This window comes from Ponticoccus sp. (in: a-proteobacteria), assembly GCF_048381735.1.
Map to the genome: position 1 here is coordinate 335,769 of NZ_JBLXGL010000002.1, position 229,163 is coordinate 564,931.

Genomic DNA, 229,163 nt, shown 5'->3' on the forward strand with positions numbered 1-229,163 from the left:
AAGCAGCCCGCCACGAATTTGCGGAAGGCATCCGCGCGATGGCTGATGCGGTTCTTTTCCCAGCGATCCATCTCGCCGAAGGTCACGTCGTAGCCCTGGGGCTGGAAGATCGGGTCGTAGCCGTGGCCCTGATCGCCGCGCATGGGCCAGACCACCTGCCCTTCCATCACGCCCGGAAAGACCTCGTCGTGGCCGTCGGGCCATGCCAGCACCAGCGTACAGCAGAACCGCGCCGTCCAGGGCTGCGGTGCGCCGCTTTGCACCAGCTTGTCGTGCGACTTGGTCATGGCCATCACGAAGTCCCGGCCATTGGGCGTTTCCGCCCAATCCGCCGTGTAGACGCCCGGCGCCTTGTCCAGCGCGTCGATCTCGATGCCGGAATCGTCCGACAGCGCGGGAAGGCCGGTGGCCCGGGCCGCCGCATGGGCCTTGGTCCGGGCGTTCTCGACAAAGGTGGTGCCGTCTTCGACCGGCTCGGGCAGGTTCATCTCTGCCGCGCCCACCACCGAAACCCCGTAGGGTTTCAGCAGGTCGGCGATCTCTTCCAGCTTGCCCTTGTTGTGGGTGGCGACCAGAAGCCGGTCGCCCTGAAACCGCCGTGTCATGCGGTCGCCGCCAGCTGTGCCTGAACCAGCTCCTGCACGCCCTTCTCGGCCAGATCCATCAGCTGGCCCATCTGGTCGCGGCTGAAGACAGAGCCCTCGGCGCTCATCTGCACCTCGATCAGGGACCCGTCACCGCGCAGGATGAAGTTGCCGTCGACGCCCGCCTCGCTGTCCTCGGGGTAGTCGAGGTCCAGCACCGGCTGCCCGGCATAGATGCCGCAGCTGACCGCCGCGACCGGAGAGATCAGCGGATCGGTCACGATGTCACGCGCCTTCAGCAGCTTGTTCACCGCCAGCCGCAGGGCCACCCAGCCGCCGGTGATCGCGGCGCAGCGGGTGCCGCCATCGGCCTGGATCACGTCGCAGTCGACGGTGATCTGGCGTTCGCCAAGCGCATTGCGGTCGACACCGGCGCGCAGCGCGCGGCCGATCAGGCGCTGGATCTCCACCGTGCGCCCGCCCTGCTTGCCCGATGCGGCCTCGCGCCGCATCCGCGACGAGGTCGAACGCGGCAGCATGCCGTATTCCGCCGTCACCCAGCCCTGGCCAGAGCCCTTGATAAACGGGGGAACCCGCTCTTCCAGAGAGGCGGTGCACAGCACATGGGTGTCGCCCATCTTGATCAGGCACGACCCTTCGGCGTGCTTGGTCACGTTGGTCTCGATTGAAACCGCGCGCATTTCGCTTAAATCTCGTCCTGACGGCCGCATGTCATGTCCTTCCTTGAGCTAACTCGGGATAATCCCGGCCCTGCCCCCGGTGCAACCCCGATTGACGCGGCCCATGACCCGTCTTTAATGACAGCAAGACGAGGCGAGCGATGAAAGAAAGAGCGGAAATCCTGTCCCAGATGAACGACCGTTCGCGCGAGGTGTTTCGCCGCGTGGTCGAGGGCTATCTGGAAAACGGCGAGCCGGTGGGCTCGCGGACCCTGACGCGCAGCCTGTCGGAAAAGGTCTCTGCCGCGACCATCCGCAATGTCATGCAGGACCTCGAATTCCTTGGCCTGCTCGACAGCCCGCATGTCTCCGCCGGGCGTGTGCCGACGCATCTGGGCCTGCGCATGTTCGTCGACAGCCTGCTGGAAGTGCGCGACCTCGATGACGAGGATCGGGTCAAGCTGGACGCCACCGCCGGGACCAATCTGGGCGACGTGGGCGGGCTGCTGGATCAGGTCGGCTCTGCCCTGTCGGGGGTCACGCAGGGCGCGTCGCTGGTGCTGACGCCGAAACACGAGGCGCCGCTGAAGCATATCGAGTTCGTCAGCCTTGCGCAGGACCGCGCGCTGGTGGTGATCGTCTTTGCCGACGGCCATGTGGAAAACCGCGTCTTCACGCCGCCGCCCGGGCAGACGCCGTCCTCGATGCGCGAGGCGGCGAATTTCGTGAACGCCCTGCTGGAGGGCCGGACCCTGTCGGACCTGCGCCGGGTCATGGCCTCGGAAATTGCCCGCCGCCGTCAGGAGCTGGACACGCTGGCCGCCGACCTGATCGACGCGGGCATCGCCGTCTGGGACCAGCCGGGCCACAGCACCGAACGGCTGATCGTGCGGGGCCGGGCGAATCTGCTGGGCGACGAATCCGCCGAGGAAGAGCTGGACCGCATCCGCAGCCTGTTTGACGACCTCGAGCGCAAGCGCGATATCGCCGAGTTTCTGGAACTGACCGACGAGGGCGAAGGGGTCCGCATTTTTATCGGGTCCGAGAACAAACTTTTCTCACTTTCGGGTTCCTCTTTGGTGGTCTCTCCATATATGAACGCGGACCGAAAGATCATCGGCGCGGTTGGGGTCATCGGACCCACGCGCCTCAACTACGGGCGCATCGTTCCCATCGTGGATTACACGGCCCAACTGGTCGGACGCCTGCTGTCCGGGCAGAGTCAGAGGTGAAGCATGGCAGACGCGAACAAAGACGATTTTCTGGATGACATCGACACGGCAGAGGCCGAGGAATCGGCGGGTCTGACGGAAGAGATCGACGAAGAGGCGCTGGAACTGGATACGCTCCGGGCCGAGCGCGACGATTACAAGGACCGCTTCATGCGGGCGCTGGCCGATGCCGAAAACGCGCGCAAGCGGGCCGACAAGGACCGCCGCGAGGCGCAGGCCTATGGCGGCAGCCGCATTGCGCGGGATCTGCTGCCGGTCTACGACAACCTCAACCGCGCGCTGGTGGCCGCGAAAGAGGATGAAAGCGGCGCCTCGGCGGCGCTGGTCGAGGGCGTGGAACTGACGCTGAAAGAGCTGCTGAAGGTCTTTGACCGCCACGGCGTCACCCGCATTGCCCCCGAGGTCGGCGACCGCTTCGACCCGAAAGAGCACGAGGCCATGTTCGAGGCCCCGGTGCCGGGCACCAAGGCGGGCGAGATCATCCAGGTCTCTGCCGAAGGCTTCCTGCTGTATGACCGCCTGCTGCGCCCCGCGCAGGTCGGCGTCAGCTCGATGCCCGCCAGCTAAGCCGGGCCAGATCGCACAGAACCGAAAGCCGGGCTGACGCCCGGCTTTTTCATTTCAGAAGACCCTTCAGCGCGTAAAGCGCGTCCATCGCCTCGCGCGGGGTCATCTCGTCCGGCTGCAACTGCGCCAGACGCTCTTCGACTTCGGATGTTTCACGGGAAACGCTCTTCGGCGCCTCGCGCTGCGACGCCGCGCTGAACAGCGGCAGCTCGTCGATCAGCGCCATGGGCGAGGCGCTGTCGCGTTCGCCCTTTTCCAGCGCCTCCAGCACGTCCCGCGCGCGCGCGATCACCGGCTTGGGCAGACCCGCCAGCTGCGCCACCTGCACGCCGTAGGACCGGTCCGCCGCGCCCTCGCGCACCTCGTGCAGGAAGATCACCTCGCCCTCCCATTCCTTGACGGCGACGGTGGCGTTCTTCACGCCCTTCAGCCTGCCCGCCAGCACGGTCATCTCGTGGTAATGCGTCGCGAAGAGCCCGCGCACGCGGTTGACCTCGTGCAGATGTTCCAGCGTGGCCCAGGCGATCGACAGTCCGTCATAGGTCGCCGTGCCGCGCCCGATCTCGTCGAGGATCACCAGCGCCCGTGCATCGGCCTGATTGAGGATCGCCGCCGTTTCGACCATCTCGACCATGAAGGTCGAGCGCCCGCGCGCCAGATCGTCCGAGGCGCCGACGCGGCTGAAGATCTGGCTGACGATGCCGATATGCGCGGCGCGCGCCGGGACAAAGGAGCCCATCTGCGCCAGCAGCGCGATCAGCGCGTTCTGCCGCAGGTAGGTCGACTTACCGGCCATGTTGGGACCGGTCAGCAGGGTCACGGCGGCGGCCTCGCCCTCGGCGCTCAGCCCGCAATCATTGGCGATGAAGGGTGTGCCGCTGGCCTGAAGCGCGGCCTCGACCACCGGGTGGCGCCCGGCGTCGATGGCAAAGGCGCGGCTGTCGTCCACCTGCGGCGCGCACCAGTCACGCTGCCGCGCCAGTTCGGCAAGGCCCAGCGTCAGGTCGAATTCCGACAGCGCCAGCGCCAGCGTCGACAGTGCGGGCGCCTGTTCGAGGATCGCGGCCTTCAGCACCTCGTACAGCCGCTTTTCGATCTCCAGCGCCTCGTTCCCGGCATTCAGGATCCGCGTTTCCAGATCCGACAGTTCCACCGTCGTGAACCGCACCTGGTTGGCGGTGGTCTGGCGGTGGATGAAGCGTTCGGACAGGGCGTGCATCTTCTCGGCATGGGTGGCTGTGACCTCGATGAAGTAGCCCAGCACGTTGTTGTGCTTGATCTTCAGCGAGCCAATGCCCGTCTCGGCGCTGTATTCACCTTGCATACGAGCGATGACGCCCCTGCCCTCGTCCCGCAGCGTGCGCGCCTGATCCAGCGCCGCGTCGTAGCCCGGCGCGACAAAGCCGCCGTCGCGCACCATCAGGGGCGGCTCGGCGATCAGGGCGGCGTCCAGCAGGCCCAGCAGGTCGTCGAAACCGGCCAGTTCCGCCTTGCTGCGCTCCAGCAGCGGCGGCAGGCTTTCACCGGTCAGCCGGTCGGACAGCGCCTCTGCCTGCGCCAGCGCGTTGCGCACGGCGGCAAGGTCGCGGGGGCCGCCCCGGTCCAGCCCCAGCCGCGACAGCGCGCGGTCGACGTCGGGCACGCGGCGCAGCGCGTCGCGTAGCCCGTCAGAGCCGGAGGATTCCACGCCCCATTGCACCGCCTCCAGCCGCTCGCGGATGACGGCCAACTCGCGCGAGGGCGAGGACACCCGCCGCTCCAGCAGGCGGGCGCCACCGGCGGTCACGGTGCGGTCGATCACCGACAGCAAAGACCCGGCCCGCCCGCCCTGAAGGCTGGCGGTCAGTTCCAGGTTGCGCCGGGTCGCCGCGTCGATCTGCATCAGGCGCGAAACCGCTTCCGAGCGCGGCGGCTGCAACAGAGGCAGCCGCCCCTTCTGCGTGATGTGCAGGTAATCCACCAGCGCACCCATGGCCGACAGATCGGCCCGCCCGAAATCGCCGAAGGCCGTCAGCTCCTGCACGCCGAACAGCCCGCAAAGCCGCCCTTCCGCCGCGCCGGAATCGAAAGAGGCGGCGCCCAGGACGGTGGCCTCCAGCCCCAGATCTTCCAGCACCTCGCGCAGCGCCTCTTCGATCTTCTCCGACAGCAGCAGTTCCGACGGCGCCAGACGCGCCAGTTCCGCGCCGATGCGGGCGCGCGACAGCGGCATGACGTGGAAGGCCCCGGTCGAGATGTCGCACCAGGCCAGCGCGAAATCGTCGCGCACCGCGCCCAGGGCGGCAAGGTAGTTGTGCCGCCGCGCCTCCAGCAGCGAATCCTCGGTCAGCGTGCCGGGCGTCACCAGCCGCACCACGTCGCGCTTCACCACCGACTTCGAGCCGCGCTTCTTCGCCTCTTCGGGGCTTTCCAGCTGCTCGCCCACGGCGACGCGAAAGCCCTTGCGGATCAGCGTCAGCAAGTACCCCTCGGCCGCGTGCACCGGCACGCCGCACATGGGAATGTCGTCGCCGTCGTGCTTGCCGCGCTTGGTCAGCGCGATGTCCAGCGCTTCGGATGCGGCCACGGCGTCGTCGAAGAACATCTCGTAGAAATCGCCCATGCGGTAGAACAGCAGGGCGTCCGGATACTGTGCCTTGATCTCGAGATATTGCGCCATCATCGGCGTCACGGTTGTCATGCAGTCCCCCGTCGCGAATTGGCGCGACCCTACAAATGCGGCGCCCGGCCCGAAAGCCGAAAAACCCCTGCAACCCCGGATTCAGTTGTACCCGAAGACCCCTTGGGCTAAGGCAAAATCCGCCGCGACGAAGAGGAGAGAGCATGGCCAAGGTAAAGCTGACACGCGAAGAGGCGCTGGCCTTTCACCTTGAACCGACCCCGGGCAAGTGGGAGGTGCAGGCCACCGTTCCCATGACCACGCAACGGGATCTGAGCCTTGCCTATTCTCCCGGCGTCGCCGTCCCCTGCGAGGACATCGCCGAGAACCCCGAGCTGGCCTATGACTACACCAACAAGGGCAACCTCGTTGCCGTGATCTCGAACGGCACGGCGGTGCTGGGTCTTGGCAACCTCGGCGCGCTCGGCGGCAAGCCGGTGATGGAGGGCAAGGCGGTGCTGTTCAAGCGCTTCGCCGATGTGAACTCGATCGATATCGAGCTGGACACCGAGGACCCCGAGGAATTCATCAAGGCGGTAAAGTTGATGGGGCCGACCTTCGGCGGCATCAACCTTGAAGACATCAAGGCGCCGGAATGCTTCATCATCGAGCAGGCGCTCAAGGAGCAGATGGACATCCCCGTCTTCCACGACGACCAGCACGGCACGGCGGTGATCTGCGCGGCGGGGCTGATCAACGCGCTGCACCTGTCGGATAAGAAGATCGAGGACGTGAAGATCGTCCTGAACGGCGCCGGCGCGGCGGGGATCGCCTGCCTGGAACTGCTGAAGTCCATGGGCGCGCGGCACGAAAACTGCATCATGTGCGACACCAAGGGCGTGATCTACCAGGGCCGCACCGAGGGCATGAACCAGTGGAAATCGGCCCATGCGGTCGCCACCGATCTGCGCACGCTGGAAGAGGCGATGAAGGGCGCGGACGTCTTCCTTGGCGTCTCGGCCAAGGGCGCGGTCACGCAGGACATGGTGGCCAGCATGGCCGACAACCCGGTGATCTTCGCCATGGCCAACCCCGACCCGGAAATCACGCCCGAAGAGGCGCATGAGGTCCGCGTCGACGCCATTGTCGCCACCGGGCGCTCGGACTACCCGAACCAGGTCAACAACGTGCTGGGCTTCCCCTATCTCTTCCGGGGTGCGCTGGACATCCACGCCCGCGCCATCAACGACGAGATGAAGATCGCCTGCGCGCAGGCGCTGGCCGATCTGGCGCGCGAGGACGTACCGGACGAGGTGGCGCTGGCCTATGGCAAATCGCTGAGCTTCGGGCGCGATTACATCATCCCCACGCCCTTCGACCCGCGCCTGATCCACCGCATCCCGCCCGCCGTGGCGCGCGCGGGCATGGCGACCGGCGCCGCGCGCCGTCCCATCGTGGACATGGACAGCTATGAGCTGGGGCTGAAGTCGCGGATGGATCCGACCGCCTCGATCCTGCGGTCGATCAACAGTCGCGCCCGGGCCGCGCAGGCCCGGATTATCTTCGCCGAGGGCGACGACCCCCGCGTGCTGCGGGCGGCGGTGACCTACCAGCGGTCCGGTTTCGGCAAGGCGCTGGTCGTGGGCCGCGAAAGCGACGTGAAGGCCAAGCTGGAGGCCGCGGGCCTTGGCGATGCGGTGCGCGAGCTCGAGGTGGTGAACGCCGCCAATTCGCGCCACTTCGACACCTACAAGGACTTCCTTTACACCCGGCTTCAGCGCAAGGGCATGGACCGGCAGGACATCCACCGCCTTGCGGCGCGCGACCGCCATGTCTTCGCCGCGCTGATGCTGGCGCATGGCCATGGCGACGGGTTGATCACCGGCGCCACGCGCAAGTCGGCCCATGCGATGGAGCTGATCAACCACGTCTTCGACGCCGATGCGAAACACGGCGCGGCGGGGATCACGGCACTGCTGCACAAGGGGCGGATCGTGCTGATTGCCGATACGCTGGTGCATGAATGGCCGGACGAGAACGACCTTGCCAATATCGCGGAAAGCGCCGCGGGCGTGGCCCGGCACCTGGGGCTGGAGCCGCGCGTCGCCTTCGTGTCCTTCTCGACCTTCGGCTACCCGGTGTCCGAGCGGGCCGAGAAGATGCACCTCGCGCCCCGCGTGCTGGACCGGCGCGGCGTCTCCTTCGAATACGAGGGCGAGATGACCGTGGACGTGGCCCTGAACACCCGCGCGCAGGAAAGCTATCCCTTCCAGCGCCTGTCCGGCCCGGCGAACATCCTCGTGGTTCCGGCGCGGCACTCGGCCTCGATCTCGGTCAAGCTGATGCAGGAGATGGCGGGCGCCACGGTGATCGGACCGATCCTTGCGGGCATCGACAAGTCGATCCAGATATGTTCGACCAACTCGACCGCGAACGACATCCTGAACATGGCCGTTCTTGCCGCCTGCAAGGTCGGCTGAACTGTCGTAGGGTGGGTTTCCAACCCACCCGCCGCACAGGAGTATACGCCATGGCCATCTTCAACCTCGGGTCCATCAACGCGGATCTCGTCTACCGCGTGCCGCACCTGCCCGGCGCCGGGGAAACGCTGGCGGCGCGCTCTTTCAGCCGCGGCCTTGGCGGCAAGGGCGCCAACATGTCCGTTGCCGCGGCCCGGGCGGGCGCCCGCTGCCTGCATATCGGCGCGGTAGGGGCCGACGGACGCTGGGCGGTCGAGCGGCTGATGGAATACGGCGTCGACACCCGCCCCGTTGCCACGGTGGACGATGTCACCGGCAACGCGGTGATCGCCGTCGACGACGCGGGCGAGAACAATATCATCATCCTGCCCGGCGCCAATCGCGCCCTGACCGAGGACCACATCGCCCGCGCCCTGACAGAGGCGACAGAGGCCGACAGCTTCCTGTTCCAGAACGAGACCAACGCCCTGCGGATCGGCGCCGAACGCGCCTCGGCGCGGGGGATGCGCGTGGCCCATGCCGCCGCCCCCTTTGACGCGGCCTCGGTCCAGCAGGTGCTGCCGCTGCTCGACCTGCTGTTCCTGAACGAGGTCGAAGCCGCGCAGCTGGCCGAGGCCACGGGGACAGAAGCGGCCTCACTGCCGGTGCGCGACATCATCGTGACGCTGGGATCGAAGGGCTGCCGCTGGCACAACACCGATAGCGGCGAGACCCGGAGCTTTCCGGCCTTCAAGGTGTCCCCGGTCGATTCCACGGGCGCGGGCGACACCTTTACCGGCTATGTCATGGCCGGGCTGGATCGCGGCATGCCGATGGAACAGGCCATCCGGCTGGCGTCCAAGGCCGGGGCGCTGATGGTCACGCGCATGGGTGCGGCGGATGTGATCCCGGACCTCAAGGAGGTTCAGGCCTTCAACCCGCCCGCCTGAGGCCCCTACTCGGGCCGTGACGGGGGCGCTCTGCAGGCCGCGAACCTGCCGCCCGGGCGCCTTAGTTGATGAAGGGCGCGCCACTGCCCCAAAGCGCCCTGATCCGCTGATCCCGCCCGCAGCCGGTGCGATAGCGCTTGTAGGCATCGCTTTGCTTGATGATGCCGAAGCGGGTCACCACGGTATTGGTGCCCTTGTAGTAGTCCTGATGATAGTCCTCGGCCTCGTAAAAGGGCGCCCTGTCCAGAACCGGGGTCACCACCTGCCTGCCAAGCGCCTTGCTGGCCGCGGCCTTGGCTGCCTGAGCGGCCTGCCGGTCGGCGCCATCGGCGAAGATCGCGGTCCGGTAGCTGTCGCCCCGGTCGCAGAACTGCCCACCCGCGTCCAGCGGATCGACGGAGCGGAAGAACAGATCATACAGCTGCCGGGCAGAGACCTGCGCCGGATCGTAGTCGATGCGCACCGCCTCGTAATGGCCGGTGCCACCGCGCGTCACCTGCTTGTAGGTCGGATTGGCCAGCGACCCGCCCATGTAGCCGGACACGACCTCGGACACGCCTTTGACCTTCTCGAAATCCGCCTCGACACACCAGAAACAGCCGCCGGCGACGTAAAGCTCTGCCGCCTCCACGGCTTTGGGCTGGGCCGAAATCGCCAGCGCCGAAAGGCACAGGCCGGTCAGGCCCCGGATGATACGGGTTCGCATGACAGTCCTCCTTTGCCCCGATGGTGTGATGCAGCGGGGCGGTTTGGCAACGGATGCAACGCGGTTTCACCGCAAGGTGACCGGGCTGTGAGGGGGGTAAGGCGCGTGAAACGGCTGCTGTCAGGGGGACAGCGCCCGGGTGGTCACCGGGCAGCGGGCGCCGCCATACATCCGGTCGAGAACGGTGGAAAACGCCGCTGGCGCCTTCGGGACCGCCTCGAACAGGGTCATGCAAGAGCGGACTTTCAGCGCATCGACAGGGCCAAGGATGCGCTCGGGGTCGGTGCCGTCATGGGTCAGCAACAGCGCGGTACAATCCTGCAAGCGCGGGCCGAGGGTCGGATGGGAAAGATAGGCTGCGGCCTCGTCCAGACCGGCCAGCCCGAAATGCAGGGCGCGCGGGCTGCGGCCCAAAGCGCGCAATTGCGGGAAGATCCACCAGATCCAGTGCGAGGTCTTCTGTCCCGCGCGCAGCTCGCGCAGGACGTCGGTCCAGACGGCATCCTGCGCGTCGACGAATTCCTGAAACTCAGCCATGGCGACACCGTAGCATGGCGGCCAGCCCGGTGTCGCGCTGGCCGAAGTAACAGGCTGGGCGTCAGGAGCCCAACCGCCGCTTGCGCGCGGCCAGAAGGCGCAGGCGCAGGGCGTTCAGCTGGATGAAGCCCGCCGCGTCCTTCTGATCGTAGGCGCCGGCGTCGTCCTCGAAGGTCACATGCGCCTCGGAGTAGAGCGAGGCGTCGGACCAGCGGCCGACGCAGGTCGCAGACCCCTTGTACAGCTTCAGCCGGACGGTGCCCGAGACCAGTTCCTGCGACTTGTCGATTGCGGCCTGCAGCATCTCGCGCTCGGGCGAGAACCAGAAGCCGTTGTAGATCAGTTCGGCATAGCGCGGCATCAGGCTGTCCTTCAGGTGGCCCGCGCCGCTGTCCAGCGTGATCTGCTCGATGCCGCGATGGGCCTCCAGCAGGACGGTGCCGCCGGGGGTCTCGTAGATGCCGCGGGACTTCATGCCGACGAAGCGGTTCTCGACGAAGTCGAGGCGGCCGCAGCCGTGCTTGCCGCCCAGTTCGTTGAGCCTGGTGAGGATCGTGGCGGGCGACATGGCCTCGCCGTTGATCGCCACGGCGTCACCCTTTTCAAAGGTGATCTCGATGAATTCCGGCGTCTCGGGCGCGTCTTCCGGGGCGACGGTGCGCTGGAAGACATAGTCGGGCGCCATGACGGCGGGATCTTCCAGAACCTTGCCCTCGGAGGAGGTGTGCAGCAGGTTCGCGTCGACGCTGAACGGCGCCTCGCCGCGCTTGTCCTTGGCGATCGGGATCTGGTTCTGCTCGGCGAATTCCAGCAGCTTGGTGCGCGAGGACAGGTCCCATTCGCGCCACGGCGCGATGCATTTCACGTCGGGGTTCAGCGCGGCGGCGCTGAGCTCGAAACGCACCTGGTCGTTGCCCTTGCCGGTTGCGCCGTGCGCGATAGCATCGGCGCCGACTTCTTCGGCGATCTCGACCAGCCGCTTGGAAATCAGCGGGCGGGCAATCGAGGTGCCCAGCAGGTAAAGCCCTTCGTAGACCGCATTGGCGCGGAACATCGGGAAGACGAAATCGCGGACGAATTCCTCGCGCACGTCCTCGATGTAGATGTTCTCGGGCTTGATCCCCAGCAGCTCGGCCTTCTTGCGCGCCGGTTCCAGCTCTTCGCCCTGGCCGAGATCGGCGGTGAAGGTCACCACCTCGCAGCCGTATTCGGTCTGAAGCCATTTCAGGATGATCGAGGTGTCGAGGCCACCGGAATAGGCCAGGACAACTTTCTTGGGCGCGCTCATGTCGGGGATCCTCTTTCTATACGGCGCGCGGATTACCGGGTTTTGAAGGGCTGGGCAAGGCTGGGCCGTTGACGCCCGCGCCCGACGTGGTAGCCATCCCCGGCACGGCAGGGAGGTCGAACATGCGCGGCTGGCATATCTTTACCCATTCGGCGGGGCTGGTTTTCCGCAACCTCGACGCGGCCTTCCGGATCTCTGCGGTGCCCTATTGCGCCCACATCGCGGCGCAGATCTTCCTGCTTCTGAACCCCGCGCTTCTGGCCACGACGGAGGTCGGGACGGATATCGACGCCACCATGGGTGGCGCGCTGCCCCAGGTCGACCCGCTGGCCTATGCCCTTTTCTTCTGCCTGCAATTCGCGGCTGCCATCGCCAGCCTGTGGATCGCGGTGAACTGGCACCGCTACGTGCTGCTGGAAGAGATCCCCGCCGGCCCGGTGCCGCCGTTCCGGGGCGACCTCGTGCTGGGGTACTTCGGGCGGTCGGTGCTGATCGCGCTCTTGCTGGTGATTGCGCTGTTCACGCTGGCCATTCCGGCGGGGCTGCTGATGACCTCGATGCCCGGCGCGACGCTGCCGCTGGTGCTGGCGACGGTGGCGGGTGTGCTTTACGTCTTTCTCAGGCTGGGCGTGATCCTGCCCGCCGGGACCCTGGGACGCAAGCTGACGCTGCACAACGCGTGGCAGGCGACCGGCGCCGAAAGCGGCGCGATCTTCGCGCTGGCGGTGATCTCGGTGCTGGGCATGACCCTTGTGATGATCCCCAATATCGTCGCGGGGGACAGCCTGTCCCTGCTGTCGACGGTCTACGGTCTTGCCGTGGGCTGGGTGGTGACCATGGTCGGTGCCTCGCTTCTGACCTCGCTCTACGGTATCTGCGTCGAAGGGCGCACGATCGCCTGAACAAAACCATGATCTGGGGAAGGCTTTTGCCATGACCGAATTTCAGTCCCGCGCCCGCGCCGCCGAAGAGGCGATGCGCGCGGCCTTCCCCGAAACCCCGCTGCTGCGCAACGACCACCTGTCGCAGCTTTACGGCGCCGACATCTGGCTGAAGCGCGAAGATCTGTCGCCGGTGCGCAGCTACAAGCTGCGCGGTGCCTTCAACGCCATGCGCAAGCAGACCGGAGAGGCGCTGTTCGTGGCCGCGAGTGCCGGCAACCACGCGCAGGGCGTGGCCTGGATGTGCCGCCAGTTCGACGTGAAGGGCGTGATCTTCATGCCGGTCACGACGCCGCAGCAGAAGATCCGGAAGACAGAGATGTTCGGCGGCGCCAATGTCGAGATCCGCCTGATCGGTGACTATTTCGACGACTGCCTGCATGCGGCGCAGGCCTTCGTGGCGGCAGAGGGCGGGCATTTCCTGTCGCCCTTCGACGACGACGACGTGATCGAGGGGCAGGCCTCTGTTGCGGTCGAGGTCGAGCGCCAGCTGGGCCGCCTGCCGGACCTGATGGTGGTGCCCGTGGGCGGCGGCGGGCTGGCCTCGGGGCTGTTTTCCTATTTCGGGACCTCTGTGCAGTACACCTTTGTGGAACCCCTGGGCGGCGCCTGCCTGCGCGCGGCGCTGGAAGCCGGAGAGCCTGTCGCCCTGCCCCAGGTCAACACCTTTGCCGATGGCGCCGCCGTGGCGAAGATCGGCGAGAAGACCTTTGCCTGCCTGAGGGACGTCGGCGTCGCCAATACCCTGACGATCAACGAAGACCGGCTGTGCACGACGATGCTGGACATGCTGAACGTCGAGGGGATCGTTCTGGAACCGGCGGGGGCGCTGTCGGTGGATGCGCTGAAGGATCTCGGCTTGTCGATCCGGGGCCGGACGGTGGTCTGCATCACCTCTGGCGGCAACTTCGACTTCGAGCGGCTGCCCGAGGTGAAGGAGCGTGCGCAACGCTATTCCGGCGTGAAGAAATACTTCATCCTGCGCCTGCCCCAGCGGCCCGGCGCGCTGAGGGATTTCCTGAACTTCCTCGGACCGGAAGACGATATCGCCCGCTTCGAGTATCTGAAGAAGTCGGCCCGCAACTTCGGCTCTGTCCTGATCGGGATAGAGACGTCGCGACCGCAGAACTTTCAGACGCTTCTGGCGAAGCTGGATGCCCATGGCTTCACCTACCAGGACATCACCGAAAACGAGACGGTCGCGCAGTTCGTGATCTAGCGCGTTCCGGGTCTTGCCTGTCGTATCCCTGATACGACTGTGCCGCGAAGGGCGTGGGGGGTTATGTCTGTCGCGGGTTTGCACCGGGGCGCCTCAGGCGGCCAGCTTGCCGGGAAGATCGCGTTCGAACACCCCCCGGGACTGGTTGTAGATCTCTTGCAGCTCGGCGGCGGTGACCGCTTGCGGGGCGTTCATGGCGGCGGCGGTTTCGCCCTTCTGGCAGGCCCGGGCCAGCGCGTCGAAGCCAAGGTTCAGCGCCGCGCCTTTCAGGAAATGCATGTGTTCCGCCAGCAGCACGGGGTTGTCACCGGCGGCTTCAAGCCTGGCCACCGCGGTGTCCACCTCCGTCAGGAACAGGTCGACGATTTCGCCGAAATCCTCGGCCCCGACCTCGTCCACCAGGGCTTCGACACGCGCCCAGTCAATCATGATGCACCTCCATCGTGTCGTCAGGCTGGGGGTAAAGCATGAACAAATGGTTTCGACCGGGCGGCGGGCTTGGGCCGGGAAGGCAAAATTTTACGTTTCAGATACCGTTAAGATCTCTGCGTTAGGCACCTTGGCTGTATGCACTTTGTCCGGTGAGGGACGGTCTTGTCGAACTCGGAACGCCTCGAATGCCCATCGGGCCAGACCGGTGCAATCAGCCGCGTGCTGGTGGTCGACGACAGCAACCTGCAATTGCGCATCGTCTCTGCCATGCTGAAACGCTGGGGGTTCGAGGTCGATGTCGCCACATCCGGGCCAGAGGCCTTGCAGCTTTGCCTTCGCAGCCCGCCGGACCTTGTGCTTTCGGACTGGATGATGCCCGGCATGACCGGGCTGGAGTTCTGCCGCCGGTTCCGGGCCCTTGACCGGGACGGCTATGGCTACTTCATCCTTCTGACCTCCAAGAGCGACAAGGCCGACGTGGCGCAGGGGCTGGATGCCGGGGCCGACGATTTCCTGACCAAGCCGGTCAACGCCCACGAATTGCGGGCGCGCATCAAGGCCGGTGAGCGCATCGTTTCTATGGAACGGCAGCTGACCGAGACCAACCGGCAGGTGTCGGACGCGCTAAGGGAGCTGCGCGACATCCACGAGGCCATCGAGAACGACCTGCGGCAGGCGCGCACGATCCAGCAGTCGCTGGTGCCGGAGCGGGTGCGGATCTTCGGCAGCTCGCGGGTCAGCCTGCTGTTGCAGCCCTGCGGCCATGTCGGCGGCGATCTGGTCGGCATGTTCAGCCCCGGCCCGGATCAGCTGGGCCTCTACAGCATCGATGTCTCGGGGCACGGCATCACCTCTGCCATGGTGACGGCCCGGGTGGCCGGGTATCTGTCCAGCACCTTTCCGGAGCAGAACGTGGCGCTCGATCGGCAAAGCGACCGCCCTTTCGCGCTGCGCGAACCCGGGGACACCGCGCGGCGCCTGAACCAGCGTTTCGCCGCCGATCCCGGGGTCGAGGAATATCTGACCATGGCCTATGTCGCCGCCGACCTGTCGACCGGCGTGATGCGCCTGGTGCAGGCCGGGCATTCGCCGCCGATCCTGCTGCGCCGCGACGGGCCCGTGCAGTTCATCGGAGACGGCGGCCTGCCCATCGGCCTCGTGGATGACGTCACATACGACCAGCACAGCTTTCGGATGCAACGCGGCGACCTGCTGCTGCTTTATTCCGACGGCTTCACCGAGGCGGTGACGAAAGACGGCAGCATGCTGGGCGAGGACGGGCTGGCACAGCTGTTGTGCGACAGCGCGCAGGCCGGGACGGGGCCGGACCTGCTAAGCGACATGTTCTGGCGGCTGACCACCGAGATGGCCGACCCGGACCGGCTGGGCGACGATGTCTCTGCCGCGCTGCTGGAATACGACGTGCTGCGCTGACCCGGTCAAAGGCAAAGGCGCCGCACGAAGTCGCGCTCGCCGGGGTTGCCCAGCATCTCGGCGGCCAGATCGGCGGGCATCCACAGCGCGGTATGGCCGGGCTCTGACGGGGCTTCGCGGCCAAGGACAGGCTCTGCAGCGTAAAGGATGCACATCTTCTCGGCCCAGATCTCGTATTCGGGCATGAAGGTGAACCGCCGGAAGGCCCCCAGCCGCCGGGGATTGGCGATGGTCCAGCCGGTCTCTTCGCGGATCTCGCGGTGCAGTGCCGCAAGGGGCTGTTCGCCCGGGTCGATGCCGCCGCCGGGCAGCTGGTATTCGGGATAGGGCTCTGACTGGTGGGTCAGCAGCAGCGCCCCGTCGCGCGGCAGGATCGCGTAGACTCCGGGCCGAAAGATGTATCTGCGGCCCGTTTCGGGGGCCTCTCCGTATCGCGGCGCCATGGGGACCCCTTTGCGTTTGCGTCAGCTTTCCCTATATGACCGCCTATTGCCACTCACCGGCAGACAAGGAAACCCCATGAGCTTCGGCACCAAACTCGCCTGGGACGATACCGTCCTTCCTTTCCAGCTTGACCGCTCCGACATGCGTGGACGCGTGGCGCGTCTGGATGGCGTGTTGTCCGGCGTCCTGAAGCAGCACAACTATCCCGCCCCGGTCGAGGCGCTGGTGGCCGAGATGGCCCTGCTGACCGCGCTGATCGGCCAGACGATCAAGCTGCGGTGGAAGCTGTCGCTGCAGGTCCAGACCAATGGCCCGGTGCGGATGATCGCCACCGATTATTACGGCCCCGAGGAAGAGGGCCAGCCGGCGCGCATCCGCGCCTATGCCAGCTTCGACGCGGACCGGATCACCGAGGCCGCGCCCTTCGATCAGCTTGGGCAGGGCTATTTCGCCATCCTGATCGATCAGGGCGAGGGGATGCAGCCCTATCAGGGTATCACCCCCGTCGCGGGTACGTCTCTGTCCGACTGCGCCGCCGCCTATTTCGCCCAGTCCGAGCAGCTGCCCACCACCTTCGCGCTGGCCTATGGCCGCTCGACAGAGCCGGGCGTGCCAGAGCACTGGCGCGCCGGTGGCATCATGCTGCAGCACATGCCCAAGGCCTCGCCCTTCGCCTCGGGCGAGGCGACCGGCGACGCGGGCCTGCTGGCGGCCGAGGACCTGGTCGAGGGCGACGAGAAAGAGAACTGGAACCGGGTCAACGCGCATGTCGCGACATTGGAAGAGCTGGAGCTGATCGGCCCCAGCGTGCCGCCGACCGACCTGCTGGTGCGGCTGTTTCACGAGGAACAGCCGCGGGTCTACGACAGCCAGACGATCCGCTTCGGCTGCACCTGTTCCGAAGATCGCGTGCGGCAGTCGCTGTCGATCTACTCGGCCCGGGACATCGAGAAGATGACCACCGACGAGGGTCTCGTGACCGCCGACTGCCAGTTCTGCGGCGCGCATTACGAACTGGACCCGGCATCGGTGGGGTTCGAAAGCGATGACAAGGCATGATCAGGAACGGGCGCTGCGCCGCGCGCTGACCCGCGCGGCGGGCGCCTCGTCCGACTTCGACCTGAACCGCGACGTTGCGCTGCCGCCGGACCGCAAGCTGCGGGCGGCGGGGGTGCTTGTCGCCTTTCAGGAGGGGGCCGAGGGCCTTGACCTGATCCTGACCAAGCGCTCGTCGCGGCTGAAGCACCACCCGGGCCAGATCGCCTTTCCCGGCGGCAAGGTCGATCCCGGCGACGCCGACGAGACCGCCGCCGCCCTGCGCGAGGCACAGGAAGAGGTCGGGCTGGACCCGGCGGCTGTCGAGGTGCTGGGCACCCTGCCCCCACATGAAACGGTCACCGGCTTCACCGTGACCCCGGTGCTGGCGATGATCCGCGCGCCCTTCACCCCGGTGCCGGAACCGGGCGAGGTCGACGAGGTCTTCAGCGTGCCGCTGGCCCATGTCACCGACCCGGCGCGCTTTTCGGTGCAGTGGCGGCGCTGGCGCGGGCAGCGGCGGCTGTATTACACGGTGCCCTTTGGTCCCTATTACATCTGGGGCGCGACGGCGCGGATGCTGCGGGGGCTGGCGGAGCGGATGACATGACGCAGGTGACCGGCGACTGGCTGACCGCACCCGGCACGCAGGCGGTCATGGGCATGCTCGAAGACGCTGGCTATCAGGCCCATGCGGTCGGCGGCTGCGTGCGCAACGCGCTTCTGGGCGCGCCGGTGGCCGATGTGGACATCTCCACCGACGCCCGACCCGAAACCGTCATCGCGCTGGCCAGGGCGGCGGGGCTGAAGCCCGTGCCTACCGGCATCGAACACGGCACCGTCACCGTCGTCGCCAGGGGCGAGCCCTTCGAGGTCACCACCTACCGCGCCGACGTGGAAACCGACGGGCGCCGCGCCGTGGTGCGCTTTGCCGACACGATGGCAGAGGACGCGGTGCGCCGCGACTTCACCATGAACGCGCTTTATGCCGACCGGCGCGGCACGGTGGTCGATCCGCTTGGCGGGCTGCCCGACCTCCGCGCGCGGCATCTGCGCTTCATTCAGGACGCCGCGCAGCGCATCCGCGAGGACTACCTGCGCACGCTGCGCTATTTCCGCTTTCACGCCTGGTACGGCGACCCGGCGCAGGGCATGGATGCCGAGGCGCTGGCCGCCATCGCCGACAACCTCGACGGTCTCGACCGCCTGTCCGCCGAGCGCGTGGGCGCCGAACTGCTGAAGCTGCTGGCGGCGCCCGATCCGGTGCAGGCCGTCGCGGTGATGGCGCAGACCGGCGTCCTGCCGCGCATCCTGCCCGGCGCCAGCCCGCGCGCGCTTGGGCCGCTGCTGATGGCCGAAGAGGCGCTGGGCCTCGCCCCTGACCCGCTGCGCCGCCTTGCCGCCACGGGCTTTGCCGATGGCGCCGCGCTGCGTCTGTCGAAACCGGACCAGAAGCGCCTGACGTTGCTGCGAGAGCTGACCGAAGGCACGGCGGGCCTGCCCGAAGTGGCCTGGCGCCATGGTGCGGAGACCGCCAGCGACACCGCCGCGCTGCGCGCCGCCATGCTGGAACAGCCGGTCGATCCCGCCGCCCTGCCCGACCTTGCCGCAGCGGCGCAGGCGCGCTTTCCGGTGACGGCGCAGGATCTCATGCCCGCGCTTTCGGGCAAGGCGCTGGGCGATCGGCTGCGGGCGCTGGAAGCGCAATGGATTGCCTCGGGTTTCGCGCTCGACCGTGAAGATTTGCTGACAGCGCCCCCTGAAGCGTGACAAACGCATCCTTTTCGGGTAAGAGGACTTCCGAACCCGACCGGAGGACACTTGATGGTGCATGACAGGATCCAGCCCAGCCTCGCCTGAGCCGCCTTGTTTTGCACGGGTGGCCCATGGCCCCCGCTTCCCATCTCGTGTTTCGCTTTTGCTTTTGCTCTGTGAGGAGCCTCCGGAATGTTCCGTTTCTTTGAAAATCTTGTCGATCCCTATGCCAAGTACCGGCAGACCGACACGCCGCCGCGCCGGCTGTTGCCCTTCATGCTGGACTATGCGCAGCCCTTTCGGGGGGTCTTTGTCTGGGCCACCCTGCTGTCCATCGTCGTCGCGGCGGTGGAAATCTGGCTGATCTGGGTCATGGGCTGGGTGGTCGACATCCTGTCGGGCGACCCGCAACAGGTCTGGCAGGATCACGGCTGGGCGCTGATCGGCATCGGCGCCTTCATCCTGGTTCTGCGGCCGCTGATCCAGGCGGCGGACGTGCTGCTTCTGAACAACACGATCCTGCCGAACTTCGGCACGCTGATCCGCTGGCGCGCGCATGGCCATGTGCTGCGCCAGTCGGTCGGCTGGTTCGAGAACGACTTTGCGGGCCGCATCGCCAACCGCATCATGCAGACGCCCCCCGCGGCGGGCGAAGCGGTGTTCCAGATCTTCGACGCGATCACCTTTTCCATCGCCTATGTGGTGGGCGCCATGGTGCTTCTGGGCGATGCCGACCCGCGCCTGATGATCCCCATGGCGCTGTGGCTGGTGCTCTACGGCGCGTTGATGCGCTGGACCGTCGTGCGCGTCGGCCCGGCCTCGAAAGCGGCCAGCGACGCGCGCAGCCTTGTGACGGGGCGCGTGGTGGACAGCTACACCAACATCCACTCGGTCAAGATGTTCGCCCACACCGGGTCGGAACTGGACTACGCGAAAGAGGCCATCGAGACCTCGCGCAAGACTTTCCAGGACGAGATGCGGATCTACACCATCATGGACGTCACCCTGATGGTGCTGAACGGCTTGCTGATCGTCGGCGTCGTCGGCTGGGCGCTGGCGCTGTGGATGCAGGGCGCGGCCTCGACCGGGGCCGTGGCGGCGGCCACCGCGCTGACCCTGCGGCTGAACGCCATGACCGGCTGGATCATGTGGGCGCTGACCTCGTTCTTCCGCCAGCTTGGCGTCGTGGCCGAGGGGATGGAAACGATTGCCCAGCCGATTGCGCTGACCGACTCCGGTGACGCGCAGCCGCTGCGGCTGACCGACGGGCGGATCGAGATCAAGGGGCTGAGCCACCACTACGGGCGCGAGGCCGGCGGTCTGGACAACATCGACATCGTGATCGAACCGGGCGAGAAGGTCGGGCTGATCGGCCGCTCCGGCGCGGGCAAGTCGACGCTGGTAAAGCTGCTCTTGCGCTTCTACGACGCCGAGAAGGGCGCGATCCGCATCGACGGGCAGGACATTTCCGAGGTCACGCAGGACAGCCTGCGGCTGGCCATCGGCATGGTGCAGCAGGACAGCAGCCTTCTGCACCGCTCGGTCCGGGACAATATCCTCTACGGGCGTCCCGATGCCTCGGAAGACGACATGATCCGCGCTGCCCGGCAGGCACAGGCACATGACTTCATCCTCGACCTGACCGATCCCAAGGGGCGGCCCGGCTACGACGCCCATGTGGGCGAGCGCGGCGTCAAGCTGTCCGGCGGCCAGCGGCAGCGGGTGACGCTGGCGCGGGTGATCCTGAAGGACGCGCCGATCCTCCTGCTGGACGAGGCGACCAGCGCGCTGGACTCCGAGGTCGAGGCGGTGATCCAGGACACGCTGTACGGCATGATGGAGGGCAAGACCGTCATCGCGATTGCACACAGGTTGTCTACAATCGCGCAGATGGACCGCATCCTGGTGATGGACGCGGGCCGGATCGTCGAAGAGGGCACCCACGACGCGCTTTTGGCGCGGGGCGGGCTATATGCCGGGTTCTGGGCGCGCCAGTCCGGCGGGTTCATCGACGCGGATTCAGAGGCGGCAGAGTGATGCAGCAGTGGTTTCAAAGGTTTGTCCGCCGTGCGGGCGACATGATCGACGCCGAGGCCCCCGCCGAGGGGCCGCCGCCACGCAGGCTGCGCCCCTTCGTCTTCTGGGCGCTCAAGGGAGGCTGGACCGTGATCTGGCTGGGCGTGGCGATTTCCGTGCTTGCGGGCATCACCGAGGTCGCCTCGATGTGGCTCTTGGGCCTGGTCGTCGATGCGGTCGCGGCGCCCGCCGATGCGGTGGTCCCCGTGGGCTGGCTGATTGCCGCCGCCGTCGGGCTGCTGCTGGTGGCGCGCCCGCTGCTGTTCGGCGGGCTGGCCCTGACGCAGGCGGTCATGATCGGGCCGAACATCCTGAAGCTGGTGCTGGCGCGGCTGTATCGCTGGACCATCGACCAGCCGGTCAGCTTCTTCGACAACGACTTTGCCGGTCGCGTGGCGCAGAAAAAGATGCAGGCCGCGCGGTCCCTGACAGAGATCGTGGTCGAGACGGTGAACGCCGTGACCTTCGGGCTGGCGACCGTCATGGCCACCGCCGTCCTGCTGGGCGGTATCAGCGGCTGGCTGCTGGGGGTCCTGGCGTTGTGGCTGGTGGCCTATGCCGGGTTCCTGAAGCTGATGCTGCCGACGGTCCGCGCGCGCTCTGCCAAACGCGCCGAGGCGCAGGCCATGGTCACCGGGCAGGTCGTCGATACGATCAGCAATATCAAGACGGTCAAGCTGTTCGCGGGCGGCGCGCAAGAGGACCGGATGGCGCTGGGGGCGATGTCGGACCTGCGCGACAAGACGCTGCATTACGGCGAGGCGCAGACCGCCTTCCGCCTTGGGCTGATCTTCATCGCCGGGCTGCTGCCGATCCTCATGGTCGGCGCGGCCATCGCGCTACGCGCCGGTGGCGTCAGCCCCGGTGACATCGCCGCGGTCGGCGCCGTGACGATCCGGCTGGCGCAGATGACTGGCTGGATCAGCTTCACCCTGATGGTGATCTATTCCCACCTCGGAGAGGTCGAGGACGGCATGAACACGCTGTCGGTGCCTCACACGCTGACCGATGCAAGTGACGCGGCAGAGCTGGTGGTTCCGGCGGCAGAAATCCGCTTTGACGATGTGACCTTCACCTATGGCGGCGAAAGCGGCGGGGTCGAGGGCATCGACCTGACCATTGCCCCGGGCGAAAAGCTGGCGATTGTCGGCGCTTCGGGGGCGGGCAAGTCGACGCTGCTGGCGCTTCTGCTGCGGCTATACGACAGCGAGGGCGGCGTGGTGCGGATCGACGGGCAGGATGTCTCTGGTGTCACGCAGGAAAGCCTGCGCCGCAAGATCGGCATGGTCACGCAGGAAACCGCCATGTTCAACCGCTCGGCCATGGACAATATCCGCTATGGCCGCCCCGAGGCCTCTGACGCCGAGGTCATCGCCGCCGCCCGCGCCGCGGAGGCGCATGAGTTCATCGGCGCGCTGCGCGATCACCGGGGCCGTCAGGGCTATGCGGCGCATCTGGGCGAACGCGGCGTGAAACTGTCTGGCGGCCAGCGGCAGCGGATTGCGCTGGCCCGCGCGATCCTCAAGGACGCGCCGATCCTCGTCCTGGACGAGGCGACAAGCGCGCTGGATTCCGAGGTCGAGGCCGCGATCCAGGAGGCCCTGGGCCGGGTGATGCAGGGCAAGACGGTTCTGGCCATTGCACACAGGTTGTCCACAATCTCCAGCATGGACCGGATCATCGTTCTGGACGGGGGCCGCATCGTCGAGGAAGGCACCCACGACACGCTTCTGGAAAACGGCGGGCTTTACGCGCGCTACTGGGAACGGCAGTCCGGCGGTTTCCTTGGCAGCGACGGCCTGCCCGAGGCGGCGGAATGATCCACCGCCTGCTGTCCTTCGTCGATGCCTTCGCCCCGGCAGAGGGCACCCCGCCCCGCGATGTCTGGCCCTTTTCACGCTGGGCGCTGCAGGGCGCCTGGCCCGCGATCTGGACCGCCTGTTTCGTGACGCTGCTAACCGGCGTGGCGGAACTGGTCTCGGCCCGGTTCACCGGCTGGGTGGTGGATGCCGCCGCCGCCGAGGGCCCCGGCGCCTACTGGGGGCCCTACACGCTGCTGATCGGCTTCGGCCTGATGTTCTTCCTGCTGATCCGCCCGCTGATCGTGCTGGCCGATGCGGCGGTGTCCTCGGTCAGCCTTGGGCCGAACCTCTACCCCTTGGTGCTCAGCCGGGTGAACCGCTACACGCTGGGGCATTCGCTGTCCTATTTCGACAACGACTTCGCCGGGCGCATCAGCCAGAAGGCGACGCAGGTCGCGCGCGGGCTGAACGACCTCGTGAACGAGATGACCGACGTGCTGGTCTATGCCGTCGCCATGTTCCTCGGCACCTTCGTGCTGCTGGCGGGGATCGACCCGCGGCTGCTGCTGATCTTCACCGGCTGGTTCGTGGTCTACGCGCTGTTCCTGCGGCTGATGATCCCCAGGATGCGGCGGCTGGCGCGCGAGCGCGCCGATGCCAATACGCTGGTCACCGGGCAGATCGTCGACACGCTGTCCAATATCGCGACGGTCAAGCTGTTCGCGCATGACCTGCGCGAGGACGAGGCGACGCGCGCCACGCTGGTGCGCTGGCGCGGCAAGGCGCGCGACTTCGGCGTGGTCTCGGCGCTGTTCCGGCTGGGGCTGATGACGCTGGGCGGGCTGCTGCCGCTGATGGCGATCCTGTCCTCGCTCTACCTCTTTTCCATCGGCTCGGCCTCTTCGGGCGATATTGCCATGACGGCGATGTTGACGACGCGGCTGGCGATGCTGACCAACCGGCTGGGCCGCGCGGCCATGTCGATCTTTACCAATATCGGTGTGGTGGCCGACGGCATCGGCACGCTGACCCCGCCGCATGCGATCACCGACCGCCCCGGTGCGCGGGACGAGGCCCGCCCCGGCCCGCTGCATTTCGATCACCTGACCTTCCGCTACGGGGGCAAGCAGGCGGCGCTGAACGATTTCGACCTGACCGTGCAGCAGGGCGAGAAGATCGCGCTCGTTGGCGCCTCGGGCGCGGGGAAATCCACGGTGATCGGCCTTCTGCTGCGGCTTTACGACGTCGAAGAGGGCCGCATCCTGCTGGGCGGTGACGACATTCGCGACCTGACTCAGGCGGCGCTGCGGCGGGCGGTCTCGGTGGTGCGGCAGGAAACCTCGATGTTCAACCGTTCGGCGCTGGAGAACATCCGCTACGGGCGCCCCGATGCCAGCGACGAAGAGGTTTTCGAGGCCGCCCGGCGTGCCTCTGCCCATGACTTCATCCTCGCCCTGCGCGATCATCGCGGGCGCGAGGGCTACGAGGCGCGGCTGGGCGAGCGCGGCGTCAAGCTGTCCGGCGGGCAGCGGCAGCGCATCGCGCTGGCCCGGGCGATCCTGAAGGACGCGCCGGTGCTGGTGCTGGACGAGGCGACAAGCGCGCTGGACTCCGAGGTCGAGGCAGAGATCCAGGAGGCGCTGGACCGGGTGATGCAGGGCAAGACCGTCATCGCCATTGCACACAGGTTGTCCACAATCGCCCGGATGGACCGGATCATCGTGATGGAACAGGGCCGCATCGTCGAACAGGGCACCCACGACGCCCTTCTGGCCAAGCGCGGCGTCTATGCCCGCTACTGGTCGCGACAGTCGGGCGGGTTCCTTGGGGTGCAGGACGCGGCGGAATGAAACGGGTGATGATCGTGGGCCAGCCCGGCGCGGGCAAGTCCACGCTGGCCCGGGCGCTGGGGCAGCGGACCGGTCTGCCGGTCGTGCATATCGATTGTATACACTGGCAGCCGGGCTGGGTGGAGCGGGACAGGGCCAGCAAGATCGCCCTGATGCGCGCCGAGGAAGAGCGCGACGCCTGGATCATCGAGGGTGGGCTGTCCGCCACCTGGGACACCCGGCTGGCGCGCGCCGATACAGTGATCGTCCTGGAGTTCCCGACCTGGTTGCGGCTTTGGCGGGTGGTCAAGCGGCGGATCGAATATGCGGGCGGGCAGACCCGGCCCGACCTGCCGCCGGATTGCCCGGAACGCTTCGATGCCGCGTTCCTGCGCTGGATCTGGGACACGCGGCACAGCAACCGCCTGCGAAACCGCGCCCTGATCGCCCGGGCCGCGCCCAGGCGGACCCACCTGCTGACCGGCCCCCGCGCCGTGCGGCGCTTTCTGCGGGATCTCGACAGCGGCGGTTTTGCGGGGCAATAGGGCCGCATGGAACAAGGCAGCACCCACGCAACCCGTGTCACCATTGAACGTCTGGGCCACCGCGGCGACGGGATCGCGGCGGGGCCGGTCTATGTGCCGGACGCCCTGCCCGGCGAAGTGGTCGAGGGTGCGGTGCAAAGCGGCGTGATCGCGGCACCGCGCATCGTCACGCCCTCGACCGACCGGGTCGCGGCGCCCTGCCGCCATGCCAAGGCCTGCGGCGGCTGCCAGTTGCAGCACGCCTCGGACGATTTCGTCGCCGGGTGGAAGGTGGACGTGATCCGCCGTGCCCTGAGCGCGCAGGGGCTGGAGACAGAGCTTCGCCCCATCGCGACCTCGCCGCGCCAGTCGCGCCGCCGCGCCGCCTTTTCCGCGCGGCGCACCAAGAAGGGCGCGCTGGCGGGGTTTCACCGCAAGGCGTCGGACGTGGTGGTCGCGGTGCCCGATTGCATCCTCGTGACCCCTGCCCTTGCCGCCGCCCTGCCCCTGGTCGAGGCGCTGGCGGTGCTGGGCGCCTCGCGCAAGGGCGAGCTGTCGGTGCTGGTGACGGACTGCGCCTCGGGGCTGGACGTGGCCGTGAGCGGCGGCAAGCCGCTGGACACGGCCCTGCGCGCCGATCTGGCGGCATTGGCGCAGGACCACGGGCTGTCCCGCCTGACCTGGGACGACGAGACGCTGGCCTTCAAACCCGCCTTCCAGAGCTTCGACGGCATCGACGTGGTCCCGCCCCCGGGCGCCTTCTTGCAGGCCACCGAGGCCGGGGAACAGACCTTGCGCGCCGGGGTGAACGCGGCGCTCGAGGGTTGTACACATCTTGTCGACCTCTTCGCGGGCTGCGGCACCTTTGCCCTGCCACTGGCAAAGCGCGCCCGGGTGCACGCGGTCGAGGGTGAGGCGGCGATGGTCCGGGCGCTGGATCAGGGCTGGCGGCAGGCGCAGGGTCTGCGCCATGTCACCCACGAGGCCCGCGACCTGTTCCGCAACCCGCTGCTGCCGGACGAGCTGAAACGCTTCGACGGGGTGGTGATCGACCCGCCCCGCGCCGGGGCCGAGGCGCAGATCGCCGAGATCGCCAGCGCCCGGGTGCCGAAGATCGCCCATGTCTCGTGCAACCCCGTGACCTTCGCCCGGGACTGCGCAACCCTTGTCGCGGCGGGCTATCGCCTTGACTGGGTGATGCCGGTTGACCAGTTCCGCTGGTCTACCCATGTGGAAGTCGTTTCCGCCCTTTCGCTTCAGGACTGACCATGACCCTTCGCCAACGGATCGGCGCCTTCGTCGATCGACCCGCCGTTCAGAACTTCATCATCGGCGTGATCGTCGTGAACGCCGTCCTGCTGGGGATGGAGACTTCGGACCACCTGATGGCGACAGCAGGCGGGCTGATCCGCACGCTGGATCTGGTCTGCCTTGGCATCTTCCTTGTCGAAATCGGGCTGAAGCTGGTGGCCCGCGGCCCGGCCTTCTTCCGCAACGGCTGGAACGTCTTCGACTTTGTCGTGGTGGGCATCGCGCTGGTCCCCTCGACCCAGGGGCTGTCGGTGCTGCGGGCGCTGCGCATCCTGCGGGTGCTGCGGGTGATTTCGGTCGCGCCGCGCCTGCGCCGCGTGGTCGAAGGCTTCATCACCGCCCTGCCCGGCATGGCCTCGGTCTTCCTGCTGATGGCGATCATCTTCTACATCGGCTCGGTGATCTCGACCAAGCTTTTCGGGGACGCCTTCCCCGACTGGTTCGGCAACCTGCCCCTGTCGGCCTATTCGCTGTTCCAGATCATGACGCTGGAATCCTGGTCCATGGGAATCGTCCGCCCGGTGATGGAGGTCTACCCCTATGCCTGGGCCTTCTTCGTGCCCTTCATCATGATCACGACCTTCGCGGTGGTGAACCTGCTGGTGGGCCTGATCGTGAACTCGATGCAGGACGCCCATGCCGAGGAAACCAACGCCGCGACCGGCAGCTATCGCGACGAGGTGCTGGCGCGCCTGGTGGCCATCGAAGAGCGCCTTGCGGCACAGTCTGGCGATAATGTGATGTTAACCAAGCCGCGCGAATAGTGTAGGATGCAAGAAAACAATCCATGGGGCAGTGGACATGCGGTTCATCAAGGTTTTCTTGATATTGGCGGTGATGCTTGGCGTCTCGGCCTGTAGCAGTAAATTCAAATCCTATCACGGGCCGGAGGTCACGCAGGTCGTCGTCAACAAGAGCGACCGCAAGATGTACCTCCTGCATCACAACAAGGTCCTGAAGGCCTACGACGTAGGCCTGGGCTTCGCGCCCGCCGGTCACAAGGCCTTCGAGGGCGACGGGCGCACGCCCGAAGGCGACTACACGATCGACCGCCGCAACCCGGACAGCAAGTTCTACCTGTCCATCGGGATCAACTACCCGAACGAAGAGGATGCGGCGCTGGCCAAGGCGCTGAACAAGCAGCCCGGCGGCGACATCTTCATTCACGGGCAGGGGCCGACCTACCCGCGTGGCGCGCCGCGCGACTGGACGGCGGGCTGCATCGCCATCACCGACAAGCAGATGCGCGACGTCTACGCCATGGTGAAGGACGGCACGCCGATCCGCATCAATCCCTAGCGCCATGGGGCCCGGCAGGGCGCCTTGCCTTGCGCCCCAGGTCGCAGACGAAAAAAGCCGCCCCCTGGGGCGGCTTTTCCATGTGCGGTGATGGCCTGCGGTGCTGGCGATCAGCCGAAGTTCGCGGCGACGGCGGCGGCCTGCGGGGTCACACCGGCGCCGGGCGCGGCGATGATCATCGTCCACCAGATCTTGCCGTTGTTCTCCTGGTGCCAGGAAAAGCCCAGCTCTTGCGCCGTCTTGTCGAGGATCACGTCGCGGGTGTGCGGCTCTTCCATCCAGGCGGCGAGGGTTTCCAGTTCCGTCTCGTAGGTCTCCGAGATGTTCTCGCCCACGAGGCGGCCGTTGTACCCGGCGCGGTTGATGCGGTCGATCGGCGACGACCCGTCAGAGCCGAAGTGCCAGGGCCGGTTCTGCATCGCCATGTCGCGGGCGTGGGTCGCGGCAGCGGCATTCAGCGAAGAGTTCAGGGTCAGCGCCGGGGCGCCCGCGCTTTGCCGCAGGGCGTTCACCGCGTCCAGCATCCGGTACTGGATGCGCCCGGTGTCGCCGGACCCGATACGGTAGACCTTGGGCAGGGGCTTGCCATCGGGGCCCAGCTGGGGCGGGCCGGAAGGCGTCGTCGTACAGGCGGCAAGGGCATAGGCAGAGGCTAGGGCGATGAAGGCGCGGCGTTTCATGATCAACTTTCGGCTATTTTCCGGGGTCAACTTCCGCCTTACCCAAGCAGCGTTGCCATTCAAACCCACATCGGCGTGAGCTTGCCCGATCAAGCGCCTTTGAATTGCGACTGAGGCATTCAGGCCATATTATCCCGGGGTCAAGTATGAATCCCCGAGAGGACACCGCCATGAAGGACGAGGCTCAGAAGGCTTTGGGTCGCCGCGCGTTTCTGGCCGGCACCGCTGCGATGATCGGCGCACCGGCGCTGGCCCAGGACATCAATACCGGCACCACAGAGATTGAACGCAATGTCACCGATGCCGTGCGCCGCAATATCTCCAGCTTCCGCACGCTGGACTGGCGGCCCTATTTCAACAACCTGAACAAGGGCGCGATCCTTGTCGATATCAGCTCTCGGGCGCTGCACTTCTGGCAGGAAAGCGGGCAGTATTACCTGTATCCGTCCTCGGTGCCGCTGACCGAGGATCTGACGCGCCGGGGCCGCACCTCGGTCACGCTGAAGGATCCCTCGCCGGACTGGCGCCCGACGCCCTCGATGAAAAAGCGCAACCCCGACTGGCCGGATTACGTCGCCCCGGGCCCGGACAACCCGCTGGGCACCCGCGCCCTGCACCTGAGCTGGACCTACTATCGCATCCACGGCACGCATGACACGCGCAAGATCGGACGCCGGTCGTCGAATGGCTGCATCGGCCTCTATAATGAGCATATCGAGCAGCTTTACGACATGGCGCGGGTCGGCACGCAGGTGTTGCTGATTTGACGACAGCATGGCGGACATGAATTTCCGGGGCTGATTCACCAATTGCAAAGCCCCGGAAATGCTGCTTAGAGAGAGATACGAGGTAAGTCTTGGGTGCCTGTCGTGTGGGCAATTGTGTCCCGCGCCAGGCGAATATCTGGAGGATATAATGAAGAAACTCGCTCTCGCCGCCGTGCTGACCGGTGCCGCTTCGACCGCAATGGCCGGCTCCTACGCAAAAGACGACGTGGTCATGGAACCCGTTGTCGTTGTGGAAGAAACCCAGCAGTCGTCTTCTTCGGCCGGGCTTCTGATCCCGCTGCTGCTGATCGCGATCGTGGCTGCTGCTGCTGCCGACTGATCGGTTCAGACGGTTCTGAAATGGAAAAGGCGGGGTGACGACCCCGCCTTTTTCTTTTGTCGGCCCCCGGCCCGGCGGCCCCTTGGCGGCCCGCTGTCCGCAGGCCGCGCGACCGGGTCAGACCCAGCCGCCAAGGTTCTCGTCGATCACCGCGCAGAGCGCATCGACATGCGCCGGGTCGTCGTTCAGGCAGGGAATATAGGTGAACGACTCACCGCCTGCGTGTTCAAAGCTTTCGCGGATCTCTTCGTTGATCTCTTCCAGCGTCTCGATGCAATCCGCCGAAAAGGCCGGCGCGATCACGGCGATCTTCTTCTTTCCCTGCTTCGCCAGCTCGGCCACATGCTCGACCGTGTAGGGCTTCAGCCATTCCTCGGGGCCAAAGACCGACTGGAAGGTCGTGGTGATCCGGCTTTCGTCCCAGCCCAGCCGCTCGCGCAGCAGGCGCGTCGTCTTCTGGCACTGGCAATGGTAGGGGTCGCCCTGCATCAGGTAGCGTTTCGGCATGCCGTGGTAGCTGACCACGAGGATGTCGGGTTCCTGCTCGGCCGCCGCATAGCCGCGCTCGACCGACTGGGCCAGCGCCTCGATATACTGCGGGTGCTCGAAGTAGGGATCGACGACGCGGGCCGTGGGCTGCCATGTCTCGGCCATCAGCGCGCGAAAGAACTGGTCGTTCGCGGTGGCAGAGGTGGCGCCCGCGTAATGCGGATAAAGCGGGAAGAACAGGATCTTGTGGCAGCCCGCCTCGACCATCTCGCGCACCTTCGAGGTGGTCGAGGGGTTGCCGTAGCGCATGCAGAAATCGACCATGACGCGGTCGCCGTATTGCCCCTGCATCTTCGCCGCGATGGCCGCGGTCTGGTCGCGGGTGATGGTCATCAGCGGGCTTTCACCCTTGTCCTCGTTCCAGATCGAGCGATAGGCCGCGCCCGAGGTAAAGGGCCGTTTCGACAGGATGATCAGCTGTAGCAGCGGCTGCCACTTCCAGCGCGGATAGTCGATCACCCGGCGGTCCGAGAGGAACTCGTTCAGGTAGCGCCGCATCGACCAGTAGTCGTGCCCGTCCGGGGTGCCGAGGTTGGCCAGAAGCACGCCGACCTTGCCCGAGGTCACCTTCGGGTGGTCGGACGGCGCATGGGCGGGACGGGCGGCAGAGGGGGTGATGGCGTCCGGCAAGGGCGTGGCTCCTGTCTGTCTGATGTCGCGGGCAGAAGTATCGCACGCAGCCGATAGGTCAATCTTTCAACGGCTGCTCGGGCGTGCCCAGGGCGTCCGCCAAGCGGGCCGAGGCAGAGCCCGGGCGCAGCGGTTGCGGCTGGCTGGCGTCCGGGGCCCAGCCGGTCAGGGTGATGATCTCGAAGGTTGCGGGCACGCGCCCGTCCGGCAGGGCGAAGGCCTGCGCATAAAGCGCCGCGGCCCTTGGAAACAGGGCCCGGGGCGGGATTCGGCGGTGGCGGGCGGCCAGCGCGTTGCCTTCGCCCATCGCGCGCAGGTCGCGCATCAGGTGCAGGGCGCTTTCGTAACTGGCGGTCAGGGTGGCGGCATCGGCCACCGGCAGGGCCAGCCCGGCGCGCTGCATCAGGGCGCCAAGGTCGCGGATTTCGGCCATCGGCGCGACCCGGGGGGACAATCCGCCGCAGACCTCGGTCTCTGCCTGCGACAGCGCGGCGCGCAATTCGTGCAGCGTGCGGCCCGCGAAGGTCAGGCCAAGGAACAGCCCGTCGGGCCGCAGCGCGCGGCGGCACTGGATCATCTGGCCCACCGGATCGTCGGCCCAATGCAGCGCCAGCGCGTGGATCACCAGATCGGCAGAGCCTTCGGCCAGGTCCAGCGTCTCGGCGTCCGGCACGATGCGCGCCGCAGGGAAGTGCGGCGCCCAGACCTGCGGCCAGGGTGTCACGATGACCACATCCGTAAAGGCCCTGTTAACCATGGCCAGCCGATCCTGAGCCTCGTCGCAGGCCGAGTCGTGCAGGAACAGGGCCGGGGCCCTGGCCGCCCGGGCGCGGTGCCGGGTCAGGGCGGGATGGTCTGTCAGTCGGGGAGTCGTGGACATATGCGGGCAGATAGGGCGATCCGCGCGGGCATGCAAACGTTGGTGCAGATGGTCTACCCGCCGCGCTGCCTGTCCTGCGGCGGGCTGGTGGACAGCGACTTCGGGCTGTGCGGCGCCTGCTGGCGGGACACGCCCTTCGTGGCAGGGCTGGCCTGCGACCTCTGCGGGGTGCCGCTGCCGGGGCTGTCGGACCGGGCGGAGCATTGCGACGACTGCCTGCGCATCGGCAGGCCCTGGGCGCAGGGGCGGGCGGCGCTGCTGTACCGGGGCATCGGGCGGCGGCTGGTGCTGGCGCTGAAGCACGGCGACCGCCACGACATCGCGCGCCCCGCCGCGCGCTGGATGGCACGGGCGGCGCGCGACCTGCACCGCGGCGACCTGCTGCTTTTGCCGGTCCCGCTGCACCATCACCGCCATATCGCGCGGCGCTACAACCAGTCGGCGCTGCTGGCCGGGGCCATGGCCGAGGAAATGGGCATTGTCTTCTGCCCCGACGCGCTGGAGCGCAGGCAGCCCACGCCAAGCCTTGACGGGCGCAGCCGCGACGAACGCTTTGCGGTGCTGGAGGGGGTGATCGGGGTCCGGCCCGCCCGCCGCGCCCTGCTGGCCGACCGCCCGGTGATGGTCATCGACGACGTCATGACCTCTGGCGCCACGCTGGCCGCCGCGACAGAGGCCTGCCATGCTGCGGGCGCAAAAGAAGTTTTCACCTGCGTTCTGGCGCGTGTTGCAAAAGAGCCTTAAGTCTGTCGGGACCACCACGATCCCGGAGAACCCGATGCAGGACGTCGAAATCTATACCTCGCCGCTGTGCGGCTTCTGCCACGCGGCGAAGCGGCTGTTGACCAAGAAGGGCGTCACCTTCACCGAGGTCGACGTGCTGCGCCACCCGGCCCGCAAGCCCGAGATGATGGACCGCGCGCATGGCCGGCACACGGTGCCGCAGATCTTCATCGGCGGCACCCATGTCGGCGGCTGCGACGAGCTTTACGAGCTTGAGCGCGCCGGCAAGCTTGACCCGATGCTCGCGGGCTGATGCGCGCGGCGCTGTTGCAGCTGACGTCTTCGGACGATCCCGCCGCCAACCTTGTGACGGTGCGCGCCATGCTGCGCGAGGCGGCGGGGCAGGGGGCCGGTTTCGTGCTGACCCCCGAGGTGAGCAACTGCGTCTCCATGGACCGCGCGCGGCAGACCGCCGTGCTGCGCCCCGAGGCCGAGGATGCCTTCATCGCGGGCTGCCGGGAAGAGGCGGCGGCGCTGGGGATCTGGCTGCTGCTGGGCTCTGTCGCGGTGAAGTCCGACCCGCCCGAGCCGCGCTTTGCCAACCGCTCGCTGCTGATCGCGCCCGATGGCGGCATCGTCGCGCGCTACGACAAGATGCACATGTTCGACGTGCAGGTCTGCGAGACGGAAACTTACCGCGAATCGGCGGGGTTCGCGCCCGGCGACCGCGCGGTTCTGGCGCAGACACCCTTTGGCGCCGTGGGCCTGACGGTCTGCTACGACCTGCGCTTTGCCTACCTGTACCGCGCGCTGGCGCAGGCCGGGGCGGTCGTGCTGACCGTGCCCTCGGCCTTTTCGCCCGGCACCGGGCCGGACCACTGGCAGCCCTTGTTGCAGGCGCGCGCCATCGAAACCGGCTGCTACGTGCTGGCCCCGGCCCAGACCGGCAGCCATGCCGCGCAGGCGGGCAGGACGCGCCGCACCTACGGGCACAGCATGGCGATCGACCCATGGGGCCGCGTCCTGCTGGATGCGGGGACCGAACCGGGGGTGTTCTGCCTCGATCTCGACCCCGGAGCGGTGACAGAGGCCCGGCGCCGCCTGCCCTCTCTGACCCATGACAGGGTCGTCAGGGGGCTGGCATGAGCGACACGAGCGGGCTGGCGATCTCGCTTTTCTCAGAGCTTCTGACGGCGGATCAGCTGTTGCGGTCGCGCCTGACCCGGGTGCTGCCGAACCGGATGGAAATCTCGCATTTCTCGGTGCTGAACCAGCTTGCGCGCGGCGGCGAGAAGACCCCGGCGCAACTGGCGAAATCCTTCCACGTCACGCGCGGCGCCATGACCAACACCCTGTCGAAGCTGGAGATTGCCGGATACGTCCACATCCGCCCCGACTGGGACGATGCGCGGCGCAAGCTAGTCTCGATCTCGCCCGCCGGGCGGGCGGCGCGCGATGCCGCGCTGGCGGCGATCACCCCGCTGATCGACGAGATGCTGGGCGATCTGGGAGAGGCCAAGGTCAAGGCCGCCCTGCCGGTCCTGCGCGAGCTGCGGCTGCGGCTGGAGGCCTAGGTTCGTCCTACCGTCGATTGCTAGCGTCGGTCCGAGGGGTGGCGCATCGCGCCGCCCCGTGGGGGCGGCCCGGCGCGGCCCGACGTTGCCGTCGGGCGAAACAATTCAGCAAAGGTGGGTCATTCAGGCGCCACTTGGCCCATGAGGCGCCAGCGCCGCCGTGACGTAGTTCACCGACAGGTCGCGGTCCGAGATCGACCATTTCCACGACACCGGGTTGAAGACATAGCCCTTGCGGTCCACCGGCTTCAGGCCCGCGCGTTCCATCAGGTCGTAAAGCTCGTCCGGGGTGATGAACTTCGACCATTCATGCGTGCCCTTGGGCAGCCAGCGCATGACATATTCGGCGCCAAGGATGGCCACGGCAAAGCTCTTCGGATTGCGGTTGATCGTCGAACACAGGTGCAGACCGCCCGGTTTCAGCAGCTGCCGGCAGGCGGTCAGATAGGCCAGCGGGTCGGCCACATGCTCGACCACCTCCATGTTCATCACCACGTCGAAACGCTCGCCCGCCGCGGCCATGGCCTCGGCGGTGGTATGGCGGTAGTCGATGGCCAGACCCGACTGGCGGGCATGCGCCTCGGCCACGGGGATGTTGCGTTCCGCCGCGTCGACGCCCACCACCTCGGCGCCCAGCCGCGCCATGGGTTCCGACAGAAGGCCGCCGCCGCAACCGATATCCAGCACCCGCAGCCCGGCAAAGGGGCGGTCGGTGCCAAGGCTGCGGTCGAATTCTCCGGCGATCTGGGTGCAGATGTAATCCAGCCGCACCGGGTTCATCATGTGCAGCGGCTTGAACTTGCCATTGGGGTCCCACCACTCGGCGGCCATGGCCTCGAACTTGGCAATTTCACCGGCGTCCACCGTGACGGTCATGACATTCCCCATGGTCTTTTGGTCTTCGATGCCAATATAGGTGAGACATGGATAAAATCCCGGGCCAAAAGCGCGCAGTGCAGTACCTTTACCCGCCGATCGACCCCTTCGCCCAGCATAGGCTGGAGGTCTCGGGCGGGCACAGTCTTTATGTCGAGGAATGCGGCAATCCCGACGGGGTTCCGGTCATCGTCCTGCACGGCGGCCCGGGCGGCGGGTGCAGCCCGGCGATGCGGCGCTACTTCGACCCGGAGGTCTACCGCGTGGTGCTGTTCGACCAGCGCGGTTGCGGGCGCTCGCGGCCCTTCGCCTCGGTCAGGGACAACACGACCTGGGATCTGGTCAGCGACATCGAGACCATCCGCGAGACGCTGGGCATCGACCGTTTCATCGTCTTCGGCGGCAGCTGGGGCGCGACGCTGTCGCTGATCTACGCGATCACCCACCCCGAACGCGCAAGGGCGCTGGTGCTGCGCGGCGTCTTCCTGATGACCGAGGCAGAGCTTGACTGGTTCTACGGCGGCGGCGCCGGGCAGTTCTGGCCCGAGACATGGGCGCGCTTCGTGGAGCTGATCCCCGAGGATGAGCGTGACGACCTGATCGCCGCCTATCACAGGCGGCTGTTTTCCGGCGACATGCGGCTTGAAACGAAATACGCCCGCGCGTGGTCGTCGTGGGAAAACGCCCTGGCCTCGGTCTATTCGAACGGGCAGGGCGGCGAGGCGCCCGGCGACTACGCCCGCGCCTTCTCGCGGCTGGAGAACCATTATTTCACCAATCGCGGCTTTCTCGAACAGGACGGCTGGATCCTGAAAAACGCCCACCGGATCGCGGATATTCCCGGCGTGATCGTGCAGGGCCGCTACGACATGATCTGCCCGCCGCGCCGCGCGTGGGAGCTGTCGCGCGCATGGCCCGCCGGAGAGCTTCGGATGATCCGCAACGCCGGGCACGCGCTCAGCGAACCGGGCATCAGCGCAGAGCTTGTCCGCGTCATGGATGATCTTTCGACAGGCTAATTTTCAAGGCTTCGAAACAAAAGGTTTACTTGGAAGCGGTTTTTGTTAACTTGTCAGTCAACAAAAACCATACACCAACAGGTATCGTGAACCCGGTTCTCCGAATCATACTCCAGCGTCTTGCGCTGGGTGTCCTGACGCTGTTCATCGTCTCGATCGTCATTTTCACCGCGGTGAACATGTTGCCCGGCGACTTTGCCGAGGCCATCCTCGGGCAGGGCGCCACCCCCGAAGCCGTCGCCTCGATCCGCCGCGATCTGGGGCTGGATCAGAACCCGGTGCTTCGCTATTTTGACTGGCTTGGCGGTGTGCTGACCGGCGATCTTGGAAATTCCTTCGCACAGGCGAACTTTGCCAGTTTCGTGGGCGAAGGCAGCGGCAACAGCACCACCGTGGCGCAGCAGATCGCGCCGCGCTTTGCCAATACCATGTTCCTTGCGGGCGTCACGGCGGCCATCGCGGTGCCCTTCGCGGTCACGCTGGGGGTGCTGGCGGCGCTCTATCGCAACTCGGTCTTCGACAAGGCGGCCAACGTGGCGACGCTGACCTCTATCTCCAGCCCCGAGTTCTTTCTGGCCTACATCCTGATCCTCTTCCTCGCGGTGCTGAACCCGGTGCTGCCCTCGCTGTCGAACATCTACGAGGGGATTTCCTTCTCCGAACGGCTGACCAAGACGCTGCTGCCGGCGCTGACGCTGACGCTGGTGGTCACCGCGCATATGATGCGGATGACGCGGGCCGCGATCATCAACCTGCTGGCCTCGCCCTATATCGAGATGGCGCGGCTGAAGGGGATGAAGCCGATGCGGGTGATCGTGCACCACGCGCTGCCGAACGCGCTGGCGCCGATCATCAACGTGATCGCGCTGAACCTCGCGTATCTGATCACCGGCGTCGTCGTGGTCGAGGTGGTCTTTGTCTACCCGGGCATCGGGCAGTTGTTCGTGGACAGCGTGAAGATCCGCGACATCCCGGTGGTGCAGGCCTGCTGCCTGATCTTTGCCGCTGCCTACATCCTGCTGAACCTGATCGCCGACATCCTGTCGATCCTGACCAACCCGCGCCTGAGGCATCCGAAATGAGCGGCTGGACCTTCTTTCTGACCGCCCTTGCGGGGGTCGCCGTGGCAGGCTGGCTGATCCGCTTCGCCGGGCAGCAGGCGACGGGCAACAAGCCCTATTTCCGCGACATGCCCTATGCCGTGGCTTTCGGCTATGCGCTGGCGGCGGCCCTGATGCTGGGGGGTGTCTGGCTGTACCTGCAACCGGCGGTGACAGAGGCGGGCACGCCAAGCGCCTCTGTCCTCTACTTCCGCTGGGCGGTGCATGGCATCGCCGTGGGCGCCGCCGCGGCCTTCCTCTTTCGCCTGCTGGGGCGGTCGGTGGGCACCGGCGCGACCCGCAAGGCCTTTCGCGGCATGCCGCTGACGGCCTCTTTCGGGATCCTCGTCATCCTCGTCTACGCGGTGCTGGCGATCTTCGCCGGGCTGATCGCGCCGCACGGGCAGGAACAGGTCTTTGCGCAGGCCAACGTGGTGCCGGGCGGCAATCCGGCCACGGGCGGCAACCCGGATTTCCCGCTGGGCACCGACCAGATCGGCCGGGACATCCTGTCCCGCCTGATCTACGGCGCGCAGAACACCGTCGGCATCGCCTTTGCCACGACGGTGCTGGCCTTCGTCCTGGGCGGCTCTCTGGGGTTCCTTGCCGCGACGCTTCAGGGCTGGACCGACCAGATCCTGTCCCGCGCGGTCGACGTGCTGATGGCGATCCCCTCGCTGATCTTCTCGCTTCTGCTGATCACCGTGGCCTCGGCCTGGGTGTCCGGCGCGGGGCTGACCGTGGCCATGGTGGTGATCATCGCGGTGATCGATTCGACGCGGGTCTTCCGGCTGGCGCGGGCGGTGGGCATGAACATCGTGGTGATGGACTATATCGAGGCCGCCAAGCTGCGCGGCGAGGGGCTGCCCTACCTGATCTTCAAGGAGATCCTGCCCAACGCGACCGCACCCCTGCTGGCGGAATTCGGGCTGCGCTTCTGCTTTGTCTTCCTGACCATCTCGGCGCTCAGCTTCCTCGGCCTTGGTATCCAGCCGCCGCTGGCGGACTGGGGGACCATGGTCAAGGACCTCGCGGCCTTCATCAACTACGCCGCCTTCGCGCCGCAGATTGCCGCCGCGCCGCTACTGGCCGCCGGGGCCATCGCGCTGCTGACCGTGGCGGTGAACTTCGTGGTGGACTGGATGCTGCACCGCTCGTCGGGGCTGAAGGAATGAGCGGGGGTCGCGCCATGCAAGAGCCCGCGCCATACCGGACCTGCGCCCCGACAGGGCATCCTGCCCACATTGGCTTTAGAGGGCAGCCCGCGACCGCGGGTGGGGGCCAAGCCCCCGCCCGGGGGGGCGGTCGGGGGCTGCCCGGCGGTGCCGCCGGGCGGGCGCTTGACCTTCGACCGCTGCAAGACCGGAAATGGCGCAGGCGCCCCGGCTGCGTTTTAAGGCGGGTCCCTTCGACCGGCGGCACGGCTGGAGAAAGACCATGACCACACCCCTCCTGACCATGCGCGACGTGCAGATCGAGGGCCGCTCGGACGAGACATGGACCCCGATCATCAAGGGCGTGGACCTGACGCTGAACAAGGGCGAGGTGCTGGGCCTGATCGGTGAATCCGGCGCGGGCAAGTCGACGCTGGGCCTTGCCGCCATGGGTTTCACCCGCGACGGGGTGCGGATCTCGGGCGGGTCGGTGGAGTTCGACGGCATCGACCTGCTTTCTGCCAGTGCCGATGACAAGCGCCGCCTGCTGGGCAAGCGCATCGCCTATGTCGCGCAATCCGCCGCCGCCAGCTTCAACCCCGCGCACCGGCTGATCGACCAGCACACCGAGGCGCCCGTGCAGCACGGGGTCGAGGGCCGCACCGCCTCTGCCGAGGACGGCATCGAGCTGTACCGCAAGCTGCGCCTGCCCAACCCGGACGAGATCGGCTTTCGCTATCCGCATCAGGTGTCCGGCGGGCAGTTGCAGCGCGCCATGACCGCCATGGCCATGTCCTGCCGCCCCGACCTGATCATCTTCGACGAACCCACCACCGCGCTGGACGTGACCACGCAGATCGAGGTTCTGGCCAGCATCCGTGACATCGTCGAGCAATTCGGCACGGCGGCGATCTACATCACCCACGACCTTGCGGTGGTGGCGCAGATGGCCGACCGCATCAAGGTGCTGCTGAAAGGCGACGAGGTCGAAGAGGCCGAGACGCGCAAGATGCTGTCCGACCCGCAGGAGGACTATACCAAAAGCCTCTGGGCGGTGCGCGAATTCCAGCGCCCGGCCAAACCGGCGCCCCGGGTCGATGCGACGCCGGTGATCTCTGTCCAGAACGTCACTGCCGCCTATGGCACCGTCGATGTGCTGCGCGGCGTCAGTTTCGACATCCATGCCGGGCGCACCGTTGCCGTCGTGGGCGAAAGCGGGTCCGGCAAATCGACCACGGCGCGCTGCATCACCGGCCTTCTGCCGCCGCGCATCGGCCAGATCGAGCTGGATGGCGTGCCGCTGCCCGCCGACTATCGCAAACGCACCAAAGAGCAGCTGCGGCAGGTCCAGATGATCTACCAGATGGCCGATACCGCGCTGAACCCGCGCAAGACCATCGGCGAGATCATCGGCCGCCCGATCGAGTTCTACATGGGCCTCAGGGGGCGCGAGAAACGCGCCCGGGTCGAGCAGCTGATGGAAGAGATCGAGCTGCCCGCCGCGCAATACTTCCACCGCCTGCCGTCGGAACTGTCGGGCGGGCAGAAGCAGCGCGTCGGTATCGCCCGGGCGCTGGCCGCCGAACCCCGCTTCATCATCTGCGACGAGGTCACCAGCGCGCTCGACCAGCTTGTGGCCGAGGGCATCCTGCGCCTTCTGGCGCGGCTTCAGGACGAGCGTCACCTCAGTTACATGTTCATCACCCATGACCTTGCCACGGTGCGCAGCATTGCGGACGAGGTGGTGGTGATGAAGGACGGCGCAGTGGTGGAACAGGGCCCCAAGGCAGAGATGTTCCAGCCGCCGCATCACCCCTACACCGACCTGCTGCTGTCCTCGGTCCCCGAGATGGACCCGGACTGGCTGAACACGCTGCTTCGTGAACGCGGCGCGGAGAACCTCGGCGATGCCGCCGTTGATAAGATGGCCCGCGACCCTTAGAATTAAGGGCAAGATCGGGACACCGGGACAAAAACAGGGAGACCTCACGATGACACGCATTTCCAGACGCGGACTTCTGACCACCGGTGCCGCCGCCGGTGTGCTGGCGGCCTCCGGCCTGCCGTTGCGCGCTCAGGCCAAACGGGGCGGGCGCCTGCGCTGCGGCCTGAACGGGGCCAACTCTTCCGACTCCTGGGACGGGCGGACCCATTCCGACCTCTTCATGATCGCCTCGTCGCAGGGCGCGGTCTTCGACACGCTGACCGAGAACGCCGCCGACGGCTCGCTGAAGGGTGAACTGGCGGAAAGCTGGGATGCCTCGGCGGATGCCAAGACCTGGACCTTCACCCTGCGTCAGGGCGTGACCTTCCACAACGGCAAGAGCTTCGGCGCCGACGACGTGATCGAATCCCTGCAACTGCACATCGCAGAGGATTCCAAATCCGCCGCCAAGCCCATCGTCAGCGCCATCACCGAAATGAAGAAGCTGGGCGAGCATCAGGTCCAGTTCACGCTGGAGGCGGGCAACGCCGACTTCCCCTACCTGCTGTCCGACTATCACCTGCTGATGTATCCGGCGGGCCAGATCGAGGAAGCCATCGCCAAGGGCATCGGCACCGGCCTTTACCAGGTGCAGTCCTTCGAACCCGGCGCGCGCATGGTGGCGACCCGCTACCCGGATCACTACAAGGGCGACACCGCGGGCTTCTTCGACGAGATCGAGTATATCGCGATCAACGACAACACCGCCCGGATGAACGCGCTGATGACCGGGCAGGTGGATGCGATCAACCGCATCGACTTCAAGACAGAGGCCCTGCTGAAGGCAAACCCGATGATCCGCATCCACGAGGTGACGGGCAACCAGCAGTTCACCTTCCCGATGCTGACCGATATCGCGCCCTTCAACGACGTGAACGTGCGCCGCGCGCTGAAGCATTCGATCAACCGGCAAGAGATGGTCGACAAGATCCTGCTGGGCCACGGTCGCGTCGGCAACGACAGCCCCATCGGCCCGGCCAACCAGTACTTCAACGCCGAGATGGAGCAGACGACCTACGATCCCGACAAGGCGAAGTTCTACCTGAAAGAGGCCGGGATGACGTCGCTCGACATCGACCTTTCCGCCTCTTCGGCGGCCTTCGACGGCGCGGTGGATGCGGCGCAGCTGTATCAGGCCTCGGCCAAGGCGGCGGGCATCAACATCAACGTCGTGCAGGAACCGGCGGATGGCTACTGGTCCAACGTCTGGATCAAGAAGCCCTTCTGCGCCTGCTACTGGTCGGGCCGCGCCACCGAGGACTGGATGTTCTCCTCCGCCTACGAAGAAGGTGTGCCGTGGAACGACACCCAGTGGGGCCGCGAGGACAGCGAGAGGTTCCAGGACCTGCTGCTGGAGGCGCGCGCCGAACTGGACAGCGCCAAGCGTCGCGAGATGTATTTCGAGATGCAGCAGATCCTGAACACGGACGGCGGGTTGGTCCTGCCGATGTTCGCGAACTTCGTCGAGGCGATTTCCAACAAGATCGCCACGCCGGAAACCGTCGGCAACCTCTGGCAGATGGACAACGCCCGCATGGCGGAACGGTGGTGGATGGCCTAAGCGCCCACGACTGACCAAGGATTGCAACGCCCCGCCGATCTCCGGCGGGGCGTTTTGCTTTGGCCCGAGGGCGCCGCCGGTTGACGGGTCGTGGCCTGCCTGTGGCGCGGGATTGTTTCCAAAACCGGGGCGCGGGCCCACCACTCCTGAGCGAGATTCAACCAGAGGCTGCACGGTTGTCGCGATGATTCGTGGAAATCGTGCGCAAAGGTGAACCTGCACACCTTCAGGTTGTCGAAATCGGGCGCCGACGGGCGCAATTAAGGCGAGATTGCGGCGCAATCCTTGTTTGCCGGATCCGGTCAGGGGGCAGGAATGGGGCAATTCTGTGTCGGTACGGACCCGTTAAACGGGAGTGGAATAGCCTTCATCGGCACATGTCTGCCAGAAGCAGCTATTTTGCGGGGGTTAAGGCGTTGAAAACACGAAAGTGACGTGAGTCCAGGATACGTAAACGAATAGTTAACGCGACTGTTCTTTTCATCTTAAAGACGAGTAGATTCCGGGTTTCCATCCAGATTTCGCCTCAATTCCCCGGATAATCATTGTTGCGAGATGCAGGAGAAACGCATGTTAACAATCACCATAATGGGCGTGTTCGCCGCCGCCAGCATGGCCATCGTTGGCAGCGCGATCACCGAAGAAGCAGAGGAAGCCGCCGCCGAGGAACCGGTGGACGGGTCTTCGACAACCTTCGACCTCGACGTGGCCTCTGACCAACCGGGGTTCTTCGACCTCGAAGGCCGCGCCGACCCCGAAGAAGGCGACCTGCTGCTGGAAGCCTACAAGAGCTATCAGATGGGCCTTGGCGAGGCCGAGCATCTTGCCGAGATCGACGACCGTCTGGCCGCGGAAGCCCTTGCGCAGGATGAGGACTTGGCAGAGGGGCAGGCCGCGCCGCGTGAGATCTGGGACGACCGGACCGCCGACCTCTATTCCAGCGCCCCGGACAGCTACGCCGAGATGCTGACGGGCGGCGACAGCGCCGAACTGCTGGACGATGACCGCCGCTTCATCGAGATGCTGGACCAGAGCGAACCGCTGGGGCCGGACAGTGTGCGCATCATCGCGGAGTTCGACGAGGCCGAGGACGTCATCCTCTATGTCACCGCCGACGGGACGGCCGATGGCCTGTCGGTCCACCACGTCGACCCCGAGAACGTCAATACCGACGTGCAGATCATGGATCGGGGCATCCATGTCATGACGGTGATCGCCGCCGGACTGAACTTCGGCCTGAGAAACATCATTCCGCTGCACGACGACACGGCCTGATCCCCCAAGGCTCTTTTCAAAAGATCGCATAATCGGTTCAGGCGCCATTTCGGCGCCCGAACTGCTTTCAGGGGGGCGGAACCCGGCCCTACAAGACGTAGCGGCTGAGGTCGGTCGACCGGGTCAGTTCGCCCAGGTGTTGCTCGACAAAGCCCGCATCGACGGTGACGCTTTGCCCGCCCTTGTCCGGCGCGTCAAAGCTGAGATCCTCGAAGACCCGCTCGATCACCGTGTACAGCCGCCGCGCGCCGATGTTCTCGACCGAGCCGTTCACCTCGGCGGCGATGCGCGCCAGCGCGGCGATGCCGTCGTCGGTGAAACTGACCGTGACCTCTTCGGTGGCCATCAGCGCGGTGTACTGGCGCGTCAGGGCGTTGTCGGTCTCGGTCAGGATGCGGACGAAATCCGCCTCTGTCAGGTCGCGCAGGGTGACGCGGATCGGCAGGCGGCCCTGAAGCTCGGGCAGCAGGTCCGAGGGTTTGGCGATGTGGAAGGCGCCCGAGGCGATGAAGAGAATATGATCGGTCTTCACCGCGCCATGCTTGGTCGACACGGTCGTGCCCTCGATCAGCGGCAGCAGGTCGCGCTGCACACCCTCGCGGCTGACATCGCCGCCGCGCGCGTCGGAGCGGGCGCAGACCTTGTCGATCTCGTCGAGGAAGACGATGCCGTTCTGCTCGACCGCTTCCAGCGCGGCGGCCTTGACCACCTCGTCGTCCAGCAGCTTGTCGGCCTCCTGCTCGATCAGCACGTCGTAGCTTTCCGCCACGCTCATGCGCTTCTTCACGGTGCGCTGGCCGAAGGCCTTCCCGAAGATATCGCCGAGGTTCATCATGCCCATCTGGCCGCCGGGCTGGCCGGGCAGGTCCATCATCGGCATGGGATTGGCGCTTTCGCTGACCTCGATCTCGATCTCGGTGTCGTCGAGCTCTCCGGCCTTCAGCTTCTTGCGGAACATCTCGCGCGTGCCCTCGCGGGCGCCTTCGCCGGCGATGGCGGCAATCACGCGGTCCTCGGCGGCCTGATGGGCGCGGGCCTTAACGTCCTCGCGCATCCACTCGCGGGTCTGCACGATGGCGGTGTCGACAAGGTCACGGACGATCTGTTCCACGTCCCGGCCGACATAGCCGACCTCGGTGAACTTGGTCGCCTCGACCTTGATGAAGGGCGCACGCGCCAGTTTCGCCAGGCGGCGGCTGATCTCGGTCTTGCCGACCCCGGTGGGGCCGATCATCAGGATGTTCTTGGGATAGACCTCGTCACGAAGGTCGTCGCCCAGCTGCTTGCGCCTCCAGCGGTTGCGCAGGGCCACGGCGACGGCGCGCTTGGCCTCGGCCTGCCCGATGATGAAACGGTCGAGTTCCGAGACGATTTCCCGGGGGGTGAGATCTGTCATGAGGGTTGGTCCTGGTGCCAAAATTCTTCGAAGAATTATGCCAAGAGTTTTTGCAAAACTCTTAGCCGCCGATCGTTTCCACGGTCAGCTTTCCATTGGTGTAGACGCAGATGTCAGCCGCGATGGCCATGGCGTCGCGGGCCACGGTCTCGGCGTCCTTGTCGCTGTCCATCATTCCGCGCGCCGCGGCGAGGGCGAAGTTTCCGCCCGATCCGATGGCGGCGACGTCATGCTCGGGTTCCAGCACGTCGCCCGCGCCGGTGATGACCAGAAGATCCTTGCCGTCGGTGACGATCAGCATGGCCTCCAGCTTTTGCAGGTACTTGTCGGTGCGCCAGTCCTTGGCCAGCTCGACACAGGCGCGCTGAAGCTGGCCGGGGGTGGCCTCCAGCTTGGTTTCCAGCCGCTCCAGCAGGGTGAAGGCGTCGGCGGTCGAACCCGCAAACCCGCACACCACGTCGAAGCCGCCGGGCGAGAGGCGGCGCACCTTGCGCGCGGTGCCCTTGATCACGGTCTGGCCCAGGCTGACCTGTCCGTCGCCCGCGACGACAACCTTGCCGCCCTTGCGCACGCCGATGATCGTGGTGCCGTGCCAGCCGGGGAAATCGCTATCTTGCATCTGCATCCCTTCCTTTCAGACCTATATCTGTGCAATGGTTTGCCATTGCAACCGGGGTGGGCCAAGGCACTGATCTGAATGGAGATTCCAACCGATCACACGGTGTGGGAGCGGCTGGCCCGGGATGCGGGGCTTGATCCGGGGGGCTACGCTGTCACCCGCACATGGCGCAAGGACACCGCCACGCACCGGCATGTGGTGATGCGATACGAGGGGCCCGCGGGCGCGGTGATCCTCAAGCGCATCTTCCACCCGGTCGCAGAGAAACCCTTCGTCACGCTGGTGCAGGCGCAGGCCCGCGCGGCCGAAGCCATGGCGACCGGCGCCGAGGCTGTGCCCGCGCTGCTGGCCTTCGACACCGGCGCGCGCGCCGTGCTGATGCAGGCTGCGCCGGGGCGGACGGTCTATGACCTGCTCGACCATGGCGCCGAGGCGGCGGATGTCCTGCGCCGCGCCGGGCGCTGGCTGGCGGCCTTTCACCGCGCCAGCGGGACCGAGGCGCGGGTCTTTCAGCCACGCTTCATGCGCGACCATGTGGGGCATTTGATGCGCCAGCAGGAGGCCGGAGAGATCGCGCTGGCCCGCCCCGCTGAGTTCGCCCGCCACGGTGCGGCGGTGATCGCGCTGGCCGGGGTGCATGAGGGGCGGCAGACGGTATCCTCGGCCACCCATGGCGACATGCACCTGCGCAACATCCTGCTGGACGGCGCGCACAGCTGGGGCATCGACTTCTCGGCGCTGCATACGGCGCCGGTGGGCTTCGACATCGCGCGGCTGCTGCTGCATTACACCGGGGTCTTCGCCGATCTGGACGCGCTGCCGCCGGGGGCGGTGGTGCAGCCCGACCTGCTGGCCGCCTTCTTCGAGGGATACGATCTTGTCGGCCCCGAGGATCCTTCGGTGCAGTACCTGCTGCATGTGCGCCTCCTGATGGACTGGGCTGCGATCCCGGCGCGGCGCATGGCGCGCTCGGCGGGGCAGACGCGGCGCCTGCAGCGGCTGGGCAGGCTGGCGGAGCGGGTGTTTGGGGAGGGGTGACGCGAGGGGGTTGGCCTTATTGATCGGGCCGGTTCAATTCGCGGGCGGTTGCCCAAGGACTTGTCGGCCGCGATCGACCAAACGGCGCTTCTACAAGGAGCGATAGGCACCGATCGACCAGCAGGCGCGGAATCAAGGCGAAGCCGCCGCGCCATCGACGGGCCGTCCCGGGGCCCGTCGATTGCGCGACCTGAGTGAGGTCGTACGGGTTTGGCCGGGATAAAGTGCCATCCTGAAACGGCGGATTGCCGGACCACGGCCTGCCGATGGCGCGGTTTCCGTCTGTCGGCCAATAAAAAAGCCCCGGGCGATGCCGGGGCCTTTCATTATTCGTCAGGCGAAAGCTCAGATGCTTTCGGTGATCCAGCTTTGCAGCGCGGCCTTGGGGGCGGCACCGGCGCGGTTCGACACCGGCTGGCCGTCCTTGAAGATGAACAGCGCGGGGATGCCGCGCACGCCCATGGCGGCGGCGGTGTTGGGGTTGCTGTCGACGTCGATCTTCACGATCTTCACCTTGCCGTCCATCTCTTCGGACAGCTCTTCCAGGGCGGGGCCGATCTGCTTGCAGGGGCCGCACCACTCGGCCCAGAAGTCGACGACCACGGGCAGGTCGGAATTCCTCACTTCGCTCTCGAAGGTATCGTCGGTGACGGCAACGGTGGCCATGGGATCTCTCCTATCAGGTTGGGCGTTGGGCGGCGTGTCCGGAGGCGGAAGGTATGGACGCACCGGGTGAAGGTCAAGGCAGCGCGGCCCTTTGCAAGGCCGCCGTCACAAGATCGTGCGGCAGGGGCATGAGCTGCCCACTGCATGTCCACAGGATCGCCGTTTCGACGCGCCGGTCGGGGTACAGCTGCCCCAGCGCGGCGGCATAGGCACCCATCTGCCGCAGCAGGCCTTCCGGCGTATCCCCGGCGCTGTCCGGCGTCGTGCGGTTGGTCTTGAAGTCGACCGCCAGCACGCGGTCGGGCGCGACCACCAGCCGGTCGATGACACCATGCACGCGGCCCAGGGGGCCGAGGTCGGCGGTCACCGGCACCTCGGCCAGCGCGTCGGCGGCGAAGATCCCTGCCAGCGCGGGGGCGGAAAGCAGCGTCAGGGCCTCGTCGCGCAGGGCGCGCAAGTCCTCTGCCGGGAAGGTCGCCGCGTGCTGGTCCGACAGCGACGACACCAGCGGCTCGGAGGCCGCACCGCGCGCCTCGGCCCCCAGCGGCGCGAGATGTTCGAGGAAAAGATGCACCAGCGTCCCGCGCAGCTTGGCGCGGTCCTCGGTATCGCCCGAGGCGCCGGGCAGGGCCTTGGCGCCGCCAAGGTCCGAGGGGCTGCGCGTGCCGACGCGCCTTTCCGGCGTGGGGGCCGGGGTCATCAGCTGCGGCGGCAGGACGACGCTTTCGGGCGCGGGCCGGTCGTGGGTCACCAGCGGCAGGGCGGCGAAATCCGCCTCTCCCAGCCGCAAGCCGGTCTCGGTGCCGGTCTCTCCGAAGTCGAAGACCTGCTCGACCGCGCCCGAGGCCTGCATCCCGCGGCGCACCTTCTCGTGCCAGGACAGGCCCTCCTTGCCCAGTTCCCCGGCAGCGGCCACCACCAGCCATTTCTCGGCCCGGGTCAGGGCGACATAGAGCAGGCGGTCGCGCTCTTGCGCCTCTTTCAGCTTGGCGGCCTCGACGGCGGCGGTCTGGCGGGCGGGCTGCTCTTTCGCGCCGGCTTTCCACAGCGGGCCGTCCGCGTCGGTCAGGAAGGTGCCGCGCAGGGCGGTGTCGGGCTGGGCGCAGTCGGGCAGGATGACGATGGGCGCCTCCAGCCCCTTGGCGCCATGCACGGTCATGACGCGCAGCACCTCTCCGGCGCTGTCGGGCGCGCGCTTGATCTGCAGGTCGTCCGCCTGCGCCCATTCAAGGAAGCCGGTCAGCGAGGGCACGGCGCTTTGTTCATAGGCCAGCGCCTGTTGCAGCAGCGCGTTGACGCCGTCCTCGGCCTCTGGCCCCAGCCGCCCGATCAGCAGGCGCCGCCCCCTGTGGCGCGTCAGCAGACGTTCGATCAGGTCGTAGGGGCGCAGGAAGTCGGTCTGCCCCAGCATGTCGTCCAGCACCGCAAGCGTTTCGGGGTGGGCCTCGCGCCGCGCCCGCAGTGTTTCCCACAGATAGCCCTTGCGGCCATGCGACAGGGTAAACAACGCCTGCTCGGACCAGCCGAACAGGGGCGAGCGCAAGAGCGTGGCCAGCGACAGGTCGTCCTCGGGCGTGGCGAGAAAGCGCAAGAGCGCGATGATGTCGCGCACCGCCAGTTCCGCCATGACCTTCAGCCGGTCGGCGCCCGCGATGGGAATGCCCTCCTGCTTGCAGGCGCGAATGATCTCCTTGAAAAGCCGCGCGCGCGACCGCACGAGGATCAGGAAATCGCCCGCATGCACGGGCCGCGCCTGATATTCCCCGCTGTGGCCCCGTTCGACCGGCAGCGGCGTGCCCGCGTCGAGGGTGCGGCGGACGAACTGAGCCACCCGGCGGGCCAGGATCACCGTGGCATGGGTCTGGCCGACGCGGTCGACGGGTTCGAACCAGGGGCCGGGCTTCTCTTCCTTGATGGTCTCGACCACCGGCCACAAATCGACGCGGCCCGGCATCGCCGCCTTGAAGGCGCGGTGCTTCTGGTCGGCGGCAAAGCCCGAGGCCTCGGCGTCCATGAAGGTATTGTCCACCAGCCGCAGGATCGGTTCCGCCGAGCGGAAGGAGAATTCCAGCGTCATCGGCACCAGCGGCGCATCGGTGCGGCGCAGGCGGTCGGCGAAATCCTCGCGCATGCGGTCGAATTCGGACGGGTCGGCGCCCTGAAAGCTGTAGATCGACTGTTTCTTGTCACCGACGACGAAGATCGTGCGGCGGACCTCGGCCCGCGCGCCCTCGCCCGAGGTGAACTCATGCGCCAGCCGCTCGATCACCTGCCATTGCACGGGGGACGTGTCCTGTGCCTCGTCCACAAGGATATGGTCGATGCCGCCGTCCAGCCGGTAAAGCACCCAGTCCGCGACCTTGGGATCGGACAGCAGGTCGCGGGCGCGGGTGATCAGGTCGTCGAAATCCAGCCAGCCGCGCCGCTCTTTCTCGGCGGCATAGGCGGGCAGGAAGGCCTGCGCAAAGGCGTGCAGGGCGATGTCCCGCGCGGCACAGGCCAGCGCGCGCTCGGCCTCCAGCGCGCCCTCGACGCGGGCGGCCAGCTGGTCGAGCTTTTCGAACAGCGTGCCATGCGCGGTGCGCACGCCCTTGGTGCCCAGCGTCTTGCGGATCGTGCCCGCGTCGGTCAGCAGCGCGGACTTCAGCGCCGCGAAGCCCGCCAAATCCGGCGCGGTGCAGGCGGCCAGCCCCTCGGCCAGCGTCTGGTCGGTCTTGCCGCCCGCCTTCAGTGGCTCTTGCAGGGCGGCGCAGAGGTCGGTTTCGGACCCGAGGAAGACCTGCCCCAGCATCGCGGCGTGGTCCTGATCCGCGCCAAGCCCATAGGCGGCGCGGATGTCCCGCGGCGTGCGGGGCGTGGCGAAATCTTCTGCCATGCCCGCGATCTGCGCCAGCAGCTTGTGCGTGTCGTCGTCCATGCTGATGAAGGGCGCGATGCCGTGCACCAACCCGGCCTGCGGCCCGTCGGCCATGCGGTCCAGCAGCTCGGCGCGCATCAGCTGGGCGGCGCGGTCCTCCATCTCCTGGAACTGCGGGCTGACGCCGGCCTCCAGCGGGAAGCGCCGCAACAGCGCCGCGCAGAACGAGTGAATCGTCTGGATGCGCAGCCCGCCCGGTGTCTCGATGGCGCGGGCAAACAGCGTCCGCGCCTGTTGCAGCGCCTCGGTGTCCAGCTGGTCGTCGGCCCCCAGGGCGCGCAATTCGTCCCGCAGCAGCGGCTCTGCCAGCATCGCCCAGCCGCCCAGCCGCCGGAACAGGCGGTTCTGCATCTCGGTCGCGGCGGCCTTGGTGTAGGTCAGGCAAAGGATGTGGCTGGGGTCGACGCCCTCCAGCAGCAGCCGCGCCACCCGGTCGGTCAGCACGCGGGTCTTGCCCGAGCCGGCATTGGCGGCCAGCCAGGTCGAATTGCCCGGTTCGGCAGCGTCCACCTGCCGCTGGGTGGCCTCGTCGCGGATCATTCCAGCACCTCGGTTTCGGGCAGGTCGGTCACGTCCCATTCGCCGAAGCGGGCAAGGTGGTCGTAGTCCGACACGTCATTGTCCTTCTGCAGGGCCCGGCGCGCCGAATAGCCCTTTTCGCGGTCCGCATAGGCGGTCAGCAGGGCGATGAACTCCTCCCAGACCTTTTCGGGCGGGGCCACGTCCAAGGGTGCGGGGACCTCTTTCGGGTCGCCCGGTTTCAGCGAGACGAAGACGGCGCCCGCCACGTCGCGCGGCGCGAGGCCGGGGAAGGCGCGGCGCTGCACCATCGCGGCCTCCAGCAGCAGTTGCTTGTCGAAATGCTCCTGTTCGGATTTCGAGGGCGCGGCGCCGGTCTTGTAGTCGTAGATCACCGCAAGGCCGCGGTCGTCGATGTCGATGCGGTCGGCCTTGCCGGTCAGGGTGACGCCCTGCGCCACGATCTCGCCGGTCTTCTCGAAATTCGCGACAGAGGGCGTGGCGCGGTCCTGCCGGGCGCGTTCGGTGCTGACGAACCACGCCGCCACCCGGGCGATGCGCGCCTGCCACAGCGCGCGGGTCGTCGGAAAGGGCACCTCGGCCAGCTTGTCGCGGGCGATCTGCGTCAGGGTCGCGGCATCGAGGCGGGCGGGGTCCTCCAGCGCGGCGGTCAGGAAGGTTTCGAGGATGTCGTGCAGCAGGATGCCGCGCAACAGCGCATCGGGCGCCTGCATCAGCGGGTCCATCGGCTTCAGCCCCAGCGTGCGGCGGGCATAGACCGCATAGGGGTCGCGGATCAGGCGCTTGATCTCGGTCACCGACAGCTTTTTCGGGCGCGCCTCCAGCGGCGGCGCGGGCGAGGGCCGGTGCGCGGGCGCGGCCGCAATCGGCGCCTCGGCGGCGCGGGCCAGCGCCAGCCAGTGCGCGCCGCGCGCCCGCATCGCGGCCAGCGCCTGCGGGCCGTTCCGTTGCGGCAGGCCGGTCATCAGGTTCACCAGACGGTTCACCCAGCGCGAGGGCACGGTTTCCGCGTCGTCGGATTTCAGCGACCGGGTCAGCCAGACCTCGGGCGCGGCGACCGCCTGCTGGAAGTCATGCGCCGAGAGGCCGATGCGCCGTTCCGGCAGCAACAGCCCCGCCTGCGCCCGCATCTGCCGGTTCAGCCAGGGGTCGGCGCCGGGGCTTTCGGGCCAGCTGCCCTCGTTCAGGCCCGCAAGGATCAAGAGGTCGGCGCCCATGACGCGCGCCTCGAGCGTGCCCCAGATCAGCACCAGCGGATGCGCGGCGTCGCGGTCGCGCACCTCGGCGCGGGACAGCACCGCGTCGAAGAGGTCGGCATAGTCGCGCGCGGTCAGGTCGGCGGCGCGATGCGCCTCGGCGCGCAGGGCCTCGACGGCGTCGCGCACGGTGCGGCCCGCGTTCTCGTCCCAGAGTGCCGAGGCATCCTCGCTGTCGGACCCCCGCGCAAGGCGCTCCGCCAGGGCGATGTGATCGGCCAGCCAGTCCGCCAGGGACCGCTTGCCCGTCCGGTCCTGCCCGCACAGGCCGGTGACCCACGCGGTCCATGGGGCGACTTCGGTGCCCCAGTCCAGCAGCGCGGCGGGGTCGGGGAAGGGCATGCCGGTGCGGCGAATGTGCAGTTCCAGCTCGCGGGTGTTGCGCAGGTGCGGGCCGCGCCCGGCGCCGCGATGCACCAGCGGGTGCTTGAGCAGCGTCAGCAGGGCCTCGGCGGTCAGCGGTGCCTCGAACAGCCTTGCCACATGCCGCAACAGCCGCCCCGGGGGCGACAGCTGGGCGGGCGTTCCGGCGCTGTCGTCGGGCGTGATGTCCCAACGGTCCAGCGCCGAGGTGACCTGCCGCGTCAGCATCCGGTCCGGCGTGATCAGCGCGGCGGTCTGGCCGTCCAGCACCGCCTGCCGCAGGCGCAGCGCGATGGCCAGCGCCTCGTCGCGCGTGCTGGGCGCCTCGGTCAGGGTCACGCCCTCCATGGCTCCGGGCAGATCCGGCAGAGCCGGGCCTTCCGCCAGCCACTGGTGCGTCACCGGCGCGGGCCGCAGCGCCAGCGACACGGTGCGGTTGCGCGCGGGGGCGGGGGCCGGGTCCTCGGTCCAGGGCAGCACATCGCCGGGCGCCAGATCCAGCGCCTGCATCAGCTTGGCAAAGCGGAACTGCGGGTGGTCCTCTCCGGTCAGCGGCTCGTTCAGCCTGTCCCAGACCGCGCGCGGCTGGTCGAAGTCGAAGCCGGGCAGCAGCACCGCGCCCTGCGGCAGGCGGGCGACGGCGCACATCAGCTCGTGCGTGGTGCCGCGCGACCCGGTCGAGCCCGCGACCAGCACGGGATGCTGCGGCGGATCGGCCTGCCAGGCGGCCAGCCGCATCCGCAGGGCAAGGCGGGCAAAGGCCTGCGCGTCGGGGGCGGTGTCGTCGCCAAAGTAGTCCTGCACGATATTGAGGAACTGAAGGCTGCGCTGCCAGTGGCCCGACTGGTCGGTGACGTCCAGAGCCGCGATCTTTTCCGGCGGGACATCCTCGCCCTGCATTTCCTCCATCAGGGTCGCAAGGCTGTCGGCAAGATCGAACAGCGCGGCGCGCGGCGCAAGGTCTGGCTGCGCGTCCAGCAGGCGGGATACCAGGTTGGTCAGCTCCAGCCGGCGCCGCAGCGGCGGCACGGGGTCCGGCAGCTCGGCGGCGCTGAGCGGATCGGCGAGGTCGGTCACAAGCCGCACGCGGGGCAGAAGCGCGGCGGGGCCGGCGTCGAAGACCTCGCGCAGGCGCCGCGCCATCCGGGTTGTGTTCACGTATAGCTCGACCCGGGCCATGGCCTCGGGTGGGCCCTGCACGCGGTCGCGCAGGCCCCGGACCAGCGCGCGGGGGAAGTCGACGCCGGGCGCGGTGCCGAAGAGACGGGGGCCGGGGGCGTCAAACATCGGCCAGCATCTCTTCTGCCAGCCTGATGCCCTCGGGGTGGCCGACATCGCACCAACGGCCCGGATAGGCGGTGCCGAAAAGCCTTCCTTCCTGTGCCATCTGGTTCCACAGGACATTGAGGGAAAAGGCTTTTTCCCCGATCCCGGCCAAGGCGTCGGTCTTGACGATCTGGGCGCCGGTATAGACGAAGTCGCCGCCGCGCATCAGGGCGCCGTCCGGCCCCAGCGCAAAGTCCCCGCCGCCGCTGCGCCCCACCGCGCGGTCCAGCGGGATGCACAGCAGCAGCGCATCCATGCGATCCGGCTGCCATGCCGCGGCCAGCCGGTCCAGCGGGTTCGGGCCGCTCCAGACGGCATCGGTGTTCAGCGTGTATACAGGCTGTGTGCCAAGCAGGGGCAGCGCATGGCGCAGGCCCCCGCCGGTGTCGAGGATCTCCGGCGTCTCGACGGAGACGGCGATGTTGGTGTCCTTCAGATGCGCGATGACCTGTTCGGCGCGGTAATGGGCGTTCACGACGCGGGTCGGGACCCCTGCGGTCAGGGCAAGGGCATGGTCCAGCAGCGGACGGCCCGCGACCGCGATCAGCGGCTTGGGCCGCTCTGCGGTCAGGGCGCCCATGCGCGTGCCGAATCCGGCGGCGAAAAGCATCACGGCATCGGGCATCACGGTTTCAGGCTTTCCAGATGGGTTTCGGTCGGTGCCGGCAGGGCGGCGATCACCGGCCTCAGCGGCGCAAGCACCGGGTGCGACAGGTCGCGGGCCAGATGCCCCCAGACCCGCGGGATCAGGTCGATGTAATGCGGTTTGGCCCGTTCGCGGGCCAGCCGGGCAAAGATGCCGAGGATCCGCAGGTTGCGCTGGAACCCCAGAACCGCGAAGGCGGCGGCGAAGGTCTCGGGCGCCTCACCCGTTGCATGCAAGTAGTGTGCAATGCAGGCGGCGCGGGTTTCCTCGGCCACGTCGCGGCGGGCATCCTCCAGCAGAGAGACAAGGTCGTAGGCCCGGTGCCCGACCAGCGCGTCTTGGAAATCGAGCAGCCCCGCCGCCGCCGCGCCGGGCCGGTCCGGCAGGTGAAGGATGTTCTCTGCATGGTAGTCGCGCAGGATCATCACCTCGGCGGGCCGGGCGTATTGCTCCAGCAGGGGGTGCAGCGCCGCCTGTGCCTGCGCCAGCAGCTCCGGGGCCTTGGTGTAGTGCCGGAAGGCGAGGTCGATCATGCCGGTCAGGTGGTCCGGCGTGGCCATGGTCAGGCCGTCGGGCGGCGGCGCGCGGTGCAGCGTCACCAGCGCCTCTGTCGCCACAAGGTACAGCGCGCGCTCTGTCCGGGCGTCGGTGGCCAGCCGCGCCAGCAAGCCGTCGCCAAGATCCTCGATCAGAAGCAGCCCTGCCGCGCCGTCTTCGGACAGGATGCGCGGTGCCGACAGGCCCAGCCCCGAAAGATGCCGCGCCAGCCGGGCGAAAAGCGTCACGTCGCCCTCGGGGTCCTCCATCAGGATCGCCGTTTCGCCGTCGCGGACCAGCCGCGTGTAGCGCCGGGACGAGGCATCGCCCGCCAGTGGCACATGCCGGGCCCCGCCCCAGCCGCAATCGGTCAGAAAGCGCATGCCGCCCCCGTGTCCAGTGTGTCCCAGCGCGGCGCGGTCCAGCTGAGGGTCAGCGCCCGGGCGTCTTCTTCGGCGAGGGTCTCGAAGGACAGCGACAGCGCCTGCGGCGGGGTGAGATCGCCCAGCCGGTCGGGCCACTCCACGATGCAGATCGCGCTGTCGAAGGCCTCCGGCAGGCCCAGCTCCTCGATCTCGCCGGGGCCGGTCAGCCGGTAGAGGTCGGCGTGCCAGAGCTCTCCGGCGGTGGTGTCGTAGGTCTGGACCAGCGTGAAGGTCGGCGAGGGCACGTCCTCGGGCGGGTCTTGCAGCGCATGGATCAGCGCGCGCGCGAAATGCGTCTTCCCGGCGCCGATGCCCCCGGACAGCAGCAGCACGTCGCCCGCCGTCAGGGCCTGCCCGATGCGTCTGGCGACGGCGGCTGTTTCCTCGGGCGAGCGCAGCGTAAGGGTCCGGCGTCGGGGTGTCGTCATGGCGGCGAAAATACCCGGGCGTGCGGGCCGCGCAAGCCCGTTCGTCCGGTCAGCCGCCAGAGCTGCTCCGCAGCAGCGGCAGCGCCTCGGCGGGCCGGGCCGGATGGGTGAAACGGACCATCGTGGCCCCCGCCGCGACCGGTTCGACCGTGCAGACCAGCCGGTCGCCGTCCGTCAGGGTGATATCGCTGTCCCATGCGCTGCGGTCGCGCAGCACCAGCACGAACTCGCGGATCTCCTGCCAGATCGGGCTTGGCTGGCATTTTGCCTGCCAGTCCCGCGTCGCATCGACGATGGTGACCTCGGCAAAGGCGCTGTCGGGGTCGCATTTCCATTGCGCGCGGTAGGCCGCATTCGAGAAGGTCAGGACGCCCAGCCGCGAGAAGACCGCCACGCCTTCGGGAAAGCAGTCGAGCACCGATTGCGTCAGCTCCAGCTCTGACCGGAAGCGGCGGGTCAGCGAGATCTCGGCGCTGATGTCCTCGATCAGGAAGGCCACGGCGCCGTCGGGATGCGGGCGGCCGGTGATCTTGTAGGTCAGCCCCGACGGCAGGTTCCAGGTTTCGCAATAGCGGTCTTCGCGCGCGGCAGAGACCACGTCATACAGCTTGCCCCGCCAGCTGGTATAATTCTTCGGCTCGGGCATCATGCGGCTTTCGCGCATGTGGTCGAAGAAGGACAGCAGGTTGGGCTTGGCCGACAGGAAATCCACCGGCAGATGCGTCAGGTCCAGCAGTGCCGGGTTGAACAGCACCAGCTGGCGGTCCCTGTCGAAGACGGCCAGCCCGATGGGCAGATGGGCGAAGGTCTTCGTCAGGGTCTGCACGAAGTTGCGCTGCGCCATCTCGGCGTTCACGAGGCTGTCGATGCTCTTGGCGTAATGCATCCAGCCGCAAGAGATCGGCCGCGACGAGATTTCGAACCAGCTGACCTGCGTCCCGGCCTGCCTGCGCAGGCTGACGCGGGTGCTGCGGGCGGTGCCATGTTCTGGCAGCGGCAGTGCGAAGGGGCAGACCTCGGGGCGGTCGTGCCCGGCGTCACGGCACAGCTCTGCGTAGGCCTCGTTGTGCCAGATCACGGCGCCGTCCTCGTCCATCTCCCAGACCGGTTCCGGCGCGCGCAGCGCAATGTCGGACAGCCGGTCGAATTCCGGCAGCAGGGCGGCGGCGCGAAAGACGGCGGCGGCGCCGTCGGGCAGGCAGGACAGCGTCAGCCGCAGCCCGTCGGCCAGCGGCTCTGCGGTCAGGGTGCATTCGTCCAGCAGGGCGCAGTGCCAGACCCGGTGGCTGTCCGGTGCCCGTGCGGGCAGGTCGGGAAAGCCGGCAGAGAAGGCCTCGCGCAGCGGCTCCCAGTCCAGCCCGGTCAATGCGGGACGGTCAAGCAGGGTGACGAGGTCCGGGCTGTGATCGACGACACGGCCATTGCGCATCAGCAGGACAGAGGTCAGCCGGCCCGCGTCGGGCGCCTGCCGCCCGCGCGTCTGCCTGCCGACCGCCAGCAACAGACCCAGTGCCAGAAGAACGGCAATGCCGACCCCGGCACCGATCGCCAGAAAGAGTATATCCTCCAAATCCCGGTTCCTTCCCCAACCGCCCCCGCCAACCTGTGTAGAATTCCTTGGTTAACAGGACGTTAAGGTCTCCCTGGTCGGACTATATCTCTATAAGGCGATTCTCTCCCATAGGTTTCCCGGGGGGATGGCTTTCCGCCACGACCTTCGACCGGGGCCAGGCGACCTCGACGATGGCGCCACGGCGCTCTCCGGCGTTGTGCATGGGCGAGAAGGGGTCGGACCCGTTGGCAAAGCCCAGTTCCGCGCCGCTGCGCTCCAGCAGGGTCTTGGCGATGAACAGGCCAAGGCCCATGCCCTCGTATTCGGGGCGCTGCCTGCGGTCGGCATCGGACCGGCGGCGGCGCATGAAGGGATCGCCCATGCGGCCCAGCAGGTGGGGCGGGAAGCCGCGCCCGTCGTCGAGGATGCGGATCGAGACAAGGTCGTCGGTCCACATCGCTTCGATCCAGACGGTCGTGCGGGCAAAGTCCACCGCGTTCTGCACGAGGTTGCGCAGCCCGTGGATGATCTCGGGGCGGCGCAGGATCAGCGGCTGGTTGTAGCCGCCGCCCGGTCCGGGGCCGCTTTCGATGACGATCTCCTTGCCGCGGTCCTGATGCGGTTCCGCGGCCTCGCGGATGACCTCGATCAGCGGCGCCTGGCGCATGTGCAGGTCGTCTTTTCCGGCCCGTCCCATGCCGCGCAGGATGTCGCGGCAGCGGTCCGCCTGTTCGCGGATCAGCAGCGCGTCCTCGCGCTGGTCGCCCTCCAGCTCTTCTGCCAGTTCCGACGAGGTCAGCTTTATCGTCGCCAGCGGCGTGCCCAGTTCATGGGCCGCCGCCGCGACGACGCCGCCGAGGTCGTTCAGCTTCTGCGCACGGGCCAGCGCCATCTGCGTCGCGGCCAGCGCATCGGACATGGAATGCATCTCGCGGGTGATCCGGCGCGAATAGACAGAGATGAAGACCACCGCGATGACGATGGCAACCCATTGCCCGTAAACGAAGATATCCGGTATCCGCAGGACAAAGCCCTCGTCCGTGCGCAGCGGCATATGGTATTCCACCATGGCCGAGACAAGGAACAGCGCGGTGGCGCCAAGGATCACCGTCGAGCGCAGCGACAGCACCGCCGCCGAGACGGTGACCGGCCCCAGAACCAGCAGCGAGAAGGGATTGTGCAGCCCGCCGGTCAGGAACAGCAGGAAACACAGCTGCAAGAGGTCGAACATCACCATCAGGAAGTTCTCGCCCTCGCTCAGGCGCTTGTTTTCCGGAAAGATGAAGATCGCGACGAGGTTGCCGACCACCGAGATCCCGACGGCCAGGTAGCACAGCCCCAGTTCCAGTTGCAGGTTGTAGAGCCGCTGCGCGATCACGATCGCGGATAATTGACCGATCACCGCGAACCAGCGCAGAAGGATCATGGTGCGCAGGCGAATCCAGTTGCCGCGCTGGCGCGCGCCCAGCAAACCCAGTTCGGTATCGGCCATCTGCGCCCTTTTGCCCCTCTTGCACCTGCGGCTTGGTCCTGTAACTCCCACTCTGTAACCGCTTGAGAGGCCCGAGTCATGCAGCGTCTTGCCGCAATCGCCGCTTCCGTCGCCGTTGTCGCCCTTGTGGGTGGCGGCTGGCTTTACACGATGCAGTCCTCGGGATCGGACGCCTTCGCCCAGTGCCGCAACGGCACCGCGGCGGGCGAGATCGGTGGCCCCTTCGAACTGCTGAACGCGCAGGGCGAGACGGTGACCGACACCGACGTCATAACGGAGCCGACGCTGGTCTACTTCGGCTATACCTTCTGCCCGGACATCTGCCCCTTCGACATGGCGCGCAACGCCGAGGCGGTGGATGTGCTGGCAGAGCGCGGCTACAGCGCGACGCCGGTCTTCATCAGCATCGACCCGGCCCGCGACACGCCCGAGGCGGTCGGTGACTTTGCCTCGAACCTGCACGACAAGGCGATTGGCCTGACCGGCTCGCCCGAGCAGGTGAAGGCGGCCGCCGCCGCCTATCGCACCTACTACAAGGCGCAGGACAGTGGCGACGAGTTCTATCTGGTCGACCACATGACCTTTACCTACCTCGTCCTGCCCGACGAGGGCTTTGTCGACTTCTTCCGGCGCGAGGCGACGCCGGAGCAGATGGCCGATACGGTTGCCTGCTACATTGACGCTTCCTGACAGGCACTTAGGTTGCGTTTGACCATAAGTTGAGGCGCGGGTAAGACTTTCTCCCAGGGCTGGGAAACGTTGGAGGACCATCAGTGGCGGATCGCGATCAGGACGACCTTGGCCCGGACAAGTCCCTTCTTCTTGTGGACGACGACGAGCCGTTCCTGAGACGCCTCGCCAAGGCGATGGAAAAGCGCGGCTTCGACGTCGAGATGGCGGGATCGGTTGCCGCCGGGACGGCCATCGCCACGGCCCGGCCCCCGGCCTATGCCGTGGTTGACCTTCGGCTGGAAGACGGCAACGGGCTGGACGTGGTCGAGGTGCTGCGCGAGAAACGGCCCGACAGCCGGATCGTCGTGCTGACCGGCTACGGCGCCATTGCCACCGCCGTCGCCGCGGTCAAGATCGGTGCCACCGACTACTTGTCGAAACCCGCCGATGCGACCGACATCACCAATGCGCTGCTGGCGCGCGGCGACGACCTGCCTCCGCCGCCGGAAAACCCCATGAGCGCCGACCGCGTGCGGTGGGAACACATCCAGCGCGTCTACGAGCTGTGCGACCGCAACGTGTCGGAAACCGCGCGGCGGCTGAACATGCACCGGCGCACGCTGCAACGCATCCTCGCCAAACGCTCGCCGCGCTGATCCCGGCAGCGACAGGGCAAGGCGCGCGGTCTCTGCGCGGCCTTTCCATTCGGTGATAGCCTTCAGCGCCCGGCGCTGACGCCCTGTGCTCCGGGCGCCGTTCCGCCGATCGGGTCGCCGTGTCCCAAAGCCGGGTCAAATGCCGGTCAGCGGATAGCGGGCCCGCTCTTCGTGCCGGGCGCCGTCCGGGTGCAGGACCGAGGAAAACAGGCCGAAACTGTCGCAGGCAAAGGGCCCCAGCGCCCCGGGCGGGATCGCCGCAAGGCCCAGCGTGGCGGCCCGCTTGTCGCGCGTGCGCAGCAGGGTCACATGCGGGCGGAAACGCCGTCGGGGCAGGGCCATGCCGATGCCGTGCAGGCGCGAGCGGATGCGGTCGTGCAGGTCCGTCAGCGCCGCGCCGCCCTCGGCCTGTACGGCGACCACGCGGTTCAGCCGACCCCCGAAGACCGCGCCGCCGTGAAAATGCAGCGCGATGGCCGGGGCGCGGATGCTGCGCAGCGCGGTGTCGATTTCGGGCAGCGCCTCGGCGGGGGTCTCGCCAAGGAAAGCCAGCGTCAGGTGCAGCGTGTCCAGATCCACGGCGCGGCCTTCCGGCATGCCGTCCTGAAGGTCCGACAGCAGGTCCAGCGCCTCTTCCGGCAGGCTCAGCGCAAGGAAAAGCCGCATCAGAGCCGGTCCAGCTCCGTCAGGTCCAGCATCCGGGCGTAGTCGTCGGGCAGGCACAGCTGCGTGCCCGCGCTTTGCACGGCGGCAGAGGCGGCGGCGGCCCCGCGCCGCAGCGCCTCGGGGGCACCGAGACCCTCGGCCAGCGTCATGACGAAGGCCCCGACAAAGCTGTCGCCCGCGCCGATGGCGCTGACCACGGTCTCGTTCTCCGCCGTGACGCGCCACAGCCCGTCGCCATCCGCCATGACCGACCCGTCCTTGCCGCGCGCGATGATGACGATCCGCGCCGCACCGCGCTGGCGCAGGGTCTCGGCAAAGCGGGCGCTGTCCTCGCGGGTCGCCAGCGGGTCACCCGCCAGCTCCATCGCCTCGTGGCTGTCCAGGCGCAGCACATAGGGCGCGGGCTGCGGGCCGACCGCCTGCGCCGCAAGATGCGGGCCAGAGGTGTCGACGACCACGCGCCGCTGCCCCAGACGGTTGCAGGCGCGGGTGATCCAGCCGGGCTGTGCCCCCTGCGGCATGGACCCCGACAGGACGACAAAGGCATCCCCGGCGGCGCTGTCGTCAATCCGGTCGAGCACCGCGTCGAGGTCGGCGTCGCCCCATGTCGGGCCGGTCAGGACAAAGCGGTACTGCTCGCCGGTGCCCTCGTCGGTGACGGAAAAGCTGTGCCGGGTCTGGCCGGGCGCGGGCACCTCCAGCAGGTCGAGGCCCTGCGCCTGCAACAGCGCCCGCAGCGCCTCGCCGTTCGGGCCGCCCAAAGCCACCAGTGCCCGGGCCTGCCCGCCAAGCTGGGTGATGGCGCGGGCCACGTTGACGCCACCGCCGCCGGGTTCCGCCGTTTCCGGCGCGCAGCGCAGCTTCGGCCCGGGCCGCACGAAGGGCGCCGAAGTCGCGAGGTCCAGCGCGGGGTTCAGGGTGACGGTGAGGATCTCTGTCATCGTGGTCTCCTTCGGGCGCAGGAAAGGCCATCCGCCTCGCCGGTGCAAACCGGAATCTGGACAAATCCCCGCCCATGTGAAAACACCGCCCCCTGTCAGGAGGCCCTTGTCATGACCGTCACCCGCTTTGCACCCTCGCCCACCGGTTACATCCACGTCGGTAACCTGCGGACCGCGCTGTTCAACCATCTGATCGCCCGCAAGACCGGCGGCACCTTCGTGCTGCGGATCGACGACACCGATCCCGAGCGCTCGAAAGAGGCCTATGTCGACGCGATCAAGCAGGATCTGGAATGGCTGGGCCTGACCTGGGACCGGGTCGAGCGGCAGTCGCAGCGGCTGGACCGTTACCACGAGGCCGCCGACCGGCTGCGCGAGATGGGCCGCTTCTACGAGGCCTGGGAAACGCCGACGGAACTGGACCTGAAGCGCAAGAAGCAGCTGAACATGGGCAAGCCGCCGGTCTATGACCGCGCCGCGCTGGCGCTGTCCGAGGACGAGAAGGCCAAGATGCGCGACGAGCGGGGGCCGGGTGTCTGGCGCTTCAAGCTGGATCAGGAGCGGATTGCCTGGGAAGACGGCATCCTCGGCGAGGTGTCGATCGACGCGGCCAGCCTGTCGGACCCGGTGCTGATCCGCGCCGACGGGCAGTTCCTGTATACGCTGGCCTCGGTCTGCGACGACATCGACATGGGCATCACCCATGTCGTGCGCGGCAACGACCACGTGACCAATACCGCGACGCAGATCCAGATGATCCGCGCGCTGGGCGGCGAGCCGCCCGCCTTCGCCCACCATTCGCTGCTGACCGGCGCGCAGGGCGAGTCGCTGTCCAAGCGCCTTGGCACCCTGTCGCTGCGCGACCTGCGCGAAAGCGGGATCGAACCCGAGGCGCTCTTGTCGCTGATGGCGCGGCTGGGGTCGAGCCAGCCGGTCGAGCTGCGGATGTCTCTGGACGAGATCGCCGAGGGCTTCGAGCTGTCGCAGTTCGGATCGGCGCCGACGAAGTTCGACGTGCAGGACCTGTACCCGCTGACCGCGCGCAAGCTGCACGGCCTGCCGCTGGAGGCGGTGGCCGAAGAGATCGCCGCGCTGGGCGTGCCCGAGGACAGGGCCGGGGCCTTCTGGTCGGTGGTGCGCGAGAACATCACCATCCGCAAGGACATGGCCGACTGGTGGATGCTGTTCCGCGACGGCGCCGCGCCTATGGTGGCCGAAGAGGACCGCGATTTCGTCGCCGAGGCGCTGGCGATGCTGGGCGAGCCGCCCTATGACGCCGCGACCTGGGGCACCTGGACCGCCGCGGTGAAAGAGGCGACGGGCCGCAAGGGCAAGGGGCTGTTCATGCCGCTGCGCAAGGCGGTCACCGGCCGCGCCAAGGGGCCCGAGATGGCGGATGTGATGCCGCTGTTGCAGAAGAAGCCGGGCTGAGGCGCGGCGGAAGGGGGCTCTGCCCCCCGCGCGCTGCGCGCGCCCCCCGAGGGTATTTGGACCAAGAAGAAGCGCAGGGCTCACCCGGATGTGCGGGCCGGGGTGCCAAGCCGTGACAGGTGATGGTCGACAATGGCGGTTTCCTCGGGCGTGAGGATCTGCGCGCGCGGGTAGAGCGGCGCGGCGCGGTCGTCGTGGATCGGGGCGTTCCAGCCGGTTGTGCTGTCGAAGAAATGCGCCACGCCCTCGGGGCCGAAATGGTGCAGGTAGCCCTGGATGACGACGTCGAGGTAGCTGAGCAGGATGCCGTTGCCGGGGCCGGGATCGGTGCTGCGGTCCTCGGCGATGGCGTAGAGCGCGATCTCGGTGGCCTCGCTGGCGTGGTCGATCTGGTCCGTGCCGTCGCGGCGCAGGTAGGCTTCCTCGCGCAGGTCGAGCGTGGCCCAGCCCTCTGGCGGGACCGGGGCGATGAGCCCGTCGATGCGGGCGGAGGCATCGGGCACGGCGGTCAGGAAGCAGAGGTCGCGGTCGGGGACCGCGCGCCAGGCCCGGCGCCAGCCGCGGGCGCTGGCCTTGTGGACCGGGGCGAAGCCATGAGTGGCGTGGTTCACGAGAGAGCCGTAGCCGAAGAAATAGGCGTGTTTCGTGCCGCCACTAACCCTGTGCATTGATGCAAGTCAAATGCGGCTTTGCCGGGCTGGTGTAGGGTGCCTGCGCCATTTGTGTCCCGGAGGAGTCCTACGTGCGCGTCACCAAGAGAACCAATATCGCCATGCGTGTCCTGATGTTCTGCGCCGGGAATCCCGGGCGGCTGGTGACGAAACACGAGATCGCCGGGCGCTGCAATGCCTCGGAAAACCACCTGGCGCAGGTCATCAACCAATTGGCGCAACTGGGCTTCCTGAGCACGCAGCGCGGTCGCAACGGCGGGCTGACGCTGGCCCGGCCGGCGGGGGAGGTCGTCATCGGCGATGTGTTCCGGGCGCTCGAGGCGCCGGTGCCGCTGGCCGAGTGCTTTGCCGATGTGGACAACACCTGCCCGCTGACCCGGGCCTGCCGGTTGCGGGATGCGCTGGCGCAGGCGGCGCAGGCCTTCTACGCCACGCTCGACCCGATCACGCTGGAGGATCTGGTCTGCGACAATGCCGACCTGATGACCATTCTCGCCCCAAAGGGCCCGTGTCGTGCGAAAAGCGGCGCGGGTGTCCTTGTCAATGCCGGTGACCTGCACTAGCCTCTGGAACGATCACGACGGGAGAACCGGCCTTGCCGGTGCCGAAGGCGCAACCGCCCCGGAAACGCTCAGGCCCCATGGACCGTCGCGATTCACGAACTCTGGAGAGATCCCGGCAGGACCGGGGCGCCGAAGGGATAACGATCTCAGGCGAAGGGACAGAGGGGGCATGGACGGTCTGGGATGGTCCCGGGCCAGAGATGCCCCGTCGCGCTGCGCTCGGGGACCGGGAAGGCGCATGGCGGACGACGATCTGAAAACGACCGAACTGAACGGGCTGCATCACGCGCTTGGCGCGAAGATGGTGCCCTTTGCCGGCTACGAGATGCCGGTGCAGTACAAGCTTGGCGTGATGCAGGAGCATCTGCACACGCGCTCTGCCGCAGGGCTCTTCGATGTCAGCCACATGGGGCAGGTGATCCTGCGCGGCGAGGCCGTGGCCGCGGCGCTGGAGACGCTGGTGCCGGTGGATGTCGCGGGCATCGGCGCGGGGCGGCAGCGCTACGGCTTCTTCACCAACCGCGACGGCGGGATCGAGGACGACCTGATGATCGCCAACCGGGGCGACCACCTGTTCGTGGTGGTCAATGCCGCCCGCAAGGGGCCGGACCTGGAGCGGATGCGCGCCCATCTGGAGCCGCGTGGCGTGACGGTCGAGCTGGTCGAGGGCCGGTCGCTGCTGGCATTGCAGGGCCCGCAGGCCGAGGCGGTGCTGGCGGGGCTTGCGCCCGAGGTGGCGGAGATGGCCTTCATGGATGTGGCCACCGTGACGCTGAACGGGGCCGAGTGCTGGGTCTCGCGGTCGGGGTATACCGGCGAGGACGGCTTCGAGATCTCCGTGCCGGATGCGGCGGCAGAGGCGCTGGCGAAGACCCTGCTGGAGGACGCGCGGGTGGAGGCCATCGGCCTTGGCGCGCGCGACAGCCTGCGTCTGGAGGCGGGGCTGTGCCTTTACGGCCATGACATCGACGACAGGACAACCCCTGTCGAGGCGGGGCTGACCTGGGCGATCCAGAAGGTGCGCCGCATCGAGGGCGACCGCGCGGGCGGCTTTCCCGGCGAAGAGGTGATCCTTGGCCAGATGTCCGGCGGTGCGCCGCGCCGCCGTGTCGGGCTGAAGCCCGAGGGCCGGGCGCCGATGCGCGAGGGCACCGTGCTTTACGACAGCGCAGAGGGCGGGGTCGAGATCGGCCGGGTGACCTCTGGCGGCTTCGGCCCCACCCTGGGTGGGCCGGTGGCCATGGGATACGTCCCGACCGCAAAGGCAGAGCCGGGCACCCGGCTTTACGGCGCGGTCCGGGGCAAGAGAATGCCGGTCGAGGTGGTGAAACTGCCCTTCGTCCCGGCGGGATTCAAACGGTGAACGACAGGAGACCGGTATGAAATTCACCGAAGAGCACGAATGGCTTGAAACCGAGGGCGACCTTGTCGTCGTGGGCATTACCGCACATGCGGCGGAGCAGCTGGGGGACGTCGTCTTTGTCGAACTGCCCGAGACCGGCACCGAGGTCAGCAAGGACGACGAGGTCGTGGTGATCGAGAGCGTCAAGGCCGCCTCGGACATCCTCGCGCCCATCGACGGCGAGATCGTCGAGGTCAACGAGGCCATCGTCGCGGATCCGGGCAAGGTCAACGAGGACCCCGAGGGCGACGCCTGGTTCTTCAAGATCCGGCCCGCCGATCCCGCGCAGATGGACGATTACATGGACGACGCGGCCTACAAGGCGTTCATCTCCTGACGACGCGGCCGGGGGCGACCCCGGCCCCGGGGGCCTTTGCCGGGGCCCGCGCCCTGCCTTGCCGCTTGTGGCGGTTGAGAGGGCAGGAGCCTCCGGCGGAGGGTATTTTTGCCAAGAAGAAGCCAGGGGTTCGTCCCCCGGATGGAGAGGCTGTGCAATGACCTATGATCCCATCGACTATCTTCCCTATGATTTCGCCAACCGCCGCCATATCGGGCCTTCGCCCGAAGAGATGGCGCGCATGTTCGAGGTGCTGGGGGTCTCGGACCTCGACGCGCTGATCGAAGAGACCGTGCCGGCGGCGATCCGGCAGGCCGAGCCGCTGGATTTCGGCAAGCCGCTGTCCGAGCGGGAATTGCTGTACCGGATGAAGCAGGTGGCGGGCAAGAACACCGTGATGACCTCGCTGATCGGGCAGGGCTATCACGGCACGGTCACGCCGCCCGCGATCCTGCGCAATATCTTCGAGAACCCGGCCTGGTACACGGCCTATACACCCTACCAGCCCGAGATATCGCAGGGGCGGCTGGAGGCCCTGCTGAACTACCAGACCATGATCTGCGACCTGACAGGGCTGGAGGTGGCGAATGCCTCGCTGCTGGACGAGGCGACGGCCTGCGCCGAGGCGATGACCATGGCGGGGCGCGTGGCGAAGTCGAAGGCCAAGGCTTTCTTCGTGGACGAGAACTGCCACCCGCAGAACATCGCCGTGATGAAGACGCGGGCCGAGCCCCTGGGCATCGAGGTGGTCGTGGGCGATCCCGAGGCGCTGGACGCCGCGTCCGTCTTTGGCGCGATCTTCCAGTATCCCGGCACCTTCGGCCATGTGCGCGACCTGACGGCGCAGATGGAGGCCCTGCACGCGGCGGGCGCCGTGGGGATCGTTTCCGCCGATCCGATGGCGCTGTGTCTGCTGAAGGAGCCTGCGGCCATGGGGGCCGACATTGCCGTGGGGTCGACCCAGCGCTTTGGCGTGCCGCTGGGCTATGGCGGCCCGCATGCCGCCTACATGGCCTGCCGCGAGGACTGCAAGCGCGCCATGCCGGGGCGGATCGTGGGTGTCTCGATCGACAGCCACGGCAACAAGGCCTACCGGCTGGCGCTGCAAACGCGCGAGCAGCACATCCGGCGCGAGAAGGCCACCTCGAACGTCTGCACCGCGCAGGCGCTGCTGGCGGTCATGGCGGGGTTCTACGCCGTCTTCCACGGGCCCAAGGGGCTGCGCGCCATCGCTCAGCGCATCCACCGCAAGACCGTGCGGCTGGCCAACGGGCTGGAGGCGGCGGGCTTTGCCGTCGAGCCGAAGCATTTCTTCGACACCATCACCGTGGACGTGGGCCTGTTGCAGCGCGGCGTCCTGCAGGCCGCCGTGCAGCAGGGGCTGAACCTGCGCCGTGTCGGCAAGACCAGGGTGGGCATCACGCTGGACGAGCGCACCCGCCCCGCCACCATCGAGGCGGTCTGGCGTGCCTTCGGCCTGGTCCGCAAGGATGAGGATTTCGACGCGGGCTATCGCCTGCCCGAAGGGCTGGTGCGGCAGACGGACTATCTGCAGCACGACGTCTTCCACATGAACCGGGCCGAGACCGAGATGATGCGCTACATGCGCCGTCTCGCGGACCGCGACCTTGCGCTGGACCGTGCCATGATCCCGCTGGGGTCCTGCACGATGAAGCTGAACTCTGCCGCCGAGATGATGCCGGTGTCCTGGGATGAGTTTTCCAAGATCCACCCCTATGCGCCCAAGGATCAGGCGGCGGGCTATGCCGAGATGATCCACGACCTCTCGGCCAAGCTGTGCACGATCACCGGCTACGACGCCTTTTCCATGCAGCCGAATTCCGGCGCGCAGGGGGAATACGCGGGCCTGCTGACGATCCGCGACTGGCAGGCGGCGCGCGGCGAGGGGCAGCGCAATGTCTGCCTGATCCCGACCAACGCCCATGGCACCAACCCGGCCTCGGCCCAGATGGTCGGCTGGAAGGTGGTGGCGGTGAAATGCGACGCGCAGGGCAGCATCGATCTGGATGACTTCCGCGCCAAGGCCGCGAAGCATTCGGACGCGCTGGCCGCCTGCATGATCACCTATCCCTCGACCCACGGGGTCTTCGAGGAGACGGTGAAGGAGGTCTGCGCGATCACCCACGAACACGGCGGGCAGGTCTATATCGACGGGGCCAACATGAACGCCATGGTGGGTCTGTCGCGGCCCGGCGATCTGGGCGGCGACGTCAGCCACCTGAACCTGCACAAGACCTTCTGCATTCCGCATGGCGGTGGCGGTCCCGGCATGGGCCCCATCGGCGTGAAGGAACACCTTGCCCCGCATCTGCCCGGCGACCCGCTGTCGGGCAAGGTCGGGCCGGTTTCGGCGTCGGCCTTCGGCTCGCCCTCGCTGCTGCCGATCTCCTGGGCCTATATCCTGATGATGGGCGGCGAGGGGCTGACGCAGGCGACCCGCGTGGCGATCCTGAACGCCAATTACATCGCGAAGCGGCTGGAGGGCGCCTATGACGTGCTTTACCGCGGCGGCAAGGGGCGCGTGGCGCATGAATGCATCCTCGACACCCGGCCCTTCGAGAAATCGGCGGGCGTCACGGTCGAGGACATCGCCAAGCGGCTGGTCGATTGCGGCTTCCATGCGCCGACGATGAGCTGGCCGGTGGCGGGCACGCTGATGGTCGAACCGACCGAGTCCGAGACCAAGGCCGAACTCGACCGCTTCTGCGATGCCATGCTGGCGATCCGCGAGGAGATCCGCGCCATCGAGGACGGCAAGATCGACGCCGAGAAGAACCCGCTGAAGCTGGCGCCGCACACGATGGAAGACCTCGTGAAGGAATGGGATCGGCCTTATTCGCGCGAGCAGGGCTGTTTCCCGCCGGGCGCCTTCCGGGTCGACAAGTACTGGCCGCCGGTGAACCGTGTCGACAACGTCTTTGGCGACCGGAACCTTGTCTGCACCTGTCCGCCGATGTCGGACTATGCCGAGGCAGCCGAGTAAACGCTGTGCGGGGCCGTGAAGGCCCCGCATTTCCCCGCCGACCCCGCTGCGGCGGCTGAAATCAGCGGTGGATCAAAGCAGCCTGTAGACGTCCCGCCGGGGCGCGGTCAGCTTTCGCCGGCCGTGACCGAGCGATACCAGGTCACGATCTGCTGCCGCGCCTCGGGCGTCATCTGGATCGCGTTGGGCGGTGGCATGGCATGTGAGCGCCCCGCCTGCAGGTAGATCTGGTCCGCGTGGCGCGCCACGTCGGCCTCTGTTTCCAGAACCACGCCCTTGGGCGGCCAGTGCATCCCCTCCCACGAGGGTTCGCGTCCGTGGCACATGGAACAATTGCCGACCACGGTGAAATAGGCATCCTCGAAACTCTCGGCAGAGGCGAATTTCTCCTCGTAGGGGGTCAGGGCGCGGGCCTCGCTTTCCTCGTAGCTATCCATGCCGGACTGCGTCGACAGCCAGGCGATCAGCACCATGATCACCACCGTCACCGGCCAGGTCCAGTGCGGGCCCTTGCCGGTCTTGTGCATGGTGTTGAAGTAGTGCCGGATCGTGACCCCGGTCAGGAAGATCAGCGCCGCGATGATCCAGGCATACTGCGTGCCGAAGGCCAGCGGGTAGTGGTTCGCCAGCATCAGGAAGACCACCGGCAGCGTCAGGTAGTTGTTGTGAGTCGAGCGCACCTTCGCGATCTTGCCGTATTTGGCATCCGGCGTGCGCCCGGCCTTCAGGTCGGCCACGACAATGCGCTGGTTCGGCATGATCTGGAAGAAGACGTTGCCGGTCATGATCGTCGCGGTGAAGGCACCGAGGTGCAGCAGGGCCGCGCGCCCGGTGAAGATCTGGTGATAGCCCCAGGACATGACCACGAGGATCACAAACAGCAGCAGCATCAGCAGCGTCGGGGTGTCCGCCAGCTTGGACTTGCACATGGCGTCATAGGCCAGCCAGCCGATGGTCAGCGAACCGCCCGAAAGCAGGATGCCCTGCCACAGGGCCAGGTCGGCCTTGGTCGGGTCCAGCAGGAAAAGCTCTCCGCCGACCCAGTAGATGATCATCAGAAGCGCCGCGCCGGACAGCCATGTCGCGTAGCTTTGCCACTTGTGCCATGTCAGGTGCTCGGGCATCGACGCGGGCGCCACGAGGTACTTGACCGTGTGGTAGAAGCCGCCGCCGTGGACCTCCCATTCCTCGCCATAGGCGCCTTCGGGCAGGTCGCCGTTGGGTTTCAGCATCAGGTCGAGCGCGATGAAGTAGAAGGACGCGCCGATCCAGGCCATCGCGGTGATGACATGCAGCCAGCGGACGCTGAAGGCGATCCAGTCCCAGATGATGGCGAAGTCGTACATGGTGTCCTCCGGGGTCGATGAGTGTCGCGACAGTAGCGGAACGAAATTTTCTCTGCTATTTGCAGGAAAGACCAAGCAGCATCAAAAAAAACCGAAGAATGCAGGGTCGGATTGTTCGGGTTCCCATGTCGGCTGCCTTCGTTTCGGTCGCGGGACCGTCTGTGCCGATCATGAAACCGGAACCAGAGCCATGTCCTACTTCGACAATATCCGCACCTTCGTCCGTGTCTACGAATTGGGCAGCATGTCGGCGGCGGGGCGCGATCTTCGCATTTCCTCGGCGGTGACCTCTTCGCGGATCTCTCAGCTGGAAGAGCATCTTGGCGTGCGGCTGTTCCAGCGCACCACCCGCAGCCTGACGCCGACGGAACACGGCAAGAGCTTCTATCGCGGCGCGACAGAGATCCTGGAGGCGGTGGACAGCGCCGAGGCGCAGATCGTCAACGTGACCGAGAACCTGAAGGGTGCGCTCTACGTGGCGGCGCCGCTGGGCGTGGGGCGGCGGCTGATCGCGCCGCAGGTGCCGGGGTTCCTGGCGGAATACCCCGAGGTTTCGGTGCGGCTGCGCCTGACCGACCGCAAGGTGGACCTGACGACCGAGGGGCTGGACCTTGCCTTCTTCCTTGGCCAGCCCGAGGACAGCAACCTGCGCATCCGCAAGATCGCCGACGTGCCCCGGGTTCTCTGTGCCTCGCCGGACTATATCACGCGGCGCGGGATGCCCGCCGATGGCGATGCGCTGCTGGCGGAGAAGCACGAGTGCATCAACCTGCGCTTCCCCGGCGCGGCAGAGTTCCAGTGGCGGCTGGAGACGCCCGAGGGGCCACGCCGCTTCGCCGTGGCGGGGCGCTATGAATCGGACGACGGCGACGTGCTGACCGACTGGGCGCTGGGGGGGCACGGCATCGTGCTGAAGCCGGTCTTCGAGGTGGCCGAGCATCTGAAATCCGGCGCGCTGGTGCCGGTGGCGGAAAAGACCCCGCCCGAGGCGATCCAGATGGCCTGCCTGTTCACGCACCGGCGGCGGCAGGATCCCAAGACCCGGATCTTCATGGAATACATGATCGACCGGATCGGCGCGGTCTTTCAGCCGGCCGGGTAGGGCGGCCCGGGTTCTGGCCACCGGATAGGGCCGACCGGCGAAAGCGGTTGCGAAACTGGCAACAAGCGCAGCCCGGACGGCGCTGACCGCTCAGCTGCCCCGGTAGGTGCTCATCCCGTAGGCCGACAGCAGCAGCGGCACATGGTAATGCGCCGCGGCATCCGCCATGCCGAACCGGATCGGCACCTCGTCGAGAAACAGCACATCGCCCTCGGCCTGACCCGTCGCGCGCAGGTAGTCGCCCGCGAAGAACACCAGCTCGTAGGTCCCGGTGGCAAAGCGCTCCGCCGGCAGGATCGGCGCATCGGTCCGCCCGTCGTCATTCGTCACCGTCTCTGCCAGTTTCTCGCGCGTGTCGCCCGCGAGGCGATACAACACGATCCGGATGCCTTCCGCAGGGCAGCCGCGCGCCGTATCAAGGACGTGTGTCGTCAGATATCCGCTCATGTCTCGATCTCCTGCAAGGTTTGTCCCGTCATACCCGTCGCGCCGCCCCGGGCAAAGATGCCGTGGTTTGAGGCTCCTTCGCATATTTTTTGATAATGAGCGGCAATTTCTTGGATTATGACGTAAGGAAATCGGAGGTACAGACGTGCAGCGTTATCCCAGAGACATGGCGGGCTATGGCCCCCGCATCCCGCAGGCGAACTGGCCCGGCGGCGCGAAGATCGCCGTGCAGATCGTGCTGAACTACGAAGAGGGCGGTGAAAACAACATCCTGCACGGGGATGCCGCGTCCGAAGGGTTCCTGTCCGAGATCACCGGCGCCGCGCCCTGGCCGGGGCAGCGGCACTGGAACATGGAAACGATCTATGAATACGGCAGCCGCGCCGGGTTCTGGCGCGTGCATGACCTGCTGAAGGATACGCCCATCACCGTCTATGGCGTCGCCACCGCGCTGGCCCGCGCGCCCGAGCAGGTGAAGGCGATGAAGGATGCGGGCTGGGAGATCGCCAGCCACGGCCTGAAATGGGTCGAACACAAAGACATGCCCGCCGAAGAGGAACGCGCGCAGATCCGCGAGGCGATCCGCCTGCACACCGAGGTTACGGGCACGCCGCCGCGCGGCTGGTACACCGGGCGCTGTTCGATGAACACGATCCCTCTGGCGGCGGAAGAGGCTGAGCTTGCCTATATCGCCGACAGCTATTCCGACGACCTGCCCTACTGGACCCGCGCGGGCGGCAAGGACCAGCTGATCGTGCCCTACACGATGGATTGCAACGACATGCGCTTCGCGATCCAGGCGGGCTACACGCAGGGCGCCGATTTCGAGGCCATGGTCCGCGATGCCTTTGACGTGCTTTACGCCGAGGGGCAGGCGGGCGCGCCCAAGATGATGTCGATCGGTCTGCACTGCCGCCTGATCGGGCGCCCCAGCCGGATGGCGGCGCTTCGCCGTGTCATGGAATACATGCAGGGCCACGAGGGCGTCTGGTTCGCCACGCGCGAACAGATCGCCGACCACTGGGCCGCCGAACATCCGGCGCCCACCGGCGTGACCCCCTCGCAGATGGACCGCGAGACCTTCGTGGCGCAGTTCGGCGGCATCTTCGAGCACAGCCCTTGGATCGCCGAGGGCGCGCATGCGCTGGAACTGGGCACCTACAGCGACAGCGCGGCGGGGGTGCACAATGCACTTGCCCGGGTCTTCCGTTCGGCCACGGAGGAGCAGCGGCTGGGCGTGCTGACTGCGCACCCGGACCTTGCGGGCAAGCTTGCCGCCGCCGGGCGGCTGACCGCCGAATCCACCGCCGAACAGGCGGGCGCGGGGCTGGACTTGCTGACCGACGCGGAACGCGAGACCTTCCAGAAGCTCAACGCCGACTATGTCGAGCGCCACGGTTTCCCCTTCATCATCGCGGTGAAGGACAACACCAAGGCCTCGATCCTTGAGGCCTTCCACCGCCGCATCGGCAACGACCGCGCGACCGAATTCGCCGAGGCCTGCCGACAGGTCGAACGCATCGCCGAATTGCGCCTGATCGAGAAGCTGGGCGCATGAGTACAATCCGTATACAACCGCTGACGCCCGAGGCCTTCGCCCCTTTCGGCGAGATCCTCGACACCGCGGGCGCGCCCGACAAGCTGATCAATCAGGGCCTCTGCGGGCGCTACCACGACCGCGCCACGCTGGATTTTACCGAAGCGGGCCGGGCGGGCATCAGCCTGTTCAGGTCAGAGCTGTGCAGCCTGCCCGTCACGCTGAAGCTGATGGAGCGGCACCCGCTGGGGTCGCAGGCTTTCCTGCCGATGTCGATGGACGGCTTTCTGGTCGTCGTCGCGCCCGACGATGCCGGAAAACCGGGCACGCCGCTCGCCTTCCGCACCGCGCCCGGGCAGGGGATCAATTTCCATCGCAACACGTGGCACGGGGTTTTGACCCCGCTCTCCGGTTCCGGCCTCTTTGCCGTGGTCGACCGGATCGGCGGGGGGGAGAACCTGCAGGAGCACCGCTTCGAGGACGCTTACATCGTAGAAGACTGAATGGGCAGCCGGAGGAGGAGCCGGCACCCACATCCAGAGGGAGACGACAAGAATGGCAGACACATCCATCGGAACACCCGAGCAGCTAAGGGATCCGAATTACACGCCGCCGATGATCAAGGCGGTGCCGCTGGGCATCCAGCACGTCCTGGCCATGTTCGTCTCGAACGTGACGCCCGCGATCATCGTCTGCGGGGCGGCGGGTTTCGGCTTTGGCTCGAACTCTCCCGACTTTCCGCAAATGATCTACATGATCCAGATGTCGATGTTCTTTGCGGGCATCGCCACGCTGTTCCAGACCATCGGCTTCGGCCCGGTCGGCGCGCGCCTGCCCATCGTGCAGGGCACCAGCTTTGCCTTTATCCCGATCATGATCCCGCTGGTCTCGGGCAAGGGGGTCGACGCCATCGCGGTGCTGATGGGCGGGGTCTTCGTGGGCGGGTTGTTCCACGCCGTCCTCGGCTTATTCATCGGCAAGATCCGCTTTGCCCTGCCGCCGCTGGTGACCGGCCTGGTGGTGACGATGATCGGCCTCGCGCTGGTCAAGGTGGGTGTCCAATACGCCGCCGGGGGTGTGCCCGCCATCGGCACGCCGGAATACGGGTCGGGCCTGAACTGGTTCATGGCGGGCACGGTGATCGTCGTGACGCTGGGGCTGAAGTTCTACGCCCGAGGCATGCTGTCGGTCTCTGCGGTGCTCATCGGTCTTCTGGTGGGCTACGTTCTGGCCTTTGCGCTGGGGCAGGTGAACCTTGGCAATGTCGGCACCGCCGCGCCCTTCGCCCTGCCCAACCCGCTGCACTTCGGGCTGGAGTTCTCGGTCGCCGCCGTCGTCGGTTTCTGCCTCATGAGCTTCGTCTCGGCGGTCGAAACCGTGGGGGATGTCAGCGGCATCACCAAGGGCGGCGCGGGCCGCGAGGCCACCGACCACGAGATCCAGGGCGCGACCTTCGCCGACGGGATCGGCACGGCGATCTCGGGTCTCTTCGGGGCACTGCCCAACACCTCGTTCAGCCAGAACGTCGGCCTGATCGCCATGACCGGCGTCATGAGCCGCACGGTTGTCACCATCGGCGGCATCTTCCTGATCCTCTGCGGCCTGGTGCCCAAGATCGGCGCAATCATCTCTTCGGTGCCGATCGAGGTTCTGGGCGGCGGCGTGATCGTGATGTTCGGCATGGTGGTCGCGGCGGGCGTCTCGATGCTGTCGGACGTGCACTGGAACCGCCGCAACATGGTGATCTTCGCCATCGCCCTGTCGCTGGGTCTGGGCCTGCAACTGGAACCGGACGCGCTGCAGTACCTGCCCGGCACGATGCAGGTTCTGGCGACAAGCGGCATCCTGCCCGCGGCGGTCATCGCCATCGTGCTGAACCTCGTCCTGCCGGAAGAGCTGGCGGACGAGGCCACCGAAGAGGTCTCGGGCGGCATGGCGGGCCACGGACAGGGCTCTTACGCCAAGGACGACCACGTCTGAGAGGCACGCCCCCCGGCGCCGGGGGGCAACCCGCCTTGCTTCGGCCCCGCGTGATCGCGGGGCCTTTTTTGTGCCACGCGTGACCTTGGCCCGGGTTCCGCGACCGGCTGCGCCGCCGCCCGCCCGGCCCGACCCGCAGGCGCCTGTCGCTGGCCTCGGCAGGCAGGGGCTTGGGGCGCCGCGCAGAGTACCGCGCCATGGAAAAAGGCCGGGTGCATCGCTGCACCCGGCCTTTCGTGGTCTTGCCGGTGATGGCCGCTGCGGGACCTAGAGGAAGGTCAGGCCGACCGCGATGATGATGCCCGACAGGATCAGGTGCACGACGCAGAACCCCATGATGTCCTTGGCCCGCAGCCCGGCGATGCCGAGGATCGGCAGCGCCCAGAAGGGCTGCACCATGTTGGTCCAGGCGTCGCCCCAGGCCACGGCCATCGAGGTGCGCGCCAGATCGGCGCCAAGGGCCTCTGCCGCCGGAAGGATGACCGGCGCCTGAACCGCCCATTGCCCGCCGCCCGAGGGCACGAAGAAGTTCACGATCCCCGCCGAGAGGAAGGACCAGAAGGGCAGGGTGCTGGCCGAGGCAAGGCCGACCAGCCCTTCAGAGATGCTGGCGGCAAGGCCGGACTGCACCATGATCGCCATGATGCCCGCGTAGAAGGGGAACTGGATCACGATGCCCGCGCCGCCCTTCACCGCGTCGCTGAGCGCGTTCAGCAGGTTCTTCGGCGTGCCGTGCAGCAGGATCGCCAGCGTCAGGAACAGGAAGTTGATGACGTTCAGCGACAGCCCGCCGCCGGTGGCGAAATACTGGATCAGCCAGGCCACACCGGCGGCGCCGACCAGAACCGACAGCGCAAGGCTGTTTTCCAGCCGATCTGCCGGGGTGGGGCTGTCGGGCCGGGTGTAGGGGTCGTCGGTCAGCAATGCGGGATCGACATAGACGGACTCTTTCTCAGAGGGCATCATCGCGCGGTTGACCAGCGGCACCGCGATGAACAGCGCCACGACGATACACAGGTTGTATACGCTGAAGATGGTCTCGGAGGTCGGCACGACGCCGGTGATTTCGGCGAAGGGATGGCCCTCGGTCGCGATCGACAGCGGAATGGACCCGGCCAGACCGCCGTGCCAGACGATGAACCCGGAATAGGCCGAGGCGACGAGCAGGCGGTAATCCACCTTGACGATGCGCGCGAGTTCCTTGGCAAAGAGCGCGCCGACCACAAGGCCGAAGCCCCAGTTGATCCACGACGCGGCAAGCGACACAAGGCTGACCAGCACGATGGCGCCCCCGGCGCTGCTGGCAAGGCCCGCCAGCGCCGCAAGGCCGCGCCGCACCAGCGGCGTCGAGGCCATCAGGTAGCCGGTCACCAGCACCAGAAGCATCTGCATCGAGAAGGTCAGCAGCGACCAGAAGCCATCGCCCCAGAAGGTCACGATTTCCAGCGGACCCGCGTCCTGCGTCAGCGCCGCCGCGATCCCGGCGACAAGGGTCAGGATCAGCACGAAGACAAAGGGATCGGGGAGGTAGCGGTCAACGATGCGCACCATCGGGCGCGAGAGGAAGCCGAGCATGCTGTGCTCCTTGTTCTGGCATTCGGGAATTCTGTCGGTTCAATTGCCGCCTGTGACCTTGGGGAGGGCGCCGGTAGCGCGGCTATCCTGTATAGCCCGAAGACCGGATTTCAAGGGTGACCTATGCTTGGTGACCCGTGGTCAACGCCCTGCGGATTCGGCCCCTTTGTCACGGCTGCGCAGGCGGGTGCGGCCGACCCCGCGGGACGGCCGGGTGGCGATCAGGGCGCGCCCCCGCGCGGGCAGGGGGCCTGACCGGGACCGGGGGTCTTCCGGCGCCGCAGGCGCGCCGCCCGTGGTCCGGCCCGGACAGGAGCCAGCGGGGTCATATCTCGATCAGCATCAGTTCGAAGGTGACGCAGGCCGGGCCTTTGCCCCGCACCATGGCGCCCCGGAACTGCGCGTCGTCGGGATCGACGCAGTGCATGGGCAGATGTGTCTCCGCCCCGGTGGTGGCGCCGGGCAGGATCAGCACCTCGGAGATCGGCGAGGCCATGGGCGTGCCCTGATGGAAGACCGCGCCGATCAGGCTGCCGATGCCCAGCACCCGGGCGCGCGCGAAACCGGCGGCGGCGGCGATTTCCTCGACCGCCTCGGTGATGTCCTTGTGCGGCGCCAGCTTGGCCAGCACGGCATTGCCCGTGTCGCGGCCCCGCGTCGGGTGGAAGATCGGAAAGCGCGTTTCCTCGTTCATCGAGACGTCGAAGACCGCGCCGGTGATCATGTGCAGAGTCACGGTGGCCTCTTCGGCCAGCGTCACCTCGTCCGGCAGCAGGTGGCCGCACCATGCGGTGTCGCCATCCTGCCACACGGCGTGGCAATGCAGCCACCACGCGCCGTCGCGCCGCCCGACGATGGCGGTGCCGTCGGTGATCCTGGCCCGGTCGCCGCCGCGCGGCGGGCTGTACCATGCCGCGTGCAGCCCGTCCGAGGACGGGCCCGGCCCGACAAAGCGGTAGGGGCCGATCACCAGGCCTTCGACCTCGATCACACCCGACTCGGCGCCCGCCGCGTCCATGGCTTCGGCGACCGCCTGCATCAGCACCGCGCCCTTGGGCAGAGTCACCTGCAGCGTCTTCGCGGTGCCGCGCGCCATGGTCCAGGGCTGCGGCGCGGGGGTGCCGGGGTGGCGGATGATCTCGCGGCTGTCGAGGGTGACGTTCATGACACCGCCTCCGGTTCCGGCCAGAGGCCGCGCGCTTCCAGTTCCTCGCGCACCAGCTTCTTGGTGATCTTGCCGTAGCCGGTCTTGGGCATCTCATCGAGGAAGACGTAGCGCTGCGGCAGCTTATACTTGGCCAGCTTCGGTTCCAGCATCGCGGCCAGCTCCTCTGCCGTGACGTTCTGGCCCGGTTCGCAGGTGCAGACCGCCAGCCCGACCTCGCCCCAGCGCGGATGCGGCGCGCCGAGGATCGCGACCTCTGACAGCGCCGGGTGGGTCAGCATGATCTCTTCGATCTCGCGCGGGTAGACGTTCGACCCGCCCGAGATGTACATGTCCGAGCTTCGGCCGGTGATATACAGATACCGCTCTGCATCCATGTGGCCGAGGTCGCCGGTGCGGAACCAGCCGTCGCGGAAGGATTTCTCGTTCGCGGCGTCGTCCATGTAGTAGCCCGCCGCGACGGCGGGACCGGCGACGCAGATCTCTCCGGTCTCTCCGGGCGCGCATTCGCGACCATCGTCGTCCTGAATCGAGACATGCAGCCCGGTGCGCTCGATCCCGCAGGAACCGATGCGCGCCTCGGGCCCGTCCTCGATGTGGTGGTCGTGCGGCGGCAGCACGGTGATGCAGCCGGTCACTTCGCCAAGGCCGAAGTATTGCACCAGCACCTTGCCCAGCTTGCGCAGCGCGTGCTTCTGGTCCTCGCGGTACATGGGCGCGCCCGCGTAGATCACGTAGCGCAGGCTGGAATGGTCGTGTTCGTCGACCGAGGGATGTTCGGTCAGCATCTTCACGATGGTCGGCACGGTGAAGATATTGGTCACCTTGTAGCGTTCGACCAGTTCCCATGCGGCGGCGACGTCGAAGCGCCCCGGCGGCACCAGCACCGAACAGACGCCGCCCGCGATCATCATCAGCTGGTGCATCCCGGCGCCATGGCTGAGCGGCGCGACCACGAGGCTCATGTCCTCGGGTGTGGTGCCGGGCACGAGGTCGTGCAGGTGGTTCAGCGCGGTGAAGGTCAGCTGCCCGTGGGTCAGCACCACCGCCTTGGGGCGGCCGGTCGAGCCGGAGGTGAAGAACAGCCAGCAGGGCGCGTCGCGGTCCACGGCGGCGTTCGGCATATGGGAGCCGAGGTGCCTGGAGATGACCGTATCATAGGGCGTGCCGAAGCCCTCGCCGATGCAGATGACCTCAGACAGCCTGGGCGCGGCCTCGACGCAGGCGCTCGCATGGTCGGGAAAGGCCGCCTCGCAGACCATCAGCGAGACATCGGCCTTCTGCGCCAGATAGGCGACCTCGTCCGGGCGCTGGCGGAAGTTCGACGGCACCCAGACCACGCCCGCGCGCCAGCAGGCCAGCATGACCTCGGTGATCTGGTTGTTGTTGGCGCTTTGCACCATCACGCGGTCGCCCGGTTGCAGTCCGAAGTCCTGCACGAAGGCCGTGGCCAGCGCCGAGACACGGGCGTCGAGTTCGGCCCATGTGATCGTCAGATCCTGCCAGATGATCGCCGGACGGTCGCCGAGACGGGCGGCGTTCTTGGTCAGGAAATGCGAAAGGTTGTGCGAGCGGGTCGACCAGGGAAGACGCGGATCGCGGTTCATTTCACGCGCTCCAGGATCGAGACGTAAGAGGCCACCGCCGCGCCGCCCATGTTGAAGACGCCCGCCATGCGCACGTCACCCAGCTGCATGTCACCGGCAGAGCCGTCGAGCTGCATCGCCGCCATGACGTGCTGGCTGACGCCGGTGGCGCCGATGGGGTGGCCGCGCGATTTCAGCCCGCCCGAGGGGTTCACCGGCAGCTTGCCGTCGCGGGTGGTGATGCCCTCGCGGATGACCCGACCGCCCTGACCGCGCTCTGCCAGGCCCATGGCCTCGTATTCCAGCAGTTCGGCGATGGTGAAGCAGTCATGCGTCTCGACCATGTTCAGGTCGTCCAGCGTCACGCCCGCCGTCTCCAGCGCCTGCGCCCATGCGCGGCGGGGACCGGCGAATTCGCAGGGGTCGCGGCGCGACAGCGCCAGCACGTCGTTGGCCTGCGCGCGGGCCTTGAAGGCGATGCCCCGCGCGAGGTCCTTGGCGACGTCCGGATGCGCCACGACCAGAACCGCCGCGCCGTCCGACACCAGCGAGCAGTCGGTGCGCCGCAGCGGACCCGCCACGCGGGGGTTCTTGTCGCTGACCGTGTTGCAGAATTCGGCGGTGAAGGGCTTCTGCATGTGCGCGTAGGGGTTCAGCATCCCGTTGGCGTGGTTCTTGGCGGCGATCATCGCCAGTTCCATCGAATTGTCGCCGTAGCGCTGGAAATAGCCGTCGGCGATCTGGCCGAAGACACCGGCAAAGCCCGCGTCGCTGCTTTCCTCTTCGCCCCATGCGGCGGTCATCAGGATCTCGCCGATCTGCGCGCCGGGGGTGGCGGTCATCTTCTCGGCGCCCACCACCAGCGCCACCTTGCCGCGCCCGGCGGCGATGAAGTCGAGCGCCCCGTACAGCGCCGCCGACCCGGTGGCACAGGCGTTTTCCATGTGGACGGCGGGCACGACTGCCAGTTCAGGCACCGCCATGCCGACCAGTGCGCCCTCGAAGGCCTGCTTGGAAAAGCCGTTGTTGTAGGTGCCGACGAAGATGCCGTCGACGTCCTGCGCGCCGATCCCGGCATGGGCCAGCGCGTCCGGCACCACCGATTGCATCAGCGCGACAAGGGTTTCCTCGGGCGCCTTGCCGAATTTCGAATGCGCCCAGCCGACGATCTGCGGTTGCTCTGTCATGGTCTTCCTCCCAAGGGGCGGGCCGTGCCCGTCATCTGATGTGTCAGTCTTTGTTCGATGCGTGTGACCTCGCGGCGCAGCAACGCGGCCAGCGCCTCTTGCCGGTCGGGTTTCAGCCGTGTGTCGATGGCGGCGATGGAAACGGCGCCCAGCACCTCGCCGGGGCGGTCGTCGAAGCCCGGCGCGCGCACCGCCATGCCGATGGCCCATGAATTCGACAGGTAGAGGCCGGGGTTCAGCGCCCAGCCGCGCGCCTGCGCGTCCGCGATGCACCCCGCCACGACCTCGGGTGTGTAGCCGGGGTAACCCTCGGCCAGCATGGGGGTGATGACTTCGAGCACCTCGGCGCGCTCGCAGTCGGGCAGGGCGGCAAGGATCGCCATGGCGCCCGCGCCGACGCCCAGCGGATGGCGGTCGCCGGTCTTCAGCGCCTGCGTGCGGATCGGGTAACTGCCTTCCTCGCGGTGGGCGCAGACCGAATAGGTGCCCCGGCGCAGCGAGAGATAGGTGTTTTCCTCGCTCTCGTCCGCCAGCCGCACAAGGCTGTCCATCGCGACCTTCAGCACGTCCAGCCGCCGCCGCGCCATCACCCCCAGCAGGTAGCTTTCCGGCCCCAGCGCATAGGCGCGGCTGCCCGCGTCCTGCACGATCAGCCCCGAGCGCATCAGCGCCAGCATCAGGCGCCGCACGGTAGGGCGGCTGAGGCCCGTGGCCTCTGTCAGCCGCGCCATCGGCACCGGGGCGCCGCCGCCCTGACCCACCAGAGACAGCAGCGCAAGGGCGCGGTCGACGCTTTGCGCGCCGCCAGCCTCTTTGCCGGGGGTCTCATACATGTCCATCATGTGGATGGGTCTCTCCTCGCTCCGGCCAATCGTGCGCGATCATCCCAAGCTTGGCAAGAGGCCGGCACTTTTCTGTTTACACTCCCCCGCAGGCCCGCTTAGGCTGCCGGCCAACAGAAGACGTCCACCATATGGACGCGAAAACATAGTCTGGAGGAGACCCCATGAAGACCCTGACCTCTGCCGTGGCATTGTCCATGGCGCTGACCGGCGCGGCCCATGCGCAGGACCTGGTGATGCAGTCGATCTACCCGTCCTCGCTGCCGCTTCTGGGCAGCAGCGGTGTCACCCTGACCGAGCAGGTGTCCAAGCTGACCGGCGGCGAGCTGAACATCGAGTTCAACGAACCGGGCGCCATCGTCGGCGGCAACGAGATGTGGGACGCGATCTCCACCGGCGCGGTCGACGCGGGCTGGTACTCTCCGGGCTTCGCGCAGGGCATCATCCCCTCTGCCGCGATCTTCACCGCCGTGCCCTTCGGTCCGGACGTGCGTGAATACACCGCCTGGTGGTATGAGGGCGGCGGCAAGGAACTGTGGGCCGAGATCACCGAGCCCTACAACATCCACACCGAACTTTGCACCATCCTCGTCCCCGAGGCTTCGGGCTGGTTCGCCAACGAGATCAACAAGCCCGAAGACCTTCAGGGCGTGAAGATGCGGATCTTCGGCCTTGGCGCCAACGTCATGCAGAAGCTGGGCGTCGAAGCGCAGTCGATGCCGGTGGCCGATACGCTGACCGGCCTGCGTCTGGGCACCATCGACGCCGCCGAGGTCAGCTTCCCGCTGATCGACAAGTCCGTGTCGATGAACGACTACGCCGGCAACTACTATTTCCCCGGCTGGCACCAGCAGACCTCGCTGATCACCTTCATCATCAACCAGGACGTCTGGGACGGTCTGGACGAGCAGAAGCAGTTCGCGATCCAGACTGCCTGCGCGGCCAATGTCGCCCTGACCTCTGCCGAGGGCGAGGCCAAGCAGCTTGAGCCGCTGGCCCAGCTGGAAGAGGCGGGCGTCACGGTCCACCAGTGGAACGACGAGATGATGGACGCCTTCCGCGGCGCTTGGGACGAAGTCGTGGCCGAGCAGTCCGAAGCCGACGCCGACTTCAAGCGCGCGTGGGAAAGCCTGTCGCAGTTCCGCCAGGACTTCGCGAAGTGGGCTGACCTCGCCTACATCAAGTAACACTCCCGCCGGGCGGCTGATGTGCCGCCCGGCCCTTCCCCTACAGGTTTCCCATGGATTTGCTGACGTTGTCCGAACGGCTGGCGCTGCCCTGCCGGGCGGTGGCCAAACTCTGCGGCTGGCTGCTGCTGGTGCTGATGGCCGTCATCCTCTACGACGTGATCGGGCGGCGGTTCTTCTCCACCGGCTCGTTCAAGCTGCAGGAACTGGAATGGCATCTGCACGGCGCCATCGCGGTTCTGTGCTTCGGCTATGCCTACGTCGAGAACGCCCACGTCCGCATCGACCTGATCAGCCAGCACATGCGCCGCAACACCCGGCTGTGGTTCGAGATCGTGGCCATCGTGGCCTTCCTGATCCCCTTCATGGCCCTGCTGACATGGTACGGCTACGATTTCACCCTGCGCAGCTTCCAGCGCGGTGAGGGATCGCCGGGCGGGGTCGGCCTGCCGAACCGCTGGATCGTGAAATCCGCCATTCCCATTGGCGCCGTGCTGACCATCTTCGGCGGGCTTTCGGTGCTGTTCCGCTGCCTTGCCGCGCTGAAGAATCCCGACCTGGAGCCGCGGATATGATCGAGCTGGTTTCCGCCGCGCTGCCCGGCGCGATGTTCCTGTCGCTGGTGGTGGCGCTGTTCTCGGGCGCCCCCGTCGCGATCATGCTGATGGGCATCTCGCTGGTCTTCGGCCTGCTTGCGGTCTGGACCGGCGACATGCGGCTGGTTCACGCGACGCTGCTGCCGAACCGGATCTTTTCCGGCACCATCGAGAACGCGGTGCTGGTGGCCGCGCCGATGTTCATCTTCATGGGCCTGATCATGGAGAAGACGCGCATCGCCGAGGATCTCTTGCTGACGCTGCAACGGCTGATGCGCGTGGTGCCCGGCGGTCTTGCGCTGGCGGTGGTGCTGATGGGCACGATCCTTGCCGCCGCGACCGGCATCATCGGCGCCTCTGTCGTCATGCTGACCGCGCTGGCGATCCCCACGATGGTCGAGCGCGGCTATGACAAGGGTCTCGCCGCCGGGACCGTGGCCAGCGCCGGGACGCTGGGCATCCTGATCCCGCCCTCGGTCATGCTGGTCTTCATGGGCGATCTTCTGTCGATCTCGCTGGGCCGCCTGTTCGTCGCCGCGTTGATGCCCGGTCTGCTGCTGTCGGGCGCCTATGTGATCTACATCGTCCTGCGGTCTTTCCTGCAACCCTCGCTTGCGCCGCGCCAGCCCGCCTCGGACGAGGATCGCGCGGGGCTCTGGCTGGAATCGCTGAAATCGGTGCTGGCGCCGCTGGTGATGATCGTTGCCGTGCTGGGCTCGATCCTCGGCGGCATCGCCACGCCCACCGAGGCCTCGGGTGTGGGCGTCTGCGCGGCGCTGCTGCTGGGGGCGCTGCGCGGCCGCCTGAACCGCGCCACCCTGTCGGACAGCATGGATGGCTCTATCCGGTCGCTGGGGATGCTGTTCTTCATCTTCGTCGGCGCCACCGCCTTCAGCTATATCTTCCGCAAGGTCGGCGGAGAGCACTTCATCGTCGAAAGCGCCAATGCGCTGCCCTTCGGTGACTGGGGCCTGCTGATGGCGATGATGGCGATGATCTTCGTCATGGGCTTTTTCTTCGACTGGATCGAGATCACGCTGATCATGCTGCCGATCTTCGCGCCCATCGTGCAGGTCATGGACCTGGGCGAGCACGTGGCGCGGGGCGACATGATCTACTGGTTCGCGATCCTCGTCTCGCTGAACCTGCAGACCTCCTTCCTGACGCCACCCTTCGGCTTTGCGCTGTTCTACCTGAAGGGCGCGGCGGGCAACCTGCTGTCGATGCGCGACATCTACCGGGGCATCATCCCCTTCGTGCTGATCCAGCTGGTGATCCTTGGCGTCGCCATCGCATGGCCGGATCTGGCGATGTGGCTGCCGAACAAGGTGTTCGACTGATGGGCCGGGTCGCGGGCAAATACGCCGTGGTGATCGGCGCCGGATCGGTCGGCGAGGGCTGGGGCAACGGCAAGGCGGCGGCGGTGCTTTACGCCCGCGAGGGCGCCACGGTGCTCTGCGTCGACCGCAATGCCCAGGCCGCCGAGGCGACGGCGGCGCTGATCCGCGACGAGGGCGGCGCGGCAGAGGTCTTTGCCGGGGACATGACGGACGCCGGGGCCGCGCAGGGCATGGCAGAGGCGGCGCGCGCCATGGGCGGCCTCGACATCCTGCATTTCAACATCGGCATCAGCACGCCGGGCGGCGTCGAACAGACCGGTTTCGCGGACTGGCAGAAGGTCTTCGCGGTGAACCTCGACGCGGCCTTCCATTGCACGCAGGCGGCCCTGCCGCTGCTCGAGCAGGGCGGCGGCGCCATCGTCTATATCTCCAGCCTGGCGGGGGAATCGAACGGGCCGTATCGCTACGTGGGCTACGAGGCGTCGAAGGCGGCGCTGCAGCGGCTGTCGAAGTCGGTGGCCATCGAATACGCGCATCGCGGCGTGCGGGCCAACTGCGTGCTGCCGGGCATGATCGACACGCCGCACGCGGCCAGCTTCATCGGCCCGGGCACCGACCCCGAGTCGCTGGCCAGGGCGCGCGCCGCCAAGGTGCCGATGGGCCGTCAGGGCACGGCCTGGGACGTGGCAGAAGCGGCGCTGTTCCTTGCCTCGGACGCGGCGGGCTTCGTCACCGGGGTGGACCTGCGCGTCGACGGCGGGATGGGCACGCTCTTCGGTTCGGCAGGCGGGTAGGGCGCGCGGGCTTCCTGCCGGGACGCCAGCGCTGTCGCGCTGCCGTCGCCGCCGGGGGGAAAGCCCTTTTCGGCCACGGGGATCAACCCGACCGCTGCGCTGCGAAGGGCTTTCCGCCCGCCCGCGACCGGCGCGAGACCGGCGGCGGGGCGGGGGATCGCGCCTGCCGCCATGCCGGGTGACCGGGCCGACAAGCCCGGCCCCTGCGGTCAGCGCCGCGAAACGGCCTTCGTTGCCGAAGGCCCGCAGCCTCCCCGCGCTGTCGCCCTGGGCGACGATCATCGGCCCCCGGTCGCCCGGCATCGGCGCGCGGATGGCCGGGCCCGGCGGGACGACGCTGGTCAGCGGCCTGCGGCGCCCGATCTGGCGGGGCGCGGGAAAGATCGCGGCCCCGGTCAGGCCGACACGGGCCGGAAAGGCCGCAAACCGGCTTTCATCGCAAGCGCCCCGGAAAACACGGCGCGGGCATCGCCGGACCGGCGCGGATTGACGCCCGTTTCCGGCTTTTCTTGGCCCGGCCCGGCAGGTATGCAACCCGGGTCAAGGAGAACGGCATGGCACAGATCGAACCCAAGCCCGGGATCATGGAAATTGCGCTCTACGAAGGCGGCAAGGCCACCGTCGAGGGCGTCAGCAACGTGGTCAAGCTCAGCTCGAACGAGAACCCCTACGGCCCCAGCCCGGCGGCGCAGGAGGCGGTTCGGCGGACCGTGCATGAGCTGCACCGCTATCCTTCGACCGATCATGCCGCGCTGCGGCAGGCGATTGCCGAGATGCACGGGCTGGATGCGGCGCGGATCATCTGCGGCGTCGGCTCGGACGAGGTCATCCATTTTCTCTGCCAGGCCTATGCCGGGCCGGGTACCGAGGTGATCCACACCGAACACGGTTTTGCCATGTACCGCATCAGCACGCTGGCGGCGGGCGGCACGCCGGTCGAGGTGCCCGAGCGTGAGCGGGTGACGGATGTGGATTCGATCCTGAATGCCTGCAACGAGAACACGCGGCTGGTCTTCATCGCCAACCCCAACAACCCGACCGGCACGATGATCGGTCTGGCCGAGATCGAGCGGCTGGCCGAGGGGCTGCCGCCGCAGTGCCTGCTGGTGCTCGACGGCGCCTATGCCGAATATGTCGAGGGCTACGACGGCGGCGCGCGGCTGGTCGAGATGCGCGACAACGTGGTGATGACGCGGACCTTCTCGAAGCTCTACGGGCTGGGCGGGCTGCGCGTCGGCTGGGGCTATGCGCCGAAGCACGTCATTGACGTGCTGAACCGCGTGCGCGGGCCGTTCAACCTGTCGAGCACCGCGCTGGCCGCCGCCGAGGCCGCCGTGCGCGACACCGCCTATGTCGAGAAGTGCCGTGACGACAACACCCGCCTGCGGGCCTGGCTGTCCGAGGCGCTGGCCGAGCACGGCGTGCCCTGCGACACCTCGACGGCGAATTTCGTGCTGGCCCGTTTCGGCAGCCGCGAAGAGGCCGAGGCCTGCGACGCCTACCTGCAGACGCAGGGGCTGATCGTGCGGCGCGTGGCGGGCTACAACCTGCCCAACTGCCTGCGGATCACCGTGGGGGACGAGGCCTCGTGCCGTCGCGTGGCCTATTGCGTGGGGCAGTTCAAGGCCGGCGCGCGATGAGCACGCCGGTCTACGAAAAGGTTGCGCTGCTGGGGCTGGGCCTGATCGCCGGGTCGATTGCCTGGGCCTGCCGCCGCGACGATGTGGCGGGCGAGATCCGCGGCTATGCGCGCTCTGCCGAAAGCCGGGACAAGACGCGCAAGCTGGGGTTCTGCGACGTGGTCTGCGACAGCGCGGTCGAGGCGGTGCAGGACGCCGACCTTGTCGTGCTGGCCGTGCCGGTGGGCGCGATGGGCCCGCTGGCCCGCGAGATCGCGCCGCACCTGAAGCCCGGCTGCACGGTGACCGACGTGGGGTCCGTCAAGCGCACGGTGATCGAAGAGGTCGCGCCGCACATCCCCGAGGGTGTCCATTTCGTACCCGCGCACCCCATGGCCGGGACAGAGCATTCCGGGCCGGACGCGGGCTTTGCCTCGCTCTATGACAACCGCTGGTGCCTGATCGTGCCGACCCCCGGCACGCCAGAGGCGGATGTCGCGCGGCTGGAGGCGTTCTGGCACCGGCTGGGCGCCAATACCGAGCGGATGGAGGCCGACCACCACGACCTCGTCTGCGCCGTGGTCAGCCATATCCCGCACCTCATCGCCTACACCATGGTGGGCGTGGCCGACGACCTGTCGAAGGTCTCCGAGAAAGAGGTCATCAAGTTCTCTGCCGCCGGGTTTCGCGACTTCACCCGCATCGCGGCGAGCGATCCGACCATGTGGCGCGATGTCTTCCTGACCAACAAGGAAGCCACCATCGAGATGCTGGGCCGCTTCACCGAAGAGCTTTTCGCCCTGCAACGCGCCATCCGGACGGGCGACGGTGAGCAGCTTCACGCCTATTTCACCCGCACCCGGGCCATCCGCCGTGGCATTCTGCAGGCCGGACAGGATACGGATAAACCGGACTTTGGCCGTGCGAAGGTAGACCCGTGAAACCGATTGCCCTGACCCTGATGCTTGCCCTGATGCTATCCGGCTGCGGGGGCGCGAAGGACCGGGCCAAGGAGGGGGTCGCGGGCATGAAGGCCCTCTTCGCCGCCGCCTTCGGCAAGGACGGCTCTGTCGAGGGCGGGGGGCTCTGTGGCGACCCGCTGCTGGTGGGCGAGGCCATCGGCGACATTCCCGGACCGGGCGGCTGCGGCGTCGAGAACGCGGTGCGGCTGCGGGCGGTGGGGCACATCGGCCTGAGCCAGTCGGCCACCATCGAATGCGGCACCGCCAAGGCGCTGAAGCAATGGTTGCAGGTGGCGGCGGTGCCGGCGGTGGGCGCCAAGGGCGGCGGCATCGGAGAGCTGCGGGTCGCGGCGCATTACGCCTGCCGGACGCGCAACCACAAGCGGGGCGCGCGCCTGTCCGAACATGCCAAGGGCCGGGCCATCGACATCTCTGCGATCCACCTGCGCGACGGCACGCAGTTCACGGTGCTGAACGACTGGCGCTCCAAGACCTACGGGCCGGACCTCAAGACCATGCACAGCCGGGCCTGCGGAATCTTCGGCACGGTGCTGGGGCCGGGATCCGACGGCCACCACGAAGACCACTTCCACTTCGACATCGCGCAACACGGAAACGGTGCCTATTGCCGGTGATCCGGCGGCGGGCTTTCGCAGGAGTGTGATTCGCCCCCCCTGGCCAGGCGGCTGCTGCCAACCACACATGCATGCGCAACGGTCCGCGCCCTGGGGGCGGATTGTTTCCGGCGCGGCGCGCTATCGGCGGTTTGTGGCGAAACCCTGTTGCCCGCTGCCGTAATTCCGCCCAGTTTGCCCCTGTCGGTGGGGGCCGACGACCCGGAGCGACAAGACGACATGCGCACCCTGTTCCTGGCCCTTGCCTTGGCCATCCCGGCATCGCTGGCTTACACGATGAGCCCCTTTCGGGGGGATGCGTCAGCCGTGGAACAGCGTGTCGCTCCGGGTCCCGATTGCCATCCGCCCGCCACGGAAACCGATACCGGGGCCGCGCCCGAACCCGAGGCCGAACCCGCGCCGGTGATCTACCGCCCGGGCATGCTCAGACAGGTCTAAGACCGCTTCTGCCCTGCGGCCGGGTTTCACAGCGGCATGGCTCTGCGGGGACCAAAGGCCCGTCCCGCGTGGATCGTGATCTGGTCGAAGGCCCGCGAGCCGGGGGGTGGGCGCCCGGACCGCAAGGCCCGGGGGTTTGTTCACGATCCCGCGCCTGTCAGCGCCGTCAGCATCGCGCGCGCCTCGTCCGAGGCCCAGTCGGCCTCTCCGGTCAGGCGGGCGACTTCCTCGCCCTCGGGATTCAGGATCAGCGTCACCGGCAGGCCCAGCACGCCCATGGACCGCGCCAGCGCCGATTGCGGATCACGGTGCAGCGGCAGGTTGTCGACGCCGATTTCCTCGAAGAAGTCCTGCATCTTGGCGGGCGCGTTGCGCGAGGTGGCGATGGTCACGACCTCGAAGGTCTCGCTGCCCATGTCGGATTGCAGCGCCGAGAGCATCGGCATCTCTTTCTTGCAGGGCGCGCACCAGGTCGCCCAGAAGTTCACCACAACCCATTTGCCCTGCCAGTCGGCCAGCGTCAGCGGCTTCTCGTCGAAGGTGATGAAACCCGTATCCGAGGCCGGGTCGGGGTCGCTGTGCCAGACCAGCTTCTTCATGTCGCCCGTGGCAGAGGCCTTGGCGGCCTCGACATCGGCCAGCGCCGGGTTTGCAAGCGCCAGTGTGGCGGTATAGAGCAGCGCGTGAACCAGCTTATTCATTTGACCTCCGAAGGACAGGGCATGTCGAAGACCTCGAACCAGATGTGGGGCGGTCGCTTTGCCGCCGGACCGGACGCGATCATGGAGGCGATCAACGCCTCGATCGGGTTCGACAAGCGGCTCGCGGCGCAGGATATCGCCGGGTCGAGGGCCCATGCCGCCATGCTGGCTGCCACGGGCATCCTCAGTGATAGCGATGCCGAGGCGATCCGGAAAGGATTGCTCACGGTCTTGTCAGAAATCGAGGGCGGAACCTTCGAATTCTCGACCGCGCTGGAAGACATCCACATGAACGTCGAGGCGCGGCTGAAAGAGGTCATCGGCGAACCGGCGGGCCGCCTGCACACGGGCCGGTCGCGCAACGATCAGGTGGCGACCGATTTCCGCCTCTGGGTACGCGACCAGCTGGACGCCGCCGAGGCCGGGCTGGAGGCGCTGATGAAGGCGCTGCTGGCGCAGGCCGAGGCCGGGGCCGACTGGGTGATGCCGGGCTTCACGCATCTGCAGACCGCGCAGCCGGTGACATGGGGCCACCACATGATGGCCTATGTCGAGATGTTCTCGCGCGATCTGTCCCGGGTCCGCGATGCCCGCAAGCGGATGAACGAATCGCCGCTGGGCGCCGCCGCGCTGGCCGGCACCGGCTTTCCCATCGACCGCCAGATGACCGCCGAGGCACTGGGCTTCGCCGCGCCCATGGCGAACTCGCTCGACGCGGTGTCGGCGCGCGATTTCGCGCTGGAGTTCCTGTCGGTGGCCTCGATCAGCGCCATGCACCTGTCGCGCTTCGCCGAAGAGCTGGTGATCTGGTCCTCGGCGCAGTTCCGCTTTGTCACCCTGTCGGACCGCTTCTCGACCGGCTCGTCGATCATGCCGCAGAAGAAGAACCCCGACGCGGCAGAGCTGATCCGCGCCAAGATCGGACGGATCTTCGGGGCCAATGTGGCCTTGATGATGGTGATGAAGGGGCTGCCGCTGGCCTATTCCAAGGACATGCAGGAAGACAAGGAACAGGTCTTCGACGCCGCCGACAACTGGATGCTGGCGCTGGCCGCGATGGAGGGCATGGTCCGCGACATGGCCGCCAATGTGCCCGCGCTGGAGGCCGCCGCCTCGGCGGGCTTCTCGACCGCGACCGACCTGGCGGATTGGCTGGTGCGCGAAACCGGGCTACCCTTCCGCGAGGCGCATCACGTCACCGGGACGCTTGTGGCCATGGCCGAAAGCCGCGGCTGCGACCTGCCGGACCTGACGCTTGCGGATATGCAGGGGGTGAACGGGGCGATCACCGAGGGCATCTTCGACGTGCTGGGGGTGCACAACTCGGTGGCCTCGCGGGTCAGCTACGGCGGCACGGCGCCCGCGCAGGTGCGTGCGCAGGTGGCGCGCTGGAAGGAGATTCTGCAATGAAACGGCTTGGACTGATCCTTGTCATGGCCACGCTTGCGGCCTGCGGCGCCGATGGCGAACCGGAGCGCCCCGGGACGGGCGAGAAGGCCGGTGTCACGGTGACCGGCACCGCCAAGGTCGGCATCGGCAGCCGCTGATGCTGCGGCATTTCTGGCTGGCGCTGGCGGTCTGGGGTGCGGTGCATCCGATGGCCTATTTCCTGCGCTGGCTGTCCGCCAACGGCTGGGACCTGCCGGGGTTGGTCGACGCGTGGTTCGTTACCGACGCCACGCGCGGGCTGACCTGGGATCTGACCATCGCCGCGGTGACCCTGACGCTGTGGGTGCTGGCCGAGGTCGCGGTGCGCCGCAACTGGGTGGCGCTGCTGGCGATCCCTGCGACCTTCTGCATCGGTGTCAGCTGCGGCTTGCCGCTGTACCTGTGGTTCCGGTCCCGGCCGGTCTGATCCCGTGTCAGCCCGCGCGAGATGAGGGGGGCTCTGCCCCCCGGCCTTCAGCCTCCCCCCCGCGGTATTTTCGGACCAGAGAAGGGCGACGCGCGCGAGAGTTTCCGGGCGATTTGTAACGCATGGCACGTCGAAGGCCTTGTTGCGGGGTGACCGCAAGCCCGCGAAATCGGGGGTTTTGCGGCCCGGGGCTTTGCGGTAGAGCGGCGCGTGTTTCCAGGAGGGCGCAATGGATCATTTCATCTACCGGGGCGGGCAGCTTTGGGCCGAGGACGTGCCGGTGGCCGAGATCGCCGAGCAGGTGGGGACCCCCTTTTACCTCTATTCCACCGCGACCCTCGTGCGGCATTTCCGGCTGTTCGATGAGGCGCTGGCCTGGGGGCCGCATCTGGTCTGCTATGCCATGAAGGCGGCCTCGAACCAGGCGATCCTGAAGACGCTGGCGGAGGAGGGCGCCGGGATGGACGTGGTTTCTGGCGGGGAATACGCCCGCGCCAGGGCGGCGGGCGTGCCGGGTGAGCGGATCGTGTTTTCCGGTGTCGGCAAGACCGAGGGAGAGATCCGCGCCGCCCTGCAGGGCGGCATCCGCCAGTTCAACGTCGAGAGCGAGCCGGAGATGCGGGCGATTTCGCGCATCGCCACGGCGCTGGGGGTCGAGGCGCCCATCGCGCTGCGGGTGAACCCGGACGTGGATGCCAAGACCCACGCCAAGATCGCCACCGGCAAGTCCGAGAACAAGTTCGGCATTCCCATCGCCAAGGCGCGGGCCGCCTATGCCGAGGCGGCCTCGCTGCCCGGGCTGAAGGTGGTGGGGATCGACGTGCATATCGGATCCCAGCTGACGCAGCTGGAGCCCTTCGAGCAGGCCTATCGCAAGGTCGCCGAGCTGACCGAGGTGCTGCGCGCCGATGGCCACGAGATCACGCGGCTGGATCTGGGCGGCGGGTTGGGCATTCCCTACACGCGGTCCAACGAGGCGCCGCCGCTGCCCACGGATTACGGTGCCATGGTGCAGCGCACCGTCGGCCACCTGGGCTGCGAGATCGAGATCGAGCCGGGGCGGCTGATCGTCGGCAACGCGGGCATTCTGGTGTCCCGCACGATCTACGTGAAAGAGGGCGAGGGGCGCAATTTCCTGATCCTCGACGCGGCGATGAACGACCTGCTGCGGCCCGCCATGTACGAGGCGCATCACGACATCGTGCCGGTGATCGAGGCGGCGCCGGGTGTCGAGATGGCGCCCTTCGACGTGGTCGGCCCGGTCTGCGAAAGCGGCGACACCTTTGCGAAGGGCCGCGACCTGCCGCCGGTCAAGGCCGGGGATCTCGTGGCGTTCCGCTCTGCCGGGGCCTATGGCGCGGTCATGGCGAGCGAGTACAACTCGCGTCCGCTGGTGCCCGAGGTGCTGGTTCGAGCCGATCAATTCTCGGTCATTCGCGCCCGGCCGACCTTTGACGAGATGATAAACCGCGATACGATCCCTGCATGGCTGTAGGGTATCCTCCTTGCAGGCATCCAGCTTGCGAGGAGCGACATGGCCCCTGACCGCGCCACGACCGACCGTCAGACCTCCGCACAGGGAATTTTCCGCACGCTTCGCTGGCCGCTGGCGCTGACGCGCGCCGGCATGGTGGCGGAGCGCGGAATCCGGGCCTTCTGGCCGCTGTGGTCCCTGGCATTCGTGGCGCTGGGTCTGCTGATGCTGGGGCTGCAGGACGAGGTCGCCGTGGAATGGGTCTGGGGCGCCGGGCTTGCGCTGCTGGCCGGGGCCGCCTGGGCGCTGTGGCGGGGGCTGCGGATGTTCCGCTGGCCCACGCGCGGCGAGGCGCTGGCGCGGCTTGACCGGACGATGCACGGCAACCCCATTCAGGCGGCGCTGGACAGGCAGGCCATCGGCGCCGGAGACGCGGCCTCGCTGGCGGTCTGGCATGCGCATCAGTTCCGCATGCGCGACCGCCTGAAAGAGGCGCGCGCGGTCGAGCCGGACATGCGGGTCGCCGCGGCCGATCCCTTTGCGCTGCGCTACCTGGCGCTGCTGGTGCTGTCGGTGGCGATCCTCTTCGGGTCGCTGATGCGGGTGCAATCCGTGACCTCTATGGGGGCAGGCGGGCCGGATCTGGCGCAGGGCCCGGCCTGGGAAGGCTGGATGCAGCCGCCGTCCTACACGCGCCTGCCGACGGTCTACCTGAACGACATCACCGGCGCCCTGTCGGTGCCCGAGGGCGCCGAGATCACCCTGCGCATGTATGGCGAGGTGGGCGCCCTGTCGGTGACCGAGGATGTGTCGGGCCGGGATCTGAGCGAGGCCGATGCGCAGGACACGGCGCAGGATTTCGAGGTGCTGCACTCTGGGCAGGTGGCCGTCGACGGCCCCGGCGGGCGGGTCTGGGAGATTGCCATGGTGCCCGACGAGGCACCCTCGGTGCGGCGCGAGGGCGAGATCGAGACCAGCTACGAGGGCGAGGCGCAGATACCCTTTGCCGGGACCGACGACCATGGCGTCGTTGCGGGCGTCGCGCGGATCGCGCTGGATCTGGAGGCGGTCGACCGGCGCTATGGCCGTGCCATCGACCCCGAAGCGCGCCCGGTGATCGAGGTGCCCCTGCCGATGCCGGTCACCGGCGCCCGGTCCGAATTCACCGAAACGCTGGTGGCCAATTTCTCGGAACATGCCTGGGCCAACCTGCCGGTGCGGCTGGAGCTTGGGGTCGAGGACGGGCGCGGCCAGCGCGGCCTGTCGGAACCGGAGTATCTGACGCTGCCCGGGCGGCGCTTCTTCGACCCGGTTGCGGCGGCGGTGATCGAGCAGCGGCAGGCGCTGTTGTGGAACCGCCTGAATGCGGAGGACATCGCGGTGACCCTGCGGGCGGTGCTGAACCGGCCCGACGAGCTGTTTCGAAAGGACATGATGGCGCTGCGGACGCGGCTGCTGATGGAGCGGATCGAGACGCTGGCGCCCTACGGCTTTACCGACGCCCAGCAGGAGGAGATCGCCCGGGCGCTCTGGGATCTGGCGCTGGAGATGGAAGAGGGCGACCTGGAGGACGCGCGCCAGCGCATGCAGCGCGCGCAGGAGCGGCTGGAAGAGGCGATGAAGAACGGCGCCTCGGAGCAGGAGATCGCCGAGCTGATGCAGGAGCTGCGCGAGGCGACCCGCGACTACATGCGCCAGCTGGCGCAGGAACAGCAGCGCCAGCGGGAACAGAACCCCGAGATGCAGCAGGGCGGCAATCCGCAGGACATGGTGGAGATGTCGCAGGACGACATCCAGCGCATGATGGACCGCATCCAGGAGCTGATGGAAGAGGGCCGCATGGCCGAGGCCGCCGAGGCGATGCGCCAGCTGCAGGAGATGCTGGAGAACATGCAGATCACCCAGGGGCAGGGCCAGGGCGGGCAGTCGCCGGGCGAGCAGGCGATGGAGGGCCTGTCCGAGACGCTGCGCGACCAGCAGGAGCTGTCCGACGAGGCGTTCCGCGACCTGAACCAGGGCCAGCAGGGCGGGCGTCCGCCCGGTCAGCAACCGGGGCAAGAGCCCGGCCAGCAACCCGGTCAGGGCCAGGGCCGGGACCGCGCCGAGGGGCAGCCGGGTCAGGGCGGCGAGGGGTCGCTGGAGGACGGGCTTGCCCAGCGTCAGCAGGCGCTGCGGGACGAGCTGAACCGCCAGCGCCGGAACCTGCCGGGGCAGGGCAGCGAAGCCGGAGAGCGCGCCGGGCAGGCGCTGGAGCGCGCCGAGGGAGCCATGGACGGGGCCGAGCGGGCGCTTCGCGACGGCGACCTGGCCGAGGCCATCGACCGCCAGAGTCAGGCCATGGAGGCGCTGCGCGAGGGCATCCGCAGCCTTGGCGAGGCCATGGCCGAGCAGCAGCAGGAGCAGCAGGGCGGCGGCCAGCAGGGCTTTGCCGAGGGCGGCGACCCGCGCGAACAGCGCGATCCGCTGGGCCGCGATTCCGGCAACTCGGGGCGGGTCGGCACCGACGAAGGGCTGTTGCAGGGCGAGGACGTCTATCGCCGGGCCGAGGAACTGCTGGGCGAATTGCGCCGTCGGTCGGGCGATGCGGACCGGTCGCAGGAGGAACGCGATTACCTGGAAAGGCTGCTGGACCGGTTCTGAGACGCGCCCGCGGCGCCGGGCCACCGCGCGGTGGCTTTGCGGGTTTTCAATGTTCCCCCTCCCTACCGCCCTCTACCCTATGGTGAGTCGGTAAAGCATTCGTGGACGCCCGTTGTCCCGGAAGAGGGGGCTCTGCCCCCGCGCCTGCGGCGCTCCCCCGAGGGTATTTGGAAGACCAAAGAAGAGGGGGGCGGCGCGGCCTTCGGCTGGACGCGGGCTGCTGCGGGGGGCGCAGCGCAGTTGGTTCGAAGGCCCGGCAGGATCTTCGTGTCGCGGCCGGGCGGCGGGAGGCCTCAGTCCACGCGCCGCACCAGAAGCTGGTTGCCGGAGGAGGATTTTCGGGTCTCGAAGACCTTCAACTCGCCCACGAGGTCGGAGAGCTTGCGCTTGCCGTAGGTGCGCGTGTCGAAATCCGGGTTTGCCGCCGTGATCACCTGGCCGATGTCGCCCAGGCGATACCAGTCGTCGTCCTGTTCGATTGCATCCATCGCCTTGAAGATGAGGTCGCGCACCTCGGTCAGGTCGTGCTTTTTCTTCGGCTTCGCCTCGGTGCCCTTTTCGGGTGCGCTGTCGAGGTTTTCCAGGAAGATGAACCGTTTGCAGGCCTTTCGGAAGGCGTCCGGGGTCTTTTGCATGCCCATGCCGAAGACATCGAGGCCCTGTTCGCGGATGCGGCTGGCCAGCCGGGTGAAGTCGGAATCCGACGAGACCAGCACGAAGCCGTCGAAGCGGTCGCGGTGCATCAGGTCCATCGCGTCGATCACCAGCGCGATGTCGCTGGCGTTCTTGCCGACGGTATTGGCGGGCGAGTGGTGCGGCACCAGACCGAATTCCGCCTGCACCTTGTTCCATCCCGACATCTGCTGGCTGGAAAAATCGCCGTAGCACCGGCGGACCGAGGCCTCGCCCAGTGTCGCGATCTCGTCGAAGATCGCCTTGGTGTAGCGCGGCGATGTATTGTCGGCGTCGATCAGGACCGCCAGGAGCTTGCTGTCTGCCATGTGGCCTCCGTTGTTGGTGCCTTCCTAACCCGGCGGGGCCGCGGATGCGAGGGCCGGGTTGGGAAACGACAAAGGCCGGGGACAATCCCCGGCCTCGCGTCGTTCAGGTTCCGGCGCCGATCACATCTCGGGCAGCACGGTGCAATCGACCACGCCATCGGTCAGGCTGGCATAGAGCGGTTCGAAGGTTTCCATCGAGCCGGTCACCTTCATCGAGCCGTCGGTGATCATGTCGCCGACCAGCGGGGTCACCAGCTTGTTGCCGCAGATCGACATGCTCATCTGGGCGCCCGGGTTGGCGGCCACGGCCTCGGTCAGCCACAGCGCCGCATCCGGTGTCAGGTCGACGCCGAGGGTCGGGCCTGCGGGGGTCGCCTCGAGCTCGCTGAGAAGAACCTCCTGGTTCGAAACCTCGCGCGACATCTCGCCGACGTTCAGGGTCAGGTAGGGCGCCTGCTGGGCGGCAGCGGCGGTTCCGAGGATCATGGCAGCGCCGACGATGGCGGTTTTGGTCAGGGTCATGGGGTCAGTCCTTTCGTCACAGGTTCTGCACGCCAACGCCCTGCCGGGGCTGAAAGTTCATTTGCGCGGTCATAGTTCCTTGAACATCACCAGAGCATCCACGCGGCCCTTGTCCGGATGCCGGAAGGCGCCGGGCAGGCGGCCGACGGTCTGGAACCCGGCGCGCTGCCAAATCTCTATGGCCCGCGTGTTGGTGGCCACGACAAAGTTGTACTGCATGGCGGCGAAGCCCTGCCGCCGCGCCTCGTCCAGCGAGGCATCCAGCATCCGCCGCGCCACGCCGCGCCCGCGGGCCGCCCCGGTGGTGCAGTATCCGGCATTGCAGACGTGGCTGCCGTTGCCGGGCTGGTTGGGCCGCAGGTAGAAGCAGCCCAGCGGCTCCCCGGCCTCTTCGGCAATCCAGACCCGGGCGGTCTCGGGCCAGAAATAGGCCAGCCCGCCCGCGATCCCGCCGTCGGGGTCGGCGCAGAAATAGGCGCCGCTTTCCACCGTCGGGCGGATGATCTCCCAGACCAGCGCATCGTCGGCGCCGCGTGCCGCTTCTCTCAGGGTCAGGCTCATAGCTGGCCCTCCGTTTCTATGTTCATGACCTTGCCGCAGTGCTTGCAGTGCACCGCGTCGGCATCGTGCAGCACAAGCCCGCAGCGGGTGCAAGGCACGCGCAGCTTGTCGGGCCGGAAGAGCACGGTCACCAGCCGCAGGAACAGGGTGATCCCGAACAGCATCACCACAACCGAGATCATCCGCCCCAGCGTGCCCTGCAGGGTGATGTCGCCAAAGCCGGTGGTGGTCAGGGCCGTCACGGTGAAATAGAGCGCATCGGCAAAGTTGCGGATCTGCGGGTTGGTCAGGTGCTGAGTCGCGTAGACCAGCCCGGTCATGATGAAGATGAAGACCGACAGGTTCAGGACGGCAAGGATGATGTCCTCGTTGCGCCGGAAGTAGGGGAAATCCTGCCGCAGCCGTTGCGACAGTTGGTAGGTGTGCAGCAGCCGCAGCGTCCGCAGCACGCGCATGAAGCCCAGCCCCTCGCCTGCCAGCGGCGCCAGAAAGGACACGATGGCCACCATGTCCGCGATGGTGTTCAGCCGGGTCAGCAGCCGCCAGCGGTTGGTCGAGATCCAGATCCGCGCGGAGAAATCGGCGAGGATGACGATGCCGAAGAGCACGTCGATGGTTTCGACCACCGGCCCGTGGTTCGAGAAGGAGGTCAGGATCACATAGAGGATCGTGACCACGTCGAAGGCCAGAAGCGCATAGCGGAACCTGTGCGCCGCGTCGCTGTCTCCGGCATAAAGGCCCCTTATCCGGTTGCGCATCGCGTTATCCTGATGTCGTTTGGGCTGAAACTGGCAGAAACCGCCCCTGCCGCCAAGCTTTGGCTGGTATCCGGCCTGCCCCGGGCTATGTCCGCGCTGGACAGTGGGGCGCAGGGCCCCGGGCCGGTCGCATGCTTCCGCAGGCAGAACACCGGGGCGCCCCTGCCGGGCAGAACGACAAGACACGTGGTGACATGACGATATTCAGATTTTGGCTCTTGACCCTTGCCGCGCTTGTGGCGCTGGCGCTGGGGTCCCTCTCGCCTTCCGGCGCCTTGGCTCAGGACGCAGAGGCGACGCCGCCGCCGCCCAGCAGCCTCGATCTGCTGCTGGACGTCATCGAGGATGACCAAAGCCGCGCCGCGCTGATCGAGGAATTGCGCGCCGCGCAGCAGACGGCGGAGAAACCGGTCGGCGACGGGGTCGTGGATGCCCTTGCCGGAGAGCAGGCGCCGCCGCCCGAAGCGCTGTCCTTCAGCCGCCGCATTGCCCTGATCACGCAGGAGGTGGCGGAAAGCTCTGCCGCGCGTCTGGCCGCGCTCTGGGCGCAGCTGAACACCATCCCCGCTGTCTTCGACGGCTTCAGCGGCAACGAGGCGGGTGTGCTGGTCGAGGCGCTGCAACAGCTTGCGCTGATCATCGTCGTGACGGTGGCGGTCTATCTGGTGCTGCGGCGCATGGGCAAGGCGCTGTACCGGCGCATGGGGGCCAGCGCGGCGGAAAGCGGGGTGGTCCGGACGGTCATGCTGTTCCTTGCCTCGGGGCTGATCGACGCGCTGATCGTCGTCGTCGCCTGGGCCACCGGCTACCTGATCGCCACGCTGTTTCTGGGCAACTTCGGCGAGATCGGCATTCGCCAGACGCTGTATCTCAATGCCTTCCTGCTGGTCGAGATGGCCAAGGTCGTCATGCGCATGGCCCTGTCCCCCAGCGCCCGCGACCTGCGCCCGCTTCCGGTTTCGGACGAGGCGGCGGCCTATCTGGCAAGCCGGCTGAACTGGATCATCAGCCTTGTCGGCTATGGCCAGCTTCTGGTGGTGCCGATCCTCAATGCCAATGTCTCGCTGGCCGCCGGTCGCGCGCTCTCGGCGCTGGTGGCGCTGGTGGTCGTGGCGATCGCCATCTGGATGGTGCTGCGCAACCGCAGGCCCGTGGCCGAGTGGCTGCAGCGCGGCGCGCAGCCCGTCCACCACCACGCGGCAGAGCAGCACCTTGCCCAGACCGGAACCCCCGCGACCGTGACCGAGGACGGGATCGTGGTCGAGGAAGGCGCCGTCCTGACGGAACGGGCGGTTGCGGCGGATGGCTCTGTCCTGGCCGAGGGGCCGATGCCGGCAGAGCGCCGCCTTTCCACGGCGGAGGCGCCGGAGACCGAGGACACGCCAGAGGAGTTTCCGATGGCAGAGCCCGAAGCCGACGCCGAGCCGGACCAGCGGCGCGGGGGCGCGCTGGGTTTCCTGATGCGGCACTGGCACTGGCCGGTGCTGCTGTATCTGGTGGTGATGCTGATGCTGGTGCTGGTGCAGCCCGCCGATGCCGCCTTCCGGTCGCTCATGAACTCGGGTCAGGTGCTGGTGGTCATCCTGCTGGGCATCACCCTGTCGGGTATCCTGACCCGCGCCATGGTCCGCGGCGTGCAACTGCCCGAGACCGTGAACGCCCGCCTGCCGCTTCTGGAGCGGCGGCTGAACACCTTCGTGCCCAAGGCGCTTTTCGTGCTGCGGGCGCTGATCTTCGTCGGCGTGGTCGCCATTGCGCTGAACGCCATCAACCTGATCGACCTGCGGGCCTGGATGGCCAGCCAGATCGGGTTGCGCCTGACCGGCACGATCTTCTCGGTCGGCGCGGTGCTGCTGGTCGCCTTCATCATCTGGGTCGCCATGACGTCCTGGGTGGATTACCGCCTGAACCCCGAGTTCGGCACCGTCGCCACGGCCCGGGAAAAGACCCTGCTGACGCTGGCCCGCAACGCCTTCACCATCGCGCTTTTCGTGATCACGCTGATGTTCGTGCTGTCCGAGATCGGGCTGGACATCGCGCCGCTTCTGGCCTCTGCCGGGGTGCTGGGCCTTGCCATCGGTTTCGGCGCGCAGAAGCTGGTGCAGGACATCATCACCGGCATCTTCATCCAGTTCGAGAACGCGATGAACGTGGGTGACGTGGTGACGGCGGGCAGCACCACCGGCGTGGTGGAAAAGCTGACGATCCGCTCTGTCTCGCTGCGCGACGTCAGCGGGGCCTATCACCTGATCCCCTTCTCCTCGGTCGACATGGTGTCGAACTTCATGCGCGATTTCGGCTATTTCGTCTGCGACATGGGCGTGGCCTACCGCGAGAACATCGCGGATGTGAAACAGGCGATGCACGATGCCTTCGACATGCTGCGGGCCGACCCCGAGCAGGCCGCGAAGATCATGGACGAGCTGGAATGGTTCGGCGTGAATGCCTTCGGCGACAGCGCCGTCGTGGTGCGCGCCCGGATCAAGTGCGAGCCGGGCACGCAGTGGGGTGTGGGGCGCGCATACAACGGCTACCTCAAGCAGGTCTTCGACGAGCGCAACATCGAGATCCCCTTCCCGCATCAGACCATCTTCCTGGGCGAATCGAAGCAGGGCGCGACCCAGCCCTTCCACGTCCGCACGGCCCCGGAAGAAAGCTGAGGTCTGCGGTCAGACGCTGTCTGGCGCCCCCCGCAGAGGCCTGCGGGGGGCGCTTTCCGTCTGGGCGGCCCGGGCGGGCTGGCCGCCGGCAGAGGGCCGTGCGGCGCAGAAAGCGCGCAGAGCGGACTCGACTCGGCCCGTATCGACATTGTAGAACATAAGGCGAACATATGCTGTCGATTCCCGCATGCCCGCCCGCCGTATCCTCTCGCTCTGGTTTCCCCGCCTCGGTGCCGAACGCCTGATCCGGGCAGAGCCGCACCTGGCCGAACTGCCCTTTGCCACGGTGGACGAGGATGGCCCGGCGCAGGTGCTGGGGTCGCTGTCGCTGGCGGCCTCGCAGGCGGGGCTTTATCCGGGGCAGCCGCTGCGCGACGCCTACGCCATGTGCGCCGACCTGCTGACGCGCCCCCGCGTGGCGCATCGCGAGGCCGCCTTCCTTGGCACGCTGCACCGCTGGGCGGGCAAGTTCTCGCCCTGGGTTTCGGCGGAGCCGCCCGCCGCGCTGGTGATCGATCTGACCGGTTGCGCGCATCTCTTCGGCGGCGAAGAGGCGCTGGCCACGCAGGTGGTGCAGGATTGCGCCGACCTCGGGCTGACGGCGCGGGTGGGCATCGCCGACACGCTGGGCGGGGCATGGGCGCTGGCGCGCTACGCGGGAGCACGGCCCGGGACGGCGCGCACGGGCGATGCCATCGACCAGGAGGCGCCCGCCACCCGCGCCCGCGCCGGCAAGCGCCGCCACTGGGAGCGCGGTGGCGCCACCCTGCCCCCGGCGGTGCGGGCCACCGGCGCGGGCACCATCGCCCGGCCCGGAGAGACCTGGCGCGCGCTGGCGCCGCTGCCGGTGGCGGCCCTGCGGCTGGACGCGGCGACCTGCGAACAGCTGAACCGGCTGGGCCTGCGCCGGGTGCAGGACCTGCTGGGGCTGCCGCGCGCCAGCGTCACCCGCCGCTTCGGGCGCGGCCTTCTGGACCGGCTCGATCAGGCGCTGGGCAGCGCGCAGGAACCGGTCTCTCCGACCGCGCCGCCCCGGCGCTTTGCCGTCCGCCTGTCCCTTCCCGATCCGATCGGGCTGGAAGAGGACGTGACAGAGGCGCTGCGGCGGATGACAGAGCGTCTGTGCACCCTTCTGACGGGGCAGGGGCGTGGCGCGCGGGTGCTGCGGGTCGAGGCGCACCGCTGCGATCATGTCATGCAGTGGCAGGTGGTGACCGCCGCCGTGGCCAGCGCCGAGGCGGCGCGGCTGATGGATCTCTTGCGGATGCGGGTCGGGGCCTTCGACGCGGGCCCGGGCATCGACATGCTGCGGCTGGAAGCGGTGCAGCACGAGCCGCTGCACGCCCGCACCGCCGCCGGCCACCTCGAGGCAGCGGCCCAAGGCGCCCGGCGCCTGGCGGGCGGTGCGGCGCTGGAGGACCTGATCGGGCGGCTCGGCGCGCGGCTGGGGATGGAGGCGGTGACCCGCCGCCACCCGGCGCAAAGCCACATCCCCGAGAAGGCCGCGCAGGTGCTGGCGGCGGCATGGTCGGCCCCGGCGCCGGACTGGCCCGCGCCGCCGGGGCCGCGCCCGCTGATGCTCTGGCCGCCGGAACCGGTCATGGCGCCCGACGTGCCGCGCCCGCCCGAGCGGCTGCGCTGGCGCCGCCGCGACTGGCGGGTGACGCAGGCCACCGGGCCGGAACGCATCCTGCCGGAGTGGTGGTTCGACGACCCGGAGTGGCGCAGCGGCCCGCGCGACTACTGGCTTGTGGATACCGATCACGGGGAACGGCTGTGGCTGTACTACGCCCATGGCGACAGGCTGTCCCCGGGCTGGTTCTGTCAGGGCAGCTTCGCCTGACCCGGGCGCCGGATTTTCGAAAATCCGGGCAAATGTCTTCGAAGACATTTGGCGCTCTGGTCAAGCGGGGCGCTTGATGCCAAAACCGCGCCGAAACCGGCAAAGGGACCGCCCATGTTCATCGTATCGCTGATCGCCCGGCCCGGCGGGCTTGATGCCGCCCTCGTCGAAAGCCTCCGCAACGCCTGCGGTGGCGGCACCGTGGACTGGCTGGCCCCGGACGAGGCGGCGGAATTCCCGGTCGCGACGCGCCCCGCCGAGTTCGACCGGCTCCGCGCAGAGGTGGCCGATATGGCCGACCTGAACCTCGTGGCCGCCGAAGGGCGCCGCAAGCGGATGCTTCTGGCGGATATGGACAGCACCATGATCCAGCAGGAGTGCATCGACGAACTGGCCGAAGAGGCCGGGGTGGGCGCCCATGTCAAGGACATCACCGCGCGGGCGATGAACGGCGAGCTGGATTTCGAGGGCGCCCTGATCGAGCGGGTCGCCCTGCTGAAGGGCCTGCCCGAGGCGGTCATCGACCGTGTGGTCGAGACCCGCATCACCCTGATGCCCGGCGGTCGGACCCTGCTGGACCGCATGCATGCGGAAGGCGGGCACTGCGCGCTGGTCTCCGGCGGGTTCACAGCCTTCACCGGGCGGGTCGCGGCGCTGCTGGGCTTCGACGAGAACCAGGCCAATACCCTGCTGGTCGAAGACGGCCTGCTGACCGGAGAGGTCGGGCGCCCGATCCTTGGCCGCGAGGCCAAGGTGCAGGCGCTGGAGACGATCACCGCGCGGCTGGGCCTCACCCCCGCGGAGGTGCTCGCGGTGGGCGACGGGGCCAACGATCTGGGCATGCTGGGCCGCGCGGGCATGGGCGTCGCCCTGCATGCCAAGCCCAGCGTTCAGGCGCAATGCGAGTTGCGCGTGAACCACGGCGACCTGACCGCGCTGTTGTACCTGCAGGGCTACATGCGCGACTGGTGACGGCCTGCGGGCGCGCGGTGCCCGGTGCCGGTGGCGGAAATCGCGCCGATTTCCGGTGCGAAGTCTTCGAAGACTTCGCGCGTTCAGCCGAAACGGTCCGCCGTGCGGATCTCGCCCGTCACCTGGCCGTCCCAGTTGCGGATCGGCGGGTTCAGGAAGCGCGCGACATCCGGGTGGCCGGCCTCCAGCACGCCCAGCCGGACCAGCAGCGCCGCCACCGCGCATTCCGAGGCGCGGGTCGCCCCGTCGGCGATCTTCAGCGCCAGCCCAAGCCCGCGCTGCGGCAGGATCGCCACAAAGACCCCCTCGGCCCCGGTCTTGATCGCCACCGGCTCTGAGGCCGCGCGCATCAGCAGCGTGCAGGCGCGGCCTTCTCCGGCCACCAGATCCGGATGCGCGATCATGGCCTCGACCAGTGCGGCGCTGGCCTGCTCTGCCGCCCCGGCCCGACCGGCGGCCCCCGCCATGCGCGCCATGGCCCGCGCCAGCCCGGCCACGGTTGTCGCGAAGTTCGGGGCGGAACAGCCGTCGATCCCGAAGCCGGGACTGGGGGCGCCGGTCATGTCCTCGAAATGCGCCCGGCAGGCGCGTTGCACCGGATGCTCGGGCGCCACGTAATCCGGCCCGGTCCCCAGATGCCGCGCCAGCGTCAGAAAGCCGGTGTGCTTGCCGGAACAGTTGTTGTGAATCCGCCCGGGCCTCTGCCCGGTGCGGATCATCTCGAACCGCAGGGTCTTGTCGCGTGAGGGTTCGGGGCCGCAGCGCAGATCCTCGGCTCTCAGGCCCAGCCGCTCCAGCCATGTGCCGACCTCGGCCACGTGCAGCGGCGCGCCCTGATGCGAGGCACAGGCCAGCGCCAGTTGGCGCGGCCCCAGCCCCGCCGCCCGCGCCGCGCCCGAGGCCACCAGCGGCAGCGCCTGCAGCATCTTGGCGGCGCTTCGCGGCAGGATCACCGCATCCGGGTCGCCCCAGGCCTCGACGATCGTGCCGCCGGAATCGCAAACCACGGCGTGCCCGCCGTGACGGCTTTCGACAAAACCGCCGCGATGAATTTCGACCATGGGATGGGGGCCGGTCATAACATGCACCTCACGCTTGAGCGATAATCTGCCAACAGGGCTTTCACGCCCCGGTTTTTTCAGGCTATTGTCCCGCCGTCGAGACACAATGCCCATATACCTCAAACGCCATGAAAAGGCGGGCAAGGGGCAGAGAAAATGGGGCACAGTCAGCTGGAGGCTGCAGAAATGATTTCAGGACTTGGGCGGGTCTTGGGTGCGTGTGTGCTGGCGCTCGGTGCAGGCATGGCATCGGCACAGGACTCCAGCACCAACCGCGTCGATTCGATGACCGACTGGTCTGTCTTCGAAGGCAACGATCCGCGCGAATGCTGGGCGGTGACCACCTACAAGGAAAGCGTCAACACCAAGGACGGGCGGGTTGTCGCCGTGACGCGGGGCGAGATCCTGCTGATGGTCTTCCACCGTCCGGGGGCGGGTGTCAGCGGTCAGGTCGCCTTTACCGGCGGGTATCCCTTCGCCAGCGGCTCCACGGTCGAGCTGGACATCGGCGGCACCACCTTCGAGCTTTATACCGAGGGCGAATGGGCCTGGCCGGCCACGCCGCAGGACGACGCGCGCCTGATCACCGCGATGAAGCGCGGCGCCGATGCCGTGGCCACCGCCCGGTCGAGCCGGGGCACCACGACGAAAGACACCTTCTCGCTGCTCGGCTTCACCGCCGCCGTCGAGGATGCCGCGCAGCGCTGTTCCAGCTAAGAGCGCCTGTGCCGCGGTGAACCATCATCGGACATGGGTGTTCGAGCGGTGCATCGCCAGCCAGACCGATCACGGGTCCGTCGAACGACTGCGGACCCGCCGCACCAGACCAGGCCAGTTTGCGGGCGTGTCACCATGACGCGCCCGTTGATGCCGTTTCCCTGAAGCCCCAAATGGTGTATACGCGCCGCTTCTGAACCCGGAGACTCGCTGCCGTGACCGCCGAAACACCCATCACCCAGGACGTCCTGACGATCCCCCGCAAGCTGCCCGAGGGCGAAGGCGGCAAGGTCAACCTGATCGGGTTGACCCGCACCGCCCTGCGCGAGGCGCTGATCGAGGCGGGAACGCCCGAGAAGCAGGCCAAGATGCGGGTCAACCAGATCTGGCAGTGGCTCTATCACTGGGGTGTGCGCGAGTTCGAGGCGATGACCAACCTGGCCAAGCCCTACCGCGCGCTTCTGGCCGAGAAATTCACCATCGACCTGCCGGAAATCGTGTCGAAGCAGGTCTCTGCCGATGGCACGCGCAAGTACCTCGTCCGCATCGCCGGCGGGCACGAGGTCGAGGTGGTCTATATCCCCGAGACCGATCGCGGCACGCTGTGCATTTCCAGCCAGGTCGGCTGCACGCTGACCTGTTCCTTCTGCCACACCGGCACGCAGAAGCTGGTGCGCAACCTGACCGCCGGGGAAATCGTCGGCCAGATCATGCTGGCGCGCGACGATCTCGACGAATGGCCCGCGCCCGGCACCGGCACGGGGGACAACGGCCCGCGCCTGCTGTCCAATATCGTGCTGATGGGCATGGGAGAGCCGCTGTACAACTTCGACAACGTGCGCGACGCGATGAAGATCGCCATGGATGGCGAGGGCATCGCCCTGTCGCGCCGCCGCATCACGCTGTCGACCTCGGGCGTGGTGCCCGAGATCGCCAAATGCGCCGAGGAAATCGGCTGCCTGATGGCGGTCAGCTTCCACGCCACCACGGACGAGGTGCGCAACAAGCTGGTGCCGATCAACAAGCGCTGGAACATCGAGCAGCTGCTGAACGCGCTGCGCGAATACCCGCGCCTGTCGAATTCCGAGCGGATCACCTTTGAATACGTGATGCTGAAGGACGTGAACGACACGGACGCCGACGCGCGGCGGCTGGTGAAGCTGATCCAGGGCATCCCGGCCAAGATCAACCTGATCCCCTTCAACGAATGGCCCGGCGCGCCCTACCAGCGGTCGGACTGGGAGCGGATCGAGCGTTTCGCCGATATCGTGCACAAGGCCGGGTACGCCTCGCCGATCCGCACGCCCCGGGGCGAGGACATCATGGCCGCCTGCGGCCAGCTGAAGTCCGCCACGGAACGCGCCCGCAAGTCGCGGGCTCAGATCGCGCAGGACGCCGGTCTCTGACCGCCTGCGGGCTTTGCGACGGGGGGGCGCCGCAAGCGGCGCGGTGACGCGCCGCGTCCGGGCGGATCAGCCTGCGGGCGCGGGCGGCTGCTCCGTTTCATCCGGTTCTTCGGGCAGCGGCTCCGGTTGCAGGCGCGCCATCATGCGGGTTTGCGCCATCTGCCACAGCGCCCGCATCGCCTCTGCCGCCTGCGCGGGGTCCTGCGCGGTGATCGTCTGCACCAGGATTTCCTTCTGCGCCAGAAGCTTGCGCAGCTGCTTGCGGTCCTTCTTGCCCGAGGTTTCGAAGACCGGGGCCGACAGTCGGGTGTAGTCGATCAGCACGCGGGTCAGGGCGGGGCGCAGGTAGGGATTGGCGGTCATCTCCCCGATCTGATGCAGCAGCGCGTGGGTCGCCAGCGCGGCGGCGGTCGCGTCGTCCGCCTCTGTCGCGACGCGGATCGCCGACAGCGCCTCTTGCAGGGCCTCCGCCTGCCTGGGCGCGCCTTCGGTGCTGGCCAGCCGTGCCGCCGTGGCCAGCAATCCGGGTGCGGTCTGGAAGAAGGCGCGCAGGCTGGCCGCCTCCATACCCGCCACCCGGGCGCCCCGGTGTTTCTGCGCACTGGCATAGCCCTCGGAGACAAGGCCTTGCAGGATCTCGCGCAGGGGCGTGCGCGACAGGCCGAATTCCTGCGCCAGCCGCGTTTCGTCCAGCTCTGCGCCCGGCGCCAGCGCCTGCGACAGGATGCGGGCCTTCAGCGTGCTGTGCGCTTCGGTCTTGCGGTCCATGGCTTTTCCTTTGCATACGGCCTGCATTCAGCATGCATCCTGCATGCAGTGGGTCAAGCCTCAGGCAAAGGCGGCATCAAAGGCGGCAACCATCTCTGTCGCGCGGGCCGCGACCTCGGCCACCGGGCGGCCCGGCTTGTAGAGGTTGGACCCGATGCCGAAGCCGGTGATCCCGGCCCTGCGCCAGTCGGCGAAGTTCTCGGGGCCGACACCGCCCACGGCATAGGTCGGCGCCTCGGCGGGCAGCACCGCCTTCAGCGCCGAAAAGCCGTCGAGGCCCAGCTTGAAGGCGGGGAAGAACTTCAGCCCGTCGGCGCCGTTGCGCAGCGCGGTGAAGGCCTCTGTCGCGGTGAAGACGCCGGGGTAGGACAGCAGCCCCGCGCCCTTGGTCGCCACGATCACGCGCGGGTTGCAGTCGGGCGACACGACCATCCGCGCGCCGATCTGCGCCAGCCGCAGCACGTCCGCCGGGTCCAGCACCGTGCCCGCGCCGATCACGGCGTCGCTGCCCGCGACGGCGATCATCCGCGCGATGCTGTCGAAGGGCTGCGGAGAGTTCAGCGGCACCTCGATCCGGGTGATGCCGGCGGCGATCAGCGCCTCGGCCATGGGCTCCGCCTCGTCGGGGGTCAGCCCGCGCAGGATGGCGATGATGTCCCGGGTCATGTCTTGTCCTTTCCGGTGCGCGCGGCTTTCAGCCCCGCCAGCGTGATGTCTTCGGCGGCGACGCTGCGCGCCTCCGCGCCCTGCGCGGTCAGCGCTGCGAGGTAGTTTCTTGCCAGCGCGTCCTCGCCGAGGATCACCACCGGCTGGCCCAGCCAGTAGGGCCGCGCCGCCGCCAGTTCCGCGCCGATCAGCAGGCCCGAGAGTCGCGCCCGCGACACCCCCGCGCCGGTGCCGTTCAGCAGCCCGTTGGCGCGCAGGGTGAAGAGGTCGGACAACAGCCGCCCGGGCTTGGACAGCGCGTCCGACACCGCCGCGTCAAAGGCCGCCGCGTCCCAGTCGTCGCCGCCGGTGGAATGGCGCAGGACCGAGTGTTTGGTCAGCAGGGCAAAGACCTCGCCGGTCATGAAGGTGCGGAAGGACACGATCTCGGACGCGCTGACATGGGCCCATTTGCAATGCGTCCCGGGCAGGCAGAGCACCCCGTCAAAGCCCCGCTCTAGCGCGAGGAAGCCGCCGATCTGGGTTTCCTCGCCGCGCATCACGTCGGGCGGCTGGGCCTGCGACAGGCCCGGCAGGATGCGCACCGACAGGCGCGGGTCGGCGGTCAGGATTTTCATGGCGGCGGTGGGCGCGGGGCAGGGCACCTTGGCATAGGGCACCTCGGCCCAGCCCTGCCGTGCGCCCGCCATGCCGCAGATCAGCACGTCGGTCACACCCTCGCCCAGGGTGTCACCGACAAGGTCCAGCAACGCCGATTCAAAGGCATCGGGGGCCAGCCCGCCCATGCCCCTGTCCGAGGTCAGGCGACGGATCACCCGGTCCTCTGCGTCCATCAGCCAGACCCGCAGATGCGAGGTCCCCCAGTCGGCGGCAATCCAGGCCACCGGCGTTTCTGTCGTCATGTCTTTCCCCCGTCTGCGTTCCGGTCGTCGTCCTGATTGCCGCTGTCCACGGCCCTGCCGCCATCCCGTCCCGTCCCGATCTGAAGCATGGCCCTGATGCGCGCAACACGGATATCTGTCTGGCCGCTGCGGTTGAGCCCCGGACAGGCCGCTTCCCGCCCCGCCTTGGGCCGGGCATTGGCGGCTGGGCTGTTGGTCACTGCGTCGCGCGCCGTCCCGGGCAGCGGCGTCAACGGGCCATTGGACCGCTGTTGCGCGCTCTCGGCCAAGGCGGGCCATTGCGCGGCGCGGCCCGGGTGCAGGCCCTCGCGCCCAAGCAGCCGCAGGTGCGGCGCCAGCCGCGCGGCATTGACGGCCAGTGCCGTCCGGGCGCTGGTGGTTCCGGCCTTGTCAAAGCCTGCGTGAAGGATCCGCCGCACCGTCGCCCCTTCCTACTGGATGGCGTGGATGGCGGGATAGGCGGCGCGAAACTGCCGGTGGGCCGCCGCGCAGGCCTCGACCAGGGCGGGATCGGGGTCGATCTGCGTGGCGGTGCCGGGGGCAGTCATGACCTGTTCCGGCGCGGCGCCGGTCTCGGCACACAGCGCCAGCCGCGCGGCCCCCAGCGCGGCGCCGAATTCGGCATCCGCTGGCAGCACAAGGGGCAGGCCGAAGGTGCTGGCAATGAGCTTCAGCCAGTAGCGCGAGCGCGCCCCGCCGCCGATCGCAAGCAGGCTGTCCAGTCGCGCACCGGTGCCCTGCAGCGCATCCAGCGAGTCGCGCAGGCCGAAGGCCACGCCTTCCAGCACGGCACGGGTCAGGTCGTCGCGCGTGGTGCCCGACCCCAGTCCGGTAAAGCTGCCGCGCATGGCGGCGTCGTTGTGGGGCGTGCGCTCGCCGCTGAGGTAGGGCAGGAAGCGCACGGGGCCGGGGGCCCTGACCGTCTCGCCCAGCGGCGCGGTCAGCTCCGCCGGGGTCGGGCCGGTGATCGAGGACAGCCAGTTCAGGCTGTCGGTGGCCGACAGCATCACGCCCATCTGGTACCAGCGGCCCGGAACGGCATGGCAAAAGCTGTGGACCGCGCTGGCCGGGTCGGGCGCATAGCCGTCCCGCGCCGCCAGCAGCACGCCCGAGGTGCCGAGCGAGACGAAGCCCTGCCCGTCGCTCAGCGCGCCGATCCCGCAGGCGGCGGCGGCGTTGTCCCCGGCGCCGCCCGCGACGGTCACCGGACCGTCCAGCCCCCAGGTGCGGCGCAGCGTCTCGCGCAGGGGGCCGGCGGCCTCTGATCCCTCGACAAGGCGGGGCATCTGATCGCGGCGCATGCCCCCGGCGCCCAGCAGCGCGTCGGACCAGTCGCGCGCGCCGGTGTCCAGCCACGCGGTTCCGGCGCTGTCAGACATATCCGCGACATACAGGCCGGTCAGGTAGAGGTTCAGGTAGGCGGCGGGCAGCAGCACCTTGGCGACGCGCGCAAAGATCTCGGGCTCGTGTTTCCGCACCCAGGCCAGCTTGGGCGCGGTAAAGCCCGGAAAGACGATATTGCCCGAGGTCTCGCGCAGGCCCGGCGTGGCATCCAGCGCCGCCGCCTCTGCGTGTGCGCGGCTGTCGTTCCACAGGATGCAGGGCCGCAGGACCGCGTCCGAGGCATCGAGAAGCGTGGCGCCGTGCATGTGGCCCGCCACCGCGATGCCGCGCAGCGCGGCAAAGGCGGGCTGGGTGCGGCGCAAGTCCTCGACCGCCCCTTCCAGCGCCGCGATCCACAGGGCCGGGTCCTGCTCGGACCAGCCGGGGTGCGGGTGCGACAGGCCGTAGTGCCGTTCAACCGAAGCAAGGGGCGCGCCGCCGTCGTCGGTCAGCAGGGCGCGCAGGCCCGAGGTGCCCAGATCGATCCCCAGATAGCTCATGCCCCGCGCTCCCCGATGGCTGCGCCGCAGGCTGTCATGCAGCCCGCCGGGGCGCAACTGCCCCGCGGGTCCGCCGCCTGCCGCGTTTCGGACGATGTTACCCCTAACATCCCCTTTCGCAGGCGGAAAGGCGGGGCTTTGCAAGGCTTTCGCTGCGCTGCGGCAATTTTGCCTTGACCCCCGGGCACGCGGGCCTACCCTTTCGTCATGGGTCAGACGCCTTGACCCGCCTCGGGGGCAGTGCAGTCCTCGGGTCATCGCCGCGCCGGGCACCTGCCGTGCCCTCGCCCCGCACACGGGCCGGACCTTCCGGCGGGCTGCGCGTCATCTGCCCTGTCAGCCCGCCCCGAGCCCCCGAAAGGAGCTCTCATGAAGGATTGCGCACCCAAGTCCGCGCCCCCCGATCCCTTGCACCCTGCCGCGCCCGGCCTGTCGCGGGCGCATCCCCTGCCCGAGATGTCGCTGCCATTCGGAGAAAACCGATGACTGTCCATGCCTCCCCCCGTCCCGTGATCGCCGACCGCCGCATGGTTCTGGCGACCGACCTCGACGGCACCTTCCTTGGCGGGACCGACGATGCCCGGGCACGGCTGTACCGATGGATCGAGGAGAACCGCGCCTCTGTCGGGCTGATCTTCGTCACCGGGCGCGACCCGGCCTTCATCATGCAGATGTGCCGCGAAGAGGGGCTGCCCTGGCCGGAATACGTGGTGGGTGACGTGGGCACCACCATCGCCGAGGTCCGCCCCGATGGCCATGTCGATCCGATCCCGGCACTGGAACAGGATATCGCGGACCGCTGGGGCGAGGCCGGGCCGCAGGTCGCCGCCCTGCTGGAGGGGCACCCGGGCCTGACGCTGCAACCCACCGCCTTTCGCTACCGGGTCAGCTATGACCTCGACGCGGCGGGTTTCGATCCTTCCGCCAAGCAGATCGTCGCGGATCTGGGCCACGACTGGCTGATTTCCGACAACCGCTATTTCGACGTGCTGCCGCGCGGCGTGTCGAAGGGGCCGTCCATCCGGCGGTTGGTGCAGTACCTGAACATCCCCGAGGCGCGCGTGCTTTGCGCCGGGGACACGCTGAACGACCTGTCGATGCTGGTGTCGGGCCTGCCCGCCGTCGCGGTCGGCAATTCCGAACCGGCGCTTGTGGCGGAACTGGCGGGCCACCCCACGGTTTACCAAGCGGAAGCCCATGGCGCCGCCGGCATCCTGGAAGCCATCGCCGCGCTTGACCTTCACGATATCCCGAAAGGAGCCTGACCCCATGCCGTCCGATCTGGTCATCGTCTATCACCGCCAGCCCTACGAAGAGGTCGCGGTGAACGGCAAAACCGAATACCGCGAGAACAAAAGCCCGAACGGCATCGTGCCGACGCTGAAAAGCTTTTTCGGGCGCGTCGACAAGGGCGCCTGGGTGGCGTGGAAAGAGGCCGCCGACCCGGCCAACCCCGGCTTCGAGCGGGTGATCGAGATCGACGACCAGCACGGCACATACACGGTTTCGCGCCTGCCGCTGACCAAGGAACAGGTCAGCAGCTTCTACCACGTTTCGTCGAAAGAGGCCTTCTGGCCGATCCTGCACGGCTTCAAGGAGCGCTACAATTACGACCCGGTCGACTGGCCGACCTTCCGAGAGGTGAACTGGGCCTTTGCCGAGGCTGCCGCCGCAGAGGCCGCACAGGGCGCCGTGGTCTGGGTGCACGACTACAACCTGTGGCTGGTGCCGGGCTACCTGCGCACGCTGCGGCCCGACGTGAAGATCAGTTTCTTCCACCACACGCCCTTTCCGGGCGCCGATATCTTCAACGTGCTGCCGTGGCGCAAGGAGATCCTCGAATCGCTGCTGTGCTGCGATGTCGTGGGCTTCCACATCCCGCGCTACGTGAACAACTTCGTCTCTGCCGCGCGCTCGCTGCTGGAGGTCGAGACGCTGAAGCGCCAGAAGGTGAAGCCCGAGATGACCACCGAAACCTCGGCCCTGTCGGAACAGTCCGTGGTCACCGACCTCGACTATCAGGGCCGGACCGTGCGGCTGCAGGCCAGCCCGGTCGGCGTGGACGTGGATTACATCGAGACGCTGGCCCGCAGCCAAGAGACCGAGGCCCGCGTGCAGCAGATCCGCGCCGAGAAGGGCGAGGCCAAGCTGATCCTCTCGGTCGGGCGCACGGACTACACCAAGGGCGGCATCGAGCAGCTTGAAAGCTTCGAGCGGCTGCTGGAATCGAACCCCGAGCTGCGCGGCACGGTGCGGCTGATGCATGTTTCGGTCGCCGCCAACGCCAACATGACCGCCTATGTCGAGATACAGGAGGCGCTGGAGGCCATCGCGGGCCGCATCAACGGGCGCTACGGCACCTTCGAATGGCAGCCGGTGGCGCTGATCTCGCGCCCGGTGCCCTTCAGGGATCTCGTGGCCTATTACCGCGCCGCCGAGGTCGCCTGGATCACGCCGCTGGCGGACGGGATGAACCTTGTCTGCAAGGAATACTGCGCGGCGCGGACCGACGGCGACGGCGTTCTGGTGCTGTCGGAATTCGCCGGGGCGGCGGTGGAACTGGGCGCGGCGGTGCCGACGAACCCCTTCTCTCACAAGTCCATGGACAGCGCGATTCTCTTCGCCCTTCAGCTGGACGAGGCCGAGCGCCGGGGGCGCATGGCGGAGAATCGCGAGATCGTGGCCCGGCAGGACGTGCGTTTCTGGGCCGAGGATCAGATGAAGGGCTTCGACAAGAGCCTTGGCGCCGGACGTGGCCTTGCCGCCGAATAGCGCCGTCACACCCCGGCGGGACAGCGGCGATATCGGGATCGGCGCGCGATCGGCATAGGGGAAACGCCGCGCCGGGCCTGTGCACAAGGCGTTGCCCGGTTGATCGGGGCGGCCTGTACCACGGCTGCGCGCCCTCAGCCGCCGGCGATCAGGGCTTCCATCGGCTGCCAGCGCTGTCGCGGCTGCCTGTGCTGGATGTCGAACTGAAACCAGCATCCGCCGCCGCCGGGGCCCTGATCAAAGCGGCGGTCGATCCCGAGGCCGGACAGGGCGCAGAACAGAAGCGTCCCGACCGCGCCGTGACCGACGAAGAGAACGTCCCCCTCTTGCGGAGCCGCGAGGCAGGCATCGACTTCCGACAGGATGCGCCGCTGCGCATCTTCCGCCGTCTCCCAGCCCCGCACGCTGCTGGCGGGTTCGGCGAAGAACCGGTCTGCCACCGCTTCGAATTCCGCCGGGGGCAGGAAGCCCGTCGCGCTGCGGTCGTTCTCATGCATGCGCGGCCGTATCTCCAGCCCGACCCCCAGCGCCTGGGCCAGCGGGGCGGCGGTCTCGACCGCCTTCGTCTCGTCGCTGCTGATCACCCTGCGCGTCTGCGAGAGGGACCCGAGGCCTGCGGCCAGCGCCGCGACCCGTTCGCGCCCGGCGGGGCTCAGCGACCAGCGCCGGACGTCCTTTCGCGGCTCGATAAGAACCTGCGGGTGAGTCAGATATCGAACGGTGACAGGCATCGGGGATCCATCGGGCGGCACGCCGGGGCTGACGGCGAGTTTCGCGTCGCAGTCTCTGGCGGTCAACACGCGGACGGACCGCATGGCGGCCAGCCATCCGGGTAGCCATCGCCGCGCTTGTGCAAGCGGGCAGGCCGACAGGGCGTACTGTCCAGAAGGACATGCGCAAGCGTCGATATCATGTTCTGAAGGGAGCTGGCCCCGTGGGGGCCTTTGCAAATTGGTCGGAGTGAGAGGATTCGAACCTCCGACCCCCTGCTCCCGAAGCAGGTGCGCTACCAGGCTGCGCTACACTCCGACCGTGGCGGGCGGCATAGCCGAGGCTGGCGCCTTTGGCAAGCCTCAGTTTCCGGCATTTGTGCGACGCAGGAACGGAGAGATCCGAAAAGACGAGCCGTAGCCGCGTGACCGGGTGCGCAGCACCGGCGTCTGGGACGACCCGCCCCGCGCGCTTTCCCGCACCACGATGTAGACGCCCGAGGCAATGATGATGGCGGCGCCGATCACGGTGAAGCCGTCCACCGTCTCGCCGAACAGAAACCAGCCGTAGGCGGTCGCCCAGATGATCTGGGAATATTGCATCGGCGCCACGATGGTGGCCTCTCCGGCCTTGTAGGCGGCGATCAGGCACAGCCCCGCGACGAAGCCCAGCAAGGAAATCAGCGCCGCGCCGCCGAGATCGGGCAGCGGCATGGGTTTGTAGACCGCGATCATCAGCCCGCCGACCACGACGAAATTCGCCGCCATCGGGTAGAGCAGCAGCACGGCGGGCCGCTCGTCCTGCCCGATCTTGCGCACGATGATCGCCGAGGTCGCGCCGAAGATGGCGCAGCCCATGGCCGCGAGATGCCCCGAGGACAGCGGGTGCGACCCGGGCCGCAACACCACCATGACCCCCGCCAGACCGACGCAGACGGCAAGGCCGCGGCGCCAGCCGACCTTCTCGCCGAGGATCGGCACCGACAGAAGGGTGATGACCAGCGGCGTGGCGAAGAGGATGGCATAGGTCTGGGCCAAGGGCAGCACGGTGAAGGCATAGAAGGCGCACATGCCGTTGATCACCGCCGCCCCGGTGCGCAGCGCCGTCCACCACGGGTGCGCCGGGATCAGCGTGCCGGGTGTGCGGTCGCGCATCAGCATGAAGGTGACAAGCGGGAAGGACAGCAGCGTCGAGAAGAAGATGATCTGGAAGGGCGAGTAGGTCGCGCCAAGGGCCTTCACCACGACGTCATGCGTTGCGAAAGTACCGAAGGAGAGCAGCGCGAAGAGCGCGCCTTTCGCATTGGAGGTCATGGGACGTCGCCTGTCTGAAGCCGCTTCCCGGAGGCTATTCACAGGCCCTTGCGGGATGCAAGTCCGCGCGCCGGGCATCGGCCAATTCCCGTATCATGTCCGAAGGATGTTGGCGAAAGGCGACTGTCCGGGCAGGGGTGCGGCGGATCGGGCAGCCCGGGGATCGCGTTCCCGGCGGGCGCGGTTCCGGCCCCGTGGCGCAACACGGGCGGGGCGTCGGATCGAAAGGCCCCCGCCGCGAGGCAGGGGCCGGAAGCGTCTTACAGCGAGGCGTCCAGCGCCGCGATGATGGCATCGCCCATCTGCGAGGTCGAAACCGGGTCCTTGCCCTCTTCGCCCAGCAGGTCGGCGGTGCGGTAGCCGTCCGCCAGCACGGTCTCGATGGCCTTTTCAAGGCGCGTCGCCTCTGCGCCCTGATCGAAGGAGTAGCGCAGCGCCATGGCGAAGGAGAGCACGCAGGCGATGGGGTTTGCCTTGCCCTGACCGGCGATGTCGGGGGCCGAGCCGTGCACCGGCTCGTACATGGCCTTGGGGCGGCCATTGGCCATCGGCGCGCCGAGGCTGGCAGAGGGCAGCATGCCCAGCGAGCCGGTCAGCATGGCGGCGGCGTCGGACAGAAGGTCGCCGAACAGGTTGTCGGTGACGATCACGTCGAACTGCTTGGGCCAGCGGCACAGCTGCATGGCGCCCGCGTCGGCGTACATGTGCGACAGCTCGACCTCGGGGTAGTCCTTGCCGACCTCGGTCACGACCTCGCGCCACAGCACGCCGGATTCCATGACGTTGGCCTTTTCCATCGAGCACAGCTTCTTGTTGCGCTTCATCGCAAGCTCGAAGGCGTTCCGTGCAACCCGGTCGATTTCGGATTCGGTGTAGCGCTGGGTGTTGATGCCGACGCGCTCATTGCCCTCTTCGATGATGCCGCGCGGCTCGCCGAAGTAGATGCCCGAGGTCAGTTCGCGCACGATCATGATGTCGAGACCGGCGACGACGTCCTTCTTCAGGCTGCTGAAGTCGGCCAGAGCGTCGAAGCACTGGGCCGGGCGCAGGTTGGCAAACAGGTCCATTTCCTTGCGCAGGCGCAGCAGGCCGCGCTCGGGCTTGACGCTGAAGTCGAGCGAGTCGTACTGCGGCCCGCCGACGGCGCCCAGAAGCACCGCGTCGACCTCTTGCGCCTTGGCCATGGTGTCGTCGTGCAGGGGCGTGCCGTGCTTGTCATAGGCGCAGCCGCCGACGAGGTCTTCGGAGACGTCGAAGGTGAGGTCGCGCTTGGCGCCGAACCAGTCGATGACCTTGCGCACCTCCGCCATGACTTCGGGGCCGATCCCGTCACCGGGCAGGATAAGAAGCGAAGGGGTGGTCATGCGGGTCATCCTCTGTTCGTGGGTCCGCAGTCGCGTAGCGCGGGCAGGACGGGGCGTCAAGAAAGCCGCGCCCTTTGGGGGCCGCCGGGGCACCGGCTTCGGCAGCCGGACGCGGGGCTGGCCAGAGCTGTTGGCGCGTCGACCCGGACCGGACGGACGGTCAGGCAGGCCCGACCGCAGGCAGGGGGCGCGTCCCCGGGGCCGGAACCGGGGCAGGGTGCGCGGCGGCCCGGGCGCGCTCAGGGGCGCGCGATGTCGATCCAGACAAGCCGATGCGGCCCCAGCGCCGGGTCCGGCGATGGCGGGGTGATCCCGGCACCGGCAAGCGGCAGCGCCTTGTCGGGCAGGACGTAGCTGACCCGCATCGGCCCGGTGCTGTACCATGTCACGGTGTCCGTCCCGGGGTGCGGATCGCGGAGCCGGGGATGCGAAAGCACCCTGCGCGCCACCTCATGCCGGCCATCGCCCCGCTTGGGGTCGACGTTGAAATTCCCGAGCAGGATCACCGGCCCCTCTGGCGCGGGGCCGAGCGCGCCGTCCAGCACCCTGATCCAGAGCAGCACCTCGTCACGGTTGCGCCTGCCGTTGCGATCCTCCGGCCCGTCGAAGACCGGGGGCGTCGCGGCCAGCGTCAGCAGGGTCAGCGCCATGCCGGGCAGTGCCACCGTCAGCCGCCAGTGCGCGGTCGAGGACAGGCGCTGCACCGCAAAGCCCGGGTCGTCGGCGGCAATCGCGCTGTCGGGGAGGTCCTTCCACAGGGTCGCGCTGCGATCGGCGGCCAGCGATATGGGCCAGCGCGCCAGAACCGCCATGCCGCCCTGCCCGGAAAACCAGCCAAAGCCCTGCGCGTCGCGCGGCCCGCCCAGCAGGCCGTCGCCATCCAGGTCAAGCCCCGTCGCCCGCCCGGTGTTGGGCCGCGCCGCGAACCGGTGGGGCAGGTCCAGGCCGCCGGCCTTCAACCGCCGTTGCAAGGCCCCCAGCGCCGCGGCCCCGGCGTCGTAGTCGAAATCCGTCAGCAGCAATACATCCGGTTCCGCCCCGAGGATGGTCGACAGGTCGGGGCCGCCGCTTTCCAGCTCTTTCAGCAGCAGGCCCGGGCCCTTGCGGCTGAAGTCGCCGTGCCATGTGGCAAGGCGCACCGGCTCTGCCGAGGCGGCCAGCGCAAGCACCAGAACATAGGTCAGCGCAAGGATCAGGCCGGTTGCACGTGGGCCTGCGCGTAGGCGCGGCGGCGCTTTTCCTCGATCAGCACGGCGATGCGCATCAGGGCCACGCCCCGCATGATCAGGCTTGCCGGTAGAAAGGCCCATGCCGTCATTGTCCAGATCAGGGTTTGCGGATCGACCGGCGACAGGGGCGTCACATAGGCCGAAGCAGCCTTCAGGGCCGCCGGGATCAGGAATGGCAGAAGAAACCCTAAGGCCACGTTAATATGGCTGCCCCGCTTGAGGCGCATCAGGATATCGCCGCCCGCGGTCGGGTCGTAAAGCGGCAGGTTCACCCAGAAATTGAAGGCGCCCCTGCGGATCGGCCAGTCCATCAGCCGCACCAGCGCGACGAAGGCGAGCAGAACGGTCAGGGAGGTCAGGTAGGACAGGCCCGCAAGCTCGCGGATCAGCTCGACCTGCATCTTTGACGCGTCTTCGGGCAGGACAAGCACCATCAGGCGCACCGGCGAGAAGGGAAAGTCCATCGTCGCGCCGATATCGGCGCCGATGTCGGACAGGGTCTGTGTCAGGGGGCTGGGGTAGACCTGCCCGCGGCAGATCAGCGTCAGCATCGCCACGATGGCGAAAAGGGCGAAAAAGCGGATGCGGTTGAACGGCGCGGCGTCGCGGAATTCGATCAGGGACGGGCTGTCGGAGACGTATTCCACGAAGGTCAGCATCGCCGCGGCAAGGGACAGCAGCGCGACCACCTGGGCGCTTTCGGCGCGGACCCCGGGCAGGGCCAGCGCGGGCATCGCGATCAGCAACGCCACAAGAATTGCCCGCGCGGCGGCGGTCACCATCCGTGTGATCACATTTCTGCCCTTTCGTTCCGGACAGGCGCGATGCAATGCCGCGCCCTTGTTCCATCCCGATTCCCGCACTTTACGGCGGGTTGCCTCAATCTTGCCCCAGTTTTGCCCTTTTTCCCGTGGCGCCTCAAGGCCGATTGACGGTCTCCACCGCGTTTCGCGCGGTTTCGCGGGGCCGGTGGTGCCGCGTTGCATCATTCCGCGGGGCGGGTCTTGGCAGACCTTGGGAAGGCCGCAGCATCTTGTAGAAAAAGGGAAATCGCCCACAAGAAAGGGGCGCCGCTTCTGCGACGCCCCGGTCAATAGGCTCTCAAGGATCGCGACGGCGAGTCAGACCCAGGGGCGGTCCTGCGCGGCTTTCGCCTCGAAGGCGTCGATGGCGGGCGCCTTCTCCATCGACAGGCCGATGTCGTCCAGACCTTCGAGCAGGCAGTGCTTCTTGAAGGGATCGACGTCGAAGGCAAAGCTTTCGCCGTCCGAGGTCGTCACGGTCTGCGCCTCGAGATCCACGATCATCCGCGCGTTCGACCCCTTTTCGGCGTCCTTCATCAGCACATCGACGGCCTCTTGCGGCAGTACGATGGGCAGGATGCCGTTCTTGAAGCAGTTGTTGTAGAAGATATCGGCGAAGCTGGTCGAGATGACCGACTTGATGCCGAAATCCTTCAGCGCCCAGGGCGCGTGCTCGCGCGACGACCCGCAGCCGAAGTTGTCGCCCGCGACGATGATCTCGGCGTCGCGGTACTGCGGCTGGTTCAGCACGAAATCGGGGATCTCGTTGCCCTGCCGGTCATAGCGCATCTCGTCGAAGAGGTTCACGCCAAGGCCCGACCGCTTGATGGTCTTCAGGAAGACCTTGGGGATGATCATGTCGGTGTCGATGTTGACCAGCGGCATGGGGGCCGCGATCCCGGTGAGTGTCTCGAACTTTTCCATTGTCGGCGGTCCTTATGCGGTCTCGGTCGTCAACGCGCGCACGTCGGTCAGGTGACCGGTCAGCGCGGCGGCGGCAGCCATGGCGGGGGACATGAGGTGCGTGCGGCTCTTGTAGCCCTGACGGCCCTCGAAGTTGCGGTTCGAGGTCGAGGCGCAGCGCTCACCCTCGGACAGCTGGTCGGGGTTCATCGCAAGGCACATGGAACAGCCCGCAAGGCGCCATTCGAAACCGGCCTCGCGGAAGATATCGGCCAGGCCCTCTTCCTCGGCCTGCGCCCGGACAAGGCCCGAGCCGGGCACGATCATGGCGCGGGTCACCTTGATCTTCTTGCCCTTCACCACCTCGGCGGCGGCGCGCAGATCCTCGATCCGGCCATTGGTGCAGGAGCCGATGAAGACCGTGTCGATGGCCACGTCGGTCAGCTTCTGGCCCGGCGTCAGGCCCATGTAGGCCAGCGCGCGCTTCACCGCCTCGACCTTGCCGCCCTTGAAGTCCTCGGGCGAGGGCACGACGGCGGAAATCGGCAGCACGTCCTCGGGCGAGGTGCCCCAGGTCACGACCGGCTCGATCTCTTCGCCCTTGATGGTCACGACCTTGTCCCAATGGGCGTCATCGTCCGAATAAAGCGTCTTCCACCAGTTCAGCGCCGCCTCGAACTGGGCGCCCTTGGGCGCATGCGCCCGGCCCTTGACGTAGTCGTAGGTCTTTTCGTCGGGCGCGATCAGGCCGGCGCGGGCGCCACCCTCGATGGCCATGTTGCAGACCGTCATGCGGCCTTCCATGGACAACTCGCGGATCGCCTCGCCGCAATATTCGATCACGTAGCCGGTGCCGCCGCCGGTGCCGGTGTGGCCGATCACCGAAAGCGTGATGTCCTTGGCGGTCACACCGGGGCGCAGCTTGCCGGTGATCTCGACCTTCATGTTCTTGGACTTCTTCTGGATCAGCGTCTGGGTGGCCAGCACATGCTCGACCTCCGAAGTGCCGATGCCATGCGCCAGCGCGCCGAAGGCGCCGTGGGTCGCGGTATGGCTGTCGCCGCAGACCACGGTCATGCCGGGCAGGGTCCAGCCGTTTTCCGGGCCGACGATGTGCACGATGCCCTGACGGATGTCATCCACCGGGTAATAGTGCACGCCGAAGTCGCGGGCGTTCTTGTCCAGCGCGGCCACCTGGATGCGGCTGTCCTCGGTCATCGTCTCGGGGTTCTCGCGCCCCTCGGTGGTGGGCACGTTGTGGTCCGGCACGGCGATGGTCTTTTCCGGCGCGCGCACCTTGCGGCCCGCCATGCGCAGCCCTTCGAAGGCCTGCGGGCTGGTGACCTCGTGGACGAGGTGGCGGTCGATGTACAGAAGGCAGGTGCCGTCGGTGTCTTCGTGGACGACGTGGGCATCCCAGATCTTGTCGTAGAGCGTCTTGGGGGACATGGTCCTCTCCCGTGGTTTGGCTATTGGGTAATGGCTTTGGGCTGGGCGCCGGGGGGCGGCCCGAAAGGCATGTCAGCCGTCTAGGCGCGCCAGCACAGAGTGCTCGGCGCCGAAAAAACGTTCGCGCAGACGGGCGCGATCCCCGAGGTCGAAGACTTGGGTCATGAAGCCGCAAATACAGGCTTTGCCCGAGTCTCGCAAGCGCCCTGGCGGTGAACCTTTCCGGTCGAGGGGCGTTGGTCGACACGATCCGGGGGGCGATCATGCCGACAGCGATGAACATTGTGAGCCTTGCGATGATCCTCGCGATCGCCGGTCTGACCCTGATGGTCGTGACCGGCGTCCTGACCTGACCGCGTCGGGGCAAAGGACCCCCGGCGCCGGGTCCGGCGATGAACCGGCGGTCGGGGTATGCCGGTGCGGACGGGGCCATGGCCGGGGCCGATCATCCGCGCGTGCGCCCCTGCGACCACAGGGATGCCCGCCGGCGCCGCCGCGCGGTCGGGCCCGCACTTTTGTGCCCGGACCCGAGCACCCTGCCCCGGGACAGGCTTTCACCCGGGGGGCGGCCCGGCTTCCCTATGTCGGCGCAGAACCTGATGCAGGCCACTCGCCTCCGAGCGCGGCGGAGAGTTCCGCCAGCCCGCTGTCGCAGATGACGATCGCCAGGGTGTCGCCCTGCTCCGCGCCGCCCGCCCATCCATGCCGCAGCGTTTGCGGTTTTCATCCCCGCCGCGCGGCGTCATCCTGTCCGCAACCCGGATCTGGAGGACACCATGAGCGACGATATCGTGATTCTCGGCGGCGTACGCACCGCCATCGGCACTTTCGGAGGCAGCCTTGCAGGCACGCCCCCCATCGACCTGGCCACCGTGGCGGCCAAGGCCGCGATGGAGCGGGCGGGCGTCGACCCCGCGCAGGTCGGTTCCGTGACCTTCGGCCATGTCATCAACACCGAACCGCGCGACATGTACCTCAGCCGCGTTGCCGCGATGCAGGCGGGCATCCCGCAGGACACGCCCGCGATGAACGTCAATCGCCTCTGCGGGTCGGGCGCGCAGGCCATCGTCTCGGCGGTGCAGGGGCTGATGCTGGGCGACGCGGATTTCGCACTCGCCGGGGGCGCCGAAAGCATGTCGCGCAGCCCCTTCATCCTGCCCGACGCCCGCTGGGGCGCCAAGATGGGCGACGTGCGCTCGCTCGACATGATGCTGGGCGCGCTGAACTGCCCCTTCGGCACCGGCCACATGGGCGTGACGGCGGAAAACGTCGCTGCCGAACATGACGTCAGCCGCGCGGCGCAGGACGCCTTCGCGCTGGAAAGCCAGGCCCGCGCGGCGAAGGCCATCGCCGAGGGTCGCTTCGCGGAGCAGATCGTCCCGGTCGAGGTCAGGGTGAAGCGCGACACGGTCGCCTTCGACACCGACGAACACCCCAAGGCCACCACCGCAGAGGCGCTGGCCGACCTGCGCACGGTCTTCAGGAAGGACGGCACGGTGACGGCGGGCAATGCCTCGGGCATCAACGACGGCGCGGCGGCCATCGTGCTCGCCCGCGCTGCGGCCGCCGAAAGGGCGGGGCTGACACCGCGCTTCCGGGTGCTCGGCTATGCCCATGCGGGCGTCCGCCCCGAGGTCATGGGCATCGGCCCGATCCCGGCGGTGGAAAAGCTGCTGACCCGCACCGGCCTCTCGATCTCCGACTTCGACGTGATCGAATCGAACGAGGCCTTCGCCGCGCAGGCCCTCGCCGTGAACAAGGGCCTTGGCCTCGATCCGGCCAAGGTGAACCCCAATGGCGGCGCCATCGCCCTGGGCCACCCGGTCGGCGCCACCGGCGCGATCGTCACGGTCAAGGCGATGTACGAACTCGACCGCACCGGCGGCGCGCGGGCGCTGATCACCATGTGCATCGGCGGCGGGCAAGGCATCGCGCTGGCCATAGAGCGCCTCTGAACCACTCCTTTCGGGGGCCAGTCAAACCGCCGGCCCCCGTTTCTTCTGTCCGCAACTATCCCGGGGGTGAGGCCCGCAGGGGCCGAGGGGGCAGCGCCCCCCACACCGTCGCAGGCTGCGGCGGCGCATCGCGGCCCCGGGCAGCCTGCCCCCGGCGCGCCAGGGCATGGGAACCGCCCCTTCTTTGGTCCGCCAAATACCTCGGGGGGCGCCGCAGGCGCGGGGGCAGAGCCCCCTCCCAGCCTCAGCGCAGCTCCACCGAAACCCGGCCAGAGCGCCCCTCGGCGTCGATCACCGACAGCGTGGTGAACCCGATGCCCGCAAGCGGCGCGGTGAATTCGGGCCGCCGCAGCCCCGTCGCCACCACCGCCCCGTCCTTCAGCAGCGTGTAGGGCGGCCGCCCGCCGCGCAGCTTCACCGGGATACCGGCGCCACCCGCGGTTTCCAGCCGGGCGCCCTCGGGCGGGAAGGTCACCTGCAAGGCGGGCACCGCCTCGCGCGGGCCGAAGCGTTGCAGGCCCTCGGGCAGGCGGGCGCGGCTGGTGATCAGGGTCTCGGGTGGCGGCGGGGGCAGGGGCGTCAGGCGCGGCGCGGCGCGGCCAAGCGCCTCGAAAAGCAGCGGCGCGGCAAGCTCGCCGCCAAAGGCGCCGGGCACCGGTGTGCCGTCGGGCCGCCCGATCCAGACGCCCGCCACGTGCCGCCCGTCCCAGCCAAGCGCCCATGCGTCGCGGTGCCCGTAAGAGGTGCCGGTCTTGTAGGCCACGCGCCCCGGCGGCCCGGCAGAGGGCGGCGGCACCAGTCCGGCGAGGATATTGCCGACCTGCCAGGCTGAGGCCGGGCTGAGGATCCGCCGGGTCCCACGCCCGGCCTCATGCCCGCCCGCGTGCCAGCGCAGCGCCACCGGATCGCCGCCGCGCGCCAGCGCCGCATAAAGCTGCACCATCTGCTCCAGCGAGACGCCCACGCCCCCCAGCGCCAGCGCCAGCCCCGGCGCGCCGCCCTGCACCACCGCCTCGACCCCGGCGCCGTCCAGCGCCGCCATCAGATGTGCCGGACCCAGCGCCTCGGTCAGCCGCACCACCGGGATGTTCAGCGACAGCTGCAACGCCTGCCGCACCGGCAGTTCTCCGCGATAAAGCCCGTCGAAGTTCTGCGGCGCGTAGCGCCCGTATTGCACCGGCGTGTCGAGGATCAGCGTCTCGGGGTGTGCCAGCCCGCGGTCGAAGGCCAGCCCGTAGACCAGCGGCTTCAGGGTCGAGCCCGGCGAGCGCAGCGCCTGCGTCATGTCGACGAAACCCTGCCCGCGCGTGTCGGTATAATCGGGCGAGCCGATGGCGGCGAGGATCTCGCCGCTCTGGTGATCGGCCACCACGATGGCCAGCGACAGGCGCGGGTCCAGCCCCCGCCGGTGGCGGCGCAGGAGGTCTTCGAGGCTGCCTTGCAGGCGCGCGTCCAGCGTCAGCTCGTGCCGCCCCGGCCCCAGCGCCAGCGCCCGGTCGGCCATGTGCGGCGCCAGTTGCGGCATCGGCTTGCGCCCCGGCGGCGCGGGGTCGAGCGCATCCGAGCGCGCGGCGCTCATCGGGATCACGCCCGCCTCGGCCATGCGGACCAGCACCCGGTTGCGGGCAAGGCGTGCGGCCTCGGGGTGGCGATCCGGGCGGCGGCTTTCGGGGGCCTGCGGCAGGGCGACCAGCAGCGCGGCCTCTGCCGGGGTCAGCCGCGCGGGTTCCTTCCCCAGCCAGATCAGCGCGGCGGCGCGCAGCCCTTCGACATTGCCGCCATAGGGCGCAAGGCCCAGATAAAGCGAAAGGATTTCCTCTTTGGACAGCCGCCGTTCCAGCGCCAGCGCCAGCCGCATCTGCCGCAGCTTGCCCTGCCACTGGCCGGTGGTGCCGTCCTCCAGAAGGCGCGCGACCTGCATGGTCAGCGTGGACGAGCCGGAAACGATGCGCCCGTGCCGCACCGCCTGCGCCAGCGCGCGCAGGGTGGCCAGCGGGTCGATCCCGGCGTGGTCGTAAAAGCGGTGGTCCTCGTAGGCCACCAGCATCCGGTAGAACAGCGGATCGACCTGATCCGGCGACAGCGCCATGCGCCAGCGCCCGTCGTCGATGGTATAGGCGCGCAGCAGCGTGCCATTGCGGTCGCGCACCTCGGGAGAGGTGGCATGGATCAGCGAGGGGATCCGGGTCGCCTCGATGAAGCGGTCGAACCCGTCCCGTGCCGCGCCGACCGACCAGAGCGCCAGCGCCAGCAGCGCGAGGCGGCGGGCGGGCGCCGTTTTCCGACGCGGAAAACGGCCCGGAAATTTTGGAAATTTCCGCCCCCGCCCCGGGGCGACCCGGCCGGACAGGGCGTCCGACCCGACCGGGTCGCCCCTCTCAGCCATGATCCGCCCGTTCCCAGAGACCCGGGTAGAGCGTGACGAAGCCATTGGCATCGACCGCCAGATGGGTCTCGTACTCGGTTTCCTCGGCGGCATAGCGCACCAGCCCGCCACGCTCGCGCGTGTAGCCCTGCGTCAGGGCCGAGACCTTCGGCCCCGGCAGCCGCAGCCATGCGGCGGTGCAGTCCAGCCGTCCGACCTCGGGCAGGCGCCGCAGCGGCATGGTGTTCGTCGCCGGGGTAAAGCTGAGGTCGATGTCGGTCACACCCTCCAGCCCCGGCAGGGTCTCGTCGTTCAGCGCCCAGCCCTGTCCGGTCCGGGCAAGCCGCCAGGCGATGGTTTCGCCGCCGTAGTCGCCGCTCACATCGGCCCCCAGCGCGTGCCAGTCCCCGTCCAGACGCACGACGTAATCGAGCGCCGCCCAGCCCAGCCCGTCGCGGAAACGGGCGTGGCCCACCAGCATGAAGCCGCCGCTTGTCCGGGCGAGGCGGCACTTGTCCTCGCCGTCCCGGTCAAGCGCGCGCCAATGCATGGTTGCAATGGTTTCTCCTGTCATTCCGCGATGATAACCGATCCAGAGGCCGTCGTCGCGCGGTATTCCGGGCGGTACATGTCCTCGACCAGCGCCGCCGGGTGGTGGAAGGTGCCCGGGGACACCGCGCGCAGGACATAGGCCAGCCGCAGCGGTTCCGCGTCCCGCTGGTCCAGCGCGGCGACGAAGCGGTCGGTGCGGAACTCGGAATGTTCGGTCTCGGAGGTCTCCAGCCAGTCCAGTGCGCCGATGTCGCCCGCCCGCAGAAGCGAGGGGTTGTCGATCTCGAACCCGGCGGGCAGGGCGTCGTCCACGATCAGCCGCGCCTGGACATCCTCGGCGGGCTTCACCGTCAGCACCGCGACCAGCCGGTCGCCGGCTTTCAGCGAGGCCAGATCCGCAGGCTGCCCGTCGAGCCGGTAGTAATCCCGGGTGATGCCGTAGCCGTAGCCTGCCGCCTCTGTCGCGCCCTCGGGCACGCCAAGCGCGGTGACGGTGACGAAGGTCGGCGTCTGCGCGGTGTTGGTCAGGCGCTGCGGCTCCAGCGTGGCGCCGTCCAGGCGCCGCACGAAGGGACCCGAGAGCGGCTGGTCGTTCAGCGCAAGGCCCGAGACGGTCGGATCCTGCACCATGGCATGCGCCGCCAGCAGCGACCAGGCCTGTTCCTGCGTGGACAGCGGCCCGTCGGCGGCGGCGATCCGCGCGGTCAGCGCCTCGCGGTCCACCGCCTCCGAACGCGCCTCGACCGCCAGCGACAGCACGCCCGCCGCGTCGCGCAGCACGCTGCCGTAGTCGGCGCGCCATGCCTGCGCGGTCGCCTCCTGGCGGTTTGCGATGCGCGCGGCGGCCTTGGCAAAGAGCCGGTCGGCGCGCGGCTGGTCGCCGTAGCTGGCCAGCGCCGCGCCAAGCTGCGCCTGTGCCAAGGGCGTGGACAGCGCATCGGCCTTTTCGTCGGCGTAGTAGCGCAGGTCGCCCATGGCGGCCTGGCCTTCGCGGGCCAGAACCATCAGCGCATAGGCGATGTCCTCGCCGCCCTCGTCGAAGTCGGGCGCATAGGCGATGCGGTTCTTCAGGTTGTCGAGCGCGTTCTGCCAGGCGACCTTGGGCACCTCGTGGCCCGCCGCCCGGGCGCGTGACAGGAAGTCGGTCACATAGGCGTCCAGCCAGAAATCGCCCGAGTAGGCGCCCCAGAGGCCGAAGGCCCCGTTCGACGCCTGCCGGGTCAGGATCTGCGTCATGGCTTGTTCGATCCGCAGCGCGATGCGGTCGCGATTGCCGAAGCCAAGCGGCTCGGCGACCGAGGACAGGTACAGCAGCGGCAGCGCCTTCGACGTCACCTGTTCGGTGCAGCCATAGGGGTAGCGGTCCAGCGAGGCCAGCAGCCCCGGCGCGTCGAAGCGCGCCAGCGCCCCGGCGGAAACCAGCACCTCGGCGCTTTCGGGGCGCAGCCCGGCGAGGATGGAGTCGTCCAGCGTGAAGGTCTGCCCCGAGGCAAGGCTGAGGCGCAGGGTGCTGCCGGTGGCCGGGTCATTCGCCCGCACCCCCAGCGTCAGCTCCTTGGTCAGCCTCTTGCCGTCCGGCGTGGTCAGCGCCAGCGTGATGCCGTGGTCGCCGATCTCTCTGCCGGTCAGCGGCACGCTCAGCGACAGCTTGCCGCCGTCTTCCAGCGTCACCGAGCCGGGGATCGCCGTGGCCTCCAGCGCCACACCGTCCGAGGTCAGCGCGAAGGGCATCTCCCCTGCCGGGCCGCTGGTGTGGGTCAGTTCCACCAGCAGGCGGCTTTCGTCGCCCGGCGCAAGGAAGCGCGGCATCGAGGCGGAGATCACCACCGGGTCGCGCACGATCACGTCCGCCTCGGCAGCGCCCACGCCCTCGGGCGACCAGGCCACGGCCATCAGCCGCACGGTGCCGTTGAAGTCGGGCAGGTCGAAGGAAACCTCGGCCCGGCCATCGGCGCCCACCGTGACGGGGCCCGAGAAGAAGGCCACCAGCGCCTCTGTCGGGGGCGGGCTTTGCAGCGACATCGACGCGCCGCCGTCGCCGCCCGAGCGGATCGTGCCCATGGCGCCGTTGCTGCCGTCGATCAACCGGCCGTAGATGTCGCGGATCTCGACCCCTAGACGGCGCTGGCCAAAGTAGTAGCCCGCCGGGTCCGGTGTCTCGAAATCGGTCAGGTTGAGGATGCCAAGATCGACGGCGGCCACCGTGGCGTGGGCCGTCGCGCCCTCGGCCAGCCCGTCGATCATCACGGCGGCGGTGAGGGTCTCGCGCGGGGCGGTCTCGGTGGGGGCATCCAGCGACACCGCCAATGCGCGCGGGCCGGGATCGACGGCGGCATGGGTCAGGCCCAGGGCGCGCGCCGGGTTCTGGCCCGCGCTGACATCCATGGGCCGGATCACCTGCGCGGTGACATAGACGCCCGCGCCCCAATCCGCCGTCACCGGCAGTTGCAGGGTGTTCTCGCCCTCCGACACTTCGACCGCCTGCATGGAGACCACGCGGTCCGCCAGCACCGTCACCAGCGCCTTGCCGGCGTAGCGCGGCACCATGCGCAGGGTTGCGGTCTCTCCGGGGGCGTAGGCCTCGGCATCCAGCGACATTTCCAGCATGTCGGGCGTGTCGCGTTCAGAGGCGGCGGCGTACCAGCCCGACGAGAAGCTTGTGGAGGCGGCAAGATAGGCGCCATCCGCGCGCTCGACCACGACCTCGTAGGCGCCCCAGTCGGTCGCGGCCTCGATCCGCAGGGGATCGGCGCCCAATGTGCCTTCGCCCCGGGCGACGGCCTCGCGGGTCGTCACCGGCTCCCAGTTCCACGAGCCGTATTGCTGGTACCACTGGTAACGCGTGTTCACGCGGTTGACCGTCCAGGTCACCGGCATCTCGACCGGGGACAGGTCCGGCCCCAGCGCGATCACGTCGAAGCGCGCGGTCGCGCCCTCGGAGAGCGTCCCGTCGAAGGCGGGCCTGATGCCGATCATAGCCGTTTCCGGCGCGACGGCGCGGGTCACGCTGCGTTCCACCGGGCGGCCCGAGGCCTCGGACAGCCGCAGGGTCACGCGCGCCGACAGCGGGCGGCCAAGGGCGTCGATCTCTTGCAGGGGCAGGCGCAGCTGGGCCTTGCCCGCTTCATCCGTCACAAGGTCGGCGGGGAAGGTGCCGCTGCGCACGGCGCGGTCGTCGTCGTGGCGTCCGAAGTGGTAGCCCGGGAAGGCGTCGAGCGTGTTGGAGGTGGAGAGGCGCAGCTCTCCCTCGATGGCCAGATCTGCGCCGGGCGCGCCAAAGAGATAGCGCGCCTCGACCCCCAGCGGCGGCGAGGCAAGCGGGTTGATCGGCGTCTCGGGCAGCAGCAGCTCGAAGTCGATACGCTCGGGCACGAAGTCCTCGACCAGCAGGGTGTCAGAGGCCAGCGCGGCGGCATCCACATCGGCGAAGAGGTCCAGCCGCCATGTCCCGCGCGGCACGTCGCCGCCCAGCGGCAGGGTGAAGACATGGCCCCCCGCCCCGGCGCCATTGGACAGGTGGCGCGCATATTCGACGCCATCGGGGCGCATCAGGATCGCGGTCAGGGGCACATCGGCCACGGCCCCGGCCTGCGCGTCGCGCAACAGGGCGGTGACGTGGATCTCCTCTCCGGCGCGATAGGCGCCCCGGTCGGTGGCAAGGAAGGCGTCCAGCGGCCCGGCAGGCGCGCGGCCCGCGACGCCCCGGTCCGAGAGGTCGAAGGCCGGATCGGTCAGCGAGAGGAAGGCAAGGTCGGCCTCGCCGTCCTGCGCCATGACCAGCGCCGGGGCGGCGCCTGCGGTGCCGCGCAAGAGCCCCGCGTCGAAGCGCGCGATGCCTTCGGCGTCGGTTTGCATCGTGTCGAGCACCCGGTTGGCCTGCGCCAGAAGCGAGACCTCCAGCCCCGCCAGCGGTTCGGCACTGCCCAGATGGCGGGCGAAGACGGTCAGCCCGTCGCTGCCCTGCATGGTCGTCAGGCCGATGTCCGACAGGATGAACCACTGCGTTGCGCGGGCATTGTTGTCGTCCCCCGCGTCCGCGACAGAGGCGGTCAGCGCGTAGATCCCGGCGGACTGTCCCTTCAGCGCCTCGCCCATCGGCAGGCGCGTCAGCATGTCGGTGTTCAGCGTGTTCTGCACCGCGCCGGTGCCGGTCCAGACCTCCTCGGCGATGTCCGAGGCGAAATACTGCTCTTCGTATTCGTTCAGCGGCTGGCCGAAGTAGTTGTCCTGCAAGGTCCGGATCAGGTTGCGGTCAGAGACCCGGCGCAGCACCAGATCCACTGCGTCCAGGTTCACCGTTTCCAGCGGCAGGCCTGCGTCCTCGGTGCGGGGCAGGACGTAGGCGCGGCCCGGGAAGACGACAGAGGGCGAACGGTCGCGCACATAGGCGGTGATCTCGACGTCGCGGGCCAGTTCCTCGCCGCTTTCCGACGGCAGGCCAGAGCGGAAGGTGATCGTGTAGCGCTGGCCGTGCTCGACGCCCGTCACGCAGATGCGCTGGTCGTCGTGGGTGACGGCCATGCGCGGATCCGGCAGGCGCACGTAGGGCGCGTAATCCTGCCCGGCGCGGCTGAGGGTCTCGTTGAACTCGGCGCAGATGCGCGGATCGGCGCTGTCCGCCTCGACCGTATGTTCGGCGATGCGGAAGCCGTATTTCTGGATCGCCTCGTCCAGAAGCGCGCTGGTGTCGGCGCGCGAGGCGATGCTTTCGGCCAGCCGCAGCGCCGGGATCATCTGGCGGCCCCGGCGGTCGGCTTCCAGCGCCAGCGCCATCTCGTACAGCGCGGTGGACCGCTGGGCGTCGCTGTCGGCGCGCAGGTAGGCGTTGATCGTGGCGGTCAGCGCCCGCCCGCGATAGCGCCGCTGGTCGGCGCCGCTGAGGGTGTCGGCGTAGTCCACCGACCACTCCGCGTATTGCAGCCACAGCGCGGGGCTGTCGGATTGCGCCAGCGCCGCGCCGGTCCAGTGGATCGCGTCGCGCAGGTTGCCCGCCTCGCGCGCCTGCGTGGCGGCATCGGTCAGCGCGGTTTCGGAATACTGGCCCCCGGCATGGCGCTCTGCCATGGCCTCGGCCTCTTTCCGGGCGTTTTCCAGATCCGAGCCGCGCAGGAAGTCCAGATCCCCGGCGCGCGTCTCGCCCTGCGCGATCAGCGCCGCGTCGACATCGACGATCCGGGCGGAAATCGCGCCCTGATAGGTCTCGCGGTCGGTGACCGTGGATTTTGGGAAACAGCTGTTCGACCGGCTGTTGAAGGTGAAGGCCATACAGGCCGGATCGTTCAGGCAAAGCCTCTGGCAACTGTCGAGCGTGGTGTCGAAAAGCGCGCTCAGGTCGTTGCCGCGATAGTCGATGTCCCGGGTGACCACGAGCCGTCTGTCGGGGATGAGGTCCTGGGCGTGGGCGGACAGTCCGGCAAGCCCGAGGGCAAGGGCCAAGGCAACAGGGCGCATGAAAAGCTCCTTCGCGATCAATGCCCCGATGGTGCCATGGCGCCCCCCGAGCGGCAACGATTCTCGGGGCTTGCGGGGGCAAGGTATACCCGACCGACAGGCTTTCGCGGCGGGTTTGGTCCGGGGTTAAGCGGTTCTTCAGAGAGTTTCGTCACAAGGGAAGGGCGAGTGCCTCGGAGGGTGACGGATGAACCTTGCCGATCGGCTGGCGGAAGAGCGGCGCGCTCGGCTGGCGGCGGAACGATTGCTGGACCTGAAACAGAAGGAGCTGTTCGAGGCGAACAAGCGTCTTGGCAAGCACGCGCTTCAGCTGAGCCATGAAATCCGCGAAACGCGCAGCGAGGTGGCGACCGTCCGCGACGAGAACCAGCGCGTGAAGAAAGAGCTTGGGCAGGCCACGCAGCACCTGGAAATCGTGACCGACCAGCTGTGGTCCGCGATGGAGACGATCCGCGACGGTTTTGCCATGTTCGACGAGGCCGGGCGGCTGGAATTGGCCAATCCCGCCTATCTGGCCACCTTCGACGACATCGAAGCGGTGCGCCCCGGCGTGCACTACGCGCAGATCCTTGAAATCATGGTCGAAGAGGGGCTTGTGGACCTTCAGGGCGAGGATCCGCAGGGCTGGCAGCTGCGGATGCTGTCGCGCTGGGCGCAGGACCCGATCCCGACAGAGACGCTGCGCCTGTGGAACGGGCGGTTCGTCAAGCTGCGCGACCGGCGGCGCCCGGACGGCGGCATCGTCAAGCTCAGCGTCGACATCACCGAGCTGATGCGCATGTGGTCCGCGGTCGAGGAACTGCCCGACGGCTTTGTCATCTACGATTCCGAAGACCGGCTGATGATGTGCAACGCGCCCTACCGCGACTGCTACCGGGCCAGCGCCCCGGCCATCGTGCCCGGCGCCACCTTCGAGGAGATCCTGCGCTACGGTCTTGAACGCGGCCAGTACGCCGAGGCGGTGGGCCGCGAGGAGGCCTGGCTCGAAGAGCGCATGACGCGCCACCGTCAGGGCGGGCAGGAACACGAGCAGCTGCTGGACGATGGCCGCTGGCTGCGTATCTACGAGCGCGAGACACGGGACGGCGGCCGCGTCGGCCTGCGCATCGACATCACCCAGATCAAGCAGGACCAGCAGCGCCTGAAAGAGGCGACGATCCGGGCCGAAGCGGCCAACCGCGCCAAATCCGCCTTCCTTGCCAATATGAGCCACGAGATCCGGACCCCGATGAACGGCGTGATCGGCATGGCGGACCTGATGGCGGACACCGCGCTGAACGAGGAACAGGCGCTCTATCTCGACACGATCCGCAACTCGGGCGAGGCGCTGCTGGTCATCATCAACGACATCCTCGACTACTCCAAGATCGAGGCGGACCGGCTGATCCTTCATCCCGAACCCTTCGACCTTGAACGCGCCATCCACGAGGTCGTGACCCTCTTGCAGCCGACCGCGCGCGACAAGGACGTGGCGCTGCTGCTGGATTACGACATGTTCCTGCCGACGCGCTTCATCGGCGATGTTGGCCGCATCCGGCAGATCCTGACGAACCTCGTCGGCAATGCGGTGAAATTCACAGTGCGGGGCCATGTCCGTGTGGGGGTCGTCGGCGTCGAGGACAGCACGGGCCGGACCGCCATTCACCTGACCGTCGAGGACACCGGCATCGGCATTTCGCCCGACAAGGTCGATCACGTCTTCGGCGAGTTCAACCAGGTCGAGGACGAACGCGACCGCACCTTCGAGGGCACCGGGCTTGGCCTTGCCATCACCCGGCGGCTGATCGAGCGGATGGGCGGCGAAATCTGGGTCGAGTCCGAGCCGGGGCGCGGCAGTTGCTTCGGCGTCCGTCTGGTGCTGCCCGCTGAAGAGCCCGCCTATGCTCCGGGGGCCAGCCTGCCCGCGCATCTGAAGCGGGTGCTGGTCGTGGACGACAACGGGCTGAGCCGGTCGATCCTGTCGAGGCAACTGGCGATCCTCGGGCTGGAGGTGACCTTCTGCCAGACCGGGGCAGAGGCGCTGGATCTGCTGGAGTTGCGCCCCGACCTGATCATCGCGGAGCAGGATCTGCCGGACATGGGCGGCCCCGAGCTTCTGGATCGGGTCCGGCGCGGCGGGCGCGACATCGCCGCGATCCTGCTGTGTGACCGGGCCGGGGATGCGCCGGGGGGCGACGAGGACGGCGGGGCGCCGGTGATCCTGCAAAAGCCCGTGGCGCGGCGCAGGCTCTTCGCGGCGCTCGAAGGGGTTCAGGCGCCGCTGGACATGGAGCCTGCGCCGGTGCCTGCGGCGGGCCTGCTGGACGTGCTTGTGGCCGAGGACAACAAGACCAACCAGCTGGTCTTCAGGAAGATGGCCGCGGGCTTCGACATCGCGCTGCGCTTTGCCAACAACGGGCTGGAGGCGGTCGAGGCCTTTCGCGAACGGCGCCCGGATATCGTCTTCATGGATATTTCCATGCCGCGCATGGACGGCAAGCAGGCCACGCGCGAGATCCGGCGGCTGGAGGGCGACGGCGCGCCGGTTCCGATCATCGCCGTCACCGCGCATGCCATGGCGGGCGACCGCGAGGCCGTGCTGGAGGCCGGGCTGACCGACTACCTGTCAAAGCCGCTGCGCAAGGCCGCGCTTGCGGAAAAACTGGAACGCTACGCCAGCCGCGACAGCGGGGACGGGGGGCGGCAAGCGTCCTGACCGGTGCCGGAAGAGCGGGCCGGGGATCGGGACCGCGCCGTCGCTGGCCTTCGCCGGACCGCCTGTCGCGCCATGCCCCCCGCGACGCGGGCGGGGGATCCGTCCTGGCGGAGAAGGCGGCGCGTCAGCTTTCGGCGGGGCGCAGGAAATGCGGGGCGTCGGGCTGCGACAGCTCGGGGCAGTGGCGATAGCCGCCCGCGTCGAAGCCCGTCAAAGCCTCTGCATCGGTCAGGCGGTTCTGGACGATGAAGCGGGCCATGGCACCCCTTGCCCGCTTGGCGAAGAAGCTGACGACCTTCGGCCCGCCGGGCTTGTCTTCCAGAAAGACCGGCGTGATCACGCGCAGGTTCAGCGCCTTCAGATCGACCGCGCCGAAATACTCCTGGCTGGCGCAGTTCACCAGAACGTCGGTGCCCACCGCCTCGGCCTGGGCGCGCAGGGCCTTGGCGGGCGCGTCCCGCCAGTAGTCGTAAAGCGATCCGCCCCGCCGTGTCTTCAGCCGCGTGCCCATTTCCAGACGGTAGGGCTGGATGCCGTCGGCGGGCCGCAACACGCCGTAGAGGCCGGAGAGGATGCGCAGGTGCTCCTGCGCCCAGTCCCGTTCCTCGGCATCCAGCGACCCGGCTTCGAGGCCCATGTAGGTATCCCCGGCAAAGGCCAGCATCGCGGGACGCAGCGCCGCGTCCTGCGGCTCGTCGGAAAAGCTGCGGAAGCGGTCCCGGTTCAGCCGGGCCAGGTCGTCCGACAGATCCATCAGCGCCTTGAGATCGCGTAGGGACAGGTTGCGCGCCGTCCGGGCCAGCCGCTGCGCGTCTTCCTCGAAGACCGGGCGCGTCATCGCGATGTCGCGGTCCTGCCAGTCCAGCCGCTTGGCCGGAGAAATCACCACCAGCATACCCGTCTCCTGTCCAGTTCGCGCCCCGGGTTACGGGTTTCGCCGCAGGAGGTCCAGCCGCTGCCGCGGGATGGCGGAGTTTTCGATGCAGGCGGGCACCGTCAGGCGTTGCGCAGCACGTCCAGGAAGGCGGCGCCAAAGCGTTCCGCCCGCCGTTCCCCCAGCAGGCGGGTGAGGCCCGCGCCGCTGTCGGGTTTCTGTTCCGCCAGTTTGGCCAGCAGCGAGGCCGAACAGGACAGCGGTTTCTCTGTCCCGTCGGCGCCGCGCAGCAGGTCGGCCTGTGCCTCGAGCAGGGCGTCGTACAGCGCGCCGGTGCCCTGCGCGGCCTGTTTGCGGCGCAGCGGGTGCAGGTCCGGTGCGCCCGCGCCGGTCAGGACCGCCAGGAAGTCGGCGCCGTAGCGGTCCAGCTTCTTCGCGCCGACCCCGGTGATCCGCGCCATCTGGTCCAGCGTCTCGGGCCGCTTTTCGGCCATCTCGATCAGGGTGCGGTCGGGGAAGATCACGTAGGGCGGCACCTGCGCCTCGCGCGCCAGCGCGGTGCGCTTGGCCTTGAGGGCAGAGAACAGCGGCGCATCCTCTTCGCTGACCAGCGCCCGCGCGGCGGGGCGGCGGTCCTGCGCCTTCAGCACGTCGCGGCGCAGGCGGATCGTCTCTTCGCCGCGCAGGATCGGCAGGGCGCGGTCGGTCATGACCAGCGCGCCGTGGCGCTCGGCGTCGGGGCGCATCAGGTCCAGCCCCATCATCTGCCGGAACACCGCATGCCACTGGCCCTTGGACAGGTCGCGCCCGACGCCGAAGGTCGGCAGGCCATCGTGGCCGCGCTGGCGGATCTTGTCGGTATCGGCGCCCATCAGGATGTCGATCAGGTGCCCGGCGCCAAAGCTCTCGCCGGTGCGCAGCGCGGCAGACAGCGCCTTGCGCACCGCTTCGGTGCCGTCGAACAGCTCTGGCGGGGTCTCGCAGAGGTCGCAGTTGCCGCAGGGCTGCGCCGCTTCGCCGAAGTAGGCCAGCAGCGCCTGACGGCGGCAGCCCTGGGCCTCGGCCAGACCCAGAAGGGCGTTCAGCCGCCCGTGGTCGGCGGCGCGGCGGTCGGGCGGGGCATTGCCCTCGTCGATCTGGGCGCGGCGCAGGCGGATGTCGTCGGGGCCGTAGAGCGTCAGCGTCTCGGCGGGGGCGCCGTCGCGCCCGGCGCGCCCGATCTCCTGGTAATAGGCCTCGATGGACTTGGGCAGGTCGGCGTGGGCGACCCAGCGGATGTCGGGCTTGTCGACGCCCATGCCGAAGGCGACGGTGGCGCAGACGATCAGCCCGTCCTCGCGGGCAAAGCGGTCCTCGACGTGGCGGCGGTCGTCGGCCTCCATCCCGCCGTGGTAGTGGCAGGCCGGGTGACCGTCGTCGCGCAGCGCCTTGGCGATGGCCTCTGTCTTGGCGCGGGTGCCGCAGTAGACGATGCCGGACTGGCTGCGCCGGGCGGCGGCATAGGACAGGATCTGCGCGCGCGGGCCGTTCTTGGGCTGGAAGGCCAGCGTGATGTTGGGCCGGTCGAAGCCCCGCAGGAAAGTGCGCGGCGCCTGCCCGTCGAAGAGCCGCGTGACGATCTCCTGCTGCGTTTCCACATCGGCGGTGGCGGTGAAGGCGGCGAGCGGCACATCCAGCATGCGCCGCAGCTCGCCGATGCGCAGGTAGTCGGGGCGGAAGTCGTGGCCCCACTGGCTGACGCAATGCGCCTCGTCCACGGCGATCAGCGAGACGCCCGCCTCGGCCAGCATCCGCTGCGTGCCGGCATTGGCCAGCCGTTCCGGCGCGAGGTAGAGCAGCTTCAGCGAGCCGTCGTGCAGGGCGTCCCAGACCGCGTCGGTCTCTTCCGGCGTGTTGCCGGAGGTCAGCGCCCCCGCGACCACGCCCGCCTCGCGCAGCCCGCGCACCTGGTCGCGCATCAGGGCGATCAGCGGAGAGATCACCACCGTCACGCCCGAGCGCATCAGCGCGGGCAGTTGAAAGCACAGGGATTTGCCGCCGCCCGTGGGCATGATGGCCAGCACGTTCTCGCCGCCGGCCACGGTTTCGACGATCTCGCCCTGACCGGGGCGAAAGCTGTCGAAGCCGAAGATGTCCTTCAGAAACGCCTCTGCGGGCGGCTGATCCTTTGGCATGGGCCTGTCTATATCTTGTCTCTGCTCAGCATCGACAATCCCACATTGAGATTCGGTGAATCAACCCCCGAGATGGGCGGGCCGGAGCCGCCGGCGCAGAGTTTTCGACGAAAACTCTGCGCCGGGCGAAGTCTTCGTCGAAGACTTCGGGGCGCGCCGGTCAGTAGCCGAAGAACAGACCGGCATTGTTCTGCAGGACGATGCGGATCGCCAGAAGGCCCAGCAGCGCGATCAGCGGCGCCAGGTCCAGCCCGCCCATCTGCGGCAGGATCTGGCGGATCTTCGAATAGATCGGTTCCAGCAGGCGGTTCAGCCCGTCCCAGATCTGCGCGACAAGCGGCTGGCGCAGGTTCAGGACCTGGAAGTTGATCAGCCAGCTCATGATGACATGGGCGATGATGATGAACCACACCACGTCGAGGATCAGCATGATGATCTGGAAAAGGGACTGCATCGCGGGCCTTTCGTCATGAACCGGGTCGGCGCAGACCTAAGCATGGTGGGGGAAAAGGGCAAGTGTGCCGCAGGGTTGCGGTTGACGCGGGCGCCGCAGCGCGGCAGCGAGGGCACAAAGGAGACCCCCCGCATGTATCCCTTCTTCCGCCTCCTCAAGGACGCCCGCCGTGCCAGGGGCATGCCCCGGCTTGGCCTCTTCGACACCCATGTCTCGCACCACCGGTGCCTGCCCTGGGATCTCGACCCGTGGAACGAGCTCAACAACGGGCGCACGCTGACGATCTACGATCTCGGGCGCATTCCCTTCGCGATGCGGACCGGGCTGATCGACGTGCTGAAAGAAGAGGGCTGGGGGCTGACGGTGGCGGGATCGGTGGTGCGCTACCGCCGCCGGGTGCGGATGTTCGACCGCATCGAGATCCGCTCGCGCTTTCTGGGCTGGGACCGGCGCTTCAGCTACATCGACCAGAGCATGTGGCGCCCGGACGGCGACTGCTCCAGCCAGGCGGTCTTCCGCACGGCCTGCACGGATCGCAACGGGATCGTCGCGCCCGAGCGGGTGATGCAGGCGATGCGCCACGCCGAGCCCTCGCCGGCGCTGCCGGACTGGGTGCAGGGCTGGATCGCCGCCGAGGATCAGCGGCCCTGGCCCCCGGCGCGGGGCTGAGACGAAGGCGGGCGGCAGCACCGGACCCATCGCACTGGACAGCCCCCCGCCCCGGATGTTCTATCGCGCCAGGCAGACGGGGGCAGGCATGGGCACTTCACCAAGAAAACGCATCTGGGGCTGGATGTTCTTCGACTGGGCACAGCAGCCCTATGCGACGCTGGGCCTGACCTTCATCTTCGCGCCCTATTTCGCGGCGGTCGCCACCGACATGCTGATCGCGCAGGGCAGTGCCGTCGACGATGCCAAGGTCGAGGCGCAGACGCTCTGGTCCTCGGCGCAGACCGTGGCCGGGCTGATCATCGCCTTCTCGGCCCCCTTCCTGGGCGCCTGGGCCGATGCCTCGGGGCGCAAGCGGCCATGGATCCTTGTCTTCACCGCCCTTGCCGTCGCCTGCGCGGCATCGCTGTGGATGCTGATGCCCGACGGCTCGAACCTGATGCTGGCCCTTGCGCTGTTCTGGCTGGGCTTCGTCTGTTCCGAGGTCGCCTTCAACCTCAACAATGCCTTCCTGCCGGAACTGGGCACCCCCGAAGAGGTCGGCCGCATATCCGGCGGGGCCACGGCCTTCGGCTATTGGGGCGGCGTCGTCGCGCTGTTCCTGATGCTGCTGTTCTTCGCCGAGAACGAAAGCGGCAAGACGCTGATCGCGCTGGCCCCCGCCTTCGGCCTCGACCCCGAGACACGCGAGGGCACGCGCTTTGTCGGGCCCTTCATCGCGCTGTGGTTCGCCGTCTTCCTGATCCCCTTCATCCTCTGGACCCGCGAGAACCCGGCGCTGGACCGCGCGCGCCCGAAGTTCGGCGCGGTGCTGGGCGGTCTCTGGGCCAGCATCCGCCGCGTGTCCAGGCAGCCCTCGACCCGCGCCTTCCTGCTGTCATCGCTGTTCTACCGCGACGCGCTGACGGCGCTTTACGCCTATGGCGGCATCTACGCCCGGCAGGTGCTGGACTGGGAGACCATCCAGATCGGCGTCTTCGGCATCATCGCCGCCGTGGCCGCGGCGGTGATCTCGTGGATCGGCGGCATCGCCGACCACAAGCTGGGGCCGAAGCCGGTGATCGCCTTCTGTATCTGGGCCATGATCGGCGTCGGCGCGATCATTGTCGGCATGTCGCGCGAGCAGATCTTCGGCATCCCGCTGGCCGAGGGATCGACCCTGCCCGATACCCTCTTCTACATCTGCGGCGCGGCCATCGGCGGCGCGGGCGGGGCGCTTTACTCGGCCTCGCGCAGCATGATGGTGCGCCACACCGACCCGCATAATCCGGGCGAGGCCTTCGGCCTCTTCGCCTTTGCCGGCAAGGCCACCGCCTTCCTTGCGCCCGCGCTGATCACCGCCTTCGGGATTCTCACGAATTCGAACCAGCTGGCCTTTCTGCCGGTGATCCTGCTTTTCCTCGTGGGGTTGTTTCTGCTACGCTACGTCCATCCAGACGGAGCACGAGCAGCATGATCCGCACCCTGATTTCCCTTTCGCTGGCCGCGACGCTTTTGTCGTGCGGCCCCGCCCCGCGCGACATTTCCGGCGCCGTGATGCACACGCCGACCCGCGTGATGGACCCGGTCCTGTCCTCAAAAGAGGCCAAGCAGCTGTTCGGCGCCAAGGCCGGGCCCTCGCCGCAGGCACCCGCCCCGCATGGCTCTTACGCCAAGGGCTGCGTCGCCGGGGGCGTGCAGCTGGCCGAAACCGGCCCGACCTGGCAGGCGATGCGCCTGTCGCGCAACCGCAACTGGGGCCACCCCGAGCTGGTCGATTACGTGCAGGACCTCAGCCGCAAGGCCGCGCAGCAACCCGGCTGGAACGGGCTTTACATCGGCGACATGAGCCAGCCGCGCGGCGGACCGATGCTGACGGGCCACGCCAGCCACCAGATCGGGCTGGACGTGGACATCTGGATGCTGCCCGCCGACACTCTGACGCTCTCGGCCCGCGAGCGCGAGAACATCTCGTCGATCTCCACCCGCCGGTCCTCGGGGGCCTATACCAACAACAACTGGACCCGCGCGCACCACGAGATCCTCAAGGCCGCCGCCTCGGACCCGCGCGTGGCGCGGATCTTCGTCTTCCCCGGTGCCAAGGTGCAGATGTGCAACGACGAAAAGGGCGACCGCGCCTGGCTGCGGAAGATCCGGCCCTGGTACGGGCACCACTACCATTTCCACGTGCGCCTGAACTGCCCCAGGGGCGCCAGGGGCTGTGTCGATCAGGCCGCGCCGCCCGCCGGGGACGGCTGCGCCGACGCGCAGGCCTGGGTGAACAATATCCTCAACCCGCCGCCGCCCGACCCCAACGCCAAGCCCGCGCCGCCCAGGCGCGAACTGACCATGGGCGACCTGCCGAACGCCTGCGCTGCGGTTCTGGCCGCGAACTGAGCGCCCCGTGTTTCCGCGTTTCACACGCCGTCTTGCGGCGCTCTTCGTCTCGTGCCTCTGGCTGACGGCCTCGGCGGCGCAGATCACCCCGGCGGAATACCTCGGCAGCTATACCTGGAGCGCGAAGACGCCGGGCTTCGGCGGTTTCTCGGGCCTCGAGGTTTCCGACGGGGGCAGGGGCTTCACCGCCATCTCGGACCGCGGCGCCCTGGTGACGGGGCGGTTCCGGCGCGCAGAGGGCCTGATTGCCGGCGTCGACGGCGCGGCGCTGACCCCGCTGGGCAATGCCTCGGGCGGCGCGCTGTCCGTCTACCTCTCCGATGCCGAGGGGCTGGCGATCGACGGGCAGGGCCGGATCTTCATCTCCTTCGAGGGCGCCCACCGCGTCTGGGCCTACCACAGCCTGTCCCGCGCCGACCCGCTGCCCGTGGCCCCGGCCTTCAGGGCGATTCCCAACCCGAACGGCGGGCTGGAGGCGCTGGCCGTGGACGCAGAGGGGCGGCTCTACACCATGCCCGAGCGCTCGGGACAGCTGACGCGGCCCTTCCCCGTCTACCGCCTGGAGGGCGACACATGGGAGCAGCCCTTCTCCATCCCGCGCTCGGACGGGTTTCTGGTCGTCGGGGCGGATTTCGACGATGCCGGTCGGCTCTACGTGCTGGAACGCGGCTTCTCCGGCTTCGGCTTTCGCAGCCGGGTGCGGCAGTTCACGCTCGAAGGCGACCGGATCGCGCGGGACGATACGCTGCTGAGCACACATACGCTGCGCCACGACAACCTCGAAGGCCTCTCGGTCTGGCGCGACGCGGCGGGAGATATCCGGCTGACGATGATCTCGGACGACAACTTCCAGCCCATCCAGCGCACCGAATTCGTGGAATACCGCGTCCGGGAAGGCCTCTGAAGCGAGACCGTCCAGGGCCCGCGCGTGGAACCGGGAAACCGTGCCGCGCAAGGCTCCGAGGCCCCGTCTTCTTCTGTCCGGAAATATCCCGGGGGGCTCCGCAGGAGCGGGGGCAGAGCCCCCTCCGGCCCCCGACACACAGACCGGCGCCATCGTGGCGCACGACGCCTGCGCGCCAAGTGTCCCGACGACGGACCTGCCCCCACGCCTGTCCGTCGCCCGCCGTGCCACGGGTGCGCCGGGCGCAGACCGCAGGACCCTTGCCACAAGGGCGCGGCCCCGGTATAGCCCGCCCGTCCGCAGCGGCGGGCCAAGTCCCCGCAACCTTGCAAAAACGGGTCCAATCATGACGCGCAAGCATATTCCCGGCATCCTTGCCATGGCCGCCATCGTGCTGGCCTCGAACATCCTCGTCCAGTTCCTCTTCGGCAACTGGCTGACCTGGGGGGCCTTCACCTATCCCCTCGCCTTCCTCGTCACCGACCTGATGAACCGGCTTTACGGCGCCGCGGCGGCGCGCCGCGTGGTCGTCGCGGGCTTTGTCGTGGGGGTCGTCTGCTCGCTGATCGGCACGCAGATCGTGCTGCAGGGCGACGGCTATACCTTCCCCGCCGTGACGCTGCGGGTGGCGCTGGCCTCGGGCCTGGCCTTCCTGACCGCGCAGATGGTCGACGTGGCGATCTTCGACCGCCTGCGCGGGGGCAAGTGGTGGCGCGCGCCGCTGGCCTCGACGCTGGTCGGCTCCTCGCTCGACACCGCGATCTTCTTCACCGTCGCCTTTTCCGGCGCGCTGACCGTCCTCGAGCCCGGCAATGACGTGTCCTGGGCGGGCGAGGCCCTGCCGCTTCTGGGCCTGGGCCCGGTGGCGCCGCTCTGGGTTTCGCTGGGTCTCGCGGACTGGCTGGTGAAGCTGTCCCTGGCACTGATCGCGCTGGTGCCTTTCAAACTGATCGTTTCGAAGGCAACGGAGACCCGAAACTTCGCATAGTCGGTAAAAAAGGCTTTGTGGATGCAGGATTGCGTGCAACGCTGGTCTTGCGTTTTCAACAGCTGAAAGGAGGTGATCCAGTGTCGAGAGAAGCATTGGAGAAGGGTGTCGGAACAGTGCGGGAGGACGCGCTCTAGGGGCAGACCCCTGGGGTGACAATCCCCGGATTGGCAGCGCCTAACCGGCCCGCCTCCGAATTCTCGAAGGGCCGTCCCACGGGGCGGCCCTTTTCAATGCACCACAGCGGCCCATCTTTCGCACATGCTCCGGATCAACGAACGCATCACCATCGAGGACTGGGAACTGACCGAGCAATTCGTGCGCGCGTCCGGTCCCGGCGGTCAGAACGTCAACAAGGTCTCGACCGCTGTCGAGCTGCGGTTCGAGGCAGAGCGGTCGCCGAACCTGCCGGCCCCGGTCAAGGCGCGGCTGCGCCGGATCGCGGGGCGGCGATGGACCAAGGAGGGCGCGCTGGTGTTGCAGGTGGAGGACACCCGCAGCCAGGCCCGCAACCGCGAGATCGCGCGCGACCGGCTGGCAGAGCTGATCCGCAAGGCCCTGGAAACGCCGAAGCGGCGGATCGCCACCAAGCCGACACTGGGATCGAAGAAGCGCCGCCTGAAGGCCAAGAAGGAGCGCGGCGAGGTCAAGGCCCTGCGCGGGCGGGTGGAGCCGGATTGATCCGGCGGGCAGCGGGGGCTCTGCCCCCCGGCCTGCGGCCTCCCCCCGGGATATTTCGGGACAGAAGAAGGGGCAGGGCGCGGTGTCGTGCCTCCGTGGGGCGGCCCGGGGAAACGGGCCGCCGGGCGGGTCATCCAACGACGTTGGTGTCCGGGCCGTAGGGGTAGCCGGTGATGTTCTCGGCGCCCTCTTCGGTGATGAAGAGGATATCGTGCTCGCGGTAGCCCCCGGCGCCGGGCTGGCCCTCGGGGATGGTCAGCATCGGTTCCATGCTGATGACCATGCCGGGCTTTAGCACCGTGTCGATGTCCTCGCGCAGTTCCAGCCCGGCCTCGCGGCCGTAGTAATGCGAGAGCAGGCCGAAGCTGTGGCCGTAGCCGAAGGTGCGGTATTGCAGCAGGTCGCGTTCGGCGAGGAAGGCGTTGATCCTGCCCGTCACCTCGGAGCAGGTGGCGCCCGGTTTCAGCAGCGACATGCCGTATTCATGGGCGGCGACATTGGCCTGCCAGATCTTCAGGCTGGCCGCGTCGACCTCTTGCACGAAGAGGGTGCGTTCGAGCGCGGTGTAATAGCCCGAGATCATCGGGAAGGCGTTCAGGGACAGGATGTCCCCGCGCCGGAGCTTGCGGGATGTGACCGGGTTGTGGGCGCCGTCGGTGTTGATGCCGGACTGGAACCAGACCCATGTGTCGCGGTACTCGGCCTCGGGGAAGCGTTTGGCGACTTCCAGTTCCATCGCGTCGCGGCCCGCCATGGCGACGTCGATCTCGCGCGTGCCTTCGCGGATGGCCTCGCGGATGGCATAGCCGCCCACGTCCGCCACGGCGGCCCCGGCGCGGATCAGGTCAAGCTCTGCGGGGGATTTCATCATGCGCTGGCGCATGGTGGCGGGGGCGATGTCGAGGCTCAGGGCGGGGCGCAGGAATTCCTCGAGCAGGGACATCTGCACCAGCGTCAGGTGATCGCCCTCGTAGCCCACCACCTTGCCGGTGCCGGCGACCGTTTCCACCGCCCGCCAGAAGTTGTTCCGCGCCCAGTCGGTATAGGTGATATTGTCGCCGTGGCTGCGCCGCCAGGGCTGCGCGGCGTCGATGCCCGCGCTGATGGTGACGCTGTCGGTTGCGGTGACGACCAGCCCGTAGGGCCGCCCGAAGGACAGATAGAGAAAGCCCGAGTAGTAGGCGATATTGTGCATCGAGGTCAGCACGCAGGCCTCGACGCCCGTCTCGGCCATGATGGCCCGCAGGCCCTTCAGGCGCGCGTCGTATTCGGCGGGCGCAAAGGGCAGGGATTTTTCGCCCTGATGAAAGCGGTAGTGCTGGGGACGTTCCATGAAACCCTCCTTGTCGCGGAGGGAAGGACCTTCCCCGCCGCGTCGGCAAAGCAAGGTCCCGGCGTGCAGGACGGACAGGGCCATGCTGGGGGCGACGCCATCGCCCGGCCTATGGGGCAAGCGTTGGCGCAAGGCTGTCTGTCTGGCAAGGGGAAAGTTGGGGCGCCGAGGGGACGCGCCTGCCCCGGCCCGGGCCGGAGGCTAGGCGCCGCGTCCCAGCCAGAGCTTGTACTTCAGCCGCACGCCGTCCTGCGCGGCCCTGCGCAGCTTGGCCCGGAACAGGCGGTAGGCGCGCTGGGGGTCGCGGTGATCCTCCCAGTTCTCGCCCTCGCAATCCGCGCCGATCATCTCCCACGAGACATCGCGGACCGGTTCGTGGAAGGTCGGGGCGCAGGCCTCCATCAGGCGCACGCCCTCGTGGAACTTCAGCGCATAGCGCGCCAGAGCGTCGGCCTGATCGGAATACAGCCAGCGCGCGCCGGACCCGGTATGGGCCTCGGCGCGCAACCGGGCAAGCATGGACGGCCCGTCAGCGGCCGCCGGGTCGCGGCTCGTCATACCGTCATGCAGATGTATTTCATCTCGAGGTAATCCTCGATGCCGTGGTGGCTGCCCTCGCGGCCAAGACCCGACTGCTTGACGCCGCCGAAGGGCGCCAGCTCGGTCGAGATCAGGCCGGTGTTGACGCCCACGATCCCGTATTCCAGCGCCTCGGCGACCTTGTACACGCGGCTGAGGTCACGCGCGTAGAAATACGAGGCAAGGCCGAAGATCGTGTCGTTGGCCAGTGCGATCACCTCGTCCTCGTCCCTGAAGCGGAAGAGCGGCGCCAGAGGGCCGAAGGTTTCCTCGGTCGAGAAGGCCATGTCCTTCGTCGCGCCGGTGACGACGGTCGGGCCGAAGAAGGCGCCGTCGCGGTCCTGCGTTTCCGAGCCGTAGACCACCGTGGCGCCCTTGGACCTGGCGTCGGCGATATGCTCCTGCACCTTGTCGATGGCCTTCTGGTTGATCAGCGGGCCAAGGTCCGTGCCCTCTTCCAGGCCGTCGCCGACCTTCAGCTTGCCGACCGCCGCGACCAGCTTTTCGGCGAAGGCGTCATAGACGCCGTCCTGCACGTAGATCCGGTTGGCGCAGACGCAGGTCTGGCCGTTGTTGCGGAACTTGCAGACGATGGCGCCCTCGACCGCCGCATCCAGATCGGCGTCGTCGAAGACGATGAAGGGCGCGTTGCCGCCCAGCTCCATCGAGCATTTCATGACCTGATCGGCGGCCTGCCTCAGCAGGATGCGCCCGACCTCGGTCGAGCCGGTGAAGGTCAGCTTGCGCACCTTGGGGTTCTCGCAGAATTCCTTGCCGACCTCGGAGGAGGAGGACGAGGGCACCACGTTGAACACGCCCGCCGGGATGCCCGCGCGTTCCGCCAGCACGCCAAGGGCGATGGCCGACAGCGGCGTTTCGGCGGCGGGGCGGGCGACAAAGGCGCAGCCGGCGGCCAGCGCGGGGGCGGCCTTGCGGGTGATCATCGCGTTGGGGAAGTTCCACGGCGTGATCGAGGCGGCGACGCCGATGGGCTGCTTGATCACGGTGATGCGCTTGTCGCGGGCATGGCCGGGGATGGTCTCGCCGTAGATGCGCTTGGCCTCTTCGGCGAAGAACTCGACGAAAGAGGCGCCATAGGCCACCTCTCCCTTCGCCTCGGCCAGCGGCTTGCCCTGTTCGGCGGTCATGATGGTGCCAAGGTCGTCCTGGTTCTCCATCATCAGGTCGAACCATCGGCGCAGGACGGCGGCGCGTTCCTTGCCGGTCCATTGCGCCCAGTCCGGCTGTGCAGCATGGGCGGCGTCGATGGCCGTCGCCACCTCTTCGCGGCTGAGGTCCGTCACCTTGGCGATGACGTCGCCGCGCGCCGGGTTGGTCACCTCGAAGGTCTTGGCGGTCTCGACCCATGCGCCGTCGATATAGGCGCGGGTTTCCAGCAGGGCCGGGTCCTTCAGCAGGGATTTCAGGTTGGTCGCATGGTCGAGCATCTTGCCCTCCTTGTCCAAGTCTTGGCATCAGCCTGAGCATCTGTTTCGATCGTTGTCGAGAGCCGGAGCCAGGAAACCATGCCAAACCCCAATGACGATGCCTATGCCAATGCGGCGCATATCCCCGATGCCGCCAGCTTTCCACCCCGCTGGGAGGCGGAGGCCGAGGCCTATCGCGCCCGTCTTTCGGTCGCCCGGCGGCTGAGGCCGGGGTTGATGTACGGCCATGGAACGCGCGAGATGATGGACCTGTTCCTGCCCGAGGGCGTGCCGCAGGGCCTCGTCGTCTTTGTCCATGGCGGCTACTGGCACAAGTTCGACCGCTCGATCTGGTCGCATTTCGCCGAGGGCGCGCGGGCGCGGGGCTGGGCGGTGGTGATGCCGTCCTATGACCTCTGCCCCCGGGTGCGCATCCGCGACATCACCCGGCAGGTGGCGCAGGCCGTCACCGTCGCCGCGCAGGAAGTGAGCGGCCCCATCCGCCTGACCGGGCATTCCGCGGGCGGGCACCTCGTGGCGCGGATGCTGGCGCCCGGCATGCTGCCCGAGGCGGTGGCCGGGCGGGTGGCGCATGTGATGCCGATCTCTCCGCTCAGCGACTTGCGGCCCTTGCTGGACCTGACGATGAACGCGGTGCTGGGTCTGGACCGGGCCGAGGCCATGGCGGAAAGCCCGATTGCCATGGCGCCGCCAAAGGTGCCGGTGACGGTGCAGGTGGGCGGCGACGAAAGGCCCGTCTTCCTCGATCACGCGCGCTGGCTGGAAAAGGCATGGGGCTGCGGCAGTGTGGTGGTCCCGGGCAAGCATCATTTCGACGTCATCGACGCGCTGAAGGACCCGGACAGCGCCATGGTGACGACGCTGCTGGACCGATAAGGCCAAGGGGCCGGGTATCGAGACGGGGACGTGGCCGCCGGGGCGCCGGGAAACGGGGCACCGCTGCCGGGTCTGCGCTTGGAGGGGCAGCCGTCGCAGACTTGATCCGCTGCGCGCATGGCCCCGGATGCGCGGTGTCCGGACGGTGGCGGCGTGATCGCCTTGATCCGGTGGGCGCATTGCCCCAGATCTTGCGGCATGATCCTGTCGCTTGCCCTGCCCGCCGTCCTGCTGATCGCCGCCGCGATCCTCGTGCCGCGCGGGCTGGAGCCTCTGGTGCCCGAAAGCCCCGGCGGGCTGGTGGCGCTGGCCGGGCTCTCTGCGCTGCTGCTCTGGGCGGTCTCGGGCCTTGGCTTCGCGTTGCTCTACCACCTGCGCGGGGCCACTTTCGCGCTGCTGACGGGCGACAACGCGGCCCCGGCCTTTCGCCACTTTGCCGCGCTGGGGCTGAAGGCCGCGCTGATCTGGGCGCCGGTCCTCGTGCTGGCGGTCAGCACCGCGCCGGGCCGCTGGAAGACCGCAACTTGGTGACAGGCCCGGCCAAACTGCTCCGCCCCGGGCCATTCGTCGTTGATTTTCAGCGCCAGCCGTATCACCTGAACCAAAGGAGAGACGGCAATGTTCGCGCTTGCGCGGTTTCTGATCATGGGGTTCGTCGTGCTGACGGTGGTCTACGGGTCGCTGTGGCTGTACCTTCGGGCACGCAGGCGCGACCTGCTGCAGGACGACTGGGCCGCCGAGGCGGACGAGCCGCGCGACCGGGAGGACTATGTCCGCGAGGAACTGGCAGAGCATGACAAACGCCGCACGAGGACCCTGTTGCTGCTTGTTTACCTGCTGCCCTTGTGTCTTGTGGCCCTGATCGTCTACCGCACCAACTTCGAATGAAAGGCCCCGCCGCATGACCTACGTGAAATGGACGCTGATCATCGTCTTCTGGCTGCTGGTGGGCATGGTGCTGCACTACACGCTGCCGCAGCACGATATCGTGCGGATCACCGATACCTACGAAAAGCGCGTCGACCCGGGCGAGAACCGCTGGTTCTGGGCGCAGGCCGATGTGGGCGCCGACGGCACCCTGCCCAGCCGCGACGTCTTCTTCATCCAGACCCGGCTGGAGAACGGCAAGATCATGGTCTACCGCAACGAGGACACGGGCTGGGGCTGGCCGCCCTACTTCAAGTTCGACACCTCGAACCTGCAGGCCGAGGCGACGGACATGCGCTCGGCCCCGGACAACCCGCGCTGGGTGGCGTTGAAGCATTACGGCTGGCGCAACGAGTTCCTGTCGATCTTCCCGAACGCCATTTCCGTCCGCACGGTCGAAGGCCCGGACGTGCGCATCATCCCCTGGACCACCATCGTGGTGCTGGTGGTGCTGCTGGCGGTCTTCTGGGCCCTGCGGGTGCGCTGGCTGCGCTTCCGCACGCGCCGCATCGACCCGGCGCTCGAGCGCACCGGCGACCGCCTCGACGCGGGCAGCGACCGCGTGAAGGGCTGGTTCCGGCGCTAGTGGGCCGATGCGCTCCGAGGGGGCCGGGAACCGCAAGGGGATCTGCGCCTGTTCCCGGTGAGGGGGGCGAAAGCCGGTCCGCGACCTTCCTGCGGCAGGCGACCGGCTTTCAGGGCCGGGGTGCGGGCGTAGCGCCCTCTGTTTAGCCTATCGGTCCGGCCCTGCGCCTTGCGGCGATGGCGGCGCAGGTCGGCCTGTTGCAGGCAGGTCTCTGCGGCCTGATCCACGGCGTGCCCGGCGCGGGCATGCAGGGCACCGCAATCCATCGCCTCGGCCAGTCCGTTGTGCTGAGAGAGGAGACCACATTGGTCAGCCGGTCCAGTGCGTCTTTCCCTGTCTCGCCATCCTGCGCCGACAGAACCGGCGCCCAGCCGCTCAGCGCCTTTTGCGCCCGCGCGGCGCGGTATCGGCCAGCGCAGACAGGGGCAGCATCAGGACAGTCGGCATGGCCTAGCTTTCGGCCCGGGGCGGGTAGTACAGCGCCATGACGTGTCGCGCCTCTGCAAAGAACAGCCAGCGCGCGACAAGGGTTCCCGCCAGATGCATCAGCAGGGCCAGCGCGCCGGTGACATGGCCGGGGGCCGCCAGCAGCAAGAGCGCCGGCAGGCCCGCCATCAGGACCAGCGCGATCATCCGCAGTTTCTGCGCATGTTTTCGGGCAACAAAAAAGGCCATTTCTCGCGTCAGGTAGCTGTCGCCGGTGTGCGGCGGCTCGAAGGGGCGCACGGTGCCGGGCGCGCCGAGGCCCGTGGCGGAGGCGCGGGTGCTGGCCTGGGCCGCCTCGCGCCGGTCGCCGCTTTGCCACCAGCCCAGCTGCGCCAGCCCCGTGGCGGTCAGCAGCACGGCGGCAACGGTCGTGCGCCCCGACAGCAGCGCGCCACCCGCCAGCGCCGTCAGCCCGAAGAGCGCGGGCGTCGACCAGTGGTGCCAGCGCGGCACCGTGCGCAGCTGGGTGTAGATCATCGCGGTTGCGGTGATCGTGGCCAGGCACAGCAAGGCCGAGAGCCAGCCCATCGGCGCCACATGCGCCCCGAAGAATACCAGCGCGGCGGCGTAGAGGCCGGAAACCGTCAGGGCCGCGACCGAGAGGCAGGCCTCGCGCGACAGCCAGCTTGACCGCCATTGCGTGAAGGCGCGCAGGGCGCGCTCCGGGTGGCCGAGGTGAAAGGCCGAGGCCGCGAGCCCGCCCAGTGCCAGCGCGAAACCCAGGCCGAAGAAGGCGAAGGCGACCCAGCCCCCGGGCGGCGAAGGGTCGAGGCCCAGCCAGGTCAGCAGGCCGAAGCCGAGGCCCGACAGTGTGGTGAACAGGATCAGCGAGCGCGCCGGATGCATCAGCGTCTCCTTCGGCGGGTGGCGCGGTGTGACCCCAGCGCGTGGGCTGCGGCGGGATCCGGCCTCGACGGGTTGCGGTGCTGCGCGCGCCGGTCGGCTCGCCGCAGGGGGCCGCCGAGGTTTGTGCAGGTGGCGTGTCGATCGATCCACCCGCAGGGCAACGACAGCGCCGCGCCCGGGTCCATCAAGCGCGGGCGGTGACAGCGGGCGAGGCAAGCGGCGCGCCGGTCCGGCTCTTTGGGTGGCAGGGGGCGCAGGAGCCGGGCCGGGGCCTTTGCCTGCGGCCTGGCGCCATGGCTGCCCCGGCTCGCGGGCCTGTGGCGCGCGGTGCGATAGCGGGGCGTCGGGGCGAAGTCGGGTCGTCTCACAGCCGCTCCAGCGTCTTGTCGAGCCATGCGAGGAAGCCTTTCGGCTCTTCGGCCACCGGCTCCAGCCAGGGGGTGAGCACATCGACCTCGCCCTCCCAGGTGTCGTGGGGGCGGGGGGGCAGGTACTGGTTGACGGGCTTCGTGCCCATCTCGGGCATCAGCGAGATCCCGCCCCGCTCGGCCACCAGCTGGCTGACGGCGCTCTCCGGGTCGTTCAGGTCGCCGAAATGGCGGGCCTTCGCCGGGCAGGTGCGGACGCAGGCGGGCTGGCGGTCTTCCTCGGGCAGGACCTCGTTGTAGATGCGGTCGACGCAGAGGGTGCATTTCTTCATCACCTGCTCGGCGCCGTCCATCTCTCGGGCGCCATAGGGGCAGGCCCATGCGCAGAGGCCGCAGCCGATGCAGGCGGATTCGTTGACCAGCACGATGCCGTCCTCGGCGCGCTTGTAGCTGGCGCCGGTGGGGCAGACGGTGACGCAGGGCGCATCCTCGCAATGCAGGCAGGACTTGGGGAAATGCACCAGCTGCGGCGGGGCGTCCGGCGGCGTGACCTCGTAGCTGTGCACGCGGTTGAGGAAGGTGCCCGAGGGCGCGGCGCCATAGGGGTCCTGATCCGACAGCGGCGCGCCATAGGCCTGATCGTTCCAGCCCTTGCAGGCCACGACACAGGCATGGCAGCCGACGCAGGTGTCGAGGTCGATGACGAGGCCCAGCTTGACCGGGCCGGGGGGCGGCAGGGTGGTCATGGGTGCCCTCCGGGAGGCCGATCCGCCCGGGGCTGGCCGTGGCAGTCGGTATTTTTGCCAAGAAGAAGCATGGGTCAGGAGCCCTTTGTCCGGGGGCGCGATGCCGGGGCGGGCGGGACGGGGCTGGCCTGCGGCGGGATCGCCGCCTCCGGCCCTGCGGCCTTTTCGAGGCGCACGCGCAGATCGAACCAGGCGGCTTGCCCGGTGATGGGGTCCGAGTTGGACCAGCGCAGCCCGTCGCCCCTGGGCGGCAGCAGCTCGTGGATGATGTGGTTCATGAGGAAGCCCTTGGTGACCTCGGGGGCGCCGGGGTCCAGCGCCCAGGCCCCGCCGCGCTTGCCGATGGCGTTCCATGTCCAGACCGTCTGCGGGTTCAGCGCGGCCATTTCCAGCACCGGCACGGTGATCGAGCCATGCGCCGAGGTCAGCCGCGCCCAGTCGCCGTCGGTCAGCCCGTGTTCGCGCATCAGCGCGGTCGGCACGTAGAGCGGGTTCTGTCCGTGGATCTGCCGCAGCCAGGCGTTCTGCGAGCCCCAGGAATGGTACATGGCCATGGGCCGCTGGGTCAGGGCGTGCAGGGGAAAACCCCTGGCCGCGCCGGGTTCGTACCAGAGCGGCAGCGGATCGTGGGTCTGCGCGATGCGGGCGCGCAGGTGGTCGGGCGGCTGCTCTGGCCCGTGCCCCTCGGCGGCGCGCTGGAAGCGGCGCAGCGGCTCGGCATAAAGCTGGAAGAGGTAGGGGGCGGGCTTGTCGGTCAGGCCGAGGCCCACCGCCCAGTCCTGATAGGCGCGGTTCCAGGGCTTGAAATAGGCCGCCTCTGCCGGGACATGCGCCTGAAAGAAGCCCCCCTGCCCGATGTAGCTGTCCAGTTGCGCCTCGTTCGGGCCGCCGCGTCCGTGTTGCAGGCCATTGGGGCCCATGCGCCAGCCTGCCAGCGGGCCTATGCCGGGGCGGCGTTCGTGGCGCATGATGTAGTCGGCGTAATCGCGGAATTCCGGCCCGCCGTCCTGTGCCGTGAAGCCGGGCAGGCCCAGCCGCGCGCCGAGATCGCAGAGCACCGACTGAAAGCCGCGCACGTCCCTGTCCGGTTCCACCACCGGCCAGCGGATCGCGTCCGCCGCCGCATCCGGTTCCGAGATCGGACGATCCAGCAGCGAGATGCAGTCGTGGCGTTCGAGGTAGGTGGTGTCCGGCAGCACGAGGTCGGCATAGGCCACCATCTCCGAGGAATAGGCGTCCGAGACGATGACATGCGGGATGACATAGGCGCCGCTGTCGTCGGTGTCTGCCAGCATAGCCATGGTGCCGCGCGTGTTCATCGAGGAATTCCACGCCATGTTCGCCATGTAGAGGAACAGCGTGTCGATGCGGTAGGGATCGCCCGCGTGCGCGTTCGAGATGACCATGTGCATCAGGCCATGCGCCGACAGCGGGTTTTCCCAGGTAAAGGCCTTGTCGATCCGCGCCGGGCTGCCGTCGGGCTTGAGCGCCAGATCCTCGGGGCCCTGCGGGTAGCCCAGATGCGGGCCGTCCAGCGACTGCCCCGGTCGGGCGCGAGAGTGCGGGCGGGGGTGCGCCTCGGCGGGCCTGGGGTAGGGCGGCTTGAACCGCATCCCGCCGGGGGTCTCGACCGCGCCGATGAGGATCTGCAGCAGGTGGATCGCCCGGCAGGTCTGGAAGCCGTTGGCATGGGCCGAGACGCCGCGCATGGCGTGCATGGCGACCGGGCGGCCCGTCATGGTCTGGTGCCGCGCGCCGCGAAAATCCGTCCACGGGCGGTCCAGCACCACCGGCGCGTCAAAGGCGGCGCGGGCGATTTCCGCCGCCAGCGCGCGGATGCGGGCGGCGGGCAGGCCGCAGCGCCCGGCCACCGCCTCGGGCGTGTAGGCGTCCGACAGGTAGCGTTCCGCGATGCGGTGCATGACGCTGACATGGGTTTGCCCGGCGCGGCGCAGGGTGCCGGTGAGGTCCGGGCGCACCCCGGGCGCGTCCCATGCGGCGGGCTTGCCCGTGCGGCGGTCGATCACCAGCGGGCGGCCCGCGTCGTCGCGCAGGAAGAGGCCGAAGTCCGGCGATTTCGGGTCCGAGACCAGAAGCACCGGCGCATTGGTGAAGCGCGACAGGTAATCCGTGTCGATCCGCCCCGTTTTCAACAGGCAGTGGACCAGCGACAGCACCAGCAGCCCGTCGGTGCCCGGCGTGATGCCCACCCAGTCGTCGGCGATGGCGTTGTAGCCCGTGCGCACGGGGTTTATCCCGATCACCTTGGCGCCGCGTTCCTTCAGCCGGGCCAGTCCCAGCTTGATCGGGTTCGAATCGTGGTCCTCTGCCACGCCGAACAGCAGGAAGAGGCGCGCGTGCTCCCAGTCCGGGGTGCCGAACTCCCAGAAGGCGCCGCCCATGGTGTAGATCCCCGCCGCCGCCATGTTGACCGAGCAGAAGCCGCCATGCGCCGCGTAGTTGGGGGTGCCGAACTGCTGCGCCCACCAGCCGGTGAAGCTTTGGCTCTGGTCGCGCCCGGTGAAGAAGGCGAGCTTTTCCGGCGCCGTCTCGCGCAGGGGCGCCAGCCAGCCGCGCGCCGTCTCCAGCGCGTCTTCCCAGGAGATTTCCTCGAACTGGCCGGATCCGCGCGGGCCTGTGCGCCGCAGCGGCGCCCGCAGTCGCGCCGGGGAGAGGTGCTGCATCAGCCCGGCGCTGCCCTTGGCGCAGAGCACGCCGTGGTTCACCGGGTGGTCGCGGTTGCCCTCGATATAGGTCACGCGCCCGTCCTTCAGGTGGACGTCGATGCCGCAGCGGCAGGCACACATGTAGCAGGTGGTCTTGCGGACCGTGTCGGAGACCGCCGGGGTCAGGTCGATCTCTGCCTCGTCTTTCATCGGCGCACTCCCATGCGGGAAACCCTAGCGATTGTCGGGATTTGGGCAAGGGCGGGCTTGGCCGCTGCCGCTGCGGCTGGCGACATGGCGCCGGAGCACAGGGGCGGCGGGCCGAGCCGCCCGGGGCTGACCCCGGAGATTGGTATTTTTGCCAAGAAGAAGCAGGGGTCAGGAGCCCTTTTGCCGGGGGGTGCTGGTGGCGCCGGTGCCCCGGGGCGAAGGCCTGCCGAGTGTGGATGCCCGGGTCGCGGGGGGCGATGCGCCTCAGCCCTCCGGCGTGCGCCGATCCCCGCCACCGAGGGGGGCAGGGCATCGCGGGGGAGGGGCTGTTCCGGCGTCCGGTGGGTTGTGGGCGCGATCAGGCTGGTCGTCCGGGCCCGCTGGTCGGCGATGGTGGCCTTGCGGCGGTCGCGGTGGCTGTTTTCGCCCCTGTCCTCGGCTGCGTCCGACAGGCCCGTCGACAGGCGGCGCGCGCCCCGGGCTTGACCGGCATCGAAAAGCCCTGATCGGTATTCAGGCCTGATGCGCCGTCGGGCGCGGGCTGCGGCGGCGGGACCATCGATGCCGGTTTAGGCATGGGTGCTGACATGGGCGCGGGCTGCCGGGCCGGGTCAAGGCGGGTGGAAGGCCGCGCGGCGCCCGCGCCCGAAACCACGCGCATCCGCTCCGCCGGGGCGGGGACGAACCGGTTGGTGACGATCCAGCCTGCGCCGCCGGATTGCCGCCCCTGCGCCCTGTGGTCGGTCAGCGGAGAGTGGGACATCTGTGTGCTCCTGCCGGGATCTGCCCCGCAGAGGTAGCACGCGACCCCGGTCACGCCAGCGTGCGCCCCTGTTTCTGCGCGACGGCCCTGCGCAGCAAGGCCGCGGTGCCCATCCCCCAGGCATCCCAGTTCAGACGATCCTCGTATTCCCGCCGGGCCGAGGCACAGAGCGCCGCATAGGCGGGGGCGTCGTCCAGATAGCGCCGGATCAGCGCGGCAAAATCCCCGGGTGTCGCGCCGGGGGGCAGGGCGTGGCCGTTGACGCCGTCCCGGACCGGCACGCCCCCGACCCGCAGGCACAGCGCGGGCAGCCCCATGGCCGAGGCCTCGCAGAAGGCGAAGCCGTAGGATTCGTAAGACGGCTGGACGAGGAAATGCGCCGCCGCAATCGCCGCCTCGAAGCGGTGCAATTCCTCCGGCACGGCCTTGTTCAACTGCGGGTGGACGGTGACATGCTCTGACCGGTGAGCCTCTGGCGGCGTGCAGCCGATCACCGTCAGGCGGGCATTGATGCCGCTGTCGCGCAGCGCGGTCATGCAGTCGAAGGCCAGGGGGCCGCCCTTGGCACACCAGTCGCGCCCGATCACCAGCAGGTGCAGCGGCCGGTCGGGGGCCAAGGCGCGCGGGGCCGGGGCTGGCTGCGGCGCGATATTGGCGCCCCAGGGCAGCACATGCGCGCGCGCCGGATCGGTGCCGTAGCGCGCCGTCACCGCCTGGCTCAGCCAGTCGGAGGGCCAGAGCAGCAGGTCCGCGCGATGCAGGGCGGCGCGCTCGCGCCGTTCCACCCAGCCGTCCAGTGCCGCGCCGATGCCGCCCGGGCGGTCGAACTGCTGGCCGATCTCGGACTGTCGATAGACGGACTGCACCGCATCCGAGGTGAAGGCGCTGACCACGCCCCCGGGGATCGGAACGCCCGAGAAGGCGGGCAGCGAATAGGCACCGAAGACCACGTCGAAGCGCCCCCCGCGCAGGGCCCGCCCCGCCGCCCTGCCGATCACGTGGCGCAGCGCGAAATGCGCGCGCCAGCGCAGGCGGATCGTCCAGTGCTCGGGCAGGCCTTCGATTGCGCGCCGCAGCGGCTCTGCCGCGCCCCAGTGCTGCGGCAGGATCGTGACATCGCCCGCATGGCGTTGCAGCGCCTCGAAGATCCGCGCGTTGCCCCCGGAATAGAGGTTCCGGTCAAGCGGCGACAGATCGCACAGGTAGGCGATGCGCAGCCTGTCCTTTGTCATGGTCGTCAGCCCCCGGCGTTCCCCTTGTTCCCTGATTATCCTGAAAATGCGGTGATTCCATGACCCCGGGCGGGATATCGTTTCCAGTATGGCGGCAATCCCGCAGTTGTGTCACGCACCCCGCTTTCACCGCATTGCAGCCGCGACTTTGCCCCGTGATCCCGGTACAAGGGCGGGGAACGGCCCGATGCGGCCACAATCTGACGGGACCGATGCCCAACCCGATCGCCTATCTCGCGCTGGCCCTCTGGCCGCTGATCGCGGGCGTGATGTTCACGCGCCTGCCGCGCGATCGTGCGGTGATCTGGTCGCTGATGCTGGGCTATCTCTTCCTGCCGGAACCGCCTGCGGTCTTCGACCTGCCGATGTTCCCGCCCTTCACGAAACACAACCTGCCCGCGCTTGCCGCCTTTGCCCTGATCCTGTGGAAGGACGGCAACAGGGTCCCGCTGCTGCCGCAAAGCGCCGTCGGCAAGGCGCTGGTCTTCACCTTCATATTCTCGCCGGTGCTGACCGTCGCCACCAATGCAGAGCCGGTCTTCTACGGCCAGATCGGCCTGCCCGGGCTGGGGCTGAAGGACATGGTCGCGCTCCCGCTGGAACAGATGATGAGGATCCTGCCCTTCCTGCTGGCCCGCCAGCACCTTGCCAGCAGCGGCGCGCAGCGCGAGCTTCTGCGCGCGCTGATGGTCGGGGGGCTTGTCTACTCGCTGTTCATGCTGATCGAAATCCGCCTCTCGCCGCAGCTGAACCTCTGGGTCTACGGCTACTACCAGCACTTCTTCGGCCAATCGATGCGGGCTGGCGGCTTTCGCCCGGTGGTCTTTTTGTACCACGGCCTCTGGGTGGCCTTCTTCTGCATGACGGCGGTCGTCTCGGCCTGGTCGCTCTGGCGCTGGTCGGAAGCGGGAAGCGGGCGGCTGAAGTACCTCTTCGCCGCGCTCTACCTGTCGGCGGTGCTGGTGCTGTCCAAGTCTCTGGGCGCGCTGATCTTCGCCGTCCTGCTGGTGCCCATGGTGATCGTCCTGCCGACGCGGATGCAGATCCGCGTGGCGGTGGTGCTGGGCTCCATCGCGCTGGCCTATCCGATCCTCAAGGGCGCCGATCTGGTGCCGCAGCAATGGCTGCTGAGCCAGGCCGCCGCCATCGACCCGGACCGCGCGGCCTCGCTCGACTTCCGCTTCAGCAATGAGAACACGCTCTTGGACCGCGCCTATGAAAAGCCGATCTTCGGCTGGGGCAGCTGGGGGCGGAACCACATCCTCGACCCGGTCTTCGGCACGATCCTGACGGTGACGGACGGGCGCTGGATCATCGTCATCGGCGTCTACGGCTGGGTCGGCTTCCTCGCGGAATTCGGCCTGTTGCTGCTGCCGCTCCTGCTGATCGGGCGCGAGGCGGCGGCGCGCGCGGGCCAGGTCTCGCAGTTCATCGCGCCGCTCTCCCTGCTGCTGGCGATCAACATGCTGGACCTCCTGCCAAACGCGACCATCACGCCGCTGACGCTGCTGGTGGCCGGCGCCCTGACCGGCTACGCCGAGAGGCTGCGGTCCGAACGCCTGGGCCTCCGCAAGATCGGGCCCGGCGGGCTGCAGGGCGAGACCGGAAGCAAGGGGCCGAAGGGCAAGACCGGGCCGAAGGGGCTGAAATGGAAATCCATCCTGTGAGCCGCCCCCGCCCCCGCGTCCTGGCCATCGCCGAGGCGGCCAACCCCGAATGGGTCAGCGTGCCGCTGGTCGGCTGGTCCCTCGCCACCGCCCTGCGCGCGGAGGCCGAGGTGCATATCGTCACGCAGGTGCGCAACCGCGCGGCCTTCCTGCGCGCCGGGATGGTGGAAGGCACCGATTTCACCGCCATCGATTCGGAAGCCTTCGCCGCGCCGATGTGGCGCCTGGCAGAGCGGCTGCGCATGGGCGAGGGCAAGGGCTGGACCATGGTGCAGGCGATCAACGCGCTCAGCTACCCTTATTTCGAGCGGCTGGTCTGGAAACATTTCGGTCCCTCGATCCGCGATTTCGACATCGTCCACCGCATCACGCCGCTCTCGCCCACCATCTCCTCGTCCCTGGCGGGGCGCTGCGCCCGGGCGGGTGTGCCCTTCATCCTCGGCCCGCTGAACGGCGGCGTGCCCTGGCCCAAGGGCTTCGAGGCCGAACGCGACGCCGAGAAAGAGTGGCTGAGCCGTGTCCGCTCTGCCTACAAGCTGCTGCCGGGGCGCGGCGCGACCCTGCGCCATGCCTCGGCCATCCTTGCCGGATCGCGGCACACGGCGTCGGAATTCCCGGCGACGGTCCGCGACAAGCTGGTCTGGCTGCCCGAAAACGGCATCGACCCGGCGCGCTTCAGCCGCGTGGCGGCGCCCGCCCCCGGTCCCCTGCGCGCCTGCTTCGTCGGACGACTGGTGCCCTACAAGGGCTGCGACATGCTGATAGAGGCGGCCCGCCCGCTGCTGGAACAGGGCAGGCTTCACCTCGACATCATCGGCGACGGGCCGATGCGCCCGGCGCTGGAAACACAGGCGCAGGGCCTGCCGGGGATCACTTTCCACGGCTGGCAACCGCATGCCGAGGTGCAGGACATCATGGCCCGCTGCCACCTCTTGTCCTTCCCCTCGATCCGCGAATTCGGCGGCGGCGTGGTTCTGGAAGCGATGGCGCTGGGTGTCGTGCCGCTGATCGTCGACTATGCCGGCCCGGGCGAGCTTGTGACCCCCGGAACCGGCCTCAAGGTCCCCTGCGGCACGCGGGCCCAGATCACCGCGGCCTTCCGCGCCGAACTCGACCGCCTGGCCGAGGATCCCGCGCCCCTCGCCGCCATGGCCGCCGCCGCCCGCGCAAGGGTCGGGCAGCATTTCACATGGGCGCAGAAGGCCCGTCAGGTCGCCCGGGTCTACCGGGCCGTGCGCGCGCAGGACAGGCCCGCCGACCTGACCCTCATCCCCTGACCGCCCGGAGCCAAAGGCGCAGCCGCACCGGGCAGGGGCCATCCCCTGCTTCTTCTTGGTCCAAATACCTCTTGACCCGGTCTGCCCCGCCGCACACCGCCCGAAATCCGGGCGCCTTCACGCCATGACCCGCGAAAGGCCACATTGCCGCCGTGAAACCGGGTATCGTGAAGAAAATTGCAATTCTTGTCGCTGACCTTGCCGCCGACGGGCGGTAGTATCCCCAGCACAGGCACGACCGGAGAAACCGGAAGGAGCAGGATGACAGCCGCACCCAAGGGGCGCCCCAAGGCATGAGCGGGCCGCCCATCAGCCCCATGCCCTATCGCGGCGACATCGACGGCCTGCGCGCCGTCGCGGTCGTCTCTGTCGTGCTTTACCATTTCGGCTTTCCGCTGCAGGGCGGCTTTGTCGGCGTCGATGTCTTCTTTGTCATCTCGGGTTTCCTGATCGGCGGCATCCTCTGGCGCGAATACGACGCCACGGGCCGCATCCGGCTGAAGCATTTCTACATCCGCCGCTTCCGCCGCCTTGCGCCTGCCTTCTTCGCCACGGTCCTCGGGGCCGGCGCGGTGGCCTGGGCGCTGCTTCTGCCCTTCGAGTTCCGCGAATACGGCAAGGCGGCCATCGCCTCGACCCTCTACCTGTCGAACGTGCTTTTCTTCCGGCAGGCGGGCTATTTCGACACCGTCTCGGAAGAAAAGCCGCTGCTGCACACATGGAGCCTGGCGGTCGAGGAACAGTTCTACGTCTTCCTGCCGCTGGTGATCCTCCTGCTGGCGCGCTGGCGCTGGGGGCTGATCGGCACGCTGGTGGCGGCCTGGGCGCTGTCGCTGGCGGCCTGCATCGCGCTGACGCCGGTCTCGCCCACCGCGACCTTCTACCTCTTCCCCTTCCGCGCATGGGAAATGCTGTCGGGCGTCCTGCTGGCGATCTGGGGGCAGGGGAGCAACCGGCCATGGCGCGGCAGGGCTGTCCTGTCGTGGCTGGGGCTGCTGCTGGTGCTGGGGTCGGTGGTGCTGATCCCGGCGGGACCGGCCTTTCCGGGGCTGCTGGCGGTGCTGCCGGTGGCGGGCACGCTGCTGCTGCTGTTCAGCGGCACGGGCGACAACCCGATCAACCGGCTGCTGACGCATCCACTGGCGCGGTTCTTCGGGGTAATCTCCTATTCGCTCTACCTGTGGCACTGGCCGGTCTACACGCTGTCGACCTACCTGCGCGACGGATATGCCAATGCGGGCGAGGCGGTGGTGTGGATGGCGCTGTCGGTCCTGCTGGCCTGGCTGTCCTGGCGCTTCATCGAGAACCCGGTGCGCTATGCCCGCCACCTGCCGGGCGGCGTCGTGCTGGGCGGCACGGCCATCGCCTCGGCCTGCGTACTGACGCTGGGGGCCTATGTCTACAAGGCCGACGGCCTGCCCGATCGCTTCGGGCCAGAGGCGCGGGTCCATATCGCCGCTTCCGGCGACTTCCTGCAGGACTTCAGCCGCTGCTACATCGCCGACAGCCTGCCGCTGGACGGGCTGGAGGTCTGCCCCATCGGCCCCGAAGGCCCGCCGCGCGTTCTGGTCTGGGGCGACAGCCATACCCGCGCCTTCAAGGAGGGGCTGGACCTTGCCGCGCATGAGGCGGATGTGCCCGGTGTCATCCTGTGGCGCGCGGGTTGCCCGCCGCTCTTTGGCCTCCGCAAGGTCGAAAGCGCCGCGACGCCCGCGCAGGACATGGCCTGCACGCAGGCCAACCTTCAGATCCGGCAGGCCATCGGGCGGCTCGACAGCCTCGACAAGGTCCTGCTGATCGGACGGTGGAGCTATTATGCCTCCGGTCAGGGGGTGGGCCGCGATGCGCACAACCGCATCGCGCTCTATCCGACGGACCGGCCCGAAAACACCGGGCAGGCGCAGGACGCCCTGCTCTCCGAGGCAGCGGCCAGCACGGTGGCCGAGCTGCGCCAGCGGGTGCCGCAGGTTTTCGTGCTGCGCCAGCCGCCCGAGATCCCGCGCTACGACAGCCGCAAGGCCGCGCGCGAGGCCGCCCATGCGGGCTGGCCGCTCGCCCCCGCGCCCGAGACAGAGGCAGAGGTGCCCGAAGCGGCGCTGGCCCCGCGCGCCGCCATGGCAGAGGCGCCGTGGGTCGCGCTGGCAGAGCGCGGGGCCATCACGGTCCTCGACAGCTGGCCGCGCTTCTGTGCCGGGGGCACCTGCCGCGCGGTCCAGGACGGCACCGGCCAGTATTTCGACAACAACCATGTCACCAACGCGGCGGCGCTGCGGGTCCGCGACCTCTTTGCCCCGGTCTTCCGCGGGCCTTCGGCGCGCGCGGTGCTGCATGGCGCCAGCAGCCCATGACCGCGCCGGGGCAAGATCCGCTCGACCAGGGGCCATGGGATGCGCTGGTGATCGGCGCCGGGCTGGGCGGCGGCACGCTGGGCCGCGCGCTGGCCGAGGCGGGGCAGAAGGTGCTCTTCGTGGAACAGGGCCGCGCGGGCCTGCGGTCCGAGCGCAACGGGCTGTCCGAGATCTTCGTGCCCGAGGCACGGCTTGCGCGCGGGCTTTGGCCCGAGCCGCTGCATGTCACGCTGGATGGCGTCGAACAGGCCTTCTACGCGCCGCTGGGCGCCGGGGTGGGCGGCAGTTCCGCCTTCTACGCCGCGACGCTGGAACGGCCGGAGCGGCACGATCTCGATGACAGCGCCGCGCGCCCGCACCCCAGCGGCGGCTGGCCCGTGGGTTTCGACGCCATGGCGCCGTGGTATGCCCGCGCCGCCCGGATGTACCGCGTTCATGGCAGCGCCGATCCGCTTTCGGCGGAAGAGCCGCTGCCGCTGCGCGCGCCGCCGGCGCTGTCGCGGATGGAAGAGGGGCTGATGGTCAGCCTGCGGGCGCGCGGCCTGCATCCCTATCACGCCCCGACTGCCGTCGACCGGGTGGCGGATTGCGAAAACTGCCTTGGCCGCAAATGCCCGAAGCCCTGCAAGATGGACGGGCGTTCTGCCGGGGTGGAACCGGCGCTGGCGACCGGCAAGGCGGCGCTGCTGGAGGGCGCGCAGGTTCTGCGGCTGGTGGCGAACGGCGACATGATCGACCACGCCGAGGTCCTGGTCGGCGGCCAGAAGCACCGGCTTCGGGCGCGGCGCTATATCCTCTGCGGCGGGGCGCTTGGCTCGGCGCGGCTGCTGCTGGCCTCGGCCTCCGAGGCCTGGCCCACGGGTCTTGCCAATCGCTCGGGGCTGGTCGGGCGCAACCTGATGTTCCACCTCAACGAAATGTTCGCAGTTTGGCCGAAGGGGCCGGACGAGGGCGCGACCAAGGCAATCGCGCTGCGCGATTTCTATCACCGCGACGGTCAGCGGCTGGGCACGGTGCAGGCCATGGGCATCCGCGCCTCTTACGGCGAAATCCTGTTCTACCTGAACCGGATGCTGACGCAGCGCGGCCTGTCCCGCCTGCAGCCCGCCGCGCGTCTGCCCGCCGCTCTGGCGCAGCGGATGCTGGGCGGCGCGCAGGTCTTCGTCGGGCTGATGGAGGATCTGCCCTACCCCGAGAACCGCGTGACCTTCGACAGGGCGCAGCCGGCGCGCCTGTCCGTGACCTACAGGCTCTCGGACGAGTTGAAGGCGCGCCGAAGAGCCTTTCGCACCGCGATCCGAAAGGGGTTCCGGGGGCACAGAAGGCTCTTCCTCGGCGTCGCGCCAGAGTTGAACTGGGGCCATCCCTGCGGCACCCTGCGCTTCGGCACCGATCCGGCGCGCTCTGTGCTGCGCCCGGACTGCCGAAGCCATGACGTGACGAACCTCTGGTCGGCGGATGCCGGGTTTATGCCGACCTCGATGGGGGTGAACCCGGGCCTGACCGTGGCCGCCAACGCCCTGCGCGTGGCCCGGGTCATTCTGACGGAGGAGACATGACGCAGCTGACCCCGCAGGACGGTTTTGCCGTGGTGACGGGCGCGGGCTCTGGGCTGGGGCGGGCGCTGGCGGTGCAGCTCTGCGCGCAGGGGTTCACCGTGGCGGGGCTGGGCCGCCGTGCCGCGCCGCTGGCAGAAACCGGGGCCGCCTGCCCCGGCAGCTTCCTTCCCGTGCCGGTGGACGTGGCCGACTGGGGCGCCGTCCGGGCCTGCTTTGCCGGGCTGACCGCGACCCATGGCGCCCTGGCCCTGCTGATCAACAATGCCGCCATCTACCCGCGCCGGGACACGCTGGACGAAAGCGGCGACAGCTTCATGCAGACGGTCGCGATCAACCTTGGCGGCACGGTCAACTGCACCCGCGCTGCGCTGGAGGACATGGGCCCGCGCGGGCAGGGGCGCATCCTGAACGTCGCCACCTTCGCGGATCTGAACCCGCTGCCCGCGTCCTCGGCCTATGCGGTGTCGAAGGGCGCCGCGCGCATCCACAGCCGGGCGCTGATCGCCGACCTTGCGGACCGCTTTCCGGGGATCGTCATATCCGACTGGATGCCGGGCATGTTGCGGACCGGGATGGGTATTCCCGACGGGCTGCCCGCAGAGGTCGCGGCGCGCTGGGGCGTCAGGCTGGCCCTGATGTGCGACCCCTCGCTGACCGGATCGACCTTCGAGATGGGGCAGGAGATCCTGCCGCCCCGCAGCCTCAAGCGAAAGCTGAAAGATGCGCTGCTGATGCGCAGGCCCCGCGCGCGGAGCCTGTCGTGATGTCAGAGCTTGTGACGCGACAGCCGCAGCGCCGCGGCCTGGGCCATCTGCCGGGGCAGGATCGCCATGCACTTCAGGTAGCGCTTGGTCATCCGCTTGGGGTCCAGGGCCATGCGCCACAGCCATTCCAGCGCAAGCCGCTGCACCCATTGCGGCGCGCGTTTCTGACGGCCCGCGAAGAAGTCCAGCCCGGCGCCGATCGAGGCAAAGCCCAGACCCGGCGTCACGCGCCGACCCAGCGCCGCGAAGATTTCCTGCTTGGGCGCGCCAAGCGCGACGAAGCACAGGCCGGCGCCAGAGGCCTCGATCTGCTTCAGCATCGCCTCGGCCTCTTGCCCGGCCGGGTCGAAGCCCATCGGCGGCGCGATGCAGCAGACCACGTTCAGGCCGCGCAGCTCGCCTTCCATATGGGCCTTGGCCTCGGCCAGCGCCTCTTCGGTCGAGCCGAACAGCGCCACGGTGACCCCCACGTTGGAGGCCATGCGCGCCAGCGGGATGATCAGGTTGGAGCCGGGAATCAGTTTCACCGGGCGCCCGGCAAGGCGCGACATCCAGACAATCGGGTTGCCGTCGGCGGTGATCAGATCCTGCGCCGCATAGGCGTCGCGGAAGGCGCCCGGCTCGCGCAGCTTCACGAGGTGGTCGAGGTTGAGCGTGGCAAGGGCAAAGCCTTCGCGGCGCTCCATGCGGGACACCACATGGTCAGCAAGCGCGTACCAATCCGGCACATTGACCCGGATCGGCTGATCCGCGACAGAGAAAAGCATACCTTTCATGCGACCTCCTTGGCCTGCGCAGGAAACATCAGCCCCAGACCCCATCCCGCAGCAGGGATGAAGCTGGATCCCGTCATTGACGGTGTTTCCGGATTGCGCCCCCCCGGCGCCAAATTCCCGCCTCAATTCTCTGTCTTTTGCTTCGTTTATCCAAGGTGGAAATATCTGTCACAGGCGTCAGAATCGGGAAACAAACTGTTCGCCGGAAGCGGGGGCGCAGAACGTGCGTGACAAGATTATCCTTTTGGGATGCGGGTTTGTGGCCGATCTCTACATGCTGTCGCTGGCTGCGATGGAGGGCATCGAGGTGGTCGGTGCACATGACCGTGATGCCGCTCGGCTGGAACGGTTTTGCACTTCCTGGGGCATTGTTCCGCAACCCTCGATAGAGGCGCTGCTGTCCGCGTCTCCGGGGGCGCTAGTGCTGAACCTCACGAATCCCGAATCACATTTCGAAACCACCCGCGCCTGCCTTCTGGCGGGGCACCCGGTTTACTCGGAAAAGCCGCTTGCCATGACGCTGGAGGACGCGCAGGCGCTGCATGCGCTGGCGGCGGACAAGCAGCTGGCGCTGGCCTCGGCGCCCTGCTCGGCCCTGGGTGAGGCGGCGCAGACGCTGGGCCATGCCTTGCGGGCCGGTCTGGCCGGGACCCCGCGCGCGATCTACGCGGAACTCGACGATGGCTTCATTCCGCAGGCGGCCTATGACAAGTGGCGCTCGGACACCGGCGCGCCCTGGCCCGCCGAGGACGAATTCCGCGTCGGCTGCACGCTGGAACACGCGGGCTATTACCTGACATGGCTGATCTCGTGGTTCGGGCCGGTGCGTCGCGTCGTGGCCGCCAGCGCCGAGACGATCCCGCCCGCCGACAAGGGCGGCGGCGGCCCCTATGCGCCCGACGTCTCTGTCGCGGTGCTCTATTTCGAGAACGGGCCGGTGACGCGGCTGACCTGTTCCATCGTCGCGCCGCACGACCACGGTATCCGCATCGTCGGGGACAGGGGTGTGCTGTCCTGCAAGGCGGCCTGGGACAACGAGGCCAAGGTGCGCTTTGCCCGCCGTCTGACCCTGCGGCGCCGGCTGATGGAGCATCCTTTTCCGTCCCGCGTGAAACTGCCCGGCCCGACGCATCCCAAGGTCAAGCGCTGGGGGGCTGCGGCGATGAACTTCATGCTCGGCCCCGCCGAGGTGCTGGCGGCTGCGCGCGAGGGCCGCCCCTGCCGGATGTCCAACGATTTCGCCCTGCACCTGACCGAGGTCACGCTGGCGATCCAGAACGCACGCGAGGGCGCGGCGGTCGACATGGTCACCCGCTGCGTGCCGATGGAGCCGATGCCATGGGCGACCTGAACGCTGGTCTTATCGCCGTCACCGGCGCGAATGGCTTTGTCGGGCGCGCCTGCGTGGCCGAGGCGCGGCGGCGCGGGCACCCGGTGCTGGCGCTCTGCCGCAGCGCGCCGCTGTCGGAATGGGAGGCGGATGCGGGCATCACCGTTGCGCGGATCGACCTCTCGACCGAGGCCGACCGCTTGCCCGCCCTGCTGGCGCCGGTCGAGGCGCTGATCCATGCCGCCGCCTTCATGGGGGACAACCCGCAGGTGCTGGTGCGCGACACCCTCGCCGCCACCGGCGCGGTGCTGGCGGCCTGCGGGGCCGCCGATATCCGGCTGGTGATGATCTCGTCGCTGGCGGTCTACGACACTGACGCGCTGTCGCCGGGCGACCGGGTGACAGAGGCCAGCCCGCAGATCGCCCTGGCGCCCGACGCCCTGTCGCGGCCAGAGGCCTACCTGCGCAGCGCCCGCGATCCCTATGCCGGGTCCAAGCGCCTGCAAGAGGCGATGATGGCGCAGGATGGCGAGGCCGGGGGCAACTGGATCCTGCGCCCGGGCGCGATCTGGGGGCCGGGGCGGTCCTGGCATGCGCTTCAGGGGTTCTGGGCCTCGAAGCTGTTTGTCACCATCGGCTCGGACGGGGAGCTGCCGCTGGCCCATGTGGACCACGTCGCGCGGGTCGCGGTGGACTGCGCGCGGACCGCTCCGCAGGGCACATCCGTCCTGAACGTCTTCGACGACGACCGGCCCACGCGGGCGCGGTTCCTGAAGGCGCACCGCCGCTGCTACGGCTGGCCGCGCCTGAACGTCACCGTACCCTATGGCGCCTGGCTGGCGCTGGTCCGGCTGCTGAAGCCCCTGGCCAGCCGCCTGCCGGGCCTCTTCCGCGAGCCGATCCTGCGCGCCCGCATGATGCCGCTGCGCTACCCGAACACGGCGATGCGCAGCGCCTTCCCGGGTGAGGATACCGACACCTTTGAGGGCCTCATGGCCCGCACCCGCGAGGCCGAGACATGAGCCTGCCGCACATCGCCTACCTGACCGGAGAGTATCCGCGCGCCTCGGACACCTTCATCCAGCGCGAGGTCGCCGCCCTGCGCGCGCTTGGCCACCCGGTCGAAACCTGCTCGATCCGCACGACAGGCGCGGAACATCTCGTCGGGCCGGAACAGCGCGACGAACATGCGCGGACCTTCAAGGTGCTGGACGCCTGCAAGTCGCCGCGTCGCCTGTTCTCTGCCCATCTGCGCTGGATGCAGCAGCCGGGGCGCTACCTGCGGGCGCTGGCGCTGGCGTGGAAGACCGCGCCCAGGGGCATCAAGGGGCGGCTCTACAACCTGATCTATTTCGCAGAGGCCGCCGTGCTGGCCGACCACCTCGCGCAGCGCGGCGTCGAGCATCTGCACAACCATATCGCCAAGGCCTCCTGCACCGTGGCGATGCTGGCGTCAGAGCTGTCCGGCATCCCCTACAGCTTTACCATCCACGGCCCCGACATCTTCTTCGAACCGCACCACTGGCGAATCGACGAAAAGGCCGCGCGGGCGCGCTTTGTTGCCTGCATCAGCGATTTCTGCCGCTCGCAGCTGATGTGCTTTGCGGGGCAGGAGCACTGGGACCGCTTCCACATCATCCACTGCGGCGTCGATCCGGCGCGCTATCGCCCCGCCCCGCACGAGGGGCAGGAATTGCTGTTCGTCGGGCGGCTGGCGGCGGTGAAGGGTGTGCCGGTGTTGCTGGAGGCGGTGGCGGCGCTGAAGCCGCGGTTTCCGGCGCTGCGCCTGACCCTGATCGGCGACGGCCCCGACCGCCCCGCGCTGGAGGCACAGGCCCGCGCGCTGGGGCTGGGCGAGACCGTGCAGTTCCTTGGCTACCGCAGCCAGTCCGAGGTTGCCGAGGCGCTGGCAGAGACCGATATCTTCACCCTGCCCAGCTTTGCCGAGGGCGTGCCCGTGGTCCTGATGGAGGCGCTTGCCTCTCATGTTCCGGTGGTCACGACCCAGATTGCCGGTGTGCCCGAACTGGTGCAGGACGGCGCCAGCGGGCGGCTGGTGCCGCCGGGCGACACTGGGGCGCTGGCGCAGGCCATCGCCGGGCTCTTGCGCTCGGACAGCCTGCGTCGGAGCATGGGCGCCGAGGGCCGCGCGCGCGTCGAGGCGGCCTATGATGTTTCCCGGGAGGCCGCGCGCCTCTCATCCCTGTTTTGCGGCTATATCGACGGCACACCCATGCCGCGCCGCCCGGAGGTGCCAGAATGACGCCTATTGATGTGGTCCTGATCGGCCGGAACGAGGGCGCGCGGCTTGTCGCGGCGCTCGATTCGGTGCGCGGCAAGGCGCGGCAGGTGATCTATGTGGACAGCGGGTCCACCGACGCCTCTGTGGCGGCGGCAGAGGCGCGCGGCGCCAGGGTTGTCCGCCTTGACATGTCGGTGCCCTTTACCGCCGCGCGCGCCCGCAACGCGGGTTTCGACGCGCTGGACGACCCGCAGATCGTGCAGTTCATCGACGGCGATTGCGCGCTGGTGGATGGCTGGCTGGATGCCGGGCGCGCCTTTCTCGAAGCGAACCCGCATGTCGGCATGGTCACCGGCTGGCGGTCCGAGATCCACCGCGATGCCTCGGTCTACAACCAGCTCTGCGATTTCGAATGGCGCCGCCCGGCGGGCGAGATCTTGACCTGCGGCGGCGACATGATGGTGCGCGCCGACCTCTGGCGGCAGGTCGGCGGCATGAATCCGGTGGTCATCGCCGGAGAGGACGACGACGTCTGCTGCCGGTTTCGCAAGGCGGGCTGGGCGCTGCACCGGCTGCCGCTGGAGATGACGCGCCACGACGCCGCCATGACGCGCTTTGGCCAGTGGTGGGCGCGGGCCGTGCGCACCGGGCACGCCTTTGGGCAGGTCCATGGGCTGCACCCGGACTTCTTCGTCACCGAAGTGCGCCGGGTGCTGTTTTACGGCGCCGTGCTGCCGGTGCTTTTCGTGCTGGGGCTGTTCACCGAGCCATGGCTGAGCCTGCTGGCGTTGCTGGTCTACGTGGTGAACCACATCCGCACGGCACGCGGTCTCAGGCGGCTGGGCCTGCCCGCCGATGACGTCCGCAACCACGCGGCGTTAATCACCCTGTCGAAATTTCCCAACATGATCGGCCTCGCGCGCTACCATCTGCGACGCCTGACCGGAGCGAAAATGCGGATTATCGAATATAAGTGAGGCATTCATGGCAAACCCCATCCGAGTCGGTCTGATCGGGGCCGGATACATCGCCGACTGGCACGCCGAAGCCCTGGCGGCCACCCCCGGTGTGACGATCTCGGCGGTCTGCGATCTGAACGAATCGGCGGCGCAGGCATCGGCGGCCCCCCACGGCGCGCGGGTGTTCACAACGCTCGGGGCCATGATCGACGCGCAGCTTTGCGATGCGGTGCATATCCTCACGCCGCCCAACGTTCATGAGGAAATCGCGACAGAATGCCTTGCCGCGGGCATACACGTGCTTGTGGAAAAACCTGTGGCCGAATCGGGTGACGGTGCGTCAAGAGTGCTGGCCGCCGCCCAGCAGGGCGGCGCGCGTTTCCACGCCGGGCACAACTTTCTCGGCCTGCCGTCCTACGAGCGCATGAAGGCCGCGATGATGGCGGGGGATTACGGGCGCATCTCTTCGGCAGAGATCACTTGGGCGCTGCCCCTGGCGCCGCTGCGGTCGGGGCCCTACAACCTGTGGCTGCTGCGCGAGCCGAAGAACCTTGTGCTGGAACTGGGGCCGCATCTGGTGGCCTTCGCCCATGACCTCTTTGGCCCGGTCGAGGTGCTGCACGCCGAGGCGTCGAAGCCGGTGATGCTGCCGGGCGACGACCCGCGTCCCCAGACCGTCCGGGTACTGGCGCGGGCGGGTCAGGTCGACGTGAATTTCACCATTTCCATGGTCGAGACGGTGGACGACCGCTCTGTCACGCTGCGCGGGTCCTCGGCGCGGGCGCGGCTGGATTTCGCGCAGGACGTTCTGCTGGTAGAGCGTGAGAATGCCGCCGATCTGGTCGCCAATCCGCTGCGCAAACAGCTGGAGCTGACCCGGCAGCACCGCCGCGAGGGCTGGCGGAACGCGCTGGTGCAGATGCGCAGCCTGAACAGGCAGAACCCCTATGGCCGCAGCTTTCTCGGCATGAACCGGGCGGTCTACGGCGCCATCGCCGACCGCACCCCGGTCGATGCGCGGTTCTCGGGCGAAAGCGCGGTGGCAGTGATGCGCACGCTTGATGCGGTGATCGACGCGCTGCCCGCAGAGGTGCTGGCGGTGAAGGCACCCGCCGTGCGCACCCGCGACCCGAAACCCAGCGCCATGGTCATCGGCGGCACCGGCTTCATCGGGCGAGCGCTGACCCGGCGCCTTGTGGCCGAGGGGCGCGATGTGCGCGTGCTGTCGCGCGGGCGTCACGGTCCCTTTCCTGACCTGCCCGATCAGGTCGAGACCATGGCAGCCTCTCTGTACGATCTGGACGCGCTGACAGAGGCGATGCAGGGCATCGACGTGGTCTTCAACCTTGCCAAGTCGATGGACAAGACATGGGCCGACGCGCTGGTGAACGACGTGGGCGTGACGACGCGGATCGCCATGGCCTCTGAACGGGCGGGGGTGAAGCGGCTGGTCTATACCGGCACCATCGCCAGCTACGACATGTCCGATCCGGGCGTGACCATCACCGAGGACACCGGCTTTCCCGAGGACATGAGCGACCGCAATATCTACGCGCGCTCCAAGGCCGAATGCGAACGCCAGCTGATGAAGCTGCACGCGGAACGCGGGTTGCCGGTGGTCATCGCCCGGCCCGGCATCGTCGTCGGCCCCGGCGGGCCGCTGCAGCACTGGGGCATCGGGCGTTGGCACGGGGCCGGTGCGGTGCGCATCTGGGGCCACGGCAACAACATCCTGCCCTTTGTGCTGATCGACGATGTCGTCGACGGGCTGGTGCGCATGATCGACGCGCCGGTCACGGGCCAGAGCTTCAACCTGATCGGAGAGCCGATGCTGTCCGCGCGCGGCTACTTCAACGAGATCCACAAGGCTCTGGGCGCGAAGATCCGCGTCGTGCCGGGCAACCTCTATGCCTTCTATGCCTCGGATGCGGTGAAATACGGGCTGAAGAAATACGCCCTGCGGCGGCCCGGGGTCATCCGGCCCTCGCTGGCGGACTGGAAAAGCCGGGCGCATTTCTCGCCCTTCGACAACCGGCACCCGAAGGCGGCTTTGGGCTGGCAGCCCGAGACCGATCGCCCCAGCTTTGTTGACAAGGCGATTGTGCGCGCCAATCTCTTTGGCTTCTAGGCGGGGCGCGGCGCCAACCGTGAACAATTCCCGTAAAACGGACTTATTCTGGCCTGATTTCTTTGGTTAAACGGAAGAAAGATCGGCATTCAGACCGGAAACGGGGCTATCGCGCGTGACCGCAGGACAAGTCAGCATCGCAAGTCAGTCGGCGGCCCGCCCGGGTGGGCGTACCGCGGGTCGGTGTCGCACTGCACCGGGGCGGGGGGCATGACCATGATGGACCGCCCCCGGTTCCGCCGGAAACACCAGACAGCGACCGGCAAGATACCCGGCGACGAGGCCGCCGCCCCGCTTCCGCCCCGTGAAACCCCTGCCGAAGGCCCTGCCCGTCCCGAAGAGGGGCAGGCGGTGGCTCCGGTTGCACCCGAAGAAGCCCGCGACACGACCGAGGCCGGGCAGGCGCGCGCCGATGCCGCCCGTCACAAGACTGTCGACGAAGACCAGCGGCGCAGGGATCTTGCCGAGAAACGCCAGTTGGCCGAGACGCGGGCCCGTCAGGCGCGCGCCGATGCGGAGCGGTTAGAGGCAGAGGCGCGGCGGGCCGCCGAGGCCGAGGCAGAGGCCCTTGGCCATGTCGCAAAGCCGCCTGCAAGACCGCTGCCGGCCGAGGCCGCCGCGCCGCTGACGCTGAACGATCCGGTGGCCCCGGCGGCGACGGCAGCCCGGCCCGCCGAGCCCCCCCACCGGCCCGCGCCCGAGCCGGACCGCTTGTGGTCCGCATTGGGCGAGATCACCGTCGACGAGAGCCACCTGCACCGCAACCGCATCATCACCGCGCGGCGCGACGACCCGGCCCATACCGCCTTTGACGTCTTGCGCACACGCCTGCTGCAGGCACTGCACGAACACGGCTGGAAGCGGATCGCGATCACCTCGCCGGGGCAGGGCTGCGGCAAGACCTTTACCGCCGCCAACCTTGCCATATCGCTGTCGCGGCAGGAAAACTGTCGGACGCTGCTGCTGGATTGCGATCTGCGCCGCTCGACCCTGCATCAGGTCATGGGCGTCGACAGGCCGGGCTCGCTTGGCGACATGCTGCGGGGCCGGACCAGCCCCGAGGATCACCTCAAGCGTATGGGCCGGAACCCGGTTCAGGCCGGGCGCAACATCGCCTTCGGTTTCAACGACGTGATGGAGCCCTATGCATCGGAACTGCTTCAGGATCCGCGCACGGCCGAGACCCTGCACCGGATCGAGACCGGCTTTGGCACCGATGTCATGCTGTTCGACCTGCCGCCCGCGCTGTTCTACGACGACGTGATCGCCTTCCGCCCGATGTTCGACGGCGTGCTGCTGGTGATTGGCGGCGGGCTGACGACCGAAAAGGAAATCAAGGACGTCGAGCGGCGGCTGGGCGCGGATACCCCGCTGCTGGGCATGGTGCTGAACAAGGCCGAAGGCACGGAAATGGACCGCTACACCTACTGACGCATCCGCTGTCTTGGCCGGGACACCCCTGCCGGTCGCGCTGCCGGAGCATCCGCGCCCCGGCCCGTGTCACGGGTCCGGTCGGGTTGTACGGGGCGCGTGGGTGCGCAGGGACAAGGCCCCGAGGCGGACCAATATGCCCCCGGCAATCCCGTCAAAGCGGCGCAGCCCGGTTGTCTTTCAGCCGCGGGCAATCCGGCGCGGCAGGAAGCGCCCCGCCAGTTCCGCCAGGGCAGGCACGCGGTTGGCCAGCAGTCGCAGCCCGGCGGCGATCAGCGCCAGGAACATCAGGATCTTGGCACCCAGCTTCAGCCCGCCAATCGTTCGGTCGCGGCGGGTGGTGATTGTGGGGATCGAGACGACCGGCTGCACACCCAGCATACGCTCCATCTGTGCGGCGCTGCGAATCGCCGGGTTCATCAGTTCGACGATGAAGGCGGCGGCCAGCCCGGCAAGAATGCTGGCAAAGCCGCCCATCATCGCAAGCTGCTTGCGCGAGCGGGAGACCGGGGCCTCGGGCACCAGCGCGGTTTCCAGCACCTCGAACCGGTCGGTGGCCTGGCGGTCTTCCAGAAGCTGACCCATCTCGGCCTCGGCCTTGCGGCGGGTGATGACGCTGTACTGATCCTGAAGCTTGGTCAGCTCGCGCTCCAGCCGGTTCAGCTCGCGCTCCACCTCGGGGGCACCGGCAAGCAGCGCTTCGATCTGCGCGATGCGTTCGGTGATCAGCAGCTTCTGGTCCTGCAACAGCTCGACCTGACGGGCGGTGACCTCTTCGCGCTGCCGCGATGTGGTCGCCTCCAGCGTCACGATCTGCTGGTCGAGGTCCAGGTCGGTGTCGCGCAGGGTGCCAAGCTGGGCGCGCAGTTCCGTCACGCCGTCGGGGATCTGCTCGGCGTTCTCGCGCTTGAAGGCGGCGATCTGGCCCTCTTGCGCCTCGATCGCCCTGGCGATCCGGGTCTCTTCCGCGGAAAAGAAATCAAGGGTTTCGCGGGCACGGCCGCTGCTGCGGTCGCGCGACTGGTCGATCACCAGGGTCATCAGGTCGTTGGCCACATCTGCCGCCTTCTGGGCGTCGTTCAGCCGCACGGTGATGATCAGCCCGGACGGGGCGTTGCCGCCGGGCGCATAGGCCTGTGCCGCGTTCACGATTTCCTGGATTCGGGCGGCCTCGCGCATGGCGGCGACGCGCTCGTTCATGGTGATGCCTGGGCGATCGGTGAAAAGGTCGTGCTTTTCCATGATGTTGACCAGGTTGTCACGCGCCATCAGCCGCTGTTCGATCAGCCGCACGCGGCGCGAGGCATCGGCGCTCTGCGAGGCGCTGGCACCGGCCAGCTGGTCGGGCAGGCGGGCGTCCTCGATCTGCACGACGGCGGTGGCCTCGTATGCCTTCACCTGCCCCAGCGCGAGGTGCACGGACAGCACGCAGCCCACCACGGCCACGATGACAATAAGCCACCCGCGACGGCGCAGGGCGGCAAAGACCTCGTCGATCGACTGGAACTGGTTCATTCTTCTCGCGCTCCCGCAAAGAGGCCCCCAATGCGGAGACAGCCTGTCCCGGTTGCGTCCCGGTCTCGCCGGGATTGCGTCCGGCCTTCGCCGCCTTCACGCCGCAATCTAGGCCGGATGCCGCAATTTTGCCACGGACTTTCCGGCGGCCCGGGGGAAACAATGCGTGTCCACCCCGTGAACCGGCGCCATATTTCTGCCGTAAACACAGAAAGTTACGCGAAATCAGCGCCAAATGTGGCGCCCGGGTGGCGGGGTGGTCGGGGGAATCAGTCGGGTGCGAGGCCCAAAGACAGGATCAGCCGCGGCCCGGCGGTCTGCGCAAGGCGCAGGGCCTGCCGCGAGTCGGGCGCGAAGCCGGCGGTCTCGGGGTGCGGCGGAAAGCGGGCCTCGCCGCTGTGCAGATCGACCGTCAGGCCATGGAAGCCAAAGACCGTCCGGCTGCGCGGATACTGCGCCTTGTACAGCGCCTCTTTCGCGGAAAAGAGCCTGCGCGCCAGCATGGGCCGGTCCCCGGCAGGCCGGTCCGCGATCTCTTCGGGGCGGCAGATCTCGGCGATCAGCGCCACGGGCAGCGGCTCGGCGGGTTCGATGTCGACGCCCAGCAGCGGGTGCCGGGTGCTGTCGCCGACCACGGCGATGGCGGCGCCGGCGCTGTGGCTGATGCTGCCCGACACCCCGGCGGGCCAGAGCGGCGCGCGGTCGGGTCCGGCGGGCAGCGGCGGCGTCTTGTACCCAAGCTGCGCCAGCGCCCGGCGGGCGGCGATCCGGCCGGCGAGGAACTCGGCCCGGCGCGCCGGGACCGCGCGCGCGACATGGGCGGCCTCCTCGGGGAACAGCCTGCCCTCCTCGCCGATCCGGGCGATTCCCCAGAACAGGCCGGGGCGGGTGACCTGCCGAATGAGGTCCGGCAGGTCGGACAGGGGGCTCATGCGCGGCGGCGGGCCCGCATCTCGCGGCGCCGCGCCATGGCATCGCTGCGCGACTGCGCGCGCTCGGGCGCTGCGGCAGGGGCCTGTGCGGGGTGCGGGGCAGGCAGGCCGTCGACCAGCTGCGAGACCCGCTCGGCAAGGTCCGAAAGCACCGGGAAGCGGAAGATGTCGGTGATCGACAGCTGCTTTGCGCCCAGCTCGTCGCGCAGGGCGCGATGCGCCTGCACCGCCAGCAGGGAATGCCCGCCGAGGTCGAAGAAACTGTCGCGCGGCCCGATTTCCGAAACGCCAAGCACAGAGGTCCAGATCCGCGCCACCGCCTGTTCGACGGATTTCGCGGGTTTGCCGGGCCGGGCCGGGGCGGCGGTGGCCGCCGCTTCGCGCCGGGGCGCCGGGGCCTCGACCCTGCGCGCGGCGGGGGCGGGCAGGGCCTTGCGGTCCACCTTCTTGTTCGGGGTCAGCGGAAAGGCGTCCAGCGCGACGAAGCGGGCGGGCACCATGATGGCCGGCAGGGTCTCGGAGAGGGTGGCGCGCAGCGTCGGTTCGTCCTGCATACCGCCTGTATAATAGCCGACCAGCCGCAGGTCGCCGGGCTGATCCTCGCGCGGGACCACCACGGCCTGGGTCACACCCGGCACCGCCTCCAGCGCGGCCTCGATCTCGCCCAGCTCGATCCGGTGACCGCGCAGCTTGATCTGGCCGTCGACCCGCCCGACAAAGTCGATGCGGCCATCGGCGCGGCGGCGGACCAGATCGCCCGTCCCGTACATCCGCCCGGCGTGGAACGGGTTGTCGGTGAAGCGGTCCGCGGTCAGGTCGGGACGGTTCCAGTAGCCGCGGGTGACGCCCTCGCCGCCGATCCAAAGCTCGCCCTCCATGCCGACCCCGACCGGCTGGCGGTCGTCGTCCAGCACGTAAAGCCTTTGGTTCGCAAGCGGCTGGCCGATATTGACCACCGCCTCGCCGCCCGTGACCGGCTCGACCGAGGACCAGATCGTGGTTTCGGTCGGGCCGTACATATTGGTCAGGGTGGCGCCGGTCAGGCCCCGGAACTCGTCCACCAGCGCACCGGGCAGGGGTTCGCCGCCGACGTATACATGTTGCACACCACGCAGGGCAAAGCGCGCCTCGTCGTTCATGGCGATCATCCGCGCCATCGAGGGGGTGCATTGCAGATGGGTCACCCCGTGCCGCACGACCTGCGCGGCGATAGAGAAGTCGTCCGCCGCAAGCTCTGGCGCGGCCTTCGCGGCCTTGACCACCTGCGCCAGCGGCTTCAGCCCCTCCAGCACCGTCTCGCGGTCGATGCCGTAGTCGATCAGGCAGGCGATTTCCGTCACGCCGATGCGCTTCAGGTCGTCGGTCCGCGCCAGCGCATCCTCGACCGTGCCGAACAGCCCACTGTCGGTGAAATACCGTTCGAAGGCGAAGTCGAGGATGGCGTCCAGTTCCTCGGGTTCCAGCCCGTCGAGTTGCAGGTCGAAGGCGTTCGACACCCCCTCGGGCCGCTTGAAGGCGGGAAAGGCCCAGGCGTATTGCTTGATCAGACCGGCGGCAGAGCGCAGGTAGTCCTTCATCGGCTCGCGGGCGATCTCGCGCGCGTGGTCGCGGCTGTCCGACAGGAAGGTGTGCAACATCAGCGTGACGCTGAAATTGGCCGGGTCGTGCCCCGCCTCGCGCAGGGCCTCGTGGTACAGCGCGATCTTGCCGCCGACCTCGTCGACGGACTGGCCCAGAAGGTGCGTCAGCACGTTGCAGCCGGCGCGCCCGGCCTCGCGCCATGTCTCGGGGTTGCCGGCGGTGGTGACCCAGACCGGCAGCTCCTTGGAGACGGGGCGCGGCTGCGTCACCACCTCGTGCAGCGTGCCGTCCTTGCGGGGAAAGGCCACCGCCTCGCCGCGCCACAGCTTGCGCACGGTCTCGATGCTTTCCATCATCGCGGGCTTGTTGGCGGGTGGCGTGTTCTCGGGGCGCAGGACGAAATCGTCCGGCTGCCAGCCAGAGGCGATGGCCATGCCCGCGCGCCCGTTCGTCAGGTTGTCGATCACCGCCCATTCCTCGGCGATCCGCGCCGGGTGGTGCAGGGGGGCCACGACGGAGCCGCCGCGCACGCCGATCCGCTTGGTCACACCCGCGACGGCGGCGCCGGTGACAGAGGGGTTCGGATAGGGGCCGCCGAAGGCGTGGAAATGCCGCTCGGGCGTCCAAACGGCGACAAAGCCGTTTTCGTCGGCGAATTGCGCGCCTTCCAGCAGCAGGCGGTACTTGTCGCGGCCCTTGCCATCGTCGTTGCCCCAATAATACAGGCTGTATTCAATCCCGGCGCCGCCGGTGGGCATCGGCCCCTTCGAGATCAGCCCGCGATCCTCGTCGCCGGTCAGAACCACCGTCAGCCCGCGCGCGGTGGTCCAGAACAGTTCCAGCACGGAAATGTCGAAGCTGAGCGAGGTCACCGCCAGCCATGTGCCCTGCGCGGGGATATGCGCGTCCATGCCGGTGTAGAAGTTCAGCACGTTGCGGTGTTCGATCATCACGCCCTTGGGCTTGCCGGTCGAGCCGCTTGTATAAATCAGGTATGCAAGGTTCTCCGGCCCGCTGAGAGGGGCGGGGTTGCTGTCCGGCGCGGTGGCAAGCCGCGGTTCCGCGTCCAGCACCAGAAGCGCGGCCTGATGCTCTGGCAGCTGCGGCGCCACGCCCGCCTGCGTGACGATCACCGGGGCGCCGCTGTCCTCGACGAAGTGCTTCAGCCGGTCGGCGGGGTAGCCCGGGTCCATCGGCAGGTAGGCGCCGCCCGCCTTGAGGATCGCCAGCGCGCCCACCATCAGGTCGACAGAGCGGCGGCAGCACAGGCCGACGACGATCTCGGCACCGACGCCCATCTCGCGCAGCAGGTGCGCGGCGCGGTTGGCGCGGGCGTTCAGGTCGGCGTAGGTCACGCGCTGGTCCTCGAAGATCAGCGCCACGGCGTCGGGGGTCCTGGCCACCTGCGCCTCGAAGGCCGCCTGCATGGTCAGCCCGCGATCGTGGCCAGTGTCGGTGGCGTTCCACAGGTCGAGGACCTGCGCCCGTTCCGCCTTGGGCAGGGGGGTGTCGGGCGCTGTGGCCCAAAGCTCCAGCCGGGCGGCCAGAAGCTCTGCCTGCGCCGGGTCGATGCGGGCGGTGTCGTAGGACAGGGCGCCGGTGCGCTGAAGCGTCAGCGCGGTGCCGGGCACATGGGCCGCCTCTGCGATACCAAGCGCCGGGGTCTCGGGCCAGTCGAGGTCGGGGTCGCGGGCGAAGAGATCGGCAAAGACCGGCCCGGCGCTGTCGGACAGGCCGCTTTCGCTGGCGCGGCGCGGCGTCCATGGCAGGCAGAGGCCGCTTTGCGCCGCGCGGCTGACGGCATCGTCGGCAAAGGCGAGGTCCGGCGCGGACTGGCCGGTGATCCGCCGCGCCCAAAGCGCGGTCAGCGCGTCGCGGTCGCAGCCCTCGGGCAGGTGCAGCGGGCGCGTCTCGATCCCGCTGCCCGTGCCGCGCAGGCCGGGCAGCATGGCCGCGTCGAAGGTGGCGAAGGCGCGCCGCAGCCTCGCATCGTGGCGGGCGATCGCGGCGATCTCGGCCTCGGGCAGCAGCGGGCCGGTGGGCAGGACGTCCCCAACCGAGGCGACCTGGGTGGCGCTGACCGGGGCGCCGCAGATCCGCGCCAGCGACAGCCGCAGCGCGCCGCCCCCGCAGGCGACGGTCAGCGCGGTTTCAGAGGTCTCCAGCACGGTGCCGGGCGCGGCCTGGCTGGCGGTTTCCGTGGCGCCCGTGACCAGCCAGAGCCCGCCCGCCGTCCGCAGCTTCGCGCGCGCCAGCGGGTTCCAGTAGGGGCCGTGATCCAGCGCGCGCAGCAGCCGCGCCAGATCCGCCGCCGGGCGGGTGAGGTCCAGCACGCCCTGCTGCGCGGGCCGGTCGGTCAGGGCGTGATAGCTGCGCGCGGACAGGTCCTGCGGCACCCGGCGCAGCGTGCCTTCCAGCTGGTCCAGCAGCGCCGGGAAAGAGGCGATGGCCGCCTCGTAGGCCTTGGTGTTCAGGGTCAGCGCGGTGTCATTGGCGGCAATGTCGAAGGCGCGCGACACCAGGATATCGCCCTCGTCCACGCCGCCCTCGATCAGGTGCCAGGTGATGCCGTGCTGGGTCTCGCCCTCGATCAGCGCCCAGACCGGGGCGTTCAGCCCGGCGTGGCGCGGCAGCGGGCCGTCGTGGAAGTTCACCGCGCCCTTCGCGGGCAGGGCCAGCACGTCCCGGGGGATGATGGACAGGTTCGCGATCGACAGCAGCCAGTCGCAGGACAGGCCCGCAAGCCGTGCCCCAAGATCGGCGCCCGGCGCCTCGACCCGCAGGCCCCGGGCCTGCGCCCAGCCCGCGACGTCGGTGTTGCGGGTGACAACCGCAGAGACCGCATTGCCCCGGGCCAGCAGCTGTTCCGCGCATTGCACCAGCAGGGACTGGTCGCCGATGAGGATCGAGGAAAATGCCATGTCGTTAATCCTTCAGAGCTTGCCCGCGGCCCGGCGCGTCGCCGCCCGGACCGCCTGCGGCTTTCCCGGCAGCGGCCGGAGCATTGCATGCATGTCATGTGCAATCATGTCGCGCAAAAAGCGCGGGGGGTCGGCGGGCGGTTTGCCCTGCACCAGCCTGCGCAGGCGCCAGAGCCCGCCGCCGGTGACATGGGCAAGGGTTGCCAGAATGGCGCCGCCCTTTCCGTAAGCCTTTGAAAAGTAATGCCAGCGGCTGTCCAGCCAGAAACCGGGGATGCGCGACCAGGTCTTCATGCCGGTCGAGACAGAGCCGATATGCGCCACCACGCTGTCGCGCAGGTAATGCGTTTCATAGCCCGCGGCCGCGGCCCGGCGGCACAGGTCGGTTTCCTCGAAATACAGAAAGAAGGTCTCGTCGAAGAGGCCGATGCGCTCCAGCATTTCGTGCCGCATCAGCATGGAGGCGCCGGCCAGCCAGTCGACCCGCTGCGTGGTCTCGGGGATCTCCAGCGGCACGCGGTGCCTGGCCAGCAGCCGCGAGATCGGGCCGAAGCGCGCGGCGCCTTCCAGTTCGGACCAGACCGAGGGGAAGCGGAAGGCGGTGACATGGGGCACGCCGTCCTCGCCTTCGATATAGCTGCCTGCAATCCCGGCCTGCGGGTGGGTTTCGAGGTGATCGACCAGCAGGCGCAGCGCGTCGGGGCGCGGGAAGGCGTCTGAATTCAGGATGTATACATAGTCCGGCGCCCTGCCGTCCGACATGCCCGCGCGTATGCCGACGTTGTTGCCCGCGCCGAAGCCGCCGTTGTGGCCAGAGGCGATGACCCGCACCGGCCAGCCCTGCGCCGCGACATGGGCCTGCATCGCCTCGAACGACCCGTCGCCCGAGTCGTTGTCCACGATCACCAGCTCTGCGTTCAGCCCCTCCATCGCGCGCAGCGCCGAGGCTGCCGAGCGCAGGGTCATCTCGGCGGTGCGGAAGTTCAGGGATACAACAAGTATACGAGGCGCCGGGGTCATTCCGCCGCCCTCCCCCGGAAAGGCACCACGTCGTCGCGCCCGCCCGAGAAGGCCTCGGCCTCTTCGATGGCGCGACCCATCAGGGCGGCCAGAACACGGACGTTCGGTTCGAGCACCATGCTGTCGTGATCGCCCGGCACCTCGTGCACCTCGACCTGCGGGGCCACCAGCCCCCAGTCGTTGTCCTGCGTCACATAGGCCCGTTCGGAGCTGACCAGACGCCCGCCGCCGACCGTCCACTTGCCCGTCAGCGGCGGGCGGTACAGCACCAGCCGACCGCTCCAGGGGGCGACGGTATAGGCGGCGATGGCGCGGTAGAAGGCGGCCTCGATCTCGGCGTTGTGGAAGCCGTGAACCGCGCCGGTGGGCTCTGCCTGGCGGCGTTTCGCGATTTCCCAGGCGACGCGGTTCTTCGCCCAGACAAAGGGATAAAGCGGCCCCCTGGCGCGGGCCTGCTGCCACTGGATCGCCAGCCGGTCGCCGCGCGTCAGCGGGCGGCGCTGCGGCAGCGGCGTGTCCAGCATCACCACCAGAGAGACCTCTTCGCCCGCCGCTTCAAGCTGGCGCGCCACCTCGTAGGCGGAAATGCCGCCACCCGAGAAGCCGCCCAGCATGTAGGGCCCCTGCGCCTGCACCTGCCGGATTTCGGCGATGTAGTCGCGGGCGGCCTCTTCGATGGTCTGGTGCGGCGCCTCGCCGCCGTAAAGACCGCGCGCCTGCACCCCGTAGAAGGGCCGGTCGGCGCCCAGAAGATGCGCGAGATGGCGCAGGTTCAGCACGTTGCCGAACATGCCCGCGATCAGGAAGAAGGGCTGCCGCGCGCCGCCGTCGCCGTCATGCATCGGCACAAGGTGGGTAAAGCGGCGCTCGGGCGCCTTCGGGGCCTCTCCGGGCTGGTCCAGCGGCCCGGTCTGCGCCTCGATCAGCGCGGCACAGGCGCGGATCGTCGGCGCCTCGAACAGGATGGAGATCGGGAAATCGACGTTGAAGGCCTTCTTGACCATGGCGAAGAGGCGCACGGCGATCAGAGAGTGGCCGCCAAGGTCGAAAAAGCTGTCCTCGGCACCGACGTTCGCGACGCCCAGAAGCTCTTGCCAGAAACCGGCAAGCCGGGTCTCGATCTCGCCCTCGGGGGCGACGAAGTCGCTGTCGAGCTGCGGGCGGTCGAAGGTCTGCACCGGGCCGCGTTCGGCGCTGGTGGCCCCGGCCTGCTGCGTCAGCGCATCCAGATCCATCGAAGAGACGACGACCTGCGGCAGGCCAAGGGCAAGGGCGCGGGCAAAGGCCTCTGGCCCTTCCTCCGGGCGGATGCCCTGGCTGAGGTTGTGGGCCAGACGCTCTTCGGCGGGCGACAGCGGCTGCGTGGCATCGCTGCCGTCGACCTCGACCTCGGCCGCTGTCAGGGCCGGGGTTGCGCGCAGGATGTCGGTGCTGGCCAGCTTGCGGATGGTGAAACCCTTGACCTCGACCAGCACGGTGCCGTCCGGCGCACAGAGCGTGACGTCGAAGCTGGCGGTTTCCGCATCGGCGCGGTTGCGGGCGGCGTTGCGGACCCAGGACACGATGCTGTCGCCCAGCGGCGCATGCACCCGGACCGAGGCATAACGCACCGGCGCCCAGAGATGCGTGGGCTGCCAGCCGTCGATCAGCTCCATCGCCCAGCCGGTCGCGATGTCCAGAAGCGCGGGGTGCAACAGGCAGTTGTCCCCGGCGGCCTCGGCGGGCAGCGACAGGTCGGCGATCCCCTCGCCCTTGCCAAGGGCGGTGCGGTCCAGCACGCGCCAGCGCGGCCCGAAGCCCAGCAGCACCTCTTGCGCGGCGCTCAGCTTGGCGCCGTTGCCCTCGACACGGGCGTTGCAGCGGGCGCGGATCTCGGACAGGTCCAGCGGCGCCGGGCGGTGGATCGGCAGCAGCGACAGCGAAGCCTCGGCAATGGGCGCGCGGCCCTTGCGACCGTTCAGCGTGGCATCGGCCAGCACCTCGAAGCGATAGCCCGAGTCGCTTCGCACCAGCCGCGTGCGCATCTGGCGGGCGCCGCCCTCGGCCACCCGCAGGGGGCGCAGGAAGGCAAGGTCGCGGATCTCGAAGGGGCCGTCCTCGTGGTGGGCGCTCAGCGCATGGGCGGCCAGCGTCAGGTAGCCGGTGCCGGGCAGCAGGGCGTCGCCGTCGCGGGTGCGGTGTTCGTCGATGATCCAGTCGTCCTGCCCCAGCGTTGTGTCGAAGACCCGGTTGCCGTGATTGTCGAAGCTGGCGGTGTCCAGCAGCGGCAGCGCCACCTCCTGCACCGGCGCCGGGGCGATGTCGCCGGTGCGCGCGGCCACGGCCTCGGCGGCCATGCCGACCTCTGCCCAGATGCCCCAGTTGATCGCGGTGACGCGGGTCCTGCCCTGCCGCCCCTGCGCATAGGCGTTCAGGAACTCGTTCGCGGCGACGTAATCGACCTGCCCCACCGGCGCGGTGACGGTGGAGGAAGAGGCGAACAGCGCCATCCAGTCCAGATCGCCGTCGGGGAAGACCTCTTCCAGGACCAGCGTGCCGTGGATCTTGGGGGTAAAGACATCCTCGATGCTGGCGGGGGTCTTGGCCAGCAGCGGCGCGTCGTCGATGATCCCGGCGCCGTGGATGACCCCGGTGATGCGGCCAAAGCGCGCCTCGGCCTCGGCCCGCGAGGCCTGCATCTGGCCGGTGTTGCAGACATCGGCGGCCAGGGTCAGGACCTCGGCGCCCTCGGCCTCCAGCGCCTCGACGGCGCGGATGCGGCGGGCGGTGCTGTCCTGCGGGGCATGGCGGGCGAGGTAGTCGGCCCAGTCGGCGCGATCGGGCAGGGCCCTGCGCGCCAGCAGGACAAGGTTCGTGCCGCGCCGCGCCATGGCCCGCGCCAGCGTCAGCCCGACGCCGCCAAAGCCGCCGGTCAGCAGGACGGTGCCGCCTTCGGGCAGCTCGGCGGCCTCGGGCAGGGCGCGCGGCTTCATCGCGCATTCGAAGCGGCGGTCGCCGCGCAGCGCCGCGATCCGGTTGCCGGGTTCGGACAGCAGCTCTTCGAGCACCCGGCCGGTCAGCGCATCCATGGCCTGCGCCTGCGCGGCACGCGCCCTGGCGGCCCCAAGGAACGAGGGTTCCGCCGTGACCGGCAGGGTCAGGTCCAGCGTGCCGACCGTCACGCCCGGCAGCTCGCGCGGGATCACCCGCGCCGGTCCCGCCAGCGTCGCCTTGGACGGGTAGGGCAGCGCCTCGTCCCGCAGCCGGGCCGCACCGTTGGTGACCACCGAGATGTGCAGCGGTCGCGGAATGCTCTCCGCCTCCAGCGCCTGCGCAAGGAACAGCAGCGCGTAAAAGCCCTGCTCCTGCACCCGGTGCAGGAAGGAGGACCCGGGCCGGTGGCCCTCGTCCGCGGTCAGCAGCCAGAGATGCGCGATCCGGGTGGGGACAAGGCCGCGCTGCGACAGATCCTGCATCAGCAGGTCATAGCCCTCGCGCCCGCGTTCCGGCGCCAGCAGGTAGGAATGCTCTGCCGTCCGGGCAAAGGCATCGCCCGCCCGGACGTCGATCACCGCCTGCCCGGCGCCGCGCAGGCGCTCGACCAGCCGGGCGCCGATCCCGGCGTCGTCCAGGAAGACCAGCCAGACCTGCGGCGCGGCCTCCTCCAGCCCGTCGACCACATCGACCTCGACCGGCGCGCCGCGCGGTCGCCAGACCGGCGCCCAGCCCCAGCCCCCGATCTCGTCGCTGCGCATCAGGTATTGCGGCGCCGCCTCGGTCGCCGCCTCGCCGGGGGCAATGAAATAGGGGCTGCGCTGGAAGGCATAGGTCGGCAGCGGCACGCGGTGGCGCGGCGCCTCGCCCCAGACCTGCCCCCAGTCGATGTCCACGCCCAGGGCCCAGAGCCGGCCCAGCACCTCGAACATATGAACGTCGTCGGCCACCGCCTCATCGGGGTGACGCAGCGACGACAGCACCGCATTGGCGTTGGTCTGGCCATGCTGGCGCGCCAGCGAGGTCAGCGCCTTGCCCGGCCCGACCTCCAGAAAGACGCGGTTCTCCCCGGCCAGAGCGCCCAGGCAATCGGCGAACAGGACCGTGCCGCGCAGGTGATCGACCCAGTAGTCGGGGCTCTGCGCCTCTTCCGCCGTCATCGCGCGCCCGTGCAGGTTCGAGGTCAGCGGGATCTGCGGCGCATGCAGCGGGATCGCGCGCAGGTAGGCGCGGAAGCGCTCGAGGATCGGCGCCAGCATCCGGCTGTGCGCGGCGATGTCGATGCCGATGCGGCGGCACTCCACCTCCTGCACCCTCAGCCGTTCCTCCAGCGCATCCAGATCCGCCTGCGGGCCGGAGGCCACCGACAACCCCGGCGCGTTCACGGCGCCAAGGTCCAGCGCCTCGCCCAGAAGCGGCCGCAGCTCCTCTGCGGGCAGGGCAACCGACAGCATCCCGCCCTCCGGCACCTCGTCGAAGAGCGCGCCGCGCAGGTGCACCAGCCCGATGCAATCCTCGAAGCTCATCACGCCCGCGATGCAGGCGGCGGTGTTCTCGCCCATGGAATGGCCGGTCAGGGCCACCGGCTCCAGGCCCCAGCTCATCCACAGCCGGGCCAGGGCGACCTCGGTGATCATGATCAGCGGCAGTTGCAGCGAGGGCTTCAGCAGCGCCTTGTCCGCCGCCGCCCCATCCCCGCGCTCGGGCAGCCAAAGCGCCCGGACCCCTGGCTTCTTCTTGGTCAAAATACCTTCAGCGCCATCGCCGCCGGGTGCCCCGGTCAGCGTTTCGAGATGCGCCAGCCCCCGGTCCATCCACTCGGCGAAGACCGGCTCTGTCTCGTAAAGGTCGCGCGCCATGCCGGCGTATTGCGCGCCGCCGCCGGGGAACATGAAGACCACCTCGGGCCGGTCCAGCGCCGTATGGTCGTGCATCCGGCGCGGCTCGGCGCCCTCCAGCAGGCGGGCGGCCTGCTCAGGCGTTTCAGCCACCACGATGCGGCGTTTCTCGAAGGCGCGGCGGCCCTCTTTCAGCGTCCAGGCCACATCCGCAAGCGATTGCCCCGGATGGGCGCGCAGATGCGCGGCCAGCCGCGCCGCATTGGCATCCAGCGCCGCCTTGGACCGCCCCGAGACGGTGAGGATCTGGAACGGCCAGTCGCTTTCGGCGGGCGCGTCGCGCTCGGGCGCCTCTTCCAGCACCACATGTGCATTGGTGCCGCCGACCCCCAGCGAGTTCACCCCGGCGCGGCGCGGATGGGCGCCGCGCTCCCAGGCGGTCAGCCGGTCGTTGACGCGAAAGGGCGAGGTCTCGAAGTCGATGGCGGGGTTCGGCGCCTCAAAGCCCAGCGAGGGCGGCATCTGGCGGTGGTGCAGCGCGAGGCTGGCCTTGATCAGCGAGGCCACGCCCGCCGCCGTATCCAGATGGCCGATATTGGTCTTGACGGAACCGATGCGGCAGTGACCCAGGGCGTCCGAGGTCTCGGCAAAGGCCTGCGTCAGCGCCGCCACCTCGATGGGGTCGCCAAGGTAGGTGCCGGTGCCGTGGCACTCGACGTAATCGACGGTATCCGCCGTCACCCCCGCCATGCTCTGCGCCTCGGCCACCGCATCCGCCTGCCCCTCGACCGAGGGCGCGAGGTAGCCCGCCTTCTGCGCGCCGTCGTTGTTCACGGCGCTGCCCTTGATGACCGCCCAGATGTGGTCGCCGTCGGCCACCGCATCGGCCAGCCGCCGCAGCACCACGACCCCCGCGCCGGATCCGAAGACCGTGCCCTGCGCGCGGTGGTCGAAGGCGTGGCAGGCGCCGTCGGGCGAGAGGATCTCGTTTTCCTTGTAGAGATAGCCGCGCCCCTGCGGCAGCTCGATGGTCACGCCGCCCGCGATGGCCATGTCGCATTCGCCGTTCAGCAGCGCCTGCGCGGCGTAATGCGTCGCCACCAGCGAGGTCGAGCAGGCGGTTTGCAGGTTGATCGACGGCCCGTGCAGGTTCAGCACATGGCTCAGCCGCGTGGTCATGAAGTCCTTGTCGTTGCCGGTGTGGCGCAGCAGGAACATGCCGGTGTTCTCGACCAGATCCGGGTTCGAGCAGACGTTGAAGTAGAAATACGACCCCATCCCGCAGCCCGCGAAGACGCCGACCTGACCGGGGAAATTCTCGGGCACATGGCCCGCCGTCTCCAGCGCCTCCCAGGCGGTTTCCAGGAACTGCCGGTGCTGGGGGTCCATGATCGCCGCCTCCTTGGGCGAGAACCCGAAGAAGTCGGCATCGAACATCTCGAACCCGTCGAGGGGGGCGGCGAAGGGCACGTAATCGCGGTGGCGCATCAGGCCGGGGTCTTCGCCGGCCTCGCGCAGCTCGGCCTCTGTCAGCCTGCGGATCGAGGAGACGCCGTCACGCAGGTTCCGCCAGTAGGCGCCGATGTCTTCGGCCCCCGGCAGATGCGCCGCCATACCGACGATGGCGATGTCGTTCTCGCCGATATCCGCTGCGTCTGTCATGTTTCCCCTACCCCACGTAAGACGCCGCCACCCTCATTCGGAAATGAGTGGGGAATACGGCGTTTTTTAGGTACTCCCCGAAAAAAAGCCGTATTTCTCCGGCTTTTTCCGACACTTGTTTCGTGTTTCCCAACACTCGGGCAGTATACCCGAATTATTGCGGAATCGGAAATAGGGCCTGTTCATGCGCTTCTGCCTGAACGCGAGACGGGAATACCCGGTCACGATTCAGGGGAAGCTCTCGCTCAGGGCGGCTATGTCGTCCCAGTTCAACCGGATCGCAGCCAGGGCCAGCAGCGCCGCAACCAGCCCATAGGCGATGTCGTGCATCGGGTCCCAGGCGCCCATGCGGCGGGCCAGCCAGACCACGACCGGGTAGGCCAATAGATAGGCGGCGCCGATTCCGAGGATCGCGCCCACCAGCCCGGCGGCCTGGATGCCGGCGAGGATGCAGAGCACCATCAGCGTCGCGCGCACCAGCGCCAGCACGAAGAAGCGGCGCGAATCGCCTGCCGCCAGCGCCGCCTGGTCGTAGGTCTGCACGATGATCTGCGGCATCTGCATGCAGGCCAGCAGCACCGCCATGGCCCCGGCCTGATGATAGCGCCCGTCATAGAGCGTATGGACGATCCAGCTGCTGCCCAGGGCGAAGAGGCCGGTGAAGCCCAGCAGCAGGCCGGTCACGCCCAGGCGCATCTGGCGCAGCTTCAGGAAGTTGGCGCGGCTCTCGGCGGGGGGGCGTTCGCGGTAGATCGGGATCAGGATCTTCAGCACCAGCATGCTGCCCAGCATCATCGGGAAGGAGGCCCAGAAATAGCCGATATTGTAGACCCCGAAGAGATCGAGCGGCGCGAAACGGCCGATCAGGATCTTGTCGGCCTGGCTGAAGACAAAGCCGCAGACCGTGGCGAGGAAGACCCATTTGCCGAAGCCGATCAGCTCTTGCGCCGCGGCGCGTTCCCAGTGCAGGCGGTTGGCGGGGCCGGGCAGGAAGCGGCTGTTGAGCAGGACCTCGAGCGCGGCGCCGACGATGCCCGAGATCACCAGCGCCCAGACCGATTGCATCCACCAGGCCAGCACGACGGCGGTCACGACGCCGCCGACCTGCGTGCCGATGTCCAGCAGGGTCACGCGGCCCAGCATCAGGTGCCGGTTGGCCGTCACCATGCGCGTGGGCCTGAAGCCGTTGATGACCAGAACCAGCGCCGCGACGGGCAGCATCTGCGCCAGGACCGGTTCGTTGTAGGCCCAGGCCATGGGCCAGGCGCAGGCGCCGGCCACGAACCACAGCCCGACCCCGCGCGCCACCTGTATCGTCCAGGCGGTGTCCAGGAAGCTCTGGTCGTCGCCGCGCTTCGATTGCAGGATGGCCGGGGTCACGCCGACGTCGCTGAACTGGCCGAGGCCCACGAGGAAGACGGTGACCAGCGCCATGAGGCCGAAGGCCTCGGGGAAGAGCAGCCGCGTCAGGATCAGGTTCGAGGCCAGCCGGATCACCTGATTGGCGCCGAAGCCGCCCAGGGTGAACAGCGACGAGCGCATGACGCGGGCGCCCAGCGAGGCGCCTTGCAGGCGGGCGAGAAGGGTCATCTGCGCCCCGGGCGTTGTGCGGCGGGGCCGGCGCCGCGCAGAGGTATTTTTACCAAGAAGAAGCCCGGGGGCGGCGCGAAGGGGGGGCGTGGGTCGCTCATCGGCTGCGGGTCCAGCTTTGGTCGCTTTGGGGCGAGAGTTTCACCGCCAGCGCCACGGCGGTGTAGGTGGCAAAGGCCAGCGGATCGCGCAGGGCGAGGGCGAGTTTCCTGGTGGTCGGAAAGGGCGGCTTGTCGTCGTTGGCCAGCAGCGCCGGGTGCTCGCGTTCGATCTGCCGGACCCCGGCGTCCTGCCTGCGGCGCACGCGGATCAGGGCGGCCAGCCCCTCGGCGATGGGCCAGCGGTAGGGGGCGGGGACTTTGCGGCGTTCCCGGGGGGCGAAGCTGAGGCGGACAAAGGTGTCGTCCGAGATGATGTCGGGGAAGGCGCCCCAGCGCGCGCGGCCCCTGGCGTTGACGGCGAAGAGGCCGCAGCCCGGCACGCCGTTTACCATGAAGGGGACGTGGCGCCAGAAGCGGGCATAGGCGCGGCTGGCGGCGCCCTGCGCGGTGATCCGGACCGAGCCGCTGGCGTAGAGGGGGGTGTCCGGGGAGAGGGCCAGGGCCAGTTGATGGAGCAGCGGCGGCGAAACGGTGACGTCGGCGTCGAGGTAGACGCGGATCGGACCGCTGGCCAGGGCGTCGCCGGCATTGAGCGCGCCGAGCTTGCCGCCTTCGGCGCGGTCCAGCACCGTCAGCGGCCAGCCGCGTTCGGCAAAGGCGGGCTGCAGGGCGCGGGCGCGCTCGGCGGTGGCATCGTGGCAGCCATTGGCGATGACGAGGGTTTCCACGGCGCCAAGCGACCCGGGCCAGTCCGAGGCCAGCACGGCAGAGAGGCAGTCGCCGATCAGCGCCGCCTCGTTGCTTGCCGGAAGGATGATCGACAGGGCAACAGGCCCGGCCGCGGTGTCATGTGTCATAACCCGTACCCATGGGGCCACACCTGCGAAAAATCCAGCCCCCCAATCCCTTCGGAATGCCCGTCAACTGTGGCCAAACCATGGAAAGCCGCAGAATACTCCGGGATATCTGCCGTTGGGAGGGCAGGGCTGCCGCCATCCAGGGATTCACCGTGACGCAAGGCCTGCGTATAGGATATATCGTCCCGCAGTTTCCGGGACAGACGCATATCTTCTTCTGGCGCGAGATCCTCGCGCTGGAGCGGATGGGCCATGCCGTGAAGGTCCTGTCGACGCGCAAGCCGCCTGCCGGGCTGATCGCGCATGACTGGTCGACGCAGGCCATGGCGCGCACCGCCTATCTTGGCAAGGTCGATCCGCTGCACATGGCGACCGGCGCGGCGCGGCTGCCGCGGGCGCTGTGGCCGCGGCTTCTGCGGGCCGGGCCGGCGGTGATGAAGGATGTGGCGCTGTCCCTGGCTGCCGCCGACCTGCTGCGGGCACAGGCGGTGCGGCACCGGTTGGATCACGTGCATGCGCATTCCTGCGGGCGGGCGGCGCTGATCGCCATGCTGGCCCATCACATGGGCGGCCCGGGCTATTCGCTGACCCTGCACGGGCCGCTGTCGGACTACGGCTCCGGGCAGCGGCTGAAGTGGCGGGAGGCGCGCTTTGCCACGATCATCACGCAGCGCCTGCTGGAGGAGGTGCACCAGACCCTGCCCCCCGAGGACCTGCCCGAACGCCTGATCGTGCGGCCCATGGGGGTGGACACGGCGGTGCTGGAGCGCACGACCCCCTATGCGCCGCCGGAGCACGGGCGGCCCCTGCGGATCTTTTCCTGCGGGCGGCTGAACGTGGTGAAGGGCCATCAGGACCTGATGACCGCGGCGCGGCAGTTGCTGGACCAGGGCGTCGACATCCGCGTCGAGATCGCCGGAGAGGACGACCAGGGCGGCGACGGTTTCCGCAAGGACCTGGAAGAGCAGCTGAAGAAGCTGCGCCTGCAGGATCACGTCAAGCTGCTCGGCGCCATCGATTCCGGCGCCGTGCGGGCCAAGCTGGAAGAGGCGCATCTGTTCGTGCTGGCCTCGTGGCACGAACCGCTGGGCGTGGCCTACATGGAGGCGATGTCCATGGGTGTGCCGACCATCGGCACCGATGCGGGCGGCGTGCGTGAGCTGATCTCGGACGGCTCGACGGGCTACCTGGTGGAACCCAAGAACCCCGGGCAGCTGGCGCGCACGATCCGCACGCTGGCGGGTGACCCGGACGCGCTGATGCGCCTGTCGGTCGAGGGCCGCGCCCATGTCGAGGCGCATTTCCGCGCCTCGCTGGGGGCCGAGGTCCTGGCGGACGAGATTGCGCGGCTGAAGGATGCGGGCGGGGCGCCGTCGGCCTGAGCCATCCCGGAGCGGGCTGGCGGGGCGGGTATGGGGCCCTTGGCTGGGTGCGGACCGGTAGGCTGTGGTCCGCGAGGTCTTGCTTGTCCCCTGGCGCCTTGTGGTGTCCCTGCCGGGCGCGGCTTGGCTTGGCGGGCGTTGACGGGGCTCTGCCCCCGCTACGCTCCCCCGGGATACTTCGGGACAGAAGAAGACCGGGGGCTGCGAGGGCGCGCGCCGGGGTGCTGTCGGGGGCGGGCTGTGATGCGGGGAGGTGCTGCGGCGGTCAGAGATCCTCTGCCGCCAGGCTCTGGCCGTCCGAGAATTCCAGGGTCTCGATGGAGTGCAGGATCACCGTGCCGTCCGGGCCGGTGGCCAGAAGGCGGCCTTCGGCGCGGGTGACGCTGTAGTCGGCGCGCAGGCCGGGCAGGATGGCGCGGTCATTGCCCGCGCCGCCGCCCAGCACGTCGGCGCCGCCGCCCGAGACCAGCACGTCGTCGCCGGCTCCGCCGAGCAGCACGTCCTCTTCCGGGGTGCCCTCGAGCCGCTGGGCGCCGTTGCCCGCGACCGCCGTCACGCCATTGGCGAAGGCCTGCGCGTCGCGCGCTTCCCAGCCGTTGGGGCCGGAGGCGTTGAAGGCGGTCAGCATGTCCCAGCGCGGGTTGGCGTCGTCGAGATGCCGCAGCGCCCCCCAGGAGCCCCATTTCGAGGCGGGGGCCACATCCACGAAGGCGTTGAACAGCGTGCCGCCGCTGGCCGTCCAGCCCGCCAGCAGGAGCTCGTAGAGCTTCGCCATCTCGGGGCTGTAGTTGAAGGCGGTGAAGAAATCGGTCAGGCGTTCGTCGTCGACCTGCGCGCCGTGGGCGGTGACATGGGTGCCGCCCTCGTACATCACCAGCCGCAGACCGGCCTTGTCCGCCGCGTCTGCGTGGTAGGGAAAGACCTCCTCGACCAGTTGCCGCAGCGAGCCTTCCTGCAGCGCCAGCGTCACCGGGGCGATGGCGGCGTCGAAGCGGGTGTCCTTGACGAATTCGCGCAGGGCGACGCGGCGCAGGCCCTGCGCCTCGCCCTTTGCCGTCGCCGCCTCTTCGGAGCGGTCGAGCCAGGCGTTCATGCGCTGCGCCATGTCCTCGCCGCCCATCTCGTAGCCGAAATAGCCGGTCACTGCGTAGGCGTCGAAGCTGTCGGCGGGCAGGTGTCCCAGCTTCAGGTAGGCCAGCGGGGCCTGCAGGATCGTCTCTTCCAGCCCGGGCCAGCCGGTGTGGGTGGCGACCACGCGGATCAGGCGGCTGTCGTCCTCGAAGGCCTCGGACCAGAGGTCCATGACCTGCGCGGCGCGCATTGCGTAGAACTGTGCCCAGCCGGTTTCCGATGTGCCCCAGAGAGCTGTCGCCTGATCGTTGGCCCAGACGGATTGCGGGAAGATGCGGTTCCAGACCTCGTTGGAATATTCGACATAGGCCTTCAGGCGCGGGTCCAGCCCTTCGGCGACCATCCCGGCGAAGCGGCGGATATAGTCGTCGTCGGCCATGTGCGGCATGGTGAACCACGGGTCGGCGCCGATCTGGTTGGCCAGCCGGATCATCACCTCGGGCGGGACGCCCCATTCGGTCCATGTGGCATCGGTCAGGCGCGGGCGGTCCGCCCAGGTCTGGATCGGCGAGCCGTTGGTCATCATCCAGTCCATGAAGCGGACCGAGCGGAAGTCCTGCACCCGCTCCAGCCAGAGCGGGTTGAAGAGCGCACCCGCCTCGTGCAGCGGCAGCATCTCCTGCCGGACGATGGCGATGTCGCGGATCGGGTCGGCGGCATCGGTGGCGGTCAGTTTCACGCCGACGAGGCCCTCGCCCGGGTCGTAACTGAAGGTGATGCGGCCCGGTTCCGGGCGGATGCGGCGGGCGCGCCCGGTCAGGGACAGGTCACCCTTGCCGCTATAGGTCAGCACGTAGTCGCCGCGCAGGAACTCGGCCTCTTCGGGCTGGTCGGTCAGCAGCACGGCTTCCAGCGCCGTGACGCCTTCGGGCAGCGACAGGGGCCAGCCGTCCTCGGACAGGTGGCCGCCGGCGCGCAACGCCTCGGTCGAGACCGCGCCCCACTGGCCATCCGCATGGCCGACCCATGGGCGGGCGGTCTTCATCAGGTTCAGGAAGGGGTGCTGGGTGGACCAGTCCGCCAGCCCGTTCAGCCCCATCCCCAGCGCGGGCACCCCTTCGGGGCGCAGGCCCGGCGGCGGCAGGGCGACGGGCTGGCGTTCGGGCAGGGGCTCGGCGGCGGTTTCGGGAGTATCCGGCGCGGCCTCGGCCTCGGCGCGCTCCGGGGCGGGGGCGGGCGTGGCCTGCCAGAGCGCGGCGGCGATCTCGGCGTAGTGCTCGATCAGCAGCGGGTGCAGGGTGGCGGGCGGGGTGAAGCCTTCGGGCGGCGGCGTTTCGTAGAGATGCGGCCAGACCGCCATGGCCGCCAGCAGGTAGAGCGTCGGCGTGCCGTGGCCATCGGCGTCGGTATAGAGCGCCCCGGCAGGCATGTCCTGAAGTAGCCCGCCCTCGCCCAAGAGGTCGGCCAGCGCCGAGGCCACGGGGATCAGCGTTACGCTGCGGTCGGGGCGGGCGGTGTTCAGACGGTCGATGAGGTCGGTGTACCACAGGTGGTAGTCGCCCGCGTTGTGGTTCTGATAGCGGCGGGCGGCCTCGGGCGAGGGCGGGAAGCCGCCGGTCACGGTGCCGATCTCGGACCAGCCCTCGTAGACGAAAAGCCGCGCGCCGGGTTCGGCCTCATGCACCCAGTCGAACAGCCGCAGCGTCGCGCCGAAGGGGCTTTCGCCCGAGGGGTTGTCGCCGTCATAGGGCACGTCGGGCAGCTGGTACTGGATGAAATTCGCGGGCGTCACGATCACCGCGTCGAAATCGGCGCTGCCGAAATCGCCCGAGGACCACGCCCCCTGCACAGCCGGGAAGGACCAGTTCGGCACCGGCGGCAGGCTGTCGGCGAAATCGCGCAGAAAGCCCCATTCGCCGTCCAGCGCCAGCCCGCGCGCCCCGGCCTGCGCCATCTGGCCCAGCCAGTAGGGCACGCTGGTCTGCGCGGACTGCTCTGACAGGTGGTTCACCAGCGAATTGCCGAAGATATAGACGCGCGCCGCGTCACGCTCTGCCCCTGCGGGGTAAGCGGAAAGCGCCAGCGCGCCAGCGGCCAGCCATGTGCGGATCATCGGGTCTGCCCTGTTTTTTCCAGCCTCACGCCACTATGCCCCATGGCGCGCGCTTCTCAAAGCGGGGCGCAATCGCGTCGGCGTGATTTCACGGGTTTTCATTTAACGAATGCGGTCTATAGTGGCGCCCATGTCGATGATCCACCATATCGCAGACCCCGCGCGCCTTCCGGCGCCGTTTGCGCGTGGCATCGACCTGCTCCTAACCGGCCTCTGAGCGCGGCCAGTCTCGGCGCGCGTGCTCAGAGGTAAGCGTGCCGCGCCGTCACACCCGCATATCCAAGGTTAGGACCCCATGAAATCCGTTCAACTGGCTGAAAAGCTGGCGATGGTCTCGTCCCACTGGGACCCGCATGTCATCGCCGATTACAACGACAACGACGTGATGGTCGTGAAGATCCAGGGCGAATACCCCTTTCACAAGCACGACAGTACCGACGACTTCTTCCTCGTCCTCTCGGGCGAGATGGTGATGGAGTATCAGGACGCTGCCCCGCAGACCGTGCGCGCGGGCGAGCTTGTGGTGGTGCCCCGGGGCGTCGTACACCGGCCCCGCGCCGAGACGGAGGTGACCGTGATGCTGATCGAGCCCAAGGGCGAGCCCAATTCGGGCGACAGCGACCGCGAAGCCTCGATGAAACCGCGAATCTGACAGGGAAGAGACAAGATGACCGACCAAGACAAGAACCGCGTGTTGATCTTTGACACCACCCTCCGCGACGGCGAACAAAGCCCCGGCGCCACCATGACCCATGACGAGAAGCTCGAGATTGCCGAGCTGCTCGACGACATGGGTGTCGACATCATCGAGGCGGGTTTCCCGATCGCCTCCGAGGGCGATTTCCGCGCCGTGAAGGAGATCGCCGAACGCTCGAAGCAATCGGTGATCTGCGGGCTGGCGCGGGCGCAGCTGCCCGACATCGATCGCTGCTGGGAAGCGGTGAAGCATGCCGAGCGGCCCCGTATCCACACCTTCATCGGCACCTCGCCGCTGCACCGCGCCATTCCGAACCTGACACAGGACGAGATGGCCGAGCGGATCGAGCAGACCGTGACCCATGCCCGCAACCTGACCGACAACGTGCAGTGGTCGCCGATGGATGCCACGCGGACCGAGTGGGATTACCTCTGCCGGGTGATCGAGATCGCCATCAAGGCGGGCGCAACGACGATCAACATTCCCGACACCGTGGGCTACACCGCCCCGCGCGAGTCTGCCGACCTGATCCGCCGCCTGATCGAGACGGTTCCCGGCGCCGACGAGGTGGTCTTTGCCACCCATTGCCACAACGACCTTGGCATGGCGACGGCCAACAGCCTCGCGGCGGTCGAGGCCGGTGCGCGGCAGATCGAATGCACGATCAACGGGTTGGGAGAGCGCGCGGGCAATACCGCGCTGGAGGAGGTGGTCATGGCGATGCGCGTGCGCAACGACATCATGCCCTTCTCCACCGGGATCGACACCAGGAAGATCATGCATATCTCGCGCCGCGTCGCGACGGTTTCCGGCTTCATCGTGCAGCCCAACAAGGCCATCGTCGGCAAGAACGCCTTCGCGCATGAAAGCGGCATCCACCAGGACGGCATGCTCAAGAATGCCGAGACCTTCGAGATCATGCGCCCCGAGGACGTGGGTCTTTCCGGCACCTCGCTGCCGCTCGGCAAGCACTCGGGCCGGGCCGCGCTGCGCGCCAAGCTGAAGGATCTGGGCACCGAGGTGGGCGACAACCAGCTGAAGGACATCTTCGTCCGCTTCAAGGATCTGGCCGACCGCAAGAAAGAGGTCTTCGACGACGACGTGCTGGCGCTGGTCTCGGCCACGACCGAGGGCGCGGATGCGATCAGCCTCGTGAACCTCTCTGTCACCTGCGGCACCGGCGGACCGGCGAAGGCCGAGATCGAGCTGGAGATCGAGGGGCAGGACCTGACCGCCACCTCCGAGGGCGACGGGCCGGTCGATGCCTCGTTCAAGGCGGTGCGCGAGCTGCACCCGAACAAGGCGCGGCTTCAGCTGTATCAGGTCAGCGCGGTGACCGAGGGAACGGACGCGCAGGCGACGGTGTCCGTGCGGCTGGAAGAGGAGGGCGTGATCGCCACCGGCCAGTCGGCGGATACCGACACGGTGGTGGCGTCGGTCAGGGCCTATATCCAGGCGCTCAACCGCCTGATCGTGCGCCGCGCCAAGGTCGGTGCGGGCGCCGACAAGCGCGAGATTTCCTACAAGGAACTCTAAGCGGAACGCCGGGGCCATGACCCCGGCGTTTTCATTTCGGCCCGATCTTGGTCAGGACTTCTTGACGAACTTCGTCAGGATGACGATGCGCTGCCCCTCGACCCGGCCCGAGATATGCTCGGCATTGTCCGGTTCCAGCGAGATCTTCCGCACGGCGGTGCCCTGCTTGGCGGTGAACCCGGCGCCCTTGACCGGCAGGGCCTTGATCAGCGTCACTGAATCGCCGTTCTGCAGCACCGTGCCGTTGCAGTCGCGATGCACGACGGCATCGCCGGTGGGCTGACCCGCCTGCGCCCATTCCAGCACCTCGGGCTCCAGGTAGGCGATGTCCAGCAGGTCGTTCGCCCAGGCCGCGTCCAGCGCGGTCAGCAGGCGCCAGGCCAGGACCTGCACTGCGGGTTCCGTGCTCCAGATCGCCTCGTTCAGGCACTGCCAGTGCGGCGCGTCCGTCGGCCCTTCGGAGACGCCCGCCGCACAGATGGCGCATAGCGCGACTTCATCGTCCTTGGGGCCAACCGTGACGGGCTGCGTGTCTTCGGCCTTGCACAGGGCGCATTGGGTCATGGTCGGGTCTCCTATCCGGCTTGCGCCCTGAAGACCCGACCCCACCCCGCCTGTCCATGCGTCGAAACGCGCCTACTCTCCCAGCGCGATGCCCTCGCGGCGCGGGTCGGCGCCGCCCTTCAGCCCGTCCTCGCCGATGGAGATGGCGTGCAGACCCGAGGTCAGGTCGCGGACCGAAACCTCGAAGCCCATCTCTTCCAGCGCGCCCTGCATCTCGGCCATGGGGGTGCCTTCCTCCAGATCGTAGGTGCCGAAGCGGTTCACCGCATGCGGCATGGCCACGGCCTGCTGCACGTCCATGCCCCAGTCGACATGCGCCACGATGGCCTGCGCGACATAGCCGATGATGCGCGACCCGCCGGGCGAGCCGATCACCAACACCGGCGCGCCGTCCTGCCGCACGATGGTCGGCGCCATGGAAGAGCGCGGACGCTTGCCCGGCTCGACCCGGTTGGCGATGGGCACACCCGCCGAATGCGACTGGAAAGAGAAGTCGGTCAGCTCATTGTTCAGCAGGAAGCCGTCGGTCATCAGCCGCGAGCCAAAGCCGTTCTCGATGGTCGTCGTCATCGACAGCGCATTGCCGTACTGGTCGACGATCGAGATATGCGAGGTCGAGGGGAACTCGATGCTCTGGTCGTCGGCCCAGAGCTGCGCGTGGTCCCATTCGGGCTCGCCCGGGCTGACCTCGGTCAGGGCCTTGTCGGTCTTCAGCAGCTCGGCGCGCGCGGACAGGTAATCCGGGTCCACCAGCCCGGCGGTGGGCATCGGGACAAAGTCGCTGTCAGCCATGTAGCGGCCCCGGTCGGCGAAGGCGAGGCGCGAGGCGTCGCCGATCACGCGCCATGTGTCGGCGTCGTCCGCCGTCCCCGGCTCCAGCGCGTTCATCATGCCGAGGATCTGGCCCAGGGTCAGCGCGCCCGAAGACGGCGGACCCATGCCGCAGACCTCGAAACCGCGGAAATCGGCGCAGACCGCGTCGCGTTCGACCACGTCGTAGAGCGCGAGGTCCATCATCTCCATCACGCCGGCGTTGCCCTCGACCGCCTTCACGGTGTCGACGATGCCCTGCGCGATCTCGCCGGTATAGAAGGCGTCGGGGCCTTCCTCGGCCAGCCGCTTCAGCACGTTGGCATAGTCGGGGTTGGTCAGCTGGCTGCCCTCGGCCAGCGGCTGGCCCTCGGGCAGGAAATAGGCGGCGGTGCTGTCGAAGCGCCCGAGCCGCTCGGCATCCCCGGCGACCAGTTCGGCAAGCCGGGGCGAGACGGCAAAGCCCTCCTCGGCCAGCGTGGTGGCGGCGTTGAAGAGGCTGGACCACTCGGCGGTGCCCCACTTCTCATGTGCGCGGTACATCAGCATGGGCGTGCCCGGAACGCCGACCGAGCGCCCCCCGACGACGGCATCGAAGAAGCCCAGCGGCTCTCCGGCGTCGTTCTGGAAGAGCTTGGGCGTGGCCGCCAGCGGGGCCTTTTCGCGCCCGTCCAGCGTGGTGATCTCGCCGGTCTCGCCATCGTGCCAGACGAGGAAGGCGCCCCCGCCGAGGCCGGAACTTTGCGGCTCGACCAGCCCCAGCACGGTTTGCACGGCGACCATGGCATCGGCGGCGGTGCCGCCCGCGCGCAGGACATCGGCCCCGGCGGCGACGGCATGGGGGTTGGCGGCGGCGACCATCCATTCCTGAGCCTCGACGGGCTGGCCTGCGGCCTTGGCCTCGAGCGCGGCGGCGACTGCGGGAGAGATGGCGGCGAGGTCGCCGCTGGAGGCGCCCTCGGGCGCGACGGCATCCGCTGCGTCCTGCGCGAGGGCCGCCCCGGACAGGCTGGTCGCGGCCAGCATGAGTGTCAGAAATCGCATATGTTCACCTCCCGAGTGATTGTTATGGCGATACTCAACCATGGGATGGGTCGCGTGGGAACCCTGCGCGGGTGAACATGGGCGGGCGGCTGCCGTGCGGAGAGGCACGGTTTGGGGCGGTGTGCGGTGCGGAAAAGCGGGCTGGCTGGCGGGTGGCTTCGACAGATGGCAGCGCGCCGTAGGCTGCCGGACCGTCCGGAAGCGATGCCGAGTCAGTCGGCCCCTATCTCCAAAGCGGTCCACCACCCGGCGCGGAATCAAGGCCGTAGGCCGCCGCGCCATCGCAGGGCCGTTCCCTCGGCCCGGCGATTTGGCTGATGCAGGCGCGACCTGACGGAGGGCATACGGACTTGGCCGGGATAAACTGCCATCCAGAGACGGTAGATCGTCGGACCACGGCCCTGCGATGGCGCGGCTCAGCTTGTCGTGACGGACCGCGCGCCTGCGCACTGGGACAGGCGGCGCGGTCGCTGTTGCGGAACGGCAGTGCGGCGTTGCCTGAGGTCTCGCGGAGCGATGCCATCTGGGGGCGATCTTGCCTCCAAGCGTATCCCCGCGCCCTACTTCTTCTTCATCGCCGCCAGCAGCGCGTCGCCAAGCGCGCCCTGACCGCCGCCCTGCGGCTGCTTCGGAGCGCTGCCGCCCTTGGGTCCCTTCGGGGGCCGTCCGGGGCCACGGTCGGTGCGCTCGGGGCGCGTGCCGCCGCGCGGTGCGCCGCGATCCGAGGCGCCGCCGTCCTTCTTCATCGAAAGCCCGATGCGCTTGCGCGGCACGTCGACCTCGGTCACGCGGACCTTGACCACATCGCCCGCCTTGACCACCTCATGCGGGTCCTTGACGAAGCGGTCCGCCAGCTGGCTGACATGGACCAGCCCGTCCTGATGCACGCCGATGTCCACGAAGGCGCCGAAGGCCGCGACATTGGTCACCGTGCCTTCCAGCATCATGCCCGGCTTGAGGTCCTTGATGTCCTCGACCCCGTCGGTGAAAGCGGCGGTCTTGAAGCCGGGTCGCGGGTCACGGCCGGGCTTTTCCAGTTCCGTCAGGATGTCGCGCACCGTGGGCAGGCCGAAGCGGTCGTCGACGAACTGCTCTGCCCGCAGGCCCTTCAGCGCCTGCGGCTGGCCCATGATCTGGCGGATGTCGCGCCCGCAGGCCTGCACGATGCGGCGGGCCACGTCATAGGCCTCTGGGTGGACCGAGGAGGCATCCAGCGGTTCCGCCCCATCGCGGATGCGCAGGAAGCCCGCGCATTGCTCGAAGGCGCGCGGCCCGAGGCCCGCCACCTTCAGAAGCGCCTTGCGCGAGGCGAAGGCGCCATGCGCGTCGCGGTGCGCGACGATGGCCTGCGCGACCGAGGCGCCAAGGCCCGAGACATGCGCCAGAAGCGGCGCCGAGGCGATGTTGAGGTCGACGCCCACGGCGTTCACCGCGTCCTCGACCACGCCTTCCAGCGCCTGCGCCAGACGCCGCTGGTCGACGTCGTGCTGGTACTGGCCGACGCCGATGCTTTCGGGTGGCACCTTGACCAGTTCCGCCAGCGGGTCCTGCAGGCGGCGCGCGATGGAGACCGCGCCCCGCAGCGAGACGTCGAGGTCGGGGAATTCCATCGCCGCCAGTTCCGAGGCGGAATAGACCGAGGCGCCGGCCTCTGACACGACGACCCTGGTGGGCTTGGGCCCGTCGAGCAGCTTCAGCGTGTCGCCCACCAGCCGCTCGGTCTCGCGGCTGGCGGTGCCGTTGCCGATGGCGATCAGTTCGACGCCGTGGCGTTTGACCAGCCGCGCGATCTCGGCCCGCGCGCCGCGCACATCGTTCTTGGGCTGGAAGGGGTAGAGCGTTGCGGTCTCGACCAGCTTGCCGGTGGCGTCCACCACGGCGGCCTTCACCCCGGTGCGGATGCCCGGGTCGAGCCCCAGAGTCGCGCGGTTGCCCGCAGGCGCCGCCAGAAGCAGATCCTTGAGGTTGCGGGCAAAGACGGCGATGGCCTCTTCATGGGCGCGGCGGCGCAGGTCGGTCATCAGGTCCATGTACATGGTCAGCGAGAGCTTCACCCGCCATGTCCAGCCCGCCGCGTCGCGCAGCCATTGGTCCCCGGGCGCGTCGCCGGGGATGCCGATGGCCGAGGCGACGATGCCCTTGGCGCGCTCGGCGCCGGTTTCCGGGTCGGGGGCGATCTCGACGGTGACGATCTCTTCCTTCGAGGCGCGCAGGATGGCCAGCGCCCGGTGGCCGGGGATCTTCGCCCAAGCCTCCGAGTGGTCGAAGTAATCCGAGAACTTGGCCCCGGCCTCTTCCTTGCCCGGCACCACGCGGGCGGTGATCTGCGCCTCTTTTTGCATGAAGTCGCGCAGGCGGCCCAGCAGGTCGGCGTTTTCCGAGAGCTCTTCGGCGAGGATGTCGCGGGCGCCGTCCAGCGCGGCCTTGGTCGTTTCGACCGTTTCATTGGTGAAGGTTGCGGCAAGGGTGGCGGGATCGGCAGAGCGGTCCTCGATGATCCCGCGCAGCAGCGGCTCCAGCCCGTTCTCGCGGGCGATCATCGCCTTGGTGCGGCGCTTGGGCTTGTAGGGCAGGTAGATGTCTTCGAGCCGCGCCTTGCTGTCGGCCTGCGCGATGTCGCGGGCCAGCGTGTCGGTCAGTTTGCCCTGCGATTTGATCGAGTCGAGGATGGCGGCGCGGCGCTTTTCCATCTCGCGCAGGTAGGTCAGGCGGTCGCCCAGCGTGCGCAGCTGGGTGTCGTCGAGGCCGCCCGTCACCTCCTTGCGGTAGCGCGCGATGAAGGGGACGGTGGCGCCCCCGTCCAGAAGGCCCACGGCGGCGGTGACCTGCGCCGGGCTGGCGGCGATCTCGGTGGCGATGGTGCGGCTGATGCGGGCTTCGGTCTGGTCCACGGGGCGTCCTCCGGTCGGGCGTTGGAGCGCCGGTTTAGCCGGGTGCGCGCGGGTCGCCAAGGGGGTGGCGCCCTGGTGGCGGCGGTGTGCCGGGGGCGGTGTGGCGTCGAGGTATTTGGACCAAGAAGAAGCGCAAGGGGGCGCGAAGGGGCAGGGGTGGGGGCTGGGAAAGGCTTGGCCGCACCCGGTGGTGCGATCGGTCGCCGGGCGCGGATACCGGGCGACGCCGCCGCGCATGATGCAGAAGGTCTGTCTTCGACAGCAGGGCCGTCCGTCCCGCCAAAGGCGGGCTGTTGGAGAGGGCGCAGCGGCGGTGCGGGGGGCCGGTGATGTGGTTGTCCGCCGCGCGAGTCGACGGGTGTTGCGTGGACTGGGTGGGGATCAAGCGGCAGCCGGAGAGGGGCCGCCGGGCCAGGGTGCGGGGATGGTTCGGCGCCTCCCTGGCGGCTTTGTACCGGGGGAGGGGCCGCGGAGAGCGCGCAGGCCTTTGCCCTCGGCGGCGCGCCGGGTCAGAAATACGGCGCGCCGGGGACCTTGACGTAGAGCGCGTAGAGCGACTGGCTGGCGGCCATGAAGAGACGCGTGCGCGCGCGCCCGCCGAAGCACAGGTTGGCGCAGCGTTCTGGCAGGTGGATATGGCCGATGGCGCTGCCGTCGGGGGCAAAGATGCGCACGCCGTTGCGGCCCGCGCCGGTGCCCCATCCGGCCCAGAGGTTGCCCTGTACATCGACGCGGAAGCCGTCGGGGTTGCCGCCCGCACCGGCGTCGATATGCGGGCGCGGCTCCGGGGCGCTGCGCCCGTCGGCAGAAACCTCGGCCACGAGGATGCGCTTGGGCCGCGCGCCGCTTTCGACGATATACAGCAGGCTCTCGTCGGGTGAGAAGCACAGCCCGTTGGGCTGGTTCACGCCTTCGACGGCGAGGCTCAGTGTGCCGTCCGGGTCGATGCGGTAGACATTGGTGGGCAATTCCGGCTCGGCCAGGCCGCCCTCGTACTCCGCCGAGATGCCGAAGACCGGGTCGGTGAACCAGATGCTGCCGTCCGACTTCGCCACCACGTCGTTGGGCGAATTCAGCCGCTTGCCCTGGAAGCCGTCCGCCAGCACGGTCAGGGTGCCGTCCCATTCCGTCCGCAGCACGGCGCGCCGCTGGTGCTGGCAGGATACCAGCCGCCCCTGCCGGTCGCGGGTATTGCCATTGGTGAAGCCGCCGGTGCGGAAAGTCGTGACCGCGCCCGAGGCCTCGTCCCAGCGCAGCAGGCGGTCGTTGGGGATATCGCTCCAGACCAGGGCGTTCTGATCGCCGAACCAGACCGGCCCCTCGGCCCAGCGGCTGCCGTGATACAGGCGCTCGACGGCGGCATGGTGCAGGGTCAGCGCCTCGAAGCGCGGGTCGAGCACCTCGATGGCGGGGTCGGGATAGGTCTCTGACGGCTGCCACATTGCGCGTTCTCCTGCCTGGTCACGGTGCGGGTAGCCTATGGGGCCGGAAGGGGCATCGCAAATGCGGGGCCTGCCCGGGGTGGGGGAAATCCCGTGGACGGGATTTGCAAAGCCCTTCGAAGGGCTTTGCGTCGCCCGGATCCGGCGGCGCGCTGCATTTTCGGGCAGGGTGTCGGGGCGCGGGTCCCGGGTGCCGGAATTGGCTTTGACAGCCCGCCGGGGGCATGGGACGCCATCCCCGCAGGCTTCGGCCGACTCGCACCACCCTCAGCACCACCCAAGGGACTTCGATGACCAAATTCGCCCTGCGCGCCAAATGCGCCTCGAAACGCGGGATCGTCTCCGCCGTTTCCACCTACCTTGCCGAAACGGGCTGCAATATCACCGACAGCGCCCAGTTCGACGATGCCCATACCGGCAACTTCTTCATGCGCGTCAGCTTCCAGTCCGAGGACGGCGCGGGCCTTGCCGATCTCGAAAGCGGCTTCGAGGCGATCAAGGCGCGGTTCGGCATGACCTCGGAGTTCTTCGACGAGAGCGTCAAGCGCAAGGTCGTGATCATGGTCAGCCGCTTCGGCCACTGCCTGAACGACCTGCTCTACCGCGCCCGCATCGGCGCCCTGCCGATCGAGATCGTCGCGGTGATCTCGAACCACATGGACTACCAGAAGGTCGTGGTGAACCAGGATATTCCTTTCCACTGCATCAGGGTCACGAAGGACAACAAGCCCGAGGCCGAGGCCCGCATCCTGCAGGTGGTCGAGGAATCCGGCGCCGAGCTGATCGTGCTGGCGCGCTACATGCAGATCCTGTCGGATGCCATGTGCCAGAAGATGTCGGGGCGGATCATCAATATCCACCACTCCTTCCTGCCTTCCTTCAAGGGGGCGAACCCCTACAAGCAGGCCTTCGAGAAGGGCGTGAAGCTGATCGGCGCGACCTCGCATTACGTGACCGCCGATCTCGACGAGGGGCCGATCATCGAGCAGGACATCATCCGCGTCACCCATGCGCAGTCCGGCGAGGACTACGTGTCGCTGGGCCGGGACGTGGAATCGCAGGTGCTGTCGCGCGCGGTGCATGCCCATGTGCATGGGCGGGTCTTCCTGAACGGCGAGAAGACCGTGGTCTTCCCGCCCTCGCCGGGCTCTTACGCATCGGAACGCATGGGCTGACGCCTTCGGCCTGTCCTGCACCATGGTGCGGGGCGGGCCCTGCGCGGGCCCGGGGGCCGTTTCGCGGTGGGGCCCGGTGTCGCCGCGCCTAAAGCATCGAGGGCACGACCTGATCCGGCGGGCGATGGCCGTCGGCGAAGGTCTTGACGTTGATGATGACCTTCTCGCCCATCTCGAGCCGGCCCTCGTAGGTGGCCGATCCCATATGCGGCAGCATCACCACGTTGGGCATGTCGCGCAGCTCGGGATTGCCCTGGATCCCGTGCGCGTAGACGTCGAGACCCGCGCCTGCCAGTTCGCCCGCCTTCAGCATCCGGGTCAGGGCGTTCTCGTCGATGACCTCCCCGCGCGAGGTGTTCACGATCACCGACGACGGCTTCATCAGCTTCAGCCGCCGCGCGTTCAGCAGGTGGTAGGTCGAGGGCGTCGAGGGGCAGTTCACGCTGATCATGTCCATGCGCGCCACCATCTGGTCGAGGCTCTCCCACCAGGTCGCTTCCAGCGGTTCCTCGACCTCGGGGCGCAGGCGGCGGCGGTTGTGGTAGTGGATCTGCATGCCGAAGGCCTGCGCGCGCCGCGCCACCGCCTGCCCGATCCGGCCCATGCCGAGGATGCCCAGCCGCTTGCCGCCCAGCCGCCCGCCCAAGAGCGCGGTCGGGGCATAGCCGGACCAGTCGCCCTTCTGCATGACGGTGATGCCCTCCTGCAGGCGCCGGGTGACGCCCAGCATCAGCGCCAGCACCATATCGGCGGTATCCTCGGTCACCACGCCGGGCGTGTAGGACACGAGGATCCCGCGCGAGCGCGCGGTCGAGACGTCGATGTGGTCGAAGCCGGCGCCGTAGTTGGCGATCAGTTTCAGCCGCTCACCCGCCTGACCGATCAGGCCGGCATCGATCTGGTCGGTCACCGTGGGCACCAGCACATCCGCCGACCGGACCGCGTCCACCAGCTCGCCCCGGGTCATCGGGCTGTCGTCGCTGCGCAGCGTCACGTCGAAGAGCTCGGACAGGCGTGTCTCCACCACCTCCGGCAAGCGTCGCGTGACGACAACACTCAGACGTTTTGATGGCATTGCGGCTCTCCCTGACCTTCCCGGCGCACCGGCGCTTGGCTAGACTGGTACAGGATAATGCGGGGCACAAGAACCCCGCCGGAAAAACTCGGGCAGGACCGACCTATGTTCAGGAAAGCCATCGTGCTAGTGGTCATCCTCTGCGCGCAGATCGCCTCTGCGGGGCAGGAACTTGGACCGATCACCAATCTGCCGCTGCCGCGCTACGTCTCGATGAAGGCGGCAGAGGGCAATGTGCGGCGCGGTCCGTCGCTGACACACCGGATCGACTGGGTCTACAAGCGCCGTGACATGCCGTTGGAGATCACCGCCGAACACGGCCACTGGCGCCGGGTGCGCGACCGCGACGGCGCGGGCGGCTGGGTGCATTACTCGCTGCTCTCGGGGGTGCGGACGGTGATCGTCGAGCAGGACATGGTGTCGCTCTACCAGCGGCCCGATCCGGACAGCCGCGTGAACGCCCGGCTGGAACTGGGCGTTGTCGCCCGCCTCGGCGCCTGCCAGCCGCATTGGTGCGAGCTGACGGCAGGCGGCTACAGCGGCTGGGCACCCAAGGCGGCGCTCTGGGGCGTCAAACCCGACGAGCTGCGCGAGTAGCGCCCGTCGCAGCCAGACTTCGGGCCGGACGCCCGGACCGGCCTCTGCCCGTCGCCATCGCCGCTTGGGCCGCTGCCGCGACGCGGGCGCCCCCGGGCTGTTTACCAGGCCAACGAAGGGACGGCGCGCCGGACCTGTACCTCGGATGCGCCGGGCGCCCTCTCGGGTGGCAAACCTGGCACGCCGTGCGGCACGGGGCAGGGCCCTTGGTTTCTTCTTGGTCCAAATACCCTCGGGGGTGAGGGGGCAGAGCCCCCTTGTCCCGCGGCCCGCCTCAGGCGGCCTCGTGCAGAAGGATCGCGGCTTCGGACTTCGACAGGTTCCGCCGGGCGTAGGACCCGTAAAGATGCGGGTTCTCGGCCGCCGAGGGCATTTCCCGCAAGAGCCGCGCGCGATCGTCCTCGGCGAGCGAGGAGAGCGCGGTATTCGCCGGGTGGAAGCTTTCGGTTTCCACGCCATTGGCGAAGAGCACCTCGTGCCGGGGCAGCATCAGGTGGTGATAGGTGACGTCGCGGGCGGCGGTGTCCAGCACGACGCTGTCGCCGTTCAGCAGGTCGCGGGCCGCCACCAGGACTTCGGGGGTGTTGAACAGGGCTCGGGCCACGACGCCCTTCACCACCATCCGGTGCTCGGGCGAGACGACGATCTCGCGGTCCGGCTCGCCGATGCCGAAGGCGCCGGGGCGGATGCGCACCGGGCGCAGGCGCGGCATCGCGAAGAGGCGCGCCCCGGTCATGTAGCGCGAGCCGGTCCAGCGGATTTCCTGTGCCCCGCTGTCCTTGGTCTGCACCCTGTCGCCTGCGCGCAACGTCTCGACCGGAACCGGGCCTGAGGGGGTCAGGATCATCGTGCCGGGGGTAAAGCAGATGACCCCGCTGGCCTGGTCGTCCGTGGCCCGGCAGGCGCGCGCGTCCAGCCGGTGATGCACAACCCAGAGGTCGCGCCCCGCGGGCGGGATCTCGTCGAGGAACATCAGCAGCGGCGGGCTTTCCCCGCTGACCTCGATCAGGGTGACCGTATAGCTTTTCGCGCCGTCGGTGACGACGAAGCTGCTGTCGGTGACCGGGTGTTCGACGGCCACGCGATCCAGGCGCGTTTCCTGCGTCAGTGCCGCGCCCACCAGCCGGCGCACCATGCGCGCCGCGCGCGTCCTGATGTCTGCGTCGCCTTCTGCCCGGTCGAGCTGGAGGATCGACGAAGGCCCATCGACCCGCACCGGAACCCCGTGCCAGGACCACGCGGCCCCGACGATCAGTGCAGATGGAGGCGCGGCCTTCAGGCCGTCTATTTCCGTCTGCGACCAGGAGATGACGAACGTGCCGCGATAGCCCGTTGCCATGCCTGAAATGCCTGCCTCAGTTTTCTTGTTTTGTTACCAAGACAGTATCGAACGGGGCACATCCTGAGAATGCTGCGCCGGGCTGCGGGCAGGGTCGCAGGTGCCTGAATCCGGGCCTGTGCCCGGCCAGTCACAAAAATGCCGCCTTTAGGTTGTGTCGCTAAAATCGGCTTTCGCTCAGGGTGTTAAGGTCCTTGCTCAGGCCGATTCGAAGCCGCTGCGACCGACGCTTTCGTAGCCGGTGAAGCCGGCGGCACGCGCGTCTTCGGGGCTGTAGATGTTGCGCAGGTCGGCCATGCGGGCAGTCGCCATGCTGCCGGCAAGCTGGGTCAGGTCCAGCGCGCGGAACTCGTTCCACTCGGTCAGGATCACCAGCAGGTCGGCGCCCTCGGCGGCGCGGTAGGGATCGGTGGCCCAGTCGACGCCGGGCAGCAGCTGCTCACCCTCGCGACGGCCCTGCGGGTCGACCACGCGGACCTTGGCACCGCCCCCCACGAGGGCCGGCACGATGGTCAGCGAGGGCGCGTCGCGCATGTCGTCGGTATTGGGTTTGAAGGTCACCCCCAGCACCGCCACGGTCTTGCCGTTGAAGGACCCGCCGCAGAGATCGAGCAGCTTGCCGATCATCCGCCGCTTGGTGTCCTCGTTCACCTTGATCACCGTCTCGACGATGCTGATGGGGCTGGCGTGTTCCTGCCCGATGCGGGCCAGCGCCTTGGTGTCCTTGGGAAAGCACGACCCGCCATAGCCGGGGCCTGCGTGCAGGAACTTGTTGCCGATGCGGCCGTCCATGCCCATGCCCTTGGACACCTGCTTGACGTCCGCGCCGACCTTCTCGCACAGCGCCGCGATCTCGTTGATGAAGGTGATCTTCGTCGCGAGAAAGGCGTTGGCGGCGTATTTGATCATCTCGGCGGATTCGAGGTCCGTGGTGACGATGGGGAAGTCGCGCAGGTAGAGCGGGCGGTAGATGCCCTCCATCACCTTGGCGGCGCGTTCGGTCTCGACGCCCACCACCACGCGGTCGGGCTTCATGAAGTCGTCGATGGCCGCGCCCTCGCGCAGGAACTCGGGGTTCGAGGCGACGTCGAAGTCCAGCGCCGGATTGGCGGCGGCCACGGCCTCGCGCACCCTGGCGTTGGTGCCCACCGGGACGGTCGACTTGGTCACGACCACGACATAGTCCTTGGCGGCGCGGGCGATTTCCTCGGCGGCGGCCATGACATAGGTCAGGTCGGCGTGGCCGTCGCCGCGCCGGGTCGGTGTGCCCACGGCGATAAAGACCGCCTCGGCACCGTCGATCGCGCTTTCGAGGTCCATGGTGAAGGTCAGGCGTCCGGCCTCGACGTTCCGCGCCATCAGGCTGTCCAGGCCGGGCTCGTAGATCGGGACCTCGCCGCGTTCCAGCATCTCGATCTTGCGGGGGTCCTTGTCGACGCAGACAACCTCGTGCCCGAAATCCGAGAAACAGACACCCGAGACCAGGCCGACATAGCCCGTACCGATCATGGCAATTTTCATCGTCTACAGTCCTTTCAGGCCTCTGCCCGGCCCTTGCATCGTTCCCACATGCGACCGCAACGGGGCTCTGTCAACACGACGGTCGGAACCGGCGGGGATATGCTGAGGAATTCACCCGAGGCGCGCGCGCAGGGATGCCAGCGTTCGGGCCACCAGCGTGGCGGCGGTCTCGCGGCTGTCGGCTTCGGCGTAGCAGCGGAACTCGGGCGCGTTGCCCGAGGGGCGCAGGTGCAGGACGGTGCCGCCCTCGAAGGTCACCCGCAGCCCGTCGGTCAGGTCCAGCGCGACCTCTGCTCCGCAGCCTGTGAAAAAGGCCGCCCGGGCGGCGCTGTTCTCCGTCAGGTCGGCGATGAAGGCCTGCGCCCGCTCCGTCGCGATCCCGGCGATCCGGTCGGCGGCGGTGAAGCGCGGCGGCAGCGCGTCGATCAGCGCCGCCAGCGTGGTCCCGGCCGCCTTTGCCGCCGCCAGCGGCGCAAGGATCGGCAGCAGGCAGTCGCGCGTCATCAGCGGCGTCAGCGCGCCGGTGTCGAAGCCCAGCAGGAAGCCGCCGTTGGCCTCGTAGCCGACCACCTTCGCGTCGGGCTCCGCGGCGCGGGCCGCCTCCATGGCCGCGATCACGAAAGGCGATCCGATGCGCGTCCGCTCTACCCTCAGGCCAAAGACCGGGTCCGCGACCATGCTGTTCGACGAGACCGGCGTGCAGACCACCCCGGCGCCAAGGTGCCGCGCGGAGAGCGTGCCCAGCACGTCTCCGGGCACCACCCGCCGGGCATTGTCGACCACCATCGGGCGGTCACCGTCGCCATCGGTCGAGATCAGGACGTCCAGCGCATGTTCTGCGAACCATCCGGCAAACAGCGCCTGGGTGTCGGGGTCCAGCGCCTCGGTGTCGACGGGAATGAAGGTGTCAGAGCGCGCGATGGGCACGGCCCGCCCGCCCAGGGCCTCGACGACCGCCACCATCAGGTCGCGCGCCACCGAGGAATGCTGGTAGACGCCCACCGTCCTGCCGGCCAGCGTGTCCGCGGCAAAGCCGCCGGTGTAGCGCGCAAGATAGCCCGCCGCCGCGTCCCGGGTCTCTGCCGCGCCCAGCGGCGCCTCGGGCGGGGTCTGGCCAAGGGCGGCGTTGATGCGCGCCTCGTCCTCTTTCAGGATCTCGCCGCCCGGCACGTAGAACTTCAGCCCGTTGCGGTCGGCGGGAATGTGGCTGCCGGTGACCATGATCGCCGCCGCGCCCTCAGCCATGGAGGACAGCGCCAGCGCCGGCGTCGGCACCGCGCCGCAGTCCACCGCCGTCAGCCCCATGGCACGCACCGCGTCGATCACCCAGCCCGCGATCTGGGGCGAGGACGGGCGCAGGTCGCGCCCGACATGAACCGCACCGCCATGCGGGCAGGCGGTCAGGAAGGCCGTCACGTAGTCGCGCACCAGCGGCGCGGTCAGCTCCGTCACCAGCCCGCGCAGGCCGCTTGTTCCGAATTTCGGCGCCATCGTCGTCTCCCTCTTTGATGCCGGGGTTTTCCCGCGTCCGGCCCGGGCAGGCAAGCGCCAACCGTTGCATCTGCGGCGGCAACGTGGAACCTGAGTCCGGCAGACAACGAAAGGCAGGCAATGTCGGAAGTCTACGACGTGGTGATCGTGGGGGGCGCGGCGATCGGGTCCAGCGTGGCCTGCTACCTGTCCGGCGCCGAAGGGTTCGACGGGCGCGTGCTGGTGGTCGAACGCGACCCGAGCTATGCGCAGGCCTCGACGGCGCTGTCGGCGGCCTCGATCCGCACCCAGTTCTCCAACGCGATCAACGTGGCCATCAGCCAGTACGGCGCCGAGGTGATCCGCGACTTCGCCCGATGCATGGCCAGCGGAGAGGACGCGCCCGACCTGAACTTCCACGAGGGCGGCTATCTCTACCTTGCCGCGACACCGGACCAGGAGCGAACCCTGCGCGAAAACCACGCGGTGCAACGGGCCTGCGGCGCCGATGTCGTGCTCTGGTCGCCGGAAGAACTGGCCGCGGCCTTCCCGCACCTGAGGACCGGGGATATCCGCCTCGCCTCCTACGGGCAAAGCGGCGAGGGTTGGTTCGACAACACCGGCCTGATGAACGGCTTTCGCAACAGGGCCCGGGCGCAGGGTGTCGACTATATCCGCGACGAGGTCACCGGCCTCACGCGCGCGGGCAGCCGCATCACCCATGTCACCCTCGCCTCGGGCCGCCGGGTCTCCTGCGGCACGCTGGTCAACGCCGCCGGGCCGCGCGCTGCACAGGTGGCGCGGATGGCCGGGCTGCACATCCCGGTCGAGCCGCGCAAGCGCACGGTCTTCCTCTACGACTGCGCCCGAAGCCCCGAGGGCTCGGCCCGCGTCAACCATGGCCGCCTGCCGCTGATGATCGACCCCTCGGGTGTCTACTGCCGCCCCGAGGGCCGCTATTTCATGACCCAATGCCCGCCGGAAGACGACCGCGCCGTGGATGTCGGTGATTTCGAGCCCAGCCACGCCGAGTTCGAAGAACGCATCTGGCCCGTCCTCGCCGCCCGCTCCGAGGCTTTCGAGGCGATCAAGGTGATCCGCAGCTGGGCCGGCCACTATGCCTGGAACAGGCTCGACCAAAACATGATCGTCGGCCCGCACCCCGAGGTGCCGAACATGCTCTTTGCCAACGGCTTCTCCGGCCACGGCCTTCAGCAGGCCCCGGCCACCGGACGCGCCATTGCCGAACTGATCGTCCACGGCGCCTACCGCACGCTCGATCTCTCGCCGCTGGGCGTGGACCGTATCCTGACCGGCACCCCCTTTCTCGAGAAGAACGTGATCTGACCCCGGCAAGCCGTCCCAGGCCGCGATCCTGCGCCTCCCCCGGGGTTTCTTCTTGGTCCAAATACCTCTGCGCAGCGCCTCAAGCCCTTGCCACGCCGCCGAAAAAGCGCCATCCGAGCGATCCGCTTGCGCTTTTTGCTCCGGCAAGGGATGATCCGCCCCGAATGTGCTGGTAGCGCAATCAGACCTTCCGGGAGGACATCGTGACACAGACAAGGGTGGCCGTGATCGGCCTCGGCTCCATGGGCTATGGGGTGGCGGCAAACTGCCTGAAAGCAGGGCTCGAGACATGGGGCGCCGACGTCAACGCCGCCCAGGTGGATCGCTTCGCGGGCGAGGGCGGCAGGCCCGTGACCGGCCCCGGCGACTACGCAGAGGCCGATGTTGTCGTGACCGTCGTGGTGAACGCCGCGCAGACCGAGGCGGTGCTCTTCGGAGAGCAGGGCGCCGTGGCGCAGATGAAACCCGGCGCCGTCGTGGTCTCCTGCGCCACCGTCGCGCCGGACTTCGCCCGCGCCATGGCCGTGCGCTGTGCCGAGGCGGGGGTGCTCTACCTCGACGCGCCAATCTCGGGCGGGCAGGTCAAGGCCGCCTCGGGCGAGCTGTCGGTCATGGCCTCCGGCGCACCCGAGGCCTTCGCCGGGGCGCGCCCGGTGCTGGACGCCATGGCCGCCAGGGTCTTCGAACTGGGCGAAGAGGCCGGGCCGGGCTCTGCCATGAAGGCGATCAACCAGCTGCTGGTCGGCGTGCATCTGGCCGCCATGGGCGAGGCCATGACCTTCGGCATGACCCAGGGCGTCACACCCGAGCAATTCGTCGAGGTCATCCCCGAATGCGCCGGCACCAGCTGGGTGCTTGAAAACCGCGCGCCGCATGTGGTTTCGGGCGACTACACGCCGCTCTCTGCCGTGGACATCTGGCTGAAGGATCTCGGCATCGTCTCCGACATCGCCCGCAGCGCCAAGTTCAGCGCGCCCCTGACGGCGGCGGCGCTGCAGCAGTGGGTCGCGGCCAGCGGCATGGGCATGGGGGGCGAGGACGACGCCGCCATTGCCAAACTTTATGCCACGCACGCAGGCCTGAGCCTGCCGGGAGACAAGACATGACCCTTCTCGGAGCCATCGCCGACGATTTCACCGGCGCCACCGACCTTGCCGGCCTTCTGGCGCGCTCCGGCGTGCCGGTTTCGCTGCGGCTGGGGGTGCCGGACGCACCGCCCACCGACACCGCCCCCTTCGAGGTGATCGCGCTGAAATGCCGGACGGAACCGGTGGACAAGGCCGTCGCCGACTGCCGCGCCGCGCTGAAGTGGCTGCAGGCGGCGGGCGCGCAGCGCTTCTTCTGGAAATACTGTTCGACCTTCGATTCGACGCCCGAGGGCAACATCGGCCCGGTCGCCGAGGCGCTGATGGCGGACCTTGGCACCGATCAGACGATCTACTGCCCCGCCTTCCCGGAAAACGGCCGGTCGATCTTCATGGGCAACCTCTTCGTCGGGCGTCAGCCGCTGGCGGAAAGCCCGATGAAGGACCATCCCCTGACGCCGATGACCGATTCCAACCTGATGCGCCTGCTGGAGCCGCAGGTGACGCGGCCCGTGGGGCTGGCCGACCGGCTGACCGTGGCGCAGGGGGCCGAGGCGCTCAGGGCGGAACTGGCGCGTCTGGCCGGCGAGGGCGTCGCCCATGTGGTCATCGACGCGGTGGCGAACGAGGATCTCTATACCATCGCCGAGGCCTGCCGGGACATGCCGCTGATGACCGGCGGCAGCGCCGTCGCCATGCCGCTGCCTGCGCTCTGGATGCAGGACGGGGCGCTGAAGGCGGATACCGCCAAGGCGCCCGAGCAGATCGGCCCCGGCGCGGTGGTCCTGTCCGGCAGCTGCTCTGCCATGACCCGCAGGCAGGTCGAGGCCTACAAGGCCACCGGCGCGGTCAGCTTCCGCCTCGATCCGGTCAAGCTGGACGAGGAAGGCCCGCAGCAGGCGCTGGACTGGCTCGCCGCGCAGGATCTTGGCAAGGCACCGCTGCTCTATGCCACGGCAGAGCCCGACCAGGTGCGCGCCGCGCAGGCCGCGCTGGGCCGCGAAGAGGCGGGCGCCGTGGTCGAGCGCGCGCTGGCGAAACTGGCGGTCGCGGCGCGGGACAGGGGCGCGCGGCGCATCGTCGTCGCGGGCGGCGAAACCTCGGGTGCGGTGTCGCAGGCGCTGGGCATCGCGCGGCTGGACATCGGCGCCGAGATCGCGCCCGGCGTGCCCTGGTGCACCTGCGACAGCGGCGGCGCGCGCATCGCGATCACGCTGAAGTCCGGCAATTTCGGTGCCGAGACCTTCTTTGCCGACGCGCTGGGGGCCCTGGCATGAGCGCAGAGGCCCGCCTGCGCGAGCAGCTTTGCACGCTGGCGAAATCGCTCTTCGACCGGGGGCTGACCCATGGCTCGACCGGCAATATCTCGGCCCGGACCGAGGACGGCGGCCTGCTGGTCTCGCCCACCGGCACCAGCTTCGGCCGGCTCGATCCCGGGCGGCTGGCGCGCTTCGACGCGGCGGGCCAGCATATCGACGGCGACAGGCCGACCAAGGAAATGCCGCTGCACACGGCCTTCTACGACACGCGCGGCACCGCGGGGGCGGTGGTGCATCTGCACAGCTGCCACTCTGTCGCGCTGTCGCTGCTGCCGGGGGTGGACGAGGACAACTTCCTGCCCGCTTACACGCCCTATGGCATCATGCAGGTGGGCCGGGTGAAGCTGCTGCCCTTCTTCGTGCCGGGCGATCCGGCCATGGGGCAGGCGGTGCGCGGGCTGGCGGGCAAGCGCTCGGCGGTGATGCTGGCCAACCACGGCCCCGTGGTGGCGGGCAAGGACGTCGAGGCGGCCTGCAACGCCATCGAGGAACTGGAAGCCACCGCCCGGCTGGCGCTGATGACGCGGGGCATGGGGGCGGAGCCCCTGACCGGCGGACAGGTCCGCGCGGTGGTCAATACATTCGACGTGGAGTGGGACACATGAAGTTTTCGGCCAACCTTGGTTTCCTCTGGACCGACCGGCCTTTGGCCGAGGCGATCCATGCCGCGAAGGCGGCGGGGTTCGACGCGGTGGAATGTCACTGGCCCTATGACGAGCCGGTTGCAGAGGTCCGCGCGGCGCTGGAAGAGACCGGCCTGCAGATGCTGGGCCTGAACACCCGGCGCGGCGATACGGCGGCGGGCGAAAACGGGCTGGCCGCGCTGCCGGGCCGCGAGGCCGAGGCCCGCGCCGCCATCGACGAGGCGCTGGCCTACGCCCGGGCCATCGGCGCGGCCAACGTGCATGTCATGGCCGGTTTCGCCTCTGGCGCAGAGGCGGACGCGGCCTTTGTCGCCAATCTCTCCTACGCCTGCGAGGCGGCGCATCCGCATGGGATCACGGTGCTGATCGAGCCCCTGAACCACTACGACGCACCGGGCTACTACCTTGCGACCACGGGCCACGCGCGCGCGGTGATCGAGGCGGTGGGGGCGCCGAACCTGAAGCTGATGTTCGATTGCTACCACGTCCAGTTGATGGAGGGCGATCTGACCAACCGGCTGAAGGCCCTGCTGCCGATCATCGGGCATATCCAGTTCGCGGGGGTGCCGGACCGCGGTGCGCCGGACCGGGGCGAGGTGGATTTCTCGTATATGTTCAAGGTGATCGACGCTCTGGGATGGGCCGCACCGCTGGGCGCGGAATACAAGCCCGGCGGCCCGACCGAGGATACGCTGGGCTGGTTCACCCTGACCCGCTGAGGCGCCTTGCTGCGCCGCCTGTCTCGGGCGGCGCGGTCGGATGCCTCCTTCGGGTGGCTTTTTGCAGAAAAGATGCCCGCAGGCGCGCCTTGTCGGACAGGTCCGGTTCGGGCGGCACCGTCGCACAGAGGTATTTTTGCCAAGAAGAAACACGAGGTGTGCGCGTCTCTGCGCCGTGGGACGGCCTGCTGCGAGGCGGTGAAAGCGGCTTTCCCTTGGGGCGGCCTTTGGTATACCAAACTGCGAAACCTGGCCGCTCCGGGTGGCCGCGACGGGAGGAGAACACGCCATGACGCAGTTGAAGCTTGCCGGGGGCATGTCCCGGCTTGGCACCGAGTCGGCCTTTGTCGTGCTGGCGCGCGCGGGCAAGCTGGCCGCCGAGGGGCGGGACATCATCAATCTCGGCATCGGTCAGCCGGATTTCCGCACGCCCGAGCATATCGTCGAGGCCGGGATCAAGGCTCTGCAGGACGGTCACCACGGCTATACGCCGGCCAACGGCCTGCCGAAGCTGCGCGAGGCGGTGGCCGCCGACCTGAACCGCCGTCACGGGGTCGAGGTGAACCCGGATCACGTGGTGGTGCAGCCGGGCGGCAAGCCGACGATGTTCTTTGCCTGCCTGATGTTCGGGGAACCGGGCGCCGAGATCATGTATCCCAACCCCGGCTTTCCGATCTACGAATCGGTGATCAAGTATTCCGGCGCCACCCCGGTGCCGATCGCGCTGAGGGAAGAGAACGGCTTTGCCTTCTCCGCCGAGGAGGTGCTGGGCCAGATCACCGAGAAGACGCGGCTTATCATCATCAACTCGCCCGCCAACCCCACGGGCGGGGTCACGCCGCGCGCGGAGATCGACAAGCTGGTCGCCGGGCTGATGGAGCACCCGCAGGTCGCGCTGATGTCGGACGAGATCTATTCCAACATGCTCTATGGCGGGCGCGAGCACGTCAGCCTGCTGCAATATCCCGAGATCCGCGACCGGCTGATCATGCTGGACGGCTGGTCCAAGACCTATGCCATGACCGGCTGGCGGCTGGGTTACGCGGTCTGGCCCGAGAGCCTCGTGGACCACGTCACGCGCCTGTGCATCAACGACCATTCCTGCGTCAACGCCGCGACCCAGTTCGCGGGCATCGCCGCGCTGGACGGGCCGCAGGACGAGGTGACGCGCATGGTCGCCGAGTTCGACAGGCGCCGTCAGGTGATCGTCGAGGGGCTGAACGCCCTGCCGGGGGTGCGCTGCGCCGATTGCGCGGGCGCCTTCTATGCCTTCCCGAACATCGAGGGCACCGGGCTGACGGCCATGCAGGCGCAGGACCGCTTCCTGGACGAGGCGGGGGTGGCGACCGTGGCCGGGACCTCCTTCGGCGCCCATGGCGAGGGTTACCTGCGCTTCTCCTATGCCAATTCCACCGAGAACATCCAGGAGGCGCTGCGGCGCATCCGTGACCTGCTGTGAAAGGCCTGACCGATGACTGACCCTGTCCTGCTGATCTCTGGCGCGAGCTTCAAGGAAGACGAGCGCGCGCGCCTCGCCGAGGCCTATCCCGCGACCTTTGTGGACGGCCCCGATGCCATGTCCGGCGTGCCCGAGGGCCAGCGCGGGGCGATTCGCGCGGTGGCCTACAAGGGGCACAAGCCCTTTGGCGGGGCCGAGATGGACCTTTTCCCGAACCTTGGCGTGATCGCCAATTACGGCGTGGGTTACGATGCCATCGACGTGGCGGCGGCCAGCGCGCGGGGCATCAAGGTGACGAACACGCCGGATGTGCTGTCGGACGATGTGGCGGACCTTGCCGTGGCGATGCTGCTGGCGCAGGCGCGGACCATGCGTCTGGGTGAGGCGCATGTGCGTTCGGGCGATTGGGCGAAGAAGGGCGAGCTTCCGCTGAACCGCAAGGTCTCGGGCTCGACGGTGGGAATCGTGGGGCTGGGGCGGATCGGGCGTGAGATCGCGGACCGGCTGGCGGCCTTCAAGATGGAGATCCACTACCATTCGCGCTCCGAGAAGGAGACGCCGGGCTGGACCTATCATGCCGACCCGGTGAGCCTTGCGGGCGCGGTGGATTTCCTTGTCGTGGCTCTGGTCGGCGGATCGGCGACCGAGGGCTACGTGTCCAAGGAGGTGATCGACGCCATGGGGCCGCGCGGCGTGCTGGTGAACATCTCGCGCGGGACGACGGTCGACGAGGGGGCTTTGCTGGACGCGCTGGAAGAGGGGCGGATCGGCGGGGCCGGGCTGGATGTCTTCCTGAACGAGCCCAATCTGGATCCGCGCTTCCTGAAGCTGGAGAACGTCGTGTTGCAGCCGCACCAGGGGTCCGGATCGGTCGAGACCCGGCGCGATATGGCGCTGTTGCAGCTGGCCAACGTGCGGGCCTTTCTGGAGGGCGCGGCGCTGCCGACCGCGGTGAACTGATCGGACAGGGTTTCGCCTCGCTTGGGCGAGGCGACCTGCCGGGGGTTTCACCCCCGGACCCCCAGGATATTTGTGGACAGAAGAAGGGGCGGGCCGTCCCCTGTTTCTTCTGTCCGGAAGTATCCCGGGGAGCGCGAGGGGCTGGCCCCTCGCCCCGACGGTGCAGATCGCGGCGTCGGGGCCGGTGTGGCGCTATTCTTCGACGTCGTCCATGTCGACCTGACCGGACAGGCGGCGGCGGATGATGGACCAGGACAGGCCCACGCCCAGCACGATGGAGAGCGCGAGGATGCCGAGCCATGTGGCGAAGCCGGGGTTGTCGAGGCTGACGAGGCCGAAGTCCCAGAGCACCCAGAGGATCGCGCCCACCAGGGCCAGCACAAGCAGCATGCCGGAGGCGCCGATCGACCGCAGGGTGGCGCGAATGTAGATCACGTAGCCCACCAGCAGGACCAGCGCCGCCAGCACGACCAGCGGCATCTGCGTGGACCAGTTGGCCTCTGCCCAGCGGAGGAAGTTGAGCCGCGTCGGATTGTAGGTGGCGGCCAGCAGGAGGAAGGCGAAAAGCCAGCGAAGGGTGAAGGACATGGGCGGGCTCCCGTTCGGATCGCTGCCTTGCTGCCCTCTTCATTCGCCCCTGTCCAGCCTCTTGCCGCGATTTAGCGGTTTCACCCGTGGCGCGCGGCGACTATACCGGCGCGGGTTTGCAGACATTTCCCGGCAAAGAAGGGGACCGATATGGCGAATGTGGTTGTCGTGGGCGCTCAGTGGGGCGACGAGGGCAAGGGCAAGATCGTGGACTGGCTGTCGGAACGCGCCGACGTCATCTGCCGCTTTCAGGGCGGGCACAACGCGGGTCATACGCTTGTCATCGACGGCAAGGTCTACAAGCTGAACGCGCTGCCTTCGGGCGTGGTGCGCGGCGGCAAGCTGTCGGTGATCGGCAACGGCGTGGTGCTGGATCCCTGGCACCTGGTGAAGGAGATCGCGACGATCCGCGAGCAGGGCGTCGAGATCACGCCCGAGACGCTGATGATCGCCGAGAACACGCCGCTGATCCTGCCGATCCACGGAGAGCTGGACCGGGCGCGCGAAGAGGCGGCCTCGAAGGGCACCAAGATCGGCACCACCGGGCGCGGCATCGGCCCCGCCTACGAGGACAAGGTCGGCCGCCGCGCGGTGCGTGTCGCGGATCTTGCCGACCGGGCGACGCTGGAGGCGCGGGTGGACCGCGCGCTGCAGCACCACGACCCGCTGCGCAAGGGGCTGGGGATCGAGCCGGTGGACCGCGAGGCGCTGATCGCCGCGCTGAGCGAGATCGCCGAGCAGATCCTGCCCTATGCCGCGCCGGTCTGGAAGGTGCTGAACGAAAAGCGCAAGGCGGGCACGCGGATCCTCTTCGAGGGGGCGCAGGGCGCGCTGCTGGACATCGACTTCGGCACCTATCCCTTCGTGACCTCCTCGAACGTGATCGCCGGGCAGGCGGCCACGGGCACCGGCATCGGGCCGGGCGCCATCGACTACGTGCTGGGTATCGTGAAGGCCTATACCACCCGCGTCGGCGAAGGCCCCTTCCCGACCGAGCTGGACGATGACGACGGCCAGCGGCTGGGCGAGCGCGGGCGCGAATTCGGCACCGTCACGGGCCGCAAGCGGCGCTGTGGCTGGTTCGACGCGGCCCTGGTGCGCCAGACCTGCGCGACGAGCGGAGTCAACGGCATCTCGCTGACCAAACTCGACGTGCTCGACGGTTTCGAGACACTGAAGATCTGCGTCGGCTACGAGCTGGACGGCAAGCGGCTGGATTACCTGCCCTTCGCCAGCGAGGAACAGGCGCGCTGCACGCCCGTCTACGAAGAGATGGAAGGCTGGAGCGAATCGACCGAAGGCGCGCGGTCCTGGGCCGACCTGCCGGGCGCTGCGGTGAAATACGTGCGCCGGGTCGAGGAACTGATCGGCTGCCCGGTGGCGCTGCTCTCGACCTCGCCGGAACGCGACGACACGATCCTCGTGACCGATCCCTTCGCGGATTGAGCGCGGCAGGGTGGGGGCGACTCCACCCCGCAACGACACTCTGGCGCGGCCCGGTCCCGGGCGGCGTCGCGAACCGGCCGCCGCTGCCGGGTTGGATTGACGGTGCTGTGCAGGCTTGGCCTGCGCGGCGTCGCAGGTGGCGCGCCGATGCGGGCGCGGAATGCAGGAACGCGGGCGGGCGTCATGCCGGTCCGCGCAACGGGAGACAGGCCATGGCCCTGAGTTACAAGGCGCGGCGGCGCTGGTCGCTGGTGATCCTGCTGGTGGGTCTGCCCGCCTATATCGTGGCGGCGGTGACGATCGTGAACTGGCTGGACCGGCCCTCGATCGCGGTGGAATTCCTCGTCTACGTGGGGCTGGGCTTCCTCTGGGCCTTGCCGTTCAAATTCGTCTTCAAGGGCGTGGGGCAGGCCGATCCGGAGGCCGACAAGTCCGACAAGTAAGGGCAAGGGCGCCCCTGCCGGAGCCTGGCGCGGCGAGGCGGTACGTTTTTCATATTAGTGTTGGGGTCGCCTCTGCGCGGCTGGGCGCGTTCGGCGCGGGGCAGAGGGCCACTCAGCGCCGCGGCCCGGCCCGCCGTCCCGGAGGGCGCCCGCTGACGGGCGCCCGGGGTGCATCACTTGGCGATGTCGTCTTCGAGGAAGTAGCGGATGTTGTCCTCGAAGCTGGCGTCGGCTTCCAGCCCCAGCGCCTCTGCCTTGTCGGCGCGGATATCCATGCGCCAGCCCGCGAGGATCGCGTCAAGCTCTGGCTGCTTGTTCCAGGTGATGCGCTCTGCCGCTTCGGGGCCCACGACCGCCGTCATGGCGTCGATCATCTGGCGAATCGTCCAGACCCGGCCCGGCATCATCATGCAGCGGTTCTTGCCCAGCTTCTCTTCGGGGATCTCGGCGCCCTTGATCAGGTTCTCGACGCATTTGCGCGGGCTGAGGTAATAGTGGTTGAAGTCCTCGTCCACCGGGCAGTTCGCCGTCTCGCCCTGAAGCGGTTCGCGGAAGATCGACGACATGAAGCCCGAGGCCGCGCGGTTGGGCTTGCCGGGACGCACCGAGATCGTCGGCAGGCGGAAGCCGCGCCCGTCCACCAGACCGCGCCGCGAGAAGTCGTTGACCAAGAGTTCGCCGATGGCCTTTTGCGCGCCGTAGGAGGTCTGCGGGTTCAGAAGCGTCTGGTCGTTGTAGGGCTGCTCGACCTCGCCGCCGTTCACCGCCACCGAAGAGGTGAAGACCAGCACCGGCTTGGTGCCCAGCTCGCGGCAGCGTTGCAGCACATTCAGCGTGCCCATCATGTTGACCTTGAGGCCGATATCCAGATCCTCTTCGGCCTGTGCCGAGACGATGGCGGCCAGCAGGTAGATCACGTCGGTCTTGTCGTCGATGGTCGCCGCCAGCGATGCCGGGTCGGCGATGTCGCAGGCCGCGGTCTCGACCGTGAAACCGGCCTCGACCGGCTGCGGGTCGACGATGTCGGCAAGGACCATCGTGTCGATGGTTTCACCGCGCAGGGTGCCGCGCTCGGCCAGTTTGCGCGCCAGTTTCTGACCGACGAGACCGCCGCCGCCGATGATAAGAACCTTCATTGTCTCTCCTCCGTTTATTCGAAAATCTCCGGCGCCAACGCGCCGCGTTTCTGCACCACCTTGCCCGCAAGCGCCGCGCCCTGCTGCGTGGCCTCAAGGGCCGATGCGCCCGTCATGCGGGCCGCAAGGAAGCCGGCGCCGAAGCTGTCCCCGGCGGCGGTGGAATCCACGACCCGGGCCACGGGGGCGGGGTCATGGGTGGCCTCGCCTTCGTCCGCGTCCCAGATGTGGCAGCGGTCGGCGCCGTTCTTGACGACGACGGTGCGGGCCCCTGCCGCGCGGTAACGGGCGATGGTCTCGGCCGGGGTCGCGTCGCCGAAGCACATCTGTTCCTCGTCGAACGAGGGCAGCACGGTGTCGGCGACGCCTGCGCCCAGCAACAGCCCGTCGCGCATCGCCTGCGGCCCGGCCCAGAGGCGTGGGCGCAGGTTGGTGTCGAAGGCGACATGCGCGCCATTGGCCCGCGCGCGGGTCAGGGCCGCGCAGAACCGGGCGCGCGCCGCGTCCGACAGGATCGCCAGCGTTATCCCTGAGAACTGGATCACCGAGGCCCCGGCGAAGGCGGCGTCCAGCGCCGCCGCGTCGTCGGCCAGCGTCTTGGCCGCCGATTGCCCACGCCAGTAGGAAAAGCTGCGCTCTCCATCCTGCAACTGGATCATGTAGAGGCCCACGGTGCGGTCCGGGACCCGCTGCACGGCGCTGGCGTCGACACCCTGCGCCGCGATGAAATCCACCATGCTGTCGGACACGGCGTCGGTGCCGACGGCGGTCAGGTAGCCGACGCCCACGTCATCGGGCAGCAGGCGGCGCGCGTACCACGCGGTGTTGAAGGTATCCCCGGCAAAACCCATGCCGAACAGCCCCCCGTCGGCGGGGGCCATCTCGACCATGATCTCTCCGACGCAGAGCAGGCGGCTCACAGCAGGCCCCGCTGGCCGAGGTTGCGCATCAGCGCGCCTGCCCCGAATTCCCACGGGGGGCATTCGGTCGACAGGCGGACGGTGTTCTTCAGCTGGCCCAGCTTGGCCTCTTCGATGCGGACCACGTCGCCCATCTTGTGGGTGAAGCCCTGACCGGGCTTGTCGCGGTCCTGAATGGGCGCGAAGAGCGTGCCGAGGAACAGCATGAAGCCATCGGGGTACTGGTGATGCTGGCCGATGGTCTGCTTGACGATATCGGCGGGGCGGCGGCTGATCTTGGTCATCGAGGAATGGCCGTTCAGGGTAAAGCCGTCCTCGCCTTCGACCGTCAGGGTCAGCTCGGCGTTTTCCACGTCGTCAATGCCGAAGCTGTCGTCGAACAGCCGCAGGAACGGCCCGATCGAGCACGAGGCGTTGTTGTCCTTGGCCTTGCCCAAGAGCAGGGCCGACCGCCCCTCGACGTCGCGCAGGTTCACGTCGTTGCCCAGCGTCGCGCCGACGATCTTGCCGGTCGAGGTCACGGCGAGCACGATTTCCGGTTCAGGGTTGTTCCAGGTCGAGATCGGGTGCAGGCCGATCAAATCGCCCCAGCCGACAGAGGCCATGGGCTGGCACTTGGTGAAGACCTCGGCGTCGGGGCCGATGCCGACTTCCAGATAGGCGGACCACAGGCCCTCGGCTTGCAGGACGCGCTTGACCTCCATCGCCTTCTCGCTGCCCGGCTCGATGCCGGAAAGGCTGTCGCCGATGACCGACTGCACCTTCTTGCGGATCTCGTCGGCGCGGTCGGCGTCGCCCGCCGCCTGTTCCTCGATCACCCGTTCGACCATGCTTTCGGCGAAGGTCACGCCGCTGGCCTTCACGGCCTGAAGGTCGCAGGGCGCCAGCAGCTTCAGCGTGCCAGAGGCCACGTCGTCCAGCGACCCGATCAGTTCACCCGCCGCGCCCCGGACGTAATCCACGAGGTCGTCGCGCTCCAGCAGGGCCGAGACCGTGGGCACCTGCCGCGAGGTGATGTCCATCAGGGCGGACCCGGCGACGCGCACGACGGAGGGGCCAAGCCCCTCGCGCCAGACGCGGCCGATCAGAAGGGCGTCGGGATCGGGGTTGGATGTCGGCAGCATGGCGTCTCCTCAGTGGTTGTCCGGCAGCATCTTGCCGGGATTCAGGATGTTCTTGGGGTCGAACCCCTGCTTGATCGCGCGCATATAGGCCAGCGCGGGGCCGTGTTCGGCGTCCATGTAGCCCTGCTTGCCGATGCCGATCCCGTGCTCTCCGCTGACGGTGCCGCCAAGGCGCAGCGCGGTTTCGGCCAGCTTGCCGGTGAACAGCTTGGCGCGGGCCATCTCGTCGGCATTGCCGGGATCGACCGACAGACCGGCGTGGAAGTTGCCGTCGCCGACATGGCCGACGATGGTGCAGGTCAGACCCATGGCGACGGCGTCGCGTTGGGCCTGCACCACTGCCTCTGCCAGTTGCGAGATCGGAACGCAAACATCCGTGGGCCAGATGTGCTTGCCGGCCCCCAGCGCGGCGGAGGCGTAATGCGCCTTGTGCCGCATCGCCCAAAGCGCGTTGCGGTCCTCTGTCGTGGTGGCGGTCTTCATGGCCTCGGCGCCGAAGTCCCCGGCGAGGGCGGCGAAGGTTTCCATCTGCTCGGTCACACCGGCGGGCGAGCCGTGGAATTCTAGGAAGAGGTGCGGCTTCTCGGGCAGGCCCGCACCGGCGTATTGGTTGAAGCCGCGCACCATCATCTCGTCCAGCAGCTCGATCCGCGCCATGGGCAGGCCGGACTGGATGGTCAGGATCACGCAATTGACCGCATCCTCGACGGACTCGAAGCGACAGGTGGCCGCCGAGATGGCCTCGGGGATGCCGTGCAGCTTCACCGTCAGTTCGGTGATGATGCCCAGCGTGCCCTCTGACCCGATCAAGAGGTGGTTGAGGTCGTAGCCGGTCGAGGATTTGCGTGCCTTGGTGCCGGTGCGGATCACCGTGCCGTCGGCCATGACCGCCTCCATGGCGAGGATGTTGTCGCGCATGGTGCCGTATCTGACCGCCGTGGTGCCCGAGGCCCGCGTCGCCGCCATCCCGCCCATAGAGGCATCGGCGCCGGGATCGACGCTGAAGAACAGGCCCGTGGCGCGCAGTTCCTCGTTCAGGGCGATGCGCGTCAGGCCCGGTTGCACCACGGCGTTCATGTCCTCGGCATTGACCGCCAGCACGCGGTTCATCCGGTTCATGTCGAGACTGATGCCGCCACGGATCGCAAGGTGCTGGCCCTCCAGCGAGGAGGCCGCGCCGTAGGCGGTCACCGGGCAGTTCTCGTCGTGGCAGATCTTCAGGATCTCCGAGACCTCTTCGGTGGTCTCGGGATAGGCGACGCCATGCGGCGGGGTGTCGGCGTAGTAGGTCTCGTTCTGGCCGTGCAGGGCAAGGTCCGCGTCCGAGGTGGACAGGCGGTCGCCAAGCAGGTCGGTCAGGCGGGAAAGGGCGGTGTCGATGGTCATGACGGGGTCAGTCCGGCGTAAAGGGCAAGGGCAACGACCGCCAGCATCGAGGCGGCCATCAGGTGGTTGATCCGGCGGTGCGCCGTCTCGGACAGGTTCAGGCGGTGCAGGGTTGCACCCGCGTAGAGCCAGCCGAGGTGGATCGGGATCCAGATCGCGGCGACGATCACCAGCTTGGCGATGGTCTCGAAGGCCAGATTGTCCGGGGCAAAGGGGAAGCCCGCGAAAAGCGTGGTGTTGACGGCATAGGCCTTGGGGTTGATCGCCTGCAACAGCAGGCCGGAACCGATGCCGGGCGCGGTCTTGGCCTCGATGAAGGCCAGTTTCGACCCGGCAAAGGCGATCCTGGAGGCGAGATACAGCAGGTAGCCGACAGAGGCCACCATCAGCACCGTGCGCACCACCGGAACCGCCAGCACCACGGCGGCCACGCCCGAAATCACGCCAAGTGCGACGATATTGGTGCCGATGAAGAGGCCGGTCAGGTAGCGAAGCCCGGCGCGGAAGCCATAGCCCGATCCCACGCCCGCAGCCGATAGGACACCCGGACCGGGCGTCACGATCAGAAAGAAGACGGCCGCGGCGAAGGTCAGCATCAGGCGATTTCCAGCTGCACCTTCATGGCGCGGCTGCGGTCGCCGGCTGTGTCGAAGGCCTTCTGGAAGTCGTCGAAGGCGAAGCTATGCGTGAGCAGCGGTTTGACGTCGATCAGCCCCTTCTGCATCAGCGCGACGGCGGTTCCGAATTCCTCGTGAAAGCGGAAGGAGCCCATCAGCGACAGTTCCTTGGCGGTGACCTGCATCAGCGGAATGCTCATGTCGCCGGACATGCCAAGCTGCACCGCAAGGCCCTGCGGCCGCAGCGCCGCGATGCCGCCGCGCAGGGCCGGTTCGGCGCCCGAGCATTCGAACAGCACATCGACGCTGCCCTTGCCCTGCTGGTACGGGGCCAGCGCCTCGGGGTCGCTGAGCGTGTTCAGCGTCATGTCCGCCCCGGCCTCGCGCGCGAAACCCAGTACGCCGTCGGCGATATCGGTGACGATGATCTCTTCGGCCCCGGCGCGACGCGCGCAAAGCACCGCCAGCACGCCGATGGGACCGGACCCGGTGACCAGCACACGCTTGCCGACGAGGCTACCGGCGCGGCGCACCGCGTGCAGCGTGACCGACAGCGGTTCGGCCATGGCGGCCTCTGCGGCACTCAGCCCCTCGGCCTTCACGCATTGCGCGGCATCGGCCACGATCACCTCGCGGAAGGCGCCCTGAATATGCGGGAAGGGCATGGCAGAGCCGTAGAAGCGCATGTTCAGGCAGTGGTTCGGCAGGCCGCGCAGACATTCCCCGCAGGCGCCGCAGGGCCGCGAGGGCGAGACGGCCACCAGATCGCCGGGCACCAGCCCCTCGACCTCGTCGCCGACCGCCTCGACATGGCCCGAGACCTCGTGCCCGAGGATCATCGGTTCCTTCAGGCGCACGGTGCCGAAGCCGCCGTGTTGGTAATAGTGCAGGTCGGACCCGCAGATCCCGCCACGGGCGAGCCGAAGGCGGACCTCTCCGGCACCGGGGTCGCCCGCGTCACAGGGCGACAGGCGCAGGTCGCGCGCCGCATGGGCGTAAAGCGCTTTCATGGGTGTCCTCCAGGTGGCGCCTTGCATGTGCGCCGGAATGGTATACCATTTTGCGCAATCAAGTCTGCTCGGGCACGAAATGTCAACCTCTGCCACGGGCGGCAGGACGGGAGGACACATGCAACTTTTCGATCTCAGCGGGCGCCGGGCGCTCGTGACCGGCTCTTCCATGGGGATCGGGTTCGCGCTGGCGCGCGGTCTGGCGCAGGCGGGGGCCTCTGTCGTTCTGAACGCGCGCAACGCCGAACGGCTGGCCGAGGCCGCCGAAGCGCTGCGCGCCGAGGGCGCAACGGTCGAAGAACTGGTCTTCGACGCCACCGATGCCGAGGGCGTGCGCGCCGCCATCGACGGCTTCGAGGCGGAAAAGGGCGCCATCGACATCCTGGTGAACAACGCCGGGATGCAGCACCGCACCCCGCTTGAGGATTTCCCGGTCGAGGCCTTCGACCGGCTGATGCGGACCAATGTGAACTCTGCCTTCTACGTGGGCCAAGCGGTTGCGCGCCACATGATCAAGCGCGGCGCCGGGCGGATCATCAATATCGCCTCGGTGCAGACGGCGCTGGCCCGGCCCGGGATCGCGCCCTACGTGGCCTCCAAGGGCGCCATCGGCAACCTGACCAAGGGCATGGCCACCGACTGGGCGAAACACGGGCTGAACTGCAACGCCATCGCGCCGGGCTATTTCGATACGCCTCTGAACGCGGCGCTGGTCGCGGATGCCGAGTTCAGCGCATGGCTGGAAAAGCGCACGCCCGCCGGGCGCTGGGGCAAGGTCGAGGAGCTGGTGGGCGCCTGCGTCTTCCTGTCGGCGCCCGCGTCCAGCTTTGTCAACGGCCATACGCTGTTCGTGGACGGCGGCATCACCGCATCCCTGTGACGGAGGGGCGGACGCTGTTTCGCTGACGCGAAAGGCGCCCCGCCCGCCGTCCCTTGGGGCGCAATACATCGAACCGGGATTTGGGAGGAGAACGGAGCATGACAGAGAAACCCGTTGTGGGCTTCATCGGCGTCGGGCTGATGGGTCACGGCATGGCCAAGAACATCCTGAAGGGCGGCTACGCGCTGGTCATCAAGGGCAACCGCAACCGCGAGCCTGTCGAGAGCCTCAAGAGCATGGGGGCGGAAGAGGTCCGGACCCCGCGCGAGATGGCGGAGCGTTGCGACATCATCCACCTGTGCCTGTCCAACTCGCCGCTGGTCGAAGAGGTGATCGCGGGTCCGGACGGCATCCTTGCCGGTGCGCGCGAAGGGCTGGTGGTGATCGACACCACGACCGCGGACCCGACCTCGACCCTCGCCATGGCGAAACTCCTGGCGGAAAAGGGCTGCCACATGGTCGACGCGCCGCTGGGCCGGACGCCGAAGGAGGCGGAAGAGGGCCAGCTGGATGCCATGGTCGGCGCGGACGCCGCGGTGCTGGAGCGCGTGCGCCCGGTCATCGCCTGCTGGTCCGGCTCGATCACCCACATGGGCGCGGTCGGCATGGGCCACAAGATGAAGCTGATGATGAACTTCCTCTCCATGAGCTACGCGGCGCTCTACTCCGAGGCGGTGGTGATGGGCGCGAAGGTCGGCATCAGCCCGGCGCAGCTGCGCGAGGTGATCGCCCCCAGCCGCATGGGTTGCGGCTTCTTCGACACCTTCATGAACTACGTGGTGGACCGCAACCGCGACGCCCACAAGTTCGCCATCGCCAATGCAGCGAAGGACCTGCGCTACGTCAATGCCATGGCGACCGATGCGGGGATGATGACCCTGATGGCGGGCGCTGCACGGCAGTATTTTGCCCATGCCGAGGCGATCGGCGCCGGGCAGGACTACGTGCCGATGCTGTCCAACATCGTCGGCGCGCTGAACGGGATCGATATGGAAGAAATCACCGCCGGGGAACCGGACACAGGTTCGAAAGGATAGGCCATGCTGA

At 68.5% G+C, this 229,163-nt stretch carries 189 protein-coding genes, 1 tRNA gene and 1 riboswitch (3 of these 191 running past the window's edge); of the genes, 101 read left to right on the forward strand and 89 right to left on the reverse strand.

All coding sequences use genetic code 11. The features are described from left to right. A protein-coding gene (hemW, locus tag ACN5KJ_RS05930) for a radical SAM family heme chaperone HemW (RefSeq protein WP_418592601.1) crosses the window boundary here: on the reverse strand, positions 1-31 show its 5' end (the start). 1,154 nt of this gene lie to the left of the window's left edge; the window shows 31 of its 1,185 coding nt (coding positions 1-31); the start codon lies at positions 29-31; its stop codon lies beyond the left edge, outside the window. After that, positions 1-605: the 5' portion of an RdgB/HAM1 family non-canonical purine NTP pyrophosphatase gene (rdgB, locus tag ACN5KJ_RS05935; RefSeq protein ID WP_347166330.1), read on the reverse strand. 7 nt of this gene lie to the left of the window's left edge; 605 of the gene's 612 nt are visible here — the first part of the coding sequence; the start codon lies at positions 603-605; its stop codon lies off the left edge, out of view. Before rdgB ends, hemW begins: the two co-directional genes overlap by 38 nt. After that, entirely contained in the window at positions 602-1,315 is a 714-nt protein-coding gene (gene rph, locus ACN5KJ_RS05940; RefSeq protein WP_206562814.1) for a ribonuclease PH, read from the reverse strand. The genes rdgB and rph overlap by 4 nt, the downstream gene beginning before the upstream one ends. Before the next feature lie 110 nt (positions 1,316-1,425). Here rph and hrcA point away from each other — a divergent pair, with 110 nt between their 5' ends. After that, positions 1,426-2,496, forward strand: a complete 1,071-nt coding sequence (gene hrcA, locus ACN5KJ_RS05945) for a heat-inducible transcriptional repressor HrcA (protein ID WP_418592603.1) — start codon at positions 1,426-1,428, stop codon at positions 2,494-2,496. A gap of 3 nt (positions 2,497-2,499) precedes the next feature. After that, on the forward strand, positions 2,500-3,063 hold the full coding sequence (locus ACN5KJ_RS05950; protein WP_347166332.1) for a nucleotide exchange factor GrpE: 564 nt from the start codon (positions 2,500-2,502) through the stop codon (positions 3,061-3,063). A 49-nt stretch (positions 3,064-3,112) separates the two neighbouring features. On the opposite strand, the gene mutS is transcribed toward ACN5KJ_RS05950, so the two are convergent. After that, on the reverse strand, positions 3,113-5,743 hold the full coding sequence (gene mutS, locus ACN5KJ_RS05955) for a DNA mismatch repair protein MutS (RefSeq protein ID WP_418592605.1): 2,631 nt from the start codon (positions 5,741-5,743) through the stop codon (positions 3,113-3,115). Between the two features lie 143 nt (positions 5,744-5,886). On the opposite strand from mutS, the gene ACN5KJ_RS05960 reads away from it, so the two are divergent. Next, positions 5,887-8,142, forward strand: a complete 2,256-nt coding sequence (locus tag ACN5KJ_RS05960) for an NADP-dependent malic enzyme (protein WP_418592607.1) — start codon at positions 5,887-5,889, stop codon at positions 8,140-8,142. 50 nt (positions 8,143-8,192) lie between these two features. Beyond that, positions 8,193-9,071, forward strand: a complete 879-nt coding sequence (locus tag ACN5KJ_RS05965; protein WP_418592609.1) for a ribokinase — start codon at positions 8,193-8,195, stop codon at positions 9,069-9,071. Between the two features lie 61 nt (positions 9,072-9,132). Here ACN5KJ_RS05965 and msrA read toward each other — a convergent pair whose 3' ends face one another. The 3 genes from msrA to ACN5KJ_RS05980 form a co-directional block, all read right to left on the reverse strand. Beyond that, positions 9,133-9,777: a peptide-methionine (S)-S-oxide reductase MsrA gene (msrA, locus tag ACN5KJ_RS05970; RefSeq protein ID WP_418592611.1), complete on the reverse strand. Its 645-nt coding sequence runs from the start codon at positions 9,775-9,777 to the stop codon at positions 9,133-9,135. A 120-nt stretch (positions 9,778-9,897) separates the two neighbouring features. Next, on the reverse strand, positions 9,898-10,314 hold the full coding sequence (locus ACN5KJ_RS05975) for a DUF1810 domain-containing protein (RefSeq protein ID WP_418592613.1): 417 nt from the start codon (positions 10,312-10,314) through the stop codon (positions 9,898-9,900). 61 nt (positions 10,315-10,375) lie between these two features. Further along, positions 10,376-11,602 (reverse strand): argininosuccinate synthase, encoded by a 1,227-nt coding sequence (locus ACN5KJ_RS05980; RefSeq protein ID WP_206562822.1) that lies wholly within the window; start codon positions 11,600-11,602, stop codon positions 10,376-10,378. Positions 11,603-11,724: 122 nt separating this feature from the next. Between ACN5KJ_RS05980 and ACN5KJ_RS05985 the strand changes: the two genes are divergently transcribed. Together ACN5KJ_RS05985 and ilvA are read left to right on the forward strand one after the other, a co-directional pair. Continuing rightward, entirely contained in the window at positions 11,725-12,504 is a 780-nt protein-coding gene (locus ACN5KJ_RS05985) for a hypothetical protein (RefSeq protein ID WP_347166337.1), read from the forward strand. Positions 12,505-12,535: 31 nt separating this feature from the next. Then, positions 12,536-13,762: a threonine ammonia-lyase IlvA gene (ilvA, locus tag ACN5KJ_RS05990; protein ID WP_418592615.1), complete on the forward strand. Its 1,227-nt coding sequence runs from the start codon at positions 12,536-12,538 to the stop codon at positions 13,760-13,762. Between the two features lie 93 nt (positions 13,763-13,855). On the opposite strand, the gene ACN5KJ_RS05995 is transcribed toward ilvA, so the two are convergent. Beyond that, positions 13,856-14,191: an Hpt domain-containing protein gene (locus ACN5KJ_RS05995; RefSeq protein ID WP_418592617.1), complete on the reverse strand. Its 336-nt coding sequence runs from the start codon at positions 14,189-14,191 to the stop codon at positions 13,856-13,858. A 165-nt stretch (positions 14,192-14,356) separates the two neighbouring features. Between ACN5KJ_RS05995 and ACN5KJ_RS06000 the strand changes: the two genes are divergently transcribed. Beyond that, positions 14,357-15,628, forward strand: a complete 1,272-nt coding sequence (locus ACN5KJ_RS06000) for a PP2C family protein-serine/threonine phosphatase (RefSeq protein ID WP_418592619.1) — start codon at positions 14,357-14,359, stop codon at positions 15,626-15,628. Positions 15,629-15,633: 5 nt separating this feature from the next. Here ACN5KJ_RS06000 and ACN5KJ_RS06005 read toward each other — a convergent pair whose 3' ends face one another. Then, positions 15,634-16,071: an NUDIX hydrolase gene (locus ACN5KJ_RS06005; RefSeq protein WP_347166340.1), complete on the reverse strand. Its 438-nt coding sequence runs from the start codon at positions 16,069-16,071 to the stop codon at positions 15,634-15,636. Positions 16,072-16,147: 76 nt separating this feature from the next. Here ACN5KJ_RS06005 and ACN5KJ_RS06010 point away from each other — a divergent pair, with 76 nt between their 5' ends. The 10 genes from ACN5KJ_RS06010 (at position 16,148) to ACN5KJ_RS06055 (ending at position 27,703) form a co-directional block, all read left to right on the forward strand. Beyond that, positions 16,148-17,131 (forward strand): Hsp33 family molecular chaperone HslO, encoded by a 984-nt coding sequence (locus ACN5KJ_RS06010; RefSeq protein WP_347166341.1) that lies wholly within the window; start codon positions 16,148-16,150, stop codon positions 17,129-17,131. Then, positions 17,118-17,717: a CoA pyrophosphatase gene (locus tag ACN5KJ_RS06015; protein ID WP_418592622.1), complete on the forward strand. Its 600-nt coding sequence runs from the start codon at positions 17,118-17,120 to the stop codon at positions 17,715-17,717. The genes ACN5KJ_RS06010 and ACN5KJ_RS06015 overlap by 14 nt, the downstream gene beginning before the upstream one ends. Then, a complete protein-coding gene (locus ACN5KJ_RS06020; protein ID WP_418592624.1) occupies positions 17,714-18,877 on the forward strand; it encodes a CCA tRNA nucleotidyltransferase in 1,164 nt (387 codons plus the stop codon). The genes ACN5KJ_RS06015 and ACN5KJ_RS06020 overlap by 4 nt, the downstream gene beginning before the upstream one ends. A 177-nt stretch (positions 18,878-19,054) precedes the next feature. Beyond that, positions 19,055-20,899 (forward strand): ABC transporter ATP-binding protein, encoded by a 1,845-nt coding sequence (locus tag ACN5KJ_RS06025; RefSeq protein ID WP_418592625.1) that lies wholly within the window; start codon positions 19,055-19,057, stop codon positions 20,897-20,899. A gap of 41 nt (positions 20,900-20,940) precedes the next feature. Then, the gene (locus ACN5KJ_RS06030) at positions 20,941-22,758 is read left to right on the forward strand and encodes an ABC transporter ATP-binding protein (protein WP_418592627.1); all 1,818 of its coding nucleotides are present in this window, start codon (positions 20,941-20,943) and stop codon (positions 22,756-22,758) included. Continuing rightward, positions 22,755-24,590, forward strand: a complete 1,836-nt coding sequence (locus ACN5KJ_RS06035; RefSeq protein WP_418592629.1) for an ABC transporter ATP-binding protein — start codon at positions 22,755-22,757, stop codon at positions 24,588-24,590. The genes ACN5KJ_RS06030 and ACN5KJ_RS06035 overlap by 4 nt, the downstream gene beginning before the upstream one ends. Further along, positions 24,587-25,114 carry an AAA family ATPase gene (locus ACN5KJ_RS06040; protein ID WP_418592631.1) on the forward strand — a complete coding sequence of 176 codons (528 nt, stop codon included), beginning with the start codon at positions 24,587-24,589 and terminating at the stop codon, positions 25,112-25,114. The genes ACN5KJ_RS06035 and ACN5KJ_RS06040 overlap by 4 nt, the downstream gene beginning before the upstream one ends. A gap of 6 nt (positions 25,115-25,120) precedes the next feature. Continuing rightward, positions 25,121-26,359, forward strand: coding sequence for a class I SAM-dependent RNA methyltransferase (locus ACN5KJ_RS06045; protein WP_418592633.1), 1,239 nt, complete (start codon positions 25,121-25,123; stop codon positions 26,357-26,359). Positions 26,360-26,361: 2 nt separating this feature from the next. Beyond that, positions 26,362-27,168 (forward strand): ion transporter, encoded by an 807-nt coding sequence (locus ACN5KJ_RS06050; protein ID WP_418592635.1) that lies wholly within the window; start codon positions 26,362-26,364, stop codon positions 27,166-27,168. Positions 27,169-27,205: 37 nt separating this feature from the next. After that, complete coding sequence (locus ACN5KJ_RS06055) at positions 27,206-27,703, forward strand: L,D-transpeptidase family protein (protein ID WP_418592637.1); 498 nt, start codon at positions 27,206-27,208, stop codon at positions 27,701-27,703. 110 nt (positions 27,704-27,813) lie between these two features. Here the strand turns inward: ACN5KJ_RS06055 and ACN5KJ_RS06060 are convergent, their stop codons facing one another. Continuing rightward, positions 27,814-28,383, reverse strand: a complete 570-nt coding sequence (locus ACN5KJ_RS06060) for a CAP domain-containing protein (RefSeq protein ID WP_418592639.1) — start codon at positions 28,381-28,383, stop codon at positions 27,814-27,816. A 170-nt stretch (positions 28,384-28,553) separates the two neighbouring features. Here ACN5KJ_RS06060 and ACN5KJ_RS06065 point away from each other — a divergent pair, with 170 nt between their 5' ends. Further along, a complete protein-coding gene (locus ACN5KJ_RS06065; protein WP_347166350.1) occupies positions 28,554-29,150 on the forward strand; it encodes a L,D-transpeptidase in 597 nt (198 codons plus the stop codon). Positions 29,151-29,298: 148 nt separating this feature from the next. Next, positions 29,299-29,490: a hypothetical protein gene (locus ACN5KJ_RS06070; RefSeq protein WP_023848735.1), complete on the forward strand. Its 192-nt coding sequence runs from the start codon at positions 29,299-29,301 to the stop codon at positions 29,488-29,490. 117 nt (positions 29,491-29,607) lie between these two features. Here ACN5KJ_RS06070 and hemH read toward each other — a convergent pair whose 3' ends face one another. Together hemH and ACN5KJ_RS06080 are read right to left on the reverse strand one after the other, a co-directional pair. Then, entirely contained in the window at positions 29,608-30,669 is a 1,062-nt protein-coding gene (gene hemH, locus ACN5KJ_RS06075; protein WP_418592642.1) for a ferrochelatase, read from the reverse strand. Positions 30,670-30,727: 58 nt separating this feature from the next. Beyond that, a complete protein-coding gene (locus tag ACN5KJ_RS06080; RefSeq protein WP_418592643.1) occupies positions 30,728-31,549 on the reverse strand; it encodes a methyltransferase domain-containing protein in 822 nt (273 codons plus the stop codon). Positions 31,550-31,579: 30 nt separating this feature from the next. Here ACN5KJ_RS06080 and ACN5KJ_RS06085 point away from each other — a divergent pair, with 30 nt between their 5' ends. The 4 genes from ACN5KJ_RS06085 to ACN5KJ_RS06100 are packed head-to-tail and all read left to right on the forward strand — an operon-like array spanning position 31,580 to position 33,846. Then, positions 31,580-32,293, forward strand: a complete 714-nt coding sequence (locus tag ACN5KJ_RS06085; protein ID WP_418592645.1) for a ComF family protein — start codon at positions 31,580-31,582, stop codon at positions 32,291-32,293. Positions 32,294-32,327: 34 nt separating this feature from the next. Continuing rightward, positions 32,328-32,585: a glutaredoxin 3 gene (gene grxC / locus ACN5KJ_RS06090; RefSeq protein ID WP_418592647.1), complete on the forward strand. Its 258-nt coding sequence runs from the start codon at positions 32,328-32,330 to the stop codon at positions 32,583-32,585. Continuing rightward, positions 32,585-33,418: a carbon-nitrogen hydrolase family protein gene (locus tag ACN5KJ_RS06095; RefSeq protein ID WP_418592648.1), complete on the forward strand. Its 834-nt coding sequence runs from the start codon at positions 32,585-32,587 to the stop codon at positions 33,416-33,418. The genes grxC and ACN5KJ_RS06095 overlap by 1 nt, the downstream gene beginning before the upstream one ends. Further along, on the forward strand, positions 33,415-33,846 hold the full coding sequence (locus ACN5KJ_RS06100; RefSeq protein ID WP_206562845.1) for a MarR family transcriptional regulator: 432 nt from the start codon (positions 33,415-33,417) through the stop codon (positions 33,844-33,846). The genes ACN5KJ_RS06095 and ACN5KJ_RS06100 overlap by 4 nt, the downstream gene beginning before the upstream one ends. A 123-nt stretch (positions 33,847-33,969) precedes the next feature. Here the strand turns inward: ACN5KJ_RS06100 and ubiG are convergent, their stop codons facing one another. After that, on the reverse strand, positions 33,970-34,722 hold the full coding sequence (gene ubiG / locus ACN5KJ_RS06105; RefSeq protein ID WP_418592650.1) for a bifunctional 2-polyprenyl-6-hydroxyphenol methylase/3-demethylubiquinol 3-O-methyltransferase UbiG: 753 nt from the start codon (positions 34,720-34,722) through the stop codon (positions 33,970-33,972). Between the two features lie 47 nt (positions 34,723-34,769). Between ubiG and pip the strand changes: the two genes are divergently transcribed. The 6 genes from pip (at position 34,770) to ACN5KJ_RS06135 (ending at position 42,815) form a co-directional block, all read left to right on the forward strand. Beyond that, positions 34,770-35,741 carry a prolyl aminopeptidase gene (gene pip, locus ACN5KJ_RS06110; RefSeq protein ID WP_418592652.1) on the forward strand — a complete coding sequence of 324 codons (972 nt, stop codon included), beginning with the start codon at positions 34,770-34,772 and terminating at the stop codon, positions 35,739-35,741. An 86-nt stretch (positions 35,742-35,827) separates the two neighbouring features. Beyond that, a complete protein-coding gene (locus ACN5KJ_RS06115; RefSeq protein WP_418592654.1) occupies positions 35,828-36,823 on the forward strand; it encodes an ABC transporter permease in 996 nt (331 codons plus the stop codon). After that, a complete protein-coding gene (locus tag ACN5KJ_RS06120) occupies positions 36,820-38,016 on the forward strand; it encodes an ABC transporter permease (protein WP_418592656.1) in 1,197 nt (398 codons plus the stop codon). The genes ACN5KJ_RS06115 and ACN5KJ_RS06120 overlap by 4 nt, the downstream gene beginning before the upstream one ends. Positions 38,017-38,278: 262 nt before the next feature. After that, a complete protein-coding gene (locus tag ACN5KJ_RS06125) occupies positions 38,279-39,937 on the forward strand; it encodes an ABC transporter ATP-binding protein (RefSeq protein WP_418592657.1) in 1,659 nt (552 codons plus the stop codon). A 49-nt stretch (positions 39,938-39,986) separates the two neighbouring features. Continuing rightward, complete coding sequence (locus ACN5KJ_RS06130; protein ID WP_418592658.1) at positions 39,987-41,540, forward strand: ABC transporter substrate-binding protein; 1,554 nt, start codon at positions 39,987-39,989, stop codon at positions 41,538-41,540. Between the two features lie 570 nt (positions 41,541-42,110). Beyond that, entirely contained in the window at positions 42,111-42,815 is a 705-nt protein-coding gene (locus ACN5KJ_RS06135; protein WP_418592660.1) for a hypothetical protein, read from the forward strand. 88 nt (positions 42,816-42,903) lie between these two features. On the opposite strand, the gene hslU is transcribed toward ACN5KJ_RS06135, so the two are convergent. Continuing rightward, positions 42,904-44,211, reverse strand: a complete 1,308-nt coding sequence (hslU, locus tag ACN5KJ_RS06140) for an ATP-dependent protease ATPase subunit HslU (RefSeq protein ID WP_418592662.1) — start codon at positions 44,209-44,211, stop codon at positions 42,904-42,906. 61 nt (positions 44,212-44,272) lie between these two features. Beyond that, positions 44,273-44,830 carry an ATP-dependent protease subunit HslV gene (hslV, locus tag ACN5KJ_RS06145; RefSeq protein WP_347166363.1) on the reverse strand — a complete coding sequence of 186 codons (558 nt, stop codon included), beginning with the start codon at positions 44,828-44,830 and terminating at the stop codon, positions 44,273-44,275. A 78-nt stretch (positions 44,831-44,908) separates the two neighbouring features. Between hslV and ACN5KJ_RS06150 the strand changes: the two genes are divergently transcribed. After that, positions 44,909-45,868 (forward strand): phosphotransferase, encoded by a 960-nt coding sequence (locus ACN5KJ_RS06150; protein WP_418592664.1) that lies wholly within the window; start codon positions 44,909-44,911, stop codon positions 45,866-45,868. A gap of 345 nt (positions 45,869-46,213) precedes the next feature. Here ACN5KJ_RS06150 and trxA read toward each other — a convergent pair whose 3' ends face one another. The 8 genes from trxA to regB form a co-directional block, all read right to left on the reverse strand. Beyond that, positions 46,214-46,534 carry a thioredoxin gene (gene trxA, locus ACN5KJ_RS06155; RefSeq protein WP_347166365.1) on the reverse strand — a complete coding sequence of 107 codons (321 nt, stop codon included), beginning with the start codon at positions 46,532-46,534 and terminating at the stop codon, positions 46,214-46,216. A 73-nt stretch (positions 46,535-46,607) separates the two neighbouring features. Continuing rightward, entirely contained in the window at positions 46,608-49,991 is a 3,384-nt protein-coding gene (addA, locus tag ACN5KJ_RS06160) for a double-strand break repair helicase AddA (RefSeq protein ID WP_418592665.1), read from the reverse strand. Next, on the reverse strand, positions 49,988-52,897 hold the full coding sequence (gene addB / locus ACN5KJ_RS06165) for a double-strand break repair protein AddB (RefSeq protein WP_418592667.1): 2,910 nt from the start codon (positions 52,895-52,897) through the stop codon (positions 49,988-49,990). Before addB ends, addA begins: the two co-directional genes overlap by 4 nt. Then, positions 52,890-53,561: a nucleotidyltransferase family protein gene (locus ACN5KJ_RS06170; RefSeq protein WP_418592934.1), complete on the reverse strand. Its 672-nt coding sequence runs from the start codon at positions 53,559-53,561 to the stop codon at positions 52,890-52,892. Before ACN5KJ_RS06170 ends, addB begins: the two co-directional genes overlap by 8 nt. Then, positions 53,561-54,502 carry an aminoglycoside phosphotransferase family protein gene (locus ACN5KJ_RS06175; protein ID WP_418592669.1) on the reverse strand — a complete coding sequence of 314 codons (942 nt, stop codon included), beginning with the start codon at positions 54,500-54,502 and terminating at the stop codon, positions 53,561-53,563. Before ACN5KJ_RS06175 ends, ACN5KJ_RS06170 begins: the two co-directional genes overlap by 1 nt. Beyond that, on the reverse strand, positions 54,490-54,972 hold the full coding sequence (gene tsaE, locus ACN5KJ_RS06180; RefSeq protein WP_206562860.1) for a tRNA (adenosine(37)-N6)-threonylcarbamoyltransferase complex ATPase subunit type 1 TsaE: 483 nt from the start codon (positions 54,970-54,972) through the stop codon (positions 54,490-54,492). The genes ACN5KJ_RS06175 and tsaE overlap by 13 nt, the downstream gene beginning before the upstream one ends. A 49-nt stretch (positions 54,973-55,021) precedes the next feature. Then, entirely contained in the window at positions 55,022-56,542 is a 1,521-nt protein-coding gene (locus ACN5KJ_RS06185; RefSeq protein ID WP_418592670.1) for a PAS-domain containing protein, read from the reverse strand. A gap of 82 nt (positions 56,543-56,624) precedes the next feature. Further along, a complete protein-coding gene (regB, locus tag ACN5KJ_RS06190) occupies positions 56,625-58,016 on the reverse strand; it encodes a sensor histidine kinase RegB (RefSeq protein WP_418592672.1) in 1,392 nt (463 codons plus the stop codon). Between the two features lie 78 nt (positions 58,017-58,094). Here regB and ACN5KJ_RS06195 point away from each other — a divergent pair, with 78 nt between their 5' ends. Next, complete coding sequence (locus ACN5KJ_RS06195; protein ID WP_347166372.1) at positions 58,095-58,706, forward strand: SCO family protein; 612 nt, start codon at positions 58,095-58,097, stop codon at positions 58,704-58,706. A gap of 83 nt (positions 58,707-58,789) precedes the next feature. Continuing rightward, complete coding sequence (locus tag ACN5KJ_RS06200; RefSeq protein ID WP_206562864.1) at positions 58,790-59,344, forward strand: ActR/PrrA/RegA family redox response regulator transcription factor; 555 nt, start codon at positions 58,790-58,792, stop codon at positions 59,342-59,344. Positions 59,345-59,479: 135 nt separating this feature from the next. On the opposite strand, the gene thpR is transcribed toward ACN5KJ_RS06200, so the two are convergent. Together thpR and ACN5KJ_RS06210 are read right to left on the reverse strand one after the other, a co-directional pair. Next, positions 59,480-60,010, reverse strand: a complete 531-nt coding sequence (thpR, locus tag ACN5KJ_RS06205; protein WP_418592674.1) for an RNA 2',3'-cyclic phosphodiesterase — start codon at positions 60,008-60,010, stop codon at positions 59,480-59,482. Beyond that, positions 60,010-60,951, reverse strand: a complete 942-nt coding sequence (locus ACN5KJ_RS06210) for a 1-phosphofructokinase family hexose kinase (RefSeq protein ID WP_418592676.1) — start codon at positions 60,949-60,951, stop codon at positions 60,010-60,012. The genes thpR and ACN5KJ_RS06210 overlap by 1 nt, the downstream gene beginning before the upstream one ends. Positions 60,952-61,062: 111 nt before the next feature. Between ACN5KJ_RS06210 and gltX the strand changes: the two genes are divergently transcribed. Continuing rightward, positions 61,063-62,382: a glutamate--tRNA ligase gene (gene gltX, locus ACN5KJ_RS06215; RefSeq protein WP_418592677.1), complete on the forward strand. Its 1,320-nt coding sequence runs from the start codon at positions 61,063-61,065 to the stop codon at positions 62,380-62,382. Between the two features lie 80 nt (positions 62,383-62,462). Here gltX and ACN5KJ_RS06220 read toward each other — a convergent pair whose 3' ends face one another. Further along, positions 62,463-63,050 (reverse strand): gamma-glutamylcyclotransferase family protein, encoded by a 588-nt coding sequence (locus tag ACN5KJ_RS06220; RefSeq protein ID WP_418592678.1) that lies wholly within the window; start codon positions 63,048-63,050, stop codon positions 62,463-62,465. Positions 63,051-63,124: 74 nt separating this feature from the next. Here ACN5KJ_RS06220 and ACN5KJ_RS06225 point away from each other — a divergent pair, with 74 nt between their 5' ends. From ACN5KJ_RS06225 to gcvP, 4 genes are all read left to right on the forward strand, one after another. Beyond that, on the forward strand, positions 63,125-63,616 hold the full coding sequence (locus ACN5KJ_RS06225; protein WP_418592680.1) for an RrF2 family transcriptional regulator: 492 nt from the start codon (positions 63,125-63,127) through the stop codon (positions 63,614-63,616). Between the two features lie 8 nt (positions 63,617-63,624). Beyond that, positions 63,625-63,711, forward strand: a riboswitch (glycine riboswitch). Positions 63,712-63,854: 143 nt separating this feature from the next. After that, complete coding sequence (gene gcvT / locus ACN5KJ_RS06230; protein WP_418592681.1) at positions 63,855-64,979, forward strand: glycine cleavage system aminomethyltransferase GcvT; 1,125 nt, start codon at positions 63,855-63,857, stop codon at positions 64,977-64,979. A gap of 16 nt (positions 64,980-64,995) precedes the next feature. Further along, positions 64,996-65,355 (forward strand): glycine cleavage system protein GcvH, encoded by a 360-nt coding sequence (gene gcvH, locus ACN5KJ_RS06235; RefSeq protein WP_347166378.1) that lies wholly within the window; start codon positions 64,996-64,998, stop codon positions 65,353-65,355. 157 nt (positions 65,356-65,512) lie between these two features. Beyond that, positions 65,513-68,359, forward strand: coding sequence for an aminomethyl-transferring glycine dehydrogenase (gene gcvP, locus ACN5KJ_RS06240; protein WP_418592682.1), 2,847 nt, complete (start codon positions 65,513-65,515; stop codon positions 68,357-68,359). Between the two features lie 107 nt (positions 68,360-68,466). Here the strand turns inward: gcvP and ACN5KJ_RS06245 are convergent, their stop codons facing one another. Next, positions 68,467-69,705, reverse strand: coding sequence for a urate hydroxylase PuuD (locus tag ACN5KJ_RS06245; protein ID WP_418592683.1), 1,239 nt, complete (start codon positions 69,703-69,705; stop codon positions 68,467-68,469). Positions 69,706-69,895: 190 nt separating this feature from the next. Between ACN5KJ_RS06245 and ACN5KJ_RS06250 the strand changes: the two genes are divergently transcribed. Next, positions 69,896-70,807 carry a LysR family transcriptional regulator gene (locus ACN5KJ_RS06250; RefSeq protein ID WP_418592685.1) on the forward strand — a complete coding sequence of 304 codons (912 nt, stop codon included), beginning with the start codon at positions 69,896-69,898 and terminating at the stop codon, positions 70,805-70,807. A gap of 90 nt (positions 70,808-70,897) precedes the next feature. Here the strand turns inward: ACN5KJ_RS06250 and uraH are convergent, their stop codons facing one another. Beyond that, complete coding sequence (uraH, locus tag ACN5KJ_RS06255) at positions 70,898-71,254, reverse strand: hydroxyisourate hydrolase (protein WP_347166382.1); 357 nt, start codon at positions 71,252-71,254, stop codon at positions 70,898-70,900. A 145-nt stretch (positions 71,255-71,399) separates the two neighbouring features. Here uraH and puuE point away from each other — a divergent pair, with 145 nt between their 5' ends. The 3 genes from puuE to ACN5KJ_RS06270 are packed head-to-tail and all read left to right on the forward strand — an operon-like array spanning position 71,400 to position 74,771. Beyond that, positions 71,400-72,812, forward strand: a complete 1,413-nt coding sequence (puuE, locus tag ACN5KJ_RS06260) for an allantoinase PuuE (RefSeq protein ID WP_418592687.1) — start codon at positions 71,400-71,402, stop codon at positions 72,810-72,812. Beyond that, complete coding sequence (locus ACN5KJ_RS06265) at positions 72,809-73,294, forward strand: ureidoglycolate lyase (protein ID WP_418592689.1); 486 nt, start codon at positions 72,809-72,811, stop codon at positions 73,292-73,294. Before puuE ends, ACN5KJ_RS06265 begins: the two co-directional genes overlap by 4 nt. A gap of 52 nt (positions 73,295-73,346) precedes the next feature. Further along, positions 73,347-74,771 (forward strand): uracil-xanthine permease family protein, encoded by a 1,425-nt coding sequence (locus ACN5KJ_RS06270; protein ID WP_418592691.1) that lies wholly within the window; start codon positions 73,347-73,349, stop codon positions 74,769-74,771. Positions 74,772-75,038: 267 nt separating this feature from the next. Here ACN5KJ_RS06270 and ACN5KJ_RS06275 read toward each other — a convergent pair whose 3' ends face one another. The 5 genes from ACN5KJ_RS06275 to ACN5KJ_RS06295 form a co-directional block, all read right to left on the reverse strand. Next, the gene (locus ACN5KJ_RS06275) at positions 75,039-76,346 is read right to left on the reverse strand and encodes a short-chain fatty acid transporter (protein WP_418592692.1); all 1,308 of its coding nucleotides are present in this window, start codon (positions 76,344-76,346) and stop codon (positions 75,039-75,041) included. 325 nt (positions 76,347-76,671) lie between these two features. Further along, the gene (locus tag ACN5KJ_RS06280; RefSeq protein WP_418592694.1) at positions 76,672-77,511 is read right to left on the reverse strand and encodes a hypothetical protein; all 840 of its coding nucleotides are present in this window, start codon (positions 77,509-77,511) and stop codon (positions 76,672-76,674) included. Then, positions 77,508-79,118 (reverse strand): acyl-CoA synthetase, encoded by a 1,611-nt coding sequence (locus tag ACN5KJ_RS06285; RefSeq protein ID WP_418592695.1) that lies wholly within the window; start codon positions 79,116-79,118, stop codon positions 77,508-77,510. The genes ACN5KJ_RS06280 and ACN5KJ_RS06285 overlap by 4 nt, the downstream gene beginning before the upstream one ends. Continuing rightward, complete coding sequence (locus tag ACN5KJ_RS06290) at positions 79,115-80,284, reverse strand: acetyl-CoA acetyltransferase (RefSeq protein ID WP_418592697.1); 1,170 nt, start codon at positions 80,282-80,284, stop codon at positions 79,115-79,117. Before ACN5KJ_RS06290 ends, ACN5KJ_RS06285 begins: the two co-directional genes overlap by 4 nt. Next, entirely contained in the window at positions 80,281-81,126 is an 846-nt protein-coding gene (locus tag ACN5KJ_RS06295; RefSeq protein WP_418592699.1) for an IclR family transcriptional regulator, read from the reverse strand. The genes ACN5KJ_RS06290 and ACN5KJ_RS06295 overlap by 4 nt, the downstream gene beginning before the upstream one ends. A gap of 164 nt (positions 81,127-81,290) precedes the next feature. Between ACN5KJ_RS06295 and ACN5KJ_RS06300 the strand changes: the two genes are divergently transcribed. From ACN5KJ_RS06300 to ACN5KJ_RS06335, 8 genes are all read left to right on the forward strand, one after another. Continuing rightward, a complete protein-coding gene (locus tag ACN5KJ_RS06300; RefSeq protein ID WP_418592701.1) occupies positions 81,291-82,313 on the forward strand; it encodes a TRAP transporter substrate-binding protein in 1,023 nt (340 codons plus the stop codon). Between the two features lie 53 nt (positions 82,314-82,366). Further along, on the forward strand, positions 82,367-82,888 hold the full coding sequence (locus ACN5KJ_RS06305; protein WP_418592702.1) for a TRAP transporter small permease subunit: 522 nt from the start codon (positions 82,367-82,369) through the stop codon (positions 82,886-82,888). Further along, positions 82,885-84,249 carry a TRAP transporter large permease gene (locus ACN5KJ_RS06310; protein ID WP_418592703.1) on the forward strand — a complete coding sequence of 455 codons (1,365 nt, stop codon included), beginning with the start codon at positions 82,885-82,887 and terminating at the stop codon, positions 84,247-84,249. The genes ACN5KJ_RS06305 and ACN5KJ_RS06310 overlap by 4 nt, the downstream gene beginning before the upstream one ends. Then, a complete protein-coding gene (locus ACN5KJ_RS06315) occupies positions 84,249-85,043 on the forward strand; it encodes an SDR family NAD(P)-dependent oxidoreductase (protein ID WP_418592705.1) in 795 nt (264 codons plus the stop codon). The genes ACN5KJ_RS06310 and ACN5KJ_RS06315 overlap by 1 nt, the downstream gene beginning before the upstream one ends. A gap of 554 nt (positions 85,044-85,597) precedes the next feature. Further along, complete coding sequence (gene hisC, locus ACN5KJ_RS06320) at positions 85,598-86,683, forward strand: histidinol-phosphate transaminase (protein WP_418592706.1); 1,086 nt, start codon at positions 85,598-85,600, stop codon at positions 86,681-86,683. Next, positions 86,680-87,603 carry a prephenate/arogenate dehydrogenase family protein gene (locus tag ACN5KJ_RS06325; protein WP_347166394.1) on the forward strand — a complete coding sequence of 308 codons (924 nt, stop codon included), beginning with the start codon at positions 86,680-86,682 and terminating at the stop codon, positions 87,601-87,603. Before hisC ends, ACN5KJ_RS06325 begins: the two co-directional genes overlap by 4 nt. Then, positions 87,600-88,259: an extensin family protein gene (locus ACN5KJ_RS06330; RefSeq protein WP_418592707.1), complete on the forward strand. Its 660-nt coding sequence runs from the start codon at positions 87,600-87,602 to the stop codon at positions 88,257-88,259. The genes ACN5KJ_RS06325 and ACN5KJ_RS06330 overlap by 4 nt, the downstream gene beginning before the upstream one ends. Positions 88,260-88,478: 219 nt before the next feature. Further along, the gene (locus tag ACN5KJ_RS06335) at positions 88,479-88,697 is read left to right on the forward strand and encodes a hypothetical protein (protein ID WP_418592709.1); all 219 of its coding nucleotides are present in this window, start codon (positions 88,479-88,481) and stop codon (positions 88,695-88,697) included. A gap of 140 nt (positions 88,698-88,837) precedes the next feature. Here the strand turns inward: ACN5KJ_RS06335 and ACN5KJ_RS06340 are convergent, their stop codons facing one another. Then, on the reverse strand, positions 88,838-89,398 hold the full coding sequence (locus ACN5KJ_RS06340) for a TlpA disulfide reductase family protein (protein WP_347166397.1): 561 nt from the start codon (positions 89,396-89,398) through the stop codon (positions 88,838-88,840). 21 nt (positions 89,399-89,419) lie between these two features. Here ACN5KJ_RS06340 and argH point away from each other — a divergent pair, with 21 nt between their 5' ends. The 5 genes from argH to ACN5KJ_RS06365 all read left to right on the forward strand — a co-directional run bounded on the left by argH (position 89,420) and on the right by ACN5KJ_RS06365 (position 95,367). Further along, a complete protein-coding gene (gene argH, locus ACN5KJ_RS06345; RefSeq protein ID WP_347166398.1) occupies positions 89,420-90,808 on the forward strand; it encodes an argininosuccinate lyase in 1,389 nt (462 codons plus the stop codon). Next, positions 90,805-90,945 (forward strand): argininosuccinate lyase, encoded by a 141-nt coding sequence (locus tag ACN5KJ_RS06350; RefSeq protein ID WP_418592711.1) that lies wholly within the window; start codon positions 90,805-90,807, stop codon positions 90,943-90,945. The genes argH and ACN5KJ_RS06350 overlap by 4 nt, the downstream gene beginning before the upstream one ends. Beyond that, positions 90,945-91,253, forward strand: coding sequence for a DUF2834 domain-containing protein (locus tag ACN5KJ_RS06355; RefSeq protein WP_418592713.1), 309 nt, complete (start codon positions 90,945-90,947; stop codon positions 91,251-91,253). Before ACN5KJ_RS06350 ends, ACN5KJ_RS06355 begins: the two co-directional genes overlap by 1 nt. Before the next feature lie 229 nt (positions 91,254-91,482). Next, entirely contained in the window at positions 91,483-92,748 is a 1,266-nt protein-coding gene (gene lysA / locus ACN5KJ_RS06360; RefSeq protein WP_418592714.1) for a diaminopimelate decarboxylase, read from the forward strand. 39 nt (positions 92,749-92,787) lie between these two features. Continuing rightward, on the forward strand, positions 92,788-95,367 hold the full coding sequence (locus ACN5KJ_RS06365) for a DUF4175 domain-containing protein (RefSeq protein WP_418592715.1): 2,580 nt from the start codon (positions 92,788-92,790) through the stop codon (positions 95,365-95,367). Between the two features lie 293 nt (positions 95,368-95,660). Here the strand turns inward: ACN5KJ_RS06365 and ACN5KJ_RS06370 are convergent, their stop codons facing one another. The 4 genes from ACN5KJ_RS06370 to ACN5KJ_RS06385 all read right to left on the reverse strand — a co-directional run bounded on the left by ACN5KJ_RS06370 (position 95,661) and on the right by ACN5KJ_RS06385 (position 98,209). After that, positions 95,661-96,368 carry an NYN domain-containing protein gene (locus ACN5KJ_RS06370; protein WP_347166401.1) on the reverse strand — a complete coding sequence of 236 codons (708 nt, stop codon included), beginning with the start codon at positions 96,366-96,368 and terminating at the stop codon, positions 95,661-95,663. 120 nt (positions 96,369-96,488) lie between these two features. Further along, positions 96,489-96,890 carry a hypothetical protein gene (locus tag ACN5KJ_RS06375; RefSeq protein WP_347166402.1) on the reverse strand — a complete coding sequence of 134 codons (402 nt, stop codon included), beginning with the start codon at positions 96,888-96,890 and terminating at the stop codon, positions 96,489-96,491. A 69-nt stretch (positions 96,891-96,959) separates the two neighbouring features. Next, on the reverse strand, positions 96,960-97,451 hold the full coding sequence (locus ACN5KJ_RS06380) for an N-acetyltransferase family protein (protein WP_418592717.1): 492 nt from the start codon (positions 97,449-97,451) through the stop codon (positions 96,960-96,962). Further along, positions 97,448-98,209, reverse strand: coding sequence for a potassium channel family protein (locus tag ACN5KJ_RS06385; protein ID WP_418592719.1), 762 nt, complete (start codon positions 98,207-98,209; stop codon positions 97,448-97,450). Before ACN5KJ_RS06385 ends, ACN5KJ_RS06380 begins: the two co-directional genes overlap by 4 nt. A 194-nt stretch (positions 98,210-98,403) precedes the next feature. Between ACN5KJ_RS06385 and ACN5KJ_RS06390 the strand changes: the two genes are divergently transcribed. From ACN5KJ_RS06390 to serB, 3 genes are all read left to right on the forward strand, one after another. After that, complete coding sequence (locus tag ACN5KJ_RS06390; RefSeq protein WP_418592721.1) at positions 98,404-100,869, forward strand: mechanosensitive ion channel domain-containing protein; 2,466 nt, start codon at positions 98,404-98,406, stop codon at positions 100,867-100,869. Between the two features lie 187 nt (positions 100,870-101,056). Then, on the forward strand, positions 101,057-102,712 hold the full coding sequence (locus ACN5KJ_RS06395; protein WP_418592723.1) for a Y-family DNA polymerase: 1,656 nt from the start codon (positions 101,057-101,059) through the stop codon (positions 102,710-102,712). A 114-nt stretch (positions 102,713-102,826) separates the two neighbouring features. Next, positions 102,827-103,684: a phosphoserine phosphatase SerB gene (gene serB / locus ACN5KJ_RS06400; RefSeq protein ID WP_418592725.1), complete on the forward strand. Its 858-nt coding sequence runs from the start codon at positions 102,827-102,829 to the stop codon at positions 103,682-103,684. A gap of 83 nt (positions 103,685-103,767) precedes the next feature. On the opposite strand, the gene ACN5KJ_RS06405 is transcribed toward serB, so the two are convergent. After that, on the reverse strand, positions 103,768-104,763 hold the full coding sequence (locus ACN5KJ_RS06405; protein ID WP_418592726.1) for an asparaginase: 996 nt from the start codon (positions 104,761-104,763) through the stop codon (positions 103,768-103,770). A gap of 168 nt (positions 104,764-104,931) precedes the next feature. Between ACN5KJ_RS06405 and ACN5KJ_RS06410 the strand changes: the two genes are divergently transcribed. Both ACN5KJ_RS06410 and rlmN read left to right on the forward strand, forming a co-directional pair. Continuing rightward, positions 104,932-105,462: an invasion associated locus B family protein gene (locus ACN5KJ_RS06410; protein ID WP_418592728.1), complete on the forward strand. Its 531-nt coding sequence runs from the start codon at positions 104,932-104,934 to the stop codon at positions 105,460-105,462. Between the two features lie 215 nt (positions 105,463-105,677). Then, positions 105,678-106,868: a 23S rRNA (adenine(2503)-C(2))-methyltransferase RlmN gene (rlmN, locus tag ACN5KJ_RS06415; protein ID WP_418592730.1), complete on the forward strand. Its 1,191-nt coding sequence runs from the start codon at positions 105,678-105,680 to the stop codon at positions 106,866-106,868. 66 nt (positions 106,869-106,934) lie between these two features. Here rlmN and ACN5KJ_RS06420 read toward each other — a convergent pair whose 3' ends face one another. From ACN5KJ_RS06420 to xylB, 5 genes are read right to left on the reverse strand one after another with little or no spacing between them, the layout of a single operon-like run. Then, positions 106,935-107,636, reverse strand: a complete 702-nt coding sequence (locus ACN5KJ_RS06420; protein ID WP_418592731.1) for a GntR family transcriptional regulator — start codon at positions 107,634-107,636, stop codon at positions 106,935-106,937. 60 nt (positions 107,637-107,696) lie between these two features. Further along, entirely contained in the window at positions 107,697-108,302 is a 606-nt protein-coding gene (locus ACN5KJ_RS06425) for a 2-dehydro-3-deoxy-6-phosphogalactonate aldolase (RefSeq protein ID WP_418592733.1), read from the reverse strand. Next, a complete protein-coding gene (locus tag ACN5KJ_RS06430) occupies positions 108,299-109,204 on the reverse strand; it encodes a 2-dehydro-3-deoxygalactonokinase (RefSeq protein WP_418592734.1) in 906 nt (301 codons plus the stop codon). Before ACN5KJ_RS06430 ends, ACN5KJ_RS06425 begins: the two co-directional genes overlap by 4 nt. Further along, on the reverse strand, positions 109,201-109,623 hold the full coding sequence (locus tag ACN5KJ_RS06435; RefSeq protein ID WP_418592736.1) for a hypothetical protein: 423 nt from the start codon (positions 109,621-109,623) through the stop codon (positions 109,201-109,203). Before ACN5KJ_RS06435 ends, ACN5KJ_RS06430 begins: the two co-directional genes overlap by 4 nt. A 12-nt stretch (positions 109,624-109,635) precedes the next feature. Continuing rightward, entirely contained in the window at positions 109,636-111,087 is a 1,452-nt protein-coding gene (xylB, locus tag ACN5KJ_RS06440; RefSeq protein ID WP_418592738.1) for a xylulokinase, read from the reverse strand. 482 nt (positions 111,088-111,569) lie between these two features. Between xylB and ACN5KJ_RS06445 the strand changes: the two genes are divergently transcribed. Together ACN5KJ_RS06445 and ggpS are read left to right on the forward strand one after the other, a co-directional pair. Further along, positions 111,570-112,352: an HAD family hydrolase gene (locus ACN5KJ_RS06445; RefSeq protein ID WP_418592740.1), complete on the forward strand. Its 783-nt coding sequence runs from the start codon at positions 111,570-111,572 to the stop codon at positions 112,350-112,352. 4 nt (positions 112,353-112,356) lie between these two features. Beyond that, on the forward strand, positions 112,357-113,859 hold the full coding sequence (gene ggpS, locus ACN5KJ_RS06450; RefSeq protein ID WP_418592742.1) for a glucosylglycerol-phosphate synthase: 1,503 nt from the start codon (positions 112,357-112,359) through the stop codon (positions 113,857-113,859). Between the two features lie 134 nt (positions 113,860-113,993). Here ggpS and ACN5KJ_RS06455 read toward each other — a convergent pair whose 3' ends face one another. The 8 genes from ACN5KJ_RS06455 to leuC form a co-directional block, all read right to left on the reverse strand. After that, positions 113,994-114,590 carry a histidine phosphatase family protein gene (locus ACN5KJ_RS06455; RefSeq protein ID WP_347166417.1) on the reverse strand — a complete coding sequence of 199 codons (597 nt, stop codon included), beginning with the start codon at positions 114,588-114,590 and terminating at the stop codon, positions 113,994-113,996. Positions 114,591-114,811: 221 nt separating this feature from the next. After that, positions 114,812-114,888 (reverse strand) — tRNA-Pro (locus ACN5KJ_RS06460). Positions 114,889-114,932: 44 nt separating this feature from the next. Next, positions 114,933-115,883 (reverse strand): DMT family transporter, encoded by a 951-nt coding sequence (locus tag ACN5KJ_RS06465; protein WP_347166418.1) that lies wholly within the window; start codon positions 115,881-115,883, stop codon positions 114,933-114,935. Between the two features lie 260 nt (positions 115,884-116,143). Continuing rightward, entirely contained in the window at positions 116,144-117,247 is a 1,104-nt protein-coding gene (leuB, locus tag ACN5KJ_RS06470; RefSeq protein ID WP_347166419.1) for a 3-isopropylmalate dehydrogenase, read from the reverse strand. Positions 117,248-117,486: 239 nt separating this feature from the next. Continuing rightward, a complete protein-coding gene (locus tag ACN5KJ_RS06475) occupies positions 117,487-118,416 on the reverse strand; it encodes an endonuclease/exonuclease/phosphatase family protein (protein WP_418592744.1) in 930 nt (309 codons plus the stop codon). A 23-nt stretch (positions 118,417-118,439) separates the two neighbouring features. Then, positions 118,440-119,270, reverse strand: coding sequence for a hypothetical protein (locus ACN5KJ_RS06480; RefSeq protein ID WP_347166422.1), 831 nt, complete (start codon positions 119,268-119,270; stop codon positions 118,440-118,442). A 327-nt stretch (positions 119,271-119,597) separates the two neighbouring features. Further along, the gene (gene leuD / locus ACN5KJ_RS06485) at positions 119,598-120,203 is read right to left on the reverse strand and encodes a 3-isopropylmalate dehydratase small subunit (protein ID WP_418592745.1); all 606 of its coding nucleotides are present in this window, start codon (positions 120,201-120,203) and stop codon (positions 119,598-119,600) included. A 12-nt stretch (positions 120,204-120,215) separates the two neighbouring features. Then, positions 120,216-121,631 carry a 3-isopropylmalate dehydratase large subunit gene (gene leuC, locus ACN5KJ_RS06490; protein WP_347166424.1) on the reverse strand — a complete coding sequence of 472 codons (1,416 nt, stop codon included), beginning with the start codon at positions 121,629-121,631 and terminating at the stop codon, positions 120,216-120,218. Positions 121,632-122,407: 776 nt separating this feature from the next. Here leuC and ACN5KJ_RS06495 point away from each other — a divergent pair. Beyond that, on the forward strand, positions 122,408-123,586 hold the full coding sequence (locus ACN5KJ_RS06495; RefSeq protein WP_418592747.1) for an acetyl-CoA C-acyltransferase family protein: 1,179 nt from the start codon (positions 122,408-122,410) through the stop codon (positions 123,584-123,586). A 244-nt stretch (positions 123,587-123,830) separates the two neighbouring features. Here ACN5KJ_RS06495 and pbpC read toward each other — a convergent pair whose 3' ends face one another. The 3 genes from pbpC to ACN5KJ_RS06510 are packed head-to-tail and all read right to left on the reverse strand — an operon-like array spanning position 123,831 to position 131,954. Next, positions 123,831-125,972 carry a penicillin-binding protein 1C gene (gene pbpC, locus ACN5KJ_RS06500; protein WP_418592749.1) on the reverse strand — a complete coding sequence of 714 codons (2,142 nt, stop codon included), beginning with the start codon at positions 125,970-125,972 and terminating at the stop codon, positions 123,831-123,833. Then, positions 125,965-126,501, reverse strand: coding sequence for a putative glycolipid-binding domain-containing protein (locus tag ACN5KJ_RS06505; RefSeq protein ID WP_418592751.1), 537 nt, complete (start codon positions 126,499-126,501; stop codon positions 125,965-125,967). Before ACN5KJ_RS06505 ends, pbpC begins: the two co-directional genes overlap by 8 nt. 20 nt (positions 126,502-126,521) lie before the next feature. Continuing rightward, positions 126,522-131,954 carry an alpha-2-macroglobulin family protein gene (locus tag ACN5KJ_RS06510; protein ID WP_418592752.1) on the reverse strand — a complete coding sequence of 1,811 codons (5,433 nt, stop codon included), beginning with the start codon at positions 131,952-131,954 and terminating at the stop codon, positions 126,522-126,524. A gap of 187 nt (positions 131,955-132,141) precedes the next feature. Here ACN5KJ_RS06510 and ACN5KJ_RS06515 point away from each other — a divergent pair, with 187 nt between their 5' ends. Continuing rightward, the gene (locus ACN5KJ_RS06515) at positions 132,142-134,649 is read left to right on the forward strand and encodes a response regulator (RefSeq protein ID WP_418592754.1); all 2,508 of its coding nucleotides are present in this window, start codon (positions 132,142-132,144) and stop codon (positions 134,647-134,649) included. Positions 134,650-134,773: 124 nt separating this feature from the next. On the opposite strand, the gene yaaA is transcribed toward ACN5KJ_RS06515, so the two are convergent. The 3 genes from yaaA to ACN5KJ_RS06530 form a co-directional block, all read right to left on the reverse strand. After that, positions 134,774-135,544: a peroxide stress protein YaaA gene (yaaA, locus tag ACN5KJ_RS06520; protein ID WP_347167990.1), complete on the reverse strand. Its 771-nt coding sequence runs from the start codon at positions 135,542-135,544 to the stop codon at positions 134,774-134,776. Between the two features lie 101 nt (positions 135,545-135,645). Then, positions 135,646-137,697, reverse strand: a complete 2,052-nt coding sequence (gene recQ / locus ACN5KJ_RS06525; RefSeq protein ID WP_418592756.1) for a DNA helicase RecQ — start codon at positions 137,695-137,697, stop codon at positions 135,646-135,648. Positions 137,698-137,857: 160 nt separating this feature from the next. Next, on the reverse strand, positions 137,858-138,151 hold the full coding sequence (locus ACN5KJ_RS06530) for a YggT family protein (protein ID WP_418592758.1): 294 nt from the start codon (positions 138,149-138,151) through the stop codon (positions 137,858-137,860). A 132-nt stretch (positions 138,152-138,283) separates the two neighbouring features. On the opposite strand from ACN5KJ_RS06530, the gene ACN5KJ_RS06535 reads away from it, so the two are divergent. The 6 genes from ACN5KJ_RS06535 (at position 138,284) to arfB (ending at position 143,769) form a co-directional block, all read left to right on the forward strand. Then, positions 138,284-138,820: an acyl-CoA thioesterase gene (locus tag ACN5KJ_RS06535; RefSeq protein ID WP_418592759.1), complete on the forward strand. Its 537-nt coding sequence runs from the start codon at positions 138,284-138,286 to the stop codon at positions 138,818-138,820. Between the two features lie 88 nt (positions 138,821-138,908). Further along, positions 138,909-140,276, forward strand: a complete 1,368-nt coding sequence (locus tag ACN5KJ_RS06540) for an MFS transporter (RefSeq protein WP_418592760.1) — start codon at positions 138,909-138,911, stop codon at positions 140,274-140,276. Then, positions 140,273-141,196, forward strand: coding sequence for a penicillin-insensitive murein endopeptidase (gene mepA, locus ACN5KJ_RS06545; RefSeq protein WP_418592761.1), 924 nt, complete (start codon positions 140,273-140,275; stop codon positions 141,194-141,196). The genes ACN5KJ_RS06540 and mepA overlap by 4 nt, the downstream gene beginning before the upstream one ends. 7 nt (positions 141,197-141,203) lie before the next feature. After that, a complete protein-coding gene (locus ACN5KJ_RS06550) occupies positions 141,204-142,100 on the forward strand; it encodes an esterase-like activity of phytase family protein (RefSeq protein ID WP_418592763.1) in 897 nt (298 codons plus the stop codon). Positions 142,101-142,446: 346 nt separating this feature from the next. Continuing rightward, a complete protein-coding gene (locus ACN5KJ_RS06555) occupies positions 142,447-143,088 on the forward strand; it encodes a queuosine precursor transporter (RefSeq protein ID WP_418592765.1) in 642 nt (213 codons plus the stop codon). Between the two features lie 261 nt (positions 143,089-143,349). Then, entirely contained in the window at positions 143,350-143,769 is a 420-nt protein-coding gene (arfB, locus tag ACN5KJ_RS06560) for an alternative ribosome rescue aminoacyl-tRNA hydrolase ArfB (protein WP_418592766.1), read from the forward strand. 130 nt (positions 143,770-143,899) lie between these two features. Here arfB and ACN5KJ_RS06565 read toward each other — a convergent pair whose 3' ends face one another. The 3 genes from ACN5KJ_RS06565 to ACN5KJ_RS06575 all read right to left on the reverse strand — a co-directional run bounded on the left by ACN5KJ_RS06565 (position 143,900) and on the right by ACN5KJ_RS06575 (position 147,129). Continuing rightward, positions 143,900-145,102, reverse strand: a complete 1,203-nt coding sequence (locus ACN5KJ_RS06565; RefSeq protein WP_418592767.1) for an aminopeptidase P family protein — start codon at positions 145,100-145,102, stop codon at positions 143,900-143,902. A 201-nt stretch (positions 145,103-145,303) separates the two neighbouring features. Then, positions 145,304-145,621 (reverse strand): hypothetical protein, encoded by a 318-nt coding sequence (locus ACN5KJ_RS06570; protein WP_347166434.1) that lies wholly within the window; start codon positions 145,619-145,621, stop codon positions 145,304-145,306. 35 nt (positions 145,622-145,656) lie between these two features. Beyond that, positions 145,657-147,129, reverse strand: a complete 1,473-nt coding sequence (locus ACN5KJ_RS06575) for an NAD-dependent succinate-semialdehyde dehydrogenase (RefSeq protein ID WP_418592769.1) — start codon at positions 147,127-147,129, stop codon at positions 145,657-145,659. A gap of 78 nt (positions 147,130-147,207) precedes the next feature. Here ACN5KJ_RS06575 and ACN5KJ_RS06580 point away from each other — a divergent pair, with 78 nt between their 5' ends. The 4 genes from ACN5KJ_RS06580 (at position 147,208) to ACN5KJ_RS06595 (ending at position 149,518) form a co-directional block, all read left to right on the forward strand. Next, positions 147,208-148,005 (forward strand): alpha/beta hydrolase, encoded by a 798-nt coding sequence (locus ACN5KJ_RS06580; protein WP_418592770.1) that lies wholly within the window; start codon positions 147,208-147,210, stop codon positions 148,003-148,005. Between the two features lie 198 nt (positions 148,006-148,203). Beyond that, positions 148,204-148,536: a hypothetical protein gene (locus ACN5KJ_RS06585; protein WP_206562942.1), complete on the forward strand. Its 333-nt coding sequence runs from the start codon at positions 148,204-148,206 to the stop codon at positions 148,534-148,536. 87 nt (positions 148,537-148,623) lie between these two features. Further along, positions 148,624-148,893: a hypothetical protein gene (locus ACN5KJ_RS06590; protein WP_206562943.1), complete on the forward strand. Its 270-nt coding sequence runs from the start codon at positions 148,624-148,626 to the stop codon at positions 148,891-148,893. A gap of 13 nt (positions 148,894-148,906) precedes the next feature. After that, positions 148,907-149,518: a DUF1523 family protein gene (locus tag ACN5KJ_RS06595; RefSeq protein ID WP_418592772.1), complete on the forward strand. Its 612-nt coding sequence runs from the start codon at positions 148,907-148,909 to the stop codon at positions 149,516-149,518. 450 nt (positions 149,519-149,968) lie between these two features. Here the strand turns inward: ACN5KJ_RS06595 and ACN5KJ_RS06600 are convergent, their stop codons facing one another. The 4 genes from ACN5KJ_RS06600 to ACN5KJ_RS06615 form a co-directional block, all read right to left on the reverse strand. Next, entirely contained in the window at positions 149,969-150,850 is an 882-nt protein-coding gene (locus ACN5KJ_RS06600; RefSeq protein WP_418592773.1) for a dimethyl sulfoxide reductase anchor subunit family protein, read from the reverse strand. A gap of 364 nt (positions 150,851-151,214) precedes the next feature. Beyond that, positions 151,215-151,964: a 4Fe-4S dicluster domain-containing protein gene (locus ACN5KJ_RS06605; RefSeq protein ID WP_418592775.1), complete on the reverse strand. Its 750-nt coding sequence runs from the start codon at positions 151,962-151,964 to the stop codon at positions 151,215-151,217. Positions 151,965-152,038: 74 nt separating this feature from the next. Then, positions 152,039-154,840, reverse strand: a complete 2,802-nt coding sequence (locus ACN5KJ_RS06610; protein ID WP_418592776.1) for a molybdopterin oxidoreductase family protein — start codon at positions 154,838-154,840, stop codon at positions 152,039-152,041. A gap of 813 nt (positions 154,841-155,653) precedes the next feature. Beyond that, entirely contained in the window at positions 155,654-156,835 is a 1,182-nt protein-coding gene (locus ACN5KJ_RS06615; RefSeq protein ID WP_418592777.1) for a glycosyltransferase family 4 protein, read from the reverse strand. Between the two features lie 212 nt (positions 156,836-157,047). Here ACN5KJ_RS06615 and ACN5KJ_RS06620 point away from each other — a divergent pair, with 212 nt between their 5' ends. The 5 genes from ACN5KJ_RS06620 to ACN5KJ_RS06640 all read left to right on the forward strand — a co-directional run bounded on the left by ACN5KJ_RS06620 (position 157,048) and on the right by ACN5KJ_RS06640 (position 164,450). Further along, the gene (locus ACN5KJ_RS06620; RefSeq protein WP_347166442.1) at positions 157,048-158,502 is read left to right on the forward strand and encodes a hypothetical protein; all 1,455 of its coding nucleotides are present in this window, start codon (positions 157,048-157,050) and stop codon (positions 158,500-158,502) included. After that, on the forward strand, positions 158,484-159,779 hold the full coding sequence (locus tag ACN5KJ_RS06625; RefSeq protein WP_418592779.1) for a glycosyltransferase family 4 protein: 1,296 nt from the start codon (positions 158,484-158,486) through the stop codon (positions 159,777-159,779). Before ACN5KJ_RS06620 ends, ACN5KJ_RS06625 begins: the two co-directional genes overlap by 19 nt. Before the next feature lie 293 nt (positions 159,780-160,072). Further along, positions 160,073-162,127, forward strand: coding sequence for an acyltransferase family protein (locus ACN5KJ_RS06630; protein ID WP_418592780.1), 2,055 nt, complete (start codon positions 160,073-160,075; stop codon positions 162,125-162,127). Beyond that, positions 162,124-163,686, forward strand: coding sequence for a GMC oxidoreductase (locus tag ACN5KJ_RS06635; RefSeq protein WP_418592782.1), 1,563 nt, complete (start codon positions 162,124-162,126; stop codon positions 163,684-163,686). The genes ACN5KJ_RS06630 and ACN5KJ_RS06635 overlap by 4 nt, the downstream gene beginning before the upstream one ends. Beyond that, positions 163,683-164,450 (forward strand): SDR family oxidoreductase, encoded by a 768-nt coding sequence (locus tag ACN5KJ_RS06640; RefSeq protein WP_418592784.1) that lies wholly within the window; start codon positions 163,683-163,685, stop codon positions 164,448-164,450. Before ACN5KJ_RS06635 ends, ACN5KJ_RS06640 begins: the two co-directional genes overlap by 4 nt. Before the next feature lie 2 nt (positions 164,451-164,452). On the opposite strand, the gene ACN5KJ_RS06645 is transcribed toward ACN5KJ_RS06640, so the two are convergent. Beyond that, a complete protein-coding gene (locus tag ACN5KJ_RS06645; protein WP_418592786.1) occupies positions 164,453-165,226 on the reverse strand; it encodes a WecB/TagA/CpsF family glycosyltransferase in 774 nt (257 codons plus the stop codon). Positions 165,227-165,449: 223 nt separating this feature from the next. Here ACN5KJ_RS06645 and ACN5KJ_RS06650 point away from each other — a divergent pair, with 223 nt between their 5' ends. From ACN5KJ_RS06650 to ACN5KJ_RS06675, 6 genes are all read left to right on the forward strand, one after another. Next, on the forward strand, positions 165,450-166,577 hold the full coding sequence (locus ACN5KJ_RS06650) for a Gfo/Idh/MocA family protein (protein ID WP_418592788.1): 1,128 nt from the start codon (positions 165,450-165,452) through the stop codon (positions 166,575-166,577). Then, a complete protein-coding gene (locus ACN5KJ_RS06655; protein ID WP_418592790.1) occupies positions 166,565-167,578 on the forward strand; it encodes an NAD-dependent epimerase/dehydratase family protein in 1,014 nt (337 codons plus the stop codon). The genes ACN5KJ_RS06650 and ACN5KJ_RS06655 overlap by 13 nt, the downstream gene beginning before the upstream one ends. Further along, the gene (locus ACN5KJ_RS06660; RefSeq protein ID WP_418592792.1) at positions 167,575-168,819 is read left to right on the forward strand and encodes a glycosyltransferase; all 1,245 of its coding nucleotides are present in this window, start codon (positions 167,575-167,577) and stop codon (positions 168,817-168,819) included. Before ACN5KJ_RS06655 ends, ACN5KJ_RS06660 begins: the two co-directional genes overlap by 4 nt. Then, the gene (locus ACN5KJ_RS06665) at positions 168,816-169,775 is read left to right on the forward strand and encodes a glycosyltransferase (RefSeq protein WP_418592794.1); all 960 of its coding nucleotides are present in this window, start codon (positions 168,816-168,818) and stop codon (positions 169,773-169,775) included. Before ACN5KJ_RS06660 ends, ACN5KJ_RS06665 begins: the two co-directional genes overlap by 4 nt. Positions 169,776-169,782: 7 nt before the next feature. Further along, the gene (locus tag ACN5KJ_RS06670; protein WP_418592796.1) at positions 169,783-171,885 is read left to right on the forward strand and encodes an NAD-dependent epimerase/dehydratase family protein; all 2,103 of its coding nucleotides are present in this window, start codon (positions 169,783-169,785) and stop codon (positions 171,883-171,885) included. Between the two features lie 351 nt (positions 171,886-172,236). Next, positions 172,237-173,316, forward strand: coding sequence for a CpsD/CapB family tyrosine-protein kinase (locus ACN5KJ_RS06675; protein WP_418592798.1), 1,080 nt, complete (start codon positions 172,237-172,239; stop codon positions 173,314-173,316). Positions 173,317-173,496: 180 nt separating this feature from the next. On the opposite strand, the gene ACN5KJ_RS06680 is transcribed toward ACN5KJ_RS06675, so the two are convergent. The 7 genes from ACN5KJ_RS06680 to ACN5KJ_RS06710 form a co-directional block, all read right to left on the reverse strand. Beyond that, a complete protein-coding gene (locus tag ACN5KJ_RS06680) occupies positions 173,497-174,831 on the reverse strand; it encodes a GumC family protein (RefSeq protein ID WP_418592800.1) in 1,335 nt (444 codons plus the stop codon). A 269-nt stretch (positions 174,832-175,100) separates the two neighbouring features. Continuing rightward, positions 175,101-175,763, reverse strand: a complete 663-nt coding sequence (locus tag ACN5KJ_RS06685; protein ID WP_418592802.1) for a 4'-phosphopantetheinyl transferase family protein — start codon at positions 175,761-175,763, stop codon at positions 175,101-175,103. Continuing rightward, positions 175,760-180,265 carry a MupA/Atu3671 family FMN-dependent luciferase-like monooxygenase gene (locus ACN5KJ_RS06690; protein ID WP_418592804.1) on the reverse strand — a complete coding sequence of 1,502 codons (4,506 nt, stop codon included), beginning with the start codon at positions 180,263-180,265 and terminating at the stop codon, positions 175,760-175,762. The genes ACN5KJ_RS06685 and ACN5KJ_RS06690 overlap by 4 nt, the downstream gene beginning before the upstream one ends. 12 nt (positions 180,266-180,277) lie before the next feature. Beyond that, positions 180,278-181,285, reverse strand: coding sequence for a glycosyltransferase family 2 protein (locus ACN5KJ_RS06695; protein WP_418592806.1), 1,008 nt, complete (start codon positions 181,283-181,285; stop codon positions 180,278-180,280). Continuing rightward, positions 181,282-187,758, reverse strand: a complete 6,477-nt coding sequence (locus tag ACN5KJ_RS06700) for a type I polyketide synthase (RefSeq protein ID WP_418592808.1) — start codon at positions 187,756-187,758, stop codon at positions 181,282-181,284. Before ACN5KJ_RS06700 ends, ACN5KJ_RS06695 begins: the two co-directional genes overlap by 4 nt. 228 nt (positions 187,759-187,986) lie before the next feature. Then, a complete protein-coding gene (locus tag ACN5KJ_RS06705) occupies positions 187,987-189,348 on the reverse strand; it encodes an oligosaccharide flippase family protein (protein ID WP_418592810.1) in 1,362 nt (453 codons plus the stop codon). A 97-nt stretch (positions 189,349-189,445) separates the two neighbouring features. Next, a complete protein-coding gene (locus tag ACN5KJ_RS06710) occupies positions 189,446-190,306 on the reverse strand; it encodes a glycosyltransferase (protein ID WP_418592812.1) in 861 nt (286 codons plus the stop codon). Positions 190,307-190,458: 152 nt separating this feature from the next. Here ACN5KJ_RS06710 and epsE point away from each other — a divergent pair, with 152 nt between their 5' ends. Then, positions 190,459-191,688, forward strand: a complete 1,230-nt coding sequence (gene epsE / locus ACN5KJ_RS06715; RefSeq protein WP_418592814.1) for an exopolysaccharide biosynthesis GT4 family glycosyltransferase EpsE — start codon at positions 190,459-190,461, stop codon at positions 191,686-191,688. 265 nt (positions 191,689-191,953) lie between these two features. Here the strand turns inward: epsE and ACN5KJ_RS06720 are convergent, their stop codons facing one another. Next, positions 191,954-194,872 (reverse strand): calcium-binding protein, encoded by a 2,919-nt coding sequence (locus ACN5KJ_RS06720; protein WP_418592815.1) that lies wholly within the window; start codon positions 194,870-194,872, stop codon positions 191,954-191,956. 295 nt (positions 194,873-195,167) lie between these two features. Between ACN5KJ_RS06720 and ACN5KJ_RS06725 the strand changes: the two genes are divergently transcribed. Both ACN5KJ_RS06725 and ACN5KJ_RS06730 read left to right on the forward strand, forming a co-directional pair. Then, the gene (locus ACN5KJ_RS06725) at positions 195,168-195,524 is read left to right on the forward strand and encodes a cupin domain-containing protein (protein WP_418592817.1); all 357 of its coding nucleotides are present in this window, start codon (positions 195,168-195,170) and stop codon (positions 195,522-195,524) included. A gap of 15 nt (positions 195,525-195,539) precedes the next feature. Continuing rightward, positions 195,540-197,105, forward strand: a complete 1,566-nt coding sequence (locus tag ACN5KJ_RS06730; RefSeq protein ID WP_418592819.1) for a 2-isopropylmalate synthase — start codon at positions 195,540-195,542, stop codon at positions 197,103-197,105. 51 nt (positions 197,106-197,156) lie between these two features. Here the strand turns inward: ACN5KJ_RS06730 and ACN5KJ_RS06735 are convergent, their stop codons facing one another. The 4 genes from ACN5KJ_RS06735 to ACN5KJ_RS06750 form a co-directional block, all read right to left on the reverse strand. Further along, the gene (locus ACN5KJ_RS06735; protein WP_418592821.1) at positions 197,157-197,669 is read right to left on the reverse strand and encodes an alkylphosphonate utilization protein; all 513 of its coding nucleotides are present in this window, start codon (positions 197,667-197,669) and stop codon (positions 197,157-197,159) included. A gap of 72 nt (positions 197,670-197,741) precedes the next feature. Further along, positions 197,742-199,523, reverse strand: a complete 1,782-nt coding sequence (gene ggt / locus ACN5KJ_RS06740; RefSeq protein WP_418592823.1) for a gamma-glutamyltransferase — start codon at positions 199,521-199,523, stop codon at positions 197,742-197,744. Between the two features lie 560 nt (positions 199,524-200,083). Further along, entirely contained in the window at positions 200,084-202,414 is a 2,331-nt protein-coding gene (locus ACN5KJ_RS06745) for a Tex family protein (protein ID WP_418592825.1), read from the reverse strand. A 509-nt stretch (positions 202,415-202,923) separates the two neighbouring features. Then, positions 202,924-203,856: an SMP-30/gluconolactonase/LRE family protein gene (locus ACN5KJ_RS06750; RefSeq protein WP_418592827.1), complete on the reverse strand. Its 933-nt coding sequence runs from the start codon at positions 203,854-203,856 to the stop codon at positions 202,924-202,926. 290 nt (positions 203,857-204,146) lie between these two features. Between ACN5KJ_RS06750 and purU the strand changes: the two genes are divergently transcribed. Continuing rightward, entirely contained in the window at positions 204,147-205,031 is an 885-nt protein-coding gene (gene purU, locus ACN5KJ_RS06755) for a formyltetrahydrofolate deformylase (RefSeq protein ID WP_418592829.1), read from the forward strand. Positions 205,032-205,119: 88 nt separating this feature from the next. On the opposite strand, the gene ACN5KJ_RS06760 is transcribed toward purU, so the two are convergent. Continuing rightward, a complete protein-coding gene (locus ACN5KJ_RS06760; RefSeq protein WP_418592831.1) occupies positions 205,120-206,106 on the reverse strand; it encodes a 2-hydroxyacid dehydrogenase in 987 nt (328 codons plus the stop codon). 105 nt (positions 206,107-206,211) lie between these two features. Between ACN5KJ_RS06760 and ACN5KJ_RS06765 the strand changes: the two genes are divergently transcribed. After that, positions 206,212-206,703, forward strand: coding sequence for an SH3 domain-containing protein (locus tag ACN5KJ_RS06765; protein ID WP_418592833.1), 492 nt, complete (start codon positions 206,212-206,214; stop codon positions 206,701-206,703). Between the two features lie 274 nt (positions 206,704-206,977). Here the strand turns inward: ACN5KJ_RS06765 and ACN5KJ_RS06770 are convergent, their stop codons facing one another. The 3 genes from ACN5KJ_RS06770 to ACN5KJ_RS06780 form a co-directional block, all read right to left on the reverse strand. Then, positions 206,978-208,042 (reverse strand): Hint domain-containing protein, encoded by a 1,065-nt coding sequence (locus tag ACN5KJ_RS06770; protein WP_418592835.1) that lies wholly within the window; start codon positions 208,040-208,042, stop codon positions 206,978-206,980. A gap of 198 nt (positions 208,043-208,240) precedes the next feature. Continuing rightward, positions 208,241-209,563 (reverse strand): UDP-glucose dehydrogenase family protein, encoded by a 1,323-nt coding sequence (locus tag ACN5KJ_RS06775; RefSeq protein WP_418592837.1) that lies wholly within the window; start codon positions 209,561-209,563, stop codon positions 208,241-208,243. 111 nt (positions 209,564-209,674) lie between these two features. Continuing rightward, complete coding sequence (locus ACN5KJ_RS06780) at positions 209,675-211,054, reverse strand: phosphomannomutase (RefSeq protein WP_418592838.1); 1,380 nt, start codon at positions 211,052-211,054, stop codon at positions 209,675-209,677. A gap of 120 nt (positions 211,055-211,174) precedes the next feature. On the opposite strand from ACN5KJ_RS06780, the gene ACN5KJ_RS06785 reads away from it, so the two are divergent. The 7 genes from ACN5KJ_RS06785 (at position 211,175) to ACN5KJ_RS06815 (ending at position 218,566) form a co-directional block, all read left to right on the forward strand. Then, a complete protein-coding gene (locus ACN5KJ_RS06785; protein WP_418592840.1) occupies positions 211,175-212,380 on the forward strand; it encodes an NAD(P)/FAD-dependent oxidoreductase in 1,206 nt (401 codons plus the stop codon). Between the two features lie 203 nt (positions 212,381-212,583). Next, a complete protein-coding gene (gene ltnD, locus ACN5KJ_RS06790) occupies positions 212,584-213,486 on the forward strand; it encodes an L-threonate dehydrogenase (RefSeq protein WP_418592842.1) in 903 nt (300 codons plus the stop codon). Beyond that, the gene (gene otnK / locus ACN5KJ_RS06795; protein WP_418592844.1) at positions 213,483-214,742 is read left to right on the forward strand and encodes a 3-oxo-tetronate kinase; all 1,260 of its coding nucleotides are present in this window, start codon (positions 213,483-213,485) and stop codon (positions 214,740-214,742) included. Before ltnD ends, otnK begins: the two co-directional genes overlap by 4 nt. Continuing rightward, positions 214,739-215,389, forward strand: a complete 651-nt coding sequence (locus tag ACN5KJ_RS06800) for an aldolase (RefSeq protein ID WP_347166473.1) — start codon at positions 214,739-214,741, stop codon at positions 215,387-215,389. Before otnK ends, ACN5KJ_RS06800 begins: the two co-directional genes overlap by 4 nt. Next, complete coding sequence (locus ACN5KJ_RS06805; protein ID WP_418592847.1) at positions 215,386-216,147, forward strand: hydroxypyruvate isomerase family protein; 762 nt, start codon at positions 215,386-215,388, stop codon at positions 216,145-216,147. Before ACN5KJ_RS06800 ends, ACN5KJ_RS06805 begins: the two co-directional genes overlap by 4 nt. 289 nt (positions 216,148-216,436) lie before the next feature. After that, a complete protein-coding gene (locus ACN5KJ_RS06810) occupies positions 216,437-217,606 on the forward strand; it encodes a pyridoxal phosphate-dependent aminotransferase (protein ID WP_418592849.1) in 1,170 nt (389 codons plus the stop codon). Between the two features lie 12 nt (positions 217,607-217,618). Further along, positions 217,619-218,566 (forward strand): 2-hydroxyacid dehydrogenase, encoded by a 948-nt coding sequence (locus tag ACN5KJ_RS06815; protein WP_418592851.1) that lies wholly within the window; start codon positions 217,619-217,621, stop codon positions 218,564-218,566. Positions 218,567-218,758: 192 nt separating this feature from the next. Here ACN5KJ_RS06815 and ACN5KJ_RS06820 read toward each other — a convergent pair whose 3' ends face one another. Continuing rightward, positions 218,759-219,154, reverse strand: coding sequence for a DUF6524 family protein (locus ACN5KJ_RS06820; RefSeq protein WP_347166477.1), 396 nt, complete (start codon positions 219,152-219,154; stop codon positions 218,759-218,761). A 150-nt stretch (positions 219,155-219,304) separates the two neighbouring features. Here ACN5KJ_RS06820 and ACN5KJ_RS06825 point away from each other — a divergent pair, with 150 nt between their 5' ends. Further along, on the forward strand, positions 219,305-220,600 hold the full coding sequence (locus tag ACN5KJ_RS06825; RefSeq protein WP_418592853.1) for an adenylosuccinate synthase: 1,296 nt from the start codon (positions 219,305-219,307) through the stop codon (positions 220,598-220,600). Between the two features lie 212 nt (positions 220,601-220,812). After that, a complete protein-coding gene (locus ACN5KJ_RS06830) occupies positions 220,813-221,043 on the forward strand; it encodes a DUF2842 domain-containing protein (protein WP_418592855.1) in 231 nt (76 codons plus the stop codon). Positions 221,044-221,216: 173 nt separating this feature from the next. Here ACN5KJ_RS06830 and denD read toward each other — a convergent pair whose 3' ends face one another. From denD to ACN5KJ_RS06860, 6 genes are read right to left on the reverse strand one after another with little or no spacing between them, the layout of a single operon-like run. Beyond that, the gene (denD, locus tag ACN5KJ_RS06835) at positions 221,217-222,179 is read right to left on the reverse strand and encodes a D-erythronate dehydrogenase (protein WP_418592857.1); all 963 of its coding nucleotides are present in this window, start codon (positions 222,177-222,179) and stop codon (positions 221,217-221,219) included. Positions 222,180-222,193: 14 nt separating this feature from the next. Further along, positions 222,194-223,099, reverse strand: a complete 906-nt coding sequence (locus ACN5KJ_RS06840; RefSeq protein ID WP_418592859.1) for a sugar kinase — start codon at positions 223,097-223,099, stop codon at positions 222,194-222,196. Continuing rightward, the gene (locus ACN5KJ_RS06845) at positions 223,096-224,223 is read right to left on the reverse strand and encodes a fumarylacetoacetate hydrolase family protein (RefSeq protein WP_418592861.1); all 1,128 of its coding nucleotides are present in this window, start codon (positions 224,221-224,223) and stop codon (positions 223,096-223,098) included. Before ACN5KJ_RS06845 ends, ACN5KJ_RS06840 begins: the two co-directional genes overlap by 4 nt. Before the next feature lie 9 nt (positions 224,224-224,232). After that, the gene (locus tag ACN5KJ_RS06850) at positions 224,233-225,609 is read right to left on the reverse strand and encodes an FAD-binding oxidoreductase (protein WP_347166483.1); all 1,377 of its coding nucleotides are present in this window, start codon (positions 225,607-225,609) and stop codon (positions 224,233-224,235) included. Continuing rightward, on the reverse strand, positions 225,606-226,205 hold the full coding sequence (locus ACN5KJ_RS06855; RefSeq protein ID WP_418592862.1) for a LysE family translocator: 600 nt from the start codon (positions 226,203-226,205) through the stop codon (positions 225,606-225,608). Before ACN5KJ_RS06855 ends, ACN5KJ_RS06850 begins: the two co-directional genes overlap by 4 nt. After that, complete coding sequence (locus ACN5KJ_RS06860; protein ID WP_418592863.1) at positions 226,205-227,236, reverse strand: L-idonate 5-dehydrogenase; 1,032 nt, start codon at positions 227,234-227,236, stop codon at positions 226,205-226,207. Before ACN5KJ_RS06860 ends, ACN5KJ_RS06855 begins: the two co-directional genes overlap by 1 nt. Before the next feature lie 118 nt (positions 227,237-227,354). Here ACN5KJ_RS06860 and ACN5KJ_RS06865 point away from each other — a divergent pair, with 118 nt between their 5' ends. The 3 genes from ACN5KJ_RS06865 to ACN5KJ_RS06875 form a co-directional block, all read left to right on the forward strand. Further along, positions 227,355-228,116: an SDR family oxidoreductase gene (locus ACN5KJ_RS06865; protein WP_347166486.1), complete on the forward strand. Its 762-nt coding sequence runs from the start codon at positions 227,355-227,357 to the stop codon at positions 228,114-228,116. A gap of 98 nt (positions 228,117-228,214) precedes the next feature. Then, positions 228,215-229,153 (forward strand): NAD(P)-dependent oxidoreductase, encoded by a 939-nt coding sequence (locus ACN5KJ_RS06870; RefSeq protein ID WP_347166487.1) that lies wholly within the window; start codon positions 228,215-228,217, stop codon positions 229,151-229,153. Between the two features lie 3 nt (positions 229,154-229,156). Beyond that, a protein-coding gene (locus ACN5KJ_RS06875) for a phytanoyl-CoA dioxygenase family protein (protein ID WP_418592866.1) crosses the window boundary here: on the forward strand, positions 229,157-229,163 show its start. 884 nt of this gene lie beyond the right edge of the window; only the first 7 of its 891 coding nucleotides appear in the window; it begins with the start codon at positions 229,157-229,159; the stop codon falls past the right edge of the window.

Coding starts and splice junctions, on each gene's coding strand:
- rph (WP_206562814.1), bottom strand. CDS start 1,315: ATGCGGCCGTCAGGACGAGATTTAAGCGAAATGCGCGCGGTTTCAATC.
- hrcA (WP_418592603.1), top strand. CDS start 1,426: ATGAAAGAAAGAGCGGAAATCCTGTCCCAGATGAACGACCGTTCGCGC.
- ACN5KJ_RS05950 (WP_347166332.1), top strand. CDS start 2,500: ATGGCAGACGCGAACAAAGACGATTTTCTGGATGACATCGACACGGCA.
- mutS (WP_418592605.1), bottom strand. CDS start 5,743: ATGACAACCGTGACGCCGATGATGGCGCAATATCTCGAGATCAAGGCA.
- ACN5KJ_RS05960 (WP_418592607.1), top strand. CDS start 5,887: ATGGCCAAGGTAAAGCTGACACGCGAAGAGGCGCTGGCCTTTCACCTT.
- ACN5KJ_RS05965 (WP_418592609.1), top strand. CDS start 8,193: ATGGCCATCTTCAACCTCGGGTCCATCAACGCGGATCTCGTCTACCGC.
- msrA (WP_418592611.1), bottom strand. CDS start 9,777: ATGCGAACCCGTATCATCCGGGGCCTGACCGGCCTGTGCCTTTCGGCG.
- ACN5KJ_RS05975 (WP_418592613.1), bottom strand. CDS start 10,314: ATGGCTGAGTTTCAGGAATTCGTCGACGCGCAGGATGCCGTCTGGACC.
- ACN5KJ_RS05980 (WP_206562822.1), bottom strand. CDS start 11,602: ATGAGCGCGCCCAAGAAAGTTGTCCTGGCCTATTCCGGTGGCCTCGAC.
- ACN5KJ_RS05985 (WP_347166337.1), top strand. CDS start 11,725: ATGCGCGGCTGGCATATCTTTACCCATTCGGCGGGGCTGGTTTTCCGC.
- ilvA (WP_418592615.1), top strand. CDS start 12,536: ATGACCGAATTTCAGTCCCGCGCCCGCGCCGCCGAAGAGGCGATGCGC.
- ACN5KJ_RS05995 (WP_418592617.1), bottom strand. CDS start 14,191: ATGATTGACTGGGCGCGTGTCGAAGCCCTGGTGGACGAGGTCGGGGCC.
- ACN5KJ_RS06005 (WP_347166340.1), bottom strand. CDS start 16,071: ATGGCGCCGCGATACGGAGAGGCCCCCGAAACGGGCCGCAGATACATC.
- ACN5KJ_RS06010 (WP_347166341.1), top strand. CDS start 16,148: ATGAGCTTCGGCACCAAACTCGCCTGGGACGATACCGTCCTTCCTTTC.
- ACN5KJ_RS06015 (WP_418592622.1), top strand. CDS start 17,118: ATGACAAGGCATGATCAGGAACGGGCGCTGCGCCGCGCGCTGACCCGC.
- ACN5KJ_RS06020 (WP_418592624.1), top strand. CDS start 17,714: ATGACGCAGGTGACCGGCGACTGGCTGACCGCACCCGGCACGCAGGCG.
- ACN5KJ_RS06025 (WP_418592625.1), top strand. CDS start 19,055: ATGTTCCGTTTCTTTGAAAATCTTGTCGATCCCTATGCCAAGTACCGG.
- ACN5KJ_RS06030 (WP_418592627.1), top strand. CDS start 20,941: ATGATCGACGCCGAGGCCCCCGCCGAGGGGCCGCCGCCACGCAGGCTG.
- ACN5KJ_RS06035 (WP_418592629.1), top strand. CDS start 22,755: ATGATCCACCGCCTGCTGTCCTTCGTCGATGCCTTCGCCCCGGCAGAG.
- ACN5KJ_RS06040 (WP_418592631.1), top strand. CDS start 24,587: ATGAAACGGGTGATGATCGTGGGCCAGCCCGGCGCGGGCAAGTCCACG.
- ACN5KJ_RS06045 (WP_418592633.1), top strand. CDS start 25,121: ATGGAACAAGGCAGCACCCACGCAACCCGTGTCACCATTGAACGTCTG.
- ACN5KJ_RS06050 (WP_418592635.1), top strand. CDS start 26,362: ATGACCCTTCGCCAACGGATCGGCGCCTTCGTCGATCGACCCGCCGTT.
- ACN5KJ_RS06055 (WP_418592637.1), top strand. CDS start 27,206: ATGCGGTTCATCAAGGTTTTCTTGATATTGGCGGTGATGCTTGGCGTC.
- ACN5KJ_RS06060 (WP_418592639.1), bottom strand. CDS start 28,383: ATGAAACGCCGCGCCTTCATCGCCCTAGCCTCTGCCTATGCCCTTGCC.
- ACN5KJ_RS06065 (WP_347166350.1), top strand. CDS start 28,554: ATGAAGGACGAGGCTCAGAAGGCTTTGGGTCGCCGCGCGTTTCTGGCC.
- ACN5KJ_RS06070 (WP_023848735.1), top strand. CDS start 29,299: ATGAAGAAACTCGCTCTCGCCGCCGTGCTGACCGGTGCCGCTTCGACC.
- ACN5KJ_RS06080 (WP_418592643.1), bottom strand. CDS start 31,549: ATGTCCACGACTCCCCGACTGACAGACCATCCCGCCCTGACCCGGCAC.
- ACN5KJ_RS06085 (WP_418592645.1), top strand. CDS start 31,580: ATGCAAACGTTGGTGCAGATGGTCTACCCGCCGCGCTGCCTGTCCTGC.
- grxC (WP_418592647.1), top strand. CDS start 32,328: ATGCAGGACGTCGAAATCTATACCTCGCCGCTGTGCGGCTTCTGCCAC.
- ACN5KJ_RS06095 (WP_418592648.1), top strand. CDS start 32,585: ATGCGCGCGGCGCTGTTGCAGCTGACGTCTTCGGACGATCCCGCCGCC.
- ACN5KJ_RS06100 (WP_206562845.1), top strand. CDS start 33,415: ATGAGCGACACGAGCGGGCTGGCGATCTCGCTTTTCTCAGAGCTTCTG.
- ubiG (WP_418592650.1), bottom strand. CDS start 34,722: ATGACCGTCACGGTGGACGCCGGTGAAATTGCCAAGTTCGAGGCCATG.
- pip (WP_418592652.1), top strand. CDS start 34,770: ATGGATAAAATCCCGGGCCAAAAGCGCGCAGTGCAGTACCTTTACCCG.
- ACN5KJ_RS06120 (WP_418592656.1), top strand. CDS start 36,820: ATGAGCGGCTGGACCTTCTTTCTGACCGCCCTTGCGGGGGTCGCCGTG.
- ACN5KJ_RS06125 (WP_418592657.1), top strand. CDS start 38,279: ATGACCACACCCCTCCTGACCATGCGCGACGTGCAGATCGAGGGCCGC.
- ACN5KJ_RS06130 (WP_418592658.1), top strand. CDS start 39,987: ATGACACGCATTTCCAGACGCGGACTTCTGACCACCGGTGCCGCCGCC.
- ACN5KJ_RS06135 (WP_418592660.1), top strand. CDS start 42,111: ATGTTAACAATCACCATAATGGGCGTGTTCGCCGCCGCCAGCATGGCC.
- hslU (WP_418592662.1), bottom strand. CDS start 44,211: ATGACAGATCTCACCCCCCGGGAAATCGTCTCGGAACTCGACCGTTTC.
- hslV (WP_347166363.1), bottom strand. CDS start 44,830: ATGCAAGATAGCGATTTCCCCGGCTGGCACGGCACCACGATCATCGGC.
- ACN5KJ_RS06150 (WP_418592664.1), top strand. CDS start 44,909: ATGGAGATTCCAACCGATCACACGGTGTGGGAGCGGCTGGCCCGGGAT.
- trxA (WP_347166365.1), bottom strand. CDS start 46,534: ATGGCCACCGTTGCCGTCACCGACGATACCTTCGAGAGCGAAGTGAGG.
- addA (WP_418592665.1), bottom strand. CDS start 49,991: ATGATCCGCGACGAGGCCACCCAGCGGCAGGTGGACGCTGCCGAACCG.
- addB (WP_418592667.1), bottom strand. CDS start 52,897: ATGTTTGACGCCCCCGGCCCCCGTCTCTTCGGCACCGCGCCCGGCGTC.
- ACN5KJ_RS06170 (WP_418592934.1), bottom strand. CDS start 53,561: ATGCCCGATGCCGTGATGCTTTTCGCCGCCGGATTCGGCACGCGCATG.
- ACN5KJ_RS06175 (WP_418592669.1), bottom strand. CDS start 54,502: ATGCGCTTTCTGACCGATTGCGGCTGGGGCGGGGCCCGGCATGTGCCA.
- tsaE (WP_206562860.1), bottom strand. CDS start 54,972: ATGACGACACCCCGACGCCGGACCCTTACGCTGCGCTCGCCCGAGGAA.
- regB (WP_418592672.1), bottom strand. CDS start 58,016: ATGGCCGATACCGAACTGGGTTTGCTGGGCGCGCGCCAGCGCGGCAAC.
- ACN5KJ_RS06195 (WP_347166372.1), top strand. CDS start 58,095: ATGCAGCGTCTTGCCGCAATCGCCGCTTCCGTCGCCGTTGTCGCCCTT.
- thpR (WP_418592674.1), bottom strand. CDS start 60,010: ATGCGGCTTTTCCTTGCGCTGAGCCTGCCGGAAGAGGCGCTGGACCTG.
- ACN5KJ_RS06210 (WP_418592676.1), bottom strand. CDS start 60,951: ATGACAGAGATCCTCACCGTCACCCTGAACCCCGCGCTGGACCTCGCG.
- gltX (WP_418592677.1), top strand. CDS start 61,063: ATGACCGTCACCCGCTTTGCACCCTCGCCCACCGGTTACATCCACGTC.
- ACN5KJ_RS06220 (WP_418592678.1), bottom strand. CDS start 63,050: ATGCACAGGGTTAGTGGCGGCACGAAACACGCCTATTTCTTCGGCTAC.
- gcvT (WP_418592681.1), top strand. CDS start 63,855: ATGGCGGACGACGATCTGAAAACGACCGAACTGAACGGGCTGCATCAC.
- gcvH (WP_347166378.1), top strand. CDS start 64,996: ATGAAATTCACCGAAGAGCACGAATGGCTTGAAACCGAGGGCGACCTT.
- gcvP (WP_418592682.1), top strand. CDS start 65,513: ATGACCTATGATCCCATCGACTATCTTCCCTATGATTTCGCCAACCGC.
- ACN5KJ_RS06245 (WP_418592683.1), bottom strand. CDS start 69,705: ATGTACGACTTCGCCATCATCTGGGACTGGATCGCCTTCAGCGTCCGC.
- ACN5KJ_RS06250 (WP_418592685.1), top strand. CDS start 69,896: ATGTCCTACTTCGACAATATCCGCACCTTCGTCCGTGTCTACGAATTG.
- uraH (WP_347166382.1), bottom strand. CDS start 71,254: ATGAGCGGATATCTGACGACACACGTCCTTGATACGGCGCGCGGCTGC.
- ACN5KJ_RS06265 (WP_418592689.1), top strand. CDS start 72,809: ATGAGTACAATCCGTATACAACCGCTGACGCCCGAGGCCTTCGCCCCT.
- ACN5KJ_RS06270 (WP_418592691.1), top strand. CDS start 73,347: ATGGCAGACACATCCATCGGAACACCCGAGCAGCTAAGGGATCCGAAT.
- ACN5KJ_RS06275 (WP_418592692.1), bottom strand. CDS start 76,346: ATGCTCGGCTTCCTCTCGCGCCCGATGGTGCGCATCGTTGACCGCTAC.
- ACN5KJ_RS06280 (WP_418592694.1), bottom strand. CDS start 77,511: ATGAACGTCACCCTCGACAGCCGCGAGATCATCCGCCACCCCGGCACC.
- ACN5KJ_RS06285 (WP_418592695.1), bottom strand. CDS start 79,118: ATGAACCGCGATCCGCGTCTTCCCTGGTCGACCCGCTCGCACAACCTT.
- ACN5KJ_RS06290 (WP_418592697.1), bottom strand. CDS start 80,284: ATGACAGAGCAACCGCAGATCGTCGGCTGGGCGCATTCGAAATTCGGC.
- ACN5KJ_RS06295 (WP_418592699.1), bottom strand. CDS start 81,126: ATGATGGACATGTATGAGACCCCCGGCAAAGAGGCTGGCGGCGCGCAA.
- ACN5KJ_RS06300 (WP_418592701.1), top strand. CDS start 81,291: ATGAAGACCCTGACCTCTGCCGTGGCATTGTCCATGGCGCTGACCGGC.
- ACN5KJ_RS06305 (WP_418592702.1), top strand. CDS start 82,367: ATGGATTTGCTGACGTTGTCCGAACGGCTGGCGCTGCCCTGCCGGGCG.
- ACN5KJ_RS06310 (WP_418592703.1), top strand. CDS start 82,885: ATGATCGAGCTGGTTTCCGCCGCGCTGCCCGGCGCGATGTTCCTGTCG.
- ACN5KJ_RS06315 (WP_418592705.1), top strand. CDS start 84,249: ATGGGCCGGGTCGCGGGCAAATACGCCGTGGTGATCGGCGCCGGATCG.
- hisC (WP_418592706.1), top strand. CDS start 85,598: ATGGCACAGATCGAACCCAAGCCCGGGATCATGGAAATTGCGCTCTAC.
- ACN5KJ_RS06325 (WP_347166394.1), top strand. CDS start 86,680: ATGAGCACGCCGGTCTACGAAAAGGTTGCGCTGCTGGGGCTGGGCCTG.
- ACN5KJ_RS06335 (WP_418592709.1), top strand. CDS start 88,479: ATGCGCACCCTGTTCCTGGCCCTTGCCTTGGCCATCCCGGCATCGCTG.
- ACN5KJ_RS06340 (WP_347166397.1), bottom strand. CDS start 89,398: ATGAATAAGCTGGTTCACGCGCTGCTCTATACCGCCACACTGGCGCTT.
- argH (WP_347166398.1), top strand. CDS start 89,420: ATGTCGAAGACCTCGAACCAGATGTGGGGCGGTCGCTTTGCCGCCGGA.
- ACN5KJ_RS06350 (WP_418592711.1), top strand. CDS start 90,805: ATGAAACGGCTTGGACTGATCCTTGTCATGGCCACGCTTGCGGCCTGC.
- ACN5KJ_RS06355 (WP_418592713.1), top strand. CDS start 90,945: ATGCTGCGGCATTTCTGGCTGGCGCTGGCGGTCTGGGGTGCGGTGCAT.
- lysA (WP_418592714.1), top strand. CDS start 91,483: ATGGATCATTTCATCTACCGGGGCGGGCAGCTTTGGGCCGAGGACGTG.
- ACN5KJ_RS06365 (WP_418592715.1), top strand. CDS start 92,788: ATGGCCCCTGACCGCGCCACGACCGACCGTCAGACCTCCGCACAGGGA.
- ACN5KJ_RS06370 (WP_347166401.1), bottom strand. CDS start 96,368: ATGGCAGACAGCAAGCTCCTGGCGGTCCTGATCGACGCCGACAATACA.
- ACN5KJ_RS06375 (WP_347166402.1), bottom strand. CDS start 96,890: ATGACCCTGACCAAAACCGCCATCGTCGGCGCTGCCATGATCCTCGGA.
- ACN5KJ_RS06380 (WP_418592717.1), bottom strand. CDS start 97,451: ATGAGCCTGACCCTGAGAGAAGCGGCACGCGGCGCCGACGATGCGCTG.
- ACN5KJ_RS06385 (WP_418592719.1), bottom strand. CDS start 98,209: ATGCGCAACCGGATAAGGGGCCTTTATGCCGGAGACAGCGACGCGGCG.
- ACN5KJ_RS06390 (WP_418592721.1), top strand. CDS start 98,404: ATGACGATATTCAGATTTTGGCTCTTGACCCTTGCCGCGCTTGTGGCG.
- ACN5KJ_RS06395 (WP_418592723.1), top strand. CDS start 101,057: ATGCCCGCCCGCCGTATCCTCTCGCTCTGGTTTCCCCGCCTCGGTGCC.
- serB (WP_418592725.1), top strand. CDS start 102,827: ATGTTCATCGTATCGCTGATCGCCCGGCCCGGCGGGCTTGATGCCGCC.
- ACN5KJ_RS06405 (WP_418592726.1), bottom strand. CDS start 104,763: ATGACCGGCCCCCATCCCATGGTCGAAATTCATCGCGGCGGTTTTGTC.
- ACN5KJ_RS06410 (WP_418592728.1), top strand. CDS start 104,932: ATGATTTCAGGACTTGGGCGGGTCTTGGGTGCGTGTGTGCTGGCGCTC.
- ACN5KJ_RS06420 (WP_418592731.1), bottom strand. CDS start 107,636: ATGGACCGCAAGACCGAAGCGCACAGCACGCTGAAGGCCCGCATCCTG.
- ACN5KJ_RS06425 (WP_418592733.1), bottom strand. CDS start 108,302: ATGACCCGGGACATCATCGCCATCCTGCGCGGGCTGACCCCCGACGAG.
- ACN5KJ_RS06430 (WP_418592734.1), bottom strand. CDS start 109,204: ATGACGACAGAAACGCCGGTGGCCTGGATTGCCGCCGACTGGGGGACC.
- xylB (WP_418592738.1), bottom strand. CDS start 111,087: ATGAGCTATCTGGGGATCGATCTGGGCACCTCGGGCCTGCGCGCCCTG.
- ACN5KJ_RS06445 (WP_418592740.1), top strand. CDS start 111,570: ATGACTGTCCATGCCTCCCCCCGTCCCGTGATCGCCGACCGCCGCATG.
- ggpS (WP_418592742.1), top strand. CDS start 112,357: ATGCCGTCCGATCTGGTCATCGTCTATCACCGCCAGCCCTACGAAGAG.
- ACN5KJ_RS06455 (WP_347166417.1), bottom strand. CDS start 114,590: ATGCCTGTCACCGTTCGATATCTGACTCACCCGCAGGTTCTTATCGAG.
- ACN5KJ_RS06465 (WP_347166418.1), bottom strand. CDS start 115,883: ATGACCTCCAATGCGAAAGGCGCGCTCTTCGCGCTGCTCTCCTTCGGT.
- leuB (WP_347166419.1), bottom strand. CDS start 117,247: ATGACCACCCCTTCGCTTCTTATCCTGCCCGGTGACGGGATCGGCCCC.
- leuD (WP_418592745.1), bottom strand. CDS start 120,203: ATGGAAAAGTTCGAGACACTCACCGGGATCGCGGCCCCCATGCCGCTG.
- leuC (WP_347166424.1), bottom strand. CDS start 121,631: ATGTCCCCCAAGACGCTCTACGACAAGATCTGGGATGCCCACGTCGTC.
- ACN5KJ_RS06495 (WP_418592747.1), top strand. CDS start 122,408: ATGAGCGACGATATCGTGATTCTCGGCGGCGTACGCACCGCCATCGGC.
- pbpC (WP_418592749.1), bottom strand. CDS start 125,972: ATGGCTGAGAGGGGCGACCCGGTCGGGTCGGACGCCCTGTCCGGCCGG.
- ACN5KJ_RS06505 (WP_418592751.1), bottom strand. CDS start 126,501: ATGCATTGGCGCGCGCTTGACCGGGACGGCGAGGACAAGTGCCGCCTC.
- ACN5KJ_RS06510 (WP_418592752.1), bottom strand. CDS start 131,954: ATGCGCCCTGTTGCCTTGGCCCTTGCCCTCGGGCTTGCCGGACTGTCC.
- ACN5KJ_RS06515 (WP_418592754.1), top strand. CDS start 132,142: ATGAACCTTGCCGATCGGCTGGCGGAAGAGCGGCGCGCTCGGCTGGCG.
- yaaA (WP_347167990.1), bottom strand. CDS start 135,544: ATGCTGGTGGTGATTTCTCCGGCCAAGCGGCTGGACTGGCAGGACCGC.
- recQ (WP_418592756.1), bottom strand. CDS start 137,697: ATGCCAAAGGATCAGCCGCCCGCAGAGGCGTTTCTGAAGGACATCTTC.
- ACN5KJ_RS06530 (WP_418592758.1), bottom strand. CDS start 138,151: ATGCAGTCCCTTTTCCAGATCATCATGCTGATCCTCGACGTGGTGTGG.
- ACN5KJ_RS06535 (WP_418592759.1), top strand. CDS start 138,284: ATGTATCCCTTCTTCCGCCTCCTCAAGGACGCCCGCCGTGCCAGGGGC.
- ACN5KJ_RS06540 (WP_418592760.1), top strand. CDS start 138,909: ATGGGCACTTCACCAAGAAAACGCATCTGGGGCTGGATGTTCTTCGAC.
- mepA (WP_418592761.1), top strand. CDS start 140,273: ATGATCCGCACCCTGATTTCCCTTTCGCTGGCCGCGACGCTTTTGTCG.
- ACN5KJ_RS06555 (WP_418592765.1), top strand. CDS start 142,447: ATGACGCGCAAGCATATTCCCGGCATCCTTGCCATGGCCGCCATCGTG.
- arfB (WP_418592766.1), top strand. CDS start 143,350: ATGCTCCGGATCAACGAACGCATCACCATCGAGGACTGGGAACTGACC.
- ACN5KJ_RS06565 (WP_418592767.1), bottom strand. CDS start 145,102: ATGGAACGTCCCCAGCACTACCGCTTTCATCAGGGCGAAAAATCCCTG.
- ACN5KJ_RS06570 (WP_347166434.1), bottom strand. CDS start 145,621: ATGCTTGCCCGGTTGCGCGCCGAGGCCCATACCGGGTCCGGCGCGCGC.
- ACN5KJ_RS06575 (WP_418592769.1), bottom strand. CDS start 147,129: ATGCTCGACCATGCGACCAACCTGAAATCCCTGCTGAAGGACCCGGCC.
- ACN5KJ_RS06580 (WP_418592770.1), top strand. CDS start 147,208: ATGCCAAACCCCAATGACGATGCCTATGCCAATGCGGCGCATATCCCC.
- ACN5KJ_RS06585 (WP_206562942.1), top strand. CDS start 148,204: ATGATCCTGTCGCTTGCCCTGCCCGCCGTCCTGCTGATCGCCGCCGCG.
- ACN5KJ_RS06590 (WP_206562943.1), top strand. CDS start 148,624: ATGTTCGCGCTTGCGCGGTTTCTGATCATGGGGTTCGTCGTGCTGACG.
- ACN5KJ_RS06595 (WP_418592772.1), top strand. CDS start 148,907: ATGACCTACGTGAAATGGACGCTGATCATCGTCTTCTGGCTGCTGGTG.
- ACN5KJ_RS06600 (WP_418592773.1), bottom strand. CDS start 150,850: ATGCATCCGGCGCGCTCGCTGATCCTGTTCACCACACTGTCGGGCCTC.
- ACN5KJ_RS06605 (WP_418592775.1), bottom strand. CDS start 151,964: ATGACCACCCTGCCGCCCCCCGGCCCGGTCAAGCTGGGCCTCGTCATC.
- ACN5KJ_RS06610 (WP_418592776.1), bottom strand. CDS start 154,840: ATGAAAGACGAGGCAGAGATCGACCTGACCCCGGCGGTCTCCGACACG.
- ACN5KJ_RS06615 (WP_418592777.1), bottom strand. CDS start 156,835: ATGACAAAGGACAGGCTGCGCATCGCCTACCTGTGCGATCTGTCGCCG.
- ACN5KJ_RS06620 (WP_347166442.1), top strand. CDS start 157,048: ATGCCCAACCCGATCGCCTATCTCGCGCTGGCCCTCTGGCCGCTGATC.
- ACN5KJ_RS06625 (WP_418592779.1), top strand. CDS start 158,484: ATGGAAATCCATCCTGTGAGCCGCCCCCGCCCCCGCGTCCTGGCCATC.
- ACN5KJ_RS06630 (WP_418592780.1), top strand. CDS start 160,073: ATGAGCGGGCCGCCCATCAGCCCCATGCCCTATCGCGGCGACATCGAC.
- ACN5KJ_RS06635 (WP_418592782.1), top strand. CDS start 162,124: ATGACCGCGCCGGGGCAAGATCCGCTCGACCAGGGGCCATGGGATGCG.
- ACN5KJ_RS06640 (WP_418592784.1), top strand. CDS start 163,683: ATGACGCAGCTGACCCCGCAGGACGGTTTTGCCGTGGTGACGGGCGCG.
- ACN5KJ_RS06645 (WP_418592786.1), bottom strand. CDS start 165,226: ATGAAAGGTATGCTTTTCTCTGTCGCGGATCAGCCGATCCGGGTCAAT.
- ACN5KJ_RS06655 (WP_418592790.1), top strand. CDS start 166,565: ATGGGCGACCTGAACGCTGGTCTTATCGCCGTCACCGGCGCGAATGGC.
- ACN5KJ_RS06660 (WP_418592792.1), top strand. CDS start 167,575: ATGAGCCTGCCGCACATCGCCTACCTGACCGGAGAGTATCCGCGCGCC.
- ACN5KJ_RS06665 (WP_418592794.1), top strand. CDS start 168,816: ATGACGCCTATTGATGTGGTCCTGATCGGCCGGAACGAGGGCGCGCGG.
- ACN5KJ_RS06670 (WP_418592796.1), top strand. CDS start 169,783: ATGGCAAACCCCATCCGAGTCGGTCTGATCGGGGCCGGATACATCGCC.
- ACN5KJ_RS06680 (WP_418592800.1), bottom strand. CDS start 174,831: ATGAACCAGTTCCAGTCGATCGACGAGGTCTTTGCCGCCCTGCGCCGT.
- ACN5KJ_RS06685 (WP_418592802.1), bottom strand. CDS start 175,763: ATGAGCCCCCTGTCCGACCTGCCGGACCTCATTCGGCAGGTCACCCGC.
- ACN5KJ_RS06690 (WP_418592804.1), bottom strand. CDS start 180,265: ATGGCATTTTCCTCGATCCTCATCGGCGACCAGTCCCTGCTGGTGCAA.
- ACN5KJ_RS06695 (WP_418592806.1), bottom strand. CDS start 181,285: ATGACCCCGGCGCCTCGTATACTTGTTGTATCCCTGAACTTCCGCACC.
- ACN5KJ_RS06700 (WP_418592808.1), bottom strand. CDS start 187,758: ATGACAGACGCAGCGGATATCGGCGAGAACGACATCGCCATCGTCGGT.
- ACN5KJ_RS06705 (WP_418592810.1), bottom strand. CDS start 189,348: ATGACCCTTCTCGCCCGCCTGCAAGGCGCCTCGCTGGGCGCCCGCGTC.
- ACN5KJ_RS06710 (WP_418592812.1), bottom strand. CDS start 190,306: ATGACACATGACACCGCGGCCGGGCCTGTTGCCCTGTCGATCATCCTT.
- ACN5KJ_RS06720 (WP_418592815.1), bottom strand. CDS start 194,872: ATGATCCGCACATGGCTGGCCGCTGGCGCGCTGGCGCTTTCCGCTTAC.
- ACN5KJ_RS06725 (WP_418592817.1), top strand. CDS start 195,168: ATGAAATCCGTTCAACTGGCTGAAAAGCTGGCGATGGTCTCGTCCCAC.
- ACN5KJ_RS06730 (WP_418592819.1), top strand. CDS start 195,540: ATGACCGACCAAGACAAGAACCGCGTGTTGATCTTTGACACCACCCTC.
- ACN5KJ_RS06735 (WP_418592821.1), bottom strand. CDS start 197,669: ATGACCCAATGCGCCCTGTGCAAGGCCGAAGACACGCAGCCCGTCACG.
- ggt (WP_418592823.1), bottom strand. CDS start 199,523: ATGCGATTTCTGACACTCATGCTGGCCGCGACCAGCCTGTCCGGGGCG.
- ACN5KJ_RS06750 (WP_418592827.1), bottom strand. CDS start 203,856: ATGTGGCAGCCGTCAGAGACCTATCCCGACCCCGCCATCGAGGTGCTC.
- purU (WP_418592829.1), top strand. CDS start 204,147: ATGACCAAATTCGCCCTGCGCGCCAAATGCGCCTCGAAACGCGGGATC.
- ACN5KJ_RS06760 (WP_418592831.1), bottom strand. CDS start 206,106: ATGCCATCAAAACGTCTGAGTGTTGTCGTCACGCGACGCTTGCCGGAG.
- ACN5KJ_RS06765 (WP_418592833.1), top strand. CDS start 206,212: ATGTTCAGGAAAGCCATCGTGCTAGTGGTCATCCTCTGCGCGCAGATC.
- ACN5KJ_RS06770 (WP_418592835.1), bottom strand. CDS start 208,042: ATGGCAACGGGCTATCGCGGCACGTTCGTCATCTCCTGGTCGCAGACG.
- ACN5KJ_RS06775 (WP_418592837.1), bottom strand. CDS start 209,563: ATGAAAATTGCCATGATCGGTACGGGCTATGTCGGCCTGGTCTCGGGT.
- ACN5KJ_RS06780 (WP_418592838.1), bottom strand. CDS start 211,054: ATGGCGCCGAAATTCGGAACAAGCGGCCTGCGCGGGCTGGTGACGGAG.
- ACN5KJ_RS06785 (WP_418592840.1), top strand. CDS start 211,175: ATGTCGGAAGTCTACGACGTGGTGATCGTGGGGGGCGCGGCGATCGGG.
- otnK (WP_418592844.1), top strand. CDS start 213,483: ATGACCCTTCTCGGAGCCATCGCCGACGATTTCACCGGCGCCACCGAC.
- ACN5KJ_RS06800 (WP_347166473.1), top strand. CDS start 214,739: ATGAGCGCAGAGGCCCGCCTGCGCGAGCAGCTTTGCACGCTGGCGAAA.
- ACN5KJ_RS06805 (WP_418592847.1), top strand. CDS start 215,386: ATGAAGTTTTCGGCCAACCTTGGTTTCCTCTGGACCGACCGGCCTTTG.
- ACN5KJ_RS06810 (WP_418592849.1), top strand. CDS start 216,437: ATGACGCAGTTGAAGCTTGCCGGGGGCATGTCCCGGCTTGGCACCGAG.
- ACN5KJ_RS06815 (WP_418592851.1), top strand. CDS start 217,619: ATGACTGACCCTGTCCTGCTGATCTCTGGCGCGAGCTTCAAGGAAGAC.
- ACN5KJ_RS06820 (WP_347166477.1), bottom strand. CDS start 219,154: ATGTCCTTCACCCTTCGCTGGCTTTTCGCCTTCCTCCTGCTGGCCGCC.
- ACN5KJ_RS06825 (WP_418592853.1), top strand. CDS start 219,305: ATGGCGAATGTGGTTGTCGTGGGCGCTCAGTGGGGCGACGAGGGCAAG.
- ACN5KJ_RS06830 (WP_418592855.1), top strand. CDS start 220,813: ATGGCCCTGAGTTACAAGGCGCGGCGGCGCTGGTCGCTGGTGATCCTG.
- denD (WP_418592857.1), bottom strand. CDS start 222,179: ATGAAGGTTCTTATCATCGGCGGCGGCGGTCTCGTCGGTCAGAAACTG.
- ACN5KJ_RS06845 (WP_418592861.1), bottom strand. CDS start 224,223: ATGCTGCCGACATCCAACCCCGATCCCGACGCCCTTCTGATCGGCCGC.
- ACN5KJ_RS06850 (WP_347166483.1), bottom strand. CDS start 225,609: ATGACCATCGACACCGCCCTTTCCCGCCTGACCGACCTGCTTGGCGAC.
- ACN5KJ_RS06855 (WP_418592862.1), bottom strand. CDS start 226,205: ATGCTGACCTTCGCCGCGGCCGTCTTCTTTCTGATCGTGACGCCCGGT.
- ACN5KJ_RS06860 (WP_418592863.1), bottom strand. CDS start 227,236: ATGAAAGCGCTTTACGCCCATGCGGCGCGCGACCTGCGCCTGTCGCCC.
- ACN5KJ_RS06865 (WP_347166486.1), top strand. CDS start 227,355: ATGCAACTTTTCGATCTCAGCGGGCGCCGGGCGCTCGTGACCGGCTCT.
- ACN5KJ_RS06870 (WP_347166487.1), top strand. CDS start 228,215: ATGACAGAGAAACCCGTTGTGGGCTTCATCGGCGTCGGGCTGATGGGT.